Source organism: Roseateles sp. DAIF2, assembly GCF_015624425.1.
GTDB lineage: Bacteria > Pseudomonadota > Gammaproteobacteria > Burkholderiales > Burkholderiaceae_C > Kinneretia.
The window spans coordinates 3,193,277-3,413,255 of record NZ_CP049919.1 but is presented as its reverse complement, the minus strand read 5'-3'; the positions used below and the strand labels follow the sequence as shown (position 1 = coordinate 3,413,255).

227 protein-coding genes, 1 pseudogene and 1 riboswitch (2 of these 229 cut by a window edge) are annotated in these 219,979 nt (G+C 68.9%); of the genes and pseudogenes, 121 read left to right on the top strand and 107 right to left on the bottom strand.

What is annotated here, in order from left to right; genetic code table 11:
• Positions 1-1,013: the 5' portion of a phosphatase PAP2 family protein gene (locus G8A07_RS15770; RefSeq protein WP_195792986.1), read on the bottom strand. It extends 154 nt beyond the left edge of the window; 1,013 of the gene's 1,167 nt are visible here — the first part of the coding sequence; the start codon lies at positions 1,011-1,013; the stop codon falls past the left edge of the window.
• A 66-nt stretch (positions 1,014-1,079) separates the two neighbouring features.
• Complete coding sequence (locus tag G8A07_RS15765) at positions 1,080-2,858, bottom strand: tetratricopeptide repeat protein (RefSeq protein ID WP_195792985.1); 1,779 nt, start codon at positions 2,856-2,858, stop codon at positions 1,080-1,082.
• 226 nt (positions 2,859-3,084) lie between these two features.
• Between G8A07_RS15765 and G8A07_RS15760 the strand changes: the two genes are divergently transcribed.
• On the top strand, positions 3,085-4,605 hold the full coding sequence (locus tag G8A07_RS15760) for a DegQ family serine endoprotease (RefSeq protein ID WP_249937014.1): 1,521 nt from the start codon (positions 3,085-3,087) through the stop codon (positions 4,603-4,605).
• Between the two features lie 170 nt (positions 4,606-4,775).
• Entirely contained in the window at positions 4,776-5,615 is an 840-nt protein-coding gene (locus tag G8A07_RS15755; RefSeq protein WP_195792983.1) for a flagellin, read from the top strand.
• Positions 5,616-5,848: 233 nt separating this feature from the next.
• Here the strand turns inward: G8A07_RS15755 and G8A07_RS15750 are convergent, their stop codons facing one another.
• From G8A07_RS15750 to G8A07_RS15685, 14 genes are all read right to left on the bottom strand, one after another.
• Positions 5,849-6,295, bottom strand: coding sequence for a phage virion morphogenesis protein (locus G8A07_RS15750; protein WP_195792982.1), 447 nt, complete (start codon positions 6,293-6,295; stop codon positions 5,849-5,851).
• Positions 6,296-6,393: 98 nt separating this feature from the next.
• On the bottom strand, positions 6,394-7,668 hold the full coding sequence (locus tag G8A07_RS15745) for a phage minor head protein (RefSeq protein ID WP_195792981.1): 1,275 nt from the start codon (positions 7,666-7,668) through the stop codon (positions 6,394-6,396).
• Positions 7,668-9,158, bottom strand: a complete 1,491-nt coding sequence (locus tag G8A07_RS15740; protein WP_213086169.1) for a DUF935 domain-containing protein — start codon at positions 9,156-9,158, stop codon at positions 7,668-7,670. The genes G8A07_RS15745 and G8A07_RS15740 overlap by 1 nt, the downstream gene beginning before the upstream one ends.
• A complete protein-coding gene (locus tag G8A07_RS15735) occupies positions 9,151-10,566 on the bottom strand; it encodes a terminase large subunit domain-containing protein (RefSeq protein ID WP_195792980.1) in 1,416 nt (471 codons plus the stop codon). Before G8A07_RS15735 ends, G8A07_RS15740 begins: the two co-directional genes overlap by 8 nt.
• Complete coding sequence (locus G8A07_RS15730) at positions 10,566-11,138, bottom strand: phage protein Gp27 family protein (RefSeq protein WP_195792979.1); 573 nt, start codon at positions 11,136-11,138, stop codon at positions 10,566-10,568. The genes G8A07_RS15735 and G8A07_RS15730 overlap by 1 nt, the downstream gene beginning before the upstream one ends.
• Before the next feature lie 4 nt (positions 11,139-11,142).
• A complete protein-coding gene (locus G8A07_RS15725; protein ID WP_195792978.1) occupies positions 11,143-11,457 on the bottom strand; it encodes a hypothetical protein in 315 nt (104 codons plus the stop codon).
• The gene (locus G8A07_RS15720; protein WP_195792977.1) at positions 11,447-11,791 is read right to left on the bottom strand and encodes a hypothetical protein; all 345 of its coding nucleotides are present in this window, start codon (positions 11,789-11,791) and stop codon (positions 11,447-11,449) included. The genes G8A07_RS15725 and G8A07_RS15720 overlap by 11 nt, the downstream gene beginning before the upstream one ends.
• Positions 11,788-12,294 (bottom strand): hypothetical protein, encoded by a 507-nt coding sequence (locus G8A07_RS15715; RefSeq protein WP_195792976.1) that lies wholly within the window; start codon positions 12,292-12,294, stop codon positions 11,788-11,790. Before G8A07_RS15715 ends, G8A07_RS15720 begins: the two co-directional genes overlap by 4 nt.
• Positions 12,291-12,926, bottom strand: coding sequence for a transglycosylase SLT domain-containing protein (locus G8A07_RS15710; protein ID WP_195792975.1), 636 nt, complete (start codon positions 12,924-12,926; stop codon positions 12,291-12,293). The genes G8A07_RS15715 and G8A07_RS15710 overlap by 4 nt, the downstream gene beginning before the upstream one ends.
• 14 nt (positions 12,927-12,940) lie before the next feature.
• A complete protein-coding gene (locus G8A07_RS15705) occupies positions 12,941-13,345 on the bottom strand; it encodes a putative holin (RefSeq protein WP_195792974.1) in 405 nt (134 codons plus the stop codon).
• A gap of 69 nt (positions 13,346-13,414) precedes the next feature.
• Positions 13,415-13,942 carry a hypothetical protein gene (locus G8A07_RS15700; protein ID WP_195792973.1) on the bottom strand — a complete coding sequence of 176 codons (528 nt, stop codon included), beginning with the start codon at positions 13,940-13,942 and terminating at the stop codon, positions 13,415-13,417.
• A gap of 720 nt (positions 13,943-14,662) precedes the next feature.
• Entirely contained in the window at positions 14,663-15,292 is a 630-nt protein-coding gene (locus G8A07_RS15695; RefSeq protein ID WP_195792972.1) for a hypothetical protein, read from the bottom strand.
• Positions 15,279-15,806, bottom strand: a complete 528-nt coding sequence (locus tag G8A07_RS15690; protein WP_195792971.1) for a hypothetical protein — start codon at positions 15,804-15,806, stop codon at positions 15,279-15,281. The genes G8A07_RS15695 and G8A07_RS15690 overlap by 14 nt, the downstream gene beginning before the upstream one ends.
• 14 nt (positions 15,807-15,820) lie before the next feature.
• Entirely contained in the window at positions 15,821-16,240 is a 420-nt protein-coding gene (locus tag G8A07_RS15685; RefSeq protein WP_195792970.1) for a helix-turn-helix transcriptional regulator, read from the bottom strand.
• 95 nt (positions 16,241-16,335) lie between these two features.
• On the opposite strand from G8A07_RS15685, the gene G8A07_RS15680 reads away from it, so the two are divergent.
• Positions 16,336-16,527 (top strand): DNA-binding protein, encoded by a 192-nt coding sequence (locus G8A07_RS15680; RefSeq protein ID WP_195792969.1) that lies wholly within the window; start codon positions 16,336-16,338, stop codon positions 16,525-16,527.
• A 100-nt stretch (positions 16,528-16,627) separates the two neighbouring features.
• Here the strand turns inward: G8A07_RS15680 and G8A07_RS15675 are convergent, their stop codons facing one another.
• A complete protein-coding gene (locus G8A07_RS15675; protein WP_195792968.1) occupies positions 16,628-17,002 on the bottom strand; it encodes a hypothetical protein in 375 nt (124 codons plus the stop codon).
• A 115-nt stretch (positions 17,003-17,117) separates the two neighbouring features.
• On the opposite strand from G8A07_RS15675, the gene G8A07_RS15670 reads away from it, so the two are divergent.
• The 37 genes and pseudogenes from G8A07_RS15670 (at position 17,118) to G8A07_RS15490 (ending at position 47,971) form a co-directional block, all read left to right on the top strand.
• Positions 17,118-17,591, top strand: coding sequence for a hypothetical protein (locus G8A07_RS15670; protein ID WP_195792967.1), 474 nt, complete (start codon positions 17,118-17,120; stop codon positions 17,589-17,591).
• A 3-nt stretch (positions 17,592-17,594) separates the two neighbouring features.
• Entirely contained in the window at positions 17,595-17,789 is a 195-nt protein-coding gene (locus G8A07_RS15665) for a hypothetical protein (RefSeq protein WP_195792966.1), read from the top strand.
• A gap of 3 nt (positions 17,790-17,792) precedes the next feature.
• Complete coding sequence (locus G8A07_RS15660; protein WP_195792965.1) at positions 17,793-18,035, top strand: hypothetical protein; 243 nt, start codon at positions 17,793-17,795, stop codon at positions 18,033-18,035.
• Complete coding sequence (locus tag G8A07_RS15655) at positions 18,032-18,340, top strand: transcriptional regulator (RefSeq protein WP_195792964.1); 309 nt, start codon at positions 18,032-18,034, stop codon at positions 18,338-18,340. The genes G8A07_RS15660 and G8A07_RS15655 overlap by 4 nt, the downstream gene beginning before the upstream one ends.
• Before the next feature lie 19 nt (positions 18,341-18,359).
• The gene (locus G8A07_RS15650; RefSeq protein WP_195792963.1) at positions 18,360-19,274 is read left to right on the top strand and encodes a DUF3102 domain-containing protein; all 915 of its coding nucleotides are present in this window, start codon (positions 18,360-18,362) and stop codon (positions 19,272-19,274) included.
• 7 nt (positions 19,275-19,281) lie between these two features.
• Positions 19,282-21,051: an integrase gene (locus G8A07_RS15645; RefSeq protein ID WP_213086168.1), complete on the top strand. Its 1,770-nt coding sequence runs from the start codon at positions 19,282-19,284 to the stop codon at positions 21,049-21,051.
• Complete coding sequence (locus G8A07_RS15640; protein ID WP_195792962.1) at positions 21,048-22,187, top strand: ExeA family protein; 1,140 nt, start codon at positions 21,048-21,050, stop codon at positions 22,185-22,187. The genes G8A07_RS15645 and G8A07_RS15640 overlap by 4 nt, the downstream gene beginning before the upstream one ends.
• A gap of 8 nt (positions 22,188-22,195) precedes the next feature.
• Positions 22,196-22,339, top strand: coding sequence for a hypothetical protein (locus G8A07_RS15635; RefSeq protein ID WP_195792961.1), 144 nt, complete (start codon positions 22,196-22,198; stop codon positions 22,337-22,339).
• A complete protein-coding gene (locus G8A07_RS15630) occupies positions 22,336-22,497 on the top strand; it encodes a hypothetical protein (RefSeq protein ID WP_195792960.1) in 162 nt (53 codons plus the stop codon). Before G8A07_RS15635 ends, G8A07_RS15630 begins: the two co-directional genes overlap by 4 nt.
• Positions 22,494-22,730: a hypothetical protein gene (locus G8A07_RS15625; protein WP_195792959.1), complete on the top strand. Its 237-nt coding sequence runs from the start codon at positions 22,494-22,496 to the stop codon at positions 22,728-22,730. The genes G8A07_RS15630 and G8A07_RS15625 overlap by 4 nt, the downstream gene beginning before the upstream one ends.
• 25 nt (positions 22,731-22,755) lie before the next feature.
• Positions 22,756-23,283, top strand: a complete 528-nt coding sequence (locus G8A07_RS15620) for a host-nuclease inhibitor Gam family protein (protein ID WP_195792958.1) — start codon at positions 22,756-22,758, stop codon at positions 23,281-23,283.
• Entirely contained in the window at positions 23,283-23,507 is a 225-nt protein-coding gene (locus G8A07_RS15615) for a hypothetical protein (protein WP_195792957.1), read from the top strand. Before G8A07_RS15620 ends, G8A07_RS15615 begins: the two co-directional genes overlap by 1 nt.
• Positions 23,504-23,671, top strand: a complete 168-nt coding sequence (locus tag G8A07_RS15610) for a hypothetical protein (RefSeq protein ID WP_195792956.1) — start codon at positions 23,504-23,506, stop codon at positions 23,669-23,671. The genes G8A07_RS15615 and G8A07_RS15610 overlap by 4 nt, the downstream gene beginning before the upstream one ends.
• A gap of 98 nt (positions 23,672-23,769) precedes the next feature.
• Complete coding sequence (locus tag G8A07_RS15605) at positions 23,770-23,982, top strand: hypothetical protein (protein WP_195792955.1); 213 nt, start codon at positions 23,770-23,772, stop codon at positions 23,980-23,982.
• Positions 23,983-24,104: 122 nt separating this feature from the next.
• The gene (locus tag G8A07_RS15600) at positions 24,105-24,467 is read left to right on the top strand and encodes a hypothetical protein (RefSeq protein WP_195792954.1); all 363 of its coding nucleotides are present in this window, start codon (positions 24,105-24,107) and stop codon (positions 24,465-24,467) included.
• Positions 24,464-25,111 (top strand): gp16 family protein, encoded by a 648-nt coding sequence (locus G8A07_RS15595; protein ID WP_195792953.1) that lies wholly within the window; start codon positions 24,464-24,466, stop codon positions 25,109-25,111. The genes G8A07_RS15600 and G8A07_RS15595 overlap by 4 nt, the downstream gene beginning before the upstream one ends.
• Positions 25,108-25,554 (top strand): Mor transcription activator family protein, encoded by a 447-nt coding sequence (locus G8A07_RS15590; protein WP_195792952.1) that lies wholly within the window; start codon positions 25,108-25,110, stop codon positions 25,552-25,554. Before G8A07_RS15595 ends, G8A07_RS15590 begins: the two co-directional genes overlap by 4 nt.
• Before the next feature lie 54 nt (positions 25,555-25,608).
• Positions 25,609-26,592, top strand: coding sequence for a hypothetical protein (locus tag G8A07_RS15585; RefSeq protein ID WP_195792951.1), 984 nt, complete (start codon positions 25,609-25,611; stop codon positions 26,590-26,592).
• Between the two features lie 36 nt (positions 26,593-26,628).
• Complete coding sequence (locus G8A07_RS15580) at positions 26,629-27,591, top strand: major capsid protein (protein WP_195792950.1); 963 nt, start codon at positions 26,629-26,631, stop codon at positions 27,589-27,591.
• A 109-nt stretch (positions 27,592-27,700) separates the two neighbouring features.
• The gene (locus G8A07_RS15575; RefSeq protein WP_195792949.1) at positions 27,701-28,060 is read left to right on the top strand and encodes a hypothetical protein; all 360 of its coding nucleotides are present in this window, start codon (positions 27,701-27,703) and stop codon (positions 28,058-28,060) included.
• 28 nt (positions 28,061-28,088) lie between these two features.
• The gene (locus G8A07_RS15570; RefSeq protein WP_195792948.1) at positions 28,089-28,466 is read left to right on the top strand and encodes a DUF2190 domain-containing protein; all 378 of its coding nucleotides are present in this window, start codon (positions 28,089-28,091) and stop codon (positions 28,464-28,466) included.
• An 8-nt stretch (positions 28,467-28,474) separates the two neighbouring features.
• Positions 28,475-28,972 carry a gp436 family protein gene (locus G8A07_RS15565; protein WP_195792947.1) on the top strand — a complete coding sequence of 166 codons (498 nt, stop codon included), beginning with the start codon at positions 28,475-28,477 and terminating at the stop codon, positions 28,970-28,972.
• On the top strand, positions 28,973-29,437 hold the full coding sequence (locus tag G8A07_RS15560; protein WP_195792946.1) for a hypothetical protein: 465 nt from the start codon (positions 28,973-28,975) through the stop codon (positions 29,435-29,437).
• A 30-nt stretch (positions 29,438-29,467) separates the two neighbouring features.
• Entirely contained in the window at positions 29,468-30,235 is a 768-nt protein-coding gene (locus G8A07_RS15555) for a hypothetical protein (protein WP_195792945.1), read from the top strand.
• An 81-nt stretch (positions 30,236-30,316) separates the two neighbouring features.
• The gene (locus tag G8A07_RS15550; RefSeq protein WP_195792944.1) at positions 30,317-33,037 is read left to right on the top strand and encodes a phage tail tape measure protein; all 2,721 of its coding nucleotides are present in this window, start codon (positions 30,317-30,319) and stop codon (positions 33,035-33,037) included.
• The gene (locus tag G8A07_RS15545; RefSeq protein ID WP_195792943.1) at positions 33,034-33,435 is read left to right on the top strand and encodes a hypothetical protein; all 402 of its coding nucleotides are present in this window, start codon (positions 33,034-33,036) and stop codon (positions 33,433-33,435) included. The genes G8A07_RS15550 and G8A07_RS15545 overlap by 4 nt, the downstream gene beginning before the upstream one ends.
• Before the next feature lies 1 nt (position 33,436).
• Complete coding sequence (locus tag G8A07_RS15540) at positions 33,437-37,129, top strand: hypothetical protein (RefSeq protein WP_195792942.1); 3,693 nt, start codon at positions 33,437-33,439, stop codon at positions 37,127-37,129.
• A gap of 16 nt (positions 37,130-37,145) precedes the next feature.
• Positions 37,146-38,309, top strand: a complete 1,164-nt coding sequence (locus G8A07_RS15535; RefSeq protein WP_195792941.1) for a hypothetical protein — start codon at positions 37,146-37,148, stop codon at positions 38,307-38,309.
• A gap of 6 nt (positions 38,310-38,315) precedes the next feature.
• On the top strand, positions 38,316-39,350 hold the full coding sequence (locus G8A07_RS15530; protein ID WP_195792940.1) for a LamG domain-containing protein: 1,035 nt from the start codon (positions 38,316-38,318) through the stop codon (positions 39,348-39,350).
• Positions 39,347-39,751 (top strand): hypothetical protein, encoded by a 405-nt coding sequence (locus tag G8A07_RS15525; RefSeq protein WP_195792939.1) that lies wholly within the window; start codon positions 39,347-39,349, stop codon positions 39,749-39,751. Before G8A07_RS15530 ends, G8A07_RS15525 begins: the two co-directional genes overlap by 4 nt.
• An 8-nt stretch (positions 39,752-39,759) precedes the next feature.
• Complete coding sequence (locus G8A07_RS15520) at positions 39,760-41,826, top strand: hypothetical protein (RefSeq protein WP_195792938.1); 2,067 nt, start codon at positions 39,760-39,762, stop codon at positions 41,824-41,826.
• On the top strand, positions 41,819-42,040 hold the full coding sequence (locus G8A07_RS15515; protein WP_195792937.1) for a hypothetical protein: 222 nt from the start codon (positions 41,819-41,821) through the stop codon (positions 42,038-42,040). The genes G8A07_RS15520 and G8A07_RS15515 overlap by 8 nt, the downstream gene beginning before the upstream one ends.
• Before the next feature lie 157 nt (positions 42,041-42,197).
• Positions 42,198-42,986 (top strand): annotated as a pseudogene (locus tag G8A07_RS15510) (DNA adenine methylase).
• Positions 42,987-43,538: 552 nt separating this feature from the next.
• Positions 43,539-44,378, top strand: a complete 840-nt coding sequence (locus tag G8A07_RS15505) for a flagellin (protein WP_195792936.1) — start codon at positions 43,539-43,541, stop codon at positions 44,376-44,378.
• Between the two features lie 193 nt (positions 44,379-44,571).
• Entirely contained in the window at positions 44,572-45,411 is an 840-nt protein-coding gene (locus G8A07_RS15500; protein ID WP_195792935.1) for a flagellin, read from the top strand.
• Between the two features lie 82 nt (positions 45,412-45,493).
• Positions 45,494-46,474 carry a hypothetical protein gene (locus G8A07_RS15495; protein WP_195792934.1) on the top strand — a complete coding sequence of 327 codons (981 nt, stop codon included), beginning with the start codon at positions 45,494-45,496 and terminating at the stop codon, positions 46,472-46,474.
• Between the two features lie 441 nt (positions 46,475-46,915).
• Positions 46,916-47,971: a hypothetical protein gene (locus tag G8A07_RS15490; protein WP_195792933.1), complete on the top strand. Its 1,056-nt coding sequence runs from the start codon at positions 46,916-46,918 to the stop codon at positions 47,969-47,971.
• 66 nt (positions 47,972-48,037) lie between these two features.
• On the opposite strand, the gene fliB is transcribed toward G8A07_RS15490, so the two are convergent.
• The 8 genes from fliB to G8A07_RS15450 are packed head-to-tail and all read right to left on the bottom strand — an operon-like array spanning position 48,038 to position 55,606.
• The gene (fliB, locus tag G8A07_RS15485; protein WP_195792932.1) at positions 48,038-49,282 is read right to left on the bottom strand and encodes a flagellin lysine-N-methylase; all 1,245 of its coding nucleotides are present in this window, start codon (positions 49,280-49,282) and stop codon (positions 48,038-48,040) included.
• A 37-nt stretch (positions 49,283-49,319) separates the two neighbouring features.
• On the bottom strand, positions 49,320-51,419 hold the full coding sequence (gene flhA / locus G8A07_RS15480) for a flagellar biosynthesis protein FlhA (protein ID WP_195792931.1): 2,100 nt from the start codon (positions 51,417-51,419) through the stop codon (positions 49,320-49,322).
• Positions 51,416-52,552: a flagellar type III secretion system protein FlhB gene (gene flhB / locus G8A07_RS15475; RefSeq protein ID WP_195792930.1), complete on the bottom strand. Its 1,137-nt coding sequence runs from the start codon at positions 52,550-52,552 to the stop codon at positions 51,416-51,418. Before flhB ends, flhA begins: the two co-directional genes overlap by 4 nt.
• Positions 52,545-53,333, bottom strand: a complete 789-nt coding sequence (fliR, locus tag G8A07_RS15470) for a flagellar biosynthetic protein FliR (RefSeq protein WP_195792929.1) — start codon at positions 53,331-53,333, stop codon at positions 52,545-52,547. The genes flhB and fliR overlap by 8 nt, the downstream gene beginning before the upstream one ends.
• Positions 53,334-53,343: 10 nt before the next feature.
• The gene (fliQ, locus tag G8A07_RS15465) at positions 53,344-53,613 is read right to left on the bottom strand and encodes a flagellar biosynthesis protein FliQ (protein WP_195792928.1); all 270 of its coding nucleotides are present in this window, start codon (positions 53,611-53,613) and stop codon (positions 53,344-53,346) included.
• A gap of 4 nt (positions 53,614-53,617) precedes the next feature.
• A complete protein-coding gene (fliP, locus tag G8A07_RS15460) occupies positions 53,618-54,376 on the bottom strand; it encodes a flagellar type III secretion system pore protein FliP (protein WP_195792927.1) in 759 nt (252 codons plus the stop codon).
• Positions 54,373-54,732: a FliM/FliN family flagellar motor switch protein gene (locus G8A07_RS15455; RefSeq protein ID WP_195792926.1), complete on the bottom strand. Its 360-nt coding sequence runs from the start codon at positions 54,730-54,732 to the stop codon at positions 54,373-54,375. Before G8A07_RS15455 ends, fliP begins: the two co-directional genes overlap by 4 nt.
• A 13-nt stretch (positions 54,733-54,745) precedes the next feature.
• Positions 54,746-55,606, bottom strand: a complete 861-nt coding sequence (locus G8A07_RS15450; RefSeq protein ID WP_195792925.1) for a FliM/FliN family flagellar motor C-terminal domain-containing protein — start codon at positions 55,604-55,606, stop codon at positions 54,746-54,748.
• A gap of 416 nt (positions 55,607-56,022) precedes the next feature.
• Positions 56,023-56,118: riboswitch (cyclic di-GMP riboswitch) on the top strand.
• A 659-nt stretch (positions 56,119-56,777) separates the two neighbouring features.
• Here G8A07_RS15450 and G8A07_RS15445 point away from each other — a divergent pair.
• The 17 genes from G8A07_RS15445 (at position 56,778) to flgJ (ending at position 70,243) form a co-directional block, all read left to right on the top strand.
• Entirely contained in the window at positions 56,778-57,125 is a 348-nt protein-coding gene (locus G8A07_RS15445) for a flagellar hook-basal body complex protein FliE (RefSeq protein ID WP_195792924.1), read from the top strand.
• Positions 57,126-57,135: 10 nt separating this feature from the next.
• Complete coding sequence (gene fliF, locus G8A07_RS15440; protein WP_195792923.1) at positions 57,136-58,848, top strand: flagellar basal-body MS-ring/collar protein FliF; 1,713 nt, start codon at positions 57,136-57,138, stop codon at positions 58,846-58,848.
• Entirely contained in the window at positions 58,841-59,869 is a 1,029-nt protein-coding gene (locus tag G8A07_RS15435; protein WP_195792922.1) for a flagellar motor switch protein FliG, read from the top strand. Before fliF ends, G8A07_RS15435 begins: the two co-directional genes overlap by 8 nt.
• Entirely contained in the window at positions 59,866-60,537 is a 672-nt protein-coding gene (gene fliH / locus G8A07_RS15430) for a flagellar assembly protein FliH (protein WP_195792921.1), read from the top strand. Before G8A07_RS15435 ends, fliH begins: the two co-directional genes overlap by 4 nt.
• Entirely contained in the window at positions 60,537-61,847 is a 1,311-nt protein-coding gene (fliI, locus tag G8A07_RS15425; RefSeq protein WP_195792920.1) for a flagellar protein export ATPase FliI, read from the top strand. Before fliH ends, fliI begins: the two co-directional genes overlap by 1 nt.
• A complete protein-coding gene (locus tag G8A07_RS15420; protein WP_195792919.1) occupies positions 61,844-62,299 on the top strand; it encodes a flagellar FliJ family protein in 456 nt (151 codons plus the stop codon). The genes fliI and G8A07_RS15420 overlap by 4 nt, the downstream gene beginning before the upstream one ends.
• A gap of 65 nt (positions 62,300-62,364) precedes the next feature.
• Positions 62,365-63,732 (top strand): flagellar filament capping protein FliD, encoded by a 1,368-nt coding sequence (gene fliD, locus G8A07_RS15415; protein ID WP_195792918.1) that lies wholly within the window; start codon positions 62,365-62,367, stop codon positions 63,730-63,732.
• Between the two features lie 11 nt (positions 63,733-63,743).
• Positions 63,744-64,142 carry a flagellar export chaperone FliS gene (fliS, locus tag G8A07_RS15410; RefSeq protein WP_195792917.1) on the top strand — a complete coding sequence of 133 codons (399 nt, stop codon included), beginning with the start codon at positions 63,744-63,746 and terminating at the stop codon, positions 64,140-64,142.
• Positions 64,135-64,485 carry a hypothetical protein gene (locus tag G8A07_RS15405; RefSeq protein ID WP_195792916.1) on the top strand — a complete coding sequence of 117 codons (351 nt, stop codon included), beginning with the start codon at positions 64,135-64,137 and terminating at the stop codon, positions 64,483-64,485. The genes fliS and G8A07_RS15405 overlap by 8 nt, the downstream gene beginning before the upstream one ends.
• On the top strand, positions 64,482-65,588 hold the full coding sequence (locus G8A07_RS15400; protein ID WP_195792915.1) for a flagellar hook-length control protein FliK: 1,107 nt from the start codon (positions 64,482-64,484) through the stop codon (positions 65,586-65,588). Before G8A07_RS15405 ends, G8A07_RS15400 begins: the two co-directional genes overlap by 4 nt.
• A 14-nt stretch (positions 65,589-65,602) precedes the next feature.
• Positions 65,603-66,073, top strand: coding sequence for a flagellar basal body protein (locus tag G8A07_RS15395; RefSeq protein WP_195792914.1), 471 nt, complete (start codon positions 65,603-65,605; stop codon positions 66,071-66,073).
• Positions 66,074-66,087: 14 nt separating this feature from the next.
• Complete coding sequence (locus G8A07_RS15390; RefSeq protein WP_195792913.1) at positions 66,088-66,816, top strand: FliA/WhiG family RNA polymerase sigma factor; 729 nt, start codon at positions 66,088-66,090, stop codon at positions 66,814-66,816.
• Between the two features lie 25 nt (positions 66,817-66,841).
• Entirely contained in the window at positions 66,842-67,771 is a 930-nt protein-coding gene (gene motA, locus G8A07_RS15385) for a flagellar motor stator protein MotA (protein WP_195792912.1), read from the top strand.
• Positions 67,761-68,774: a flagellar motor protein MotB gene (locus tag G8A07_RS15380; RefSeq protein ID WP_249937012.1), complete on the top strand. Its 1,014-nt coding sequence runs from the start codon at positions 67,761-67,763 to the stop codon at positions 68,772-68,774. Before motA ends, G8A07_RS15380 begins: the two co-directional genes overlap by 11 nt.
• 38 nt (positions 68,775-68,812) lie before the next feature.
• Positions 68,813-69,121, top strand: coding sequence for a flagellar biosynthesis anti-sigma factor FlgM (gene flgM, locus G8A07_RS15375; protein ID WP_195792910.1), 309 nt, complete (start codon positions 68,813-68,815; stop codon positions 69,119-69,121).
• Positions 69,118-69,549: a flagellar export chaperone FlgN gene (flgN, locus tag G8A07_RS15370; RefSeq protein ID WP_195792909.1), complete on the top strand. Its 432-nt coding sequence runs from the start codon at positions 69,118-69,120 to the stop codon at positions 69,547-69,549. Before flgM ends, flgN begins: the two co-directional genes overlap by 4 nt.
• Positions 69,536-70,243 carry a flagellar assembly peptidoglycan hydrolase FlgJ gene (gene flgJ / locus G8A07_RS15365; protein ID WP_195792908.1) on the top strand — a complete coding sequence of 236 codons (708 nt, stop codon included), beginning with the start codon at positions 69,536-69,538 and terminating at the stop codon, positions 70,241-70,243. Before flgN ends, flgJ begins: the two co-directional genes overlap by 14 nt.
• A gap of 8 nt (positions 70,244-70,251) precedes the next feature.
• Here flgJ and flgA read toward each other — a convergent pair whose 3' ends face one another.
• On the bottom strand, positions 70,252-70,920 hold the full coding sequence (gene flgA / locus G8A07_RS15360; protein WP_195792907.1) for a flagellar basal body P-ring formation chaperone FlgA: 669 nt from the start codon (positions 70,918-70,920) through the stop codon (positions 70,252-70,254).
• 22 nt (positions 70,921-70,942) lie between these two features.
• Between flgA and flgB the strand changes: the two genes are divergently transcribed.
• The 12 genes from flgB (at position 70,943) to G8A07_RS15300 (ending at position 80,882) form a co-directional block, all read left to right on the top strand.
• Positions 70,943-71,308, top strand: a complete 366-nt coding sequence (flgB, locus tag G8A07_RS15355; RefSeq protein WP_195792906.1) for a flagellar basal body rod protein FlgB — start codon at positions 70,943-70,945, stop codon at positions 71,306-71,308.
• Positions 71,309-71,320: 12 nt separating this feature from the next.
• Complete coding sequence (gene flgC, locus G8A07_RS15350) at positions 71,321-71,743, top strand: flagellar basal body rod protein FlgC (protein ID WP_195792905.1); 423 nt, start codon at positions 71,321-71,323, stop codon at positions 71,741-71,743.
• Between the two features lie 19 nt (positions 71,744-71,762).
• Positions 71,763-72,434 (top strand): flagellar hook capping FlgD N-terminal domain-containing protein, encoded by a 672-nt coding sequence (locus tag G8A07_RS15345; RefSeq protein ID WP_195792904.1) that lies wholly within the window; start codon positions 71,763-71,765, stop codon positions 72,432-72,434.
• Positions 72,435-72,455: 21 nt separating this feature from the next.
• On the top strand, positions 72,456-73,676 hold the full coding sequence (locus G8A07_RS15340) for a flagellar hook protein FlgE (protein ID WP_195792903.1): 1,221 nt from the start codon (positions 72,456-72,458) through the stop codon (positions 73,674-73,676).
• Positions 73,677-73,796: 120 nt separating this feature from the next.
• Complete coding sequence (locus G8A07_RS15335; RefSeq protein WP_195792902.1) at positions 73,797-74,525, top strand: flagellar basal body rod protein FlgF; 729 nt, start codon at positions 73,797-73,799, stop codon at positions 74,523-74,525.
• A gap of 46 nt (positions 74,526-74,571) precedes the next feature.
• Positions 74,572-75,351 carry a flagellar basal-body rod protein FlgG gene (gene flgG, locus G8A07_RS15330; protein ID WP_195792901.1) on the top strand — a complete coding sequence of 260 codons (780 nt, stop codon included), beginning with the start codon at positions 74,572-74,574 and terminating at the stop codon, positions 75,349-75,351.
• A gap of 2 nt (positions 75,352-75,353) precedes the next feature.
• A complete protein-coding gene (flgH, locus tag G8A07_RS15325; protein WP_195797797.1) occupies positions 75,354-76,016 on the top strand; it encodes a flagellar basal body L-ring protein FlgH in 663 nt (220 codons plus the stop codon).
• Between the two features lie 11 nt (positions 76,017-76,027).
• Positions 76,028-77,128, top strand: coding sequence for a flagellar basal body P-ring protein FlgI (locus G8A07_RS15320; protein ID WP_195792900.1), 1,101 nt, complete (start codon positions 76,028-76,030; stop codon positions 77,126-77,128).
• A 15-nt stretch (positions 77,129-77,143) separates the two neighbouring features.
• The gene (locus G8A07_RS15315; RefSeq protein ID WP_195792899.1) at positions 77,144-77,527 is read left to right on the top strand and encodes a rod-binding protein; all 384 of its coding nucleotides are present in this window, start codon (positions 77,144-77,146) and stop codon (positions 77,525-77,527) included.
• On the top strand, positions 77,524-78,873 hold the full coding sequence (gene flgK / locus G8A07_RS15310) for a flagellar hook-associated protein FlgK (protein ID WP_195792898.1): 1,350 nt from the start codon (positions 77,524-77,526) through the stop codon (positions 78,871-78,873). The genes G8A07_RS15315 and flgK overlap by 4 nt, the downstream gene beginning before the upstream one ends.
• A 10-nt stretch (positions 78,874-78,883) precedes the next feature.
• On the top strand, positions 78,884-79,774 hold the full coding sequence (gene flgL, locus G8A07_RS15305; RefSeq protein ID WP_195792897.1) for a flagellar hook-associated protein FlgL: 891 nt from the start codon (positions 78,884-78,886) through the stop codon (positions 79,772-79,774).
• A gap of 16 nt (positions 79,775-79,790) precedes the next feature.
• Positions 79,791-80,882, top strand: coding sequence for a hypothetical protein (locus G8A07_RS15300; RefSeq protein WP_195792896.1), 1,092 nt, complete (start codon positions 79,791-79,793; stop codon positions 80,880-80,882).
• A 3-nt stretch (positions 80,883-80,885) separates the two neighbouring features.
• Here G8A07_RS15300 and G8A07_RS15295 read toward each other — a convergent pair whose 3' ends face one another.
• The 3 genes from G8A07_RS15295 to rpoN all read right to left on the bottom strand — a co-directional run bounded on the left by G8A07_RS15295 (position 80,886) and on the right by rpoN (position 83,005).
• Positions 80,886-81,308: a CBS domain-containing protein gene (locus G8A07_RS15295; RefSeq protein ID WP_195792895.1), complete on the bottom strand. Its 423-nt coding sequence runs from the start codon at positions 81,306-81,308 to the stop codon at positions 80,886-80,888.
• Positions 81,309-81,378: 70 nt separating this feature from the next.
• The gene (locus tag G8A07_RS15290; RefSeq protein WP_195792894.1) at positions 81,379-81,540 is read right to left on the bottom strand and encodes a hypothetical protein; all 162 of its coding nucleotides are present in this window, start codon (positions 81,538-81,540) and stop codon (positions 81,379-81,381) included.
• Between the two features lie 67 nt (positions 81,541-81,607).
• Complete coding sequence (rpoN, locus tag G8A07_RS15285; RefSeq protein WP_249937011.1) at positions 81,608-83,005, bottom strand: RNA polymerase factor sigma-54; 1,398 nt, start codon at positions 83,003-83,005, stop codon at positions 81,608-81,610.
• 212 nt (positions 83,006-83,217) lie between these two features.
• Here rpoN and G8A07_RS15280 point away from each other — a divergent pair, with 212 nt between their 5' ends.
• The 3 genes from G8A07_RS15280 to G8A07_RS15270 are packed head-to-tail and all read left to right on the top strand — an operon-like array spanning position 83,218 to position 86,717.
• The gene (locus G8A07_RS15280) at positions 83,218-85,461 is read left to right on the top strand and encodes an ATP-binding protein (protein ID WP_195792893.1); all 2,244 of its coding nucleotides are present in this window, start codon (positions 83,218-83,220) and stop codon (positions 85,459-85,461) included.
• Positions 85,462-85,515: 54 nt separating this feature from the next.
• Positions 85,516-85,974, top strand: a complete 459-nt coding sequence (locus G8A07_RS15275; protein WP_195792892.1) for a PA2169 family four-helix-bundle protein — start codon at positions 85,516-85,518, stop codon at positions 85,972-85,974.
• Between the two features lie 8 nt (positions 85,975-85,982).
• A complete protein-coding gene (locus G8A07_RS15270) occupies positions 85,983-86,717 on the top strand; it encodes an SDR family oxidoreductase (RefSeq protein WP_195792891.1) in 735 nt (244 codons plus the stop codon).
• Between the two features lie 11 nt (positions 86,718-86,728).
• On the opposite strand, the gene G8A07_RS15265 is transcribed toward G8A07_RS15270, so the two are convergent.
• The 13 genes from G8A07_RS15265 to G8A07_RS15205 form a co-directional block, all read right to left on the bottom strand.
• On the bottom strand, positions 86,729-88,090 hold the full coding sequence (locus tag G8A07_RS15265) for a sigma-54 dependent transcriptional regulator (RefSeq protein WP_195792890.1): 1,362 nt from the start codon (positions 88,088-88,090) through the stop codon (positions 86,729-86,731).
• 114 nt (positions 88,091-88,204) lie between these two features.
• On the bottom strand, positions 88,205-88,708 hold the full coding sequence (locus G8A07_RS15260) for a DUF411 domain-containing protein (RefSeq protein WP_195792889.1): 504 nt from the start codon (positions 88,706-88,708) through the stop codon (positions 88,205-88,207).
• Between the two features lie 30 nt (positions 88,709-88,738).
• Complete coding sequence (locus tag G8A07_RS15255) at positions 88,739-91,018, bottom strand: copper-translocating P-type ATPase (protein WP_213086167.1); 2,280 nt, start codon at positions 91,016-91,018, stop codon at positions 88,739-88,741.
• 111 nt (positions 91,019-91,129) lie between these two features.
• Positions 91,130-91,435: a copper-binding protein gene (locus G8A07_RS15250; RefSeq protein WP_195792888.1), complete on the bottom strand. Its 306-nt coding sequence runs from the start codon at positions 91,433-91,435 to the stop codon at positions 91,130-91,132.
• Positions 91,436-91,451: 16 nt separating this feature from the next.
• Positions 91,452-92,003, bottom strand: coding sequence for a cupredoxin domain-containing protein (locus tag G8A07_RS15245; protein WP_249937010.1), 552 nt, complete (start codon positions 92,001-92,003; stop codon positions 91,452-91,454).
• Between the two features lie 37 nt (positions 92,004-92,040).
• Positions 92,041-93,465 (bottom strand): multicopper oxidase family protein, encoded by a 1,425-nt coding sequence (locus G8A07_RS15240; protein ID WP_195792887.1) that lies wholly within the window; start codon positions 93,463-93,465, stop codon positions 92,041-92,043.
• A gap of 23 nt (positions 93,466-93,488) precedes the next feature.
• Positions 93,489-94,910: a TolC family protein gene (locus G8A07_RS15235; protein WP_195792886.1), complete on the bottom strand. Its 1,422-nt coding sequence runs from the start codon at positions 94,908-94,910 to the stop codon at positions 93,489-93,491.
• Positions 94,911-94,923: 13 nt separating this feature from the next.
• Positions 94,924-95,256, bottom strand: coding sequence for a hypothetical protein (locus G8A07_RS15230; protein ID WP_195792885.1), 333 nt, complete (start codon positions 95,254-95,256; stop codon positions 94,924-94,926).
• Between the two features lie 102 nt (positions 95,257-95,358).
• Positions 95,359-95,781 (bottom strand): hypothetical protein, encoded by a 423-nt coding sequence (locus tag G8A07_RS15225; RefSeq protein ID WP_195792884.1) that lies wholly within the window; start codon positions 95,779-95,781, stop codon positions 95,359-95,361.
• Positions 95,782-95,822: 41 nt separating this feature from the next.
• A complete protein-coding gene (locus G8A07_RS15220; protein WP_195792883.1) occupies positions 95,823-96,227 on the bottom strand; it encodes a DUF4148 domain-containing protein in 405 nt (134 codons plus the stop codon).
• A gap of 110 nt (positions 96,228-96,337) precedes the next feature.
• Positions 96,338-97,660 carry a heavy metal sensor histidine kinase gene (locus G8A07_RS15215; RefSeq protein ID WP_195792882.1) on the bottom strand — a complete coding sequence of 441 codons (1,323 nt, stop codon included), beginning with the start codon at positions 97,658-97,660 and terminating at the stop codon, positions 96,338-96,340.
• The gene (locus G8A07_RS15210) at positions 97,657-98,343 is read right to left on the bottom strand and encodes a heavy metal response regulator transcription factor (RefSeq protein ID WP_195792881.1); all 687 of its coding nucleotides are present in this window, start codon (positions 98,341-98,343) and stop codon (positions 97,657-97,659) included. The genes G8A07_RS15215 and G8A07_RS15210 overlap by 4 nt, the downstream gene beginning before the upstream one ends.
• A gap of 68 nt (positions 98,344-98,411) precedes the next feature.
• A complete protein-coding gene (locus G8A07_RS15205; RefSeq protein WP_195792880.1) occupies positions 98,412-98,909 on the bottom strand; it encodes a hypothetical protein in 498 nt (165 codons plus the stop codon).
• 155 nt (positions 98,910-99,064) lie between these two features.
• Here G8A07_RS15205 and G8A07_RS15200 point away from each other — a divergent pair, with 155 nt between their 5' ends.
• Positions 99,065-99,901, top strand: coding sequence for a Crp/Fnr family transcriptional regulator (locus G8A07_RS15200; protein ID WP_249937009.1), 837 nt, complete (start codon positions 99,065-99,067; stop codon positions 99,899-99,901).
• Between the two features lie 296 nt (positions 99,902-100,197).
• On the opposite strand, the gene G8A07_RS15195 is transcribed toward G8A07_RS15200, so the two are convergent.
• Positions 100,198-102,267 carry a PAS domain S-box protein gene (locus G8A07_RS15195; protein ID WP_195792879.1) on the bottom strand — a complete coding sequence of 690 codons (2,070 nt, stop codon included), beginning with the start codon at positions 102,265-102,267 and terminating at the stop codon, positions 100,198-100,200.
• Positions 102,264-103,052, bottom strand: coding sequence for a response regulator transcription factor (locus G8A07_RS15190; RefSeq protein ID WP_249937008.1), 789 nt, complete (start codon positions 103,050-103,052; stop codon positions 102,264-102,266). Before G8A07_RS15190 ends, G8A07_RS15195 begins: the two co-directional genes overlap by 4 nt.
• Before the next feature lie 67 nt (positions 103,053-103,119).
• Between G8A07_RS15190 and G8A07_RS15185 the strand changes: the two genes are divergently transcribed.
• From G8A07_RS15185 to G8A07_RS15145, 9 genes are all read left to right on the top strand, one after another.
• Positions 103,120-103,443, top strand: a complete 324-nt coding sequence (locus G8A07_RS15185) for a hypothetical protein (RefSeq protein WP_195792878.1) — start codon at positions 103,120-103,122, stop codon at positions 103,441-103,443.
• 87 nt (positions 103,444-103,530) lie between these two features.
• On the top strand, positions 103,531-103,992 hold the full coding sequence (locus G8A07_RS15180) for a hypothetical protein (RefSeq protein ID WP_195792877.1): 462 nt from the start codon (positions 103,531-103,533) through the stop codon (positions 103,990-103,992).
• An 81-nt stretch (positions 103,993-104,073) separates the two neighbouring features.
• Positions 104,074-104,748: a hypothetical protein gene (locus G8A07_RS15175; RefSeq protein WP_195792876.1), complete on the top strand. Its 675-nt coding sequence runs from the start codon at positions 104,074-104,076 to the stop codon at positions 104,746-104,748.
• Complete coding sequence (locus G8A07_RS15170; RefSeq protein WP_195792875.1) at positions 104,733-105,512, top strand: serine protease; 780 nt, start codon at positions 104,733-104,735, stop codon at positions 105,510-105,512. Before G8A07_RS15175 ends, G8A07_RS15170 begins: the two co-directional genes overlap by 16 nt.
• An 86-nt stretch (positions 105,513-105,598) precedes the next feature.
• Positions 105,599-106,195 carry a hypothetical protein gene (locus G8A07_RS15165; protein ID WP_195792874.1) on the top strand — a complete coding sequence of 199 codons (597 nt, stop codon included), beginning with the start codon at positions 105,599-105,601 and terminating at the stop codon, positions 106,193-106,195.
• Positions 106,196-106,307: 112 nt separating this feature from the next.
• Positions 106,308-107,417 carry a DUF2169 domain-containing protein gene (locus tag G8A07_RS15160; protein ID WP_195792873.1) on the top strand — a complete coding sequence of 370 codons (1,110 nt, stop codon included), beginning with the start codon at positions 106,308-106,310 and terminating at the stop codon, positions 107,415-107,417.
• Between the two features lie 8 nt (positions 107,418-107,425).
• Positions 107,426-108,439, top strand: coding sequence for a hypothetical protein (locus tag G8A07_RS15155; RefSeq protein WP_249937007.1), 1,014 nt, complete (start codon positions 107,426-107,428; stop codon positions 108,437-108,439).
• The gene (locus tag G8A07_RS15150) at positions 108,439-109,596 is read left to right on the top strand and encodes a PAAR-like domain-containing protein (protein WP_195792871.1); all 1,158 of its coding nucleotides are present in this window, start codon (positions 108,439-108,441) and stop codon (positions 109,594-109,596) included. The genes G8A07_RS15155 and G8A07_RS15150 overlap by 1 nt, the downstream gene beginning before the upstream one ends.
• A gap of 26 nt (positions 109,597-109,622) precedes the next feature.
• Complete coding sequence (locus G8A07_RS15145; protein WP_195792870.1) at positions 109,623-110,567, top strand: hypothetical protein; 945 nt, start codon at positions 109,623-109,625, stop codon at positions 110,565-110,567.
• 65 nt (positions 110,568-110,632) lie between these two features.
• On the opposite strand, the gene G8A07_RS15140 is transcribed toward G8A07_RS15145, so the two are convergent.
• From G8A07_RS15140 to G8A07_RS15080, 13 genes are all read right to left on the bottom strand, one after another.
• Positions 110,633-111,079 carry a hypothetical protein gene (locus G8A07_RS15140; protein ID WP_195792869.1) on the bottom strand — a complete coding sequence of 149 codons (447 nt, stop codon included), beginning with the start codon at positions 111,077-111,079 and terminating at the stop codon, positions 110,633-110,635.
• On the bottom strand, positions 111,076-112,071 hold the full coding sequence (locus G8A07_RS15135; RefSeq protein WP_195792868.1) for an ABC transporter ATP-binding protein: 996 nt from the start codon (positions 112,069-112,071) through the stop codon (positions 111,076-111,078). Before G8A07_RS15135 ends, G8A07_RS15140 begins: the two co-directional genes overlap by 4 nt.
• Positions 112,037-113,077: an ABC transporter ATP-binding protein gene (locus G8A07_RS15130; protein ID WP_195792867.1), complete on the bottom strand. Its 1,041-nt coding sequence runs from the start codon at positions 113,075-113,077 to the stop codon at positions 112,037-112,039. The genes G8A07_RS15135 and G8A07_RS15130 overlap by 35 nt, the downstream gene beginning before the upstream one ends.
• Positions 113,074-113,934: an ABC transporter permease gene (locus G8A07_RS15125; RefSeq protein ID WP_195792866.1), complete on the bottom strand. Its 861-nt coding sequence runs from the start codon at positions 113,932-113,934 to the stop codon at positions 113,074-113,076. The genes G8A07_RS15130 and G8A07_RS15125 overlap by 4 nt, the downstream gene beginning before the upstream one ends.
• A gap of 15 nt (positions 113,935-113,949) precedes the next feature.
• Positions 113,950-114,945 (bottom strand): ABC transporter permease, encoded by a 996-nt coding sequence (locus tag G8A07_RS15120; RefSeq protein WP_195792865.1) that lies wholly within the window; start codon positions 114,943-114,945, stop codon positions 113,950-113,952.
• Positions 114,946-114,954: 9 nt separating this feature from the next.
• Positions 114,955-115,914: a LysR family transcriptional regulator gene (locus G8A07_RS15115; protein ID WP_195792864.1), complete on the bottom strand. Its 960-nt coding sequence runs from the start codon at positions 115,912-115,914 to the stop codon at positions 114,955-114,957.
• A gap of 106 nt (positions 115,915-116,020) precedes the next feature.
• Positions 116,021-117,589 (bottom strand): ABC transporter substrate-binding protein, encoded by a 1,569-nt coding sequence (locus G8A07_RS15110; protein ID WP_195792863.1) that lies wholly within the window; start codon positions 117,587-117,589, stop codon positions 116,021-116,023.
• Positions 117,589-119,157: an ABC transporter substrate-binding protein gene (locus G8A07_RS15105; RefSeq protein WP_195792862.1), complete on the bottom strand. Its 1,569-nt coding sequence runs from the start codon at positions 119,155-119,157 to the stop codon at positions 117,589-117,591. The genes G8A07_RS15110 and G8A07_RS15105 overlap by 1 nt, the downstream gene beginning before the upstream one ends.
• Positions 119,154-120,833: a hydantoinase B/oxoprolinase family protein gene (locus G8A07_RS15100; protein WP_195792861.1), complete on the bottom strand. Its 1,680-nt coding sequence runs from the start codon at positions 120,831-120,833 to the stop codon at positions 119,154-119,156. The genes G8A07_RS15105 and G8A07_RS15100 overlap by 4 nt, the downstream gene beginning before the upstream one ends.
• Positions 120,826-122,919 (bottom strand): hydantoinase/oxoprolinase family protein, encoded by a 2,094-nt coding sequence (locus G8A07_RS15095; RefSeq protein ID WP_195792860.1) that lies wholly within the window; start codon positions 122,917-122,919, stop codon positions 120,826-120,828. The genes G8A07_RS15100 and G8A07_RS15095 overlap by 8 nt, the downstream gene beginning before the upstream one ends.
• Positions 122,916-123,908: a threonine/serine dehydratase gene (locus G8A07_RS15090; RefSeq protein ID WP_195792859.1), complete on the bottom strand. Its 993-nt coding sequence runs from the start codon at positions 123,906-123,908 to the stop codon at positions 122,916-122,918. Before G8A07_RS15090 ends, G8A07_RS15095 begins: the two co-directional genes overlap by 4 nt.
• The gene (locus tag G8A07_RS15085; protein ID WP_195792858.1) at positions 123,908-124,372 is read right to left on the bottom strand and encodes a RidA family protein; all 465 of its coding nucleotides are present in this window, start codon (positions 124,370-124,372) and stop codon (positions 123,908-123,910) included. The genes G8A07_RS15090 and G8A07_RS15085 overlap by 1 nt, the downstream gene beginning before the upstream one ends.
• A gap of 130 nt (positions 124,373-124,502) precedes the next feature.
• A complete protein-coding gene (locus G8A07_RS15080) occupies positions 124,503-125,372 on the bottom strand; it encodes a LysR substrate-binding domain-containing protein (protein WP_195792857.1) in 870 nt (289 codons plus the stop codon).
• Positions 125,373-125,515: 143 nt separating this feature from the next.
• On the opposite strand from G8A07_RS15080, the gene G8A07_RS15075 reads away from it, so the two are divergent.
• Genes G8A07_RS15075 through G8A07_RS15055 form a run of 5 tightly spaced genes read left to right on the top strand, consistent with a single transcriptional unit; the run spans position 125,516 to position 132,168 of the window.
• Positions 125,516-126,622, top strand: a complete 1,107-nt coding sequence (locus G8A07_RS15075; RefSeq protein ID WP_195792856.1) for a TauD/TfdA family dioxygenase — start codon at positions 125,516-125,518, stop codon at positions 126,620-126,622.
• Positions 126,619-128,013 (top strand): MFS transporter, encoded by a 1,395-nt coding sequence (locus tag G8A07_RS15070; protein WP_195792855.1) that lies wholly within the window; start codon positions 126,619-126,621, stop codon positions 128,011-128,013. Before G8A07_RS15075 ends, G8A07_RS15070 begins: the two co-directional genes overlap by 4 nt.
• A complete protein-coding gene (locus G8A07_RS15065; RefSeq protein ID WP_195792854.1) occupies positions 128,010-129,158 on the top strand; it encodes an ATP-grasp domain-containing protein in 1,149 nt (382 codons plus the stop codon). The genes G8A07_RS15070 and G8A07_RS15065 overlap by 4 nt, the downstream gene beginning before the upstream one ends.
• The gene (locus G8A07_RS15060; protein ID WP_195792853.1) at positions 129,155-130,426 is read left to right on the top strand and encodes an ATP-grasp domain-containing protein; all 1,272 of its coding nucleotides are present in this window, start codon (positions 129,155-129,157) and stop codon (positions 130,424-130,426) included. Before G8A07_RS15065 ends, G8A07_RS15060 begins: the two co-directional genes overlap by 4 nt.
• Positions 130,423-132,168, top strand: a complete 1,746-nt coding sequence (locus tag G8A07_RS15055; protein ID WP_195792852.1) for a succinylglutamate desuccinylase/aspartoacylase family protein — start codon at positions 130,423-130,425, stop codon at positions 132,166-132,168. The genes G8A07_RS15060 and G8A07_RS15055 overlap by 4 nt, the downstream gene beginning before the upstream one ends.
• Here G8A07_RS15055 and G8A07_RS15050 read toward each other — a convergent pair.
• The 6 genes from G8A07_RS15050 to G8A07_RS15025 all read right to left on the bottom strand — a co-directional run bounded on the left by G8A07_RS15050 (position 132,157) and on the right by G8A07_RS15025 (position 137,066).
• Positions 132,157-132,402 (bottom strand): hypothetical protein, encoded by a 246-nt coding sequence (locus G8A07_RS15050; RefSeq protein ID WP_195792851.1) that lies wholly within the window; start codon positions 132,400-132,402, stop codon positions 132,157-132,159. The two genes, G8A07_RS15055 and G8A07_RS15050, sit on opposite strands and share 12 nt — an antisense overlap.
• A gap of 36 nt (positions 132,403-132,438) precedes the next feature.
• Positions 132,439-133,401: a serine protease gene (locus tag G8A07_RS15045; RefSeq protein ID WP_195792850.1), complete on the bottom strand. Its 963-nt coding sequence runs from the start codon at positions 133,399-133,401 to the stop codon at positions 132,439-132,441.
• A 569-nt stretch (positions 133,402-133,970) separates the two neighbouring features.
• The gene (locus G8A07_RS15040; protein ID WP_195792849.1) at positions 133,971-134,528 is read right to left on the bottom strand and encodes a hypothetical protein; all 558 of its coding nucleotides are present in this window, start codon (positions 134,526-134,528) and stop codon (positions 133,971-133,973) included.
• Between the two features lie 279 nt (positions 134,529-134,807).
• The gene (locus tag G8A07_RS15035) at positions 134,808-135,791 is read right to left on the bottom strand and encodes a CsgG/HfaB family protein (protein WP_249937006.1); all 984 of its coding nucleotides are present in this window, start codon (positions 135,789-135,791) and stop codon (positions 134,808-134,810) included.
• Between the two features lie 126 nt (positions 135,792-135,917).
• On the bottom strand, positions 135,918-136,301 hold the full coding sequence (locus G8A07_RS15030) for a hypothetical protein (RefSeq protein ID WP_195792848.1): 384 nt from the start codon (positions 136,299-136,301) through the stop codon (positions 135,918-135,920).
• Between the two features lie 303 nt (positions 136,302-136,604).
• Positions 136,605-137,066 (bottom strand): VOC family protein, encoded by a 462-nt coding sequence (locus tag G8A07_RS15025; RefSeq protein WP_195792847.1) that lies wholly within the window; start codon positions 137,064-137,066, stop codon positions 136,605-136,607.
• An 87-nt stretch (positions 137,067-137,153) separates the two neighbouring features.
• Here G8A07_RS15025 and G8A07_RS15020 point away from each other — a divergent pair, with 87 nt between their 5' ends.
• Positions 137,154-137,444 carry a hypothetical protein gene (locus tag G8A07_RS15020; RefSeq protein WP_195792846.1) on the top strand — a complete coding sequence of 97 codons (291 nt, stop codon included), beginning with the start codon at positions 137,154-137,156 and terminating at the stop codon, positions 137,442-137,444.
• On the opposite strand, the gene G8A07_RS15015 is transcribed toward G8A07_RS15020, so the two are convergent.
• The 8 genes from G8A07_RS15015 to G8A07_RS14980 form a co-directional block, all read right to left on the bottom strand.
• Positions 137,441-137,683, bottom strand: coding sequence for a glutaredoxin domain-containing protein (locus G8A07_RS15015; RefSeq protein WP_195792845.1), 243 nt, complete (start codon positions 137,681-137,683; stop codon positions 137,441-137,443). The two genes, G8A07_RS15020 and G8A07_RS15015, sit on opposite strands and share 4 nt — an antisense overlap.
• Before the next feature lie 44 nt (positions 137,684-137,727).
• Complete coding sequence (gene bla / locus G8A07_RS15010) at positions 137,728-138,666, bottom strand: class A beta-lactamase (protein ID WP_195792844.1); 939 nt, start codon at positions 138,664-138,666, stop codon at positions 137,728-137,730.
• A 107-nt stretch (positions 138,667-138,773) separates the two neighbouring features.
• Entirely contained in the window at positions 138,774-140,609 is a 1,836-nt protein-coding gene (locus G8A07_RS15005; RefSeq protein WP_195792843.1) for a M56 family metallopeptidase, read from the bottom strand.
• Complete coding sequence (locus G8A07_RS15000; RefSeq protein WP_195792842.1) at positions 140,606-141,016, bottom strand: BlaI/MecI/CopY family transcriptional regulator; 411 nt, start codon at positions 141,014-141,016, stop codon at positions 140,606-140,608. The genes G8A07_RS15005 and G8A07_RS15000 overlap by 4 nt, the downstream gene beginning before the upstream one ends.
• Positions 141,017-141,080: 64 nt before the next feature.
• Positions 141,081-141,674 (bottom strand): membrane integrity-associated transporter subunit PqiC, encoded by a 594-nt coding sequence (locus G8A07_RS14995; protein WP_195792841.1) that lies wholly within the window; start codon positions 141,672-141,674, stop codon positions 141,081-141,083.
• Positions 141,671-142,723 carry an MlaD family protein gene (locus G8A07_RS14990; RefSeq protein WP_195792840.1) on the bottom strand — a complete coding sequence of 351 codons (1,053 nt, stop codon included), beginning with the start codon at positions 142,721-142,723 and terminating at the stop codon, positions 141,671-141,673. The genes G8A07_RS14995 and G8A07_RS14990 overlap by 4 nt, the downstream gene beginning before the upstream one ends.
• Positions 142,720-143,469 (bottom strand): ABC transporter ATP-binding protein, encoded by a 750-nt coding sequence (locus tag G8A07_RS14985; RefSeq protein WP_195797790.1) that lies wholly within the window; start codon positions 143,467-143,469, stop codon positions 142,720-142,722. Before G8A07_RS14985 ends, G8A07_RS14990 begins: the two co-directional genes overlap by 4 nt.
• Positions 143,469-144,335, bottom strand: a complete 867-nt coding sequence (locus G8A07_RS14980; RefSeq protein WP_249937005.1) for an ABC transporter permease — start codon at positions 144,333-144,335, stop codon at positions 143,469-143,471. The genes G8A07_RS14985 and G8A07_RS14980 overlap by 1 nt, the downstream gene beginning before the upstream one ends.
• A 195-nt stretch (positions 144,336-144,530) precedes the next feature.
• Between G8A07_RS14980 and G8A07_RS14975 the strand changes: the two genes are divergently transcribed.
• Positions 144,531-145,583 carry a choice-of-anchor A family protein gene (locus G8A07_RS14975; protein ID WP_195792838.1) on the top strand — a complete coding sequence of 351 codons (1,053 nt, stop codon included), beginning with the start codon at positions 144,531-144,533 and terminating at the stop codon, positions 145,581-145,583.
• Between the two features lie 103 nt (positions 145,584-145,686).
• Here G8A07_RS14975 and G8A07_RS14970 read toward each other — a convergent pair whose 3' ends face one another.
• Positions 145,687-145,893 (bottom strand): DUF2892 domain-containing protein, encoded by a 207-nt coding sequence (locus G8A07_RS14970; protein ID WP_195792837.1) that lies wholly within the window; start codon positions 145,891-145,893, stop codon positions 145,687-145,689.
• Between the two features lie 255 nt (positions 145,894-146,148).
• On the opposite strand from G8A07_RS14970, the gene G8A07_RS14965 reads away from it, so the two are divergent.
• Both G8A07_RS14965 and G8A07_RS14960 read left to right on the top strand, forming a co-directional pair.
• The gene (locus tag G8A07_RS14965) at positions 146,149-147,183 is read left to right on the top strand and encodes a zinc-dependent alcohol dehydrogenase (protein ID WP_195792836.1); all 1,035 of its coding nucleotides are present in this window, start codon (positions 146,149-146,151) and stop codon (positions 147,181-147,183) included.
• Positions 147,184-147,242: 59 nt separating this feature from the next.
• Positions 147,243-147,680: a universal stress protein gene (locus G8A07_RS14960; RefSeq protein ID WP_195792835.1), complete on the top strand. Its 438-nt coding sequence runs from the start codon at positions 147,243-147,245 to the stop codon at positions 147,678-147,680.
• Between the two features lie 103 nt (positions 147,681-147,783).
• Here the strand turns inward: G8A07_RS14960 and G8A07_RS14955 are convergent, their stop codons facing one another.
• Entirely contained in the window at positions 147,784-148,572 is a 789-nt protein-coding gene (locus tag G8A07_RS14955; RefSeq protein ID WP_195792834.1) for a helix-turn-helix domain-containing protein, read from the bottom strand.
• A gap of 94 nt (positions 148,573-148,666) precedes the next feature.
• Between G8A07_RS14955 and G8A07_RS14950 the strand changes: the two genes are divergently transcribed.
• Positions 148,667-149,494, top strand: coding sequence for a phytanoyl-CoA dioxygenase family protein (locus tag G8A07_RS14950; protein ID WP_195792833.1), 828 nt, complete (start codon positions 148,667-148,669; stop codon positions 149,492-149,494).
• A 9-nt stretch (positions 149,495-149,503) separates the two neighbouring features.
• Here G8A07_RS14950 and G8A07_RS14945 read toward each other — a convergent pair whose 3' ends face one another.
• Positions 149,504-150,337, bottom strand: a complete 834-nt coding sequence (locus tag G8A07_RS14945) for an alpha/beta fold hydrolase (protein WP_195792832.1) — start codon at positions 150,335-150,337, stop codon at positions 149,504-149,506.
• Positions 150,338-150,454: 117 nt separating this feature from the next.
• On the opposite strand from G8A07_RS14945, the gene G8A07_RS14940 reads away from it, so the two are divergent.
• A complete protein-coding gene (locus tag G8A07_RS14940; protein ID WP_195792831.1) occupies positions 150,455-151,246 on the top strand; it encodes a class I SAM-dependent methyltransferase in 792 nt (263 codons plus the stop codon).
• Between the two features lie 23 nt (positions 151,247-151,269).
• On the opposite strand, the gene G8A07_RS14935 is transcribed toward G8A07_RS14940, so the two are convergent.
• Complete coding sequence (locus tag G8A07_RS14935; RefSeq protein WP_195797994.1) at positions 151,270-151,476, bottom strand: isoprenylcysteine carboxylmethyltransferase family protein; 207 nt, start codon at positions 151,474-151,476, stop codon at positions 151,270-151,272.
• 127 nt (positions 151,477-151,603) lie between these two features.
• Here G8A07_RS14935 and G8A07_RS14930 point away from each other — a divergent pair, with 127 nt between their 5' ends.
• The 3 genes from G8A07_RS14930 to G8A07_RS14920 all read left to right on the top strand — a co-directional run bounded on the left by G8A07_RS14930 (position 151,604) and on the right by G8A07_RS14920 (position 156,207).
• Positions 151,604-153,688, top strand: a complete 2,085-nt coding sequence (locus G8A07_RS14930) for a c-type cytochrome (RefSeq protein WP_195792830.1) — start codon at positions 151,604-151,606, stop codon at positions 153,686-153,688.
• Positions 153,689-153,757: 69 nt separating this feature from the next.
• Positions 153,758-155,584, top strand: a complete 1,827-nt coding sequence (locus tag G8A07_RS14925; protein ID WP_249937004.1) for a PhnD/SsuA/transferrin family substrate-binding protein — start codon at positions 153,758-153,760, stop codon at positions 155,582-155,584.
• Positions 155,581-156,207: a response regulator transcription factor gene (locus tag G8A07_RS14920; protein WP_195792829.1), complete on the top strand. Its 627-nt coding sequence runs from the start codon at positions 155,581-155,583 to the stop codon at positions 156,205-156,207. Before G8A07_RS14925 ends, G8A07_RS14920 begins: the two co-directional genes overlap by 4 nt.
• Here G8A07_RS14920 and G8A07_RS14915 read toward each other — a convergent pair.
• On the bottom strand, positions 156,204-157,190 hold the full coding sequence (locus G8A07_RS14915; RefSeq protein ID WP_195792828.1) for a GlxA family transcriptional regulator: 987 nt from the start codon (positions 157,188-157,190) through the stop codon (positions 156,204-156,206). The genes G8A07_RS14920 and G8A07_RS14915 overlap by 4 nt on opposite strands.
• 131 nt (positions 157,191-157,321) lie before the next feature.
• Between G8A07_RS14915 and G8A07_RS14910 the strand changes: the two genes are divergently transcribed.
• The gene (locus G8A07_RS14910) at positions 157,322-158,509 is read left to right on the top strand and encodes an acetylornithine transaminase (protein WP_195792827.1); all 1,188 of its coding nucleotides are present in this window, start codon (positions 157,322-157,324) and stop codon (positions 158,507-158,509) included.
• Between the two features lie 6 nt (positions 158,510-158,515).
• On the opposite strand, the gene G8A07_RS14905 is transcribed toward G8A07_RS14910, so the two are convergent.
• Positions 158,516-158,899: a tetratricopeptide repeat protein gene (locus G8A07_RS14905; RefSeq protein ID WP_195792826.1), complete on the bottom strand. Its 384-nt coding sequence runs from the start codon at positions 158,897-158,899 to the stop codon at positions 158,516-158,518.
• A 239-nt stretch (positions 158,900-159,138) separates the two neighbouring features.
• Here G8A07_RS14905 and G8A07_RS14900 point away from each other — a divergent pair, with 239 nt between their 5' ends.
• A complete protein-coding gene (locus G8A07_RS14900; RefSeq protein ID WP_195792825.1) occupies positions 159,139-161,922 on the top strand; it encodes a TonB-dependent siderophore receptor in 2,784 nt (927 codons plus the stop codon).
• Entirely contained in the window at positions 161,922-164,042 is a 2,121-nt protein-coding gene (locus G8A07_RS14895; RefSeq protein ID WP_249937003.1) for a prolyl oligopeptidase family protein, read from the top strand. Before G8A07_RS14900 ends, G8A07_RS14895 begins: the two co-directional genes overlap by 1 nt.
• A gap of 32 nt (positions 164,043-164,074) precedes the next feature.
• Here G8A07_RS14895 and G8A07_RS14890 read toward each other — a convergent pair whose 3' ends face one another.
• Positions 164,075-165,019, bottom strand: a complete 945-nt coding sequence (locus tag G8A07_RS14890) for a 4-hydroxyproline epimerase (protein ID WP_195792824.1) — start codon at positions 165,017-165,019, stop codon at positions 164,075-164,077.
• A 106-nt stretch (positions 165,020-165,125) separates the two neighbouring features.
• Between G8A07_RS14890 and G8A07_RS14885 the strand changes: the two genes are divergently transcribed.
• From G8A07_RS14885 to G8A07_RS14875, 3 genes are all read left to right on the top strand, one after another.
• The gene (locus G8A07_RS14885) at positions 165,126-165,857 is read left to right on the top strand and encodes an AraC family transcriptional regulator (RefSeq protein WP_195792823.1); all 732 of its coding nucleotides are present in this window, start codon (positions 165,126-165,128) and stop codon (positions 165,855-165,857) included.
• A gap of 100 nt (positions 165,858-165,957) precedes the next feature.
• Positions 165,958-167,199: an FAD-binding oxidoreductase gene (locus G8A07_RS14880; protein WP_213086166.1), complete on the top strand. Its 1,242-nt coding sequence runs from the start codon at positions 165,958-165,960 to the stop codon at positions 167,197-167,199.
• Between the two features lie 16 nt (positions 167,200-167,215).
• Positions 167,216-168,436, top strand: a complete 1,221-nt coding sequence (locus G8A07_RS14875) for a Xaa-Pro peptidase family protein (RefSeq protein ID WP_195792822.1) — start codon at positions 167,216-167,218, stop codon at positions 168,434-168,436.
• 39 nt (positions 168,437-168,475) lie between these two features.
• Here the strand turns inward: G8A07_RS14875 and G8A07_RS14870 are convergent, their stop codons facing one another.
• The 9 genes from G8A07_RS14870 to G8A07_RS14830 all read right to left on the bottom strand — a co-directional run bounded on the left by G8A07_RS14870 (position 168,476) and on the right by G8A07_RS14830 (position 180,375).
• Positions 168,476-168,811 carry a hypothetical protein gene (locus G8A07_RS14870; RefSeq protein WP_195792821.1) on the bottom strand — a complete coding sequence of 112 codons (336 nt, stop codon included), beginning with the start codon at positions 168,809-168,811 and terminating at the stop codon, positions 168,476-168,478.
• 51 nt (positions 168,812-168,862) lie between these two features.
• Entirely contained in the window at positions 168,863-173,446 is a 4,584-nt protein-coding gene (locus tag G8A07_RS14865; RefSeq protein ID WP_195792820.1) for a PAS domain-containing protein, read from the bottom strand.
• A 66-nt stretch (positions 173,447-173,512) separates the two neighbouring features.
• Positions 173,513-174,631 (bottom strand): HD-GYP domain-containing protein, encoded by a 1,119-nt coding sequence (locus G8A07_RS14860; RefSeq protein WP_195792819.1) that lies wholly within the window; start codon positions 174,629-174,631, stop codon positions 173,513-173,515.
• 244 nt (positions 174,632-174,875) lie between these two features.
• Positions 174,876-176,810: a diguanylate cyclase domain-containing protein gene (locus tag G8A07_RS14855; RefSeq protein ID WP_249937002.1), complete on the bottom strand. Its 1,935-nt coding sequence runs from the start codon at positions 176,808-176,810 to the stop codon at positions 174,876-174,878.
• A gap of 233 nt (positions 176,811-177,043) precedes the next feature.
• Positions 177,044-177,523, bottom strand: a complete 480-nt coding sequence (locus G8A07_RS14850; RefSeq protein ID WP_195792818.1) for a chemotaxis protein CheW — start codon at positions 177,521-177,523, stop codon at positions 177,044-177,046.
• 53 nt (positions 177,524-177,576) lie between these two features.
• Entirely contained in the window at positions 177,577-178,374 is a 798-nt protein-coding gene (locus G8A07_RS14845; protein ID WP_195792817.1) for an MCP four helix bundle domain-containing protein, read from the bottom strand.
• Positions 178,375-178,408: 34 nt separating this feature from the next.
• Entirely contained in the window at positions 178,409-178,858 is a 450-nt protein-coding gene (locus G8A07_RS14840) for a chemotaxis protein CheW (protein WP_195792816.1), read from the bottom strand.
• A gap of 138 nt (positions 178,859-178,996) precedes the next feature.
• Positions 178,997-179,734 carry a two-component system response regulator gene (locus G8A07_RS14835; protein WP_195792815.1) on the bottom strand — a complete coding sequence of 246 codons (738 nt, stop codon included), beginning with the start codon at positions 179,732-179,734 and terminating at the stop codon, positions 178,997-178,999.
• Positions 179,731-180,375 (bottom strand): helix-turn-helix domain-containing protein, encoded by a 645-nt coding sequence (locus G8A07_RS14830; RefSeq protein WP_195792814.1) that lies wholly within the window; start codon positions 180,373-180,375, stop codon positions 179,731-179,733. The genes G8A07_RS14835 and G8A07_RS14830 overlap by 4 nt, the downstream gene beginning before the upstream one ends.
• Positions 180,376-180,487: 112 nt before the next feature.
• Between G8A07_RS14830 and G8A07_RS14825 the strand changes: the two genes are divergently transcribed.
• The 4 genes from G8A07_RS14825 to G8A07_RS14810 are packed head-to-tail and all read left to right on the top strand — an operon-like array spanning position 180,488 to position 184,983.
• Positions 180,488-180,865 (top strand): response regulator transcription factor, encoded by a 378-nt coding sequence (locus G8A07_RS14825; RefSeq protein ID WP_195792813.1) that lies wholly within the window; start codon positions 180,488-180,490, stop codon positions 180,863-180,865.
• A gap of 13 nt (positions 180,866-180,878) precedes the next feature.
• A complete protein-coding gene (locus tag G8A07_RS14820; protein WP_249937365.1) occupies positions 180,879-181,634 on the top strand; it encodes an HD-GYP domain-containing protein in 756 nt (251 codons plus the stop codon).
• A gap of 24 nt (positions 181,635-181,658) precedes the next feature.
• Positions 181,659-182,474: an ABC transporter substrate-binding protein gene (locus G8A07_RS14815; protein ID WP_371816373.1), complete on the top strand. Its 816-nt coding sequence runs from the start codon at positions 181,659-181,661 to the stop codon at positions 182,472-182,474.
• A 13-nt stretch (positions 182,475-182,487) separates the two neighbouring features.
• Complete coding sequence (locus tag G8A07_RS14810) at positions 182,488-184,983, top strand: ATP-binding protein (RefSeq protein WP_195792811.1); 2,496 nt, start codon at positions 182,488-182,490, stop codon at positions 184,981-184,983.
• A 95-nt stretch (positions 184,984-185,078) separates the two neighbouring features.
• Here the strand turns inward: G8A07_RS14810 and G8A07_RS14805 are convergent, their stop codons facing one another.
• Positions 185,079-185,315 (bottom strand): hypothetical protein, encoded by a 237-nt coding sequence (locus G8A07_RS14805; RefSeq protein ID WP_195792810.1) that lies wholly within the window; start codon positions 185,313-185,315, stop codon positions 185,079-185,081.
• A 174-nt stretch (positions 185,316-185,489) separates the two neighbouring features.
• Here G8A07_RS14805 and G8A07_RS14800 point away from each other — a divergent pair, with 174 nt between their 5' ends.
• Complete coding sequence (locus tag G8A07_RS14800) at positions 185,490-185,855, top strand: response regulator (protein ID WP_195792809.1); 366 nt, start codon at positions 185,490-185,492, stop codon at positions 185,853-185,855.
• Positions 185,856-186,219: 364 nt separating this feature from the next.
• Here G8A07_RS14800 and nhaA read toward each other — a convergent pair whose 3' ends face one another.
• The 6 genes from nhaA to G8A07_RS14770 all read right to left on the bottom strand — a co-directional run bounded on the left by nhaA (position 186,220) and on the right by G8A07_RS14770 (position 189,669).
• A complete protein-coding gene (gene nhaA / locus G8A07_RS14795) occupies positions 186,220-187,560 on the bottom strand; it encodes a Na+/H+ antiporter NhaA (protein WP_195792808.1) in 1,341 nt (446 codons plus the stop codon).
• The gene (locus G8A07_RS14790; protein WP_195792807.1) at positions 187,557-187,808 is read right to left on the bottom strand and encodes a hypothetical protein; all 252 of its coding nucleotides are present in this window, start codon (positions 187,806-187,808) and stop codon (positions 187,557-187,559) included. Before G8A07_RS14790 ends, nhaA begins: the two co-directional genes overlap by 4 nt.
• A gap of 142 nt (positions 187,809-187,950) precedes the next feature.
• The gene (locus G8A07_RS14785) at positions 187,951-188,196 is read right to left on the bottom strand and encodes a hypothetical protein (RefSeq protein WP_195792806.1); all 246 of its coding nucleotides are present in this window, start codon (positions 188,194-188,196) and stop codon (positions 187,951-187,953) included.
• Positions 188,197-188,555: 359 nt separating this feature from the next.
• Positions 188,556-189,026: a hypothetical protein gene (locus G8A07_RS14780; protein WP_195792805.1), complete on the bottom strand. Its 471-nt coding sequence runs from the start codon at positions 189,024-189,026 to the stop codon at positions 188,556-188,558.
• Positions 189,027-189,086: 60 nt separating this feature from the next.
• A complete protein-coding gene (locus tag G8A07_RS14775; protein WP_195792804.1) occupies positions 189,087-189,329 on the bottom strand; it encodes a DUF1488 family protein in 243 nt (80 codons plus the stop codon).
• Between the two features lie 91 nt (positions 189,330-189,420).
• Positions 189,421-189,669, bottom strand: coding sequence for a hypothetical protein (locus G8A07_RS14770; protein WP_195792803.1), 249 nt, complete (start codon positions 189,667-189,669; stop codon positions 189,421-189,423).
• A gap of 441 nt (positions 189,670-190,110) precedes the next feature.
• Here G8A07_RS14770 and G8A07_RS14765 point away from each other — a divergent pair, with 441 nt between their 5' ends.
• Entirely contained in the window at positions 190,111-191,022 is a 912-nt protein-coding gene (locus tag G8A07_RS14765; RefSeq protein WP_195792802.1) for a GGDEF domain-containing protein, read from the top strand.
• 6 nt (positions 191,023-191,028) lie between these two features.
• Here the strand turns inward: G8A07_RS14765 and G8A07_RS14760 are convergent, their stop codons facing one another.
• Together G8A07_RS14760 and G8A07_RS14755 are read right to left on the bottom strand one after the other, a co-directional pair.
• Positions 191,029-191,745, bottom strand: coding sequence for a Crp/Fnr family transcriptional regulator (locus G8A07_RS14760; protein WP_249937001.1), 717 nt, complete (start codon positions 191,743-191,745; stop codon positions 191,029-191,031).
• A gap of 103 nt (positions 191,746-191,848) precedes the next feature.
• Positions 191,849-192,565 (bottom strand): Crp/Fnr family transcriptional regulator, encoded by a 717-nt coding sequence (locus tag G8A07_RS14755; RefSeq protein WP_195792800.1) that lies wholly within the window; start codon positions 192,563-192,565, stop codon positions 191,849-191,851.
• Positions 192,566-192,671: 106 nt separating this feature from the next.
• Here G8A07_RS14755 and G8A07_RS14750 point away from each other — a divergent pair, with 106 nt between their 5' ends.
• The 3 genes from G8A07_RS14750 (at position 192,672) to G8A07_RS28170 (ending at position 201,712) form a co-directional block, all read left to right on the top strand.
• The gene (locus tag G8A07_RS14750) at positions 192,672-193,232 is read left to right on the top strand and encodes a sterol desaturase family protein (protein ID WP_195792799.1); all 561 of its coding nucleotides are present in this window, start codon (positions 192,672-192,674) and stop codon (positions 193,230-193,232) included.
• A 95-nt stretch (positions 193,233-193,327) separates the two neighbouring features.
• A complete protein-coding gene (locus G8A07_RS14745; protein ID WP_195792798.1) occupies positions 193,328-193,552 on the top strand; it encodes a hypothetical protein in 225 nt (74 codons plus the stop codon).
• 27 nt (positions 193,553-193,579) lie between these two features.
• Entirely contained in the window at positions 193,580-201,712 is an 8,133-nt protein-coding gene (locus G8A07_RS28170) for a GH36-type glycosyl hydrolase domain-containing protein (protein ID WP_195792797.1), read from the top strand.
• A gap of 16 nt (positions 201,713-201,728) precedes the next feature.
• Here the strand turns inward: G8A07_RS28170 and G8A07_RS14735 are convergent, their stop codons facing one another.
• On the bottom strand, positions 201,729-202,619 hold the full coding sequence (locus G8A07_RS14735; protein WP_195792796.1) for an OmpA family protein: 891 nt from the start codon (positions 202,617-202,619) through the stop codon (positions 201,729-201,731).
• A 140-nt stretch (positions 202,620-202,759) separates the two neighbouring features.
• On the opposite strand from G8A07_RS14735, the gene G8A07_RS14730 reads away from it, so the two are divergent.
• The 3 genes from G8A07_RS14730 (at position 202,760) to G8A07_RS14720 (ending at position 204,037) form a co-directional block, all read left to right on the top strand.
• On the top strand, positions 202,760-203,323 hold the full coding sequence (locus G8A07_RS14730; RefSeq protein ID WP_195797784.1) for a bacterioferritin: 564 nt from the start codon (positions 202,760-202,762) through the stop codon (positions 203,321-203,323).
• Between the two features lie 42 nt (positions 203,324-203,365).
• Positions 203,366-203,683 carry a BON domain-containing protein gene (locus tag G8A07_RS14725; protein WP_195792795.1) on the top strand — a complete coding sequence of 106 codons (318 nt, stop codon included), beginning with the start codon at positions 203,366-203,368 and terminating at the stop codon, positions 203,681-203,683.
• A gap of 81 nt (positions 203,684-203,764) precedes the next feature.
• The gene (locus G8A07_RS14720) at positions 203,765-204,037 is read left to right on the top strand and encodes a hypothetical protein (RefSeq protein ID WP_195792794.1); all 273 of its coding nucleotides are present in this window, start codon (positions 203,765-203,767) and stop codon (positions 204,035-204,037) included.
• Between the two features lie 12 nt (positions 204,038-204,049).
• Here the strand turns inward: G8A07_RS14720 and G8A07_RS28105 are convergent, their stop codons facing one another.
• Both G8A07_RS28105 and G8A07_RS14715 read right to left on the bottom strand, forming a co-directional pair.
• The gene (locus G8A07_RS28105) at positions 204,050-204,175 is read right to left on the bottom strand and encodes a hypothetical protein (RefSeq protein ID WP_256441031.1); all 126 of its coding nucleotides are present in this window, start codon (positions 204,173-204,175) and stop codon (positions 204,050-204,052) included.
• The gene (locus G8A07_RS14715) at positions 204,175-204,552 is read right to left on the bottom strand and encodes a hypothetical protein (RefSeq protein ID WP_195792793.1); all 378 of its coding nucleotides are present in this window, start codon (positions 204,550-204,552) and stop codon (positions 204,175-204,177) included. Before G8A07_RS14715 ends, G8A07_RS28105 begins: the two co-directional genes overlap by 1 nt.
• Before the next feature lie 385 nt (positions 204,553-204,937).
• Here G8A07_RS14715 and G8A07_RS14710 point away from each other — a divergent pair, with 385 nt between their 5' ends.
• Positions 204,938-205,216, top strand: coding sequence for a hypothetical protein (locus G8A07_RS14710; RefSeq protein WP_195792792.1), 279 nt, complete (start codon positions 204,938-204,940; stop codon positions 205,214-205,216).
• Between the two features lie 191 nt (positions 205,217-205,407).
• On the top strand, positions 205,408-206,154 hold the full coding sequence (locus G8A07_RS14705; RefSeq protein WP_195792791.1) for a serine protease: 747 nt from the start codon (positions 205,408-205,410) through the stop codon (positions 206,152-206,154).
• 271 nt (positions 206,155-206,425) lie between these two features.
• Here G8A07_RS14705 and G8A07_RS14700 read toward each other — a convergent pair whose 3' ends face one another.
• Positions 206,426-207,079, bottom strand: a complete 654-nt coding sequence (locus G8A07_RS14700) for a response regulator transcription factor (protein WP_249936999.1) — start codon at positions 207,077-207,079, stop codon at positions 206,426-206,428.
• On the bottom strand, positions 207,076-210,135 hold the full coding sequence (locus G8A07_RS14695; RefSeq protein ID WP_195792790.1) for a sensor histidine kinase: 3,060 nt from the start codon (positions 210,133-210,135) through the stop codon (positions 207,076-207,078). Before G8A07_RS14695 ends, G8A07_RS14700 begins: the two co-directional genes overlap by 4 nt.
• A 223-nt stretch (positions 210,136-210,358) precedes the next feature.
• Between G8A07_RS14695 and G8A07_RS14690 the strand changes: the two genes are divergently transcribed.
• On the top strand, positions 210,359-210,964 hold the full coding sequence (locus G8A07_RS14690; protein WP_195792789.1) for a response regulator transcription factor: 606 nt from the start codon (positions 210,359-210,361) through the stop codon (positions 210,962-210,964).
• 109 nt (positions 210,965-211,073) lie between these two features.
• Here G8A07_RS14690 and G8A07_RS14685 read toward each other — a convergent pair whose 3' ends face one another.
• From G8A07_RS14685 to G8A07_RS14665, 5 genes are read right to left on the bottom strand one after another with little or no spacing between them, the layout of a single operon-like run.
• Positions 211,074-212,672, bottom strand: coding sequence for an MFS transporter (locus G8A07_RS14685; protein ID WP_195792788.1), 1,599 nt, complete (start codon positions 212,670-212,672; stop codon positions 211,074-211,076).
• Entirely contained in the window at positions 212,669-213,061 is a 393-nt protein-coding gene (locus G8A07_RS14680) for a DoxX family protein (protein ID WP_195792787.1), read from the bottom strand. The genes G8A07_RS14685 and G8A07_RS14680 overlap by 4 nt, the downstream gene beginning before the upstream one ends.
• On the bottom strand, positions 213,061-214,938 hold the full coding sequence (locus tag G8A07_RS14675) for an amidohydrolase (protein ID WP_195792786.1): 1,878 nt from the start codon (positions 214,936-214,938) through the stop codon (positions 213,061-213,063). The genes G8A07_RS14680 and G8A07_RS14675 overlap by 1 nt, the downstream gene beginning before the upstream one ends.
• Positions 214,931-215,203, bottom strand: coding sequence for a XapX domain-containing protein (locus tag G8A07_RS14670; RefSeq protein ID WP_195792785.1), 273 nt, complete (start codon positions 215,201-215,203; stop codon positions 214,931-214,933). The genes G8A07_RS14675 and G8A07_RS14670 overlap by 8 nt, the downstream gene beginning before the upstream one ends.
• An 18-nt stretch (positions 215,204-215,221) precedes the next feature.
• Positions 215,222-215,875, bottom strand: a complete 654-nt coding sequence (locus G8A07_RS14665) for a hydrolase (protein ID WP_195792784.1) — start codon at positions 215,873-215,875, stop codon at positions 215,222-215,224.
• A gap of 272 nt (positions 215,876-216,147) precedes the next feature.
• Between G8A07_RS14665 and G8A07_RS14660 the strand changes: the two genes are divergently transcribed.
• Positions 216,148-217,110 (top strand): alpha/beta fold hydrolase, encoded by a 963-nt coding sequence (locus G8A07_RS14660; protein WP_213086165.1) that lies wholly within the window; start codon positions 216,148-216,150, stop codon positions 217,108-217,110.
• Positions 217,111-217,211: 101 nt separating this feature from the next.
• The gene (locus G8A07_RS14655; protein ID WP_195792782.1) at positions 217,212-217,721 is read left to right on the top strand and encodes a hypothetical protein; all 510 of its coding nucleotides are present in this window, start codon (positions 217,212-217,214) and stop codon (positions 217,719-217,721) included.
• Positions 217,722-217,787: 66 nt separating this feature from the next.
• On the opposite strand, the gene G8A07_RS14650 is transcribed toward G8A07_RS14655, so the two are convergent.
• Positions 217,788-218,318 carry a ParB/RepB/Spo0J family partition protein gene (locus G8A07_RS14650; RefSeq protein ID WP_195792781.1) on the bottom strand — a complete coding sequence of 177 codons (531 nt, stop codon included), beginning with the start codon at positions 218,316-218,318 and terminating at the stop codon, positions 217,788-217,790.
• 635 nt (positions 218,319-218,953) lie between these two features.
• Here G8A07_RS14650 and G8A07_RS14645 point away from each other — a divergent pair.
• Together G8A07_RS14645 and G8A07_RS14640 are read left to right on the top strand one after the other, a co-directional pair.
• Positions 218,954-219,613: a hypothetical protein gene (locus G8A07_RS14645; RefSeq protein ID WP_195792780.1), complete on the top strand. Its 660-nt coding sequence runs from the start codon at positions 218,954-218,956 to the stop codon at positions 219,611-219,613.
• Positions 219,570-219,979, top strand: partial view of a hypothetical protein gene (locus tag G8A07_RS14640; RefSeq protein WP_195792779.1) — the 5' portion only. The gene runs 37 nt beyond the window's last position; 410 of the gene's 447 nt are visible here — the first part of the coding sequence; the start codon lies at positions 219,570-219,572; its stop codon lies beyond the right edge, outside the window. Before G8A07_RS14645 ends, G8A07_RS14640 begins: the two co-directional genes overlap by 44 nt.

Here is a 219,979-nt window from a genome sequence, read left to right as displayed (position 1 = left end):
GGCGTCGGGCTGAAGGTCAGATGGGTCAAGGCCGTCGACGGGCCGGTGCAGCGCGCCGCCACATAGCCGGCCAGGCCCATGCCCAGCACCCGGCCACAGCGGCTGTCGATCGGGAAATGCACGCCGGCAACGGTGCGGTTGATCGCGATGCGCTGGGCCAGGCGCAGCAGGGTGCGGCCGCGCAGACTGGTCTGCGAGTCGCCCAGTAGGTGCAGCAGGGTATAGGCCACCGCATGGGCCTCGGTCGAATGGCCGCTGGGGTAGGAGCTGTGCTGCGGCGTCAGGATCATCGGCTGGATCTGGGCCGAGTACTGCATCGGCCGCGGGAAGGCGAAGGCATGCTTGAAGCGCATCTCAACCGAGATCGCCAGCCGCACCACCGCGCCCAGCAGCTCCAGGGTGCGCGGCGTGCGGTTCGGATGCAGGCCGACCACCGAGGCCCAGTAGGTCGCCAGCTGCGGCACCTGAGACAGGATCTCGGCGGCGCGGTCCTCGCGCAGCGCCGCGTACTCGGCCACCAGTTCCACCTGGCGCGCCATCGAGGCCGGGGCGTCCGGGCGGAACAGGGTGACCAGCGGCCCGCCGCCGCAGGCCAGCTGCAGCCGCAGGCCATGCTCGCCGACCACTTCGTACTCAAGGCCGCGCGTCAGTTCCGTGTCGAACAGATTGGCGCGGATCCAGGGCTCCCAGCGCTTGATCGGGAGCACCGCATCGAGGGGGCCGAGCGTGGGCGACTGCAGCGCGCTGGGATCGAAGGCATCGACGATGCCGTCGCGGCTGGTGATCGCGCCGCCGATATCCAGGCCGCTGTCGCTCGCCGCACCCCCGGCGCCACCTGCTCCTCCCGCACCGCCTGCTCCACCGGCACCTCCAGCCCCGCCGGCGCCACCAGCGCCTCCAGCACCCCCGAGTCCGATCGCGCCCCCGGCGCCGCCTGCCCCGCCCGCGCCACCCAGGCCGCGGGCGCCGCCGAAGGAGGCCTGCAACACCTGTCCCCGTTGCCGGTTCAGCATCGTGATGTCCTTTCCGTGGTCCCCGAGCGGGCCTGGGCGCCGCTCCCCGTTGTTTCGTCTTCTCTCTCAGCCCTGCGGCACGCCGGCCGCGGCCAGGCTGCTGGCCCAGACCTCGCCGGTGGGATGCCCCATGCTGGGCGAGCGCCGGCGGTAGCCCGCGATCGTCAGCTCCGGCTCCTGCTGGAGCAGGCGCAGCGCCCATTGGCGGGCGTCCTGCATTCTTCCCAGTTGCACATGGGCGATCGTCAGCACTCTTAGGGTTGACGTGTGGTGGCGGTTCAGGCGCAGCGAATGCTGGGCGCGCTCGATCGCCAGCTGCCATTGGCCGGCGGCCAGCGCGGCGGTGGCGGACAGGGATTCGAAGAAATAGCGCATCGGGTCCAGCGGCGAGAGGTCCAGCGCGCGCTGGGTGAAGGTCAGGGCCTGCTGGCCCTCGCCCTTGAAGGCCAGCAGGGTGCCGTGGAACAGCCAGGCCAGCGGCTCGTTGGGATTGCTCTCCAGCGCGCGCTCGTAGCGCTGGGCGGCGCCGTCCAGGTCGCGCAGCAGATTGCAATGCACAAAGCCGTCGATCGCCAGGGTCAGCGCCGAGTCGGGGTCCAGCTCCAGCGCGCGGCGGGTGTGTTCCAGCGCCAGCTGCGAGTCGCGTTCCATCTGGCCCCAGCCCTGCTGGACCCGCATCACATGCCATTTGGCCAGCCAGGCATGGGGGGCGGGATGGTGTCGGTCGCGTTCGATCAGGTATTCGAGCATCTGCCGCGCGCGCTCGAACTCGGTCCGGTTGGCGCCATGCAGCAGGCCCACCGCGGCCATCAGCAGGCAGTAGCTGGCCAGGGTCGGCATCGGCTCGCAGCGGGCCCGCTCGACGCAGCGCACCGCCAGCGCGCGGCTGATCTCGCGCGCCACCGTATTGGCCAGCGCATCGGTGCCGGCAAACACGCCGGCGGCGCTGCCGGTGTGCTCGCCGGACCAGATCACGGTGGCGTTGCCGGCCTCGACCAGCTGCAGCGCGATGCGCATGCGGTCGCCCAGCAGATGCACCCGGCCGGACAGCACATGGTCGGCCTGCAGATGGTGACGGATGCCGTCCAGCGCCGCCGCGCGGCCGCGGAAGGCGCTGGTGGACAGGCGCGAGATCACGCGCAGCGAGGGGTTGCGCGAGAGCGCGTCGATGATCTCGTCGGCCACGCAGTCGCCCAGGAAGGCATGGGCGCCGTTGCCGGCGGTGGTCGCGAAGGGCACGACCGCCAGCGTCGGGCACAGCGGCTTGAGCCGCGTCGGGGTCGGGCCGGCGCTGGGTTCCTCGCCGGCGCGGGACAGCACGAAGGTGCGCACCGGGTCCGGCATGTCGCGCAGCCAGCAGTCGCCCAGGTCCTCCACCGCGGCGTCCAGCCCATGCACCAGACGGTCGCGCACCATGGCCGGCACGGCGGTCTGGCCCGGGCGCGCCAGACGCGCCAGCAGCACGGCCTGGTTGACCTCGACGCCGAATACGTCGAGCTCGGAGATCTCGATCTCGCCGACCGCCACGCCGGCGCGCAGCAGGATGTGCAGGGCCTCGGGCATGTCGCGGTTGCTGTGCTCGATGCGCCGGTGCATCTCCAGCGCGGCATTGACCGCGTCCAGGCTGTCCTCGAACAGCACCAGCATGCCGTCGCCCAGATGCTTGACCATCTGGCCGCCGTAGCGCGGCAGGCAGTCGTCGCGCATCTCGCGCACGAAGCGGGTCCAGCGCTCGGCAAAGCGGCTGCCGGGGCGCTGCACCAGGCGCACCGACTCCACGACATCGATCACCAGAATCGCGCGGACCTGATGGTCCAGCACGAAGTCGTTGCTGCCCTCGGACATCCGCCCTGCCTTGTTGTTGGACCCGGCGCCCATTCTGGGCAGGCCCGCGCGCCGGCACAAGAAGAACCGCTGCCGACCTGTCACAACAGACAGGGTGCCGCCCCGGGGCGGCGCCGCGCCTGTCCCCGGTTTAAGTGCCATCTAAGTCTTGTTTGCCACAGTGGCGCCATCCGATTCGATGTCTTTTCTCTCTCTCTCAACGGAGGTTCTCAAGATGGCAGCAGAAATGATGGTTCCCGCCAAGCGTCTGGTCTGGGCCCTGACCGTGGCCGGTCTGGTGGGCCTGGGTGGCGGCGCGATGGGCGCGCTGGCGCTGACCAAGGGCGGCGCGGAGGCCGCGGTGCCGGCTGCGGCCGTCGTGGCCGCCACGGCGGCGCCGGTGGTGCAGGGTGCGGCGGTGGCGGCACCTGTTGCGCCCATTGCGCCGGCGGCCTTGCCGGACTTTGCCCAGATCACCGCGCGCAATGGCCAGGCGGTGGTCAACATCAGCGTCACCGGCCAGGTCAAGACCTCGCGCCGCGCGCAGGCGCAGCAGCCGCAGCTGGATCCGTACGACCCGTTCTACCAGTTCTTCCGGCGCTTCCAGATCCCGGGCCAGCCCGGCGGCGAGCGCTCGATGCCGGTGCGCGGCCAGGGCTCGGGCTTCATCGTCAGCGAGGACGGCATCGTCCTGACCAATGCCCATGTGGTGCGCGACGCCCAGGAGGTGACGGTCAAGCTGACCGACAGGCGCGAGTTCCCGGCCAAGGTGCTGGGCAGCGATCCCAAGACCGATGTGGCGGTGCTGAAGATCGAGGCCAAGAACCTGCCGGTGCTCAAGCTCGGCAGCACGCAGGACCTGCGCGTCGGCGAATGGGTGCTGGCGATCGGCTCGCCCTTCGGCTTCGAGAACAGCGTCAGCGCCGGCGTGGTCAGCGCCAAGGGCCGCGCGCTGCCGGACGAGAGCTATGTGCCCTTCATCCAGACCGATGTGGCGGTGAACCCCGGCAACTCGGGCGGCCCGCTGTTCAATGCGCGCGGCGAGGTGGTCGGCATCAACTCGCAGATCTACAGCCAGTCGGGCGGCTACCAGGGCATCTCCTTCGCGATCCCGATCGAGGTGGCCAAGCGCGTGCAGCAGCAGATCCAGAACGGCGGCAAGGCCCAGCATGCGCGCCTGGGCGTGGTGATCCAGGACGTCAACCAGGCCTTCGCCGATTCCTTCAAGCTGGAGCGGCCGGCCGGCGCGCTGGTCTCCAGCGTCGAGGAGGGCGGCCCGGCGGCCAAGGCCGGCCTGAAGGCGGGCGACGTGATTCTGAAGTTCAACGAGCAGGCCATCGTCGCTTCCAACGACCTGCCGGCGCTGCTGGGTCAGTCGCTGCCCGGCGAATCGGCCCGGTTGGAGGTCTGGCGCCATGGCAAGCGCGAGACCCTGAACGCCAAGCTGGGCGATGCCGGCGAGAAGAAGGGCCTGGCCAAGGCCGAGCGCGACGAGGGCACGCCCGCCGGCAAGCTGGGCCTGGCGCTGCGGCCGCTGCAGCCCAATGAGCGCGGCGCCGGCCAGGCCGAGGGCCTGCTGGTCGAGGACGTGGCCGGCGCGGCGGCGCGCGCCGGGGTGCAGCCGGGCGACCTGCTGCTGGCCGTCAACGGCACGCCGGTGAAGACGGTGGAGCAGGTGCGCTCGGTCGTGGCCGGCGCCGAGAAATCGGTGGCCCTGCTGGTCCAGCGCGACGGCCAGCAGATCTTCCTGCCGGTGCGCCTGGGCTGAGAACCTGATCCAGGCGTGACTTAGTACCGCCCTGGCGCCGTCCACCGCGGGCGGCGCCTTATTTTTGCCCGGGTATTTAAGTTCTCCGGCCGGGGGCCGCCCTGTGTCGGTGAGGGCAGGTAGGAATGACTGCCCGCCACGCAGACAAACCCACCAGGAGTGACCCCATCATGTTGAGCCTGCACACCAATGCCGCCGCTCTGTCCACCCAAGGTTCGCTGGGCAAGACGCAAAGCGCCCTGTCGACCTCGATGACCCGTCTGGGCACCGGTTTCCGCGTCAACTCCGCGATGGACGACGCCGCCGGCCTGCAGATCGCCACGCGACTGAACGCTCAGACCCGCGGCATGGGCGTGGCCCAGCGCAACACGCAAAACGGCATCTCGATGCTGCAGACCGCCGAAGGCGCGCTGGACGAAGTCAGCAACATCGTGCTGCGCATGAAGGATCTGGCTACCGAAGGCGCCAGCGGCACGGCCACCACCGACGACCTGACCGCGATGAAGGCCGAGTTCGACGATCTGGCCCTGGAACTGGAAAACATCACGACGAACACCAAGTTCGGCGGCCAGGCCCTGCTGGGCGCGACCGGCAAGCTGGGCGCCGGTGCGGTGACCTTCCAGATCGGTTCGGACAAGGCCGAAAAGTACGACTTCAAGGCCGACACCGAGGTCAAGCAGGTCTCCACCGACATCACCGCGCTGAAGGGCAATGCCTTCGGCAACAGCACCGATGCCAACAACGCCATCGACCTGGCCAACACCGTGCTGAAGTCGGTCGGTGCCGCCCGCTCCAAGCTGGGCGCCGGCGCGAACCGTCTGGACCATGTCTACAACAACTTGCAGAACATGAGCACCAACGTCTCGCAGGCCAAGGGCCGCATCATGGACGTGGACTACGCGACCGAAACCTCCAACATGACCACCAAGCAGATGCTGATGCAGGCTTCGTCCTCGATGCTCAAGCAGAGCAACAGCATGTCCGGCCTGGTCATGTCGCTGCTGCAGTAAACACCATCGCGGCCCGTGGGGCCTTCGATCTAGAAGCCAGGCCTCGTGCCTGGCTTTTTTCTTTGTGCGTTGGCGTTCGTGAAGGCCTGGGCGCAGGAGGGTTGACCGGAGGTGAGATATCCACAGGTGGGCCGGCGCGATAAATCCGGGACTCTGCGGAATGGGTCCGGAAAAAACGGGACGGCCTAGAAAAATGTGTTTCCTGTGGCGAAAACTGGTCGACGCCGCAGCAGCTACGCCGCTGGGTCGAGGAAAGTGCTGAGGATATCGAGCACCGCCGTCTCGTCGTCCGGGGCCAATGTACCGTCGTCCGGGTCGCCCATCAACAAACCGCGGCGCGGCATGTACTCGGTGCCCCATTCGTGGAAGGCCGCGTAGGGCTGACCGAAGCCGACACGGACACTGGCCGCGGTGGCACGGTAGTTCAGGCTGGACAGCATGTCGCCATACCGGTCCAGGATTCGATAGTTGCCGTCCGCCGGGTAGCTCTCTATCGTGGACTGCGCCCAGGGTTCCCACGGCTGGCCGAATGGGTCGGTCTCAGTCTCAAAGCGACCGCTGACCCGGCTTTCCAATTCCTGGCCGATGCTGGCCATAGCCGGCGTGAGGTCGTCCAAACGCCGCCGCAGTTTGGAGAGCACCGCGGCTACCGAACCGCTGTCTACGGTGATGGTCAACATTGCTCGGTCTGCCTATAATTTTGGCAACCCACCGTCGTTTCGGACGATTGAGCTTCGGGACTGTGCGAACAGGTGCATGAAGCAGGTGGGCCCAACACCTATTTCGCCGGAAGCTTGTACATGGTCTGCAGCACCAGGTCGTTCCGGCGAACTTTCACCGCCATGCGGTACTCGATCCCCTCAGATTTCACGATGGCCAGCAGCATCTTGCTGCCGTCCTTGCTGAGCGGTGGATCGCCCGGCTCCAGATTGGCGCGATTGAACAGCGCGCCGAACTGGGCCAGATCATCGGCCGTCACCGGAATTTGCCCTCGGAGTCGCTCCCGCTCGTCGCCGTGCTGCGCCAGCGCGTGTCGGACGCCATCGTGATCCAGGGCCAGCACCTTGTCGCCGATGTCCAGCCCCAGCTCCTGCGCCGCCTTGGCGGCAGAAGCCTCTAGTGTGCCCAGCACCATCGGCGGCTGCTTCGCCGATGGCTGTGTCTGCACCTGGCTCACGAAATCCAACGCTGCCTCGCGATCCAGATCAGGCAGGCCGAGCCCGGCGCGCCTCACCGCCCGCGCCATGTCCGGCGACAGCTGCGCCAGCTTGCCCTGCGCCAGCTGGCGCAGCTGCTTCGCTCGAATGGAAGCCTTGCCCGCGTTGTAGCCGAAGCCCGGATCGACGCCCGCCGGCACCTGATGCACCTCATCCGTCCGGCGGTTCAGCCACGGCCGCCGGACCACCTCGGGAGCGACCTTGTTCATCGGTTGCCCGCCAGGAGCGGTGCCCTTGTCATAGTCCGCCTGGCTAACCGCGACCACCCTGCAGCGGCAATGCCAGCCATTGGGTGGGTAGTGAGCGTTCCAGAAGCTGTCATCGACCGGAAGGGTCACGTTGTCCCAGGCCCGATGCGTGGCGCGCACGCGTTCATCGCGCTTGGTGATGTAGCGCAGATAGGGATGCGTGCGCTTCGTCTGCTGCAGCCGCTCCCACTGGCCGGCCGCATAGGCCTGGCGCGTGTTGGTGTCGAAGATCAGCTTCAACCGCCGGGCATCGAACCGGGTCTTGAGGATCTCGCCCGTCGCCGGGTCGACCACCTCGGTGGTTCCCCACCAGCCAGCCTTCTGCAGGAGTGCTTTCGCATCACGGTTGAAGTCGCGCCGGGACAGGTCACCATCCACGCTTTTCGCGAGCATGTCCTGCAGGCTGGCCAGCAGATCGGCGCGCGTCAGCCGGCTGATGGTGAACTGGTGCGCATGCTCTTCGTGCCATCGATCCTGCCAGCCGTAGGTGATGGCCAGCCGGCCACGCCCCTGCAGATAGGCAGCGGCTTCTTCCGGTCGCACTGCCTGCAGCCTGGCGAACTCCTGCGGCGTCAGGTCGTCGCCCATCAGTCGACCTCCACACCTGCTGTGGCAGCCAGGCGCGCGGTGAACGCTGCGCGGGTCAGTGCCTTGACCAGGGCAACGTCATCCATTTGCGCCAGCACATCCGGCAGGCGAGTCAGCAGCTCGGCCGCCGTATCGCCGCGGGCCACGGCCTCATCAATCGCCGCCTGCAAGGGATCGACCATGGGCGTGAGCATCGGCTCCCATTGAGACAGCTCCTCGTCAACAAGCGCGTCGATCGCATCGGGATCGGCTGGCTTGTCACCGGCCTCCGCGAAGTTCGGCGAGCCGGGCTGCGACGACGGGGCCGGCTTGACTGCGGCCTTCTTCTCCCAGCCATCGCCATAGCGTGTGCGCACAGCATCGATGGACAGCTCGAAGCCCATGTCGGAGACCGTCTTGTCGGTCTCGGCCATGGTCCTACGGTCCTCGTCGCGCTTGACCTGGCGCCAGACATGGCAAGGCTCTAGGCCGTTCAGCTCACAGATCCAGGCCATCATCGACGCGTTCAGCGTCTCGCTGAGCAGATCGCTATCCGCTTGTGTCAGATCCTCGCGCACGTCGGCGCGCTCCTTGCTCGCTGCGGCCAGCGCGCCGCCACCGCCGGAGCGTGGCTCCTGACCTGTCAGCACTGCGCCGATCGAGTCGTCCATGTACTCACATAACGCCTGCTGCAGGGTCACGTTGCCCGACAGCTTGCTTTCGAGTATGGTGATCTTCATGCCCTCGGGCGTCGTCACGAAGCCGTCGCTGCTGAAAGCCCGCAGCGCATCGGCCAGCGTGTCCTTCTCCTTCCTTGTGGCGTTGCGCGGGTACTCCCCGTGCAAGGTTGGGCCGCCCACACGGTCATTGAGTTTGTTCCAGCTCACCACCGCCTTGCGCTTGAAAAACACTGGCCAGTAAAGCTGCAAGCCCAGGCCGGTGCCGTAGGGGTTGTCGTCCTCCGGGTTGACGCGGTGCACGATGAACTTGCGCTCCGGTACCGGGATGCCCTTCAGCATGTTCTCCCGCGTCAGCATGTGCAGTTGCGGTGCGCTGTTCTCATCGACTTGGACGAACTTGAAACGGCGCTGCGCCCGCTTCACCACGCGCTCAGGCACGACCAATCCATCGCGCACCGTCCAGACGATCTCGCTGGCCACAAAGCCGGCGATCAGCGCCTCCAGCAACTCAGAGCACAGGCGATCGAAGTTGCAGCCCTTCAGGATTGCCGTCACCGTCTCGGCATCCTTGGTGCCCTTGGCCGACTTCACGCGAGGCTCCACCTGCCAGGGCTTGCCGATCAGCGCCAACTGGCGCTTCTGCAGGCCATCGAACACCTTGCCGTCGCGCTTCAGGTCGCGATAGATCTCCGGTCCGGCGCCGCGCTCGATCAACAGCGGATCGTTGGGTTGGATCACGCCCATGAAGAGCGTCTCGAAGGGGTCTCGCAGCCGGTTGGCGAACTCGGAGTTCAGCTCCGGTTGATCGATCTTGGTGCTGGTCTCAGCCATGGATGAACTCCGACATGGCACCGGCCGAGTCACGCCGGCCGCCGCTCTGATACTCAATGGGGGCCGTGGGGTTGCTGCCGGCGTGCAAGGCCAACGCCAGCGCCCAGAAGCGGTCGGCGTGGCCATCGGGCGTGCTTTCGGCGACGAAGCGGATGTTCCCTGCGGAGGTGGTCACCTTCTGCACCTTGCGCAGGTCGGCGCGGATCTTGGGATCGTCCGGGATGCGGACCTTGCGGTCCTCCATCGCGCCCTTTAGCGGATATGCCAGCGCCTCCTTCACGGGAGCCGAGAAGTTGACCGCCTCGACGCGGTGCTCGCCAAACTTGTCCTGCGCGTCGTCGGCCCAGCCAATGCCCAGGCCTGTGGCGTCGATGCAAATGCGGTCACAGATCTCAAACCAGGGCCACAGGATCTTTTCCTGGGCGCTCTTGCGCATCTTCTCCATCGCCTCGACGTGGCGCGTGTAGAACACGTCGCCGAGCTGCTCGACCACCCAAAGCACCGTCAAGTCCTTCTTGCGGCCGATGTCGACGCCCGCGAACAGCCGGCCTTGGAACGGCCCGACCAGGTCGCGCCGCCACCGCTCACCGCCGCTGTACTCGCATGCCGTGATCAGCCCATACTCGATGAACTTGGAGTCGTCGTCGGCTGGGATGCACTGGTACTCCTGATCGAACGACTCCTCGTCCGCCGCGCCGTGCTTGATGAAGTCGAAGTAGGCCGCTTCATCCATGTCCTGCTGCTCGGCATCGGCCGGCAACGACTGCTGCAGCTTGAACAAGAAGCCCTGTTCCAGCGCGTCCTGCAGCGTCACGCGATGAAGGCTGATGCGCTTGGGATTACCGCCGTGCCTCGCTTCCCGCACCAGGCTGTTGAAGAATGAGTGCGAGCCGCGGTGCGTGCTCACCAGCTCCATGCTGCCGCCCCAGGTGATGCCGGGATAGGCGATGGCCCACAGCTTGCGCTGATCACGGTGCAGCGCGAACTCGTCTAGGATGCGGCTGCCACGCTTGCCAGCCTGCGCATCGGGATTGCTGGACATCGAGTGGATGCGCCGGCCGCTCGCGAACTGCAGCACGTAGGCGCTGATGCGCTTCTCCGCATCCAGCACCTGCTCGCCCAGATCTTTGGCCGCCATGCCCATGACGCCGGCCCACAGCTTGCAGTCCTCGATGAACAGGCGTGCCTGGATGTCATCACGACTGCTCACCCATTCATCGAAGCGCGCGCCCTGCGCTGCGGCGCGCTCGTCGGCGCCATAGGCCGTCGACCAACTGATGCCGATCTGCCGGCTCTTCTCCATCGCCTTGATGCGCGAGGTGTCCTTGATCCACTTCGACTGGAACGGCAGGAAGATCGCATCGCGATCTGCCGGAATGCACTTTGCACGGCCCTTGAGCTTCGCCATCAAACGATCCCCAGCGCCTCGCGGATGGCCCGCTTCGTGTCCTCGGTTACACCGCCCTTGCTGCCCATGGCCTCCAGCTTGGCGCGCTGCTCTTCCAGCAGCTGGGCGCGCGCATCGGCCTCCACCTTGGCCTGGAACTGCTTCAGGTTGATGGAGCTGCGTGTCAGCGTGGCGATGTTCTTCGCCGCCGCCGACAGCATCGCAACACGCTCACCGGCATCGGCCTCGGGGTTGTCGGCCTCCTGCAGGGCCAGGATGGCCTCAAACAGCTCGGTCTGCACCAGCGCTGTCAACGCCTCGCTGCGCGCGTCCTTGTCGTCGCCGGCCTGCGCCTGGATGAGCTTGGCCGCCTCGGTGCTGGCGCGGATCGCGGCCAAGCGGCGCTCCAGCTTCTGGCCGTAGCGGTGCACCGCGGTGCGGCTGGGCAGCTCGCCCGCCTTGCCGGCGGCCGGCCAACGTTCGCGCAGCTCGGCGATCAGCTCATCGAGCGTGCAGCGGCCTTCGGCCAGGCGGCCTTCGATGAAGGCGCGCTGTTCGGCCGGCAGGCGGGAGATGGTGCTCTTTCGGCCCATGGGCTCAGCCCGCCCAATACTTCGCCGGCCGCGCGATGCCCGGTTCGCAGTCGACCGTGTACTCGGCCAGGTCGACACCGTAGCGCGACAGCTCGGCGAACCAGCGGCCGTCCGGTTTCTTGGTCAGTTCCACCAGCTTTCGGTCGCCCAGGTAGTCCAGCTCGCGCCGCAACTCATGCAGCGTCGCGTCGGGATACTCGCTCTGGGCCACGGCCAGGATCGGCCCCTCGAATGCACCGATCGGCCGCGCGTTGTTCAGCGTCAGCACGATCAGCCAGCGCAAGGCCTCGCGCCGCGCGCGCAACACATCAATCTGCATGGTTTCTTCCTCCTCCAGAAAGCACGCCCCGCAGCTGGGCGTTTTCGATCTTGGTGGCCAGGCCATCCAACTTGGCCTCGATCACTGACTGGCCGCGGATGTAGTCCTCGCGGCGCACGTAGTTCAGGGGCAGCTCGGCCTTCAGCAGCAGCAGCTCGCGCTCCACGGCCTGCCATTGGCCGGCCTCTTTCTCGGCAGAGGCCTCGATCGAATCGAAGCGCCGGTCTTGATGCCGCTGGTGCTGCACCAGCAGCAGCTTGAAAACGGCCCCGAACGCCCCGATCAGCGTGATGGCCAGCGAGAGCAGCTGCCACACCTCGAACTGCACCGTCATCGCTGCGCCCCCTTCGGCCGATGCCACTGGATCAAGGCGCCGAGCCGCTTGCGGCACTGTTCGTACTGACCGCCTGCTTGGATGGACCACTGGCCGATGTCGGAATCGGTGGCAATGGGTCCATCGGCTGCAGCAACGCTGCTGGTGGCTGGGGGCAGATCGGCAACTCGGAGGCCGGGCGAACCGTCGAGCACGCGCAGAGCAGCAGTGCCGAGGCAAGCCCGGCCAGAAGTGACTTTCTTGAGCGCATCGCGCTTCTCCTGGGTCAAGGTAGAAATCTGCCGATCGCGCTCGGCCACCTGCAGGGTGAGTTCGTTGCCGCGCGTCTGCGCGTCCTGAAGGCGATGCACCGCGGCGCGTGCAGCCAGGCGCTGGACCTCGGCAGTGCTGCTGCGCAGTTCGGCCATTTCGGCGCGGTGCTGGCTTCGCTCCAGATGCAGGCCGGCCAGCATCCCCAGGCCGACCAGAAGGAAGGCAACGGTGGCAGTTCTCCGCGCATTCATGGCAGCGCTCCCCAGCTCGCATAGCGCGGCTGCAGCTCGACCAGGATGCGGTGCGGGTAGCCGAGGTTCTCCGTGCAATGGCTGACATGGCGCCTTGCCCGGCCACAAGCCGCATCCACGGCCTGGCGCGAGGCCTGCTGTAGTCCACCCGGTGCAGTGCGGGCTTCAGCCTGCCAGTGGCCCAGGCCGCCGTTGTAGGCGCGCAGCGTCACCCACATCCGATCGCGGCCGGCGTAGCGCTGCGGCGTGCGCTCATACAGCCAGCGGTCATAGCCCACCAGCGCGCGCAGCGCCCATGTCGGGTTCTCGGGCTGGCAGTCGTCGGGAGACAGGCCGTTCAACTCGCACCACCAGCTGGCCGTCGACGGCATGAACTGGCCCAGGCCGCGTGCGCCGACGCGGCTTACCGCAGTTGGACGCCAGCCGCTTTCCTGATGAACCTGGGCGGCGAGCGTTGCGATCGGTGCGTCGAGGCCCCATTGGCTGTGAGCAGCTCGCACCAGCATCGCGCGGTACGGCGCGGCGGCTGCCGGAGCCGCGACAGGGTCGGCTGCGTGCGCAGCATCAATGGTCAACAGCACCACCAGCATCGTGACCATCACGGCCACAACCCAGCCCGCCAGGCGTTGCATTGCGGCGCGCATGGTCAAGCGCCCAGACCCATCGCCAGCATCGTGGCGGCAACGATCAGCGCGCGGCGCAGCATCGCCGCGCCGGCCAGGCGCAGCTGCTCAGCATCGGGAGCGACCAGCAGTGTGCAGCTGGCATCCTTGTCGGCGAGGTCCAGCGCCTGCCGCGACTCGGGCAGGAAGTCGTCCGGCCGCGCATAGGGAAACATGCTGCGGTCCAGCCAGTAGCCCACGACGCCGGCCAGCGTGACCAGGCTGAGCTTGTAGAGGCTGACCGGCAGCTGGTGCGGCGCGAAGGACCAGACCAGCGCGGCGAGCGCGATCGCGATCAAGAACCAGCCGCTGAGTCGCGGTGGGCGACGAAGCCTAGCGACGCAGCGTTGCGCGAAGGGCTTCCTGGTAGGGGCGTGGGATTTGGTCATGCGCCCCACTGTGCCGAGTGGGGCTCACGCGCGCTAAGTAAAGCGCTTTACATACGAAGCTAGCGACCGCTAGACGAAGTCAGCAAACAGCCGGAACACCCAGCATGGACGGCGTATGTGTTTAGGGTTCCCAGTGGCGCACGCTTGCTCCCACTCGCAAATGATGACCAAGGTCTTCAGGGCTGGAGGTTCCTTGGCGTTGAGGCGGGAGTGCTCTGCCTCCCACTTCGCAACTGCTTCGTCTGAAATGTCGGCTGTCGCGGTCTCCTCGATCTTTGCCACTAGCAACGCCGCCGCTTCCGCTAGTTCCTTGTGCGCCTGCTTGCGGTCGCCGTACCCAAAGACCAATGCCAGCAACCCAAGACCGGAAATTGCAGACGCGACAAGCGGCAGATTGGCTTTCACTGCTTCCCCTAGCAGCGAAGCGCCGAGAAGCACAGTGGCCGCCTTCGTGAGCTTATCCAGGAGGTCAAAGAACCTTTGACGCTTTCGGTGATAGCGAAGCGAGACCATGACCCTGTTGTGTGCGTCAGATCGCCGCTTCCAGAGATCGGCCCACTCCGCGTCTTCATCTGAGACAGTGATTTGTTCAGTCATTGCTCAAAGCAATCTAGGCCGTGCCGCTCTTTTTGCGCTTCCTTTTTTCCGGCTTACGCGGCGCAGGTGCTGCCGGTGGTGGCGCGTTGAATGAGGTGACTTCAAGGGGCAGGGGCTCTGCAGCTTCATCTGGTGAGCCGCTTCCCCCGCAATCGCCTCCCGATTCATCGAACGGCGATTGGCATCTGTCATCCTCGAAGTTTTCCCAAGGACGCCTAGGGATCGCGTTCATCTCAAGCCCCCCGTGTTCACAGTTGACGCTTACTGAGGATTCCGCGTGCTACTTCTTGCGAGGAGGTGCAGGCGGTGGCGGCGGTGGTTTGTGGTACGTCGCAACGGGACGCGGAAGGCTCCAGCCATCTTGGCCGGTCCCTTCTCGAACCTTCGGCGGCGCCGGTGGTTGTGCTGGCGAGTTGGAGTTCTTGCTACTCATGCTAAGCCCTCTGGGTTTCATTGTCTCTGTTTGGGTCGGTGCTGCAATGGGTTAGCTCATCGACCAACCCCTCAGTCGAATGCCTACTTCTTTCGCGGAGGCGTCTTCGGCGCTGGAGGTGGCGTATGGTAAGTCGCGACTTCCGTTCGACGAGTTCGACCGATGTCCGCCGTTCTATGTGGCGCCGTGACCCCACTGTCTCGTGGTGGCTGCTTGGAAGGTACGGGTTTTGGTGGCTTGCTCGTGGTCACAGTCGTCCTTTCCTATGGCAGAAATCGAGATGGCTATTAAGACTTCGCGCATGCGCGCATCCTGCTTGCCGCCTGCTTGAAGCCTCGCAGCGACACCGGCTCGGTGTCATGCAGCTTGTCGTAAGGCCAGAACCTCAATCGAAGACGCAAGTCCTGTCCGACTGACATCTGCTGTACGACCTCAGTCTCTGTCGCTTCGCTGGTGAAGCTCAGCGCATGAGCGGCTACGCGCTGAGTGAATGGCTGGAACTCATGGCGATCGACCTTGATGCCAGTTCCCGATAGGTCGTGATGGAACAGATCGGAGCTGGAAGAGCTGGTGCGAACCGTGAAAGCCGGCTGCTCCGACTTCGGCGTCATGTGCAGCTGGACCCACACATAGGCCAGCTTGGCGTGGACACTTCGATAGTTCGTATAGACCGCGGGCGATGTCGCGAAGCAGCTACTGGTTCCCGTCATGTCGTCCTTCTGACGAGAGAACTCCCAGGAGTCGCCGGGCCGGCCAGAAGCTGAGACCACATCAACCTGCTGCGACGACGCGGCGCCGGTGCTGCAGGGGGCGTCCTGGTAGACCACGCGGCCGTCCGGCAATGTGCATTTCTGCACCGCCCATGCGTTGGCGCTGATGGCGACGGCTGCGCATGCCAGCCACCTAGAGGAACTCATGAACGACACCCTCCTTCCGTCGATTCGCGTGGATCTGCAGGACATAGAGCCTCACGCGATGCACCTCGTGTGGCTTCAGTTCCTTGACCATGCCCGTTCCAAACTCACGCCGCATGAAGTCAAGGACGCAGATACGGACCTTCTTGGGCAGCGGTTCCATCAGGGACAGAACCTCCTTGTGAACTTCGGTCAGCGGCTGCGGTTCGCGCGCTGACGGACCGGCCTGAGCTGGTGCGGCAGCCGCCGGGCGCGGGGGGATGTCCGGCATCGGCGCTGGAGCGGGTGCCGCATAGAAATGCTGCGTCACCTGCACATGATGATGGTTCACGGTGCCATGCACCTGACCGACCTGCATCGGGCCACGCTCGGGCTGGTCTGGTGCCCCACCGTTCATGTTGACCACATGAACCGGCTTGCTTGCCTTACCAATCTGAACCGAGCCCGCGCCGCTGTTTTCTTGTTTCGGCAACAGCCGCGTGATCCATTCACGCAGCCATTTCGGTACTACCTGCACTCCCTGTCTCCCTACTACTTCCTCCGCCTACTTGGCGTGCTTTCCATCGTGCCTATCTGGACTGAACCGGCACCTGAGTTGTGTTGGCTGTGTGATCCGCCTACCTGCTTCATCACCGCAGGCGCGCCAAGCAGCGCGCCCAGCGCTGCCCGACGGACCTCCTTCGAGGCGTCTCGGAAGTAGTCGAGCATGGTCTGTTCCTCCGCACTCAGCGTTGGAGCAGGGCTCACCCCACCTGCGTGGTCGCCGGTGATGACGTAGAGCACATCCATGCCCGCCTTGGCCAGCTCGGCGAGTTGCACAGCGGTTGGCGACGACAGCCCCTTCTCCCAGTTGATGACGGTCGTCTTTCCAACGCCCGTGAGATCAGCAGCCTGTGGCTGCGTCAGTCGCAGTCGTTCACGTTCAGCTTTAAAGCGCTCTTGAACGCTCATGAAAAAATGGACGCAAGACTATTGCGAAGTCCAATTATTTGAACCACAATTCACCCCAACAAACACCAACGAACTTTGGCACAGGAGCCACGGCAATGACCCCCGACCAAGTGAAACAGCGCTTCCGTCAACGTGGCGAAACCTTTAGCCACTGGGCGCGCATGAACGGCTACCGGGTCAACCAGGTGCTGCGCGTGCTCAACGGCTTCGACAAAGGCCACTACGGCAAAGCCCACGAGATCGCCGTAAAGCTGGGCCTGAAGCCCAACGTCGATAGCGCGGCCTAACCGACAGACGGTTACAGCTTGATCCTATCAATGAAAACCCACGCCGCCCCGGCCCGGTCCCAAGTGCGACCGAACTGGACTTGCCGAAGTGCGATAGCCGTCACGAAACTGGCTTGCGCCGAGCGCGCCGGGTTCTCGCCGGCCCGTGCCCCAGCTGTGCCAGCACCCAGTACAGCATCTTGCGCGCTTCCAGCAGCTCCGGCGTCGTCTGCAGCTCGGCACGCCGCTCCGGGCTGCGCTCCAGCTCGGCGTACTGCTCAGCGGCTCGCCCCCATAGCGCTTCCAGCGTGCGACCCAGCTCCGGGTGTGTCTTCAGCAGCGGCAGCAGCAGGTCCAGCAGCGCGGCAAACACGCCGTTGGCCCAGTCGTCCATCCCATCCAGCTCGCGCCGCAGCGGCGCCATCCGGTGTTCGACTTCCTGGCGCACCTGCTCGCGCAGCCAGGCTACGTTCTTCGGCGACAGATCGGTTTGCATTGGTGGCTCCGCAGTTGGTGTGGAGCGGACTCTCTCAAGCGCCAGCTGCGCTGAACAGATGCAGCCAGGCTTTTTGTTTGGAAGCCCTGCAGGGCTACGCCCGGAGAGCCTTCCAATGAGCCGCCGCAACTGGAAGACCTACCAGCCGACCAGCCTGCGCGACGCGCTGCAGGCCTGCAAGGACTACGCGCTGCAGCGCCACAACCTGAGCGTGGAACTGATCGCTCAGCGCATGGGCCAAGAGGATCACTGGTCGCTCTACAAATGGCTGGCCAGTGGACGGATGCCCCTGGTCCTGGTCCACGCCTACGAGCACGCCTGCGGCTGCTGCTTCGTCACGCGCTGGATGGCGGCCGCGAGCGGGAAGCTGCTGGTGGACATGCCCCGCGGCAAGGCGCCGAAGCCTGGCGATGTGGTCGCCATCAACAGCGGCTGCGCTCGCGCGCTGCAGCTACTCACCGACTTCTATGCCTCTAACGGCCAGGCCGACCCGGCCGCCACGCTGGAGGCGCTCCGCACCCACCTCGAAGAGGTGGCCTATCACCACAAGAACGTGGCGACCTTCGTCACGCCTGAACTGGAGTTCTGAGCCATGACCGACATCGAGATCTTCAACCGCGCAGTGTCCTTGGCCCGCTTGCGCCAGAACTGGCGCGCCGTCGCCGACCTGGGTGGCACGGCCGCGCTCACCCGTCGCCAGTGCCTGCACCGCGCCCGCCAGGCCGAGACCCACATCGTTGACCTGTCCATTACCGCCGAGAAGCGCGCCGCGCGCGCTGGAGCCTGAGCCATGGTGAGCTCTTCTCAGAAGCCACTGCCGCCGGCCTTCGTGCCTGTGGCCATCGACACCGCCGAAATGTTCAGCGCTGGACGCACGATGAGCGTGATCCATCACCCGCGCAGCCGCGACCTGACCCTGTGCGCTTTCGGCGCCGGTTGCTACAGCTCGATGAAGTTCACCCGCGCCGAGGCCCTGGCCCTGGCCGCCGAACTGCAGCGCGTGCTGGCCCTGCCGCTGGAGGTCGCAGCGTGAGCGACAAGCCCCTGTCCGCCCCCATGCGCAAGACCTGCGACCTGTGCCGCCTGCTCGCCGGCCATGTGGTGCTCGGCCTGGCGCCTGGCGAGATCGCTAAGGGCATCGGTGTGTCGCCCTCCTGGGTTTCCGTGAACCTACCCGCCCTGGCCGCAGAGACCGGCTTCGTCGAGCAGGTGCCGGGCACCAACCGCTGGCGCCTGGGGCCGGTCCTGGCACGCATCGGCATCACCGTCGCCACCGAGCTGAACGCCGCCCGCCAGAACCTCGACGACCTCAGCCGCCGCTACGCCACCCCACTCTGACGACAACACGAACAAGACCATGGCCCGCAAACCCACCCCCGCCCCCGAAGTCAAGGAAGCCGCCCTGCAGCCCGGCACCCTGGAGGCCGACACGGCCGCCGCCAATCAGCTGGCCGTGGCCAAGCTGGCGCAGAACGAGCGCGTCACGGCGCTGGCGAAGCAGCTCAACTATCAGGGCAGCACCGACCCGGCGGTTCTGGAGAACTCCGCTCAAGATGCCCTGCGCCGCATCGGTATGGCCGTCTTCGAGCTGGGAGGCTACTTGCTCTTGCTGAAGGAGTCTTGCCCGCATGGCCAGTTTCTCCCAGCGCTGGAGCGGCTCAACTTCGCCCCGCAGGCCGCACAGCGTTACATGCAGGTGACCCGCCGGTTCGCAAACACCGCATCAATGCGGCATTTGGAGTCCGCCGGTGTTGCCAAGCTGATCGAGCTGGTGGCGCTCGACGACGAGCAGCTCGAAGACCTGACCGAGCTGGGACAGACCGGTGAGCTGGCCCTTGACGACGTGGCCACCATGTCAGTCAAGCAACTGCGCGCCGCTGTCCGCGAAGAACGCCAGGAGCGCAAGGCAGACGCCGAAGTCGCGGCGAAGAAGCAAGCGCGCATCGACAAGCTGGAGCGCGACGTCCTCCGCATCAAGAAGCTCACCCCGGACGAGGATCTGGCAAAGCTCAAGAAGGAAGCCACCGGCATCGCCAACGACGCCGAGGGCGCCATCGTCGGCAACCTGCGCCAGGCGTTGATCGCCCTCGACAGCCACGGCGGTGGCGGCGGTGAACACAAGGTCTTCATGGCCGGCCTGGTCGGCCAGGTGCAAGCCCAGCTCACCGCGCTGCGCGAGGAGTTCAACCTGCCCGATGCCTCCAGCCTGGCCGACCAGGAGCTGGCCGCCGAGGTGACCGAGTGGGCCTTCTCCAAGGGCAAGAAGGACTGACGCCACCGTGGCTCTGAACGCCATCACCACGCAGCGCCTGGTCGCAGTGGCCCAGGCCGCGGCAGCAGCAGGCCCCGGCGGCAAGGGAGCCATCTACGCCGCGGCCTGCATCGAGCTGGGAATCAGTCTGGCCACGCTGCACCGCTATCTCGCCAAGGTCACCATGAAACCAGAACGCAAGCAACGATCCGACGCCGGTTCCGTCTCGCTCACGCGGGATGAGGCCACGGCCATCAGCGCGCTGCTGATCACCAGCCAGCGCAAGAACAACAAGCGGCTGCTCTCCATCGGCCAGGCCGTCGAGATCCTGCGAGCCAACAACGAGATCCGCGCCGAGTTCCTGGACGAACCCACGGGTGAGCTGCGCCCGCTGTCCGACAGCGCCATCGCCCGTGCCCTGCGAGTGCATGGCATGCACCCCGACCAGCTCAACCGCCCGACGCCGGCCGTCGAGCTGAAGAGCCTGCACCCGAACCATGTCTGGCAGATCGACGCCAGCCTGTGCGTGCTGTACTACCTGAACGCCGAGACCGAGCGCGAGACCGGCCTTCAGGTGATGGAGCGCGAGCGCTTCTACAAGAACAAGCCGCGCAACCTGAAGGCGATCGAGCAGGACCGCGTCTGGTCTTACGAGGGAACCGACCACAACAGCGGCGGCCTGATGCTGAACTACGTGCTGGGCGCCGAGTCCGGCACCAACCTGGCCGAGAGCTTCATCGAGTTCATCCAGCAGCGCCAGGTGATCCACGGCGTGCCCTTCATCCTGATGATGGACATGGGCTCGGCCAACACCAGCGGCCTGTTCAAGAACCTGGCGCGCCGCCTGCAGGTCAAGATCATCCCGCACATGCCGGGCAACGCCCGCGCCACCGGCCAGGTCGAGAACGCCCGCAACATCATCGAGCGCAGCTTCGAGCCAGCACTGCGCCTGATGCCGGTCGCCAACCTGGCCGAGCTGAACGCCCAGGCACACCGCTGGGCCGATTGGTACAACGCTCAGAAGGTGCACAGCCGCCACGGCCGCACGCGCGCCGAGCAGTGGATGACGATCGCGGCCGAGCAGCTGCGCCTGGCCCCACCGCCTGAGTTCTGCCGCGAGCTGCTGACGCATGAGCCCGAGTCGCGCAAGGTCAGCGACACCCTGACCGTGCAGTTCAAGGGTCGCGAGTTCAATGTGCGCGGCGTGCCCGGAGCGATGGTGGGCGAGAAGGTGATGGTTACCTTCAGCCCCTACGCCACCGACACCGCCACCATCATCGACACGGACGCAGATGGCAATGAGCTGCTGCACAGCATCCCGGTGGTGCACCGCGACGATGCGGGCTTTCGCGTCGACGCCAATGTCATCGGGGAGGACTACCGCCGGCCGGCCGACACCCAGCTGGACACCAACCGCAAGGAAGTCGAGCGCTTCGCCTGGGATGCGGCGACGGATGCGGAGGTCGAGGCCAAGAAGAAGGCCAAGGCCGTGCCCTTCGGCGGCCGCATTGACCCCTATGCCCCCATCGAGCAGGCGCCCGAGCGTACCTTCCTGCCGCGCCGCGGCACCGAGCTGCGCCCGGCCGTGGTCACCCAGGCCGCGCCCGCTCGCGTGCTGTCCCTGTTCGAAGCTGCGCGCCACTTGACCGACAAGGGGCTGGCTCTGAACGCCGAGCGCCATGCCCAGATCCGTGCCTGGTATCCGGACGGTGTGCCCGAGGACCAGCTCGACGCGCTGGCCGATCGCCTGCAGGTCCGCGCCCAGCTGCGCGTGGTGGCCGGTGGAGGTGGCGCATGAGTCTCATCCACCTGCTGGACGAGGTCGGCCTGTCGCAGCGCCAGGCCGCCCGCGAACTCGGCTTTCGCAAGTCCTTCTTCAACCGCGTCATGCACGGCCGCTGGCCGGCCCGCACCGGCGCCCGGCTGCGCATGCAGCTGGAGGGTGTGCTGACCCAGCGCGGCGCCACCCCTGAGCAAATCCAAACCGCTTTTGAAACCGCACCCAACGCACCTACCACTTCGGAGATCGACACCATGCTGATGCGCAATGAAGCCCTGACCCTCGAAGCTCGCCAGCACTTCAAGCTGCCGCGCAGCCCCTTCGTGGATGACGTGGCCACTCCGGCCGATGTGTTCCAGACCCCCAGCGTCCGCTACGTCCGCGCCGCGCTGATGGACTGTGCCCAGCACCACGGCTTCATCGCTGTGGTCGGCGAGTCCGGCGCCGGCAAGTCCACCCTGGCCGAGGACCTGGAGGAGCGCATCAAGGCAGGCAGCGCCGACGTGGCGGTGATCCGGCCCTATGTCCAGGGCATGGAGCTGAACGACGCCAAGGGCAAGACCATGAAGAGCGGCCACCTCGCCGAAGCGCTTACCCACGCCCTCGATCCGATCGCCGAGCTGAAGAGCAGCCCGCAAGCCCGCTTCCAGCAGCTGCACGACAAGCTCAAGACCAGCGCCCGTGCCGGCCGCCGCCACCTGCTTCTGATCGAGGAGGCGCACTGCCTGCCCACCGCGACCCTCAAGCACCTGAAACGCTTCCTGGAGCTGAAGGACGGCATGCGCCGCCTGCTGGGTGTGGCCCTGATCGCTCAGCCCGAGCTGCTGGAGCGCCTGAACAGCCAGAGCGCCGAGGTGCGCGAGGTGATGCAGCGCCTGGAGATCGTCCGGCTCGACCCGCTGGATGGCGAGCTGGAGGGCTACCTCAGTCACAAGTTCGCCCGCTTCAACCTGAAGATCGAGGACGTGCTGGCGCCCGAGGCGATCGACGCCATCCGCGCTCGGCTGATTCACCTGCCGCGCGGTGGCCGCCAGCAGGACGCCCGCAGCATCTGCTATCCGCTGGTGGTCAACAACCTGATCTGCCGCGCCATGAACGCTGCCGCCCGCGCGGCCTGGCCGAAGGTCGACGCCCAGGTGATCGCTGGGTGCTGATCATGCGGATGTTCCTGATCACCATCACGATGGGCGACGGCTCCCGCGGTGAGCACCGCGGCGAGTACCTCGACGCCTTCGCCGCGGTCGAGTTCGCCCGCCAACAGTTCCCCCAAGCACGGTCCATCGACGTGGAGCCCATCAAATCATGAGCCGCCGCATTCATCCCTTCGCACCTGGCGTTGTCATCCGCTGCCGCCCGGTGCGCCGCGTCAGCCCGGCCCAGCGCGGCCTGCTGGTAATCCTGCTGGCCGCCTCGCTGATCGCCATAGCCGCAGCCTGGCCGTCGCTGAAAGGACTGCTGGCATGACCGCCGAAGACTTCGACAAGACCCACCAGCAGATCGTGGACTTCGCGCTGCTGCTGGAAAAGGCGACGCCCGGCAGCACGCGGCCCGACATCGCCGTGATGGGTGCGCTGTCCTACGTCGCTGCGATCGCCCGCAGCGACCCCGGCCTGACGGCCCGCACGGCAGTCGTGATGGAGCGCCTGGCTGCCGAGCTGGCCGACATGCCGAGCAGCGCGCCGCCCGCCACCCACTAACTCGATCACCCACAGGAGCCCATCCATGTCCAACCTCGACGCGATCGCAAAGCGATCTGACCTCTATGCCTCCTCCCGGCAGCTGCTGAGCGAGCGCGTAGCGGCGCTGAACGAGGGCATCGCAGCGCTGCGCCGCGACCACATCCCCGGCATCAAGCGTGCTCTGGCCAAGGCGGCCCAAGCCGAAGCTGAGCTGCGCGAGCTGGTCGAGGCCAACCCCGATTGCTTCACCAAGCCGAAGACGCGCGTCCTGAACGGCGTCAAGGTCGGCTTCCAGAAGGGCAAGGGCGTCATCAGCTTCGCGGATCCCGCCGCGGTGGTGGCTCGCATCAAGAGGCACTTGCCCGACCAGGTGGAGATCCTGGTGAACGTGAAGGAGTCGCCGGTCAAGGACGCGCTGGCCCAGCTCGACGGCGCCGACCTCAAGAAGCTCGGCGTCACTATCTCGGCGGCAGGCGACCAGGTCGTCGTCAAGCCGGTGGACAGCGAGGTCGACAAGATGGTCGACGCGCTGCTGAAGGACGCCACCGAAACCGAGCGGGAGGACGCCTGATGTCCAGCATCGAAGTCGCCAAGTCGGCCGCGGGCTTCCTGACCGCCACCGAGCGCCCGCGGTGCGGCAACTGCAAGCACCACAGCATGCAGTACGTGGACCGCATGCCGCCCTACGACCGCGCCGGCATGCGGTGCAAGAGGGGTGGGTTCGCGGTGTCGGCCTACGCCATCTGCAACGGCCACGAGCCCGAGCGCCTCGGTGGCCAGGGAGCGCCGGCATGAGCGGCCATTTCGATGAAGAGGCACTCGAAGCCCGCGTGGTGCGGACCGGTGCCTACGGCCCGCTGCGCTGCGAGCACGGCACCTTGCTGGTCTTCTCCTGCGAGCTGTGCAAGCCGCTGCCGAAGCCCGAGCCCAAGATCCAGATCGGGCCCCTGGACGTTTGATTTCTCCCTGGTCAGGTGATCCCTGACTTTTCCCGGCGCGGTACGGCCGGGGTTTTTTCAAGCCGCTATGAGGCGGCTTGAACAAGCACCAAGCACCCATGACCATCACCGTCCGCTCCATCCGCAACGGCGTCGCCGTTCGCCTAACCGGCGCCCACGCGCGCCGCCTGACCGGCCTGCTGGCCGACCTGGTCGACAGCGCCGAACCGGTCGCCGCCGCCTCTTCCAATCCTGCGGATCGGCCGCCCTCCGAAACAGCCCCCGCGACGGCCGAAGTCACGCATGAGGTCACCGGGGAAGGCAAGCAATGACTGCCAATGCCTCAATGAACGATTTGGACGGGGGTACAAGCCGCGCAACCGGCGGAGCTGGTGCCCACGGCAGGGGACGGGCGGCGAAAAGCTCCTACGGCCCGCCGTCTGCACCACCCGGTTTGCTGTCTTTCGTGCGCGGCTTGTCGGCTCGCGCAGCAGCCGCTGGCCTGGGTCTGAGCGTCGGCACGATCTATCGTTTGCAGCAAGGCTACTGGCCGAACGACCCGCGCTGGATCATGCAGGCCTGGGAGCAGCACCAGGCGCGCCGCGGTGTGATCTCGTCCTCGTGGTTCCTGCGCCGGGTTCGGCCTGGCGGCACGGTGCGTCATGCCGGCCGCGACTACACGGCCGTTCAGCTGTCGGCCCGCACGGGCCAGCTGCTGGCCATCGCGCGCGAAGCCGGCGGCGGCCTGGTTGCCCAGACGCTGGAGCTGCCCGCCGAGCGTCTCTCTCTGACCGTTGCCGAGGAATCCCCCCAATGAAGACCGACATCCGCATCCAGCGCACCCGCCTGGTCAAGCTCATTCATGTGGCCCGCCGTGACCTGGAGCTCGACGAGGACACCTACCGTCTGATGCTGCGCAACGTCGGCGGCACCGACTCCACCACACGCATGGAGCTGCGCCAGCTGCAGGCCGTGGTCGACCACCTCAAGACCAAGGGCTTCAAGGTTCGCGCCCGCAGCAGCAAGACCGGCCAGGCCAGGCCGGACCGCCGCCAGGACAACAGCGACGGTGCCCGCAAGGTGCGCGCACTGTGGCTCTTTCTGGCCGAGCTGGGCGCGCTGCGCGACCCGTCCGAGCGCGCGCTGGCCGCTTACTGCAAGCGCATCGCCAAGGTCGACGATCTGCATTGGGCCGGCCACGATCAGATGCAGACCCTGATCGAGACATTGAAGAAATGGGCGATGCGCTTCCTGCCTGCCGCGATCGGCAAGCTCAAGGAAGAAGTGGGCCAGATGCATCGTTGCCTGCCCTTCAGCCAGGTGCAGGCCATGACTCTGCAAAGCGCCGTGAACCGTGCCGCCGACGGTGGCTTTGATGCGAACTGGTCGGCCTGGGAAGTGCTGACCGAGGCCTTGAACGGCGCGCGCGAGGCTCAGCAGGCTTGCGAGGTCCAGGGTTGAACGCCCCGCGCCGCTTCATCTCGGCCGCGGAAATGGCCATCCTGGAGCAGCGCCTGCCGATCGGCCTGGCCGAGGGCATGCGCGACCTGGCGCTGTGCCTCTACGAAGCCCTGGTGCTGGCCGACGTGCGCGCTGGAACGCCCGCGCCGGCTGATGCCTGGATGGTGCAGCTGCAGCTCTGGTCCACCCAGGTGCTGGCCCAGCTGCAGCACCTGGCGCAGGAGATGGGCGGCCGCGGTGGCATCTACATCGCCAAGGGCCTGATCGCGCAGCTTTCCGCGCGCGATCGCGAAATGTGCGCCAAGTTCCGCGGCAACAACTACCGCGAGCTGGCCCACGAGTACGGGCTGACCGAGATGCGCGTGCGCCAGATCGTGGACACCTGGCAGCGTGAGCAGTTCGAGAAGCGCCAGGGCCGTCTGCCCGGCCTGGACCAAGCCTGATTTTCTAAAGCGTTTTACTCGGCCCCGGAGCCTCCCGGGCCCGACAGTGGCGGCATGACGACCGCCACGCAACTTCCCACCGGCATCGAGATCTTCCGCTCCGGCACCCGCACCGCCGAGAACGGACAGACCTACACCATCACCGATGCCGACGTGGCCGCCGCTGCCGCGGCCTACGACCCCTCCCTGCACGAAGCACCGCTGACCGTCGGCCACCCCGAAGGGGATCAGCCTGCCTACGGCTGGGTGCGCCGCCTGTCCGCTGAGAACGGTGTTCTCACGATCGCCGAGCATGGCCAGGTCGAACCGCAGTTCGCCGAGATGGTCCAGGCCGGCCGCTTCAAGAAGCGCAGCGCCTCCTTCTATCAGCCCACCGATCCGAGCAACCCGAAGCCGGGCATCTGGTATCCGCGCCATGTGGCTTGGCTCGGCGCCAAGCCGCCCGCGGTCAAGGGCCTGAAGGACGTCCAGTTTTCCGAGGCGGCGGATGCCGTCTCTTTCTCCGAGCCCATCGCTCAACCCACCCAGGAGCAAGACGACATGACGATTGAACTTCAGGCGCAGCTCGACGCGGCAAACGCCAAGCTCGCCCAGGCCCAGGCTGACGCCGACGCCGCCAAGAAGAAGGCCGCCGACGCCGAGGCGCAGGCCGTCCAGTTCGCCGAGAAGGCCAAGGCCGACCGCAAAGCCGGCTTCGTGAGCTTCGCCGAGGCGCAGATCAAGGCGGGCCAGCTGCTGCCCAAGGACAAGGACATGGCTGTTGCCACCCTGGTCGCGCTGGACTCGGTCACGCCTGTCGAGTTCAGCGAGGGCGACTCGACGCGCAAGGTCAGCCATGCCCAGTGGCTGCAAGACCTGATCGCCAGCGGCAAGCCCAAGGTGCAGTTCGGCGAGTTCGCGCCCGGCGCTGCGCCCGCGGCCGGCGGCTCCAAGGGCAAGAGCGATGCGGAGATCGACCAGGACGCGCGCGCCTATGCCGCACAGCACAAGGTCAGCTACGCGGAAGCCCTGGGCGCCGTGACCTCGTTCGACGCCTGACCCACCACCATCCCACCACGAGAGGACATCCACACCATGATGACCCTTGCCGAGATCCGGCTGAAACAAAACCCCATCCTGACCAACCTGCTGCTGGGCATGGGTCAAGGAACCTTCATCGCAGAAGCGCTGTTCCCTCGCTTGCCGCAAACCTTGTCCGGCGTCACGCTGGCGCAGACCGGCGACGAACGTATGCGCCGGTACAACCTGCGCCGCGCACCAGGTGCACCGACCAAGCGCGTCGATATCCGTTATGACGGCAAGACGTACACGGTCAACCAGTACAGCGTCGAAGTGCCTATCCCGCGCGAGTTGATCCGCGAAGCCGACGAAAGCCGCAAGCTGAACGTCGGCAATTACCTGGAACCGTCCAAGATCGCGATGTCTACGGCCAACGACATCCTGCTGCTGGACTACGAGCTCGAAGTCGCCGGGGTGGCCACCGCGGTCGGCAGCTACGCGGCCGGCCATGTGCTGGCGCTGGCCGGTGGCACCAAGTGGAGCGCCTCCACTGGTACGCCGGTGACCGACATCCGGGCCGCCGCCGAAGTCATCCGCAAGAAGATCGGCAAACGGCCGAACACGCTGACACTGTCGGCTGATGCCGCTCAAGCGCTGAGCACCAACGCCGAGGTGAAGACCTATCTGCCTAACACGCAGACAGGCCCGGCCACGCTGGAGCAGCTCAAGACCATCCTGAACGTCGAGAGCATCAAGATCGGCGACGCGGTTGTGGTGGGAGCCGATGGCATCGGTTCCGATGTCTGGGGCAACAACGCGGTCCTGGCCTATGTGCCCAAGATCGGCGCGGGTAACAGCGGCAACATCAGCTTGGCCGAACCCGCCTTCGGGTTCACCAGTGTGCTGGAGGGGCATCCCTTCGCTGAGGCGCCGTACTACGACAACGGTGTGAAGTCTTGGATCTATGGCGCCACCTACGAGCGCCAGGCGAACGTCTCCTACAACACCGCCGCCTTCCTGTTCACCAACCCGAAGTAACAACCCACCGCCGCCGCAGGGCCGCTCGCCGGCCCGTTGGCACCCCTGCGGGCCGTGTTGCCCGCAGGGGTGGACCAGCGAAGCGAACCCAACTCCAAGGACATTTGCAATGACACAGATGATCGCCGTGGTCGCCACGGCTGTTTTCCTCGACGGCAAGCGCACCGTCATCCAGCCTGGCCACCCGATCCCTGAGCTGAGCGAGCACGATGCCGAGGCCCTCGGTAAGAGCGGCGCTGCCTTCGACCCGGTCCTGAGCCAAGAGGCCAAGGAGAAGGTGGAAGCCGCGGCGCTGGCGGCTGCGGGCGAGTTTCAGGCGGCGCGCGAGCGCGTCCAGGCCGAAGCGGCCTCTACCCAAGTTGCGCCGCAGGAGCGCAGCTCACTCGTGGACCCGGCCGCCGGCACCGCAACCGAGCAGAAGCCGGCGGCCAAGGGCCAGCAGGCCGGCGGCCGGAAGGCTGGCCGCTAATCACCACCCACTCTAGGAGCACAACCTCATGCCTTCTCAGAACAACAGCGGCCGGCAGTACGACAAGCGCCACGGCGTCACCATCGTGGCCACTGCGGCGGTTGCCGCAAACCGCTTCGCTGCCTACGACGGCGGCCATGCCACCTCGGCCGGCGGCGTCAAGGACAGCCAGGGCATCAGCGAGACCCCCGCGGCGATCGGCGAAGCCTTCACCGCAGTGACCGACTACAGCTACCCGGTCGAGGCCTCGGAGCCGATCGCCTTGTTCGACTACCTCAAGCCGGCGGCCGATGGCTCGGGCCGCGCCGCAGTCGGCACGGCCACGGCCCATTGCGCCCGTGCCCTCGGTGCTGCGGCCGCCGGCCAGCTGGTCGAGGCGCAGATCGTGACGCACCGCAACGCCTGACCACTGGCATGAAATACGCCACCGTCCAGGACATGGTTGACCGCTTCGGCGAGCGCGAGCTGATCCAGCTCACTGCGGGCGCCGGTGCGGTCGCTGTCGACGCCGCCAAGCTGGAGCGCATGCTGGCCGATGCCCAGGCTCACATCGACGGCTATGTCGGCAAGGTCTTCGCGCTGCCGCTGGTGGGCTGCGTGAAGCCCGCACCGACACCCCAGGCGCCGACCGCGACCGTGCTGGTACCGCCGCCGCAGTTGGTCCGCTTCGCTTGCGATGTGGCGCGCTACTACCTCTATGACCAGGCTTCCCCTGAGCACGAGGTGTTTGTGCGCTTCAAGGCGGCCCAGCGTGATCTGGAAGCCATCGCGGACGGCAAGGCCGTGCTGGCTTGCCCGTGGGGCGGCGAGCCTGGCCTGCAGATCTCGGCCGCCGCCCCTGGCGAAGGCGAAGTGATGCACTCGTTCGCCCGGCGCGAGATCACCAACGACAGCATCGCGGGCTACCGCTGAATGAGCGCATCCACCGCCCACCCGAACAACTTCCTGGCGCCGGAGCCTCACATCGTGGCCCGGCTTCAGGAAGCGCTGGCCGGCCAGCAGCCCGCTGTCCATGTGCTCACCGAGGCCGACCTGGCCGACGTGAAAGAGCAGGCCCAGTTCGTGCCGGCTGTGCATGTGGTCTGGAACGGCTTTCGGGTGCTGGAGGCGGGTGCCCTCGGCCGCAAGGCCCGGCTGGAACACACCTGGCTGTGCGTGGTGGCGGTGCGAAACGTCGCCGGTGCGCGCAACGGTGCCGCGGCCCGCCAGGAAGCCGGCGAGCTGATCGCGCGGGTCGGTGCAGCGTTGGCCGGCTTCAAGCCGCCCAACGTCTACACGCCGATGCAGCTGGCGCCTGGTCCGCGCGGCGGCTCCAGCAAGGGCTTCATGTATGTGCCGCTGGCCTTCACGGTCGAGACGATTTTCAGCAGCCAGTAAACCGCTTTACTCCCAACCAAGGAACGCCCCATGGCAACCGCTCCCCAAGTGATCACCCGCAAGGTCTACAAACCGTCCCTCAACGTGGGTCAGGTCTATGCCCGCGTCTACAACAGCGCCGGCCTCATGCTGCCGGTTGGCAACACCCTGGCTTTGGCATTGCAGCATGCCGAGGACGTGCAGAAGCAGCCCGACATGACCCGCCTCGGCGGTGGCACCTATGCCGAGGTTCGCCGGGTCACCGATGTGACGATCGAGTTCGCCCTGGCCGACCTCAACGTCGTGAATCTGGCGCGCGCCACGCTGTCCACCGTCACCGAATCCGATGCCGGCACCGTGACGGACCAGCCCATCGTGCTGAATCGCGGCGGCCTGATCCCGCTGCCTCATGTCTTGCTGTCGTCGGTGGTCATCACCAAGACCGCGGCTCCTGGTACGCCCGTGCCCATGGCTGGCAACTACGAGGTGCGACCCGAGGGCATCTGGATCTACGACGACGCCCCTGGCGTAACGGATGGCGATGTCGCCAAGCTGAGCTACAGCTATGCCGGCCAGGCCGTGCTGGAAGCCCTGACTACCAAGTCGGCCGAGCTGCAGCTGCGCTTCGCAGGACTGAACGAAGCCGACGACGGCAAGCCGGTCGTGGTCGACATCTGGCGCGCGAGCCAAGGTGTGGCCAAGAGCCTGGGCCTGCTGACCGGCAAGTTTGGGCAGCTCGATGTGGCCGGCACCCTGATCGCCGATCAGACCAAGACCGGTGCGGGCATCAGCCGCTTCTATCGGACCACGATGGTCTGAACCTCACGACAGGTGCGCACAGGCGGCGCGGCTTGTCCGCCCCGCCTTTTTTTCTTCCTGCAAGAGCTTTGACCTATCGCGATGAAGCCGATTGAAATCCTGATCAAGGCCCGAGACGAAGCGTCCGGCATCTTCGGCACCCTGCAGGGCAAGGTGGCCGCTGTCGGTGCGGCCATCGCTGGTTACTTCGGGATCTCGGCATTCGTCGGCGCAGTCAAGGGCGCTGCAGAGCTGGAGGCGAAGCTCTCCGAGGTGAAGGCCGTCAGCGGCGCCACGGCCGAGGAGATGGTCGAGCTGCGCAAGGCAGCCGAGGATGCCGGTGCGGCGACCAAGTTCACCGCCACCGAAGGCGCCGATGCTCTTGGCAATCTGACGCGCGCCGGCTTGTCGGCCAAGGATGCGATCGCGGCGCTGCCGCCGGTGCTCCAGCTGGCGCAGGCTGGCGGTATCGGCCTGGCCGAGGCGTCCGAGTATGTGACCAAGGCCGTGCAGGGCATGGGCCTGAAGTTCAGCGATGCGGGACGGGTGGCCGACGTGCTGGCCATGGGAGCGAACGCCAGCAATGCGAGCGTCACGGGCCTGGCCCAGGCATTGAGCTATGCCGCGCCGGTTGCGCAGAGCCTGGGCCTGAGCCTGGAGACCACGGTCGCCATCATCGGCAAGTTCAGCGATGCCGGCATTGACGCCAGCCGCGCCGGCACCGCGCTGAATGCGGTGCTCAGCCAGTTCAGCGACCCCTCCAGCAAGTTCCGCCAGGAGCTGGCCGCGTCCGGCATCATCACCAACAAGTTTGAAGACGCGCTGCGCCAGCTGGCCGCCGCGGGCCCGGCCGGCGAGAAGGCCGTGCTGGCTGTCGGCACCGAGGCCGGGCCTGCGCTGCGCGCGCTGCTGAACCAGGGCATCGGCGCGCTGGACGATCTGAAGGCCAAGCTGCAGGACGCCACTGGCAGCGCCGCCGCCGCGGCCGCGGTGATGGAAGACAACTTGGTCGGTTCCATCAACGGCCTGAGCAGTGCCTGGGACACCGTCAAGAACGCTCTGGCCACGCCGGTCCTGCCGGTGCTGCGCGACGGTGTCACCCAGCTGGCCGATGCACTGCGCGGCGCAGTTTCGAACGGCACCATCGGCAAGTTCGGTGATGCGCTGGCGACAGCCTTCCAGTCGGGGATCACCTGGGCTCGCCAGTTCCTGGCCACGGTGGACTTCGCCGAGCTGACCCAGAAGATGCAGGACTGGGCCGATCGGGCGGGCGAGACCTTCACCAAGATCGGTGAGTACGCCACGAACGCCGGCAACATCGTGCAGACCGCCTACGGCGTGATGTCGGCCGGCGTCAACACGGTTACGGGCGTCATCTACATCCTGGCCGAGGCCTTCGCTGGCGTGGCCAGCAACATCCAGGCGGGCCTCGCGCTGCTGCTGGAGGGGCTGTCGAAGATCACCTTCGGTGGGATCTCCGCGTCGTTCAAAGCAGCGGCCGAGGAGGTACGCGTTTCTGCTGGTGCCACATGGGCGGTCAGCGAGGCTTTCGCGGCCAAGGCCGCGGAGTCGTTCAACGCGGCCGCGGAGGCCGCGGCGATGGCTCGCCGGGGTTTCGATGGGCTCACGAACTCGGCAGCCGCGGCAGACAGCCAGGCCACGGCCAGCACTCGCGTGATGCAAGACCTGGCCAACACGCTCAAGGATGTTGGCGACAAGGCACGGGAGGCTGGACAGAAGGCCCAAGCTGGGGCTGCTGCGCAGCGGCAGGCTGCAGAGGATGCGCGTGCAGCGGTTGCGCAGCTGCGCGTCGAGTACGAGGCCGCAATGGCGGCCGGCAATCCACAGTTGGCAGTCGAGAAGCTGCAGGCCCTGACTGCCGCCATCAAGGGGGTCTCTGCAGCGAGCCAGACAGCTGCGGAAAAGGCTCAGGATGTGCAGGAGGCATACACCAGGCTGGGCGTGACCAGCAGCGCCGAGCTGAAGAAGCTGCGCGATGCAGCTGAGCGGGACTTCAAGATCATCCGCGAGTCCGGAACGGCGTCCGCATCGGATTTGCAGAATGCATGGCAGGTCTATGCCGAGAGGGCGATCGCTGCAAATGGCGGCGTGGCGACCGAGACGCTGAAGTCGGAAGCCGCGATGCGCGGGCTGCGGATCGTCACCGACGATGCCGGTAAGTCGGTGGTCGAAGTGATGAACGCAGCGGCCCAGGCAACCCGCGGCGCTGGTCGGGCAGCATCCGACGCCGCAGGCCAGTACGCGAGCATGGCGACGGCGGCGCGAAATGCAGCAACAGCAGCCAGCGGCATCGACGGCTCCGGCATGGGCTCCTTCGCCGCCAGCGTCAAGAAGCCAAGTGGTGGTCTGACCGGAGGGCCTGTGGACTTCTCCCTGCCGTTCAATCTCTATGCCAAGCAGCAGCAGGGCCGGCTTTCCGCAGACGACCTTGCCAGCGCCAGGATCGCGCTGCAGACAGCCCAAAGCAATGCTCGCCTCGGGCGACCGGGCTCGGTGTCGTTGGAGGGCCGCCAAGAAGATCAGGTTTGGATCGGTCGCCTGCAGCGGATCGTTGATCAGCTCGAAGCCATGCAGCCCAACGAAGCCGCGATCGGCGGCAAGCCAACCGCCCCGGCACCTCCTGCTGTGCCGACTCCGGCACCGGTGCCCGTGCCTGTGCCCGCACCAATGCCGGTCCCCGCGCCGCCGCCGCCCAGCATTCGCCCGATCGTGTCAATCAACGTGGTGTCGATGGACGACGCGAAGACGCTTGAGGAGCTGCTCGCCGGGCTCGGCATTGCTGCAACAAGGATCGGACGATGAACGCCATCACCCTGACTGTCGGCGCCATATCGGTGGCGCTGCCCGCTGACCTCTACTGGTCCGATGAAACCGCCTGGCATCCGGTGGCCCAGTCGGTCGAGCCGACGCTGACCGGTGCAGCCATCGTCAGCGTCCAGAGGCGCAGCGGTGGTCGCCCGATCACGCTGGAGCCACCCATTGCCAAAGCGAGCTGGATGCCGCGCTCGACCATCGATCAGCTCAAGGCCTGGGCCGACCTGCCTGGCCAGCAGATGACTCTGGTCCTGCGCGGCACGCCGAGGCCGGTGATCTGGCGCCACCAAGACGGCGAGGTGATGAGGTCGACGCCGGTGCAGCACTTCGACGACGTGCAGCCTGACGACGCCTACACCGCCACCCTCAAATTCATGGAGATCTGAGATGCCTATTCAAGCCGGCGACATCAAGTTGCTGCGTTCCCAGGTGATGGACGACGTGCCCGAAGGGGGCGGTGCGCCCACGGCCTCGGTGGTCGAGGACGCGGCCAGCAACAGCCTGTTCCCCGACATTTCCGAACTGGACCGCGCTGGCGGCCGGGTGGGGCTGCGCAAGGTCTTCGCTGCGGTCCGCACCGCAGACACCGACGGCTTCTTCGGGGTGAACCTGATCGTGGCCGAGCCGCCGAAGGACCCGCGGGTTTCGGTAACGCTGTTCACCACGGGCGACGCCTTCGATCGGCGCGCCGCAGCGGCCTCGCGCATGGAGGCCTATCTCGCGCGTGGGCCTGTCTACGCCGGCTATCTGTTCGGCGACCACCTGGCCGGACAGATGAACGTGTCGCTGCTCCAGCGGCCGGAGGTGCCGCTGCCGGTGAACGGAGACACGCTGGTCCTGGTCAAGAACGAGGGGCAGCCGCATCAGTTCGAGCAGTACATCCGCATTACGGACGTGTCGGCGATGGAGCGCACGTTCACCGACAGCCAAGGGGACTTCAAACGCACCCGGGTCGTGCTCGGCATCAGCGATGTGCTGGGTGCGGACTTCCCAGGCTTCGACGCGCTACGTCTGGACAGCAGCATCAACTACGCCGGACGGACGAAGGTCGCCAGCACGATTGTGGCCGACGCAGCGCGCTACTTCGGGGTGGCTCCGCTTCGCACGGCCGCGGCCCTGGGCGACTTCACGCTCAACGCCGAGAGCGTCTACACGCAGCTGGTGCCCAGCACTCGGGTGGAGACGCCTATCGCTGATGCCCGCATGAACCAGCAGTTGGCCGCGGCCGTGCCCGCGAGCGGACCGGTCACCCGCCAGGTCACGCTGACCTTCACGACGACGCAAGGTCTGCACATCGGCGGCGGCGTCCAGCCAGGCTCGCTCAGCGTTGCGCGCGGCGGCGTCACCGTCGTCGACAAGGGCGGCCGCCTGCTGAGCGCGGGCAGCGACGTCGGCATCGTCGACTATGACAACGGCCTGCTGTCTCTCAGCACAAACGTCTTCGGCACGGCCAGCGGCACGCATGAACTGGTCTACACCCCGTCGGCCCGCCCGGTCGTGGTGAACGAGTCGATCGGCCTGGCCGTGACGGCGCAGAACCAGCGTATGTCCTGGGTCTTCACGCTCGATCCGCCGCCGCTGCGTGGCACGCTGCAGATCAGCTTCCGCGCGCTGGGCCGCTGGTACGTCCTGACCGAAGACGGCAGCGGCGCCATTCGCGGGGGCGATTCGAGTTTCGGGGCGGGCACGCTCAACTACGCCACCGGCACGGTAACGCTGACGCTTGGCGCTATGCCGGACGTGGGGAGCCGGATCATCGCCGCCTACGGTGGGGCCGCGGCCTTCCGCCCGGCAGCATCTGTGCCGGTTGAGGGGCCGGGTTTGCCAGTGGCGGCTGAGCGGCTGGTTAACTTCCCGCACACCATCAAGCCGGGCAGCCTCACGCTGACCTGGAATGATGGCATCGCGCGCACGGCAACCGACAGCGCGGGCGCCCTGACTGGCGATGCCCGCGGCCTGGTTCACTATGCCGCCGGCCAGCTGCGCTTTCGCCCGAACGTCCTGCCAGCGCCCGGCACCGTCGTGACCGTGGCCGTAGACACCGCTGCTGGCCAAGTCCTGAGCATCGCCAACTTCACCGACGGCGCGGCCTGGTCCTTCAGCCTGGGCGGGCCGGTCAAAGCCAACTCGGTCGAGCTGGCCATCGTTGCGCAGTACCCGATCCGGATCTTCCCCGGCCTGGACAAGCCCACGAAGCTATCGCTGCGGGTGTTCGACGACGGCGCCGGCAATCTGCTGGCGGCCAATGTCGACGCGAACCTGACGATCGGCTCCATCAACTACGCCAACGGTCAATGCACGATCGTGAAGACCTTGGCCGGCTTCAAGAGCGAACAGCCGGTGTTCCAGAAGGTCGTGCCGCTCGGCCAGGGCGACAGCTACATCAAGCAGGCGGGCTACGAGGTCCGCACGGTGTCGCTGAACGTGCTGAATGGCGCCGGGGGCGCTGGCGAGGTGGGTCTGTTCGTGCCGGCGTGGGCCTGGTGGGAGGGCTCGCAAACGGCCGCGGTCATGGCGCGCGCCGCTGGCGCGGACGTCGCGGCTGGTCAGAGCTTCACCTTCACCGTCGATCGCCTGACGCTGCGCCCGGCCGGCCGCACCGTGGACGCCGGCCCAGCCGGCTACAGCTATCTGGTCTATCCGCAGGAGTTCACGCTGGGCGCCGCGCGCTACGTCGTGCGCGCAACGGCTCTTGTGCGCGACCCCCTGCCGACCAGCGGCGAAGGGACGCCGGCCGGCACTGTGTCCTTCGGCGGCCAGGTCATCGAGGTCACCAGCTGGCCGGCCGGCGTCAGCCCGGTGCCCACGAGCATGAGCGCCGCACAGGCCAGCGCCGGCAGCGGCTCGGGCTCGCTGCAGCTGGTCGACGCAGCGACCTTCCGCACGGCCGTCGCTCCGCTCATGAGCGGGGCTTTCTCGGTCGCCGGAACCTGGAGCGACGGCACAGTCTGGACGGCCACGGCCAACGCGGCCGGCGTCATCGCCACCGGCAGCGCGCCGGTGGGAACGACAGCGGGCAGCTTTGGCGTTTTCGGCATCGTCGACTTCGAATCCGGCGTGGCCGAGCTCCGCTTCGGGCGGCGCGTGCATGCCGACGATGCCGCGAAGCCCGGCGTGATCGATGCCAGCTCGCTGGGGCTGCCGGGCGTGGCCCACCTGGAAAGCCGCGGCGTCCAGTCGGACACCTTGCGCTACAACGCTTCGGGCTATTCCTACCTGCCGCTGGACCCGGCCATCCTGGGCCTGAACCCCGTGCGCCTGCCTGCGGACGGCCGCGTGCCGATCTTCCGCGTCGGCTCGTTCGTGGTGGTGGGGCATACCGGCAAGGTGCCGGCCGCGAACTACAGCGCGGGTCAGACCATCGACTGCGCGCGCAACCGGCTGTCGAGGGTGCGGCTGATCGGAGCCAACGGCCAGGTGATCAACGGCGGCTATACCGCCGACCTGGATCTCGGCCTGGTGACGATCGCCGACGTCACCGGCTGGTCCCAGCCCGTGGAGATCGAGCACCGCATCGAAGACATGATGATGGTGCGCGATGTCCAGATCAACGGCCAGCTGACCTTCACCCGGGCGCTGACGCATGCCTATCCGGTGGGCTCCTACGTTTCCAGCGCCATGGTGGCCGGCGACGTGCGGGCGCGCACCTCGGCGGTGTTCGATCAGGTGTCGTGGACGAACGCCTGGGCCGATGCGCCGATCGGCGATATCGCCACCGGCACCTTCAACCACGCGCAGAACCCGATCACCGTGACGAACCGCGGCGCGCTGACCGAGCGCTGGGCGGTGCGCTTCACCAACTCCAACGCCTTCGAGGTCTTCGGCGAGCACGTTGGCGTCATCGCGACTGGCAATACCGGCAGCGACTGCGCTCCGCTCAACCAAGCAGCAGGCCAGCCGTACTTCACGATCCCCGCGGCCGGCTGGGGCATGGGCTGGTCGACCGGCAATGTGCTGCGCTTCAACACGGTCGGCGCCATGGTGCCGGCCTGGCTGGCCCGAACCATCCTCCAGGGGCCCGAGACCGTGCCGAACGATCGCTTCACGGTCTTGATCCGCGGCGACGTCGACCGCCCATAACTTCAGGAAGCAAGCAATGCCCGCAGATACGTCCGTCATCTTCATTCACTCCGGCATGGCCGGGGCGCCCGTCCTCAGCGGCACGCCGGGGGCGCTTATCGCCTTGCTCGACGCGGGCCTGATCAACGGCTTCGGCACTGGCAACGTCGACAGCGTCGTCATCGCCGAGGGCGTTGGCACCGTGACCCGCAGCGCAGGGCACCCGGCCCAGATCGGCGCGGTGATGCAGCTCGCCGGCGCAACGGTCACCGGCGGCACTGTGAACGGCAAGCAGCGCGTGCTGTCGGTCACGACCACGGCCTGGACCTTCGACGCCACAGGACTCCCGAACCAGTCGGCGACCGGCGCCATCACCCAGAAGGTCGCGCCGGCCGGCTGGGCCAAGGTCTTCAGCGCGACGAACCTGGCCGTCTACAAGTCGCTTGACCCCGCGGCGACCGGGTGCCTACTGCGCGTGGACGACACCGGGACCACGCAGGCCCGCGTCTCCGGCTACGAGTCGATGACCGATGTGAACACCGGCCAAGGTCGTTTCCCGCTCGACGCCAATGCCAACGGCCCCGCGAACACCAAAGCCCAGAGTGCCGACGGCACGCCGGTGCCCTGGGCCCTCGCGTGCGATGGCCGCTACTTCCATCTGATCCTGACCGCGGGCGCGGCGTCCGCGGTCACGCTGTCGTTCGGCGACATCCTGTCGGTGCGGTCGGCCAGCCCTTGGGACTGCGCGCTGCACGTCTACTCGCAGGCGTTGAGCGTCCTCGGCGTCACGAGCGGCGAGTTCGACATGGTGGAGGCTTCGGCGCCCGCATGGGTGCCTCGACCCTGGACCAGCCTCGGCGCGAGCACCCAGCTGGGTCGCGGGTATGCCGCCTACGGGAGCGTCAATTCGGGCCGGTCAGGGGCCAACGCCGGGGGCGGCACCGGCGGCCACATCCCATTTCCCAACGGCCCCGACGGCGGGCTCTACCTGTCCGCGCATCACCTGACTGAGCCGGCCGCCGGAGGCATGGTGCGCGGCTTTTCCCCGGGCTTCTGGTGCGCGCCGCAGTTGATCGGCCCCGCGGTGTTCCCGCGCCTGGGCTTCGTCGATGCTGGCGCGGCGCTGCCCGGCCGCAAGCTGCGAGCGTTCCCGTCGGCTTACGGCGTGTTCTTCATCGACACGACCGGTCCCTGGAGGTAGTCCCGCATGTCTCTGCTGCAAGACATTTCCCCGGCCGGCGGCATTTGGAACGCCCCCTATCAGACGCTGGACACGGTCAACACGCTCTTCGGGGCACCGTCGCTGTCTTTCAACGGCGTCGACCGCTTCTGGAGCCAAGGAAGCAACCGTGTCGAGCACCAGCTGCACTCGGGCGACTTCGTGATCGACGGGTTCGCTCGCTTCGAAGGTCTCGGGCCCGGCTATGGACTGGCCGCGATCCTCGGCAAGGCAGCGAGCGGCAACCAGAGCTACTACCTGGCCGTGAGCGGCGACGGGTCGCTGATCTTCTACTTCTCGACCAACGGAAGCGGCGGCGGCTTGATCGGCGTCGCCGGCGCCGCGCCAGTCGGTAGCTTCTATCACTTCGAGGTCGGCCGCGCCGGGAACACCTTCTATCTCTTCATCAATGGCGTGCTCAAAGGCACGACGAACTACTCGGGCAGCTTCTTCAACTCCGGCGAGCCGCTGAACATCGGCCGCATCAATGTCGGCAGCTACGAGTTCTACTTCAAGGGCCAGCTGCGCGAGCTGCGCATCAAGAAGGGCGTGGCACCGCACACGGCGGGCTTTGCGCCGCCGACTGCGCCGCCTGCAGCGGGAGCCGCAGACCCGACGTTCGCGAACACGGTGCTCTTCACGCGCGGGGACGCGCTGCTGATCAACTCCAGCACCAAGGCCTTGGGAGCCTTCAAGGGCGCCGGCACCCCGATGCCGACCGCTGCGCCGAAGGCCACGCGTGGACCCAGGCACGCTCGCGACACGTACCACGGCGGCCGCGGAATCATCATCGGCACCGTCTACACCAAGGGCACGCCCAACACCCCGGTGCAGCGACGCGTCCGCCTGATGCGCGATCGAGACAGCGTCGTGATCCGTGAAACCTGGAGCAACCCAGCCACCGGCGCCTACGCCTTCCCGCTGATCGACGAGAACCAGAAGTACACGGTGATCGCGCTCGATCACACGAACGACAAGCGCGCCGCGATCGCCGACAACCTCACTCCGGACCTGATGCCATGATCTTGATCTCCGTTGGCCACAACGAAGCACGCCTGCAAGGCTCCTTGAACTACCTGATGCAGGGGGCGAGCCCGGCCAGGATTCGCATCTACGACGGCTCGGGCTCGCCGGCCCGCCCCGCGGCCATCACCGACGCGCCGACCGGCATGCTGCTGGCGACGATCGTGCTGAAGGGCCCCCCTGGCGAGGTTGTCGGCAACAAGCTGGTGCTGGCCCTGCCGGACGACGCGCTGGTGATGGCCAACGGCACGGCTCGCTGGGCGCGCGTCATCAACGGCAACGGCGCCACTGTGATGGACCTGGATGTGTCCGACGCTGCGGGCGCGGGCGAACTCAAGATGACCACCACATCCTTGCTGGCCGGCGGCGCGACGCGGCTGCTCTCCGGGGAGCTGGGCTGAGCTGAGCCATGGCCACCGTAAACCTGCTGTTTGATCGGGGGCCCCTTGCGGGCCCTCCGTTCAATTTGCTGTTCGGCGATGACGGCGAGATCGTCATCTACGAGGCCGCGCTGGCTGGCGCGCTGCCCGGCCCGACCCTGTTGGCTCGCGCGGTGCCCGCGCACGACAGCGCGCTCGCCGCGGCCTTGCCGGCGCCCAGCTTCTCCGCGCAGCTGGTGCCGGCGCACGACACCCGGCTGGATGGGCGGCTGCCCGCGCCGGTGTTCGCGGGCGAGGTGGCCGTCCTTACCAACGTCGTCTATGAGGCCGCGCTGGCTGGCGCGCTGCCCGGCCCGACGTTCTCCGGCGCAGCCGTGCCCGCATACCGCGCGGCCCTGGACTCAACATTGCCGGGTCCGAGCTTTGCCGCGATCGGCCGCTACGACATCAACGTGAACCGGCCGACGGTCGGCCAGACTGCCCAGCCGTGGCAGACGGCGCGCCGAGGTGTCGCTGGCGTGACCCAACCGAGCGCGGCCGCGCTGGGAGCTCGTGCCGGCGCCGCGTCGACCTGGACGGCCGCTCGTCGCGTCCAGGCAGGCGTGCAGACGCTCTCGCGCGGCGACATGGCCAAGGTGCGCGCCGATGCCCGCGCCCAGCACCAGGCGGGGCGGCCGCTTCGCGCCCAGGCGCTCGATCGCTTTGCCGAGCTGCAGCGCTTTCGCGAGCAGGTCGCGGCCGAGTTCCTGACGGCGCTGCAGCGGCGCGCCAGCGCGACCAGCGACCACCAGGACCGATACCGCGATCGTCGACCGTCTCTCGTCTCGGCGTTCGGCCAAGCGCAGCGGCTGCACCAGGCGCTGCGCGCCTCCCACCAATCCGGCCGGCCATCCATTCAGGCGCATCGAGCGGGCTACCAGACCGCAATGCGGCCGCCGGCGGGCTATGGCTACCGGCCGCCGATCCCGCCTCGGCCGGACCCTTGCTACACGCCCAGCACGCGCCTGGTCTTCGCTGACCGGTCCGGCGGGCCTCATCTGGTTTTCATCTGCGACAAGCACGACATCCGGCCCGACCCGGTGATCGTGCCCATCCGCGAGGTCTATATGGTCACGAACAATGTCAGCCTCACGCGCCTGGTCGACGGCGCGCCCGTGCCGGTCCTATCGGCATCGCTCAGCCTGGAGGCCGACTCTTGGACCTGGGGCTTCTCAGCGTCGCTGCCTGGCCAGGTCTTGAGCCTGGTCGAGCCCCAGTCGAGCGGCCCCGTCGAGCTGCTGGCCAACATCAACGGCACGGTGTTCCATGTGGTCGTAGAGCAGATCGCGCGTGAGCGGGCCTTCGGCCAATCGAACGTGCGCGTCTCCGGCCGCGGCCGCAACGCGGTCTTGGATGCTCCCTATGCGCCGGTCCAGACCTTCACCAACCCGGGGCAGCGCACCAGTCAGCAGCTGATGGATGACGTCCTGACTCTCAACGGGGTGTCGCTGGGCTGGCAGATCGATTGGGGACTGGAGGCTTGGCCAGTGCCGGCCGGTGTGTTCAGCCACCAGGGCAGCTACATCACGGCCCTGGTGGCCATTGCCAAGGCGGGGGGCGGCTATCTCCAGCCGCATGCGGAAGCGAAGCGCTTCGCCGTGCGGCCGCGTTACCCGGTTGCTCCCTGGGACTGGGGTAGCGTGACGCCGGACTTCGTGTTGCCCTCGGACGTGGTAACTCGCGAGTCCATGACCTGGCGCGAGAAGCCCGCCTACAACCGGGTGTTCGTGACCTCTGGCCACGGCCAAGGTGTGACAGGCCAGGTCACGCGTGCTGGCTCCGCAGGCACCGTCCTGGCGCCGATGGTGGTGGACCAGCTGATCACCACCGGCGCAGCGGCCCGCCAGCGCGGCCTGGCTGTCCTGGCCGACACCGGCCGCCAGGTCGACGTGGCGCTGCGCATGCCGGTTCTACCGGAGACCGGCGTCATCCGACCAGGCGCGTTCGTGCAGTACCGAGACGGGCCTGCCGTTCGCATGGGCCTAGTGCGCTCGGTGGGTATTGCGGCCGGGTTCCCAGATGTATGGCAGACCCTAGGAGTCGAGACCCATGCGTAATCCGTTCCGCCAGTTCCTGGATCTGATCCCGACCGAGCCGCTGCAAGTGGGCACGGTGCGCGCTGTTGCCAATGGCCTGGCCACGATAGAGCTGCCGGGCGGCGGCACGATCAGCGCGCGCGGCGAGGCCGTCATTGGTCAGAACGTGTTTGTCCGCGGTGGTGCGATTGAGGGCGCGGCGCCAGCGCTCCCGATCGAGGTCATCGAAATCTAAAAGGAGCTTGCTCAGAAAGAAAAAGACAGGGCGACCGCGCCTGGTGCGCTAACACCGGAAGCGGCCGCCATTCCCACAGATTGCCCTGTGAGCCTGACCAAAGGCCCTGCCACCTCCCGGGAGGCGGGGCGCAGTGTAGCAACAACAAACCCAAACAATGGCTCTCCCCATCATTCCCTGGATCGGCGGCAAAAGGCGCCTCGCCGATCTTCTGATCCCGCGCTTTCCGGCGCACAAATGCTACGTCGAGGTTTTCGCTGGCGGCGCGGCCTTGTACTTCCTGCGACCGCCGGCCGATGTCGAGGTCATCAACGACAACAAGGGCGACCTGGTCAACCTCTATCGGGTGGTCAAGCACCACCTGGAGGAGTTCGTCCGGCAGTTCAAATGGGCGCTCAGCAGCCGCGAGGTCTTCAAGTGGGTGCAGGACACCCCACCGGAGACGCTGACCGACGTCCAGCGCGCCGCCCGGTTCTATTACCTACAGCACCAGTGCTTCGGGGCAAAGCTGGAGGGGCAGACCTGGGGCACGGCAACGACCGCGCCGCCGGTCAATCTCCTGCGCATCGAGGAGTAGCTGAGCGCGGCGCACCTGCGTCTGGCCAGCACCTACATCGAGCACCTGGACTGGAAGGAATGCGTGAGGCGCTACGACCGGCCGCACACCTTCTTCTACATGGACCCGCCGTACTGGGAGACGGAGGGCTATGGCTCTGAGTTCCCCTTTAGCGAGTACGTGGCCATGGCTGAGCTGATGCGCTCCCTGAAGGGCAAGGCGATGGTCAGCATCAACGACCATCCGGCGATCCGGGAGGTTTTCGCCGGCTTCCACATGGAAAGCTTGGACATCACCTACACAGTGGGCGGTGGGGCCAAGGCGGCTCCGCGCCAGGAGCTGGTGATCTGGTCTTGGGACCAGGCTGCCGAGCCGGCCGGCCTGTTCTAGGCCATCAGGTGGGGCCACTTCTCGGCCCTGCCTTACATTCCCAGCAATTCCCTTTCGTGCCGCGAAAGTGAGCAGGGGGAGCGCTTATCGCGCTTCAGCCCCTGCCGATATCGCGGCGCGCTTCAGAGGGTGGGCAGGCCTGCTGCTACGTGTCCCCCGGCCGCTGCGCGGCCTCCTCCTTGACCTCCGCATCAGGCCTTCCCACCCTCCTGCTTGGCGCGGCGTTTGACTTTTTCCGCGAACCACTTGCGGTGGAGAAGCCGGGATGCGGGTATGAGCAATTGCGCAGGTTAAGGAGGAGGGCCGCAAAGCGGCCCGGGGGACACGGAGCAATTGCGCATACCCGCGTCCCGGCGCCACTCAGTTCTGCGCAGGGGTCATCAAGACCACACCGGGGAAAACGAGGAACTTTTTTCTCATCCGGCGCAGATTCGCGGTGGGTTTGCGCGGTCGGCATTTAAGCTCCCGCGGCGATTGGCCGCCTTGTGTGGGTGAGGGCGGACGGGAACGGCCGCCCGCCACGCAGACAAACCCACCAGGAGTGACCCCATCATGTTGAGCCTGCACACCAATGCCGCCGCTCTGTCCACCCAAGGTTCGCTGGGCAAGACGCAAAGCGCCCTGTCGACCTCGATGACCCGTCTGGGCACCGGTTTCCGCGTCAACTCCGCGATGGACGACGCCGCCGGCCTGCAGATCGCCACGCGACTGAACGCTCAGACCCGCGGCATGGGCGTGGCCCAGCGCAATACGCAGAACGGCATCTCGATGCTGCAGACCGCCGAAGGCGCGCTGGACGAAGTCAGCAACATCGTGCTGCGCATGAAGGATCTGGCCACCGAAGGCGCCAGCGGCACCGCCACCGCCGATGACCTGACCGCGATGAAGGCCGAGTTCGATGACCTGGCTCTCGAGCTGGACAACATCATGACGAACACCAAGTTCGGCGGCCAGGCCCTGCTCGCCACCGGCGGCAAGCTGGAAGCCGGCGCGGTGACCTTCCAGATCGGTTCGGACAAGGCCGAGAAGTACGCGTTCGATGCTAGCACCGAGGTCAAGAAGGTCGCGACCGACATCGGCACCCTGAAGGGCAATGCCTTCGGTACCAGCGCCAATGCCAACACGGCCATCGATCAGGCCAACGACGTGCTGAAGGCCGTCGGTGCCGCCCGCTCCAAGCTGGGCGCCGGCGCGAACCGTCTGGACCATGTCTACAACAACTTGCAGAACATGAGCACCAACGTCTCGCAGGCCAAGGGCCGCATCATGGACGTGGACTACGCGACCGAAACGTCCAACATGACCACCAAGCAGATGCTGATGCAGGCCTCGTCCTCGATGCTCAAGCAGAGCAACAGCATGTCCGGCCTGGTCATGTCGTTGCTGCAGTAAATCCCATCGCGGCCCCTGGGGCCTGCGATCGAGAAGCCAGGCCTCGTGCCTGGCTTTTTCATTCTCGGCTCGGTGAGCGTTTTCTTTTTGCGGCCGGCATTTAAGTTCCCGTCGCGGACGGCCGCCCTATGTTGTTGACGGCAGCTGAAGAGTCTGCCTGCCACGCAGACAAACCCACCAGGAGTAAGCCACCATGTTGAGCCTGCACACCAATGCCGCCGCTCTGTCCACCCAAGGTTCGTTGGGCAAGACGCAAAGCGCCCTGTCGACCTCGATGACCCGTCTGGGCACCGGTTTCCGCGTCAACTCCGCGATGGACGACGCCGCCGGCCTGCAGATCGCCACGCGACTGAACGCCCAGACCCGCGGCATGGGCGTGGCCCAGCGCAACACGCAAAACGGCATCTCGATGCTGCAGACCGCCGAAGGCGCGCTGGACGAAGTCAGCAACATCGTGCTGCGCATGAAGGATCTGGCTACCGAAGGCGCCAGCGGCACGGCCACCACCGACGACCTGACCGCGATGAAGGCCGAGTTCGACGATCTGGCCCTGGAACTGGAAAACATCACGACGAACACCAAGTTCGGCGGCCAGGCCCTGCTGGGCGCGGCCGGCAAGCTGGGCGCCGGTGCGGTGACCTTCCAGATCGGTTCGGACAAGGCCGAAACCTACGCGTTCAACGCCTCGACCGAAGTCGCCAAGGTGTCCACCGACATCACCGCGCTGAAGGCCGGCACCTTCACCACCAGCGCCCTGGCCAACACGGCCATCGACCTGGCCAACGACGTGCTGAAGTCGGTCGGTGCCGCCCGCTCCAAGCTGGGTGCCGGTGCGAACCGTCTGGACCATGTCTACAACAACTTGCAGAACATGAGCACCAACGTCTCGCAGGCTAAGGGCCGCATCATGGACGTGGACTACGCGACGGAAACGTCCAACATGACCACCAAGCAGATGCTGATGCAGGCATCGTCTTCGATGCTGAAGCAGAGCAACAGCATGTCCGGCCTGGTCATGTCGCTGCTGCAGTAAACACGCCCGTTGAGGCCTCCGTGGCCCACGACCGAGAAAAAAGCCAGGCCTTGCGCCTGGCTTTTTTATTAGCTTCACCACCATGAGCTCACCGATCCAAGCCATCGTGCCGCTGCGGCCCGTCATGCATGCCGGGCAGGGGCAGTCCGGTGCGTCCTCCGGTCCGGCGGTCCAGGTTGGCGACACCCTGCGCCTGACGGTCGCGGCCGGGGCGCAGGGGCAGTTGCAGGCGCTCAACGAGCAGGGTGTCTTGCTCGCCAACATCGCGCCGGGCAGCGCCCAGGTCGGCGATGTGCTGCTGCTGCGCGTGCTGGCCACCCAGCCCCGGCTGGAGTTGCAGATGCTGGAGCGGCAGCCGACCCAGGCCGGTACGGCGGGCCAGCCCGCGTCGGCCGCGCTGGAGGAGAGCGGCGCGCTGCGCACCGACCAGGCCTGGCTGCTGGCGCAGCGTTTGCATAGCGCGCGTGCCACCGTGGCGCCCGAGATGACGGCGCCGGCCAGCCTGGCGCTGCAATGGCGCGGCCGCCTGCTGGCCGAGGCGGCGCAGGGCCCGTCAGCCGCGCCGGAACAGGCGACGGCGAGCCTCCATCTGCCGGGCTGGAATGGCCACAACCTGCAGCTGCGCCTGCTGACGCCGCCGACCGCGGCCTGGCTGCCGCATCCGGACGAGCCCGCGGCACGGGACGAGGAATCCTCCGGCGGGCGGCAGCCGCCGCATCCGGAGCCGGAGGATCAGCAGCAGGGCGAGGGCCTGCGCCTGGGGCTGATCCTGAGCCTGGGCGGCGAATGGGTGCAGGTGGTGCTGCAATGGCAGCAGGGGCTACTTTTGCATTTCTCGGCCGAGAAGGCCGAGACCCTGCAGGCGCTGCGCGGCCTGATGCCGCGCATCTCGGCGGCCCTGGCCGCGGTGCCACTACCGCTGCGCCATTGCCAGCTCAGCTCGCGGCCGCCGGCCGTGCCGCCGCTGCCCCGGGAGCGGCTGAGCCAGGGCCTGGCCCATGGCAGCAGTGGCGCCTTGTTCCGCGCGGCGGCCGAGGTGGCCGGCGTGCTGCAGCGGGCCTAGCAAGTCGTTGAGAGCCTTCAGCAGCTTCAGCCTACGTTGCCGTGCTGCGCTCGGCGCTCATACGTAACCCAAGTAGGGCCCGGTTGCCGTGCTCCGGGTGCTTAGTGCGTGACTCGCTCAAATGACTAGAGATACCGTTTCGTCAGAGTGCGTTGATGTTGATGAGGTTCAGTACCGAGTCCTCGAAACGCCGCCAGTAAGGGGCCGATTCCCGCAAGACCGGCGATCCCTCATATCAGCATTCTGCTGATAGACAGCGGGTGCCTGCTTCCCTAGGCTGATGTTCCCTTCCCCTGATTGGACGAGCAGGACATGCACAAAGGCAAGACCCAGTCGACCAGATCCCCCATGCAGCCGGTTGCCGGGGGGGATTCGGTTCTAGAGGCTAGGAGCGGTCAATCATTGAATAGCAGTTCCGCGCGCATTTCCACCAGCCCTCGCATGGCGATGCAACGCAAAGCCATGGAACCCTTGATGCAACTTCACATGGCTAACAACTCCGCGGCTCCAATCCAGCGATTCGGAGAAACCTTAGAGGAGCAGCAAGCAATTCTTCGAGCCCAGGCCTTGATACGCGGTCGAAACGTGCGTAAGCAGGTAGCAGTGAGCACAGAGACGGAGGGAATTGTCCATACAAAAATCAAGCGTCCTGGGGCGGGGCGCCCGCCAGTGGCTGAGGTCGGAACCCCGTTACGGACCATCCAGGACAACATGTGGGATGGTGCCCAGTACGACCGGCTGACGGTCGTGGGCGGTGCTAACGCTGGCGGGGTTTTCGGCACAGGCAATGGACAACTGCCTTCGTCGCCAGAAACTCTTGCCTTGCAAGCTCCATCTACCAGCGCGGTTATCAATGGTGGGTACTTTGTTCACAAGGTCGGATTGCAAACAGACGAAGGTACTTCTCCATCGATTGGAACACCAGTTGGCGCCACGGCTACACGCGAGGACTACACGCCGATTGCACGGCCATGGGTACAAGACTATGGGCATGTGACCGTGGGTGGTGGAGTCGGTCTCAGTAGTGGGCCGTTGCTGGAACACCATGGGGTGGAAACAGTTTTGCCGAACCATGAACGATTCCAGTATCGGGTGCCGAGCCCGGATGGTCCCGCCGAGAACCCGCTAAACAGTCGCGCTGGAGCACTGACGCACGCAAGTGACGCCAACGAACGCGCGGCAATTTCCATCAATAAGAACAGGTATGGAAAAAACGAGAACGTGGTGATGCATACATTGACAACTGGTGGAAAAAGGGATCTTGGCGCCACGATGGAAGAGTGGCAGCGCATCACCCATGCGGGTGCATCCTCAGCCCAACGAGAACTCGGCGTTGATCCAGCGAGCTCGACGCTCAATTTGGATGGCGGCGGCTCGGTTTACATGGGCATTCGCCGTCCAAGCGGGATGAGCACGGTGTCTCGTGGCGGGCCAACCAATCAAGTTATCAGACCTGTGGCTAACGTCATTGCATCACAGCCGACGAATTCGGACTAAAAACCTCTGCAGCATTTGCCGTGGACTGAGGGTGGATGCCATCCTTGCGACGTTTCTAACAACCTGCTAGAGCACCAGCGTCGTCAGCACATCCAGGCGCAACGCGTTGCGCGCCTCGAGATCGTCCATCACCGTCTTCATGAAGGCGGTGTTGTGCTCGATATTGCGCACCACGACATAGACCACCCGCACCACATCGTCGACGCCGAAGTCCGGGCCGCGCTTCGCGGCCAGGCCCAGCAGCAGGAACTTGATCAGCGCGAAGCGCACGGCCAGGTCCATGAACTCGCGTTCCATCTCGGCGATGCCGCGGCGCGGGAACATCGACTTGGCCAGGTCGTTCAGCAGGTAGTTCTTCAGCAGCTGCGGGTGCGCGGCCTCCAGCGGCAACCAACGCTCCTGCAGCGCCGCCTCCAGGCGCGCCACCGCGACCTGACCGTCCTGGGCCAGCTGCAGGCCGTCCTGTACATCCTGGATCAGCGCATGGAAGGAGGGGCGGCCGCGATGCGCGCTCAGGTAGCGCCGCGTGGTGTCGAACAGCATCGAGAGCTGCGCCTCGCGCGCCGTCGGCAACTGCGCCAGCAGGGCCGGAACCTCGGCCAGCTGCCGGGGCGCCAGGTAATGCTCCATCACCTGGGCCAACGCCTGCTCGCCGGCCGCGCCGCGGGTCTCGATGCGCGCGATGCGGCGCAGCATCAGCCCGGCCTGCACCAGCGACTGCGCGGCGTTGAGCGTGGGCAGGCGCACCAGGCCCTGCACCGCCTGGGCGATCAGGCGCGCATGCTTGCGCACCGGGTCGGCCTCGTCCGCCGCGGGCGCGTTTCGGCGGGCGCTCAGCGGCACCAGCTGCGGGTTGGCGAAGGGCAGTTGCAGCGAAATCGGGTCGAGCGCGCCCAGATCGGTGAGCGCGAGCCGGGCCGCCTCCGGACAGCTCAGGGTCGCGTGCATCTGGTGGTCGTCGCCGTCCAGGCCATAGGCCCGCGGGTACTGGCTGCAGGTATTGGACAGTGCCCGCTCGCCCAGCTCGCCGTGGATGCGGCACAGCCGGCTTTCGTCCAGGAAGGGACAGCTGCTGTCCTCGCGCAGGCGGATGCGCGCATAGGACTGGGTGCTGCCCTCGGGAAGGCGCTCGATGCCCTCGCGGATCAGGCCTGCCAGCGGCTCGCGCTTGACCTCGCGGTACTGCTGATAGCTGGGCTTGTCGATCGCGACGGTCCAGCCGGTGCAGCAGTTCTCCGGGCAGGTCGAGCCGGCGCAGCGGAACTGCTCCATGTAGCGGGGGGCGTAAGCGACGGGGCTGTGTTTTCCCATGACAGATTCTCCGGGGGATGGCGTGAGCGCCGAGGCCTCAGCCCAGCGCGCCGATCACCGCGATCTCGCGCTGCTCGGGCACCTCGTTATAAGACAGGACCGCCAGGCCCGGCGCAAACAGGCGCGCGTAGCGCGCCAGCAGCGGGCGGATCTGCGGCATCACCAGCAGCACCGGCGCGGCGCCCTGGCCCTTCATCTGGTCGCGTGCCTGCGGCATATGCTGCTGCAGCTGGGCCAGCAGCTGCGGGTCGACCGGATAGCTGTCCAGTTGCACCTTGGCATTGCCCTGGCGTGCCTGGTTCAAGGCGCCCAGCAGCAGGTTCTCCAGCTCGCCGCCCAGGTTGAACACGCGCAGGGTGCCGACCGGGCCGCAGAGCTGGCTGACGATCTGGCGACGCAGCGCGCAACGCACCTCGGCGGCCAGCAGGATCGGGTCCTTGGTGCTCTCGGCGTTCTCGACCAGGGTGCTGGCGATCGGCACGATGTCCTTGATCGAGACGCCCTCGGTCAGCAGCAGGCGCAGGATCTTCAGCAGCTGGGCATGGCCATAGGCCTTGTCCAGCGCCGCGGCCAGCTTGGGCGCCAGCGCGGTGAGCCGTTCCAGCAGGGCCGAGACATCGTCGAAGCGCAGCAGCTCGGGCAGTTGCTCGCGCACCAGCTTGGAGAGATGGGTGGCGATCACGCTGGGCACGTCGACCACCTGATAGCCCAGGCCCAGCGCGTGGGCCTTCTGGGTGCTGTCGATCCAGATCACCGGCAGGCCGTAGGCCGGGTCGGCGCCGGGCTGGCCGTCCAGCTCGCCATAGACCTGGGCCGAGGCGATCGCCATCAGCTTGTCCGGCTGCACCTCGGCCTGGGCGATCACGCTGCCGCCCAGCATCACGGTGTATTGGTTGGGCTTGAGCGACAGGTCGTCGCGCACCTGGATGCTGGGCAGCAAGAGGCCCAGGTTCTCGCTCAGGCTCTGGCGCATGCCCTTGACGCGCTGCTGCAGCGGCGCGCCCTGGTCGGGGTTGATCAGGCCGACCAGCTTGTAGCCCAGCGCCACCGACAGCTGCTCGACGACCGGCAGCGCGCGCCAGTCGAGGTCCGGCGGGGTGGCGGTCAGCAGCGCGGCCTCGATCGGCTCGGCCGGCTTGACCGCGCCGGCGGCCTTGCGGCCCATGCGCCAGGCGGCATAGGCCAGCGCGGCGGCGAAGCTCATGAAGGCCAGGGTCGGCATGCCCGGGATCAGGGCCAGGGCCAGCATCACGGCCGCGGCGCTGTACAGCACCTGCGGCGAGGCCAGCAATTGTTGGCCGATCTGGGCCTCGAAGGCACCGTCGCCATCGCCGGAGTCGCTGACGCGGGTGACGATGATGGCGGCCGCGGCCGACAGCAGCAGCGCCGGGATCTGAGCCACCAGGCCGTCGCCGATGGTCAGCAGGGCGTAGGTGCGGAAGGCATCGCCCAGGCTCAGGTCGTGCATGAAGGCGCCGATCGCGACGCCGCCGACCATGTTGATGATCAGGATCAGGATCGAGGCGATCGCGTCGCCGCGCACGAACTTGCTGGCGCCGTCCATCGCGCCATAGAAGTCGGCCTCGGCGCCGACCTCCTTGCGCCGCTTCTGCGCCTGCTCCTGGTTCACCAGGCCGGCGTTCAGGTCGGCATCGATCGCCATCTGCTTGCCCGGCAGGGCGTCCAGCGTGAAGCGGGCCGAGACCTCGGAGATCCGTTCCGCGCCCTTGGTGACGACGATGAAGTTCACCACCATCAGGATCACGAACACGACCAGGCCGACGACGAAGTTGCCGCCGATCACGACATTGCCGAAGCTCTCGATCACCTGGCCGGCGGCATGCGTGCCCTCGTGGCCGTGCAGCAGCACGACGCGGGTCGAGGCCACGTTGAGCGACAGGCGCAGCAGTGTGGTGGCCAGGATGATGCTCGGGAAGACCGAGAAGTCCAGCGGCCGCTTGCTGTTCACGCTGACCAGGATCACCACCAGGGCCAGCACGATGTTGAAGGTGAACAGCACGTCCAGCAGCACCGGCGGCAGCGGCAGGATGACCATCGCCAGGATGGCCATCAGGAACAGCGGCGCGGCGACGCGGTAAGGACCCAGCTGGGCTTGGAGTCGGGCGAGGAAGTTCATGGCGTCGGGTCGGAAAGATGGTGCGGCACGGCCAGATCGCCGGGCAGCTGGGGTGCGCTCTTGCGCTTGCCGTTCTTGAAGGCCTTGAGCTGCATCACATAGCTCAGCACCTGGGCCACCGCCTGGTACAGCGAGGCGGGAATCTGCTGCTGCACCTGGCTGCTGTTGTAGAGGGCGCGCGCCAGCGGCGGCAGGGTCAGCACCTGCACGCCATGCTGGCGGGCGATCTCGCGGATGTAGAAGGCCATCTCGTCGATGCCCTTGGCGACAACGAAGGGGGCCTCGGCGCGCTTGTCGTCATAGCGCAGCGCGACCGCGTAATGCTCGGGGTTCACGACCACCACGTCGGCCTCCGGCACGGCCTTGCGCGCGCCGCGCTGCGCCAGCGCGCGCTGCAGCTGGCGAATGCGCTGGCGCACCTCGGGGCGGCCCTCCTGCTGCTTGTACTCGTCCTTCAGCTCCTGCTTGCTCATGCGCTGGCCGCGCATGAACAGGAAATGCTGCAGCGGCGCGTCGATCAGCGCGAACACGCCCAGCAGGGCCGCCATCACCATCAGGCTGTCCAGCACCATGCCGGCGCCGTGGGCCAGCGCCTGGTCCAGGCTCTGGCCCTGCAGCGCCACCCAGGCGCCGGCCAGGCTGCGGCTCAGGTATACCAGCGCGGCGATCAGGCACAGGATCTTCAGGATCGACAGGCCCAGGTCGTTCCAATGCTTGGCGCTGGCGAGCCGGCCCAGGTTGGTGAGGGGGCTCAGGCGGTTCAGCTTCGGCGCCCAGTTGCCGGGCGTGAACAGCAGGCCGCCGGGCATCAGCGAGGCGATGATGATCACCAGCGGCAGCACCAGCAGCGGCGCCGCCATCTTGGCCAGCAGGGCCAGGGTGTTGATGAAGGCGTTGGACCAGACATTGTCCTGCGCGCCCTCCAGGTCCAGCGGCGCAAAGGCCAGGTGGAAGAGGGCGCGGAAGTCGTCCAGGTACAGCGGCATCAGGAGCAGCTGCAGCTTGAAGGCCAGCAGGATGCCGACGGCCATCGGCAGGTCGCGCGAGCGTGCCACCTGGCCCTGCTCGCGCGCCTTGCGGAGTTTCTGCTCCGAGGGCTTTTCGGTCTTGTCGCCGCTGCTGGCCTCAGACATGGCCGGCTCCGGTCTTCAGGCCGCGGTCGATCAGGTCCAGCACCTGCTGCGTCATGCGCAGGTAATGGTCCGGGATGAAGGACAGCATGCGGGTCAGCATGAACAGGCCGAACAGGGTCACCAGCGAGAAACCCAGCGAGAACAGGTTCAGGCTCGGCGAGACCCGGTTCAGCAGGCCCATGCCCATCTGCACCACCAGCGTCGAGAAGATCACCGGCAGGGCCAGCAGCAGCGCGGCCGAGAACACCCAGGCCAGGTTGTAGGCCACGGTCTCCATGTTCAGGGTGGCCAGGCCCGCGCCGACCGGCCAGGCCTTGAAGCTGCCGCCCAGCACCTGGATGAAGAGCAGGTGGCCGTCGACGCTGAAGAACACCAGCATGCAGAACATGCTCAAGAGGGCCGAGATCACGTCGGAGGAGGACCCGTTCATCGGGTCGTTCATCACCGCCATCGCCAGGCCCAGCTGCGAGGAGAGCAGGAAGCCGAGCACCGTGATCACCGCCATCGCCAGATGGAAGGCCAGGCCCAGCACCAGGCCCAGCAGGGCCTGCTCGGCGGTGGCCACGGCGCCGGCCAGCGACCAGGGGTCGATCGCCAGCGCGGTGCTCTGCGAGATCGGCATCAGGATCACCGCCAGGGTCAGCGACAGCAGCACCCGCACGCTGATCGGCACCATCGCCTCGCCGATCATCGGCGCGGCGCTGAGGAAGGCCAGGCCGCGGCAGAACGGCCACCAGATGGCGTTCAGCAGGGGCAGCAGCTGTTTGACCTCCCACTCCATGGCGGCTGTCTCAGGCCACCAGGGTGGCGGCGCGCTCGAAGATCGAGACGCAGAAGTCCATCAGATAGCCGACCATCCAGCGCCCGGCCAGGCCGACCACCAGCAGGGTCACCAGCAGCTTGGGCAGGAAGGACAGGGTCTGCTCGTTGATCTGCGTGGCGGCCTGGAACAGGCTCACCAGCAGGCCGACGATCAGGCTGGGCAGCACCAGCAGGGTGACCAGCAGCAGGGTGATGTTCAGGCCTTCGCCGATCAGGTCGGTGGCAATTTCCGGTGTCATCGGGCTAGCCTCCCACCATGCGCACGCTGGACACCAGGGTGTTGACCGTCAGGGTCCAGCCGTCCACCAGCACGAACAGCAGCAGCTTCAGCGGCAGCGAGATCACCAGGGGCGACAGCATCATCATGCCCATCGCCATCAGCACCGAGGCGACCACCAGGTCGATCACCAGGAAGGGGATGAAGAGCATGCAGCCGATCTGGAACGCGGTCTTCAGCTCCGACAGCACGAAGGCCGCGAGCTTGACGGTGAAGGCATGGTCCTCGGGCTTGGCGACCTGCTCGTCACCGGCCAGGCGGGCGATCTGGGCCAGCGAGGTCTTGCTGGTCTGGGCCAGCATGAAGCCGGACAGCGGCGCCTCGGCGACCTTCAGCGCCTGGGTCAGGGTGATCTTCTCGGCGTCGTAGGGCACGAAGGCCTTTTCCCAGATCTGCTCGCCGACCGGGCGCATCACCAGGATGGTCAGGATCAGCGCGACGCCGGTGATCAGCCGGTTCGGCAGGCCCTGCTGCAGGCCCAGGGCCTGGCGCAGCAGCGACAGCACGATCACGAAGCGGGTGAAGCTCGTCATCATCAGGACCAGCGCGGGCAGCAGCCCGAGCAGGGTCATGATGATCAGGACCTGGGTCTTGACCGTGAACTCGTTGGCGGCGCCGCCGCTCTGGGCGCCGGTGATCTTGATGGTCTGGGCCAGCAGCGGATGGTGCAGCAGGGTCAGACCCAGGCCCAGGGCGCCAAGGCCCAGGGCGCGCAAGCGCTTCATGGCTTCAGCTGGTCCAGATCCAGGCCGGCGATCTCGACGATCTTCAGGCCGTAGTTCTCGCCCGACACGACCACCTCGGCGCGGCCGATCGCGGTGCCATTGACCTTGATCGTCAGCGGCTCGCCGGCCAGCGTGTCGAGCTCGACCACGCTGTCGGACTGCAGATTGGCCAGCTCGTACAGCGAGAGCTTGGCCTCGCCGACCTCCAGGGTCAGGGTGACCGGGATCTTGCGCATCAGCTTGGGCAGGTCGCGCGGCGCGGGCGCCGGGGCGCCGCCCTCGGCCGGACCGGGCAGGGCCAGGTCTTGCTCGGGATAGTCGTTCAGCAGGGAGTCGATGGAGTCGTTCATGTTCATGGCGTTGCTCATGTCATTCGGCATCAGCGAAGGAGGTCAGGCACAGCTTGCCCTGGTGTTCGGCGACCGAGGCGGTGAACAGGCGCGAGCCGTCGACCAGCACCTCGGTGGCCTTCAGGCGTACCGGCACCAGGTCGCCGGGCCGCAGGGCCAGCAGCTCGCCCAGCGGCAGGGTCTGCTCCAGCAGGCGCGCCTCCAGCTTCAGGGTCAGCTGGCGCGGCAGCTGCTCGGCATCGGGCAGCGGGCTCGCGCCGCGCGGCACCTGGCCCTCGGCCAGTTGCTTGAGCAGCAGGTCGATGTACTGCGGGTCCAGCGCCAGCAGCAGCTCGGCCTCGAGGTCCTGCGTGCTCTCGCGCACCGGCACCTGGATATACCAGCTGCCGGCATGCAGCTGCGGCTGCTGGCTGGTCTGCAGGTTCAGCGCCACGGGCTCGGTGATCAGGGCCAGCGCGCGCTCCAGCAACTGCTGGCTCAGCAACTGCTGCAGGCGCTCCTCGGTGGCAGTCTCGGGCGCGCTGGCGGCGGTCAGCACCTGCAGCTCGCCGGTGGCGGCGCCGTAGCGATGCGCCATCAGGCTCAGCACCAGCGGGCGTTCGATCAGGCAGGCGACCCGGCCCAGCGCGGTCTCGCTCACCTGCCAGCGGCCCATGGCGGCGCGCTTGCTGCCGGGGGAGGGCGGCTTCACGCTGATCGGGCCGAGCTGGTACTGGGCGCGGTAGCGGCGGTTGTACTGGCGGAACAGCTCGCCCAGCGACTCGCTCAGGCGCTGCGTGAAACGCGGCAGCAGATGCACCGGGCGACCCAGGGTGCGCGGATCCAGCACGGTTTGGCCGGCGGTATCCGTGGGCGGGGAACGCTTGTCAGAGGCGGGCATGGCGGGCTAGTTCGGGACGGCGCGAGCGCCGGAATCGCCGGGCTGGAAAAGCCGACGGCAAGCTTATTTGAAGGCGGATTCTAGTAAACCGGCCGATTGATTTCTAATTCCCCGCAATATATTCGAAGGCGAGCCACGGTAAAAAATCACAGCCCCCGAATTTAAGTCGGGGCCCGTTCCGGTCGCCCTGGTATCGGTGACACCAATTCGGCCCGCCTCGGGGCGGCCTCCGGGCTTTTCTTCATATTGGTGTTGCAGCGCAGCATGTGTTGCATCCGCGCCATCCTCGGCGCGTCAAATCTCGATGGCCGGGCCTTTCTTGGGTCGGCGTGCGCACAATGTCACGCCGTCCCGACTTCATCCATGGCGGCGCCCGCAAATGCCTTGTGTGCCCGTGCGCTGGCAGGCTACAGTTTGTTCCATCAGGGCACACCCGAACGAAAGTCGGGGTCGCAAAGCCTCCGGTCTACCATCCACGCCTCGGCGCGGATCACGATAGCGGGGTTGCCAGACCTGAGTCTGTTGGTCCCGCGTGCCGCGTGGGATCGGCGGGTACTCTCGCCTGCCGGAGCGCTCCCGTGCTCCGTTGTGACCCGATCGGCTTTCGCCGGGCTTGCCGCCTCACTCCTCACAGGACGATGCGACCATGAGCAAGCCGATACGTCTTCTCTCCCTCAGCACCGATGCCGCGCGGCCTCCGCGCTCGGCCGTGGGCAGGCTCGTCGCATCCGGTCCGTGCCCGGGTCGGGATTCTCGTGTTCTGGCATTTTGGGCGTCTGACGCACAAATGGTCGATCTATAACCGCCGCGTCACGGGAAAGCCAGTATTCGCCGATTAAGAGGCTTGATCCCGGCTTTGTTCTGACGATATCCGAGAGAGTTCAGGTCCGCCGCGCCCATAAAATGAATGTGTTTCCATGGATTTGCGGTCATATTTGATTCACAAATCCAGAAGAGACTCATGCGAAATAAACAGAGGGCTTTGCAGTAATAGGGGGTTGTTGTGTTGAGATACGTCTCGCCCTAGTTTTCTGATCGCCTTCGGTCGTTTCGCCACGCGGCGACCTGCGATATAGCCAAGAATTAATTATCGATTGCCTCGTCATGAGGCAAGGGGATGGCTTTGCCTGCATTTTGGCGGCCATCGAGGAAACTGCGAAGGATTGCAAATATGGCCGCCATCGGCAATGTCTCGCCCCAGCTCGGCGCAGGTCCCCTGCAAGCCGAACTGGCGCGCCTGGAACAGGACGCGCTGCGCCTGGCCTCCGGCCTGCCGGAGCCGGGCAGCGAACCGGCGACCCCGGGCTTTGCGCACAGCATGGCCGAGGCCCTGCGCGGCATCGATGCCCGCGACCAGGCCGCCGGCGCGCGCATGACCGCGGTCGAGAACGGCGAGAGCGACGACCTGGTCGGCGCGATGCTGGCCAGCCAGCAGGCCAGCCTGTCCTTCTCGATGCTGATGCAGGTCCGCAACAAGGTGGTCGGCGCGGTGGACGAACTGATCAAGCTGCAGCTCTGAGGACCCCGGCATGCTGAAATCCCTCACCGCCCGCCTCGGGCCCGCCTGGCAGAGCCGCCCGGCCCTGCCCGCGGGCTTCGCCAAGAGCCTGCTGCCGCTGCTGCTGCTGGCCGCCGTCGGCACCGCGCTGGTGCTGATGCTGCTGTGGCGCGATCAGTCGACCTACAAGCCGGTGTTCGGCGCTCGCGAGCGCGTCGCCTCGGGCGAGATGCTGGCCGTGCTGGATGCCGAGCGCATCGCCTACCGCCTGCATCCCGAGACCGGCCAGGTGCTGGTGCCCGAGGGCCAGCTGGGCCATGTGCGTATGCTGCTGGCCGCCAAGGGCGTGGTCGCCAAGCTGCCGGCCGGCCTGGAGCTGATGGACAAGAACGACCCGCTGGGCGTCAGCCAGTTCGTGCAGGACGTGCGCTTTCGCCGCGGCCTGGAGGGCGAGCTGGCGCAGAGCATGATGAGCCTGGACGCGGTCGAGAGCGCCCGCGTGCATCTGTCGATCGCCAAGTCCAGCTCCTTCGTGCTGTCCGACGGCCAGAAGAGCTCGGCCTCGGTGGTGCTGACCCTGCGCCCGGGCCGCAGCCTGTCCAACGAGCAGATCGCCGCCGCGATCAACCTGGTGGCCGGCAGCGTCGCCAGCCTCGAGCCCTCGCGCATCAGCCTGGTGGACCAGGCCGGCAACCTGCTGTCGGCGCGCGTCGACCTGAGCGAGGGCTTCGAGGCCAACCAGGGCAACGAGGCCGCCAAGCGCTACCAGGACGAGGTGCGCCGCAATGTGCGCGACCTGCTGGCGCCGGTGCTGGGCGATGAGAACTACAAGCTCAGCGTCACCGCCGAGGTCGACAACGACCGCGTGCAGGAGACCCGCGAACAGTACGGCGACTCGCCCAAGCTGACCAACGAGGCGATGCGCGAGGAGCAGGACCGCGAGCGCATCGCGCTGGGCATCCCCGGCTCGCTGTCGAACCGCCCGGTCAATGCGCCGGACCCGTCCGCCTCGGCGCCGGCCGATGCCAACGCCAATGCCAGCACCGCGCGCAAGAATGCCGCGACGCGCCAGTACGCCTACGATCGCAGCATCACCCAGGTCAAGAAGAGCCGCGGCCGCCTGGCCCGCCTGTCGGTGGCCGTGGTGCTGAACAACGCCGCCGCGCCCGGTGGCGCCAAGGCTTGGACCCCCGAGGACCTGGGCAAGGTCGAGCGCCTGCTGAACAACGGCCTGGGCATCAATGCGGAGCGTGGTGACAAGCTGGCGGTCTCGACCCTGAGCTTCCCGCGCCCGGTGGCCGCCGCGCCCTGGTACGAGCAGCGCGACAACCTGGTCGACATCGGCGGCTGGACCGCCTATGCCCTGGCCGCCTTGCTGGGCTATCTGCTGCTGGCCCGCCCGCTGCTGCGCCTGGCGCAGCAGGCCCTGGGCCCGCGCGTCGCCACGCCGGGGCAAGGCCTGACCCCGCTGGAGCCGGCCGCGCTGCCGGGTGCTACCGCCATCAATGGCGCCGCGCCCGAGCTGCCAGCGCCGCTGGGCGAGGCGGCCGCGCCGGGCCTGCCCGCGCCGACCGCCGCCGCCGAGCGGCCGATGTCCGTGGTGCCGCTGCTGGAGAACTATGAATTGCCGCCCCCCGGCTCGCCGGTGGATGTGTTGGTGGACCACCTGAAGGTGCTGGCGGCCAAGGAGCCGGAGCGCGTTGCCGAGGTGGTGAAGCAATGGGTGCAGAAGAAAAATGCTTGACACCGACGACTTCATTCCCGCGGCCAGCGCCGCAGGCCTGAGCCCGGTCGAGCGCGCCGCCATCGTGCTGCTGAGCATGGGCGAGGAGCCCGCCGCGGCGGTGCTGCGCTGCCTGTCGCGCGAGGAGCTGCTGGGCGTGACCCAGGTGATGTCGCGCCTGAGCGGCATCAAGGTCGACTGGGTCAAGACCGCGCTGCAGAACTTCTTCGACGACTACCGTGAGCAGAGCGGGGTGCATGGCGCCTCGCGCAGCTACCTGAAGCGCTCGCTGGACCTGGCGCTGGGCGGCGACATCGCGACCAGCGTGCTGAACAACATCTACGGCGACGCGATCCGTCCCAAGATGCAGCGCCTGCAATGGGCCTCGCCGAAATGGCTGGCCGACCATATCGCCGACGAGCATGTGCGCATGCAGGCGGTGTTCCTGGCCTTCCTGCCGGCCACCTTGGCCAGCGACGTGATCGCGGCCCTGCCCGAGGCCGGCCGTGACCTGGTGCTGCTGAACGTGGCGCGCCTGACCGAGGTCGACGCCGAGCTGCTGGGCGAGCTGGAGCTGCTGGTCGAGCGCTGCCTGGCCGGCCTGGGCCAGCAGGGCGCCAGCGTCGAGGGCGTGCGCCAGGTGGCCGAGATCCTGAACCGCCTGCCGGCCGAGCGCCAGCAGATGGTCGAGCTGCTGCGCGCGCATGACCCCGAGGTGGTCAGCGAGATCGAGGTCAGCATGTACGACTTCTTCATCCTGTCGCGCCAGAGCGAGAGCGTGCTGACCCGCGTGATCGAGGAAGTGCCGATCGAGCTGTGGGCCGTGGCGCTGAAGGGCGCCGAGGCCAAGGTGCGCGACGCCATCCTGGCCGCGATGCCGCGCCGCCAGGCGCAGAGCTTCGAGGACCTGATCCGCCGCAGCGGCCCGGTGCCGCTGTCGCGCGCCGAGGCGGCGCGCAACGAGGTGATGGCCCAGGTCAAGGCCCTGGTCGATGCCGGGGAGATCCAGGTGCAGCTGTTCGCCGAGGCCACCGTCGAATGAAGCCCACCCCGCGCCCGCACCGCTTCCCGCCGCTGGCCCAGCTGAACGCCAGCCGCGAGCTGGCCAACAGCTCACCGGCCCAGCTGCAGGAGAGCCTGGCTCAGGGCTTCCAGGAAGGCCTGTCCAAGGGCTACGAGGAAGGCTATGCCAGCGGCCTGCAGTCCGGTGCCGAGGCCGCGCAGGCCGAGGGCCGCGAGCAGGGGCGCGAACAGGGGCGGCGCGAGATGCATGAGCGCTTCGGCGGTCTGGCCAAGCCGGTCGACGCGCTGTTCGCCGAGCTCAAGCAGCTGCAGTCCGACTTCCAGGGCGCGCTGCGCAAGGAGGTGGTCGAGCTGGTCGAGAAGGTGTCGCGCCAGGTGATCCGCGCCGAGCTGACCCTGCAGCCGACCCAGCTGCTGGCCCTGGTCGACGAGACCCTGAGCAGCATGCCGGTGCGCCGCGAGGGCGTCGAGGTCTATCTGAATCCCGAGGACCTGCGCCGCCTGCAGGACCTGGCACCGGAGCGCGTCCAGGACTGGACCCTGCTGCCCGATCCCAAGCTGGAAAGCGGTGAATGCCGCCTGCTGGCCGGCGGCCGCGAGGCCGATGCCGGCTGCCGCCAGCGCCTGGAGGCCTGCATGAGCCAGGTCAAGGCCCAGGTGCTGGATCACGCGGGGGAGAACGCCTGATGATCGCCGCCGCGCTGCGTCGTGTCGAGCTGGGCGAGGTGCCGGTGGCCACGCCCACCGGCCGCCTGGTCGGCGCGTCCGGCCTGCTGCTGGAAAGCGTCGGCTGCGCGCTGCGCACCGGCCAGCGCTGCATGATCGAGGCCGACGGCGGCGAATGGATCGCGGCCCAGGTGGTGGGTTTCCGCGACCAGGTGTCCTATCTGATGCCGTTCAAGAAGCCCGAGGGCCTGGCCACCGGCGCGCGCGTGCTGCCGGCGCCCGAGGGGCGCGCGCCGCTGATCGGTCCGGCCTGGCTGGGGCGCATCGTCAACGGCCTGGGCGAACCGATCGACGGCCTGGGGCGCCTCTCCGGCGAGCATCCGCTGCCGAGCCAGCCGCCCAAGGTCAACCCGCTGAAGAAGACCCCGGTGCATGAGCCGCTGGATGTCGGCGTGCGCGCGATCAACGGCCTGCTGAGCCTGGGCCGCGGCCAGCGCGTCGGCCTGATGGCCGGCTCCGGCGTGGGCAAGAGCGTGCTGCTGGGCCTGATCACGCGCCAGACCGTCGCCGATGTGGTGGTGGTGGGCCTGATCGGCGAGCGCGGCCGCGAGGTGCGCGAGTTCATCGACCTGAGCCTGGGCGAGGCCGGCCTGGCCCGCGCGGTGGTGGTGGTGGCGCCGGCCGACGAGTCGCCGCTGATGCGCATGCGCGCCACCGAGCTGTGCCACACGATCGCCGCCCATTACCGCGATCAGGGCCAGCACGTGCTGCTGCTGGTCGATTCGCTGACCCGCTACGCGATGGCCAAGCGCGAGGTCGCGCTGGCCCTGGGCGAGCCACCCGCCACGCGCGGCTACCCGCCCTCCGTCTTCTCCGTGCTGCCCGAGCTGGTGGAAAGCGCCGGCAACGGCGAGCATCCCGAGGGCAGCATGAGCGCGATCTACACCGTGCTCGCCGAGGGTGACGACCAGCAGGATCCGGTGGTCGACACCGCCCGCGCGATCCTGGACGGCCATATCGTGCTGTCGCGCGCGCTGGCCGAGCGCGGCCATTACCCGGCGATCGACGTCGCCCAGTCGATCAGCCGCTGCATGGCCCTGGTCGCCAGCAAGGGCCAGCAGCAGGCCGCGCGCCAGCTGAAGTCCCTGATGGCGCGCTACGAGCAGGTGCGCGAGCTGATGCCGCTGGGCGCCTATGTGCCCGGCGCCGACCCGCTGACCGACCGCGCGGTGGCGCTGTTCCCGCGCATCGAGGCCTTCCTGCACCAGGGCGTCAACGAGGCCGCGCCGCTGGACGCGACCCTGCAGCAGCTGGAGGCCCTGCTGGCATGAACACGCAGCACATGAAACAGAGCCTGGCCCAGCTGATCGAGCTGCGCGAGCGCGAGCTGGAGCGCTACCAGGCCAAGCTGGCGACCCAGGAGCAGCTGCGCGCGCGCTATGCCTCGACGGTGCAGCGCCTTGAGCAGCTGAACGCCCAGATCGGCCCGACCGGCGCCGCGGTGCCGACCCTGGCCGCCAACAACGCCGTCTACAAGCAGGCGGTGATGCAATGGGCCGAGCAGCAGCGCCAGGACCTGGCCCTGCACGAGGCCGACATGGCGGTGCAGCGCCAGGCGATGCTGGAGGTGGCCCGCAAGCAGGAGGCCTATGGCCAGCTGCTGGCGCGCATGAGCGCCCAGGCCCTGCGCGAAAGCCAGCGCCGCGAGCAGAAGCAGCAGGACGATCTGGCCGGCCAGGTCTGGCAGCGCTCCACCCCGGGAGGCTTCGATGCGCCGATTTAAGCCCGCCCGCCCGGCCGTCGCCTTCTGGCAAGGAAGTCCCACCGACCACCTTGCAGGAGCTTGCCATGGCTAGCATCGACCCGTCCACCCTGGCCACCAACCTGGCCACCGCCTATACCCAGTCCGCCCGCGCCCTGCTGACCGCGCAGACCAAGAGCGCCCAGGCCACCTCGACCGCCCTGAGCAAGCTGCAGAGCGCGCTGAAGGCCTTCGACTCGGCCATGGACGGCCTCTCGAACAAGAAGGGCCTGCAGCAGCGCAGCGCCGCCTTCTCCGATACCGCGCTGGGCACGGCCGAGGCCAATGCCGCCGCGATCCCCGGCAGCTATCCGATCTTCGTCGAGCGCGTGGCGACCAGCCACCAAGTGGCGTTCGAGAACCTGCCGCCGGAGGACATCTCCGCCTGGCCGGCCGGTCCGCTGAACATGACGGTCAAGCTGGCCAATGGCGGCAACTTCGTCGTCAACCTGGCCAATGCCGATTCCGACGGCAACAAGACCCTGTCCCAGGTCGAGCTGGCGCGCGCGATCAACCAGGCCTCCGGCAACGGCGGCAAGGTCAGCGCCCAGATCGTCACCGTCGGCGGCCAGTCCCAGCTGATGCTGGGCTCGGGCGTCAGCGGCGAGGGCGGCAAGGTCAGCCTGGACGTCACCGGCCTGCCGGCCGGCGCGCTGCGCGACAAGCTGGGCGCCGCGCCCAAGGAGCTGGTCGCGGCGCAGGACGCCGTGGTCTGGCTGGGCGAGCAGAACACCGGCACCCGCATCCAGCAGGGCAGCAACCAGCTGACCGCGATCCCGGGCGTCACCGTCACGCTCAAGAAGGCCCAGGCGAACGGCTCCGCCGCCGCGGTGCTGAGCGTTGCCAAGGACGACGGCGCCACCTCGGCCAATATCAAGACCTTCATCGACGCCTACAACACGCTGGAAAAGACGCTGGACGAGCTGACCGCGGTCGGCAAGGACGGCACGGCTCCGGCCGCCTTCGCCTCGGACGCTGGCGTGCGCTCGCTGCGCAACCGGCTGGGCGGCATCCTGCGCCAGGAATTCGGCGGCCTGACCCTGCGCGACCTCGGCATCAATGCCGACCGCAGCGGCCAGCTGAGCCTGGACAGCAAGAAGCTGGAGAAGACCCTGGCCGCCAAGCCGGACGCGCTGGACACCGTGTTCGGCAGCACCGCGACCGCGGCGCCAAGCGGCCTGATGGGCGCCTTCGCGGCGCAGCTGGACAAATGGACCAGCAGCACCAAGGGTCAGATCCAGCAGCGCCAGACCTCGGTGCAGACCCAGCAGAAGGCGCTGAACGCGCGCCAGACCCGGCTCGACACGCAGTACGACACCATGTACCAGCGTTATCTCAAGCAGTTCACCGCATTGCAGCAGGTGCAGTCCCGCATGAGCGAGACCGGCAATCTGTTCAATGCGCTGGGCACCTAGACCCACGCAAGATGACCTACGACGCCTACCAAAGCTACCAAGCCGTCAATCTCAAGGCCCAGACCACCCAAGCCTCGCCGGTGCAGCTCGTGCTGGTGCTGATGGATGGTCTGCTCGATGAGCTGGCCCGTGCCCGGGCCCATATCGAGGGCCGTCGTTACGAGCTCAAGGCGGCCAGCCTGGAGAAGTGCGTCAGCATCATCAACGGCATGTCCAGCGCGCTGGACATGGAGGCCGGCGGCGAGGTCGTGCAGAACCTCGCCCGCCTCTACGACTACTGCGCCGAGCGCCTCTACCGCGCCGGCGCCGAGCTCAAGGTCGAGATCATCGACGAGGTGGTCCAGCTGCTGGCCGAGATCCGCACCGGCTGGCAGGGCATCCACGACCGCCATGGAGCCGTGCGTGGATAAGCAGAACCAGCTGCGCCTGTGGGCCCAGGGCCTGCGCGAGGCGAGCCGCAACCGCGACTGGCAGGCCGTGGCCCGCCTGGACGCGGAGCTGGCCGCCGCGCTGCGCCAATGGCCCTCCCTGGCCGGCTGGAACCCCGCCGAACGCCAGGCCCTGGACCTGCTGAAGCAGGTACACACCCAGGTGCGCGAGTTCTGCGCCGCCGAGATGCGCAATCTGGGCGAGACCCTGGAGCTGATGCGCCAGGGCCGCGACCGCTGGCAGGCCTATGCCGAGAGCACCGGCTGGGACGGCAGCGCGGGCGACGACGAAGAACAACAACATCTCCCGGGAGCCCGCGCATGAGCCATCTGCTGCTGAACACCGCGCCGGCATTGCCCACCGGCCTGCTGCCCGGCGCCAACGCCGCGCTGCTGGCCGGCGCGCCGGTCGCCTTGCCCACCGCCGCCGGCAACGGTTTTGCCGGCGCGCTGGCCGCCCAGCAGGCCGGCGTCCTGCTCGATCTGGCCGGCCAGGCCGCTGCGCCCGCGCAGCCCGCGACCGAGGCGCAGCAGCCGGTCTTGCCGGGCCAGGCCGCGCCGCTGGTGCTGGGTGAGCCGGCCCTGCCGGTCGATCCGCTGCCGCGCGCCGAGGCAGGCGAGGAGGGCGCCGAAGAAAGCCCCACGCTGGATCCGCAGAGCGCCTATGCGCTGGCCGCGCTGGGCCTGCTGGCGAATCCGGTCTCGGCTCCGGCCGCAGTGCTGCCGACGTCGCGCCCGGTAGCCGCCCAGGCCCCCCAGACCGCAGCGCCCCTGCCCGGCGCCGCGCTGCCGGCCCTGGCCGAGCAGATCGGCCGCGGTGGCAGCAGCGGTGACCTCGCCGAGCTGGCACCGGCGGCCCCGGCCGAGGCCGGCGATGCCCTCTTCGCGCTGCCGCCCGAGCTGAGCCCGGTGCTCGCCAAGCCCGACACCGCGCCGCGCGGCGCGGCCGGCGAACCGCGGCTGGAGCTGAAGGGCGAGCCGCGCCAATGGCAGCAGCCGCTGATGCAGGTGCTGGGCGACCGCCTGCAGCTGCAGATCGCGGCGCGCAGCGACCAGGCGGTGATCCGCCTGGATCCGCCGATGCTGGGCCAGGTCGAGATCGCGATCCGCCAGCAGGCCGGCGAGCTGCAGGTGCGCATCGCCGCCAGCCATGGCGAGGTCGTGCGCCAGATCCAGCAGGTCAGCGAGCATCTGCGCCAGGACCTGGTGCAGCGCCACAGCGGCGAGGTCAGCGTGCAGGTCGCGCAGGCCGGCGCCGCGCGCGGCGAGGCCGACGCGCGCCATGCGCAGCGCGAGGGCCAGCCGCAGCAGCAACAGCAAGACTCCAGCGCCCAGCGCGGCCCCGGCCGCGCGCTGGGCGATGAATCGGCCGACGGCGCTTCCTCTTCCGCCTTCTTCGCCGCCAGCCTGACGGCCGCCAAAGCCTGAACCGAGATCCGCACATGACGAAGAACTTCAAACTGATCCTGGTCGGCGGCCTCGTGGCGCTGCTGGCCGCGGGCGCCGCCGGCGGCGCCGTCTGGTGGAAGCTGGGCAGCGGCCAGGCCGCCACGGCCGGCGGCGACGCGCCCAAGCCGGCCGCCAAGCCGGCGCCCGACTACAAATATGTCACCCTGGACAAGGTGCTGGTGATGCTGCGCGGCCGCAGCGGCGAGTCGGTCTCGCATTACATGGCGGTGGACGTGGTGTTCAAGGCCCTGCCGGAGCAGGAGAAGCGCGCCAAGGAACATCTGCCGCTGCTGCGCACGGTCGCGGTCAAGGCCCTGTCGGCCTACACGGTGGAGGCGGCCCAGGCGATGACCGTGGTGCAGTTCGCCGAGGTGCTGAACAAGGCCTACAAGGCCAACTACGCCGCCGAGCAGCGCGAGCCGCCGTTCGCCGAGGCCCTGATCGGCAAGCTGATCATCGAGTGACGGGACGCCAGCCCATGTTCGCCCCCACCGCCGCGAGCGCCTACGCCGAGTTCGCCCAGACCGCCCCCGTCGGTCTGGGGCCCGACTTCGAGCAGGCCCAGCTGCGCCAGTACGCGCCGCTGGTCAAGCGCATCGTGCGCCAGCTCTCGGCCCAGGCGAGCGCGGTGATGGACCGCGAGGACATGGAGCAGATCGGCCTGATGGGCCTGCTGGAGGCGCTGCGCCGCTACGGCCAGCCCGACGAGGCCTTCGGCGCCTTTGCGGCGCTGCGCGTGCGCGGCGCCATCCTCGACGAGCTGCGCCGCCAGGACTGGCGCCCGCGTTCGGTGCGCCAGGACAGCCACAAGCTGCGCGACGCGCTGCGCGCGCTGACCCGCAAGCTGGGCCATGAGCCCAGCGAAGCCGAGATCCTGCACCACCTGAAGCTCAGCCCCAAGGATTGGGCGGCCTACCAGCAGGCCGAGGTGGCGGAGGAGCTGGCCAGCTTCGACGAGCTGGTGGCCGAGCTGAGCGAGCTGCCCAGCGACTGCCGCACACCCGAGGCCCAGCTGATGGTGACCCGCTCGATCGCTCAGGCTCTGACCAGCCTGGACGAGCGCGAGCAGAAGGTGATCCAGCTGTACTACGAATTCGACGCCAGCCTGAAGGAGATCGCCGCCGTGCTGGATCTCACCGAGGCGCGCGTGTCCCAGATCAACAAGGCGGCGCTCAGGAAGATGAAAGCCTTCCTGCAGCAGGCCTGAGCCCCATTAGGAAAGAAGTAAAGCCATGCAGCCACTTATTGGAATCGTCATCGTGCTGGGTTGCGTCTTCGGCGGCTTCATGCTGCACGGCGGCAGCTTCAAGGTGATCTGGCAGCCGGTTGAGCTGCTGATCATCCTGGGCGCCGGCCTGGGCGCCATCGTGCTGGGCAACCCCAAGCATGTGCTGTCCGAGATGGTGCTGCAGCTCAAGAAGGTGGTCGGCCGCAAGAAGCCCGGCGAGGAGTTCCAGCGCCAGCTGCTGCTGCTGATGTACGAGCTGCTGCAGACCGCGGCCGGCGGCCTGAAGGCGCTGGACGCCCATGTCGAGGCGCCGCATGACAGCGTGCTGTTCAAGCGCTACCCGCTGATCCTAGAAGAGCCCAAGCTGCTGCACTTCATCGTCGACAACTTCCGCCTGATGGCGATGGGCAAGATCAACGCCCATGAGCTGGAGGGCGTGCTGGAGCAGGAGCTGGAGGCGATCTACGAGGAGCTGTCGCAGCCCGCCAAGTCGCTGGGCAAGATCGCCGAGGCGATGCCCGGCTTTGGCATCCTGGCCGCGGTGCTGGGCATCGTGATGGCGATGAGCTCGGTGGCCGACGGCGCCGGCACCGCCGAGATCGCGGTGATGGTCGCGGCCGCGATGGTCGGCACCTTCATCGGCATCTTCTTCTGCTATGCCCTCTTTGACCCGCTGGCGAACATGATGAAGCAGATCGTGCACGAGGAACTGGCCGCGCTGGAATCGGTCAAGGTGGTGCTGGTGACCCATGTCTCGGGCAAGCCGCCGCTGCTGGCGATCGACGCCGGCCGTCGCCTGGTGCAGCTGAACATCAAGCCCAGCTTCGCGCTGCTGGAGAGCTGGATCGACAAGATGCAGAACCCGGGCGATGCCGAGGCCACGCCGCGCCGCCGCGCCACCGACCGCATGCCGGGAGAGCGCCGTGCTGCCTGATGGCAACAAGGCGGGCAAGGCCCGCGGCGGCGACGCGCACCACCCCACGGTGGTCAAGCGCGTCTCGCGCAAGGCGCATGACGAGGCCCATGGCGGCGCCTGGAAGGTGGCCTTTGCCGATTTCTGCCTGGCCCTGCTGTGCCTGTTCCTGGTGTTGTGGCTGCTGGCCTCGCGCAACTCGGAGCGCATGCAGGTGGTGCTGAAGAGCGCCGGCGCGAACCTGCTGGAGGACGGCAACGGCCTGACCAACTCGCTGGCCTCGGGCTCGCGCGGCAGCATGATCGAGCGCCATCCAGTGCCGGCCTATGGCGAGACCCGCGCCGAAGGGCAGTCGCGCTACAGCAGCAATGCGACCGAGACCGACGGCCCGGCCTCGCCGTCCAAGGCCCGCTACGAGAGCCCGGCCGAGCTGCGCGAGCTGGCCCGCGTGATCGAGCGCGTCAGCGCCGACGAGGGCCTGGGCGGCAACCTGAAGAGCGCGGTGACGCCGCAGGGCCTGCGCCTGATGCTGCACGACACCGATGCGCGCGGCATGTTCGAGCGCGGCAGCGCCGTGCCCTCGACCCGCTTCCGCGGCCTGCTCAGAAAGCTGGGCCCGGTGTTCGCGCAGATGCAGAATCAGCTCCTGATCGTCGGCCATACCGACGCGGCGCAGTACAGCGACCGCGGCCCGGCGGCCTTCTCGAACTGGGCGCTGTCCACGCATCGGGCGATGGCGGCGCGCTTCCATCTGCTGGAGGGCGGCATGCCGGAGAGCAGCGTGATGCAGGTGTCCGGCATGGCCGACAGCGCGCCGCTGAACCTGGACGAACCGCTGGCGGCCGAGAACCGCCGGATCGAACTGATGGTGCTGACCGGCAAGCAGGCCGCGCTGATGTCGACGATGTTCGGCGCACCGCGCCAGCCGGTGCCGCTGGGCGAGGGCCTGAACGCCCTGGCCGCCGAATCTCCCGAGGCCTCGCGCGAGCTGCGCCGGGCCCTGCAACCCGCCGCGAAAGAGTGAAAGGGGCGGGCATGCGAACCAAAGCAAGAGGTGAGCGTATGAAGATCACGGGCCACAACGGACAGCCGATTGAGAAGTCCTCCGGCGAGACGCGCGTCGCCGACACCGCCAAGACCGCGGCCGCCGCGCCGGCGGTGCTGGGCGCGAGCGCCGGCGCCACCGCGGCGCTGGCCTCCGACGTGCTGCAGCCGGCCAAGGCCGCGCTGCAGGGCCTGCCCGAGATCGACCAGGCCAAGGTGGACGCGCTGCGCGAGGCCCTGGCCCGCGGCGAGATCAGCTTCGACGCGGACCGCCTGGCCCAGCTGATCCAGCGCTTCCATGGCGGTGGCGGAGGGCGTGGCGCATGAAGGTCACCGAGGCCCTGTCCCACCTGCTGCGCGACATGCATGCCGACCGCTCCGGCTATGCGCGCCTGCGCGAGCTGCTGGAGCAGCAGTTCGAGGCCGCGCTGCGGCACCAGGCCGAGCGCCTGAGCGCGCTGGCCGAGGACATCGTGCAGCTGGTCGACGAACTGAACGCGCGCGGCCTGCAGCGCGGCGCGCTGCTGCGCCAGCTGCTGGGCCAGCGCCCGCAGGCCGAGCCGAGCATGGCCGCGCTGCTGCAGCGCCTGCCCAGCGCGGTGGCGCAGACCCTGTCCATCGCCTGGCAGTCGCTGGAGCAGCAGGTGCGCGAATGCAAGGACCTGAACCAGCGCAACTGCCATCTGATCACCGAACAGCATGCGCTGATGCAGCGCGTGATGGGCGTCGAGGAGGCTCTGTATGCTGAACGCTGAGTTCAAGATCGGCGCTGGCTTCCCGGCGCTGCCGGCCCAGGGTGCGACGCGCGTGACCGGCGGCGGCGAGTTCTCCAGCCTGTATCGCCAGCTCAACAACGAGGTCAGCCGCTACATCGAGCAGGGCGGCGACAGCGCCGCGGGCCTGAGCCCCGAGGGCATGGCGCGCCGCTTGCAGACCGCGCCCGCTGCGGCGGCAGCAGCGGTGCCAGCCATCTCGTCGGAGCTGGGCGAGGACCAGCAGGCCTGGCTGCGCGAGATCGCGCCGCTGGCCGAGGCCGCCGGCCGCCAGCTGGGCGTCGCGCCCGATGTGCTGGCCGCGCATGCCGCGCTGGAATCCGGCTGGGGCCAGCGCCCGATCCGCCGCCCGGACGGCGCCGACAGCCACAACCTGTTCGCGCTGAAGGCCGGTGCCGGCTGGCGCGGCGAGGTGGCCGAGGTGATGACCACCGAATACGAGCAGGGCGAGGCGACGAAGCGCCGCGAGGGCTTCCGCAGCTACGGCAACCCCGGCGAGGCCTTCCAGGACTTCGCGCGCCTGCTGCTGAACAACCCGCGCTACCAGGGCGCGCTGCAGACCGGCGGCGATGTCGCGGCCTATGGCGCGGCGCTGCAAAAGGGCGGCTACGCGACCGACCCGGCCTACGCCAGCAAGCTGAGCCAGGTCGCCGCGCGCATCAGGGGCGGGCAGTGATGGTGTGCTCAGCGCTCTGCGGGTTCGACCAGGCCCGGCTCCAGCACGCGCGCCGTGATCACGCGGCCGCTGTTGCTGTTGCGCACCTTGATGCGGGCGTCGCGCGCGCCGGCCTCCAGCGCCTCGCCGGGCGCCTGCACCTCGATGCCCTCGTGGCGCGCGAGGATGCGCACGCGGTCGCCGCGGCGCACCAGCTGGGCGGCCAGCAGCTGGCGCTTTTGCAGGATCTGCCCGGGGCGCAGGCTGCTGCGCGGGGCCTGGCCCAGCACGTCTTCCGTGCGGCCCAGCGCGTCGCTGGCCTGGCCCAGGTCGCGGCGCTGCAGCTCGACATCGGCCTCGCCCAGCGCGCGGCCGGCGGGGATGTTCTGCGTCGCCACCAGCACTTCGGCGCTGAGGCCGGCGCGCAGCACGAAGTCCTGGTTCGGCTGGCCGGCGCAGCGCGCGGAGAAGCGCAGCCGCGACAGGCTGCGCAGGTCCTGCGCCACGATGTCCCAGCCGGGCGCGCAGGCCGGTCGCGGCTTGGCGGCGGGCGCGGCGATCTGCACGTCGGGCGCCACCCAGCCCTCGCGATCGGCCAGTTCCAGCACCGCGCGGCGCGCGGCCTCGGTCACCTGGGCTTCCAGGCCAGCCGCATGGGCCGCGCCCTGGGCGCCGCACAGCGCCAGCCACAGACACAACAGATTTCTCGGAGAGCAAGACATGAGCATTGATTTCAGCAAGGCCATGGGTCAACACGCGGACGCCCTGCGCCTGCGCGCGGAACGCACCAAGGTGCTGGCCTCGAATATCGCGAATGAAAGCACGCCCGGTTATCAGGCGCGCGACATCGATTTTGCCGCGACCTTGCGCCAGTCCAACGCAGATGCCGAAGATGGCCTGCTGCTGGACACCGACGCGAGCGAATTGCAGTACCGCGTACCTTTTCACGCTGCCCAGGACGGCAACACGGTGGAACTGGGTGTGGAACAGGCCGCCTTCTCGCAGAATGCGAGCGACTTTCAAACCAGCTTGACCTTCGTGAACATGAAGCTCAAGGGCCTGGCCAAGGCCATCAACGGGCAGTAAGGGAGAGAGGCCATGTCCTTCAAGCAGATCAGCCAGATCGCCGGCTCGGCGATGTCGGCCCAGACCGTGCGTCTGAACACCATCGCCAGCAACCTCGCCAACGCGCAATCCGCCGCCGGCAGCGAGGCCGAGGCCTACCGCGCCCGCAAGCCGGTCTTCGCCGCGCTGGCCGCCAAGGAAGGCCTGGGCGAGGACCAACTGGCCGGCGCCCGCGTGCAGGTGCTGGACGTGGTGCAGAGCGAGGAGCCGCTGCGCAAGGTCTACGAGCCCGAGAACCCGCTGGCCAACGAGAACGGCGAAGTGTTTTACCCCAACGTCAACCCGGTCGCCGAGATGACCGACATGCTGTCCGCCTCGCGCGCCTTCGAGACCAATGTCGAGGTGCTGGGCCGGGTCAAGTCGATGCAGGCCGCCTTGCTGCGTCTGGGCGAATAAGGGAAAAAGGGCACAAATCATGACTACCGTCAGCGACGTCAACAAGAACAGCCAGGCCGGTGGTGCGGCCAGCCAGGCCATTGGGGCCAACGGCAGCATCTCGAACATGTTCACCACCTTGCTGGTGGCCCAGATCAAGAACCAGGATCCGCTCTCGCCGACCGATCCCAGCCAGTTCGTCGGCCAGCTGACCCAGCTGAGCCAGATGGAGGCGTTGCAGGCCCTGTCCTCGCAGGGTGCGGCCAACGCCAGCATGCTGTCCAGCCTGCAGATGATCTCGCTGGGTGCGCAGGTCGGCTCGACGGTGCAGGCCAAGGTCGAGCAGCTGGAGCTGGGCAAGGACAAGGTCGCCACCCATTTCACCCTGGCCTCGGGCGCGACCCCGGCCACCCTGGTGCTGAGCGGCGCCGACGGCATCGAGAAGCGCGTCGACCTCGGCACTCGCGCGATCGGCAACCATGCCTACACCCTGGACCCGGCCGCGCTGGGCCTGCCGGCCGGCCGCTACCAGCTGCGGGTCGAGAACGAGAGCAAGCAGGCGACGGCCCTCGAGGTCGTGGCCACGATGAGCAATGTGCGTCTGACCGGCGACGGCGGCGCGATGGTGAGCCTGGGCAGTTTCGGCGAGGTCAGTCCCGCCGCGATCACCCAGTTCAAGGGCCGCCCCGGCCAGCAGCAAGCCGCCAACTAAACACGCAAAGGATCCCCCACCATGTCTTTCGAAATCGCACGTTCCGGCATCAACGCGGTCAGCGGCTCGCTGGAAGCCATCAGCAACAACATCGCCAACTCCGGCACCTACGGCTTCAAGTCCAGCCGCGCCAACTTCTCGGCCATGTATGCCGGCAGCCAAGCCAACGGCGCCGAGGTCTCCTCAGTCTCGCAGTCGCTGGAGAAGAGCGGCGGCCTGCTGAACACCGGCCGCGGTATGGACGCGATGATCCAGGGCCGCGGCTTCTTCGCGGTCAAGGACAACTCGGGCCAGCAGGTCTTCACCCGCGTCGGCATCTTCAATGTCGACAAGGACGGCTATGTGATCGACCCGACCGGCCGCAAGGCCCAGGGCTATGCCGCGGTGCTGGACGCCAATGGCCGCCCGGTGCCGGGCGCCGGCCTGGGTGCCCTGGGCGACCTGAAGGTGCCGACCGGCCAGATCGGCGCCTCGGCCAGCGACAAGGTGCGCTTCAGCGGCAATCTGTCGTCCGACTGGAAGGTGCCGGGCGCTCCGGGTCCGATGCCCGCCTTCAACCCGACCGACTCGACCACCTTCAACAGCAACATCACGACCGTGCTGTACGACTCGCTGGGCAACAAGCATGACGCGACCCAGTATTTCGTGAAGACCGGCCCCAACGCGGTGCAGGTGCGCTACACGGTGGGCGGCACCTTGCTGGCCGCGCCGGTGACGAACTTGAACTTCGATGCCCAGGGCAAGCTGACCGCGGTGCCGGCCACCACGGTGAACGTGCCGCTGACCAACGGCGCCGCGGCGCTGAACTTCGCGATCGACTACACCGGCACGACCCAGTACGCCGGCGACAACACCACCCTGGTCAACAACGCCAACGGCAATGCCGCCGGCATGATGACCGGCACCAGCATCGCCGCCGACGGCAGCATCGTCGCGACCTATAGCAATGGCCAGAAGCAGACCGTCGGCACCCTGGCCGTGGCCACCTTCGCCAACGAGAACGCGCTGGCCGCGCTCAGCGACACCAGCTGGGAGGCCAACACCGAGACCGGTGCCGCGCTGTTCTCGCGCCCCGGCTCCGCGACCGCCTCGCAGCTGAGCACCGGCGCGATCGAGCAGTCCAACGTCGACATGACCGGCGAGCTGGTCAACCTGATGACCGCACAACGCAACTACCAGGCCAACACCAAGGTCATCTCGGCCGAGAACGAGATGATGCAGAACCTGATGCAGGCGGTGTAACGGACCACCCCCTACGCGCTGCGCGCGCCCCCTCAAGGGGGCACGTCCGGCGGCCCGGCAAAGCCGGATCCGCGGACGTCGCTGGGTAAGACCGCCGGGCCGCGAAATGGAGAGTATTGAATGGACGCATTGATCTACACCGTGATGAGCGGCGCCGAGCGCGTGTTGCGCGCTCAGCAGGTGCATGCCAACAATCTGGCCAACGTCGAGACGGCCGGTTTTCGCGCCAATATCGAGCAGTCGACGGCCCAGCAGGTCGAGGGCCATGGCTATGCCGCGCGCCATCTGAACCAGCTCAGCAGCGACACCGTCAGCGGCAAGGAAGGCACGCAGCGCGAGACCGGCCGCGAGCTGGACGTCGCGGTCCAGGGCCAGGGCCTGTTCGCGATCCAGTTCGGCCAGAACGGCGAGGCCTACACCCGCGGCGGCAACTTCACGCTGGACGCCGAGGGCAACCTGCTGCTGGGCAAGCATCCGGTGCTGGGCGAGGGCGGCCCGATCAACCTGCCGCCGCACAGCAAGGTCGAGATCACCGCCGACGGCGTGATCTCCGTGCAGACGCCCGGCGCGCAGGAGCTGCAGGCGGTGGACCGGCTGAAGCTGGTCAAGCCCGAGTTCGCGCAGCTGCGCAAGAACGAGCTGGGCCTGCTGGTCGCGCGCGACGGCCAGGCGCTGGCGGCGGATGCGACCGTCAAGGTCGGCAGCGGCCGCCTTGAATCGAGCAATGTGTCCGCGGTGGAGGAGATGGTCGCGACCATGAGCCTGGCGCGCGACTTCGAGATCCAGATGAAGCTCTTCAAGTCCGCCGACGGCATGGCCGACGCGGGCAACCGTCTCATCCGCGAATGAACCGCGGGTCGCTAGGCGACCCGGCAACAGAACCAAGGAGCCCTCCATGAATCCAGCAATGTGGATCAGCAAGACCGGTGTGCAGGCGCAGGACGCCAAGCTGCAGGCCATCGCCAACAACCTGGCCAACGTCAACACGGTCGGCTTCAAGCGCGACCGCGTGATGTTCGAGGACCTGTTCTACCAGGTCGAGCGCCAGCCCGGCGCGCAGGGCGAGGATGGCGCCGCGGCGCCCGCCGGCGTGCAGCTGGGCAACGGCACGCGCCTGGTCGGCACCCAGAAGGTGTTCACCAACGGCGGCATGCAGACCACCGGCCAGAACATGGACGTGGCGATCGTCGGCCAGGGCTTTCTGCAGGTCGAGGGCCCGAACGGCCGTCCGGCCTACACCCGTGCCGGCCAGCTGCAGGTCAACGCCGAAGGCCGCCTGACCAATGCCCAGGGCCTGCGCATCCAGCCCGAGATCACGGTGCCGGCCGGCGCCACCCTGACGATCTCCGAGAACGGCACCGTCACCGCCACCGTCAACGGCACGCCCAACGAGCTGGGCCAGCTGCGCCTGACCAATTTCACCAACCCCACCGGCCTGCTGGCCCTGGGCGACAACCTGTACCAGGAAACCACCGCCAGCGGCGCCCCGACCGAGGGCCTGCCGGGCGCCGAGGGCCTGGGCAAGATCAAGCAGGGCGCGCTGGAAGGCTCGAACGTGCAGGTGGTCGAGGAGATGGTCGACATGATCGCGGCCCAGCGCACCTACGAGATGAACACCAAGGTGCTGTCGGCCGCCGACTCGATGCTGCAGTACCTCTCGCAAGCGGTGAGGTAATGATGAGCAAGGCCGCAGCACTGCTTGCCGCGCTGGCCCTGCTGGGCGGCTGCGCCGCGATCCAGCCGCCCCAGCCGCCGACGCATGAGCCGGCGCCGCTGGCACCGGCCGGCGAGCTGCAGTCGCGCGGCCAGGCCAAGCCGCGCGGCGGCGGCGTCTACCAGGCCGGCCGCGCCACCAGCCTGACGGCCGATACCCGCGCCTTCCGCCCCGGCGATGTGCTGACCGTGATGCTGGCCGAGACCACGCAGGCGAGCAAGAGCGCCGACACCCAGCTCGGCAAGCAGAGCAGCGCCGACTTCAGCGCTTCGCTGCGCAACAGCGCCACCAAGGGCGCGCTGCAGGGCCAGCGCGACTTCAACGGCAGCGCCTCCAGCAGCCAGCAGAACCAGCTGCAGGGCGCGATCACCGTGGTCGTGCACGAGGTGCTGCCCAACGGCCTCTTGCGCGTGCAGGGCGAGAAGAGCCTGTGGATCAACCAGGGCGAGGAGCTGATCCGCCTGGGCGGCTATGTGCGCGCGGCCGATGTCGACAGCGACAACCGCGTCTCCTCGCAGCGCATCGCCAATGCGCGCATCAGCTACAGCGGCCAGGGCGACCTGGCCAGCGCCAACACGCCGGGCTGGCTGACCCGCATGTTCAACAGTCCCTTAGCACCGTTCTGAGCCTCCCCATCATGAAGAAACTGCTCTGCGGTCTGCTGCTGTCGCTCGCCGCCACCCTAGCCCAGGCCGCACCGCGGCCGCTCGGCCAGCTGGTCAATATCGAGGGCGTGCGCGAGAACCAGCTGCTGGGCTATGGCCTGGTGGTCGGCCTGAACGGCAGCGGCGACAGCACCCAGGTGCGCTTCGCCGGCCAGTCGGTCAACAACCTGCTGAAGCAGTTCGGCGTCAAGCTGCCCGAGCGGGTCGATGCCAAGAGCAAGAACGTCGCGACCGTGATGGTCAGCGCGACCTTCCCGAGCGGCTACCGCCGCGGCCAGACCATCGACGTCACCGTCTCCTCGCTGGGCGATGCCAAGAGCCTGCGCGGCGGCGTGCTGCTGCTGACCCAGCTGCATGCGGCCGATGGCGAGGTCTATGCGCTGGCCCAGGGCAATATGGTGGTCGGCGGCCTGTCGGCCCAAGGCCAGAGCGGCTCCAGCGTCACCGTCAACACGCCGACGACCGGCCGCATCCCGAACGGCGCCACCGTCGAGCGCGAGATCGAGACCGATTTCGACAGTCGCCCGACCGTGCAACTGAGCCTGAAGCGCCCCAGCTTCAAGACCGCGACCCATATCGTCGACGCGATCAACAAGCGCTTCGGCCCCGAGACCGCCAGCACCCGCGACGCCACCGGCGTCGAGGTCGCGGCCCCGGCGAATCCGACCCAGCGTGTCGCCTTCATGGCCCAGCTGGAGGGCCTCAATGTCGAGGTCGGCGACGGCGTGCCCAAGGTGATCTTCAACTCGCGCACCGGCACCGTCGTGATCGCCGACGGCGTGCGCGTGCGCCCGGCGGCCGTCTCGCATGGCGCGCTGAAGGTCGTGATCAGCGAGAAGCCCCAGGTCAGCCAGCCCCAGCCCTTCAGCCAGGGGCAGACCCAGACCACGCCGCAGTCGCGCGTCGCGGTCGACCAGGGCAACGGCCGCATGCTGCGCTGGCCGGCCGGCGCCAGCCTGCAGGCCATCGTCGACACGATCAACAGCATCGGCGCCAATCCGGACGACATCATGGCGATCCTGCAGGCGCTGGACCAGGCCGGCGCGATCGACGGCGAACTGCAAGTGATCTGACGAGGGCCCGCGACGATGAGCATCGAGAATTCCCTGCAGGGCCCGGCGCTGGGCGTACAGACCGACGAGGCGGCCCGGTTGCGCCAGCGCGCCACCGACGCCGCGGTCAAGTTCGAGGCCTTCTTCATCAAGCAGATGATGGGCCAGATGCGCTCGGCGACCCGGGTGCTGGCCGACGAGGACAGCCCGCTGAAGAACAAGGTCAACGAGGACATGCTGGACCTGGCCGACGGCCTGGTGGCCGATGCGATGGCCGGGCAGCGCGCCTTCGGCATCGCCGACCTGATGCTCAAGCAGATCCTGCCGGCCGCCGGTTTAAGTGCCGCGCCCGCCGGGTCGCCTTCCCCCGGTGAAGCGGTGGCGTCCCAGCCGCCCGCGCCGAGCCGGAACCAGCCATGAGCATGATCAACAACGCCCTGTCGGGCGCCATCGCCGCCCAGGCGGCCCTGAGTACCAACAGCCAGAACATCGCCAACGCGATGACGCCGGGCTACACCCGCCAGGGCGTGCTCCTGAACTCGGTGATGTCCGGCGCCCAGGGCCAGGCCGCGGCCGGCAACGGCGTGACCGTCTCGGCCCTGCTGCGCTTCGCCGATGGCTACAAGTCCCAGCAGCTGTGGCAGGCAGCCTCCAATCTGGGGCATTTCAGCGCCGCCCAGCCCTATCTGAACCAGCTGGAAAAGGTGATGTCGGACGACACCTCCAACATCAACCAGGGGCTGGACGCCTTCTTCGCCGCGCTCAACGCCGCCAGCGTCGAGCCCGATTCGCTGCCGCTGCGCGCCCAGGTGCTGACCTCGGCCGAGGGCCTGGCGCGCCGCTTCAACAGCATGCAGCAGCTGCTGGGCACCCAGTCCAACGCGATCAACGAGCAGCAGCAGGCCGCGGCCAAGCAGATCAACGGCTACTCCGCCGACATCGCGCTGCTGAACAAGCAGATCGCGGCCGGCCGCGCCGCCGGCATCAATGTCTCGGGCCTGCTGGACGCGCGCGACCAGCGCATCGACAAGCTGTCCGGCCTGGTCGGCCTGCAGGTGGTCGATCAGCCCGACGGCAGCACCAGCGTCTCCCTGAAGAACGGCCAGCCGCTGGTGATCGGCACCGAGGCCGCGGTGGCCAATATCGATCTCGGCACCGGCAAGATGAGCCTGCAGTTCGCCAACAGCAGCTTCGAAGTGCGCGACGCCGACCTGGGCGGCCAGCTGGGCGGCCTGCGCGAGTTCCAGCGCAACATCCTGGCGCCGATGCAGACCCAGCTGAAGGACCTGGCCGACGGCCTGGTCACCGCGGTCAACGGCCAGCTGGCCGCCGGCCAGGACATGGCGGGCAACCCCGGCGGCGCGCTGTTCGGCACCGTCGGCACGGACGGCCGCCTGAGCATCAACCCGGCGCTGAAGCCCGATCAACTGGCCTTCGCCAAGGCCGGCAGCGCCGCCGGCAACAGCGAGAACCTGGCCAAGCTGATCGGCCTGCGCGACTCGGTGATCGTCGGTGGCGTCAACCTGGGCGATGTGTTCACCCAGATGGTCGGCAAGCTGGGCGTGCAGAGCCAACAGAACATCGCCGGCCAGAAGACCGCCAAGACGGTGCGCGACCAGTCGGAAGAGAACTGGAAGAGCACCAGCGGCGTCAACAGCGACGAAGAGGCCATCGACCTGATGCAGTACAAGCAGATGTACGAGGCCAATATGAAGGTGGTGGCGGTGGCCAACCAGCTCTTCGACAGCCTGCTGGCGATGGCCTGAGGAGGAAAGCATGCGTATCGCCAGCAACCAGTACCACGCGACGATGAACACCGCGCTGCAGGCCGCCAACAGCGGCCTGGCGCAGGTGATGCAGCAGATGGCCTCGGGCAACCGCATCCAGGTGCCCTCCGACGACACCATCGCCACGGTGCGCCTGGCGCGCCTGTCGCGCGAGGAGTCGGCGCTGGGCCAGTTCCGCGACAACATCGGCGCCCTGCAAAGCAGGCTGCGCACCAGCGAGGTGACCCTGGGCAGCATGGAGCAGGACATGATGATGGCGCGCGACCTGCTGGTCTGGGCCGCCGACGGCGGCAACACGCCGGAGGATCTGAAGGCCATGTCGGCCTCGCTGGCCACCCTGCGCGACAGCCTGTTCCATGTCGCCAACAGCAAGAACGCCGAGGGCCGCTACCTGTTCTCCGGCACCGCCACCCTGACCGACACAGTGCTCTTCAACGGCGGCGCCGCCGCCGGCAGCCGCTACAGCGCCGGTGCCGGCATCAATGCCGATCTGCAGCAGGTCTCGGTCGGCACCGACATCACGGTGGCCGGCAATGTGCCGCTGAACGGCTACTACGATTTCCTGAACAAGCTGGACCTGGTCGTCACCGACCTGGCCGCCGGCAACCCGATCAGCAGCGCGCCGCTGACCGATCTGGACAACGCGATGAACGACGTGTCCGGCAAGATCTCCGAACTCGGCCGGCGCCAGAACATCCTGCAGACCCTGGACGACAACCACGCCTCGGTCAGCCTGTCCAACAAGCAGTCGGCGCTGGACCTCGGCGCGCTGGACTATGCCGAGGCCTCGGTGCGCCTGAACAGCTACACCCTGGCGGTGCAGGCCACGCAGAAGGCCTATGCCAAGGTCAGCAACCTGAGCCTGTTCAACGTCCTCTGATCCTCCCCCGATCCCCTTGCTGCAAGTGCCCGCCATCCCGAACCCGCCGCGCGCCACCGGCGCGCTGCTCAGCGGCAGCGACGCCGCCACCCGCACCCAGGCCATCGCGCCGCTGCCTGCCACGGGCCGCAGCAGCAGCCAGACCGGCAGCGCCGCATCGTTGCCGGCGCGCGCCGGCAATCTGCCGCGGGCGGGACAGGCGGTCGGCGGCAGCGCGCTGCGCGAGCCGGGGCTGCAGCAGCGCCTGGGCGCGCTGCAGCAGGGCCAGGCCTATCTGGACCAGCTGGGCGAGGCGCTGCAGGGCCTGAAGAGCGGCCTGAGCCAGGCCCTGGCGCGGCCGCAGTCCGCCGGCCAGGCGGGGCTGCAAGCGCAACTGGAAGCGGTCCAGCAGCTCTGGCGCGCCCGCGCCGATGCGGCCGGCGGCGCGCTGGATGCACGCCTGCAGACCCCGGCGGAGGGCGAGGCCACGCGTCAGCGCTTTCGCCTGCGCGGGCTGGACCTCAACACCCTGGCCTCCGACGGCAGCGAGACCCTGCGCCTGAGCCTGCCCGGCCAGCCGCGCCCGGTGATCGTGGCGCTGGACGGCCGCGGCCTGCAGCCGGGCCTGCAGAGCCTGCAGCGCGCGCTGGCGCCGACCGGCCTGCGGGTCGAGACCGGCGGTGGCGAGCTGCAGTTCAGCGTCGAGGAGTCGGCCTGGCCGGCGCTGCGCGACGGCCTGGGCATCAAGGGCGACGGCAAGCGTTTCCCCAGCGGCCAGACCGTGCGCGCGACGCTCGATCCGGCCGCCGACGCGCTGGCTCCGGCGGCCTGGAAGCTCGACGGCGCGGAGGCGCAACGGCGCAGCCTGGTGCAGGTGCTGGATGCGCAGGCACGCCTGAGCCGCGCCCGCCAGGCGCTGGACCAGCGCCTCGGCGCGGCCGAGACCCTGGGCCGCGATGATGGCGGCGACGCGGCCGCGCTGCACCGTTTCGCGGCCGAGTTCGCGCGCGCGCCGACGGCCGTACCGCTGGACTATGCCCGCCTGTCCGCGCTGGCGCCGGCGGTGCAGGGCCTGCATCGCGGCCAGGTGCAGCAGCTCTTGCTGCCGCGCGGCAGCGAGTTCCTCTGAGCCTCAGCCGCCCGGCGGCTCCGAGATCTCGCGCACCGTACGGTCCACCGGGCCGGGCTGGCGCAGCGCCAGGTCGCCCAGCGAGACGATGCCCACCAGCTCCTTGTCCAGATTGATCACCGGCAGGCGCCGCACCTGGGCCTGACCCATCAGGCGTTGCACCTCCTCGGTGTCCTGATCCTCGGTGCACCACAGGGTGCCGGCGCTCATCACGTCCGAGACGCAGGCCTCGTCCGGCACCAGGCCGCTGGCGACACCGCGCACCGCGATGTCGCGGTCGGTCACCATGCCCAGCAGGGCCCGGCCGCTGCAGACCGGCAGCGCGCCGACATTCAGCTCGCTCATCAGCGCCGCGGCATGGCGCAGGCTGTCCTGGGGTTCGACCACCCGCACATCGGTGGACATGATTTCGGCAACGGTGGGCATGTCGGGATCTCCTGTGACGAGGCTGACGGGTTCCAGACTCCGGCAAACGCCGCGCCCGAAGCCGCGCCGATCAGCCGGGCGGCGGCCGCGGGGTGAGCAGGTCGACGCCCGCACCCGGGTCCTCCTCGCCGGCCACCGATTCCTCGTAGGAGGGCGCTGGTCCGGGCGAGGGGGCAGGTCTTGCCGGCGGAGCCGGGGCGGGCGAGGGCGGTGGCGGCGGGGCTGGTTTCATGGCGGCTTCCTCGGGCGGGTGGCGGGGTGCTGCAGCCGCAGCTTGACACGGATCGGGGCCGGCCGCCTCAGGCATGGCTGCGGCGCCGCTCCACCGCCTCGATGCGCAGCATCTGGCGGTACTTGGTGACGGTGCGGCGCGCCACCATCAGGCCCTGCTGGCCCAGCTGGCGCGCGATCTCGGCATCGGACAGCGGTGCCTGCGGCACCTCGGCCTCGATCAGGTCCTTGATCAGGCCGCGGATCGCGGTGCCCGAGCAGGCGCTGCCGTTGCGGCTCAGCAGCGGGCGCGAGAAGAAGTACTTCAGCTCGTAGACGCCGGCCGGCGTCGCCATGTACTTGTTGTTGGTGACGCGCGAGACGGTGGACTCATGCACGCCGACCTCGTCGGCGATCTCGCGCAGCGCCAGCGGCTTCATCGCCATCGCGCCGAACTCCAGGAAATGACGCTGGCGCCGCACGATCGCGGCCGCCACGTCGAGGATGGTGGCGAAACGCTGCTCGACATTGCGCACCGTCCAGCGCGCCTCCTGCAGATGGCTGGCCATCTCGCCGTCGCCCCGCGCGCGGTGGCGCTGGAACAGCTCGGCATAGACCTGGTTGAAGCGCACGCGCGGCACCACCGCCGGGTTCAGCAGCACCCGCCACTGCCCGCGCACCCGGCGCGTCAGCACATCGGGCAGCACATAGGGCGGCTGCGCGGTCTCATAGCGCCAGCCGGGATGCGGGTCGAGCCGGCGCAGACGCCGGCACACCGCCTCGATGCGCGCGGGCGTGGCGCGCAGCGCATGGGCCAGGCCCATCACGTCGCGCGCCGCCAGCATCGGCAGGTGCTGAGTCACGATCAGGCCGGCCAGCTCGCGGGTCAGCGGGCAGTCGATCGCCGGCAGCTGCAGCTCCAGGCATTCGGCCACGCTGCGCGCGCCGACGCCGGCGGGGTCCAGCGCCTGCACCCGCTTCAGCGCGATCTGCATCTCGGCCGGATCGGCCGGCGGCAGCAGCTCGGCCACCTCGGCCAGCTCCGGCAGCGGGCTGCGCAGATAGCCGTCGGCATCCAGCGACTCGACAATGATGCTGGCCAGCAGCAGGTCGCGCGCCGGCAGGCTCAGAACGTTCAGCTGGCCCTGCAGATGCATCTTCAGCGAGGTCGGCTCGGGCATCCGCTCGAGCGCGGCGAGCTCCTCATCCTCGGCGCGGCGCGGCGCTGCCGAGCCCTCGCCGCGCCAGGGTTCGCGTTCATCGAAGGGGATGTCGAAGCCGCTGTCGGCGGCCTCGGCATCGGCCTGACCGGCGGGGCCGCCATCGCCGTCCTCGACCTCCAGGAAGGGATTGCGCCCCAGCTGCTCCTGGACCAGGGCCGCGAAGTCCAGCGAGGACATCTGCAGCAGGCGCACCGCATGCTGCAGGCGCGGCGAGATCGCCTGCTGCTGTTTCTGGGCGCTGTGCAGATCCATCATCGGGGCCATGGTCGTCTCCCTGGGCTGTCGCTCGTCGGGGTCGCAATAGGCGTGCCGCATGCGCCGGCCCGAAACCTTTGCACACACAAGCGCCACCGCGCCGGGCGCCGCCGGGCCTAGATTGGGAACGCGGCCGCCGCGGCCCAGCGTGGGGCCGGTAGCTTTTGCCGCCCGGCTGCGGGCTTTGCCGCAATTTGAGGAGCCCGCACCGGTCGCCGCTGATGATGTCCGTCTCGATCCGAACCCGATTGCTGCTGCTGATGGCCGCGGTGCTGCTGCCGGCCGTCAGCGCCGCGCTGTGGGTGATCGGGCGCACCTGGCTGGACGAGCGGCATGCGCTGGAGGGCCATCTGCGCGACAGCGCCCGCGCGCTGTCGACCGTGGTGGACCAGGAGCTGACGCATCGCGCGGTGATCGCGCGCGTGCTGGCGCTGTCGCGCATGCTGGATGCGGCGCCCCAGGTGCCGCCGGAGCAGATGCTGCTGTTCGCGCAGCAGGCGCGGCGCGCGATGCAGGGCCTGGGCGGCTGGATCGAGGTGCACAGCCCGACGCTGCTGCTGCTGGACACGCGCCGCGACGAGGAGGGGGCGGCGCTGCCGTCCTACCAGGCCCATCCGCAGGGCCTGCGGCCGCTGCTGCCGCGCCCGGAGGTCGGTGCGCTGCGGGCGGGGTCGGACGGCGTGCTGCGCGCCGCGATCGTGCAGCCGGTGGAGCGCGGCGGCAAGCCACTGCTGAACCTGGTCGTGACGATCCTGCCGCAGGAGTTGCAGGCGCTGATCGACCGCCAGCGCCTGCCACCGGACTGGGTGGCGGCGGTGGTGGACAAGGAAGGCACCTTGGTCGCGCGCCATCCCGGCGGCGTGCGGCATGCCGGGCGCGACCTGCCGGCCAGCGTGCGCCGGCAGCTGGCGCTGGGCAGCGAGGGCCTGTTCCGGACGCTGGACCTGGACGGGCGGCCGGTGCTGGCCTATTTCAGCACCTCGCCGCAGGGCTGGACCTATGTGACCGCGGTGCCGCGCGACGCGCTGGCCGGCTGGAACACCGGGGCGGTGCTGCCGGTGGTGCTGGGCGCGCTGGCGCTGCTGGCCCTGGGCGCCGGCGGCGCGCTGTGGGTGGCGCGCCGCATCGCCGGGCCGGTGGAGGCGCTGGGCGCCGCGGCCGCCGCGCTGCAGGCGGGCGAGCCGGTCGACGCCCGCTCGACCGGCATCGCCGAATGCGACGCGGTGGTGGCGGCCCTAGTGCGGGCCGACGAGTCGCTGCGGCGTTCGCGCGCCGAGCTGCAGCGCCGCGTCGAGGAGGCGGTGGCGCGCACCCGCGAGGGCGAGCAGCGCGTCGCCCAGAGCCAGCGCGCCGAGGCGCTGGGGCGCCTGACCGGCGGCGTCGCGCATGACTTCAACAACCTGCTGGGCGTGATCAGCAACAGCGCGCATCTGATCCGGCGTCGGTCCGAGGCGGCCTTCGACCGCGCGGCGCTGGCGCTGCCGGTCGCCGCCATCCTGCGCTCGGTCGAGATCGGCAGCCGCCTGACCCAGCATCTGATGCGCTTCGCCGGGCGCCAGCCGGTGCGGCCGCAGCGCGTCTGGCCGGCGGCCTATCTGCCGGAGGCGGCCGAGCTGCTGCGTACCGTGCTGGGCAAGCAGGTGGTGATCGAGGTGGCGGTCGCGCCGGACACGCCGGCGCTGCGCGTCGACGCGGCCGAGCTGGAGCTGGCCCTGATCAATATGGCGCTGAACGCGCGCGACGCGATGGACGGCCGCGGCCATGTCTGGCTGCGCGCGCGCCGGGCCGAGCCGCAGGAGCAGATCGAGCTGGGGCTGGGCGACTTCGTGCTGCTGAGCTTTGCCGACGATGGCTGCGGCGTGGCCGAGGGGCTGACCGAGAAGGTGTTCGAGCCCTTCTTCACGACCAAGGCACAGGGCCGAGGCACCGGCCTGGGCCTGAGCCAGGTGCATGGCTTCTGCACCCAGGCCGGCGGCACCGCGCGGCTGGCCAGCACGCCGGGCCTGGGCACCACGGTCTCCTTGCTGCTGCCGGCCGACGCCGGCACGGAGCCACCGATCGAAGCCCAGCCACCGGCCGCACCGATGGGCGGCCTGGAGGGCGCGCGGGTGCTGCTGGTCGAGGACAACGAGGAGCTGGGCCGGGTCACCGCCTCGCTGCTGGCCAGTTTCGGCTGCCGGGTGCGGCATGCGCGCGGCGCCGACGAGGCGCTGGCCCTGGTCGGGCCGGGGCAGGAGCCGGTGGATGTGGTGCTGTCCGATGTCGCGATGCCCGGCGCGATGGACGGGCTGGCGCTGGCCCGGGCGCTGCGCCGCCGCGACCCGGCGCTGCCGGTGGTGTTGATCAGCGGCTACCACGGCAGCGCGCTGCGCGCCGCGCCACAGTTCCCGGTGCTGCCCAAGCCCTGCGCGCCGGCCGAGCTGCTGGCCGCGCTGCGCCGCGCGATGGCGCGCGAAGCCGGATAGGCGGGCACGCCGCCTGCCAGGGAAAACTATCCCCACGCACCGCAGGAGGCCGGCATGGATAGCCAGGACGTCATCGCGACCCTCAGGCAGCTGAGCGAGAACTGCCGCGACGGCGAGCAGGGCCTCGGCGGCTGCGCCGCGCGCGCGAGCCATCCGCAGCTGCGGCAGCTGTTCGAGCGCCATGCCGGCGAGCGCCACCAGGCCGCGGCCGAGCTGCAGGCGGCGATCCGGGCATTGGGCGGCCAGCCGGAGCCGGGCGGCAGCGTTGCAGGCGCGGCGCTGTGCGGCTTGCCGGCGCTGCAGGGCATGCCGGGCGGCGACAGCGATCTGGCCCTGCTGGAGGCCTGCGAGCGCGGCGGGGATCTCGCGCTGGCGCGTTACCGCCGAGCCCTGTCGCAGGACCTGCCGCCGGCGGTGCGGGTGCTGCTGCAGCGCCAATGCGATGGCGCGCAGCGCAGCCACGACCAGGTGCGCACGCTGCGCGACCAGGCGCGCGCGGCGCAGGCGATCTGAGGCCGGCGATGCACGACGGCGATTCCCTGCGCGGCAAGGTCGTGCTGATCACCGGCGGCGGCCGGCGCCTGGGCTGCGCCACCGCGCAGCGCCTGGGCGAGGCCGGTGCGCGCCTGGTGCTGGCCGATCCGGAGCCGCGGCGGGCACGCGAGCGCGCGCTGGCGCTGGGCTTGCATGACATCGAGGCGCTCGGGGTCGGGCTGGATGTCGGTGATGCGCGCCAATGCGCGGCCGCGGTCGCCAGCGTGCAGGCGCGCTACGGCCGTCTCGACGCGCTGATCAACAATGCCGCGCTCGACGCCACCGCGCCGCTGCCCGGCAGCGCCGGCGAGGACTGGCGGCGCGTGCTGACCACCCATCTGCTGGGCCCGCTGACCCTGGCCAAGCAGGCCGCGACCCTGATGCCGGTCGGGCAGGGCGGGCATATCGTCAATATCGCCGCCACCGCGGGCCGGCGCAGCTGGCCGAGCGCCAGCGCCTATCACGCGACCAAATGGGGGCTGCTGGGCCTGTCGCATGCGCTGCACCAGGAGCTGCGGGGGCGCAACATCCAGGTCTGCGCGTTGCTGGCCGGCGCGCTGAACCGGCCCTTCGAGGCCGCGCAACAGGGCCCGGCGCCGCGCCCGCATCCGCTGCAGGTGGCCGACCTGGTGCGGCGCCTGCTGCTGCAGGAGCCGCGCGCGGCCCGGGACGCCGCGCCGGCCCTGCTGGTGCTGCCGGACAGCGAGCCGGCCTGGGCCTGAGCCGGCGGTCGCTATCGGCCGCCATCGGCCGCATATTCCTTCAGCCGGTTGTAGAGGGTCTTCAGGCTGATGCCCAGCACCGCGGCGGCGCGTTCCTTGTGGTGGTTGTAATGGCGCAGGGTCGCGAGGATCAGCGCGCGCTCCATCTCGGCCATCGAGCTGCCGATCGGCAGCGAGACCAGCTCGGCCGCGCCGGCATCAGCGCCGCCGCTCGGTGCGGCCTCGCCGGGCAGCCATTGCGCGTCGATGTCCGCGTCGCTGGCCATCACATAGGCGCGCTGCACCGCGTTGCGCAGCTCGCGCACATTGCCGGGCCAGCGGTAGGCGGCCAGCCGTGCCAGGGCCTGGGGCGTGAAGCGCTTGGGCGCACCCTCCTGGGCGCCGATGCCGGCCAGGAAATGCTCGGCCAGCAGCGGCACGTCGCTGGCCCGGTCGCGCAGCGGCGGCAGCTCGATCGGGAACACGTTGAGCCGGTACAGCAGGTCCTCGCGCAGCTTGCCGCTCTCGACCGCCTGCTGCAGCGGCCGGTTCGAGGCGGCGATCACGCGCACATCGGCGTCCAGGGTCTGGGTGCTGCCGACGCGCATGAAGCGCCCGCTCTCCAGCACCCGCAGCAGCTTGACCTGCAGCTCGGGCGGCATCTCGGTGATCTCGTCCAGGAACAGGGTGCCGCCGCTGGCGCGCTCGAAGAAGCCCTGGTGCTGGCGCTCGGCGCCGGTGAAGCTGCCCTTCTCGTGGCCGAAGATCTCGCTCTCGATCAGGTTGGGCGAGATCGCGCCGCAGTTGACCGCCAGGAAGGGCTGCTTGCGGCGCCGGCTCAGGTCGTGCACCGTCTGCGCGACCAGCTCCTTGCCGGTGCCGCTCTCGCCGCTGATGAAGACCGACACGCCGGTGCCGGCGACGCGCGAGATCTGCTCGTAGACGCGCAGCATCACCGGGGCGCGGCCCCACAGCAGGCCGAAATTGCCGCTGGCGGCCAGGCCGGCCTGCAGGTCGTCGACCTCGGCGCGCAGCGCGGCCGGCTTCATGAAGCGCGACAGCACGCCCTGCAGCGCGCCGAGCTGGATCGGCTTGAGCAGGTAATCGGCCGCGCCCAGGCGCAAGGCCTGGATCGAGGTCTCCAGGCTGGCATGGCCGGTGACCAGCACCACCTCGGAGTTGGCCACCAGCTGCGGGTCGGCGAACAGCTCCATGCCGCTGCCGTCGGGCAGCTGCAGGTCCAGCAGCACCAGATCGGGCTGCTGCAGCGCGATCTGGCGGCGGGCGTCGCGCAAGCTGCGGGCGATCGCGACGCTGAGGTCCGCGCCGGCAATCAGCGCGCGCAGCGAATCCACCGCATCGGCGTCGTCGTCGACGATCAGGACATGGATCACGGCGGCGCATCCTCCGGGTTGATCGACCGGATGAATTTACCCGCTCGATGCCGGTGCCGCCGCCGGCGCCGCGGCGCCGATGTATCGAATGGTGACGCCCGCGGGACCGCCCGCTCAGGCTTTCTTGACGATCGATCGGTGGTAGCTCTGGTAGACCTTGGCGCCGCCGTCCTTGCTCAGCAGCAGCACGTCATAGGGATCCTTGCGATCGCCATAGGCCGGCCCGTCCATGCCGGGCGAGCCGACCGGCATGCCCGGCACCGCCAGGCCCAGGGCCTTGGGCCGCTCCTTCAGCAGGCGCAGGATCTCGCGCGCCGGTACATGGCCCTCGATCGCGTAGCCGCCGACCAGGGCGGTATGGCAGGAGCCATACTTGAGGTCGATGCCCAGGCGCTTGCGCATCGCGGCATTGCCGACATCGTCCACCCGGGTGCGCAGGCCCGCGGCCTGCAGGTGCAGCACCCAGTCCTGGCAGCAGCCGCAGTTCGGATCCTTCCAGATCTCGACCAGCGGGCCGCCCGGTTCGGCCGCCAGGGCGGGCAGGGCGGCGAGCGCCGCGGCGGCGCCGAGCAGGCGGCGGCGCGTCGGGGAAGAGGTTTTCGTCTTCGAAGTGATCATGAGGTTGTTGGGGTCGGGTTCGAGGGGAGTTCAGCCGCGGCGCAGCCGCAGCGCGTTGGCAACCACCGAGGCGGAGCTGAGGCTCATGGCCAGCGCCGCGACCATCGGCGACAGCAGCCAGCCGGTGAAGGGATAGAGCAGGCCCGCGGCCAGGGGCACGCCCAGGGCGTTGTAGAGGAAGGCGAACAGCAGGTTCTGCTTCATGTTGGCGACGGTGGCCTCGGACAGGCCGCGCGCCAGCGAGATGCCGCGCAGGTCGCCCTTGACCAGGGTCAGCTGGGCGCTGTTCATCGCGACATCGGTGCCGGTGCCCATCGCGATGCCGACGTCGGCCTGGGCCAGCGCCGGGGCATCGTTGATGCCGTCGCCGGCCATCGCGACCACCCGGCCCTCGGCCTTCAGCCGGGCCACCAGGGCCAGCTTGTCGGCCGGCTTGACCTCGCCATGGACCTCGTCGATGCCCAGCTGGCGGCCCACCGCCCGCGCGGTGGTCATGCCGTCGCCGGTGGCCATCACGATGCGCAGGCCGGCCGCCTGCAGCGCGGCCAGGGCCTCGGGCGTGCTGGCCTTGATCGGATCGGCCACCGCCAGCAGGCCCAGCAGCTGCCCATCGGCCGCCAGGTACATCACGCTGGCGCCCAGCGAGCGCAGCGCCTCGGCCTGGTCCTGCAGCGGCCGCACCGAAACACCGAGCTGGTCCATCAGCGCGGTGTTGCCCAGCGCCAGCTGGTGTGCGCCGACCCGGCCGCGCACGCCGATGCCGGAGCCGGACTCGAAGTCCTCCGGCTTGTCCAGCGCCAGGCCGCGCTCGCGCGCCGCGCGCACGATGGCGTCGGCCAGCGGATGCTCGCTGCCCTGGTCCAGGCTGGCGGCCAGGCGCAGCACCTCGTCCGCGGACTGGCCCGGCACCGGGATTACGCGCTCGAAGGCCGGGCGGCCCTCGGTGAGGGTGCCGGTCTTGTCGATGATCAGGGTGTCGACCTGGCGCAGTTTCTCGATCGCCGCGGCGTCGCGGAACAGCACGCCGCCACTGGCGCCGCGGCCGGTGGCGACCATGATGGACATCGGCGTGGCCAGCCCCAGCGCGCAGGGGCAGGCAATGATCAGCACCGCGACCGCATTGATCAGCCCATGCACCCAGCGCGGCTCGGGGCCGAACAGACCCCAGGCCAGCAGGGTCAGGATGGCGATGGCGATGACGGCGAGCACGAAGTAGCCGGCCACCTGGTCCGCCATGCGCTGCATCGGCGCGCGCGAGCGCTGCGCCTGCGCCACCATTTGCACGATCTGCGCCAGCATGGTCGCCGAGCCGACCCGCTCCGAGCGCATCACCAGGGCGCCGTTGGTGTTCAGGGTGGCGCCGATCAGCTTGTCGCCGGTCTGCTTGAGCACCGGCACCGGCTCGCCGGTCAGCATCGCTTCATCGACGGCGCTGCGCCCCTCGACCACGACGCCGTCGACCGGCACCTTCTCGCCGGGGCGCACGCGCAGCAGGTCGCCCACATGCACATGGGCCAGCGGCACGTCGCTTTCCTGGCCCTGGGCGTCGATGCGGCGCGCGGTCTTGGGCGCCAAGCCCAGCAGCGACTTGATCGCCGCCGAGGTCTGCGAGCGGGCCCGCAGCTCCAGCAGCTGGCCCAGGAGGGTCAGCGAGATGATGACCACCGCCGCCTCGAAATAGACCGAGACGCGGCCCATCGCGCGGAAGGAGTCGGGGAAGACCTGCGGCGCGAGCGTCGCGACCAGGCTGTAGAGGAAGGCCGCGCCGGTGCCCAGCGCGATCAGGGTCCACATATTCGGGCTGCGGTTGCGGACCGACTGCCAGCCGCGCTGGAAGAAGGGCCAGCCGGCCCACAGCACCACGGGCAGGCTCAGCGCCAGCTCGATCCAGCTCTGCGTCGCCATCTCGAACCATTGCAGGCGATGCCCGAACATCGCCAGCCCGGTGACCACGGCGGTGGCCGGCAGGGTCCACCAGAAACGGCGCCTGAAATCCAGCAGCTCCGGGTTCTCCTCGGCCTCCAGCTCGGGCAGCAGCGGCTCCAGCGCCATGCCGCATTTGGGGCAGTTGCCGGGACGAGGCTGGCGGATCTCCGGATGCATCGGGCAGGTGTAGACGGCCGCGCCTGCCTCCGTGTTCTCGGGCGCGGGCTGCGCTGCCGGCGCCGGATGATGGTGATGATGGCCATGCACGGCCTGCGACGGCTGCCCCTCGGGCACCAGAGGCATGCCGCATTCGGGGCAGGATCCCGGCGACGATTGGCGAACCCGTGGGTGCATCGGGCAGGTGTAGCTGGCGCTGGATGTCATGTGGACCGGTCCTGTGGGCAGGCCCGTGCTCGCCCCGCGCGAGCACGGAAAGCCCCGAGTCTGGACCTTGTCATCGTGGCAAGGTCAAGCCCGGGGGGCGAGGCGGGCGGCTTACTTGGCGGCCGGCTGCAGCTCGGTGACCATGAAGCCGCTGGCGGCCTTCTCGGCGCGGAAGCGGATCTTGTCGCCGACCTTGACCTGCTCGACCATCGCCGGCTCCTTGACCTGGAACACCATGGTCATGCCCGGCATGTCGAGGTTCTTGATGTCGCCATGCTTGATGGTGAGCTTCTTGTTGTCCTTGTCGATCTTGCGGATCTCGCCGTCGCTCAGCTCGGTCTGGGCGATCGCGGCCAGGGGCAGACTCAGGCCGAGCATGGTGGCCAGGCCGATCTGCTGCAGGAGGGTCTTCTTCATCGGAGGTCCTTTCGTGTCAATGCTTGTGGGCGCCATGGCCATCGGCCTTGGCTGGTTGGGTGGCGGCTTGGGTGGTGGTCTTGGCCGGCTTGCCGCTGGCGACCACCTTGAGCTTGCCGACCATGCCGGCCTGGTAATGGCCGGCGATCAGGCAGGCGAAGTCGAACTCGCCGGCGCGGTTGAAGGTCCAGGTGATCTCGCCGGTCTTGCCGGGCGCGACATGGGCCATATAGGGCTCGTCATGCTCCATGCCCGGATGCTTCATCATCATCTCGGCATGGGCATCGAGCTCCTTCTTGGTGCCGAGCACGAACTCGTGCATCACCTTGCCGTCGTTGCGGATCACGAAGCGCACGGTCTCGCCCTGGCGCACCTCGAGGCGGTCCGGCACGAAGCGCATCGCGTCGTTCATGCCGACCGTGATCGTGCGCCTGGCCTCCTTGGCCTCGGCGGCGATGCCCCAGTCCTTCTGCTCGCGCTTGAGCGGGCCGGCGTGGCCGCCCTCGCCATGGGCCGCGGCGCCGAGGCTGGCGCCCAGCAGGGCGATCGCGACCAGGGCCGCGTGCATGGATTTCCTTTTCATCATCATCATCGTCTCCATCGGGTCAATGCTGGTGCTTGCCGCTGCCGGGCTTGCGCGCGCGCAGCTCGGTGGTGGCGGACGGGGCGGTGGCGGGCTGCTGGCGCGGCATCGAGCGCCCGCCCTCGGCCGCGAAGCGCGCCGGCTCGGGCAGGGCGCCGGTCCATTCGAACGCGACCTCGCCCTTGGGATGCTGGTACCAGCCCGGATCGCGGTAGTCGCCGGGCTTCTGGTCCTTGCGCACCTTCAGCACGCTGAACATGCCGCCCATCTCGACGCCGCCGAACGGGCCCTGGCCGGTCATCATCGGAATGGTGTTGTCGGGCAGCGGCATCTCCATCTCGGCCATGTCGGCCATGCCGCGCTCGCCCATCACCATGTAGTCGGGCACCAGCTTGCTGATCTTCTTGACCACGTCGCGATGGTCGACGCCGATCAGGGTCGGCACGTCGTGGCCCATCGCGTTCATCGTGTGGTGGCTCTTGTGGCAATGGAAGGCCCAGTCGCCCGGCTCGTCGGCGATGAACTCGACCTGGCGCATCTGGCCCACCGCCACATCGGTCGTGACTTCGGGCCAGCGCGCGCTTCTGGGCACCGGGCCGCCGTCGGTGCCGGTGACCTCGAACTCATGGCCGTGCACATGGATCGGGTGGTTGGTCATCGTCAGGTTGCCGACGCGGATGCGCACCCGGTCGCCCTGGCGCACATTCAAGGTGTCGATGCCGGGGAAGACGCGGCTGTTCCAGCACCAGAGGTTGAAGTCCAGCATCGTCATGATCTTGGGCGTCGCGCTGCCGGGCTCGATGTCGAAGGCATTGAGCAGGAAGCAGAAGTCGCGGTCCACCGCGCTGATCAGCGGGTTCTTGGTCTTCGGATGCGTGACCCAGAAACCCATCATGCCCATCGCCATCTGCGTCATCTCGTCCGCATGCGGGTGGTACATGAAGGTGCCGGGCCGGCGTGCGACGAACTCGTAGACATAGGTCTTGCCGGAAGGGATGGCCTTCTGGTTCAGCCCCGCCACGCCATCCATGCCATTGGGCAGGCGCTGGCCATGCCAGTGGATGCTGGTGTGCTCGGGCAGCTTGTTGGTGACGAAGACGCGCACGCGGTCGCCCTCGACCACCTCGATCGTCGGGCCGGGGGACTGGCCGTTGTAGCCCCACAGATGGGCCTTCATGCCGGGAGCCAGCTCGCGCAGCACCGGCTCGGCCACCAGATGGAACTCCTTGACGCCCTGGTTCATGCGCCAGGGCAGGGTCCAGCCGTTCAGGGTCACGACCGGGTTGTAGGGCCGGCCGTTGGACGGCAGCAGCGGCGGCATCGTGTCGGGGCTGGGCTGCAGCACCGGCTCGGGCAGGGCGGCCATCGCCACCTTGCTGACCGCGGCGGCGGCCACGCCGGCGGTCACCGCGCCACCGGCGCGGAAGAAATCACGTCGGGAAACCATGGTTCTATCGCTCCTTGTTGCGATCAATGGGCGGCGGCCGCGGCACCCGCGACGCTGGGCGCGGCGGCGCCGGCCAGGCTGGGCTTGCCGATCAGGGCCATGTCGAGATCGGCCTGGGCGACCCAGAAGTCGCGCAGCGCCTCGATCGAGGCGTTGACGGTGCCGATCTGCGCGCGCGTGTCGGCCAAGAGCTCGAACACGCCGATGAACATGCCGTTGTAGCGCAGCAGGTTCTCCTCCGAGATGCGCTTGGCGGTGGGCACCGCCTCGTCGCGGTAGTGGCGCGCGATGTCGTAGGAGGAGCGGTAGGCCTGGTAGGCCTCGCGCACCTCGGAGCGCGCCTCGACCGCGGTCTGCGCCGCGCGCTGCAGGCTCTGCATATAGACGCTCTCGGCGCGCGCGACGCGCGCACCGCCCCAGTCGAACAGCGGCAGCTCGACGCTGATCTCGTAGCCGGTCTGGCGCGGGCCCTCGTTGCTGCTGTTGCGCGACAGCTCCAGCTCCAGCACGTTGATGAAGCGCGTGACCCGGCTCAGGCCCAGGTTGCGCGCGGTCGCCTCGCTCTGCGCCTTGGCGGCCTGCACGTCCAGGCGCTGCGACATCGCGAACTGCTCGATGTCCGGCCGGTCCTTGGGCTCGCCGGGCAGGTCGGCCAGGCGCTCGGGCAGGGTGAAGGCGGTCTGCGTGCCCCACAGGCTCAGCAGCCGGGTCAGGCGCTCGCGCGCGGCGACGCGGGCGCGCTCGGCGCGCGCCGTGTTCAGCGCCGCATCGGCGAAGAAGGCATGCTCGCGCGCCTGCTGCAGCCGGCTCCAGTTGCCGGCCTGGGCCATGCGCTTGGCCAGCTCGGCGCCGGCATCGGCCGCACCCTGCACGTCGCGCATATAGCTTAAGGTCTGCTCGGCCGCGACCGCGGTGTAGAAGGCCTTGCGGGTGTCGGCGGCCAGCGCCAGCATCTCCAGCGCCGTGCCGCGCTGGGCCGCGGCGAAGCGCCGGCTCTCGGCCTGGCGCGCCAGCGGCAGCGCGATCAGGTGGCCGAGGTCGAAGCCGAAGGTGCGCTCGATCTCGCGCTCCTCGCCCTTCTTGCTGCGGCCGAAGCTGAAGCCCGGGTTCGGCATGCGGCTGGCCTGCACCACCTCCGCCTCGACCACGCCCAGCGCATGCAGGCTGGCCTGCAAGCCGCGATTGTTCAGCAGCGCGATCTGCACCGCGCTGTCGGCGCTCAGCGGCTTGGCCAGCAGTTCGTCGACGCGCTTGGCGGCGCTGTCCTGCTCGGCCGCGCTGCGCGCCACGCCGACGCTCTGGCCCAGATGCTGCTCGGCGATCTTCTGCACCGGTTCGATCCCGCCGGTGCCGCTGAGGCTGGCGCAGCCGGCCAGCAGCCAGGGCGCGGCGATCAGCAGGGCCAGGCGGGTCGGCCGGGGGATTCGTTGAAAGTTCTTTTTCATCGCTGCCCCCGGCTCAATGCTTGTGGCCGCCATGGGCGGCGGAGGCGGGCTTGTCGGCAGCTGGGCCATCGGGTTGCTGCGCTTCCTTGGCATAGACGCGCCAACCGCCGATGCGGCCGACCCGCTCATTGCTCTCGACCCAGGGCGAGGGCGTGGTGTCGGCGTAGGGGCGGTAGCTGCCCAGCGCGGAGCGGTAGACCAGGGGCGGGACGGGGGCCTGCGCATCCAGCACCTTGGGGGCGGATGCGGCCGAGCCAGCCGAGTGGGAGGCGGGATGGGCCGCGGCGGGCGGCAGCAGGGTCGCGCTGGCGACCCCGGCCAGGCCCAGGGCCAGGAGGGATTTCATCGATGTGATCTCGCGTGAAGACGGGCGGGGCAGCGCACACCACGCCGGGGGGCGGGCGTCGCCGATCGCGCAACCCGACGGGGACGTCGGGGCTACGGCAGCTCAGACGAGATCGGTGCGGGGAGGTCGTTCCAGCCCGCCGGTCAGCACGCGGGCATGGGCCACCGGCACGGTCGCGACGGCGACCGGGGCGGGTGGCAGGAAATCGGCGACGGGCAGGCTGGTGACCAGCGCCGCCGCATTGCAGCAGGAGGCACAGACGCTGCAGGCGCCGGCATGGCCGCCGGGCTGCGCCTGCTCTTCGTCGCCGCTGTCCGGCGTGGCATGGTGCTGCGCGCCATGCTCGGCGCTGTCATGGCCTTCATGACCCTGATGGTCCATGGTGGCATGGGCCTGGGTCGTGACGAGCGGGCTCTGGTGATGCGCCGGGCCGCAGAGCATCAGCGCATGCGCGGCGTAACCCTGCAGGGGCAGGGCCATGGCCAACAGCCATGCCAGCATCAGGCGCCAGAGCTTGCTCGTCATGGGCGGGAGTGTAAGGGAAGAGTGAAAGTCCCGAACTGTTCTCAGCAGCTGCTGCGGTTGCCGGTCTGGCAACGCATGCTGCCATCTTCCTGGGCTTGCTTCAGCTCGGCCAGCACCTCGGCGCGGCTGCGGCCCGGGCCCTTGGGCTCGAACTCGGGCGCGTAGCTGGCCTCACGGTTCATCTTGGCCAGCGTGCCGTCCTTGCGCGCGGCTTCCAGCGCGGCCAGCACGTCGGCGCGGTTGGCGGTCGAGGGGCGCTCGAACTCGGGCGCGTAGCTGGACTCGCGGCTCATCTTGGCCAGGCTGCCGTCCTTGCGGGCGGCTTCCAGTTCGGCCAGCACCTCGGCGCGGCTCTTGCCGGCCGGGGCCTCGCTGGCCAGCGCGGGCAGGCTGGCGGACAGCATCAGGGTCAGGGCGATGACGGGGGTGAGGGGGCGCAGCGACATATCAGTACTCCTTGTTCCGTTGCGGCGGTGGGTCTCACCGTCGTGGCGCGGGTATCGCGCCATGGAGATCACTGTAGGCAGCGCCCCTCGACGCCAGCCGGTCGCGCGGATTACGGTTTCGTCATCGGCAGGCGCAGCCCGATACGGGTGCGGCCTGCGCCCGATTCGGCGAAGGCGCTTCCGCCATGCATGCGCGCGATCGCCGCGACGATGGACAGGCCCAGGCCATGGTTGCGGTCCGCTTGCGCGCGCGAGGGGTCGGCGCGGTAGAAGCGGTCGAACAGGCGCGGCAGGTGCTCGGCCGCGATCGCCGGCCCCTCGTTGGCCACCGACAGCTCCAGCATGCCGTCCGGCGCCGTCGCGATGTCGATCCTCACCCGGGTGCCTGGTCTTGCGTAGCGGGTGGCATTGCCCAGCAGATTGGACAGGGCACGGCGCAGCAGCCGTCCGTCCAGCGCCGCGGCCGCGTCGCCGCGCACCTCGGCGCTCAGCTCGGCCTCCTGCAGCGCCGCCTCGTGGAACTCCAGCACCTCGGCCGCCAGCGCGGCCAGGCTGGGCAGCTGCTGGCGGCGCGCGTCGCTGCCGCGGTCCGCATGGGCCAGGAACAGCATGTCGGCGACGATGCCGGCCATGCGGCGCAGCTCCTCGAGGTTGGAGCCCATGATCTCGCGCATCTCCAGCGCGTCACGGCTGCGCCGCAGCGCCAGCTCGCAGCTGCTGATCAGGGTGGCCAGCGGCGTGTTCAGCTCATGCGCCACGTCGGCGTTGAAGGCCTCCATCTGCCGATGGCTGGCCGCCAACCGGTCCAGCAGCGCGTTGAACTGGGCCACCAGCGGCTGCAGCTCGGTGGGCTGCCCCGAGCCGTCGAGCCGGCGCTCCGGGTCATGGCCGCCCAGGCGCTGGGTCTGCGCGGTCAGCTGGCGCAGCGGCGCCAGGCCGCGCCGCACCAGCCAGTAGCCGCCGGCCGAGACCCCCGCGGCGCCGGCCACCGCGGCCAGGGCCAGGGTCCAGGCGACGCGGCGCAGCAGGATCTGGTCGGCGCTGATGTCCAGCCAGGCCTGGGCGCGCACCGGCGCCTGGCCGGGCCGTGCGAGCTCGAAGCTCAGGTGCTTGAGCCGGCGCTCGGGCTGCGGTGCGGCGCGCTTGTCGAACAGCAGCTGCCCCTCGGTGTCGACCAGGAGCAGGCTCAGCTCGTTGTGGCCGGCCAGCAGGTCGCGCAGCTGCTCGTGCAGCTGGGCCGCGGGCCGGCCCTCGCCGACCAGCAGGCGGATCGCCTGTTGCTTCTGCGCCAGGGTGTCGTCCTGGCGCTGCGCCAGGGTCAGCGCCATCGCGAAATAGACCGCGGTGCAGACGGCCCCAAGCCCGACGATGGTCTGCAGCGCCAGCCAGCGCGACAGCTTGACGCCCAGCCCGTCGGTGCGCGCCAGGCTCACGGCGCGCGGTCCTCCAGCACATAGCCCATGCCGCGCACCGTGTGCAGCAGCGGTCGCTCGAAGGGTTGGTCCAGCTTGCCGCGCAGGCGCCGGATCGCCACCTCGACCACATTGGTCTCGCTGTCGAAGTTCATGTCCCAGACCTGCTCGGCCAGCTCGGTGCGCGACAGCACCTCGCCCTGGCGGCGCAGCAGCAGGCTCAGCAGATTGAACTCCTTGGCGGTCAGCTCCAGGCGCTGGCCGGCGCGCACCGCGCGGCGGCGGATCAGGTCCACCTCCAGGTCGGCCAGGCGCAGCTGGGTCAGCTCGGCGGTGCTGCGCGCGCCGCTGGCGCGGCGCAGCAGCACCTGGATGCGCGCGACCAGCTCGGAGAAGGCGAAGGGCTTGACCAGGTAGTCGTCGGCACCGCTCTGCAGGCCCTGGACCCGGTCCTCGACCTGGCCGCGCGCGGTCAGCATCAGCACCGGCGTGCTCTTGCTCTGGCGCAGCGCGGCCAGCACCGCGAGGCCGTCGATGCCGGGCAGCATGCCGTCCAGGATCACCAGCTGATGGTCGCCCTCGATTGCCAGGTGCAGGCCGTCGATGCCGTTGTGCGCGACCTCGACCGTGAAGCCTTCCTCGCCCAGGCCCTTGCGCAGGTAGTCGGCGAGCTTGAGCTCGTCCTCGATCAGCAGCAGTTTCATGCCGGCATTGTGCGGCCGCGGCCGGAAGGCCCGGATGACGAATTTGTCATCCGGCGGTCAGGGCCGGGTCAGCGTTCCAGCGCGTTGAGCAGCAGGGCTTGCACCAGATGCAGCTCGTCGTCGGCCCCGGCCGGGCGGAGTTCGCGCAGCTGCGGCAGCAGGCGCCGCACCGCATGGTCGGGCCGCGCCAGGCCGATGAAGACCGGCAGGCCGGTGCGGCGCTGCAGCGCGCGGGCGCGCTCCTCCGGCAGGCCCTCGCAGTCCACCGCGTCATAGAGCCGCTCCAGCAGGCGCAGCGCCGCCTCGGTCTGCTGCGGGGTGTCGGCCGCGTCGTCCAGCCAGGCGGCCGCATCGATGCGCGCCACCCGTCCGCCCAGCCGGGCGGCGGCCAGCTCCAGCGCGGCCAGGCCCGGCTCATCGGGCGTGCCGGCGCAGAGCAGCGCGATATTGCGGCCGCGCAGCGGCGCCGGTGCCGGCGCCTGGCCGAGTGCCAGCGCGCGGCGCAGCAGGGCCTGCTGGCCGGCCGGGGCGAGGGTGTCGATCGCGGTGGGAGGGGGGGCAGTCATGGTCGATCGCAAGGCTAGGGGCAAAGCGGCCGGCCGCCTTGAGCCAGGTCAACAAAGCCGCGCCCGATACGTGCCGGACACCATCCGTTTACCGAATGTCACCCAGGCTTACCCGCCGACATCGACGGTTCGTCGGCCGGTTCCACGCGGGACCGATGCTGAGCACATCGAACAACAAGCCCGCCTCCGGCGCCAGCACCATGCACCAAGCCATCGCCACGAACCGCCCCGCCACGCACCCCTTGCCCCGCATCGCGCCGCCCGCCGCCGGCCTGCCCGCCGAGGTGCCCAACGAGGTGCCCAACGAGGCCCAGCGCATCGCCGCGATGCTGGAACTGGTGGCCGCCAGCGTGCCGATCCAGCGCCGCGTCGTGCATGCCGGCGACCCGATCTACCAGGCCGGCGAGCGCTTCGGCCGCCTGCACATCGTCAATGCCGGCTTCTTCAAGATCGTCAACTGCGCGGCGGACGGCCGCGAGCAGGTGGTCGGCCTGCATTTCCGCGGCGACTGGCTGGGCTTCGACGGCATCGCCACCGGCCGCTACGGCTGCGATGCGATCGCGATGGACACCGGCGAGGTCTGGAGCCTGAGCTACGAGGCCCTGCTGCAGGCCTGCGCGCTGCAGCCGCGCCTGCTGAACCTGCTGCACCAGGCGATGAGCCGCGAGATCAGCCGCGACCGCGACTCGCTGCTGTCGCTGTGCACCCTGTCGGCCGACGCGCGGGTGGCGGACTTCCTGCGCTACTGGGCCGAGTCTCTGGCCCGCCGCGGCCTGCGCGCCGACCAGATCAGCCTGCGCATGAGCCGTGCCGAGATCGGCAACTACCTGGGCATGACGATCGAATCGGTCAGCCGCGCGCTCTCGCGCCTGTCGGCCAAGCAGCTGATCCGCTTCGCCGAGAAGGGCCGCCGCGACATCGAGATCCCCGAGCTGGCGGCGCTGGCGGCCTTTGCCCAGGGCGGCACGGCGGGGAGCCGTACCTTGCAGTGAGGTTGGCGGCTCTACTGCCGCTGCAGTCGACGGGCCATGCCTACGCTCGCCTCGCCATCCCCGCCGGCCGATTTCAGCCCCAAGGTCTTGATGCTGCTGTACGGCGTCAGCCCGCCGGCCTGGGCCCGTGGCGAGGGGGCGGTGCTGACGGCCTGGCTCGGCGCGGCGCTGATGGCCGGCGCGCTGGGCCGGTTCGCTGCAGATGCTGCTGATCGCGGCCAGCTACGGCGCCGCGCTGGCCGCGCTGCCCTTTGCCGCCGCCTTTTTCGCGGTCCGCCTGCTGGCGCGGCGCCTGTTCAGACGCCCAGCGCCGCCGCGATCGCCGCGGCCAGGGCCTCGCGGCTGAAGGGCTTGCGCAGCAGCGGGATGTCCTGCAGCGCAGGCTGCTCGGCGGCCAGCAGGTCGGCCGCATAGCCGGACATCAGCAGCAGCGCGCTGCCCGGGTGGCGCTCGCGCAGGCGGGCGGCCAGCTCGGTGCCGCGCATGCCGGTGCCCAGCATCACGTCGCTGAGCACCAGGTCGAAATCGGCGCCGGGTTCGGCCAGCAGCACCAACGCCTCCTCGCCGCTGGCGCAGGCCCGGACCTCGGCATCCCAGCCGCGCAGGAAGTGCAGCAGCACCTGCTGCACCTCGGGCTCATCCTCCACCAGCAGCACGCGCAGGCCCGGCGGCGGGGCCTGGTCGGCGCCGCCGCCGCGGGCCGCGGCCTCGTTCTCGTCGGCCGTGCCGCCGGGGAAGTAGAGGGTCACCGTGGTGCCGGCGCCGGGCGCGCTGTCGATCGTGATCGCGCCGCGCGATTGCTTGACGAAGCCGTAGGCGGTCGACAGGCCCAGGCCGGTGCCGCGCCCGGCCTCCTTGGTGGTGAAGAAGGGCTCGAAGGCGCGCTCGCGCACGGCCTCGGGCATGCCCTGACCCTCGTCGCTGACCGCGATCGCCACCAGCGGCAGCCGACCCGAGACCAGGTCCGGCTCCAGCTCGGCCGCCAGCGCCGCCGGCACCTGGGCGCAGCGCCAGGCGCGAAAGCGCAGGCGGCCGCCCTCGGGCATCGCGTCGCGCGCATTGATCGCGATGTTCAGCAGCGCCGATTCCAGCTGGCCGGCGTCGGCCAGCAGCGGCGGGCAATCGGCATCGGCGCTTTCCTCGATGCGGATGCGCTGGTCCAGGGTACGGCGCAGCATGCCGGCCAGCGAGGCCAGCAGCGCGCCGGCATCGACCCGACTGGGCTGCAGCATCTGGCGGCGCGAGAAGGCCAGCAGCTTGGCGGTCAGCTCCGCGCCGCGCCGCGTGGCGCGCATCGCCGCGGCCAGCATCGGCGGCGCCAGCTCGTCGCCCTCGACCGCGGGCAGGGTCTCCAGCACCTGCAGATTGCCCTGGATCACGGTCAGCAGGTTGTTGAAGTCATGCGCGATGCCGCCGGTCAGTTGGCCGACGCTTTCCAGCCGCTGGGCATGGCGCAGCGCCTCCTCGCCCTGGGCGCGCTGCAGGATGGTGGCCAGCAGATTGGCCAGCGATTCGAGGAAGCGCTGCTCGTCCTCGCCAAAGCGTTGCGGTTGGCGCGAGCGCACGACCAGGGCGCCGACGCAGCGGCCCTTGTCCAAGAGCGGCATGCCCAGGGCGCTGACCAGGCCGGCGCGGCGGTAGGCCTCGGGCACGACGAAGCGCTGCTCGCTGGCGTAGTCGGCCACGACCACCGGTCGGGCCTGCGTGATCAGGTAGTCCAGCGGCGTGCCGGCGCCTCGGGGCAAGAGCTGACCCTCGGCTTCCTCGTCCGTCAGCCCCTGGGCGCCGGCCACGCGCAGGCTGCGGCCATCCGGCTCCAACAGGTACAGCCGCGCCTGCTCGACCTCCAGCGCCTCGGCCGCGGCGCGCGGCGCCTCGCGAAACAGCAGGGCGGTGTCGCGCGAGTCGACCGCCAGCCGGCCCAGCTGCGCCACCTGCTCGGCATAGCGCGCGCGCTGCAGGGCCTGGCGCATGCGCGGGTAGGCGCTGATGTCGCGGATCGCCGCGACCACATAGGGCAGGCCCTGATCCTGCAGCGGGCTCAGCGCGATCTCGACCAGCACCTCGCTGCCGTCGCGGCGCTTCGCGACCAGCTCCATCTGCGTGCCCATCGGGCGCGGACGCGGGTTGCGCGCATAGGCGTCGCGGTAGGCCGCATGGCGCGGGCGGATGCTGTCGGGCACCAGCTCATCCACCGGCAGCCCGACCAGGCCCTCGCTGGCATAGCCCAGCAGCTGTTCGGCGGCCGGATTGGCGCGCACGATCAGGCCCTGGAAGTCGACCAGCAGCAGTGCGTCCGGGTAGGCGCTGAACAGCGAGCGGAACAGTGCTGGCTCGCCGCCCGGCGCGGCCGCGGTCCCGCTCATGGCCGCTCCACCGCCGGCACCAGCATGTAGCCGGCGCCACGCACGGACTTAATGATCAGCTCGCCGCCCTGCTGCGGCGCGCTGGCCTCCAGCTTGCGGCGAAGCCGGCCGACCTGCACATCGATCGTGCGGTCGAAGGGCCCGGCCTCGCGGCCGCGCGTCTGCTCGAGCAGGAAGTCGCGCGACAGCACCCGGCCCGGATGGCGAACGAACACCGCCAGCAGCTCGAACTCGCCGCCGGTCAGCGCGATCTCGCCCTGCCGCGCATGGTCGAGCCGGCGCGCCGCGGCGTCCAGGGTCCAGTCGAGAAAGCGAAAGCGCTCTCGCGCCTCGGCCGCCGGCGCTGCCACCGGCGCGGCCATGGCGAGCGGCGCGGCGGCCGCGGGCGGCGGCCCCAGCCGGCGCAGCACCGCCTTGATGCGGGCCAGCAGCTCGCGCAGGTCGAAGGGCTTGGTCACATAGTCGTCGGCGCCGACCTCCAGGCCGACCACCTTGTCGATCGGGTCGCCGCGGCCGGTGACGATCACCAGGCCGCAATGCCAATGCTCGCGCAGCTGGCGCGCGATCGCGAAGCCGTCCTCGCCGGGCAGGCCCAGGTCCAGCAGCACCAGCTGCGGCGCATCGCCGCCGGCCATCAGCGCCATCAGCGCGGCACCGCTGTGCAGCGGCGTGACGCGAAAACCCTGGGCGCGCAGATAGGTGGCGAGCAGGGTGGTGATGTCGGGTTCGTCGTCCAGCACCGCGATATGGGTGGGCGTGGCGGCGGCGGCAGGGGGCATCGTCATGGCCCGCATTGTGACCAGTTCCGGCATGTTTCTCGAGGTGGCAGGGCGATCCGTAGAATCCCGCCCCATGCCCCGCTGGCTGCGCCATTTCATCTGCTGTCTGCTGCTGCCCGCCTATGCGCTGGCGGCCGGCATGGTCGCGCAGGGCGCGGCCGCACCCGCGGCCCTGCAGGTGGAGGGCCATGCCTTCGCGCTGCCGGCGGACGAGCCCGGGCAGCAACTCCTGCTGCTGGAGCTGGGCGACACCTCGGACGACAACATGGCCGAGCATTGCGTGTCCAGCTCGGCGCTGCCGCAGCCGATGGCGCTGCTGCGGCGCCAGGTCTTGCCCGTCACGTCGCTGCCGGCGGGCCGCTGCGCGGTGCCGCTGCTGCGGCCGCCGCAGCGCTGAGCGGCTCCAGCCTCTTTCCTCCATTTCCTGCTGGCGGCGGCCCGGATGCCGGGCTGCGCCATGCCTGGCTGTCTCTTACTTGAATCCATGAACGACGAATCCCTTCCCCGGACCGGCGGTCGGCGCTCCGCGCTGGCCCTGCTGGCCGCGCTGCTGTTCGGCTGCGCCGACGGCTATCCCGACCAGGATGCCGCGCTGATCAGCCCCTTCGACATGAGCCAAAGCCAGCGCCTGGCCGCGCTGAACGGCCTGGGCCGCGAGGCCCGCGGCGAGCGGCGCGGCTGGCACTATGCGCTGGAGAGCGGCTGCCGGCTGCGCACCGAGCTGCGCCAGCGCGGCGAGGACAAGCAGACCGGACGGCATGCGCTGGTGTCCGCGATGGAGGTGCTGCTGCAGTTCGACAAGGCCGCGCGCCGCTACGAGCTGTTCCTGACCGCCGACGCCAGCGAGGCCGCGCCGCGCCTCGCCCGGCTCTACGACAGCGCGCGCTGGACCGATGCGGTGCAGGCCCGGCTGCTGCTGCGCCTGCTGATCCGCGACTGCCGCTGAGCCAGGGGACAGCGCGGCGGCGGACGGCGCCGCGCCGCTGCGGTCCAATGCGCCCATCGCGGCTGCAGGCTGGGGTGGACGATGAGCATGACGATGGCGCTGCAGGTCTTCTCCGGGCTGGGCATCGGCCTGTGGCTGGGGCTGCTGGTCGGGCTGTCGGCCTCGCCGGTGGTGGCGGTGCTGGTCGGCGCACTGGCCAGCCTGCTGTCGGCCCTGGTGCTGCCGGGCTTCGGCAGCGGCAAGGAGGGCGGCGGCAAAGCGCCCGATGGCCCGGCCGCGCTGGCGCGCGAACGCGGTGCGGCGCTGCGCTCCGGCACCCTGGGGCTGGCCGGCGTGCTGGGCCTGGGCGTCGGCCTGTGGCTGCGTACCCATGACAGCCTGTCGCAGCCGCCGCGCACGCCCGCCGAGCGGGTGGCCGAATGGACCGCCGCCGGCATGGCGCGCGGCCAGGCGGTGCAGCTGGTGGCGCTGCAAACCCTGGGCCCGGCCAGCGCGGCCGCGTCCGGCGCGCTGCGCGGCGATCCGGCGCTGAGCGGCCGCACCCTGCTGTTCGGCGATGCCAACAGCACCGGCCCCTGCGAGGCGCTGGCGCCAGCGCGCTATGCCAGCGTGGCCGCCGCGGCGCAGGCTTATACCGCCGCCCAGCAGCCGCAATGGGCGGCGCTGGCCGAGGCCTTGCAGCGCCGCCTGCCGGACGAGGCCACACGCCGCGCCGCGCTGGGCGCCGCCGTGGAGGCCGCGTGCGGCGCGCGCTGATCCTCGGTGGCCTGGGCGGGCTGGCCGGCTGGCGCCTGGCCGGCGCGCAGCCCGATGCGGGGCTGCACCGCGCCAGCCCCTCGGTGCTGAAGGTCGAGGCCGGCGGCCAGGCCAGCACCGGCTTCGTCTGGCCGGATGCCGATCATCTGGTGACCGCGCTGCATGGCGTCGACAACGCCGGCCCGCTGGTGGTGCACGAGGTCGATGCGCAGGGCCGGATCCGCGCCTCGCGCCAGGCCATGGTGGCGCGGGTGCTGCGCGATGCCGACCTGGCGCTGCTGCGCCTGGCCCAGCCGCTGGGCGGCGGGCCGCTGGCGCTGAGCCCGGCGCCGCCGGCGGTCAAGAGCGAGCTGGATGCGCTGGGCTTTCCGCTCGGCATGCCCAGCGCCACCAATGTCGGGCTGCGCGTGCGCTTCGGCGGCAGCACCCTGCGCAGCATCCTGCCGCCCAAGCTGCAGGCGCGGGTGGCCGACTACCCGAGCCTGGCGCTGCCCATCCTGAGCCTGGAGGGCAATCTGGTGCCGGGCATGTCCGGCGCGCCGCTGCTGGACGGCGCGGGCCGGGTCGCCGGCGTGGCCGACGGGGGGCTGGAGGAGGGCGCGGTGGGCATCTGCTGGGGCATCCCGGCGGCCCAGCTGGAGGCGCTGCGACAGAGCCCGGACCGCCAACTGCCGCGCTCGGGCCGGGTGCGCGAGCTGTTCTCCGCCGACCTGGCGGCCGATGTGCGGCCGCTGCCGGCGCTCGGCGAGGGGGCCTGCGCCTGACCCGTCTGCGCCGGCGCAGCTTCAAGCAGCTGGCCGCCAGCGCCGACGACCAGCTGGGCCTGGCGCAGCTGGCCGGCTTCTTCACGATGTTCCAGCCCGAGGCCTTCCAGTACGACATCTACCAGGAGCTGCGCTCCGGCGCCACCGTCGCGGTGCCCGAGGGGGCGAAGCTGAGCCCGCGCGCCGACGGCTTCATCGAGGCCGCGCTGGGCGACCCGCGCTATGCGCTGCTGATCCAGCTGCTGGGCAGCCAGAACGCGGCCCAGGCACATCGCCAGGCCGAGGCCTTCGAGCTGGCGCTGGCAAGACCTGGCCCCGGCAAGCTGCTGCAGGCCGATCCGCAATGGAGCTATCTGCGCCCGCTGCAGCGCGGGCCGGTGCTCGTCAACCGCAAGGCCTATGCCCGCTTCGCCCAGCAGGGCGCGATGCTGGTCGGCGAGCAGTATTTCTTCGAGACCGTCGCGACCAACGGCCGCAGCTTCCTGGGTGTGGCCGCGATCAACAACGACGTGACGCCGGCCACCCTGATGCTGGAACAGGCCTGCGGCATGGGCCAGCCCGACCCGCGCTGCCAGCAGGCCTTCCGCTCGCGCCGGCTTTGGGCGCAGCTGGTGCTGGGGACGCAGTTCTCGAGCTTCCCGCTGAATGGGGCGGGGTTGGGAGGCGAGCAGGTGCAGGGTTGACCCGGGATCCCGTGATGACCTTGTGCACTTTGCCGCGCTGCAGCGCTCACCTACCGTGGGGTAACGGACGTCGGACGGACCGGCGTGGAGCGCATCAATTGGGCGGCAGGGCATGGAGCTGATCAACGCGACCCGCATGGTCGCGGGCTACACCATGGGGCTCGACCCCAGCGGCCGCGAGTCGCTGGTCGTCGTCATCAAGGGCAGCTTCGTGCTGCCCAGGGCCGGCGAGCAGGTGCGGCTGCATGAGGAGCAGCAGCCGCTGGTGATGGCCGATACCTTCACCGGCGAGCCGGGCCTCAGCGCGCCGGTGTACGAAGTGGACTTCGCGCCGCGCAAGCGGGCCTGCGATGTGCTGTTGCTGGGCAGCGCTCATGCACCGGGTGGTCGCCCGGCGACCCGCGTCGAGGTCGGGCTGCGCCTGGGGCCGATGCTCAAGCGCTTCGACGTGGTCGGCGATCGCGTCTGGCATGGCGGCCTGGGCGGCATCAGCGCGAGCGCGCCCGAGCCCTTTGTGCAGATGCCGATTTCCTATGACCGGGCCTTTGGCGGGGTGGACCAGGAGTCCGACGACCCGGCGGAGCATGACGCCTACATGGCCAACCCCGTCGGCCGCGGTTTTCGCAAACAGCTGAAGAACGCCTGGGTGGACGGAAAACCCTTGCCCAACACGGAACGGAGCGGCGAGGTGGTGAGCTGGCCGAGCGGCGAGTACCAGCCGATGGCCTTCGGGCCGCTCGGCCGCGGCTGGACCGGGCGCCGCGCGCATGCCGGCACCTACGACCAGGCCTGGCTGGACGAGGTGTTTCCCTTCCTGCCGCGGGACTTCGACGAGCGCTACTTTCAGGCGGCACCGGTCGACCAGCAGGTGCCGATCGCCAAGGCACCGATGGAGGTTGCGCTGGCCAACCTGACCCCCGACGGACTGCGTCGGTTCGTGCTGCCTCATTTCGAGGCGCCCGTGCATGTGTTTCCCAGGCGCGGCGAGCGCGAGAACCTGACGGCCATGCTCGACACCATCGTCTTCGAGCCCGATCAGGAGCGCTTCACGATGAGCTGGCGGGTGGCGCGTCCGCTGAAAAAGAATATGTTCGAGATTGCGCAGGTGCTGGTGGGGAAGAAGGGGCGGGAATGGTGGCAGCAGCGCGAGGAGGTGAAGTTCCCGATCCCCGTGGTGATGGTGCCGATGCGGCGGGGGCCGCGGGAGGCGCTGGAGTCGTGAACCCGCCCTTGGCCATCCTGAGCACCGGGCTCGTGACCTCGGTCGGGCTGAGTGCGCCGGCCTCATGTGCGGCAATGCGAGCCAAGGTGACGAACCCGAGTCAGACGCGCTTCATGGACTCGGAAGGGGAATGGATCATGGCGCACCAGGTGATGCTGGAGCAGCCATGGCGCGGCCTGGAAAAGCTGGTACGCATGGCGACCATGGCCGCCGAGGAGGCCTTGATCGGGGTGCCGAAGGACGAGTGGTCGGGCATCCCCATGCTGCTTTGCGTCGCTGAACGCGAGCGTCCCGGCCGCATGGATGGGCTCGATGGAAGGATCTTCGAGGACATCTGCCAGGCGCTGGGCAGCACATTTGCGGCGGAGTCGGCGATCGTGCCGCATGGGCGTGTGGCGGTGGCGATGGCATTATCGAAAGCCCGAGAGCTTGTCTGGCAACAAGGGTTCGCTCATGTGCTGGTCGTCGCGGTCGATAGCTTGCTGAACGGTCCGACCTTGGACCGCTTCGAACGGCAGGACCGATTGCTGACGGGCGTCAACTCCGACGGATTCATGCCGGGCGAAGGCGCCGGGGCCTTGCTGGTGGGGCGGCCAGTGAAATCGTCGCCCTGCCTGACATGCATCGGTATCGGCTTGGCCATGGAAGAGGCGACGCAGGGATCGGACAAGCCTTTGCGCGCGGATGGCTTGAAACAGGCCATCGAACTCGCACTTGCCGAAGCGGGGCGCGAAATGCATCAGATGGATTTCCGGGTGACCGATCTGTCGGGTGAGCAGTACGGCTTCAAGGACGCCACCTTGGCTTTGTCGCGCACCCTGCGGCAGCGCAAGGACGAGTTCGATACCTGGCACCCCGCGGAATGCACGGGTGAAGTAGGCGCGGCGGTCGGCGTTGCGGCCTTGGCCCTGGCCGATGAGGGGAGTCGCAAGGGCTATGCGCAAGGCGCGACCATCCTGGCCCATATGGCAGATGACTTCGGCTCGCGAGCGGCGCTGGTCCTTCACTTCGGAGCGAGTTGATGGCGAACCAGGTCTATGCCAATGGCAGGGAGATTTCCTGCAAGGCGGCGGACGGCAAGTCCATCGCCGCATTTCCGGACGTCTGCTTCACGCCGCCGCAAACACCGGCGACACCACCCGGGGTGCCGATCCCCTATCCAAACACGGGCCTGGCATCCGACACGGCGAACGGTTCTTCGAGCGTCAAGATCTCCGGGAAGGAGGTCATGCTCAAGAACAAATCGCATTTCAAGAAGAGCACCGGCGACGAAGCGGGTTCAGCTCCGAAGAAGGGCGTGCTGACCTCGCGGAACAAGGGCAAGGTGTACTTCGCCGCGTGGTCGATGGATGTGAAGGTCGAGGGTGAAAACGTCGTCCGCCATCTGGACCTGACGACGCACAACCATGGATCCCAGCCCGGCAACACGGCCCCGTGGACCTATGCCGACCGGATGGCACTAGGCCAGAGCACCGGCGCCTGCTCAAGCGAAACCGATGCGGTGAAACAGGCCTGCGGTGAAGACCTGGATCAGAAGGCCACTTGCCCGCCCGAGGCCCAGGCGCTTGCCGATGCCAGATCGGATTTCGCCCTGGCCAATGCGGCCGGCATGTCGGCCGATGACAAGAAGGAGAAGCGAGCCAACATCCGTCGGCTCGAGAAAAAACTGGGAGGTGCGACGCAGCGCCCCTGCCAGCGCGCATTGAGGTGTTTTCTGACGCCCTATGACAGCGGCCATTGCTGTCCAGGGCAAACTCCCGATCACCTGATCGAGGTCAAGTGCATCGTCAAATCGGGAGGAGATCGAGACAGTGGCGAGAAGCTGCCGGGCTGGGACAACTACGACGCCAGCAAAGCCCCCTGCATTTGCGCGGAAGGCGAAGCGGCAACGATCAGTACGCATGGCGTGCTGTCTGCAAGACGCAAGGTCGCCATGCAGGCCCGTGGTTCGGGCCCGATGAGTCTTGATGAAGCGGCAACGATAGGGGCGAAGTCCGCATCCAAAACCTTCAAGGGGTGCTCGGAGTCCTGCATCAAGGCGCAGCTGCTTGCCTATCACCAGCAAGCCCAGAGTGATCCGAATGCGACGATGCGCCCCTCCTCATACGGGATGGGGAACTCGACCAAGGCCAAGCAGGGCGTACTGAAGCGGTCCGCCACGCTGATGAACGATCCTTGAACTTGAAGCAAACCAGGCCCAAACAGATGCAATCCAGCGATCAAGCACCCAAACCCCGTCAGATTCCCGGCATGACGCTCGTGTCGACGGCTCTCGTCGGACCGGCGTGCGGCGCGCTGATCACGTCGGTGGACGAGCTGTTTCAGGAGCGCGAACCCAATGGCGTTCTCACCTGGTTCCAGGCGGGGAAGATGAAATCGATCGCCGTCGAGTGGAACGCGTGTTCGGTGACGGTGCGGCAAGAAGGCTCAGCTCCGAAGGCGCTTTATCTGGGAGAGGGCGGGCAGCTGGTGCAGTTTGACGGGCAGGCTTTCCTGGACCTGCCCTCGGTCAGCGCCAGGGGCCTGGCCGGACCCTTGCGCTCGATTCGAACGGTTGGCGCCCGCTGCACTCTTGCCGTGGGCACCGCGTTGCAGGTCTACCGAAGCGACGACTGGGTTGATTGGCGCTCGGAAGCCATTCCCCTTCTACCGGGTGTGCAGGCTGTCGATCTTGGCTTGGAGTCGCTGGCGCATTTCTCGGAAGACGAGGTTTACGCGGTGGGGTGGGAAGGGTTGCTGTGTCAGAGAAGCAAAGGCGAATGGCAGCGCATCGACTCGCCCACCAACTGCGACCTCTTTGACATTGCCTGCGCCTCGGACGGCGTTGCCTACGCTGTTGGGGACCAAGGCACGGTGATTCGGGGGCGAGGCTCCGTCTGGACGGCCATTGAGCATGGGGACACCGAGGAAAAGCTCTGGGGTGTCGCCTGCCTCGATGGCCGAGTGTTCATCGCAAGCATGAACCTCCTGTATGAGCTGGTCGGCGAGAACCTCGTTCCCGTTGAACCACCGGACGACGAGGTGTTTCCGTCTTCCGTCTACAGGCTGACCGCAGCCGGCAGCACGCTGTGGTCCGCCGGCATGAAGGAGCTGTTTGAGTTTGACGGCTCGAGGTGGACGCCGCTGCTGAGCTTCTTCGGCGCCGAGTGATCTCGCCTGCGATCGCCGCCGGTGGATGACGAGGTCTGAAATGTCCCGATAGCTGTCGTTTCCGCTCAGCAGCCGTCATCCACCAGCAGCCCCGGATCGAACCACCGGATGCGCTCATCCTGGTAATAGCCGCCGTACTCGGTGTAGCGCAGGAACAGCCGGCCGCAGCAGCGGCTCTGCCAGAGCTGGCTGCGGTTGTAGGGGGCATGGCGGGGCGCGATCGGGGCGCGTTCGGACCAGAGATGGGTGCCTTGCGGGTGGTATTCGCGCGTCGTCGGCTCGGTCGCGTTTTCCTCGTCGCCATCGCGCGCGGGCGTCGCCAGATTGCCGATGCACAGCAGGCTGCGGTGGTCGAAACCGGCCGGCAGCGATTCCCAGCCCGGCTGGCGCAGCGGCACGCAGGCCTCGCAATCCTGTGCGGGGGCGGCCGCGCCCAGGGCGCGCAGCGTGGCCAGGTCCAGATGCGGCGGCGGAGCGGTCTCGCTGCTGCTGATACTGCTGTTCTTGCTCATGCGGCCAGGGCCTCCCTCGTCTTGTCCGCGGATCGTAGCGGCTCGGCGGGATGATGGCAGGCCACCAGATGCTCGGCCCCGTCGCCCTGCAGCGGCGGCGCGACCTGGCGGCACAGCGCGGTAGCCGAGGGGCAGCGCGGATGGAAGGCGCAACCGCCGGGCAAGGCGCCGGCGCCGGGCAGCTCGCCGGCCAGCGGTGCGGCCTGGCGGCGTCGCGCCGGATCGGGCACGGCGGCGATCAGGGCCTGGGTGTAGGGATGGCGCGGCGCGGCCCAGAGCCGCTCGCGCGGCGCCGACTCGACCACCCGGCCGAGGTACATCACCAGCACTCGGTCTGCGAAGTAGCGCACCACCGACAGGTCGTGCGAGACGAACAGGTAGGACAGGCCGCGCTCGCGCTTCAGCGCCGCCAGCAGGTTCAGGATCTGGGCCTGCACCGACAGGTCCAGTGCCGAGACCGGCTCGTCGCAGACCAGCAGCTCGGGCTCCAGCACCAGCGCGCGCGCGATGCCCAGGCGCTGGCGCTGGCCGCCGGAGAACTCGTGCGGGTAGCGCTGCAGCGCGCTCCGCGGCAGCCCGACCTGGTCCAGCAACTGCGCGATGCGCGGCCCGCGCTCGGCCGGGCGGGCGATGCCATGGGCGGCCAGCGGCGCGCCCAGGATCTCGGCGACGCGCTGGCGCGGGTTCAGCGAACCGAAGGGATCCTGGAACACCAGCTGCGCACGCCGGCGCCAGCGCCGCAGCGCGCCGCCACTCAGCGCGGCCAGGTCCTGGCCGTCGAATTCGATGCGCCCCTGCTGCAGCGGTTCCAGCCGCAGCAGGGCGCGGCCCAGGGTCGACTTGCCGCAGCCGGACTCGCCGACCAAGCCCAGGGTCTCGCCGCGCGCCAGGCTCAGCGAGACGCCATCGACCGCGCGCAGCGGGGCGCTTCGCGGGCGCGGGTAATGGACATGCAGGTCATGCGCCTGCAGCAGCAAGGGCGTGGCGTTCATTGGGCGTGATCCGGGTGAGCGGGAAATGGAGCGCCGGCGGGCAGGCCAGCAGGCGGCCGTCGGCGCCAGCCTGTTGCTGCAGCCGCGGCGCCGGCGCCTGGCGGCAGGACGGGCGCGCCTGGTCGCAGCGCGGCGCGAAGGCGCAGCCCGGCTGATCGGGCGCGGAGGCGATGCTGCCGGGGATTTCGGCCAGCGGCCCCTGGCGGTAATGCAGGTCGGCGCCGGCCAGGCGCGGCGAGGCGGCCAGCAGCGCGCGGGTGTAGGGATGGGCCGGCGCGGCGAACAGGGCCTCGGCCTCGGCCTGCTCGCAGGCGCGGCCGGCATACATCACGACCACCCGGTCGGCCCATTGCGCCACCAGGCCCAGGTCATGGGTGATCAGCAGCAGGCCCATGTTCAGCTCGCGGCGCAGCCGGTCCAGCAGGTCCAGCACCTGCGCTTGGATCGTCACGTCCAGCGCGGTGGTCGGCTCGTCGGCGATCAGGAGGCGCGGGCCGCAGGCGATCGCCATCGCGATCATCACGCGCTGGCGCATGCCGCCGGAGAGCTGGTGCGGGAAATCGTCGACGCGGCGCGCCGGGTCGGGGATGCGCACCAGGGCCAGCAGCTCGATCACCCGCGCCCGTGCGGCGCGCGCCGACAGGCCCTCGTGGCGGCGCAGCACCTCGGCGATCTGGCGTCCGATGCTCAGCACCGGGTTCAGGCAGCTCATCGGCTCCTGGAACACCATCGCCAGCTCGCGGCCGCGCAGCGCCCGCATCTCGCGTTCCGGCAAGGACAGCAGCTCGCGGCCCTGCAGCCAGACCCGGCCGCCGGCCAGGCGCACCGCCGGCGGCAGCAGGCGCATCAGCGCCAGCGCGGTCAGCGACTTGCCGGAGCCCGATTCGCCCACCAGGGCCAGGGTCTGGCCGGCCTCCAGGCTGAAGTCCAGCCCCTGTACCGGCGCAAAGCCGGGCAGGGCGAGGGTCAGGTCTTGCACCTGCAGCAGCGGGGCGGCGGCGCTCATCGCGGCACCCCGCCGGCCAGGCGTGGATTGAGCGCGTCGTTGAGCCCGTCGCCCAGCAGATTGCAGCCCAGCACGGTCAAGACGATCGCCAGGCCCGGCGCCGCGCTCAGGTACCAGGCGCTGCGCAGCAGCTCGCGGCCGGCGCCGATCATGCTGCCCCAGCTGACCACGTTCGGGTCGCCCATGCCCATGAAGGACAGGGCCGATTCCATCAGCACGGCCGAGGCCACCATCACCGAGGCGGTGACGATCAGCGGCGGCAGCGCATTGGGCAGGATCTCGCGCCAGATGATGCGGCCATGGCCGTAGCCCAGGCAGCGCGCGGCTAGCACGAAGTCCTTCTGGCGTAGCGCGCGGAACTCCGAGCGCACCAGCCGCGCCACCGCCGGCCAGCTGACCAGGCCGATCGCGACCACGATGGTCTCGACCCGTGGCCCGGCGATCGCCACCAGCACCACCAGCAGGATGAAGCTCGGCACGGTCTGCACCAGCTCGATCAGGCGCAGCAGCACATCCTCGATCCAGCCGCCGAAGTAGCCGGCGCTGGCACCGACCACGAGGCCGATGCCCAGGCCGATCGCGGTGGCCGACAGGCCCACCAGCAGCGAGACCCGCGCGCCATGCGCGATGCCGGCCGCCACGTCGCGGCCCAGCGAATCGCTGCCCAGCGGATGGTCCGCATCCTGGCCGGGCCAGAGGAAGGGTCGGGTCACCATGTCCAGCGGGTCGCCGGGAAAGGCCCAGCCCGCGCCCAGCGCCAGCAGCAGCATCGTCAGCAAGAGGGCCGCGCCGGCCAGCGCGTTCGGATTGGCGGCGAAGGCGCGCCAGGCGCGCGGGGGGTGAAGAGATTGACTCATCGTCGGGCTCCCGTTTCAGCGCAGCTCGATGCGCGGGTCCAGCCAGGCCTGCAGCAGGTCCACCGCGGCATTCATCGCGATCACCAGCAGCGAGGACAGGCACAGCACACCCAAGAGCACCGAAAAGTCGCGGCTCTGCACCGACTCGAAGGCCAGGCGCCCGAGGCCCGGCCAGCTGTAGACCGTCTCGACCACCACCGCGCCGCCCAGCAGCCCGGCCATGTGCATGCCGGCCATCGTCGTGACCGGCAGCAGCGCGTTGCGCAGGATGTGCTGCAAGGTGATGCGCCAGGGCGCCAGGCCCTTGGCGGCCGCGGTGCGCACATAGTCCAGCGAGGCCACCTCCAGCATCGCGGCGCGGGTCAACCGCGCATAGATCGCGACGAAGAACAGCGCCAGCGACAGGGTGGGCAGCAGCATGTGGCGCAGCCGGTCGCTCCACCAGGCCCAGCCCTGCAGCTCGACGCCCAGGGTGCCGATGCCGCCGCTGGGCAGCCAGCCCAGCTGCACCGAGAACAGCACGATCAGCATCAGCCCGACCCAGAAGCCCGGCACCGAATAGAACAGCAGCACCAGCAGCGACAGCAGCCGGTCCGGCCAGCGGCCGGCATGGCGCGCCATCACGGTGCCCAGCGCGATGCCGGCGGCCAGCGCCAGGCCCAGCGCCGCCAGCATCAGGCTCAGACTGCCCAAGAGGCGCTGGCCGATCAGGGTCGACACCGGCAGGTTGAAGCGCGGCGAGAAGCCCAGGTCCAGGGTGACGATGCGGCCCAGGTAGGCGATCAGCTGCTCGCCCAGCGGCAGGTCCAGTCCGAAGCGCTGGCGCAGCGCGGCCATGGTCTCGGCGGTGGCCGAGCCGGCCTCGGCCGCCAGCACCGAGGCGGCGTCGCCCGGCGTGTAGTGCAGCAGCAGGAAGTTCAGGGTCAGCACGCCCGCCACGGTGGGCAGGGCCTGCCAGCCGGTGCGGCGCAGCGAGCGCGCCACCCGGCCCCAGGAAGATGAGAAAGCCATGGGTTCGGTTCAGGCGGCCGCCAGCTCGACGGCCTGGTTGGTTGGGGGCGGGACCGCCGTGCCGGGCGTCGCCTCGGCCAGCAGCTGCCACAGCCTCTCGGCCCAGGGCGACAGCGGCCGCGGCGGACGCACCGCGACGATCTCCAGCTCGACATTGAAGCGGGCCGGGCCGGCCGGCACCAGGAGGCCCTGGGCCCGCTCGGCCAGGGTGGTGGACTCCGGCAGCCAGGCCAGGCCCAGGCCGCCCAGGGCCATCAGGCGCAGCCCGTCGGAGAACTGGTTGCGACCGCGGCAGTCCAGGCGCTGCAGCGGCCAGCCGGCGCGCGCCAGCGCCAGGGTCCATTGCAGCGAGCAATCCTCGGTGTAGTCCAGCATCGCGGCGCTGGCGCCGCCCAGGCGGTGCTGCGGCACGCCGCTGGCGGCCGGGGCCGAGAGCGGCAGCAGCCGGTCGCGGCCCAGCACGCGTTGCAGGCTCGGTGTCGGGCGCAGCTCGGCCGGCAGGCGCCGCAGGGTGTCGCGCGCCGGGTCCAGCAGGCAGATCGCCAGGTCCGCCTCGCCGGCGGCCAGCGCGGCCAGGCCGGTCTGCAGGTTCAGCGACTGCACCGCCAGCTCCACGCCCTCCACGCGCTGGCGCATCTGCGGCAGCCAGCGCGGGAAGAAGCTGATCGACAGCAGATGCGGCGCGGCGATGCGCACCTGCGGCCGGCTCGGCTGCGGGCGCAGGCGCTGGCGCAGCGCGCCCAGGCGCGACAGCACCTCGGTCGCCACCTCCAGCAGCATCTCGCCGGCCGGGGTCAGGCGCAGCGGCTGGGCCTCGCGGTCCACCAGCGGCGCCTGGGCCCAGGCCTCCAGCGACTGGATGCGCCGGCTCAGGCCCGGCTGCGTGACATGGCGCAGCTCGGCGGCGCGGGCGAAGTTGCGGGTCTGGGCCAGGGCCAGCAGATCCTCGAGCCAGACGGTTTTCAGCATGATGCGGTGTCCTCCCGCAGCCATGCTAGGCGCGGCGCGGCGGCCGGCTTAGAAGGCTTTCGAGCTAGCTTTTGCGAGCGCCGCATCGTGAGGATCCCGCCTGGCCTCAGCGCGCCTCGACCCAGGCGTCGGAGAAATCCCCGGCGCTCAGGTCCACGCTGTTGACGATGCCGTGCACCCGCTTGTTGGCCACGGTCACGGTCGGCGCATTGACCAGCGGGAACACCGGCAGTTCGCGGCCGACGATGCGCTGGATCTTCTTCAGCTGCTCGGCGCGGCGCGCATCGTCGGCCTCCACCGCGACGCGGCGGAACAGCTCGTCGACCTCGGCATTGTTGTAATGCGCGGCGTTCACGTACGGCACCGGGTTGCGGATCGCGTCCGACCAGTACAGGCGCTGCACGCCCACCGTCGGGTCGAACAGCATGCCCAGGCCGTTCAGGTTCAGCTCGAAGCCGCGGTCCTGGTAGACCCGCTTGGTCGTCGTGGCCAGGTCGCCGTCCAGCACCTCGATCTTGATGCCGACCCGGCCCAGAGCACCGCGCAGGTACTCGGCGCTGCGCTTGAAATTGGCGCCCGGCAGGAAGCTCAGGCGCAGCTGCAGGCGCTGGCCGTCGGCGCCGCGCGGCAGGCCGGCCTTGTCCAGCAGCGCATTCGCCTCGGCGAGGTTGAACGGGTGCTGGAAGGCGCCGTCGTCGACATAGCTGGACAGCACCGCCGGAATCGGCGAGTCGACGATGCGGGTGCGGCCGAAGAACACATGGTCGCGGATGAAGCCGCGGTCGATCGCGCGGGCGATCGCATGCCGCACCTCCTGGCGCGCCAGCTGCGGATGCTCGAGGTTGAACTCCAGCACCTGGATATTGTTCAGATAGCCGTCCGGCCCAGCCTCGACGCGCAGCTGCGGCAGCTTGCTCAGCCTGTCCAGGTCGGGCAGCGAGACGCTGTAGCTGACGTCGGCCTCGCCGGTCTCCAGCGCGGTGGAGGCGGCGGCCACATCGCCGACGAAGCGCGCGACGATGCGCTCCAGGTGCGGATGGCCGCTGCGCCAGTAGTTCGGATTGCGGCGCAGCACCACATGGCTGCCGCGCTTCCATTCCTCGAAGATGAAGGGGCCGGTGCCGATCGGCGCATTGTTGTTGGCGCTGTCGTGCGGGTTCGCGTCCGGACCTCCATAGGCGTGCTCGGGCACGATCGGCGATTCGGCCGAGGCCAGGGACTTCAGCAGATAGGGCGCGGGCTTGGACAGATGCAGCACCACCTGCTGCGGGGTGGGCGTCTCGATGCGCTCCAGATTCGCGAAGGTGATGCGGCCGCGCGGCGAATGCTGCTTCAGCGCCAGCAGCGAAAAGCGCACATCGTTGGCGCCGAAGGGCTTGCCGTCATGCCATTTGACGCCGCGGCGCAGATCGAAGCGGTAGCGCAGCCCGTCCGCGCTGACCTGCCAGGCGGTGGCCAACAGCGGCTGCGGCTGGAACTTCTCGTCGAAGCGCAGCAGGCCCTCGGTCACCTTGGCGCCGAGGTTGCGGGTGTTGAAGTTGGGGTCCAGCAGCGGCACCAGGGTGCGCGGCTCGCCGTTGATCACCAGGGTCAGGGTGCCACCCTTGGTGGGGGTGTTGGCGGCGGCCGTGCTGGCGGCCAGGGCCAAGAGGAGGGTGGAAAGCAATGTTCTCATCACTGGATATAGACCTCGGCGAAATTGGCCTCGACGCCCTCGGCGGTCTGCGAATGCGCGTGCAGGCGGCGGTTGTGGATCGTGTAATAGGTGGGCGAGAGCAGGTTCAGGTCCGGCACCTCGACGCCGACGATGCGCTGGAACTCCTTGAACAGCGCCGCGCGCTTGCCGCGGTCCAGCTCGACCGCGGCGTCCTCCAGCAGCTTGTCGACCACCGGGTTGGCGTAGAAGGTGCCGTTCGAGAAGGGCACGCCCTTCTTGATGTTCTTGGACCAGTACAGGCGCTGCGAGCCGACCGTCGGGTCGAAGAGATTGCTGGTGCCGTTGATCGCCAGGTCGTAGTCCTGGTCGGTGTAGATGCGCTTGACGTATTGCGAGAAATCGCCGGCGCGGATCTCCACCTTGATGCCGACCCGGCCCAGCGCCAGCTTGACGTAGTCGGCCAGGCGTTTGTGCATGTCGCTGGGGTTGTAGTCCAGCGCCAGGTTGAAGCGCTGGCCGTCGGCGCCGCGCTTGAGGCCCGCCTCGTCGAGCAGGCGCTCGGCGGCGCGGATGTCGAAGGGGTAGGGCGTCGGCCGCTCGTCGTGGAACTCGCGCAGCCCCGGCGCGATCGGCGAGAAGCTGATCTGGCCATAGCCGTAGAACACCGTGTCGCGCACCACCTCGCGGTTGATCGCATGGGCGATCGCCTGGCGCACCTTCAGCTCCTTGAGCTGGGGCTGGCGCAGATTGAACTCGAGCCGGGTCACGTTGTAGGAATAGCTGTTGCCCTTGGTCTCGAAGGCCAGCTTGGGATGGGCCTGCAGGCGCGGGATGTCGCCCGGCGAGACCGGCGTGCGGTAGCCGATGTCGACCTCGCCGGTCTCGAAGGCGATCGCGCGCGCGGCCGGGTCCGGGATGATGCGCACCACCAGGCGCTCCAGATAGGGCTTGGGCTTGTCCCAGTAGTCGGGGTTGCGTTCGTAGACGATGTGGCTGCCGCGCACCCATTCCTTGAAGCGGAAGGGCCCGGTGCCGATCGGCGCATTGCCGTTGGCATTGGCCAGCACCTCGCCGCTCTCGTACAGATGCTTGGGCACGATCGGGGCCTCGGCCGCGACGAAGGCCTTCAGCAGATAGGGCGCCGGCTGCGACAGCTCCAGCACCGCGGTATGGGCGTCCGGCGTGCGCACCCGCAGCACCGGCGCGAAGGTGCTGCGTCCGCGCGGATGGTTCTCCTTCAGCAGCTTGATCGAATGGGCCACATCGGCCGATGTGAACTCGCGCCCGTCATGCCAGCGCACGCCGCGGCGCAGGCTGAAGGTGTAGGTCTTGCCGTCCGGGCTGACCTGCCAGGCGGTGGCCAGCTGCGGCTGCGGGTTCAGCTCATGGTCGTACTTCAGCAGGCCCTCGCTGACCTTGGCGCTGACCGCCAGGGTGGCCGAATGCGAATGGGCCAGCGCCACCAGGGTCGGCGGCTCGTTCTGCAGCACCAGGGTCGCGGTGCCGCCGGGGCTGGGCGCGGCGCCGGCCGCGCCGGCCAGCGCCGCCGCCAGCAGCGCGAGGCCGCGTCGGAATGAATCGTTCATAGGTCCTCCTTGTTGTGTTGGGGGATGGCGCCATAGGCGGCGCGCGCCGCGGCCGGGCTGACCAGGCCGGCGCGCAGGTCGGCGGCCAGCGCGGCGGGGTCGCGCTCGGCGGCCGGGCCCAGGCCGGCGCCGCCGGGGGTCAGGACTTGCAGGCGCTGGCCCGCCGGGATGGTCTGGCGGCCCTTGCCACGCAGCGCCTCGCCCGAGGGCAGCAGGCGCGCGCTGCCGGTCGCACCGTCGGCGCCGCCCTCGGCGCCGCGCGGCGCATGCACCCAGCGCTCCCAGCTGGCGGCCAGCAGCAGCGGCTCGTCCTCCTGCGCATGCTGGACCTCGATCACCTGGCCCAGGCCGCCGCGCTGGCGACCGGCGCCGCCGGAATCGGGCCGGTACTCCTTGCGCCAGAACAGCAGCGGCGCGCTGGCCTCCAGGATCTCGATCGAGACATTGCGCACCCCGCTCGGGAAGGCGGTGGTCGACAACCCGTCCTGGCGCGGCCGCCCGCCGGTGCCGCCGGTCGAGAAGCTGGTGATCGCGAAGCGCCGCCGGCCGCCGTCCTCGAGCCGGCGCTGGCCGGCCAGGTTGATGTTCCACAGGCTGGCCGCGCCCTCGGCCGGCACCGCCTCCGGCCGGGCCTGGCGCAGGCAGCCGAACATCAGGTCGGGCAGCAGCTGGCCGGTCACATGGCGGGCATTGACCGCATGCGGCGGCGGCGCGTTGAGGATGCTGCCGCTGGGCGCCTCGACCCGGATCGCGGCCAGCGAGCCGGCGTTGTTGGGCACGCCGGCGCCGATCAGGCAGCGCAGGCCGAAGCTGGTGTAGGCCTCGGTATAGGGCAGGGGCACGTTGATGCCGCGCGGCAGCGCGGCGGCGCTGCCGGCATAGTCGACCTCGATGCGCTCGCCCAGCAGGCGCAGCTCGGCCTGCAGGCTCAGGGTCTGGCCGTCGAAGCCGTCCATCTGCAACCGGTGCCGGTAGACCCCGCGCGGCCAGGCGGCGATCGCCTGTTCCATCGCGCGGCGCGAGCGCTCGATGATGAAGCCGCCCAGCGGCTCCAGCGCGGCCTCGCCGAACTCGGCCAGCATCGCCGCGAGGCGCCGCGCACCGACCTCGTTGCAGGCGCGCAGCGCGGCCAGGTCGCCCTCGACCTCGTCGGGGTAGCGCACATTGGCGCGGATCAGCGCGCGCACGCCGCGGTCCACCCCGGCCGCGCTGGCATAGCGCAGGATCGGGATGAACAAGCCCTCGTGGAAGATCTCGCTGGCGTCCGGGCCGGGGCCGATGCCGCCGATGTCCACCACATGCAGGGTCGAGGCGAACAGCGCCAGCAGGCGGCCGCCGGCATCGAACACCGGGCTGACCAGGGTCATGTCGAACAGGTGCCCGGTGCACAGCCAGGGGTCGTTGCTAAGGTAGGCATCGCCCGCCCGCATGGTCTCGGCCGGGAACTCGCGCAGGAAATGCGCGACCGAGCCCGCCATCGCATTGACATGGCCCGGCGTGCCGGTGACGGCCTGGGCCAGCATGCGGCCGTCCGGCAGGAACACGCCGGCCGACAGATCGCCGGCCTCGCGCGTCGCGGTGCCGAAGGCGGTGCGCACCAGGGTCTGGGCCTGCTCCTCGACCACGGCCAGCAGCCGGGTCCACATCAGCTGCCAGCGCAGCGTCTGTTCACTCATGGTCGTTGCCTCCCTTTTTTTCTGCTTCCAGCAGCAGCTCGCCGCCGGCCTGCAGCCGGGCAGACCAGCCGGCCGGCAGCAGGGTGCTGGTCTGGTCCTCGCGCAGCAGCAGCGGGCCCGAAAGCGCCGCGCCGATGCTCAGGCCCTCGCGCTCGAACACTGGCCAGTCGACCCAGGTCTGGCCGTCCCAGACCGGGCGCCGCTGCGGCGCGTCCGCGGGGCCAGGTCTTGCCGGCGCGGCCTGCGCCAGCGCCGGCCGTTCGGCCTCGACCGCCAGGCTCCAGCCGACCGCCTCGATCTCGACATGCGACAGCGCATGGCCGAACAGCGCGGCATAGCGGGCGCGGAAGGCCTGGCGCAGGGCCTCGGCGCTGTGCTCGCCCAGCTCACCCTCGGGCAGCTCGACCTCGATCTCATGGCCCTGGCCGGCATAGCGCAGCTGAGCGCTGCGGCGCCAGCGCAGCGGCGCGTCCGGCGGCGCGGCCTGGCGCACGACGGCCAGGGCCGCATCGCGCAGCTCATCCAGCAGCCGCTGCACCGCCGCGGGCCGCCAGCCGGCGTCCAGACGCTGGAACAGGCTGCGGCTGGCCTGGTAGGCCACCGGCGCGAGCAGGAAGCCGAGCGCGGAGCCGACGCCGGCCAAGGCCGGCACCAGCACGCGCCTCAGGCCCAGCTTGTGCGCCAGCTGCACCGCATGCAGCGGCGCGGCGCCGCCGAAGGCGATCAAGCTGCGGCCCTCCAGGCCCTTGCCGAGCTCGCTGGCATGGATGCGCGCGGCGTTCGCCATGTTCTCGCCGACCACCTCCAGCACCGCGCGCGCCGCGCCGGGCGCGGCTTCGTCCGGCAGGGCCTCGGCGAAGGCGGCCGCGGCCAGGCTCTCGTCCAGCGGCACGCGGCCGCCGGCGAAGCGCCGCGGATCCAGCAGGCCCAGTAGCAGATGGGCATCGGTCACGGTCGGTGCGCGGCCGCCGCGGCCATAGGCGGCCGGGCCGGGCGCGGCGCCGGCGCTGTCGGGGCCGACCTGGATCACGCCCAGCTGGTTGCGCCGCGCGATCGAGCCGCCGCCGGCGCCGATCTCGACCAGCTCCACCACCGGCACGCGCAGCGGCAGGCCCGAGCCCTTCAGGTGCCGATGCACCCGGCCGAACTCGAAACGCCGGCTCTGCTGCGGTTCGAAATCGTCGATATAGGCGATCTTCGCGGTGGTGCCGCCCATGTCGAAGGCCAGCACCCGGCGCAGGTCCAGGCGCCGCGCCAGCGCCGCGGCCAGCACCGCGCCGCCGGCCGGGCCGGACTCGACCAGGCGCACCGGCTCGGCGATGCCGCTCTCCAGGCTGCACAGGCCGCCGGCCGAGGTGATCAGGAGCGGCGGGCGGCGCAGGCCCAGCGCCGCACTGCGCTCGCCCAGGCGGCGCAGCGCGCCGGCGATCAGCGGCTGCACATAGGCATTGGCGCTGGTGGTCGAGAGGCGCTCGTACTCGCGGATCTCCGGGCAGACCTCGCTGGACAGGCTGATCGCCAGGCCCGGCAGGTGCGCGGCCAGCAGCTCGCGCGCGCGCCGCTCATGGCGCGGGTTGGCATAGCCATGCAGGAAGCAGATCGCCAGGCTCTGCGCGTCCAGCGCATGCAGCCGGTCGGCCAACGCGTCCAGCGCCGGCTCGTCCAGCGGCAGCAGCACGCGGCCGGCGGCGTCGATGCGCTCGGCCACGGTCAGGCGCAGCTCGCGCGGCACCAGCGGCGCGGGCTTCTCGAGCTGGATGTCGTACTGGTCGAAGCGGTCCTCCCAGCCGATCTCCAGCAGGTCGCGAAAGCCCTCGGTGGTCAGTAGGGCGGTGCGGGCGCCCTTGCGCTCGATCAGCGCATTGGTGGCCAGGGTGGTGCCGAGAATCAGCGCGTCCAGCTCGGCCCAGCCGCGGCCGGCCGCCGCCAGCAGCTCCTGCACGCCCTGCAGCACCACTTCCTCCGGCGCCTCGGCGCGGGTCAGCAGCTTGGTGCTGGTCAGGCGCTCGCCGTCCTGCAGCACCAGGTCGGTGAAGGTGCCGCCGATGTCGATCGCGACGCGCAGATTGCTTTCGCTGGCACTCATGGCGCCGCCTCCGCCGCCAGCACCGCCTGCAGGGTGGCCGGATCGATATTGCCGCCGCTGAGCAGCAGCAGCACGCGCCGGCCCTGCAGCGGCAACTTGCCGGCCAGCGCCGCGGCCAGCGCGACCGCGCCGCCGGGCTCCAGCACCAACTTCAACTCGCGCAGCGCGAAGCGCAGCGCCTCGGCCACCTCGACATCGTCGACCGTGACGGCCTGCAGCTCATGGCGCAGGTTGATCGGGAAAGACAGCTCGCCCGGCGCGCCGGCCAGCAGCGCGTCGCAGAAGGAGCGCTGGCCGCGCTCGTTGCGCAGGCGTTCGCCGGCGCGCAGCGAGCGGCCGTAATCGTCATGGCCGGCCGGCTCGACGCCGACCAGCCGGGTCCTGGGCGACAGCGCCGCCAGCACCAGCGAGGCACCGGCGGCCAGGCCGCCGCCGCCCAGCGGCAGCAGCAGCAGGTCGGGCCCCTCGGGCCAGACCGGCTGCAGCTGCTCCAGGGCCTCCAGGGTGGCGGTACCCTGGCCGGCGATCACCGCCGGGTCGTCGACCGGCGGCACGAACAGCGCGCCGCGTTCGGCCGCCAGTGCGCGGGCGCGCGCGGCACGGTCCTCGTCGGGCGGCGCGAGCAGCAGCTCGGCGCCGGCGCGGCGCACGCCCTCCAGCTTGGGACGCGGCGCATTGGCCGGCATCAGCACCGTGGCCTTGATGCCCAGTTCGCGCGCGGCCTCGGCGACCGCCAGCGCATGGCTGCCCGAGGAGGCGGTGACCACGCCGGCGCGGCGCTGTTCGGCGCTGAGCAGGCGCAGCCGGCTGAAGGCGCCGCGCACCTTGAAGGAGCCGGTGCGCTGCAGCGACTCCGGCTTGATCCAGACCTCGGCGCCGAGCGCGGCGTCGAGCTGGGCATTGCGCAGCAGCGGCGTCAGGACCAGATCGGCGCGGATGCGCTCGCGGGCCTGGCGCACCGCCTCGAAATCGGGCAGATCGCTGCTCATCAGGCCTCTTCTCGCACCGCGACGGTCAGCTCGATCTCGGTCAGGCCGTTGCCCGGGATGCTGGTGGCGCCGATCGCCGAGCGGGCATGGCGGCCGCGCGGGCCCAGATGCGCCTGCAGCAGCTCGGAGGCCGCGTCCAGCACCTCGGCATGGCGGGTGAAGCCCGGCGCGGCATTGACGAAGCCGCGCAGCGACAGTACCTGCTCGATGCGGTCGAGGCTGCCCAGCTTGTCGCGCAGCGCGGCCAGCACGCGGCGGATCGAGACGCGGGCGGCCTCGCGGGCCTCGCTCAGGTCATCGGCATCGCTGAGCAGATGGCCGGCGACGACCCGGTCCGGGGCGCGCGAGACCTGGCCCGCCACATGGGCGATGCCGCGGTGCACCACCACGACGTCGTAATGCTTGGGTTGCGGCGGCGCCGGCGGCAGCGCGAGGTCGAGATCGGCGGTGGCGGTCTGGCTCATGGGAACGGGGCCTTTCTTGGCGTGGTGTCGATGGACGCCACTGTCCGCGCCGCCGCGGCCCCTGTCTAATGAGCAAGTGCTTGGTCATGATGCGGTTTCCGCATCAAGCCTTTTCTTCGATCCGCCGTCGTCAGCGCGCCGCGCGCCGCAGCAGCTTCATCAACGCGCTGGCGGCTACGTCCGGCTGCCAGTCGCGTCGGCTGACGAAATAGCTGGTGGCCGGCGCCAGGTCGCGCGGCCGGTAGCTCTGCAGCCCATGGGCGGCCGCCTCGGGCAGCTCCAGCAGGCGCCGCGGCAGCACCGCCAGGCCCATGCCGGCCGCGGCGCAGCCCAGCACGCCGGCATAGGTGCCGAAGGACAGCACCCGGGCGCAGGCGATGCGGCGCGACTCCAGCCAGCGCTGCGCGATCGCGCGGTAGGGGCAGCCCTCGCGGAAGGCGAGCAGGGTGGGGGCGTACAGCGGCGCCTGGGCCAGCAGCTCGGCCGGGTCCTCGCGCGCAACCACCACCAGCGGCTCCTCGAACGCGGCCTCGTAGCGCAGGCCGGCGCGCTCGGCCAGGCTGGCGGTCAGGGCCAGGTCCAGGCGCTGCTCCAGCAGCAGCTCGGTCAGCGCCGGTTCGGCCCCGACCTCCAGCTGCAGCTGCAGCGCCGGATGGGTCTCGCGCAGCGCTGCCATCGCGCGCGGCAGGTGCATCGCGGCGCTGCTCTCCATGCTGCCGAAGCGCAGCGCCGGCGCGGCCGCGGCGAGCGTGCGGGCGCTGGCCGCGGCCTCGTCGACCAGGGCCAGGATGCGCTCGGCAAAGGGCAGGTAGCGCCGCCCGGCCTCGTTCAGGCGCAGGCGCTTGCCCTCGCGGTCGAACAGCGCGGTGCCGACGCGCAGCTCCAGGGTCTTCAGCCGCGCGGTGACGTTGGACTGGGCGCAGCCCAGGCTCTGGGAGGCCTTGAGCGCGCCGCCGGCCTCGACCACGGTGCGGAAGGTGTGCAGCAAAGCAAGATCCATGACAGCCCGCGGCCGAGACCGCTCTATATCAGTTCAACAGATAACATTTTCTCTTTAGTTTTGTTTTTGAGATATTGGAACAAACCTAGGCTGGCGCCCATCGCTTGTCATCACATGGCGTGTCATCACGCACAGGAGGTCCCTTGTCTCAAAACTCTCAGAACTCACAGAACCATCTTCGCTTCGAGCTCAGTCCGGCCGAGGCGGACGAGATCCGCCTCGCGCTGCGCGGCATCGAGTACGACCCGGCCGGCGGCGCGGCCTATATCGGGGCGCTGCGCCGCGCGGTCTACGCGCGCTTCCCGGAGCGGCTGGTGCGCCTGCTGGAGGTGATCAAATCCTCCAACGGCGCCGCCCATCCCTATCTGGTGCTGGACGGCCTGCCGATCGACACCGGCATCCATGGCAGCCCGCAGTTCAGCGAGACCGGCCGCCAGTTCAAGGACGGGGTGCTGAGCGAGAACCTGCTGGTCGCGCTGGGCGCGACCATCGCCGAGCCCTATTCGATCTCGCACGAGGGTCGCGAGCTGGTCAACAACCTGGTGCCGCACAAGGAGAACGCGCAGGAGTACACCGGCCTGGGTTCCGAGGTGGAGCTGGACTTCCATATCGAGAACGCCGCCCAGGCCTTCATGCAGGAGGGCGACACCTCGCCGCTGGCGCTGCTGCTGCTGGGCCTGCGCGGCGCGCCGGACGGGGCCGGCCCGCTGACCCGGGTGTCCGACGCGCGGCTGGCGCTGGCGCGGCTGAGCGATGAGGACCTGGAGCAGCTCTACGGCCGCCACTACATCATCCGCGTGCCCTACCGCTGGCGCGGCGCGACGCCGACGCCGCGCGACAACACCGAGCTGTGCCCGATCGTCTCCGGCCCGCTGGAGCTGCCGCGGGTCACGGTGGCCTTCTACCCGGACATGGTGCTGCCGGTGAACGCCCGCGCGCGCCAGGCGCTGGACAATCTGTACCGCGAGGTGCGCGCGGTGTCGGAGGGCATCGCGATCCAGCCCGGCCGCCTGGTCTTCATCAACAACCGCTTCGCGCTGCATTCGCGCGACCGCTTTGCGCCCAGCTTCGACGCGCAGGGGCGCGCGCACCGCTGGCTGCAGCGCATCTTCGTCAGCACCAGCCTGTGGAACTTCCGCGCCTTCGGCCGGCGCAGCGAGCGGGTGTTCGACCCGCGCCTGCTGCCCGAGGCGCTGGCGCCGCGGCCGGCCGCGAACCGCGCCAGCCTGATCGAGGAGCGCGCCGCATGAGCGTGTCCTCCGGAACCTGGACGGCCGAGCGCGAAGGCCTGCCGGCCGGGCTGTGGCTGACCCTGCTGGCCTCCAGCTGCGGCTTCGTGGTCGTGCTGCTGGACGTCACCATCGTCAATGTCGCGCTGCCCAGCATCGGCGCCGCGCTGGGCGGCGGGGCGGGGCAGGTACATCTGCAGCAATGGGTGGTCGACGCCTACACCCTGGCGCTGGCCAGCCTGATGCTCAGCGGCGGCGCCCTGGGCGACCGCTATGGCAGCCGGCGCGTCTTCGAGGCCGGGCTGGCGCTGTTCGCACTGGCCTCGGCGGCCTGCGCGCTGGCGCCGGGCATCGGCGCGCTGGTGGCCGGGCGGGCGCTGCAGGGCCTGGCCGCCGCCTTGCTGCTACCGGGCTCGCTGGCCCTGATCAGCCATGCCAGCGCCGGCGACGCGGCGCTGCGCGCGCGCGCGATCGGGCTGTGGAGCTCCGTCGGCGGCCTGGTCAGCGCGGCCGGCCCGGCCCTGGGCGGCGCGCTGCTGCTGCGCTGGGACTGGCCCTCGATCTTCTGGATCAATCTGCCGATCTGCGCGCTGGGCCTGTTCCTGAGCCGCCGCCATGTGGCCGAGACGCCGCGCCAGAGCGAGCGTCCGCTGGACCTGGCCGGCAACGCCTGGGCGCTGCTGCTGTTCGCGGCCCTGACCGCTTCGCTGCTGGAGGCCGGCGCGCGCGGCCTGGGCGATCCGCTGGTGCTGGTCGGCCTGGCGCTGGCCCTGATCGCCGGCATCGGCTTCTGGCGCTCGCAGCGCCGCGCGGCGGCCCCGGTGCTGCCGCTGCCGCTGCTGGCGCGGCCGGCGATCTCGCTCAGCCTGGCGCTGGGCCTGCTGACCAATCTGGCCTTCTACGGCCTGATCTTCGTGCTGAGCCATTACTTCCAGCGCGAGCGCGGCTACAGCGCGCTACAGGCCGGGCTGGCGCTCTTGCCCTTCGTGGTCGTGATGCTGGGCAATGTGGCCAGCGGCCGGCTGGCGGCGCGGCGCGGCGCGCTGTGGCCGGTGCGCCTGGGCCTGGCGCTGACGGCGGCCGGCTATCTCTATGCCGCGGCGCTGCTGCTGTGGCTGCCGCAGCCGCCCTATCTGTGGCTGCTGCCGGCCCTGCTGCTGATGCCCTTCGGCGGCGGGCTGACGATCCCGGCCCTGACCTCGCATCTGCTGGGCCAGGCCGATGCCGGGCGCTATGGCGCGGTGTCGGCGGTGTTCAACACCGCGCGCCAGCTCGGCGCGGCGCTGGGCGTCGCGACCCTGGGCGCCTTGATGGCCGGGGCGGGGCGGGGCGCGGGGACGGCCTTCGCTTATGCCACTCTGCTGCTGCTGGCCTGCCTGGTGCTGAGCCGCGGGCTGGGAGGCGCCAGATGAGCGCGGGCCCCCATTGCCTGGCGCTGATCGGCGCGATCCCGACCGGCACCAGCCAGACCCTGGCGCGCAGCGCGCTGGCGCGCGGCTGGCGGGTGCTGCTGCTGGGCCGGCCGCAGGACGGGCTGCGCGGCGCCTTCGATCCCGCGGTCGAGGTGCTGGACATCGCGCCGACGCATGAGGCGCTGCTGGCGCAACTGCGCCATCACGCCGCCGGCGCGCCGCTGCTGCTGGCGAACGCGAACGACAAGTACGCGCGCCAGTCCGCCGCCGCGGCCGCGACCCTGGGCCTGCCCGGCCCGGACCCGGCGGCGATCGAGGCGGTGGCCGACAAGGCGGCGCAGAAGCGCCGGCTGCGCGAGGCCGGCCTGCCGGTCGGCGCGGCCGTCGAGATCCCGGCCGGGGCCGATGCGGCCGCGCGCCGCGCGGCGCTGGCGGGGCTGCGCTATCCGGTGGTGGTGAAGCCGGCCGAGGGCATCTCCAGCCTGGGCGTGCGGCGCTGCGCCGATGCCGAGGAGGCGCTGGCGCAGCTGGCGCTGTTGGCGGCGGACTTCGTCGGCGAGCGGCGCTGGTCGCTGTCCGGCACTGCCCTGGTCGAGGAGTTCCTGACCGGGCCGGAATACTGCGTCGAGCTGTTCGACGGCCGCTATGTCGGCGCGCTGCGCAAGCTCAAGCGCCATGGCGAGGACTTCGTCGAGCGCGGCTACAGCGCCGAGCTGGACCTGGCGCCGGCCCTGCTGGACGCGCTGGCCGAAGCGGCGGAGCGAGCCGCGGCGGCCGCCGGCCTGGGCTGGGGGCCGCTGCACCTGGACGTGATCCTGGTGGGCGAGCGGCCCCACATCATCGACATCAATCCGCGCATCGCCGGCAGCTTCATCTGCGAGCTGGTGCGCGATGCCTATGGCTTCGACCTGGTCGAGGCGCTGCTGGCCAAGCTGCAGGGCCAGGTCTTGCCCGCAGCGCCGGCGCGCCGCGCGCCGCGCGCCTATGCGCGGGTGGACTTCCTGCTGGAAGGCGACCCCGAGGGCTGGGACTGCGCCGCGCCGCAGCAGCTGCAGCTGCCCGGGCTGCGCCTGCGCCTGGGGCCGCAGCGCATCGCCTCGCGCGAACGCCGCGCTTATCTCTATCTCACGCTGGAACCCGCATGACCGCTGTTGGATACAAACCCCTGGAGACCGTCCTGATCGTCGACGGCTTCTCGACCGCCGCCTACCTGGCGCCGGCCCTGCGCAGCTACGGCCTGCGCTGCGTCCATCTGCTGAGCAGCCCGAATCTGCCGCGCCAGCATGTCGAGCAGCTGCAGCGCGCCGACTACCAGCAATGCCTGGTGCATGAGGGCGACTTCGATGCCACCCTGGCGGCGCTGCGGCCGTTGGGCATTGGCCTGATCCTGCATGGCTTCGACAGCGCGCTGGAGCTGGTGGATCGCCTGGGCGAGGCGCTGGACCTGCCCTGGCGCAACCCGCTGGCCAGCTCGGCCGCGCGGCGCGACAAGGAGTTGATGACCGAGGCGGTGCGCCGCGCCGGGCTGCGCGCGCCGGAGCAGCTGCTGGCCCGCACGGTGGAGGAGGCGCTGGACTGGGCGCGGCCGCGCCTGCCGGTGGTGCTGAAGCCGACGCGCAGCGCCGGCGTGCGCGGCGTGCGCATCTGCCGCAGCGAGGAGGAGGTGCGCGAGGCCGCCGCGGCGGTGCTGGATGGCCTGTCTTTCTACGAGGACCGCAACGAGGGCGTGCTGGTGCAGCGCTGCAGCCAGGGCCAGGAATACATCGTCGACTCGGTCAGCTTCGAGGGCCGGCACCGGCTGGTCAGCCTGTGGCAGGTCGAGCGCGACCGCCGCGCCGCGCCGCGGCTCGAGCATATGCTGGTGGTGGACCACCGCGAGTCGCGCTACCGCGCGCTGATCGACTACGCCTTCGCGGTACTGGACGCGCTGGAGCTGCGCTATGGCGCCAGCCATCTGGAGATCATGGACACGCCGGAGGGCCCGAGCCTGATCGAGCTGAACGCGCGCATGCATGGCAGCCTGGATCCGCGCCTGACCACCGCGGTCAGCGGCGAGAACCATGTCAGCGCGACGGTCGAGACCTTCCTGAACCCGGCCGGCTTCGAGCGCCGGCTGCAGGAGGCGCCGGAGTTCCGCGGCCATTGCGGCCATTTGCTGCTGGTGGCGCCACGCGGCGGCCGGCTGGCACGCGACTTCATCTGGTCCGAGATCGCCGCGCTGCCGTCCTTCGTCAGCACCAAGCAATGGGTCAAGCCGGGCGACCTGCTGCAGCCGACCACCGACCTGAAGACCGCGCTGGGCATGGTGGGCCTGTTCCATCCGCGGCTGGAGACCTTGGAGCAGGACACGCAGCGCATCCGCGCGTTGGAGCAGCAGTTCTTCGCCGACACCCGGGCGCTGGAGCCGGCATGAGCTTCGCGCCCGCCACCCTGCTCGAACTGGAGCTGCCGCGCACCCTGGAGCAGCTGCTGGAGCGCGCCGCGCGCGAGAAGCCGCGCCGGCTGGAGGCCTGGCTGTTCGAGGACCAGGGGGCGCGGCGCGCGGCCGAGCAGCGGCTGGCGCGGCTGGGCATCAATGCCGAGCTGCGCAGCGCCTACAAGCCGCTGCTGCATCATTTCCTGGAGGAGCTGGGGCTGGCGGCGCGGCGGGTGGAGATCGCCACGCCGCCGGCTCAGCTGCAGCGTCTGCGCGCCGAGGCCTATCCGCTGGCCGGGCTGCTGTCGCGCGCGGAGCGCCTGGACTTCGTGACGGATGCGGCACTGGCGCCGGGGCGGGTGCGGATCACGCGGGACGAGGGCGCGCCGCTCGAGCTGTTCCTGCCGATCGACGCGCAGGGCGCGCCGACCGCCTGGTTGCGCTGGTGGCCGGCGGGCGGCGGCCGGCTGGAGGAGGGCGCGCTGCACAGCGACTACCGCGCGCTGTTTGACGCGGTGCTGGCCGCGGTGGCCGCACGCGACTGGCCGGCCGAGGAACCCTACTTCGAACGCCTGCTGATCGAGATCGAGACCGGCGGCATCGAACGGCCGCTGGACTGGGGTCAGGAGTTGATCAGCACCCGCGAGGCCCTGCATGAGGACCTGTACTTCTCGCTGCTGGAGTTCTTCCAGCGCCGCGCCGGCCGGTCCCCGGGCGACCGCCGCCTGCGGCCGGGCCAGATCGTGCCGCTGCTGCGCCCCAGCAGCGGTGCCAGCCGGCTGCGCCTGCGCCTGGCCGGCGCCGACGATCCGCCCGCGCCGCTGCCGCCGACCCCGCTGCCGCGCAGCCTGGCCGAGCTGGAGGCGCCGCTGCATCCGGAGCAGGTGCAGACCCTGCTGGCCGCGCTGCCGGGCGAGCGCCACGAGTTCCGCTCGCACCAGGGCCGGCCGGTGACGCTGCTGCACCGGCGCGGCGCGAAGCCCGGCGTGGTGATCAGCGCCGGCCAGCATGGCAACGAGAGCTCGGGCGTGATCGGCGCGCTGCGCGCGGCCGAGGCTCTGCAGCGCGGCGAGCCGGAGGCCCATTACGCGCTGGTGGCGCTGGAGAACCCGGACGGCGCGGCGCTGCACCACCGGCTCAGCCGCGACCATCCGCGCCATATGGCCCATGCGGCGCGCTTCACCGCGCTGGGCGACGATCTGGAGGCGCGCGACAACCTGGACGATGCGACGCGGCTGGGCGAGAAGGCGGCGCGGCTGCGCGCGATCGCGCTGACCGGCGCCGGCCTGCATTTCAGCCTGCATGGCTATCCGGCGCATGAATGGACGCGGCCCTTCTCGGGCTACCTGCCGCCGCGCGCCGAGGACTGGGCTCTGCCCAAGGGCTTCTTCCTGATCCTGCGCCAGCACCCGGGCCGCGACGGCCTGCCCTTTCTGCGCGCGCTGACGGCACAACTGGCCGAGGATGCCGAGCTGCGCGAGTTCAACGAGCGCCAGCAGCGCCTGTGGCGCGCCCATGGCGGTGAATGGACCTACCCACTGCTGAACGGCATTCCCTGCCTGGTCAACGAGGACAGCCGCTCGACGGTGCCCTTCACCCTGATCAGCGAGATCCCCGACGAGACCATCTACGGGCCGGCGATGCGCTTCGCGCAGCGCATCCAGACGGAGCTGGTGCTGCGCGGCTGCGCGCTGTACTGGGACGGCCTGCTCGGCACGGGCTTGTCGTCAGCCCGGTAGGCGCAGCACCAGGCGGTCGACGGGCGTGGCCAGATGGCAGGGCAGCTCATGGCTGCGGCCATCCAGCCAGACGTTGAAGACGAAGCGGCCCGGCAGCGGCGGCAGCTCCAGCGAGACCCGGCCGGCGGCATCGGCGACCGCGGCCAGGTCCGGCATCGGCACCGGGGCATCGCTCAGGCTCACCAGCGCGTCGGCGGCGGGTGAGCCGTCGGCGCGCAGCAGCTGCAGCTCCATCGCCCCGGTCCTTGCTCGTTTGTTAGCTAGAGAGTCTCACTGCCCCTCGTTCTTCCACGCGACCATGCGGTTGTACACATTGGTCTCGATGCGGGTGGCGGAGTTGCCCGAGCCATGGCCGTTGGTGTGCACGCCGACGCCGTAGCGCTGGCCGTTCTGCAGCACCCAGACCGGCGAGCCGCTCTGGCCACCCATCGTGTCGATGTCGTAGGTGATGACGCGCGCCGACAGGCTCTTGGTGCGCTGGGCCATGAACCATTGCTGGCTGCCGCCCTTGTCGCCGGGGTAGCCGGAGAGGTTCAGGTTGGCGGCGCGCAGGAAGGCGTCGTCGCGCACCGCCAGGCCGAACCAGCCGGTGCGTTCGCCCAGTCGCGCATTGGCGGGCAGGATGATGGCGCCATAGTCGAACTCGCGGTTGCGCGACTGGGTCCAGCCGGTGACGCTGCGCAGATTGCCGCTGGAGGCGCTGCCGAAGGGGCGGCTCGCGTCGTTCAGGCCGGGGATGACCTCGATCGAGCGCGCCCAGCCGCCCTCGTTGTGCATGAAGACGCAATGGCCGGCGGTGATCACGGTGCGCGGGCTGATGAACCAGCCGGTGCCGATGTACTGCCGGCCGTTCGCGGCGGTGATGCGCAGCGCGCAGATCGCGCGCCAGGGGTAGCTGCCGGTGGCACCGACGCGCACCCGGTCGTCGGTGCCGATGATGACCTCGGGCTGCAGCTGGCCCGATTCGCGCAGCTCATAGCTGCCGCCCAGCGGGTCCAGCAGCGCGCGGCTGCCGAGCGCAGCGGACTCGCTGCCGCCGACGGCGCCTTCGTGTTCGGTGCCGGCGGCCTCGCCGCGCCCGTCGCCGCTGCGGGCCTCGGCATGCGGATCGGCGACATTGAAGTTCAGCCCCGGCAGGCTCTCGTACTCGGTCTGCGCGCCCTCCTGGGACGAGGGCCCGAGATCGCCCTCATGGTCGGGGGCCAGGAGGCGGGCTTCAAGCGGTTTGTTCATGCGAAATCTCCCTGATGGCGCGTGAGGTACGGCGAAGAAGAAGGGGCCGACGGGTCACGCGCGGCCCGCCGGTCGGACGCCATTGGCGCATGTGTCCGCGGCGGTCCCATCCTCCGGGTTGCGGAGGACGAGGGTGTTGTCGTATCGCTTGGGGAGATGGCTTAGGGGGTGAAGATTTGCTGTGGCTGTCGCCCATCTGTACGTTTCGCAGTTGGGCGCCCTCGCGACGTTCTTCAACAGACTGCTTGGCAGCGTCAGGAGCCGGTCGTGGCCGGCAGGCCTGCTCACGCTTGCCATCGGCAAGCCGACATTCGATCAAGCGACCGGCGCAGGGATGACTGGCCGCACTGCGAGGCAAAGCTGAGCTTGGCTTAAACCATCGAGCCTCCGCGATTGCCGGGGCGGTTCACCTCGTTTCTGAACGGCGAACTCGGCGACTCTTGGACAGCAACGGCTCGAAGCTTGTAGGCGGCTGTCGGCCGTTCGAATGTCAGATTTTCGGCGCCCAATTGCGCGAGGCGAATGTCGCCGATGGGTCGCGGGCTGCCGCTCGCTTCAGCGTGAAGCGGTCATCGGCCGGTGAACGCCTGCAGCGCCCGATGAGCAACGAAGGCGGCCAACGTGGCCTGGTCGGGGGCACCGTCGATGACCTTCAGCGGCGTCTTAGACAACCAGAGCGATTGCTCCAGCAACGTTCGATCCGGGAAGTGGAGCAGCCCGACTTGGAGCTGAAATGCCAAGTCGTTGAGCGATCCCAGGACGCGGCGGTTTGCTGTTTTTCCCACGGCCCAATGTTGCATAGCATTGCGCTCGGCTGTCGCATCGTTACCGGGGATACCGATGGCGGTCAGCATGGGTTCGACGGTCTCGCTGAGCCGCTGAACGAGGGCTCGGCCATCCCGCGCCGGCACCACTAAAGGAAGCAAGCTTCGCTCGCTGACCGCGAGCACAACCTGAATTCGGCCAACGCGAATCAGATTGGCGTACCAGTCGCCAAGGACTGTGTCCGGGGACGACGGTTCCGGATCAGGCTTGGCGTTGAGCCTGTCGAGGAGCTTCTGGGTGCATCGAAGGACAAACACAATGCCGAAACGGGGAGCAAAGCGCCAAGTATCGAGGCTGGCCAATGTTCCCTGTCGGTTGTCGTGCGGTCGTACCTTTCCTGGAACATCGAATGACCGGTGATGAAGGCCGCCGCCGCTCAGGGTGTGAGCATCGAGTGACTCAGTTCAGCCTAGAGCAGAAGCCCGTGCCGAGCTGAGCCGCGGTCGCCGACTCATCGCAGTGAAAACATGCCTAGGGACAAAAAAACAAACCGGCCTAAGCCGGTTTGTTGGTCGAGCCCGGTCTCCCGGGCGCAGTAGCCATGCGACCGGCCAACGCCGGCCACGGCCCTTACTTACCTATTACTTGGCGCCCGAGGTCGCACCAGCCGGAGCCGCCGCCGCAGGCTTGGCAGCCGGCTTCGCCGCAGGCTTGGCGGCCGGACGCGGTGCCGGGGCCGGCTTGGCGGCTGCGGGCTTCGGTGCGGCCTGCTGGTCGACTTCCTTCGAGGCTGCGGTGGAGCCGCCCTGCACGCCGAGGCGGCCGCCGGTGCCCAGGCCGCCCTTGACGGTCTGCGCCTTGTAGTTGCGCAGCGCCTTGACCATCTGGTTGTAGGAGTCGGCAAAGGCCGCGACGATGACCTTGCCCTGCGGGGTCTTGGCATAGGCACCGCCGCCGATCGCGCCGCTGCCGCCGAAGCTGGCACCCAGGATGCCGAAGTCGAAGTTCTTGGCCGTGCCCTCGGCGGCGGAGATCTGCACGCCCGAGCGGTTGTCGACCAGGATCAGGGTGGTGGCCGCCTCGTTCTGGTTCACGCTGGCGGCGACGGCCGTCAGGATGCCGATCGCGCCGGTGCCAAAGCCGCCACCGCCGCCGCCGGTCTTGGCGGAGAACTGGATCTCGGGGCTCATCGTGTAGTCGGCCGCAACCATCTGGCCCTGGCCGAAGTTGCTGCCACCGCGCACCTCGCCCGACTGCATCAGCGCGCGCTCGCGCTCCATATTGGCGAAGGCCTTGCCGCGCTCGACGATGACGAAGCAGTTGCTCTGCTGGATCATCAGGCGCAGCACCGGGATGGTGGAACCGAGCTGGCGCTCGCGCAGCTGCGCCCACCAGGGCGCCGCCTGGTCCTCATGCAGGGCCAGCGTGCCCAGGCTTTCCTCGCATTGCTCCAGCTTGCTGTTCTGGTTCTCGGCCTGGGCGCCGCCCGCGGCACCGGACACGGTGCCCTTGTTTTCGCCCATCGTCGGCGCGGTGGCCAGGCAGCCGGCCAGCAGCAGCGGCGAGAGCAGCAGGACCGACTTCATTGCCATGCGGGCAGGGGATGATGCAGAAGCAGCGGGCATGGTTTCATTCCTCCAGGGGTTGTCGTCGAGAGAGAGAAAAAAGGGGATGAGTACAGCTAACGGGAACACGGCCCGGGCATGCGACGCCGGACCGGATCGGGAACATGTGAGGACTCTTGGTTTGAATTACTGAGGTGTGGCCGGTGCGACGCCGTAATAGCCGCCGACGACCTGTCCGTGCGGGTTGCCGATCCAGATGCTGGTGCCGAACACGTCGGCGCAGCCGCCCCAGCTGATCTCGGAGGTCTGGGCCTCTTCGTTGCGCGTCTGGGCGTAGAGGGTCACCGAGCTGTCGGAGGGGCCGATGGTGTAGCAGATGCGGGCCCAGACCGGCCGCGGCGCGGTGGTGATGACGGGCGCGGCGGTCTCGTTCTGGCCGTCGGAGGCCTTGGCCATCCATTTGGTGCCGCGCGAGGGACCGGGGTTGTAGCTGAACAGCACTTGGGCCAGCACCCCCGTGGATGCAGCCAGCAAAGCCGCAGCGATCAGCCATTTGGACTTCATCTTCATCTCCCCGATGTCCGTTGTCTCTTGTCCGAAGCAGGCGCGAATCTTAAGGGAGCATGAATTCCGCATGAACCCCCAAAGGTGTGCACAAATGCCGCATGCCGGGGCTGATACATGGGAAGGTTGATGCCGGGCAGAACGCTGGGCATTCGCAAAACCTGACCCTGTCATGGGAGCACATGGGGTTCTGGCGGTGGCCGAGATGCCGTCAAGCAAGCGGTGCGTTGGGCGCACCATCTACCCTAGGGTTTGCCCCAAAGCAACGCCACGCGCCACAGAGGGATTGCCGACCAGTCCCTGGCTGAGCTAGGCGTTGTCGAAGATCTGTTCGAGGAAGGCCGCCAGCTCGCGTTCCTCGAGCAGCTCGATCGAGAAATGCCCGAAGCGCTTGGGCAGCCAGAGGATGCGTGCCCCGCTGGGCGACTGCAGCTGCTCGCGCGCCAGCGGCCGGCCGTTTTCGTCCTCGGGCTGCACGCCGGCGGCCAGCAGCTCGTCGTAGGCGGCCTCGATATCGGGCGTCGTGTAGCAGTGGCGGTAGATCATGCCCTCGCCATGCGCGTCGAGCAGCGCGCGCAGATTGCCGGCGATCGGCTGTACCAGCATGAAACGCTCGGCGCCGAACATCACGACCGCATAGAGCACATGCAGACCGTTGCGCTCCCAGACCTGGGTGCGCGAGATCCGGGCCCGGAAGATCCGGGCGTAGTAGTCGCAGGCCTGCGCCAGGTCTTCGACCAGCACATCGACATGGCTGAACTTCAAATCCATCCGGAGCTATCTCCCATGCGGCTCGTTCATGCGGACTTCTGGCGCGCGCGGCACCCTGGTGGCCTTTGTGAAAGGCAGGACCCGGGCATGACGGCCGTGATCACGACGCTGGAGTTCCCCGCGCTCAGCGAGCGCCAGTACGAGGCGCTGGGCATCGCGCTGGCGCGCTTCGAGCCGGCCGCGGGCCTGCGCTTTCATGCCTGCGGCCCGAGCCCGGGCGGTTGGCGCGTCGTCGAGGTCTGGGACAGCCAGGAGGACTGGTCGCGCTTCCTGAACCACACCCCGCTGCCGGTGGCCCGCACGCTCGGCTTTCCGGAACCCAGCCTGCGCGAGGTGATCGCGGCCCACCATGCGGGCCCGGTCGACCGTGCTTACTAAAGACCCAGCTGCGCGAAGGCCGCCTGCAGCCCGGCCACGCCGCCGACGCGCTGGTCGTTGATGAAGATCTGCGGCATCTGGCGCACCGCCGGGCCGCATTTCTCGTAGAAGGCCTTGCGCTCGGCTTCGTCGTCGATCTTGATCTCCTCGTAGGCCAGCGAGCGGGCCTTGAGCAGCATCTTGGCCGTGTCGCATTGCGGGCAGGCGGACTTGGAATAGATAAGGATCTTGGGTTGCATGGGCGCAAGTTTAGGCGGCTTCGATGAGCTCGGCCCGCCGGCGGTCATTGGCGCGCCTGCCACCAGGCGACGGCCAGCCGCGCGGCCTGGGCCAGCACCGCCTCGTCCTGCTCGCGCCATTGCGGCCGCGGGCCCTCGTAGTAGGCGGCGATCAGCAGCGGCGGGCGGCCGGGCGGCCAGGCGATCGCGACATCGTTGTACTTGGCGGCCAGGCCGTCACCCGTGAAGGTGCCGGTCTTGTCGCCCGCCTTCCAGGCCGCGGGCAGGCCGGCGCGCAGGCGCTTCAGACCGGTGGTGGTGGCCACCGTCCAGCCGATCAGGCGTTCGCGCGCGGCCGGGCTCAGCCCATCGCCGTGCAGCAGGCGGCCGGTGCTGCGGGCCATTGCCAGCGGCGTGCTGGTGTCGCGCTGCTCGCCGGCGCCGACCACGTCGACGACATTCATGTCCGGCTCGTAGCGGTCCAGGCGGGTCTCCTGATCGCCCAGCTCACGCAGCCAGGCCGTCACCGCGGCCGGGCCGCCGACGCGGCGCAGCAGCAGATTCGCCGCCACGTTGTCGCTGGTGGTCTGCGTGGCCTCGGCCAGGTCGACGATACGCATCGATCCCTCTGCCAGGTGTTGGCCAGTAATTGGGGCATGGGGGACCATGTCCGCCGGCCCATAGGGCAGGCGCTCGTCGAGCTTCAGGCGGCCGCGCTCGGCCTCCTGCAGCATCATTGCGGCCAGCGGCAGCTTGAAGGTGGAGCACAGCGCGAAGCGCTCGCCGCTGCGATGGCCGATCGTCGCGCCGTCGGCGCTGTCGATCACGGCCAGGCCCAGCCGGCCACCGGCGCGGCGCTCCAGGTCGGCGAAGGGGGCATGCTCGGTCGCCCCGGATGTCGCGGCCAGGCCCGGACGCGGCAGGCCGCCCAGCAGCAGGGCCGCGGCGCCGGCCTGTTGCAGCAGCCGGCGGCGGGACGGGGAGGGGAAGGAGTGGATCGTCATGATGGTCCGTTGAGTGTGGTGGTGGAGAACACGCCGCGACGCACCAGGCCTCCAAGGAGGCTGATGATGGATGAACAGCGTGTGGGGGAATGCCGTGAGTGGGGTGATCAGCCCTGCAGGGCGTCGCGGATGCGGCTGAGGTCGGCCTCGCGCTGGGCCGCGTCCGGCGCGCCCAGCAGCACGATGCTCAGGCGGCGCCCGCCCTCGCGCAGTTGCAGCGCGACGCAGCGGCCGGCGCTGTCCGACGCGCCGGTCTTGGACAGCAGGATGGGCCAGCCCGGCGCGCCGACCAGCGGGTTGCTGTGGCGGGTCTCGCGCGGCTGGCCATCGATCAGGACCTGGGCGCGCGCGCTGCCGGCCGCCTGCCGGATCAGCGGCTCGGCCTGGGCCGCCTCCAGCAGCCGCGCCACATCGACGGCGCTGGCGCGGTTGCTGTCCGGCGCGCCGCTGGGGTGGCGCAGGGACGCGCTGCGCAGGCCCAGGCGCTGCGCCTTCTCCTGCGCGGCCCGCTCGAAGGCCTGCGGCCCGCCGGGGTACAGGCGCGCCAGCAGCAGGGCGGCCCGGTTGTCGGAGGCCTGCAGCATCAGGGTCAGCGCGCTCGCGCGGCTCAGGCGCTGGCCGGCCCGCAGCGCCGCGCTGCTGTAGGAACTGCCGCGCACCTCCTCGCGCGTGACCAGCAGGTCCTCGTCGAGATCCTGCGCGGCCTCCAGCACCACCAGGGCGGTCAGCAGCTTGCTGATCGAGGCCACCGGCACCGGCTGCTGCGCATCGCGCGCCAGCAGCACCACGCCGCTGTCGGCATCCATCACCAGCACCTGGCGTGAGGCCAGCGCCAGATCGGCGGGCAGCCGGGGGCCGGGTCTTGCCGGCTCGGCGGCGGCATGGGCCTGGCGCAGGCCCGTCGGCGGCAGCAGCCAGAGCAGCAGGGCGGCGCTCGACAGCAGCAGGACGCAGGCCAGCGAGACCCAGGTCTGCGGCCGGCCCGGGGCGGGGCGCATCAGGGCGCGCACGCGCTGCACCAGCTCGCCGCCCTGGGCCGCGGCGGCCAGGCTCGGCGGGCGCGCCGGCTGGGGGAGCTCGGCCAGCGCCTGCAGGGCCCGGGCCAGGCGCTCGGCCGAGCCGAGCTGACGCGCCGCGATCGCGTCGGCGACCAGTTCGCGCTCGATCCGCATCCGGTGCGACAGCCACCAGACCACCGGGTGGAAGAACAGCAGCACCTCGACCAGACGCTGCAGCAGATTGGCCAGATAGTCCCAGCGCCGCACATGGGCCAGCTCATGCACCAGCAGGGCCTCCAGCAGCGGCGCGGGCAGGCCGCTCAGCAGGGCGGCCGGCACCAGCACCACCGGCCGCCACCAGCCGACGGTGAAGGGGCCGCGGCCGGCATCCAGCCCGGCGGGCAGCAGGCGCAGGCCGACGCGCAGGCGCAGGCCCATCTCGAGCGCCCAGCGGTCCAGCTCGCGCTGCCAGGCCGCGGGAGCAGGCTGGCTCGCGCGGCGCCAATTGGCGATGGCGCCCAGGCCGCCCAGCAGGCGCAAGGCCATCAGCGCGATGCCGCCCAGCCAGGCCAGCGCCAGGCCCTGGCGCCAGGGCGTCAGCGCGGGCCAGATGTCGTGTTCATGGACCGGCGCGAGGCCGCCGCCCCGGGGCTGAACGGGGATCAGCCGATGCCCCGGGTCGGGCAGCGCCGCCGCTGCGGCCGGCAGCGCGCGCGCCTCGGCGGCGGACCAGCGCGAACCCAGCTGCAGGCCGGCCAGCAGCAGGCTCAGCAACAGCGCCGCGGCGCACAGCGCATAGCGGCCCTGTGCGCCGATGCGCTGCGGCAGCGTCCACAGCAGCAGGGCCACCAGGGCGCCGAGCAGGCCCAGCTGCCACAGCAGCTGCAGCAGGGTCTCGCTGAGCAGCTGGGCCCAGAAGGGCCAGGAGGCCTGGGTACCGCTCACGAACGGCGCCCCTTGCCTGGCTTGTCGCCATGTTCGCCTTGTTGCAGCAGCTGCGCGATCTCGTCGCGCTCCTGGGCGCTGACCTGGGTGCGCAGCGCGGCCATGATCAGGGCCTTGCCGGAACCGCCGAACAGCTTGAAGGCCATGTCCTTCAGCAGCTGGCTCTGCAGCTTGTCCTGCGCCTGCGCGGCCGCGTAGACATGGGGTCGTTGGCCCTCGTCGCGCGTCAGCAGGCCCTTGCCATGCATCAGCTGCAGCTGGCGCAGTACATTGGCCTCGCTGATCTCGGGGCGGTCCAGCCTCAGTGCCTCATGCGCCTGGCGTGCGGAGCAGGGGCCATGGCGCCAGAGGATGCGCAGCAGGTCGAGTTCGGCGGCGGTCGGCTTGGGTGATGCGGCAGTGCTCATGCATTCAGAATAACTTTTCTAGAAAATATTGTCTAGAAAAGAATTTCTGAACTGCTGATGAGGCTCAGGGCGTCGCGCCGCTGCTCGCCAAGCGCTGCGCCAGCCGCCACAGGGCCAGGCGATGCGCGGCGGCCAGCTGGTCCGGCGCTGGGCCCTCGGCCGGCACCTCGATCTGCGCCAGGCCCGGCCGCAGCGGCGCCTGGCCCTGCGGATCGCTGAGGGTCCAGCGCGCGTTCAATCGCACGCTGCGGCGGTCGGCCGTGGCCTCCAGGCTCAACACCTCCAGGCGCAGCTGGCGCGCCGCCTGCATGCCCGGCGGCAGCGCGCCGCTCCAGACGCGGCCGGGGCCGCGCAGCAGGCCCAGGTCGTTGCCGAGCAGGCGCGGCACCGATTCGCTCAGCGGCTCGGCCCAGCGGTGACCCTCGATCTGCTGCAGGCCGCTGCTGCCGGTGGGCAGCCAGATGACGCTGCGCTCCAGGTACTCCGGCATGCGCACCGGCAGCACCAGCTGCCACAGGCCGTCGGTGGCCGGCGCCACCATGACCACCGGCTCGGGCGGTTCGACGCGCAGCTGGTAGTAGCGCGGCGGGATGTCGGGGCCGCTGGCGCAGCCCGCCAACAGCGACAGGGCTGCCAGCGTTGCGGCGGCAAGTTTCATGGCGCCTTCTCCTTGGCGGGATTGGTCGGTGGCGCGACAGTCGCGTCGGCGGGCGGCGCCTGGCGGCCGCGCAGCAGCGCATCGGGCCGGCGGTCCAGCAGCTCGGCCAGCTCGCGCAGGGCGCGAGCGGCGCGCGAGACATCGCGCAAGGTGTTGTCCAGCTGCAGCACCAGCGGCGATTCGGCATCGGTCTGCTGGCGCAGCGACAGGGCCAGCTGCGACAGCTGCTCCGAGGTCTGCTGCAGGCCGCGCACCAGCGGCGAGTCCGGCGCCAGCAGGGCGTTGGCGCGCTGCGCGGTGCCGGAGAAGCGCTGGGCCGTGTCGTTGATGCTGTCGGCCGCCTGCCCCAGCTTGTCCGAGGTGCGGGTCGCCGAATCGGCCAGCGGGCCAAAGCGGCGGTCCAACTGCTCGCTGAAGCGGCGCAGATTGCTGACGCTGGCGGCCACGTCGCTGAGCGACTGGCGCACCTGCTGGTCGGTGACGATGCCGCGCGCGGTGGCCGCGATCGTCGAGACATCGTCGACCAGGCGGCGGATGTCCAGCCCGTCGATCTGGTTCTTGATCTCCTGGATCGGCGTGTCCACGGTCGGGATCTCCAGCGGCCCCTCGGCGGCATTGCGCAGCCGCGGCTGCTTGTCGGGGCGCAGGTCCAGGTCCACATAGAGCTGGCCGGTCAGCAGGCTCTGCATCGACAGCTGGGCGCGCAGCCCGCGCTCCACCAGGCCCGGCAGGATCGGCACGCCGGTCTTGCCATTGGCCAGGCCGCGGATCGCCTCGGTCTCGATGTCGGCCAGCACCGGGATCGAGAACTCGTCGCGCTGCTTGTCGTAGGCCACCGAGATCGAGCTGACATTGCCCAGGCGCACGCCGCGGAACACCACCGGCGCGCCGACCTGCAGCCCGTAGATCGAGCCGCTGAAATGCATCACGACGCGCTCGCGGCGCGCGAAGATCTCCCCGCCGCCGATCACGATCACCGCCGCGGTGGCCAGGATCAGGCCCAGCACGACGAAGGCGCCGATCAGGGTGGCGTTGCCGCGCCGGCTCATGCCTTTTCTCCGCGGCGCAGGAACTCGCGCACCGGCTCCGGCCCCTGTTCCAGCAGACGCTGCGGGGAGTCCAGCGCGATCATGGTCTTGCTCTGCGCGTCAAGGAAGAGGGCGCGGTCGGCCACCGCGAAGATGCTGGCCAGCTCATGCGAGACCATCACCACGGTGCGGCCCAGGTCGTCGCGCAGATGCTTGATCAGGTCATCCAGCCGCGCCGAGGTCAGCGGGTCCAGGCCGGCCGAGGGCTCGTCCAGGTAGATCAGCTCCGGGTCCAGCGCCAGTGCGCGCGCGATCGCCGCGCGCTTCTTCATGCCGCCGCTGAGCGCCGCGGGCTCGGCATCGAAATGCTCGCCCAGCCCCACCAGCTCCAGCTTGCCGCGGGCCAGCCGCGCGCGCTCCGCGGCATCGCGGTGGTCCCCGAACAACTCCATCGGCAGCATCACGTTCTCTCCCACGCTCATCGAACTCCACAAGGCGCCGGCCTGGAACATCACGCCGAAGCGCCGGCGCAGCCGCGCCTGCACGGCCGCGTCCTCGCTGTGGATGTCCTCGCCGCCATAGCGTACCGAACCCGCCGCCGGCACCTGCAGGCCGATCAGATGCCGCAACAGGGTGCTCTTGCCGCAACCGCTGCCGCCCATGATGGCCAGCACCTCGCCGCGGCGGATCTCGAAGCTGAGGTCGCGCTGGATCAGCTTGCGACCATAGGCCATCGTCAGGCCTTCTACCTGCACCGGGGCCTCCATCACCACCCCAGCCTCTGGAAGGCCACCGTCATCGCCGAGGCGGTGACGACGATCCAGACGATGGCCTGCACCACCGCGGTCGTGACCGCCTGGCCGACCGCCTGGGCGCTGCGTCCGGCATGCAGGCCCTGGCGGCAGCCGGCCAGCGCGACCAGCAGACAGTAGACCGTGCCCTTGGCCAGGCCGATCAGCGCATGGTTCAGGCTCAGCGCCTCGTAGCTGCGGTGCATGAACTCGGCCGGCGTGACGCCGAAGATGCTGACCGCCACCAGCGCGCCGGCCAGCAGCGCGACCAGGGCCGCATACAGGGTCAGGAAGGGCGCGGCCAGCAGCAGGGCCAGCAGGCGCGGCAGCACCAGGTGCTCGACCGGATCCACGCCCATCGCGCGCAGCGCATCGATCTCCTCGTTGGCTTGCATGCTGCCCAGCTGGGCCGCATAGGCTGCGCCGATGCGTCCGGCCAGGATGATGCCGGCCATCAGCGCCGCGACCTCGCGCACCACGCTGATCGCGACCAGGTCGGCGATGAAGGTCTGCGCGCCGAAGCGCTCCAGCTGCACCGCGCCCATATAGGCCAGGATCACGCCGACCAGACCGCTGACCACCGAGACGATCAGCACGCTGCGCGGCCCGGCCTGGTCGAACTGCCAGACCAGGTCCGAACGCCGCATCAGGGCCCGGCCGGACAGCAGGCGACCCAAGGCCTGCAGCACCTCGCCGACGAACTGCCAGGTCAGCCGCGCATCCTCCCACCAGGCCGAGACGCGGTTGCCGATGCGCAGCAGGCGCTGGGAGCGGCGCAGGCGGGCGATCCATGAGGGTGTTGTCGCGCTGGCGTCCCCGGGGGGCGTCGATGACAGGCTCATCGGGCCATTATGGGCCGGCAGCCGCAGCGGCATCTGAAAAGTACATGAACGGTCCTTCGGCCTGCGGGCCTTGCCGGGCGCGCCCCGGGCGTGACTTTGCGCACGAACCCGCCGCCCAGCACCCCGCCTCGGGGTTTACGCGCAGAGGCCGCCCGCCAAGAATGCGAGCTTCCGACAAGACTTGACCCCCATTCGATGAGCTCCAGGCCCCTGAAGACGGTTTCTCCCCTGTTCGCCGCGCTGCTGCTGGGCTTTGCCACCCAGGCCTGGGCGGTAAAGACCGAGACGCAGAACGCGCTGGGCCTGTCCAGCGGCATGAACCTGGTGGTGTTCAAGAATTTCTATGCGCCGTCCAGCGATGTCGAGGGCCGGGTGGCGGTCGGCGGCAATATGGACGTCGGCAGCTACTCGATCAACACCAAGAACGGCGGCTCGGCGCTGTACGGCGGCCAGGGCCTGACCGTGGGCGGCCATCTGAAGGCCGGCAGCGGCAGCTACTGGGGCAACACGGCGGTCGGCGGCAATCTGAACAGCAGCGGCGGCGCCAGCTTCAAGGGCGACGTCAAGGTCGGCGGCAATCTGAATGCCAACAAGCAGTGGCTCAGCGTCGACAGCCTGACCTACTGGGGCCAGGCCACCAATGTGGCCCAATGGCAGAACCCGGCGCCGCAGAAGGCCGCCAAGGGCAGCCAGCTGGATCTGGGCTTCGATTTCGCGGCCGAGCAGACGCGGCTCTCGGGCCTGTCGCTGCAGCTCGACGCGCTGGGCAACAGCGGCACCGCGGGCAAGCAGTGGAGCACCTTCGAGCTGAACGCCCGGGGCTCCAAGCTGGCCGTGTTCGACATCAGCGCCGCCGATGTCAACAACAACCTGTCGCTGCTGAACCTGGGGCAGGACACGACGGTCATCATCAATGTGCATGGCAGCAGCGTCACCTTTGGCGGCCATGGCAGCAGCAACTTCAACGCCGGCCGCGTGCTGTTCAACCTGGTGGACGCCACCACGGTGAACTACAGCGGCGGCATGGTCGCCTCCTTCCTGGCGCCGAACGCCGACTTCAAGACCGGCTCGGGCCATATCGACGGCCAGGTGATCGCCAAGAGCTGGAGCGGCGCGGTACAGGTCAACGACGCGGCCTTCATCGGCAGCATCTCCGCGGTGCCGGAGCCCGGCAGCTACGCGATGTTGCTGGCCGGCCTGGGCGTCGTGAGCTTCGTCGCGGTACGCCGTCGTCGGCGCCTGCGTTGACTCCGGGAGCCGGCCGGCCGCTCATGAGCGACATGGGGCCGGCGCGTTCCACCCTCGGCCGCAAGGCGGGGCATTCCGCCTACCTATCGAACGGGATACCTTCTCAGCGCTCCCGCCGATGCGGCTTTGCTGCGCAGGAGCTCAGTCCGAAGGGCAGATAGGCCGGGCAGACACCGACGAAGCCGGTGAGCAGTGGCAGCAGGCCCAGCCAGCCCCAGCCGCCGATAACGCCGAAGGCAGCACCGCCGACCAGGGCCAGGCCAACGAGTACCCGCACCAGGCGGTCGACCGATCCGACGTTTTGCAGCATGGCATGCTCCTCAGTGTTGGGTGCATGATCGGATCGGCCGCCGCTGCCGCCGTTGATCCCCGTCAAGGTGTTGCAGGGCCAACGTTATCGGCGGCGCCCCCCATCGCAGGCGCAACCACCCGCGCCGGCCGCAAGGCCCCGCGCTCAGTGGCGCGCGCGATTGACGTGGATCAACCCTCACCCGGAGGGCTCTGCCGACACTGGTTACCGCCCGGCACTCGCCGGCCTGACCAACGTCTCGCGGGAGAAATGAGTATGGCCACCATGAAAGCCGCCGTCGTTCACGCATTCGGGCAGCCGCTGCGGCTCGAGGAGGTGCCGATACCCGAGGTGTCGCCGGGGCAAATCCTGGTCAAGGTGCTCGCCTCGGGCGTTTGCCACACCGATCTGCATGCGGCCGATGGTGACTGGCCGGTAAAGCCGGCGCTGCCGTTTATCCCAGGGCACGAGGGGGTCGGCTATGTCGCTGCGGTCGGCGCCGGCGTGAAGACGGTGAAGGAGGGCGACCGCGTCGGCGTGCCCTGGCTCCATAGCGCCTGCGGCTGCTGCGAGCATTGTCTGACCGGGTGGGAAACGCTATGCGACGGCCAGCAGATGACCGGCTACACGGTCAACGGCGGCTACGCCGAGTATGTGCTGGCGGATCCGGGCTATGTCGGTCACCTGCCCGGCAATGTCGATTTCATGGAGATCGCGCCGGTTCTATGTGCCGGCGTGACGGTCTACAAGGGTTTGAAGGTGCTTGACTGCAAGCCTGGCGACTGGGTCGCGATCTCCGGTATCGGAGGACTTGGACACCTGGCCGTGCAGTACGCGCGGGCGATGGGATTCCACGTTGTCGCGGTCGATGTCGACGAGGCCAAGCTCGCGCTGGCGCGCGCGCTCGGTGCAGAGCTGACCGTCAATGCGCGTCGCGCGGATCCGGCCGTGGAACTGCAGAGATCTCTGCGAGGTGCCCACGGCGTGCTCGTAACGGCGGCCTCCCGCGAGGCCTTCGCCCAGGGCATCGGCATGCTGCACAAACGCGGCACCATGTCGATGGTCGGGCTGCCGCCGGGCGACTTCGAGCTGCCGATCTTCGATGTCGTGCTGAATGCCAAGACCGTACGCGGCTCCATCGTCGGCACTCGCAAGGACCTGCAGGAGGCGCTCGCCTTCGCCGGCGAGGGCAAGGTCCGCACCACCGTCCACGAAGCGAAGCTCGACGATGTCAACGGCATCTTCGAGCGTCTGCGCCGCGGCGATGTCGAGGGGCGCATGGTGATGCGAATCGCGGACGACGCGCCATGAACGAGCGATAGGCCAATGTCTCGGCCCAGGGGCCTTGCGCTGGACTCAAAGGAGTAGCGATGTTCAAGCATATCCTCGTCGCCACGGACTGCACGGCGCTTGGGGACCGCGCCATCACGATGGCGCTTCGGCTCGCCGCCGACGCCCGTGTGACCGCTCTTCATGTCGCCCGTGACTACGGGATGGCCGATTTCGCGGCCGCAAGCTTCCAGGCTGGTCGCGACCTCCATGACCTGCGGGAGCGTCTGAGCCAGGCCGCTCAGCGGCGTATCCAGCAGGTCATCGAGCGCTTCGGCGAGTCGGCGCGGCGAATCGAAGCGCGGGTCGCGATCGGTGACCGGCCCTACGAGGAGATCATCGCCACGGCGGACCGGCTCGCGTGCGACCTGATCGTGATGGCGACTCATGGCCGCGGCGCGGTCGAATCGGCCTTGCTCGGCAGTCAGACCTTGAAGGTCTTGTCCTTGGCACGTCAGCCCGTGCTCGTGGTCCGTTGAGAAGCAGCACCGGCATCACGCGCACCTCCTGCTAGCCGCTGGTCGCTCGACGGCAAGGGGCCTCGGGATCGAGGCACGGAACTTGCCGCGGCTGATCACCGGCCTACTGGCACTTCTTCCGCAGATAGGCCTGCGGCGTCATCCCGATCTGGCGCTGGAACATCGCGATGAAGGCCGAGGGGGCGCTGTAGCCCAGCTCCAGCGCGACCTCCTTGACCGCGCGGCCGCGCTCCAGCAGCGCGATGCCGCGCACCACCTTCAGGCGCTGCCGCCATTCATTGAAGGACATGTCGAGGTCGCGCTGGCAGCGGCGCGCCAGGGTGCGCTCGGTCGTGTGCACCAGCGCGGCCCAGTCGGCCAGCGAGCGGGCATCCCAGGGGCGGGCCTGCAGCGCGTTCAGCACCTGGCTCAGCAACGGATCCTGCGACATCGGCAGATAGCTGTCGTGGCTGGGCGTGGCAGACAGCTGGTCCAGCAGCACCTGGAACAGACGCTGCTCCTGCGGGTTGCGCGGCAACTCGATGGCCTGCCGGCGCAGGGTGTCGAGCAGGGCCAGGATCAGCGGGTTGACCGCCATCGTGCAGGCGCGCCGCGGCAGGGCCTCGCACAGGGATCTGGCCACATACAGCGTGACATAGCTGGCCTCGTGGCGGTTGCTGGACACATGCTCCATGCCGGGCGGGATCCACACGCCGTACTGCGGCGGGGCCAGGAAGAAGCGCTGGTCCATGCCGACCTCGAGCACGCCGGCGATCGCGTGCACGAACTGACCCTCCTCATGCCGGTCCGGCGGATCGGCGCTGCCGGCCCGCAGGTGCACGAGCTTGAAGCGCAGCGGAGGCGGCTCATCCAGCTCGCGCTGCGACCGTGCGGAGGAGGGGGCTGGCTTCATCTTGTCCGGCTGGGCCGATGGGTTGTCCGATTCGGCGTATTTGACTACAGGCAGCCACTCTAGACTGGTCTCGTCACTCCAGGAGCTCCGAGCCATGCACCCGATTGCCACCGATCCCTCTTCATCCGCCGCCGAGCTGCGGGAGGCCTACCAGCGCGACGGCGTGGTCTGCCTGCGCGGCGTGCTGCGGCCGGCCGAGGTCGAGCGGCTGCGCGAGGGCATCGACGCGAACCTGGCGGCACCGAGCCCGCGCGCCAAGGTCGCCAGCCGCCCCGACGATCCCGGCTTCTTCATCGAGGACTTCTGCAACTGGCAGGAGAACGCGGCCTACCGGGAGATCATCACCGGCTCGGCCCTGGCGGCCTGGGCCGCGGCGCTGACCGGCAGCACCGCGATCCGGCTGTACCACGACCATATGCTGACCAAGGAGGGCGGCACGCGGCAGCGCACGCCCTGGCACCAGGACCAGCCCTATTACAACGTCGAGGGCAGCCAGAACGTCAGCTTCTGGATCCCGGTGGACCCGGTGTCGCGCGCGGCCACCCTGGAGTTCGTGGCGGGCTCGCACCGGGGGCCTTGGCTGATGCCGCGGACCTTCATGAGCCACGAGGCGAAATGGTTCCCCGAGGGCAGCCTGGCCGACCTGCCGGATATCGAGGCCGATCGCGCGGCGCATGACATCCGCGGCTGGGCCATGGAGCCGGGCGATGCGCTGGCCTTCAATATGCTGACCCTGCACGCCTCGGCGGGGCTGGAACCCGGGCGGCGGCGGCGCGCCTTCTCGGTGCGCATGCTGGGCGACGACATGCGGCATGCGCCCCGGCCCTGGACGACCTCGCCGGAATTCCCCGGCCTGGTCGACGAGCTGCCGAAGGGCGCGCCGATGGAACACCCGCTGTTCCCCCTGCTGTGGCCCCGCTAGGGGCGACGTTCAAGCGCGCGCGGCCGGCTCGCCCAGGAACTCGGCGATCAGCGCCAGCACCCGCTCGGGCTGCTCGCGGTGCGGCATGTGCGCCGCGCCCGCCAGCACCTCCACCCGGGCCGGGCCGGTGCTCAGCGCGCCGATCAGCCGCGCATGCCGGGGCGAGCCATATTCGTCCTGCTCGCCATGGATGGCCAGCACCGGGCAGCCGACGCCGGCCAGGTCCGGCTGCAGGGACCAGTTTGCAAAACCCGGGGCCAGCCAGGTCTCGGTCCAGGCCTGCAGCACCCAGCGCGCCTTCTCGCCGTGATAGCGCGCCAGCCGGGCGAACTGCGCGGCATCCTTGAACTGCTCCTTCGCGACCCGGATGCCCTGCAGGGTCAGCTGCTCGGCGAAGACCTGGGCGGCGATCGTGACCAGGGCCTCGCAGCGTGCCCGCAGATGCGCGGCGCAGAGAATGGCCATGCCGCCGCCGACGCTGTGCCCCATCGCGACGAAGCGCTCGATGCCGAGCCGCTCCAGCAGGGCGGGGACCTGGATCTCGGCCTCCTCGGCGACGAAGCGCAGCGAGGGCGCATCGTGACGGGCGTCGGACTGCCCGAAGCCCAGGCGGTCATAGGCGATGACGCTGCGGCCGGTGGCCGCGCTCAGCGCAGCGGGAAAGTCCCGCCACAGCGCCACGCTGCCCAGCGAGTCATGCAGCAGCAGGATAGGCGCCGCGGCGGCATCGGCCGACTCGGGCGTCCAGCGGCGGGTGTAGATCCGGCCCTGCTGCGGGAGCTCGACCCATTGCTCGCGCTCTGCGGGACGGGGAGATGTGGCTGTGTCTGACGGGGTTGGCATGGACTTCTGATCTGGTGGGGCGGCAGGGCTGCCTATTTCATCATCGTCGCGAGCGGCCGTGGCAGGAGGACTCGCACGCGTCCTGGACGAACGCTCGTGGAGGCTATGCTGCGCGATATGAACACCACCGTCTTCGAACACAACCGCGCAGCCTGGGATCGAGAGTCGAAGCTGGATTCCGAATGGTCTCGGCCCGTGGACTCCGTCGCGGTCGACAAGGCGCGCGGCGGCCAATGGGAGATTCTTTTGACGCCGCAAACCCCTGTGCCTCGCGCCTGGTTCGGCGATATAGCGGGCAAACAGGTCTTGTGCCTGGCTTCCGGCGGCGGCCAACAGGCGCCGATCCTGGCGGCGGCCGGCGCCAGGGTGGTCAGCCTGGACGCCTCCGACGCACAGCTGGCCAAGGATCTGGAGGTGGCCACGCGCCACGGCCTGGACCTGCGTTGCGAGCAAGGGGACATGGCCGATCTATCGAGATTCGGTGATGAGGCCTTCGATCTGATCTTCCATCCCTGCTCGAACTGCTTCGTGCCCGACGTTCGTCCCGTCTGGTCGGAGTGCTTCAGGGTACTGAAGCCAGGTGGGACGCTGCTGGCGGGCTTTCTCAATCCAAGCTTCTATCTTTTCGATCATGACCTGAGTGATGGCGCGCAGGGTCTGCAGGTTCGATACAGGCTGCCATTCTCCGATCTTGACTACCCGGACGATCCGGCAGTCCAGGCCAGGCTTCAGCGGGGCGAAGCGCTCGAGTTCGGCCATACCCTGGACAGCCTCCTCGGCGGGCAGATGCGTGCGGGACTGATGCTCGTCGACATGTTCGAGGATTGGTGGTCCGATGAGGCGACCCCGCTGAACCGGCATAGCCCGACATCGATCGCGACCCGCGCGATCAAACCGCCGGTGGGGTAAAGCGGTACAGAGATCCCCATTGCTCACAGCCAGCGCCCGACACGGGCCGCGTAGGCCTCGAAGGCCGCGCCAAAGCGCTGCCGCAGGGCGGCCTCCTCGGGGCGGATCTGGAAGCGCGTCAGGTACAGGTGTGCTCGTAAGGATGCAGCATGAATCCTGGCGCCGCTACAGACGCAAACACCTTGCGGGGCCAGGTCTTGCCCGTTGCGCCAGATCAAGCCGCCGGCCATTTCGTGCGCCAGGTGGTCTGCGCCAGGGAGAACCCGGTACGGCATGCCGCAAGCTCCCGGCTGTCGGCGCCGCAGTTGGGGTCCTACCCTCCAGTGAAACCCTGATTACTGGACGGTCGCGGACTCCATGCCAAACAACACCTCATCATCAACAAGCCGCCGCGGGAGGCGGTACCTGCTTCTTCTGGCTCTGCTGGCGCTGGCCGGCGTCCTGGCGTTCTGGCTGGCCCTGCCGCCGCCGGTGGCGGTGGCCGAGCTGAACGAGGGCCGGGCCGATGCAGCGCTGCTGGAGCAGGGGCGCTATGTGGCCCAGCTGGGCGACTGCATCGCCTGCCATACCGCGCCCGGCGGCGCGGAGTTCGCCGGCGGGCGGCCGCTGGAGACGCCCTTCGGCACCCTGTGGTCGACCAATATCACGCCGGACGCCAAGACCGGCCTGGGCGGCTGGTCCTATGGCGAGTTCGACCGCGCGATGCGCCGGGGCGTGGCCGCGGACGGGCATCGGCTCTATCCCGCGATGCCCTATCCCTCCTACGCCAAGATGACGGACGCCGACATGCGCGCCCTGTGGGCCTATCTGCAGCAGGGCGTGGCGCCGGTGGCGCAGCCCAACAAGCCCGCGGCGATGCAGTTCCCCTTCAACCTGCGCCTCGGCCTGGCCTACTGGGATGCGCTGTTCGCGGAGAAGCGCGCCTTCAAGCCGGACCCGCGGCGCGATGCCGCCTGGAACCGCGGCGCCTATCTGGTGCAGGGCCTGGGGCATTGCGGCGCCTGCCACACGCCGCGCGGCATGGGCTTCCAGGAACTGGCGATGAGCGAGGCGGGCCCGGCCGGCAAGCGCTTCCTGGCCGGCGCGCGGGTCGAGCAGTGGAACGCGATCGAGCTGCGCGACCTGTGGACCGAACCGGACATCGTGGAGCTGCTGAGGACCGGGCAGAACCGCCATTCGACCGCCTCCGGCAGCATGACCGAGGTGATCCTGCATTCGACGCAGCATTTCACCGACGCCGACCTGGGCGCTATCGCCAGCTACCTGAAGTCCCTGCCGTCCGACCGGCCGAAGGTCGCGCCGCCGATAGCTGATGCCGGCGCGCCGCCGGCCGGGCTCTACACCACGGCTGGCGGCCTGGGCTACGCGCAGTTCTGCACCGACTGCCATCGCGCCAACGGCGCCGGCGTCAAGAGCATCTTTCCGGCGCTGGCCGGCAACTCGACGGTCACGGCCAAGGATCCCGCCACCCTGATCCACATCACGCTGACCGGCTGGAAGACCGCCGCGACCGGCGCCCATCCGCGCACCTACACCATGCCCGCCTTCGCCCGGCTGAACGACGCGGAGCTGGCGCAGATCCTCAGCTTCGTGCGCGAGTCCTGGGGCGAGGGCGCGGGGCCGGTGCTCGAGTCCGAGGTGGCCGCCGCGCGCAGGAGCCTGGACCCGCGGGTCGACCGCAGCCCCTTCGAGACGCCGCGCCTGGCGCGCATGCTGGCCGAACCCCATGCCGAGCAGCTGGTGCGGGGCATGCAGCTGAACGCGGACACGCGCGAGCTGCTGCCGCGCCATGTCGGCAACCAGCTCAACTGCGCCTCCTGCCACCTGAATGCCGGGACGGTCGCCGATGGCTCGCCCTATGTCGGCATCGCCGCCTTCTTCCCGTCCTACGCGCCGCGCGCCGGCCGGCAGATCACGCTGGAGGACCGCATCAACGGCTGCTTCCGTCGCTCGATGAATGGCAAGCCGCTGCCGGTCGACTCGGAAGACATGAAGGCCATGGTCGCCTACTTCGACTGGATGAAGGGCGAGACGAAACCCGCCGACAAGGTGCCGGGCCGCGGCGTCGGCAAGCTGAACCCGGCCCTGGTCCCGAATGCCGACAACGGCCGCAAGGTCTATGCCGCCCAATGCGCCGCCTGTCATGGCCAGGACGGGGAGGGCCTGCGCGACGCCGCCGGGCGCATGGTCTACCCGCCGCTGTGGGGCGAGGATTCCTTCAACATCGGCGCAGGCATGGCGCGCACCTTCACCGCGGCGGCCTTCGTCAAGCGCAATATGCCGATCGGCATGCACGAGAAGTTCCCGCTGGGCCAGGGCGGCCTGTCGGACCAGGACGCACTCGACGTGGCCGAGTACTTCAGCCATATGCCGCGCCCGGACTTCCCCGACAAGGTCAAGGATTGGCCCAAGGACCCCAAGCCCAAGGACGCCCGCTATTGATCCAGCGCAAGCCAGGGCCGCGGTTCGCCCGCACGGGCGGTGCGGCGGCCCTATGCTTGCGGCCTGGTGATGGAACAGAAGAAGAACAAGCGGCGAGCAGGATGGTGGATGTGGGCGCTGGGCATGGCCCTGGCGCTCGGCGCGAGCAGCGCCCGGTCCGATGCTGCTGCAGAGCGGCCCGAGGTGCGCATCGGCGTGCTGGCCTACCGCGGCGCGGAGCGCGCCCTCGACGAGTTCTCGCCCACGCTCGCGCATCTGAACCGCGCGCTGCCGCAGCGGCGCTTCGTGCCGGTCCCGCTGGACCCGGCGGCGCTGGCCGCGGCGGTGGCCGGGCGCAGGCTGGACTTCGTGATCACCAACCCCGGCGACCATCTCCAGCTGGCCGCGGAGTTCGGCCTCACCCGCCTGGCCACCCTGGAGGGCCGGGGCTGCGCGGCCACGGTGGCCTCCACCGTGATCGCGCCGGCGCGCCCGGGCCATCCGGTCCGGCTGGATCAGCTGCAGGGGCGCCGGCTGGCCGTCGTGTCGGCCGAGGCCTTCGGCGGCTGGCGCGTGATCTGGCGCGAGCTGCAACAGGCCGGCCTCGGCCCGAAGCAACTGCCGGCACTGCTCGAGACCGGCTATCCGATGACGCGCATCGTGGACGCGCTGCGCGACGGCAAAGCCGATGCGGGCGTGCTGCGCAGCTGCCTGCTGGAGGAACTGGTCGCCCAGGGCCAGGTCTTGCCCGGAGAGTTCATCGTCGTCGGTGAGCGGAAAGCGACCTCGTCCGACCCGTCCTGCCGCCGGTCGTCGCGCGCCTATCCCGACTGGCCCTTCGCCCGGCTGCCGCATACCGCGCCCGAGCTGGCCAAACGCGTGACCGCGCAGCTGCTCGCGATGGGGCCGGCCCAGGGGCAGGGCTGGACCGCGGCGCAGGACGATGCCGAAGTCCAGGCGCTGTTCCGCGAGCTGCGCATCGGTCCCTACGAGTATCTGAACCGCACCACCCTGCGCGATCTCGCGCGCGACTACTGGGGCCTGCTGGCGATCCTGGCGCTGGGGCTCTTGTGGTGGCTGGTGCATGCGGCGCGGGTCGAGCGCCTGGTGCGGCGGCGCACGCAAGAACTGACCCTGGCGCTGCGGGCCCGCGAGGCGGCCGAACGGGAGGCGCGGCGGCATCGCGAGGAGCGCGACCAGTTCGCGCGCCTGGGCATGCTGGGCGAGATGGCGTCCAACATCGCGCATGAGTTCAACCAGCCGCTCGCCGCGATCGCCAACTATGCCGGCGGCATCCAGCGCGCGCTGGACCAGGGGCGGGCCGGGCCCGACTTCATCCGTAGCGGTGCACAGGGCATTGCCGAGCAGGCCGAGCGCGCCGCGGCCATCATCCGCCGCATCCGCGGCTATGTGCGGCGGCGCGGCATGCAGCCGGCACCGCAGGACCTCAATGCGCTGGTCGCGGCGGCCGCGCGGCAGTTCGAGCCGCTGGCCCGGCTGTGCGGAGTGCGGCTAGATCTTGCCCTGCAGACCGGGCTGCCGCCGGTGCTGGCCGATGCGATGGACATCGAGCAGCTGCTGATCCAGCTGCTGCAGAACGCCACCGACGCGATGACGCAGGGCGCCACGCCGGCGGCGCGGCGCCGCATCGAGATCACGACCCGCCGGCTGGAGGGCGCGGCCGAGGTGGCGGTGCACGACCAGGGCCCAGGGCTGTCGGCCGAGGTCGAGGGCCGGCTGTTCGATGCCTTCTTCACCACCAAGCCACAGGGCCTGGGTCTGGGCCTGTCGATCTGCCGGACCATCGTCGAGCGCCATGGCGGGCGCTTGTGGGCCGACGGAGCTGAGCCACCGGGCGCCACCTTCCGCTTCACCCTTCCCCTGGCCGAGGAGACCCGGCCGGGCACGAGCTCATGAACGACGACATACCCCTGGTCCTCATCGTCGACGACGATGCCGCGCTGCGCGGCTCGATCGCCTTCCTGCTGGCCTCGATCGGCCTGGAATCGCAATCCTTCCCCGATGCCGCCGCCTTCCTGGACGCCTTCCCGCCGCCGGCACCGCTGCGCCCCGGGGCCTTGCTGCTGGATGTGCGCATGCCCGGGCTGAGCGGGCTGGAGCTGCAGCGCCTGCTGCGGGAGCGCCGCTTTCCGCTGCCGATCCTGATCATCACCGGGCATGGCGAGGTGCCGATGGCCGTGCAGGCGCTGAAGAGCGGCGCCCATGACTTCATCGAGAAGCCGTTCCAGGAGCAGGCCCTGCTCGATGCGGTGAGCGCCGCGATCCGGCGCTCGATCGAGACGCTGGCCCGGCGTGAGTGCGAACGGCGCCACCTGGAGCGCTGCGCCCGGCTGGGCCGCCGCGAGCGCGAGGTGCTCGACAGCGTGCTGGCCGGCGCCTCCAACAAGCTGATCGCCGAGAGGATGGCGCTGTCGGTCAAGACCGTCGAGGCCTACCGCGCCGCGGTGATGAGCAAGATGGAAGCCGGCTCGGTGGCGGAGCTGGCGATGCGGATGGCGACGGCCGGGGCGGGGCGCTAGCTTCCGCCAGAGGCCTCGGCCCGCCGGAACGCGCTGGGCGGGCGGCCGAGCAGGCGCTGGAAGGCCCTTCGCATGCGCTCCGGGCTGCCGAAGCCGCAGTCCTCGGCGATGCGCTGCACCGAGGGCTGGCCGCCCTCCAGGGCGGCACGCGCGGCCTCGACGCGCAGGCGCTCGACGACATGGGCCGGCGTGGCCCCGGTCTCGGCGAGAAAGCAGCGCGCGAAATGGCGCGGGCTCATGCAGGCGCGCGCCGCCAGCTCGTCCACCCGATGGTCGAGCCGCAGGTTGAGCCGCACATGCTCCAGCAGCTCGCCAAAGCGCCCCTCGGGCCGCTGCAGCTCCAGCAGCGGCGAGAACTGCGATTGCCCGCCCGGGCGCCGCCGCTCGACCACCAGCTGGCGCGCCGCCTCGCGCGCCACCTCCTCGCCGCAGTCATGCGCGACCAGGGCCAGGCAGAGATCGATGCCGGCCGTCATGCCGGCGCTGGTCCAGAGCTCGGGCAGGCGCCGCGACCGGCCGCGCACGGCGGGCTCCTTGACGAAGATGCGCTCGGGCTGCAGCCGCACCGCCGGGAACTCGTTGGCGAACTGCCGGCTGCGTGACCAATGCGTGGTCGCCGTCCGATGGTCCAGCAGGCCCGCGGCGGCCAGCAGCAGGCTGCCGCTGCAGATGCTGGCGATGCGCGCGCCGCCCTGGCTGGCACGCCGCAGCCAGCGGATCAGCCGCACATCGCGGCAGGCCGCATCGATGCCATCGCCGCCGATCGCCATCACCAGGTCGGCATCGCCGCCCGTCCGCGGCAGCGCCTGCACGGGCCAGTCGACACCGGCCGAGCTGCGCACCGTGCCGGCGGTGCTGGCCGCCAGGCGCCAGCTATAGCTGTCCGGCCGCTGCAGCCGCGCGAGCTCGAACACCGCCATCGGCCCGGCCAGGTCCAGTTGCTGGAAGCCGGGGAAGAGGATGAAGACGATGCGATGGGCCATGGCGGATTCTGACGGATGGGTGGCGCATCATGGCAGAAAAGGTGGGAACAGCGTCATGGCTGCCGGCGCCCGGCTTGCGCACACTGCGAGGCATCCGCAACCCCAATGCGACCCGCAGGTCGCCCGCAACCATGAGCGAACAAGGCAAGGCCCTCATCACCATCACCAGCCGGCCCGAGCTCGTGTTCGCGCAGGGGCAGGGATCCTGGCTGGTCGACGAAGGCGGCAAGCGCTACCTCGACCTGGTGCAGGGCTGGGCCGTCAACAGCCTGGGGCACAGCCCCGCGGTGATCGCGCAGGCGCTGGCGACGCAGGCCGGCCGCCTGCTGAACCCGAGCCCGGCCTTCTACAACCGGCCGATGCTGGACCTGGCCGAGCGCCTGGTCGAGCTGAGCTGCTTCGACCGCGTCTTCCTCGCCAGCTCGGGCGCCGAGGCCAACGAGGGGGCGGTGAAGCTGGCGCGCCGCTGGGGCCGCAAGATGCGCGGCGGAGCACACCAGATCATCGGCTTCGAGAACGGCTTCCATGGCCGCACCCTGGCCATGATGAGCGCCTCCGGCAAGCCGGGATGGGACAGCCTCTATGCGCCGATGCCGGCGGGCTTCGCCAAGGCCCGGATGAACGACATCGCGTCGGTGGAACGCGCGGTCACGCCCGACAGCGTGGCCGTGATGATCGAGCTCGTGCAGGGCGAGGCCGGCGTGAACCTGGCCGATCCCGGCTTCGTGCGGGAACTGCGCGCCCTGTGCACCGAGCGCCAACTGCTCTTGATCGCGGACGAGGTGCAGACGGGCATCGGCCGCTGCGGCCGGGCCTTCGCCTACCAGCTGTTCGATGTGGAGCCGGACCTGATGACCCTGGCCAAGGGCATCGGCGGCGGCGTGCCGCTGTCCGCGCTGCTGTGCAAGGAGCGCTTCAACTGCTTCGAGCCCGGCGACCAGGGCGGCACCTACTGCGGCAACCCGCTGATGGCCGCGGTGGGGCTGGCGGTGGTGAACGAGGTCTGCCGCGAGGACTTCCTGGAGGGCGTCCGCCGGCGCGGGCAGTATCTGGCGAGCGGACTGCAGCGCCTCGCGCGCGAGCACCATCTCCCGGGCGAGCGCGGCGCCGGACTGCTGCGCGCGCTGGTGCTGGCCACCGACCAGGCCGAGCAGGTCGTCACCGCGGCGCGCGCGCTTGAGCCGGTCGGGTTGCTGCTGAACGCACCGCGCCCGAACCTGCTGCGCTTCATGCCGGCCCTGACGATCAGCGAGGCGGAGATCGACGAGGCGCTGGCGATGCTGGGCCGCGTGCTGCGCGACATCCTGCACCGAGCTTGACCGGGGTCAGGCTTTCGAGGCCGGGTCGGCGGCCAGCTTGGCGCGCGCGCGGCGCTTCAGGAACACGTTGATCTCCTTGGTCGACTGCAGGTCGCCGCGCTGTTCGGCCGCGGCGAGCCCTTGCCGCCAGGCCGCCTCGGCCTCGTCGCCGCGATCCAGGCGCTCGAGCGCCTTGCCGAGCAGCTTCCAGGCCGCCGAATAGGCCGGATCCTGGCGCGTGGCCTCGCGCAGATGCTCCGCGGCGGCCGCCGGCTGCTCCTCGTGCAGCAGGGCCTGGCCCAGGCCGAAGCGCAGCAGGGCGCCGTCGCGGCCGCTGGCCAGCAGGCGTTCGAGATTGGCGCGCAAGGGGTTCGGCGCCGCCGGGGGTTTTTCTTTCTCTTCGGATGTCATGGCCGGAGCATGCCCGACTGCGGCATTCCGCGCCGCCGGCCTCGGCCAAGGCCCTTGGATCCCTGGGCGCTTCGCGATCTGCGGGACAACCCTGAAGCCGGCCCGCGCCTGTGGCGGCAGCGCGCCAATTGTGCAGAGATCGGCGTGCCGCGCGGCGCCCCGCATCAATACGGCCCGGCCGGCGATTTCTAAGCTCGCGCCTCACATTTCTACAAGCTTTCACAAGCACGAGGAGACCCGTGAGCAAGCCCTTTCGCACCCCGACCGCCATCGCTGCCGCGCTGCTGCTGGCCAGTCTGAACACCCAGGCCCAGGAGGCCTCCAAGGACGCCGACAAGACGCTGGAGCGCGTCGTCGTCACCGGCTCCAACATCAAGCGCACCCTGAGCGAGACCTCGCAGCCGCTGCAGCTGATCTCGCGCGACGAGATCAAGGCCTCGGGCGCGCTGACCGTCGGCGAGGTGCTGGGCAATCTCACCGGCAACGACCGCGGCGCGCTCAGCGACCTGGGCGGCGCAAACTCCTGGGCCAGCGGCGCCTCGGGCATCTCGCTGCGCAATCTGGGCCTGGGCGGCACCTTGACCCTGCTCAACGGCCGCCGGCTCTCCAGCTACGGCTTCGCCGACGGCCTGCAGCTGAACTTCACCAATATCGACGCGATCCCGGCCAACCTGATCGAGCGGGTCGAGATCCTGAAGGACGGCGCCTCGGCCATCTACGGCTCCGACGCCATCGGCGGCGTCATCAACATCATCACGAGCAAGGACTTCACTGGCGTCGCGCTGAACGTCAGCGCCCAGCAGTCGCTGCGCCGCAGCTTCCTGGCCAAGGACAAGTCCGGCTCCGTGACCGTCGGCCATGGCAATCTGGACAGCGAGGGCTACAACGTCTACGGCCATCTCGAGCTCTACAAGCGCGGCAGCTACAAGGACAGCGAGGTGCGCCCCCTGCTGCCCGGTTGGTACACCGACGAGAACCCCGGCCGCCTGCAGAAATCTTCCGGCTCCTTCCCCGGCAACTACAGCGGTATCGACCCGGCCACCGGCAAGACCTTCACGACGGCGGCCCCGGGCTGCGCGGCGGAGAACCTGGTCGGCGGCGTCTGCCTCTACGACTACTGGAAAGACAGCGACGCCCGCCCCGCCACCGAGCGCGTCACCGGCATGCTGGGCGGCCGCCTCAAGCTGGGCAGCGATCTGACGGCCTTCACCGAGCTGCAGTTCGCCGACATCAAGGCCAAGTACCACACCGCGGCACCGCGCAGCCAGGCTGCGGGTTTCACCCAGACCTGGTACGACTCGCTGAAGGGCGAGCTGCAGTCCTGGAGCTACCCGGCGCTGCCGGTGGGTCATCCGAACAACCCGTACAGCTTCCCGGTCACCCTGGCCTACCGCTTCATCGACAACCCGGAGATGTTCAAGAACGTCGGCGCATCGACCGATCACCGCTTCGTGCTGGGCATCGAAGGCATGCTTGGCGGCTGGGACATCAACACGGCGATCGGCACCATGGGCTCGCGCGCCACGCAGCGCCAGCGCCTCTACCTGGACCGCTTCGGCTATACCGAGGCCGTGCTCAGCGGCGAGTACAAGTTCGGCCAGAGCAACCCGCAGTCGGTGCTGGACAAGATGTTCCCGGAGATGGGATCGACCGGCCGCTACCGCCAGCAGTTCGCCGACTTCAAGGGCTCGCGCGAGATCGCCACGCTGCCCGGCGGCCCGCTGATGCTGGCCGTGGGCGCCGAGCTGCGCCACGAGGAGTTCTCCCATCGCAGCATGGACAACATCCTGCAGGCGCGCATCGTCGGCTTCTCGGGCGTCGCCATCGAGGGCAAGCGCGATATGGCCGCGGTGTTCACCGAGCTGGCCGCGCCCATCACCAAGCAGCTGGAGGCCACGCTGGCGCTGCGGGGCGACAAGGTGTTCGACGGCTTCGGCGCCGTCACGCCCAAGGCCTCGCTGGTGTTCCGCCCCTTCCAGGCGCTGATGCTGCGCGGCACGGTGACGCAGGGCTTCCGCGCGCCCAGCCTGCCCGAGACGGGCAACGGCGGCGCGTCCTGGTTCAACAGCAGCATCGTCGATCCCAAGCGCTGCGCCACAGCCCGCGCGCTGCGCGACGCGCTGAAGACCGGCAACGCGGCCGACCAGATCGAGGCCTCGCTGGCCTTCAACGCGGGCTGCGCGGCCGGCTTCCCCTCGGCCGTTACGCCCAACCACGAGCTCAAGCCCGAGCGCTCCAGCAACGCCACCATGGGCGTGGTGCTGCAGCTGGCGTCCAATGTCAGCGCCTCGATCGACTACTACTCGATCAAGCGCCGCAACGAGATCGGTGTGCCCGACATCGCGCAGATCCTGGAGGCCGAGGACCAGAGCCCGGACCTGGTGCCGCGCGACCCCGTCTCGGCGCAGGACAAGCTCTGGTCGCAGCGCGCCAAGGAGCTGACGGGCAAGGACATCGGCTTCGCCGCCGGCCCGATCCGCACGATGCGCCTGCAGTACCGCAACCTTTACAAGACCAAGGTCAGCGGCTTCGACATCGATCTGCGCAGCAAGTGGAACCTGGGCGACTGGGGCAAGCTGGACGCGGGGCTGGAGGCCAATATCCAGTCCAAGCTGCTGTACTGGGACCTGAATGCAAACGCCTACCGCATCAACCGCGTCGGCTACAACGGCGTGCCGCGCGAGCGCCTGGTGCTGAAGGCCAACTGGGCCCGTGGCGACTGGAAGCTGGGGACCCGCACCTATTTCAGCGGCTCCACCAAGCTGGCCTGGGACGAGAACGATGACGACTGGTACCAGGCCTCGGGCTGCGCCGAGCGCAAGGAGCCGGACAGCCATTGCCGCATCGCGTCCTGGACCAGCACCGATCTGTGGCTGCAGTACACCGGCATCAAGCGCTGGACGCTGTCGGCCAATCTGTCCAATGCCTTCAACGAGCAGCCGGCCGTCTACCGCCGCGCCACCAGCACGCTGCCCGGCCTGAACGACCGCGTGCTGAAGCTCAGCGCCGAGGTGAAGTTCTGATGATGATCAAGCAAGCACGATTCCTTCTTGCGCTGCTGGCGACCTTCGCCGCCGCGCCCCCGGTCTGCGCCGCACCGCCTGCCGACCTGCCCGATCCCTACCGCTGGCTGGAGGAGGTGGACGGCGAGCGCGCCCTCGGCTGGGTGCGCGGCCAGCAGCCAGGCCTGGCGCCGCTGCTGCAGGCGCCGGGCTTCTCCCGGCTAGAGGCCGAGCTGGCCGAGGTGATGGCCTCGCCGGCCAGGCTGGCGCCGGCCGAGCAACTGGGGGCGCAGGTCTACAACTTCTGGCGCGATGCCGAGCATCCGCGCGGCCTCTGGCGCCGCAGCGCGCCCGAGGCCTATCTGCAGGGCCGGCCGCAATGGGAGACCGTGCTGGACCTCGACCAGCTCGCCAAGACCGAGGGCGAGCGCTGGGTCTGGGCCGGCGCCAACTGCCTCGCGCCCGCAGCCAGGCGCTGCCTGGTCAGCCTCAGCCGCGGCGGCGGTGATGCCCATGTGCTGCGCGAGTACGACACGGTCGAGCGCCGCTTCGTGCCGGCCGCCGAGGGCGGCTTCGCGCTGCCCGAGGCCAAGGGCGGCGCGGGCTGGATCGACGCCGACACGCTGGGCGTCTACACCGATTTCGGCGCTGGCAGCCTGACCGCTTCCGGCTACCCGCGCCAGCTGAAGCTGTGGCGGCGCGGCAGCCCGCTGAGCGAGGCCAAGCTGCTGCTGGAAGGCGCCCGGGACGAGGTGGGCCTGTGGGCCTGGGGCGAGCGCCTGCAGGGCCGGCAGCAGTTCATGCTGGAGCGCCGCAGCAGCTTCTTCGCCGGCAAGCAGTACCTGCTGCGGGACGCTCAGTTGGTCGAGCTGCCCAAGCCCGACGATGCCCAGGCCCGGCTGTTCGGCTCGATGGCGCTGATCGAGCTGCGCTCCGACTGGGAGCAGGGCGGCCGCCGCTATCCGGCCGGGGCCCTGATCGCGACGCCGCTGCAAGCCTGGCTGGACGGCAGCCCGCGCTTCAGCTTGCTGCACGACCCGGCCCGCGACGGGGCGCTGCAGAGCCTGACAGTTCTGCGGGACGCGCTGCTCGTCGTCGGCATGCGGGACGTGCGCCAGAGCCTGAGCGAATGGCGCCCCGCAGGCCGGCAATGGCAGCGCCGCGCCGTGCCCACCGGCCCGCTGGAAAGCCTCTGGATCGCCGCGCTGGCCGGCCAGAGTTCCAATCGCTACCTGCTGACGCGCAGCGGCTTCCTGGAGCCCGCGCGCCTGCAGGCCGCCGAGGTCGGCCGCACGACGCGGCAGACGCTGCAGCAGCTGCCCGCCTTCTTCGACGCCGGCGGCCTGGAGGTGCGCCAGTTGCAGGCGCGCGCCACCGACGGCACGCCCATTCCCTACTTCATCGTCGCGCCGCGCGGCCCCGCGCCCAAGCAGGGGCGGCCCACGCTGCTCTATGGCTACGGCGGCTTCGAGATCTCGATGAAGCCCGGCTACAGCGGCATCCTGGGACGCGCCTGGCTGGCGCGCGGCGGCGTCTATGTGCTGGCCAATCTGCGCGGCGGCGGCGAGTTCGGCCCGCGCTGGCACCAGGCGGCGCAGCGCGAGCACCGTCAGCGCAGCTTCAGCGACTTCATCGCGGTGGCCGAGGATCTGCAGCGCCGCGGCATCACGCGGCCCGAGAAGCTGGGCATCATGGGCGGCAGCCTGGGCGGGCTGCTGACCTCGGTAGCGATGGTGCAGCGGCCCGAGCTGTTCGGCGCCGTCGTCAGCCAGGTGCCGCTGACCGATATGCGGCGCTATCACGAGATGCTGGCCGGCGCGTCCTGGATCGAGGAATACGGCAACCCCGACATCCCCGAGCAATGGGACTACATCGGCAAGTACTCGCCGTACCACAACGCCACGCCCGGCAGGCGCTACCCGCCGGTGCTCTACACCAGCTCGACGCGTGACGACCGGGTGCATCCCGGCCATGCCCGCAAGATGGTGGCGCGGCTGCAGGAGCAGGGCCACGAGGTGCTGTACTGGGAGAACATCGAGGGCGGCCATGCCGGCGCTGCGACACCGGCGCAGCAGGCGCGGCTGTGGTCGCTCAGCTATGGCTTCCTGCAGCAGCGGCTGATGGGCGGGCTGGCGAACTGATGCGGCCGAGGTCGCGCGCCGAGCGGCAAGGCTCAGCGCGCGACGACACCCCAGGCGAAGGGATCGTCGGCCTCGATCAGCAGGCGGCCTTCTCCCGAGAGATGGGCGCGCCCGGTGATGCGCGGCACGATGCGGCCCTGCTCAGTCGGCGTGTAGCGGCCCTCGAACAGGCTGCCGATGATGCTCTCCATGCGGAAGACCGCGCCGGGCGCCAGCTTGCCGTCGGCCGCCAGGCAGGCTAGCTTGGCGGAAAAACCGGTGCCGCAAGGCGAGCGGTCATAGGCCAGGCCGGGGCAGAGCACGAAGTTGCGCGCGTCGTGGGCCGGATCGATGGGGGCGGCGTTCAGCTCGATATGGTCGATCTCGGCGCCGTCCGCGCCGCTGATGCCGGCGGCCGTCAGCGCCTCGCGCAACGCGGCGGTGTAGCGGGTCAGCTCGCGCCAATGGGCATGTTCCAGCGGCAGCGGGCAGTCCTTGCTGATGAAGAACCAGTTGCCGCCCCAGGCCACGTCGCCGCGCACGGTGCCGTGGCCGGGTACCTCGACCTCGATGCCTGCCGCATGCCGATAGCTCTCGACATTGGCGATGCTGATGCGGCCGTCGGCGTGCAGCTCGGCGGCGACGGTGCCGACCGGCGTGCCGATGGCATGCCGCCCCGGCTGGATACGGCCCAGATGGGCGAGCGTGCGCACCAGTCCGATGGTGCCGTGGCCGCACATGCCGAGCACGCCGACATTGTTGAAGTAGATGACCGAGGCCACGGAACCTGGGTTCTCGGGCGGCAGCAGCAGCGCGCCGACCATGGTGTCCGAGCCGCGCGGCTCGCAGGCGATGGCGCTGCGCCAGCGGTCATGCTCGCGCACCAGCGCGGCGCGGCGCTCGGCCAGGCTGCCGCGATCCAGGCCGGGCAGGGGGGACAGGACCACGCGCGTCGGTTCACCGCCGGTATGGGAGTCGATGTAGTCGATGTGTTGCATGCCGGCAGCATGGCGCGAAAGCCCGGCGCCATCTAGCCACGATCCGGCCATGCACATGCGGAAATCGGCACAATAAAACCGGTCGGGAGTTCCTATAGTTGAGCCCATGAGCCAGCCCCTGCCCACCCAGGTCGATGCCGAGCAGCTGCAGTGTCTGATGGATACGCTGCCGGCCACCGTGTTCTTCATCAAGGACCTGAACGGCCGCTACACCCATGCCAACATGACCCTGGTGCGGCGGCTGGGGCTGTCGCGGCGCGAGGACGTGCTGGGGCGCACGCCGCTGGAGCTCTTCCCGCAGCGCCTGGGCGAGGCCTATGCCTCGCAGGACCGGCGCGTGCTGGGCGGCCAGTCCATCGCCAATCAGCTGGAGGTCCATCTGTTTCCGAACCGCGCGTCCGGCTGGTGCCTGACCCACAAGAAGCCGCTGCAGGACCGGCCGGGCGGCGCGATCCTCGGCCTGATGGGCGTCTCCCACGATCTGCAGCAGCCGGACGGCCGCCATCCCGGCTTCGCGCGGCTGCGCCGTGTGCTCGACCATATGGAGACCCATTTCGGCGAGAGCGTGCGCATGCAGGCGCTGGCCGGCCTGGCGGGGCTGTCGCTGTCGCAGCTGGAACGGCAGTTCCACCGCGTCTTCCATCTGACGCCGCAGCAATGGCTGACGCGCTTGCGCATCGAAGCCGCGATGGGCCTGCTGCGCGGCGGCGACAGCATCGCCTCGATCGGCCTGGCCTGCGGCTTCAGCGACCAGAGCGCCTTCAGCCGCCAGTTCAAGGCCTCGGTCGGTGCGACCCCGCGGGACTACCGGCGCATCGTGCTGGAGGTGCGGGCCTGAGCGTCAATCCGACGCGCATTCCAGATGCGGAAAGTAGCATAGCCATGAGGCGGCCCAGCATCTAGCATTCGCGCAGTTCCGCTATCCCCTTGTCTCCCTCGTGTCCTCATCTACAGCAACGGCCCTGGTCATCGGCGGCGGTGTCATCGGCCGCGCCTGCTCGCTGGCCCTGCGGCGCAGCGGCTGGCGCACGACCCTGCTCGACGCCGGCGGGCATGACCTGGCCCCGTCCTGGGGCAATGCCGGCCATATCGCGACCGAACAGGTCGAGCCGCTGGCCTCGATGGCCATGCTGCGCGCCGCGCCGCGCCGCTGGCATGGCCTGGGCGGCGCGCTCGATCTGCGCCAGCCGCTGCGCCAGCTGCCCTGGGTGCTGCGCTACCTGCGCGCCTGTGCACCGTCGCGTTTCGAGGCCGGTCGCGTGGCCTTGCGCGGCCTGCTGGCCGAGGCGCTGCCCGCCTGGCGGCGCCTGGCGGACAGCCTCGATGCGCCCGAGCTGCTGCGGGAGCAGGGCCATTGGGTCTGCTGGGAAGGCGAGGGCAACGCGCGGCGTGGACGCGCGACCTGGCGGCGCGCGGACATCGGCAGCGCCCGCCTGATCGAATGGAGCGACGGGCAGCGCGCTGCGCTGCAGGCCCGGCTCGCGGTGCCCCTGGCGGGCGGCATCGCCTTCGACGGCACGGCGCAGATCGCCGACCTGCCCCGGCTCGCGCAGCGGCTGGGCGATGCCTACGCGCGGGCCGGCGGCGACTTCCGCATCGCCCGCGTGCGGGCCTTGCGGCGCGAGGGCCGCCGGGTCCACGCCTGCCTGGAGGCTGGCGAGCGCCTGAGTGCCGACCTGATCCTCGTCTGCGCCGGCGTGCGTTCGCGCGGCCTGATGGCCGACCTCGGCCTGCAGGCGCCGCTGATCGCCGAGCGCGGCTACCACCTGCAATGGGCCACACATGGCTGGCCGGCGCTGCCGCCGGTGGTGTTCGAGGACCGCTCAATGATCGTCACCCGCTTCGACGGGGGCCTGCGCGCGGCGAGCTTCGTCGAGTACGCCGCCCTCGACGCGCCGCCCGATGCGCGCAAATGGGCGCGGCTGCGCGCGCATGTGGCACAGCTGGGCCTGCCGGTGCAGGGGGAACCCGAGCGCTGGTTCGGCGCGCGGCCGACGCTGCCCGACTACCTGCCCGCGCTGGGCCGCAGCGCGCGCTTCGACAACCTGGCCTATGCCTTCGGCCACCAGCATCTGGGCCTGACCCTGGCCGCCATCAGCGGCGAGCTGATCGCCGATGCCTGCGCCGGCCGGGCAGGGGCGGTGCCGCTCACCCCCTTCAACCTCGACCGTTTCGCCTGACAAGGAATCCTTAACCATGAACGAGCAGATCGGCCACCTCACGCTGACGCAAGCCCAGGCGCAGTTCGCCACCCTCGGACCAAGTCTTCAGGCCAGGCGCCCACCCGCCATCGGCGCCGCCGACTATGCCGCGCGCCTCGCCAAGGCGCGGGCGCTGATGCAAGCGGCCGGCGTCGACGCCCTGCTGGTCACCGCGGGGCAGTCGCTGCGCTATTTCACGGGCATCGGCTGGGGCGCGAGCGAGCGCCTGGTCGCGCTGCTGTTGACCGCCCAGGGTGAGCCGCTGCTGATCGCGCCGGCCTTCGAGGAGGGCTCGCTGGACGCGGTGCTGCGCATCCCGGCGGGCAAGCGCCTGTGGGAGGAGCATGAAGACCCGCATTCGCTGGTGGCAGGTGCGATGGCCGAGCGCGGCGCGCGCCGGCTGGCGCTGGATCCGGAGGCCGCCTTCCGCATCGGCACCGGGCTGAGCCGCTATCTGGATGCGGGCTTCCTCGTCGACGCCCAGCCCATCATCGACGGCTGCCGCATGTGCAAGACCGCGGCCGAGCTGGCGCTGATCCAGCATGCCTGCGACATCACGCTGCAGGTGCAGCGCCTGGCTGCCGGCATCGCGCGCGAAGGCCTGGGCAGCGATGAGCTGCTGCGCTTCATCGACCAGGCGCACCGCGCGCTGGGCGCGGACGGCGGCTCCACCTTCTGCATCGTGCAGTTCGGTCACGCCACGGCCTATCCGCATGGCATCCCGGGCGTGCAGCATCTGCGCCGCGGCGAGCTGGTGCTGATCGACACCGGCTGCAGCATCGAAGGCTACAACTCCGACGTGACGCGCACCTGGATCTTCGGCGAGGCGGACGAGGACCAGCGCCGCATCTGGGCGCTGGAGCGCGCCGCGCAGCAAGCCGCCTTCGAAGCGGTGCGCCCCGGCGAGCCCTGCGAGGCGGTGGACGCCGCCGCGCGCCGGGTGCTGGAAGCCGCCGGCCTCGGCCCCGACTACCGCCTGCCGGGCCTGCCGCACCGCACCGGCCATGGCTGCGGCCTGTCCATCCACGAGGCGCCCTATCTGGTGCGCGGCAACCGGCAGCCCCTGGCGCCGGGCCATTGCTGCAGCAACGAGCCGATGATCGTCGTGCCGGGACGGTTCGGCGTGCGGCTGGAGGATCACTTTTACGTGACGGAGTCCGGCGCGCGGTGGTTCACGCCGCCATCGATCGCGATCGACCGGCCGTTCGCCGACTGAGAGGAGGGGGCTGCTGCCGTCTGTTGTCGGATGGGGCTGTCAGCTGCCCTCTTTCAGCATCGACGCATTGACCGCGCAGTACTCCGAGTCCTCGTCTTCGAAGATCACCAGGAACCAGAAGGACTGGTCGGGGGCGCCGAGCGTTTCGCTGAGCGCCGAAGCGGGTCTCGAGAACTTCAGCCGCATGTCCAGCGGCAGCTCGTTGGCATCCGCCAGGCTCTGGCGCGGAACCGCTTCCAGCGAGGGCGTTTCGTCTCTCAGGTCGAGAACGACGATCAGATCGTTGGATCCGAAATGCCGCTGAGCCGCCTGGGCGAAGCCGAAGACTCGTTCGTCGAGGATTTCAAGGAGACGATCTGGGAGCGTTTCACTCATCGCGGGTATGCCTTGCTGCGCATGGCGAGCATGATAAGGCCCGGGTTGGCATCAGCTACGCAGTTCACGCAATAGTGCCAATGCCGCTTCGAAGTCGAAACCCTCGATACGGGCGGCCAGTTCTGTCGCCAGTTTGCCGTACTGCTCGCGCAGCGCGGTCTGCACTTCGCGGTGCAGCGCGACGGCGCTCATCTCGCCCCCCTCCAGCGCGATGTCAAGGCGGTCAAGGTGCTCTGCGAGCAGTGCCGCGGTAGGCTCGGGGTAGGCGACGCGCAGGGCACCGACCAAGGCCGCCAGCTCCGACGCCATTTGCTGCCGCATCGGATCCAGCGCTGCGGTCGGGTCACCCGCGGCATGCTCCAGATCCTGCGCGTGCCGATGCAGCGAGTTCGCGCCTATCGTGGCCGCCATGCCTGCGATGGCATGGGCCTGAAACCGTAGCCGCATCGGCTCGCCAGAGAGTGCGAATCCTTCGTACTGGCGGGCGCACTGGCGCAGCGCCTTTTCCAGCAAGCGCGGCCGACCACCAACATTCGCCAGCCCCGCGGCCATGTCCAGCCCTGGAACCTGCGGCAAAGCCGGCGATTCTGCGGCTGTTGTGGCTTGCGGTGACGCGCCGCCCGTTGGCACAGCCCCACCCGGCGACAGCCACTTCAGCAGCATGGCATAGAGCCGATCGGGCGCGACCGGCTTGCCTATGTGATCGTTCATGCCGGCGGCCAGGCAATGGGCGCGGTCTTCGGCGAAGGCGTTGGCCGTCATCGCGATGATCGGAAGGTCAGTGCCGCCGGGCATCGCGCGGATCTCGCGGGTGGCTTGCAGCCCATCCATCACCGGCATCTGCATATCCATCAGGACCAGGTCATAGCGCTGCCGTTCGCGCAGCATGTCCAGCGCCTGACGCCCGTCCCCGGCCATGTCCACCTGCATGGCCACATCATGAAGCAGTTCGCATGCGACCTCTCGGTTGATCGAGTTGTCCTCGACAAGCAGGATGCGCGAACCGGCGTGTGCAGTGACCAGTTGCCGGAGCAAGCCTGCCGTCGATCCATCGTCGTCGGACATGAGGTTGTCCAATGTCGCCGGAGTTCCCGCCGGGTCGGTCAGTCCTTCCGATGCCGGCAGTTCGACGTTGAACCAGAAGCGACTCCCCTTGCCGGGCACGCTGTCAACACCGACGTGGCCGCCCATCATCTCGGCCAGATGGCGCGTGATCGCCAGCCCCAGGCCGGTACCGCCGTAGCGTCGGGTGGTCGAACTGTCGCCCTGCTCGAAGGTTTGGAATAGACGAGATAGGTATTCCGGCTCGATGCCGATACCGGTGTCGCTGACTTCGAAGCGCAGCCGGATCCGGCCATCGGCATCGCCCAGCGAATCGCCGCGCAGGCTGACGCTGCCTCGCTCGGTGAACTTGACGGCGTTGCTCAGCAGGTTGAGCAGGGCCTGGGACAAGCGGGTCGGATCGCCACGCACCATGGCGGGCAGGCCGTCCGTGTTCAGCTGCACGTCGAGTCCTTTCTCGCGAGCGCGCTGGCCGACCAGGTCGCAACAGCGTGTCATCAACGGCGTCAGCTCGAACGACTCTTCCTCGAGCACCAGCTTGCCGGACTCGATCTTGGAGAGATCGAGGATGTCGTTGATCACCTGCAGCAGATGCTGAGCCGCCCCGCCGAGCTTGCCAAGACGTTCCAGCGCTGTTGGGTCGACGCTGTCGCGGCGCAGCAGATGTGTCAGCCCGATGATGGCGTTCATCGGCGTGCGGATCTCGTGGCTCATGTTGGCGAGGAACACGCTCTTGGCCTGGCTGGCCGCCTGAGCCTTGTCACGGGCGTCCATCAACTCGTTGTTGAGCGCTTGCAGCCGCCTCTGTGTCTGCTTGAGCTCGCCGATGTCGGTCACCAGGACGAAGAAACCTTGCACCTCGCCGTGGCGCAAGTCGGGGATGTAATGTGCCCAAAGATGGCACTCTTCACCCTTGGGGCCCTGCAGCTGACGCTCAAAGTGCTGGGCCTCGCCGCGCAGTGCCGCCTGCGCCTGCGGTCCGGCGCCGAGCTCCCGACCCAGCAGTTCGTTGCGCGATACACCGACCAGCGCTTCCGGCCGGCGACCGAACCATGCCGCGTACGCCTGGTTGGCGAAGCGGCAGCGCAGCGCGCTGTCCCAGTAGGCCACCATGCCGGGAATGCTGTCGGCGATCAGGCGGGTGAACGCATCCGCCTGGGCCAATGCCAGCGTGCGCTGACCGATCAGATCTTCCAGGTGATGACGGTATCGGTTCAGCTCCATCCCCTGTTGCTTGCGCTCGGTGATGTCGGCATGGACCATGACGGCACCCCCCTGCGCGCTGCGCAAGGGGGTGACGCTCATCTGAAACCAGCGCGGCTCGTCCGGCGTATCGCAGGCGTACTCAAGCTGGTAGCAGTCGCGCTCCCCGGCCAACACGGCACGTATGCCACAGGCAGCGTTGTGCGCATCGCCGGATCCCGGCCCCTGGCTCCGATCGCAGGTCCCCAGATAGTCGGTGCCGACAGCCAGGCGCAGGGCTGGCATCCTGTCTGCGCCGTTGGCGGCGGCAAAGCGCCGCCACGCGGCGTTGACGGCGACTACCCGGCCGTGGCGGTCGAGCACTGCCATGTGGTCCAGCACGGAGTCCTCCACCGCCTGAACCAACTCGGCCGAGTCTTGCAGCGCCCGGTCGATGCGTTGTCGCTCGCTGATGTCGCTGACAACACCCAGCACGGCGGGCCGGCCCTCGTACAGCAGCCGGCTGACGCGCAGCTCGACCCAGAGCTCGCTGCCGTCCTTCTTCAGCCAGCATAGCTGGCACTGCGGCGGCGCTTCAGGATCGTCACCGACGCACCGGTCGACCTGCTCCGTCCACAGGGAAATCCATGCCGGCGCCACGATGCCGGCAACGGGCTGGCCGGTGAACGCTTCAGGCGTATAGCCCAGCATCGCGGGCAAGGCCGGGTTGGCGAACACGAAGCACTCGTCCTGAGCGACGAAAACACCGTTGGCCAGAGCATGAAGCAGCGTTCGATGTCGCTGTTCGCTTTCGGCGATGGCGGCCTGGGCGCGGCGTTGCTCGGTGACGTCGCGCGAGATGCCGAACAGGCCGACCAGTTCTCCCTGGCCGTCCAGCAGCGGTCCTTTCGTCGCCTCGAAAACACGCGGCCCGAGCGTGGTGACGACCGCCTCCTCGAAGGTGATCAGAGTTCCCTGGGCCATCATGTCCGCATCGTTCTCCATCACGCGGCGCGCATCCTCGTGCGAGAACAACACCCGGTCGTCCTGCCCAAGGACCTCGGTGGCCGACTTGCCGGTGAAGTGCTCGGCCGCGCGATTGAACAGCAGGTAGCGACCGGCTCGGTCCTTGGCGAAGATCGCATCGGTCGATGAGTCGGCCACCGCCTGCAACAGGTGCAGGGCCTGCAGCTGCATCGCCTGCGCTGCCTGAGCGGCCTGCGAGTCGCGCAACACCGCGCGTTGCTCCCGCAGAAAGTAGCCGGCGGCAATCATGAACAGACCCAGCAGCGTGACGGCGCCGATCCACAACGCCTCGCGCCACGCGGGAGCATCGACCTCCGCCAACGCCTGTTCGGTGACCAGCATCCAGTCGCTGCCCTCGACCGGGTGGGCCACGCCCAACACCATCCGGTCCTGGCCATCGAGCGCCTCGACGGCTCGCCCCATGGGAAGCTCGCCGCGCAGCACACGGGCAATCAGTTGCGAAGGATCGTCGGCCGGCAGGCTAGAAGGTGCTTCGGATTCGGGGCGTCCCTGCAAGTCGCCGAGCGCCAGCAGCCGGTCCTTGTTTCTGCGCCACAGCGTTGTTCTGACCTCGCCATCATTGCGAGGTTCCGACGCTTGCCTCCCATGGGCCATTACCCGAGGAGCAAAGCGCAGCACCACCGCGCCCAGCGCTTGCCGCTGCACGTTGGAGCGTAGCGGGACCACAAGGTCCAGCCACTCCCGCTTGACCGCACCATCAACGCGGTATATCTCGGTGCGTGTCACCTCACCGGACCGCAAGGCCTGGTTCACGGCGGTGAGCAGTTCGGGCGGCGGGCCGACAATCGGGCCGCTCCCGAGTGCCACGATGTGCAGATGTTCGTCGGTCAGCAGAACCTGCTGCGCGCCCTGGGTTGCGGCGGCACGCTGCAGCTCGGCCAACAGCGGCCCTTGCGGCGGGACGCCGTCTTGGCGACGCCAACGCTCGAAGTCCTCGACCAGATGCCGATGCCCCGCTAGATACTGCCCCATCTGGCGCTGTGTCGCCAGCCAGTCCCGCAACTGCGCGGCGCGCGTCTCGGCGATGGATTCCAGCCGCGTGGCCGCGAGCCGGCGCTGCTGGTCCAGACCATGGCGCATGCTGGTCGCGCCAAGCGCCAGAACCGCGAATGCGGTGACTGCTGCGAACCCAAAGGCCAGCGGATCGCCGGGGCGCATGGCCTGCCACCCCGGGCGTCTGTGCGTGGCGGTGGTGGAGCGCCTGAGTGCCAGGTACAGCAGCAAGGCGCTGACCGTGACAAAGGCGAAACCCTTGAATAGTCCGACGCGGGCAAGCAGCCATCGGTCCCACACCAGCAGCTCTAGCAGCCAGTCTGATCCGAGAATCCACAAGGAGGACAGCATCGCGTAGCCGAGAACCACGGCTAGCAGGCGGTGACGCCCCGGCAGGGCTCGAAGGGCGCCAGGCATTCAGCAAGGATGCAGGACCGGCTCGGCTTCGTCGGCCAGGCGATGCGCAATGCCGCAGAATTCGTCGAAGGCGGCGTCGAAAACCCCCACCACGGCGGGGTCGAAGTGCTTGCCGCTCTGCTCCAAGATGTAGGAGCGCGCGGCCTCGAGGCTCCAGGGCCGTTTGTAGACACGTGGGCTGACCAGGGCGTCAAACACGTCGGCCAAGGCCATCAGCCGTGCGGGTAGGGGAATGGCCTCGCCGCTGAGTCCATCGGGGTAGCCTGCGCCATCCCAGCGTTCATGGTGGCTGCGGGCGATCTGCTTGGCATAGTCCAGGTGCTTCATGGCCTGGCCACCGGCGTCTCGCTCGGCCTGTGCAATGGCGGCAGCTCCCAGCGCCGCATGCGTCTGCATGATGGCCCGCTCTTCGGGGTCTAGCTTGCCGGGCTTGAGCAGAATGCTGTCAGGTATGCCGACCTTGCCGATGTCGTGCAGCGGTGCCGAGCGCGCAATCATGTCGATGTCGTGCGCATCAAGCCCCAGACTTCGCTCACCGAAACGCGCCAGCAGGCGCTGGCCCAGCAGCCGCACATACTCCCGGGTGCGCAGAATATGGTTGCCTGTCTCGTTGTCGCGCGTCTCGGCAAGACGGGCCAAGGCATGAATCCCGATGTCCCGCATGCACTGAATCTCGGCCAGGCGGCGGCTGACCTCACGCTCCAGATCGGCGTTGCGATCATCAAGCTGCAATTGCGCGCAGCGCAAGGCCACATGGGCCGCGACGCGGGCTCTCAGCACCGCGGGCCGCAAGGGCTTGGTCACATAGTCGACCGCGCCGCTGACCAGTCCATGCTCCTCGTCCTCGGACGCCTCCATGGCGGTGACGAAGATGACCGGGATGCTGCGGCAGTCAGGCAGCTCGCGCATGCGGGCCAGCACCTCGTAGCCATCCATGCCGGGCATCATCACGTCCAGCAGCACCAGATGGGGCTGCGGTGCCCGTGACAGCAGCTGCAACGCACGCGGACCGGAGTTGGCGGCGCGAACCCGGTACTGCGGCTGCAGCAGCGCGCCGAGCACCGCCAGGTTCTGGGGGTTGTCGTCGACGATCAGGATCAGGGGGCGCGTGTCATCCATGTTCTACTCCCTATGCCTGCGGCCTGATAACCGGGCCCTCCAATGGAAACACCGGCAATCCCGGTTCCGCTTGATGAATATCAATTTCGCGATCGGCCGCCGCTGCGGCCTGCGGTGAAAAGTCTCCTTCCGGTCGGGCGTCGGCGCACGCCCCTGATCCTGCAGGATCGGGTCGGGCGATCCCTGATTCCGCCGTAGGCAAACTGCCGACAGCCTGTTCAAGCAGCAGCCCGGCGATGTGCCGTCATCCCTCGAACAGTGCCGCCAATGCCACCGTGGGCGCGCAGGCGACCCGACCTCGGCCGGCGCGCTTTGCCGCATACATGGCGTCGTCGGCCGCCTGCTGCAGCGCCTGTTCCGTGCCGCCATGCCGACTTCTCAGGGCCAGGCCGATGCTGCAGCCGACGGCGACGGGTTCGCCCGTCCCGCCCAGAGGAATCGGACGATGGACGGCCTCGAGGCAGCGCTGAAGAACGACCAGCGCGTCGCGCTCGCCCTCGATGTCGACCAGTACCAGCACGAACTCGTCCCCGCCGATGCGGGCGAGGGTGTCATTGGCCCGCACCTCGTTCGCCAGACGCGAGGCGACCGTGCGCAGCACGGCATCGCCGGCCTCGTGCCCGAACCGATCGTTGACCGGCTTGAAACCGTCCAGATCAAGATAGGCGACCGCCACATCCTGGCCACTGCGCTTGGCCTGCATCAAGGCTTGGTGCAGTTGCACCTGAAGCAGGCGACGGTTGGCCAGCCCGGTCAGCGGATCGTGCAAGGCCAAGTGCTGCGCGTCTTCCTCGCTGTGCTTGAGATTGTCGATGTCTACCAGCATCCAGATCGACTCGGATTCCGACAGCATGGCGCCGCTCAGATCTACCCAGGGGGTCCGGCCGTCCGACGTGCGGATCCGCACCTGGGTGCGGAAGCGGCCGACGGAGCGCAGCGCCGCGTATCCCTGTTCACCGACCATCTCGAAGCAGGAGTCCTCGGCATACAGCACACGCGTCGAGGCCCCGATCAGCTGCTGTGCCGGATACCCCAACATATGGCAGGCCGCTCGATTGGCCCACAGGATCCTGCGTTGCCGGACCCGCAGCATCCCGATCAGGTCGTTTTCCAGCAGCAGGCTTTGCTCCTTGGCCAGGCGTGCGATCTGCACCCTGGTCCGGTGCTCGCGGCGGTGCAAGGCGTACAGCAGGCAGGACCCGCAGGCGACCAACAAGAGGGTGGCGGCGGTGAAGGCCCAATGCCGTAGCGCGGCCGATCGCCAGGGCTCCAGGTAATGCTGGGTGCCAAAACCGGCCAGGACGGTAAGGGGATAGCCGGGTAGACGCCGATAGGCGGAGATGCGCTCGATGCCATCCAGCGCCGTTGGCGTGATGTACCAGCCGGATTCCCGATCCCGAGCGAGCTCGTTGCGCAACTGCGGTGAGGTCTGGTCGCTCCCCAGCCCCGCCGCGCTGTCGGGCTCGGCGCCGGAATGCCGAGCCACCAGCCTCAGCGAGTCGCTGCGCAGCGCGATCGCACCATCCTTACCGAGGCTCAACCGGCGAAACAGGCCCTGGAAATGCTGCGCCGACAGGACCGCATAGACGACACCGCGAAACTGCCCACTCTCGGTCTGCAGCCTTCGCGCGGCGACGATGCACCAGTCTCCCGTCACCCGGCTTCGCAAGGGCTCGGAGAGAACCAGCGCATCGCTCGCCCGGGCCGCGCGGAAGTAGTCGCGGTCGGCGACAGATAGGGAGGTCGCATCCTCGGTGGCGGTGGGTTCGACGCTGACCCGGCCGCTCGCATCGGCGGTGCGGATGGCGAGCACGAAGGGCAGCAGGCGGCGCTGTTCCAGCAAGGTCGGCTGCAGGGCCTGGGGCGCGCCGCCCTCGCTGAGCGCCTGTCGCAGAGCGATCGTTGCCAGTGCGTTGTCGACCAGCCGCAATTCGGCCGCCAGCTCGCTGCTGAGCGCCTGCACCAGGTTCTGCGCGGCCTCGCGTGCGCGGGCGAGTTCGCTGTCGCGACTGACTTGCAGGTTGATGAGGGTGGCCAGTATCAGCACGCATGCGACCAGCAGATTGCCGGCAACGATCCAGCCCGCGATCCGGGGAGACGACTGCATGAAAAAAACCTCTTCCGTCGCCGGACCGATGGGCCAGACCGCCGAGCCGTTGATGCGGAAGGATCGCATCATCGCGGGCCGCGGGCGGGTATGGACCACATCGCGATGGCCGGACCCTGCTGGCTCTTGATCCAAGGCTCAGCAGCACCCAGGCCATCGGCGTTTTTCTCCCCGCCAGCAGTGTCGGCGGGTTTTGTTGCGATCTGTTGATCTGAGTCAAGGAATGGGCGGGGCAACTCGGTCGGGCGCAACGGAGCGGATGGCCGGGACGCCGGGATCATGGTGGAGGAGATCATGGTGATGCCTCAATGCAGCGGGCAGGGCGGCAGCAGTGCGATCAGCTGGCGCAGATCCAGAAGCTGAACCCGACGCGGGCCGCGCAACCCCTGCATGCGGCACAGACGCATGCCCGCGGGGCCGTACTCCTGCGGCGCCGGTTCGAGCAGGTCGACAACCGCGTCCGCCAGCAACGCGACGCGCTGCAGCGCAAGCTCCGCCAGGATCAACACGGCCTGGCGCGGGTCGACGGGCGGGGGCAGGCTGTCCAGGTCCTGCAGCGCGCGCAGGTCCAGCACCGGCACATAGCGCTGCTGCTGCTGGTCGTACATGCCCTGTACCCAGGGTGGGGCCGCCGCCAATCGCTGGGTCTGTGCATGGGGGTGGATGGCGAGCACATGGCTCAGGAGCAGGGCATAGTCTCGGTCGGCCAGCCGGAAACCGAGGTACTGGAGCGGCTCGGCATCTGCCGGGACTTGCGCGGGGTTGGGGGCGCTGGAGTGTTTCATTTCGATGCTCATCGCTTGCTACCCGGGGGCCGGCGATCGGCCCCCGCCTCATGTCAGAAGTCGGTCCATGCACCGTCGGTGCCCGTTCGAGCTCGCACCCGAGCGGCGGGGCGGCCGAATGCGGGCCGGCTGACGTTGGTGGCACGTGCCGGGCCACGGCGTTCGGCGCCATCCCAGCCGCTCGTCTTGGCGGGTGTTGTGGGTGTGGCGGCCGCCGGCACGCCGGTGCGGAACACCGCGACCGCGCGGACCAGGGTGTCTGCCTGCTGGCGCAGGCTTTCGGCCGCGGCGGCACCGGAGAGGCTCCAGAGCGCCCGCTGGTAGGTCGTGTGGGCGGCCGCCTGCTCGGCGGCGGCTCCGCCATGATTGAGCCGGTTGATCTGCTGGATCAAGGTACGGGTCTTCAGCCCCTGTTCCAGCATCTGGGTCGTGGCGAGTTCCTGAGCCGCGCTGCTCTGGCCTGCGTTGACCTGCTGCTGCAGACGTTCGCCGAGCTGGAAGTACGCGGCCATCGCCTCCCTCAGGGCATCGGCCAACTGCTGCTCCTGCGGGCTGCTGGCCAGCGGCAGGTAGGCCATCAAGGCTTGTTCGAACTCCTCGCGGCTCTTGCCCAGTTCGGCATTGAACTTTGCACGTTGCTGGGTTTCTTGAGCCAAGGACAAGCGCAGATAGCCCAGTGCCGCGTTCATCGCGCGACGGTGCTCCACGCTGGGAAGCCAGTTGTCGCTGATCTCATCGGCGTTCAACCGCAGGGCGCGCAACTGCCACACCGACCAACCCGCGAGCAGAAGAGTCAACAGCAGCATGGCGCCGAACCCCGGCAGGAGGCGGGCACGCAAGTTCATCTTCATGGTGGGACTCATAGGGACTCCATGCATGGAAGAGTCAAAAACGAGGGCGGACATAGGCCTGTGTGTCGAACCAGGGGGCCGGGTCGAGCTGCAGCACATGGCGCTTTCCGATACGGACCAGTGCGCGCAGGTGTTGACGCTTGAGATCTCCGTGCAACGAAGGCAGTTGGCGCAGCTGATCTGGGGCGACCAACTGAACGTCCAGCACCTCGTCCACCACTAGGCCAAGACGCTGCCCGTCTTCGGCCAGTACGAGCACGGCACGCCGTTGAGCGTCAGTAGCTTTCGAGCCCTGGTGATGGCGAATCTCCTGGATGCTGGGCAGCGGCAGGCCATACTCCTGGCCTGCGGCCCGGAAACACAGCAATTCCAGGAAAGCGTCCCCCTTGGGCGCGTGCACGGGGGAGGGCTGCGCGGGTCCAAGCCGCAGCCATGCGGGACGCTGGCTGCAGGACTCGGCGAGAGGCTGAACGGCGGTGGACATCTCGTTGAACCCGGAGCGGCCGGGCGTCGGCTAGGGATGTCCAAATATTAAGTGATACAAATGATATTTGTATCAAATTTCATGTGAAAACTATCACATTTGCCGACGCAATATGCATGCGGGGCGGCCTTGGGTGGCTCAGCGCAACGTGGCGATGGCCCCCTTCAATTGCCGCCACAGGCGTTCGGCAAGGCCCCAGTCGGCCCGCTCGCTTGCTCCTTCCAGATCCTGGGCCAGGGCCGAGGCCTCGGCGTGGCCCAGGGTCAACAGCACCGACTTCAGACCATGTGCCAGTCGGCGGAGGGCCGCCGCGTCGGCGCTACTGCAAGCCCGCTCACCCTCGGCCATGTCGGCCCGGAACTGCCGCAGGCAGCTGGCCCGGAACGCGTGGTACAGGGGGGCATCGCCACCGAAATGCTGGGCGATGGCGGCCTCCTGATCGCCGTCCATGCCGCCGGCCGCCGGGGGATGGGCCAGGGAGCTTGCGGTTTCCCGCCCCGCCTCACTCAGGGCATCGCGCACGCAGGCCTCAAGCTCGGCCAGGCTGCAGGGCTTGGAAAGCAGGCGCCAGACCTTGGGGGGCGCCAGCCGCTGACGGGTCTCGGGATTGAGTCCGGCGCTGAACACCGCGAGGCGGGCGCCGGCACGTAGCGCGGGCTGGGCCGCCAAGCTGTCGACCAGCTCGAAACCGGAGCGGCCCGGCAGCATCAGATCGGTCATGATCAGGGCCACCGGTGCTCGCGCCAGCTCGGCCAGACCCTCGTCCACCGAGCCGGCGGTCAGCAGCTCCAGGTCGAGGTCCTCCAGGGCTAGCTGTACGAAGCGTTGCAGCGAGGCATCATCCTCGATCAGCAACACCCGGGGCCGCTCGCTCATAGGCCGGCCTTGCGAATCTGATCGAGCTGCTGGCGGAGGAGGGCCGGCAGTTCCATGACCAGACGGGGTTTGTGCACCACCGGCAGCCCCTGCAGCGCGAAGGCATAGGGCTGGCGCTGGCTCTCATCCAGAGAGGTCACCACGATCAGCCGGCTGCCGGCGAACTGCGGATGGGATCGCAGACTGGTGATCAGGGTCGCGCCGTCGATGCCCGGAAGCAGGATGTCGACCAGCAGCAGCTCGGGTTGCAATTGGCCGTACAAGGCCAGGCCCACGATGCCGTCCGACGCCATGTGCAACTCCAGCTCCGGGAACTGCTGGGCCAGCAGCATGGAGATCAGGTTCTGATAGTGGATCGAATCCTCAATCAGCAGCAGACGGGGGCGTTGCCGCACAGGGCTCGCGGCGGGCCGAGTGGCGGCGGCGCTTGCCGGTACGGCCGGGCCGCCACGGCGCGCGAGCAAGGCGTCGACCGAGGCACTGGCGATGCGGCGATGGCCTCCAGGCGTCTTCCAGGCTTCCAGCTCGCCACGATCGACCATCAACTGCACTGAGCGCACCGCCATGCCGAGCAGCCGGGCGACCTCCAGGGTGCTGTAGTCGGTCGGATTGGCGGGCGGGCGGGCGGGGGTCTTTGGCATTGCGCAATTTTGCCGATTTTTCTTGCTAACGGTCGGATGATGTCTTGATTGATAAAAGTGATGCAAATAATAATTCAACCAAGCAAGCAGGTCGCATTGCCGGAGCCACCCAATGACAAACAAGACAATCCTGATCGTGGACGACCATGCGGACATCCGTCGTCTGATCCGCATGACCCTCGAGTTCGAGGACTACAAGATCGACGAGGTCGCCGACGGCGACGCCGCCTTGCGCTTCACGGCTACCGTGCGGCCGGACGTGGTCCTGCTGGACGTGATGATGCCGGGTGGGATTGACGGGCTGGAGGCGTGCCGCCGAATGAAGGCGGATCCCTCGCTGGCGGGCGTGCAGGTGATCCTGCTGAGCGCGCGCGGCCAGGCGCGTGATCGCGAGGCTGGGCTGCAGGCCGGCGCCGATGCCTATCTGGTGAAGCCGTTCAGCCCCCTGCAGCTGATCGAGCACCTGGCCCAGCTGCCGCAAGTCGCCTGAGGAGATGACGATGATGCTCGCCCCCCAAGCTCCGAGCACGGATCGCATGTTCGACGCTGCCGCCACCGCTCAGATGGAGCGCATCGTGATGGACCTGGGTCGCATGTACCACGAGCGCAACGAAGCCTTGCGCGAGGTGTCGCGCGCCCACCATGAGGCCTTGCTGCGCCTGTCGCTGGCGGCCGATTTCAAGGATGACGACACCGGCGTGCACATCATCCGCATCGGCTACCTGGCCGAGGCGCTCGCGCTGATGCTCGGGCAGCCCGCCGCCTATGCCAGCATGCTGAGCCGCGCGGCGCCGATGCACGATATCGGCAAGATCGGCGTGCCCGACGCGGTGCTCAAGAAACCCGGATCCTTCAACCCGGACGAGCGCGCGGCCATGAACCAGCATCCGCGCATGGGGGCCGAGATCCTGGGCCGTTCGCGGATTCCGCTGTTCCAGATGGCGGCCGAGGTGGCGCTGGGCCACCACGAGCGCTGGGATGGCGGCGGTTATCCCAGCGGCCTGGTCGGCGAGGCGATCCCGCTATCGGCCCGGATCGTCGCGGTGGTGGACTACTTCGACGCCCTGACGATGGACCGCTGCTATCGCAAGGCTTTCGCCAACGACGTGGCCTTGGGCATGCTCGCAGAACAGCGCGGCAAGGCCTTCGATCCCGCCATCGTCGACGTCTTCCTGGCCAACGCGCCGGCGCTGCTGGAGTTGCGCGACCGCATCAATCGACAGCCGCCAAGCTTCGAAGCGCTGGTCCAGAACGACTGAAAGCCCGAGGATAAGGAGATGGATATGAGCAAGATACCCTATCGGACATGGGCCGGCCTGCTCGGCGCCTCGCTGCTTTGCCTGGGGGGCGTGCAGGCCGCGATGGCCGCCCGCGGCGGCGAGACGCTGAAGCGCCTGCGCGCCAGCGGCGAACTGAAAGTCTGCATCTGGCCGGACTACTATGGCATCACCTATCGCAACCCGCGCACACAGCAACTGAGCGGCATCGACATCGAGTTGTCGGCCGAGCTGGCACGCGAACTCAAACTCAAGCTCAGCTATGTCGAGTCCTCTTTCACCCAGCTGGTCGAGGATGTCACGTCGCAGCGCTGCGATGTCGCGATGTTCGCGGTTGGCGTCTTGCCGCAACGCCAAGCCCGGTTGGCTTTCACGAAGCCCTATCTCCAGAGCGATATCTATGGCGTGACCACGCGCTCGAACCGGATGGTGCGGGAATGGGCCGACATCGACAAGCCCGGTGTCATGGTGGCGGTACAGGCCGGCACTTTCATGGAGCCGGTGATGGGCCAGGCGCTCAAGCAGGCGCAGATGGTCGTGGTGAGGCCACCAGACACGCGCGAGCGTGAGCTGGAGGCCGGCCGTGTCGATGTCTTCATGACCGACTATCCCTACAGCCGGCGCCTGCTCGACAACGCCGATTGGGCTCGGCTGGTATCCCCCGCGCAGCCTTTCCATGTGCTTCCCTACGCCTATGCCACTCGGCTGAACGATCCAGATTGGCTGGCGCGCCTGGACGAGTTTGTCGCGGCGATCAAACGCGACGGACGGCTGAAGGCCGCGGCTGCTCGGTATGGCCTGTCCCCCATCGTTGTGAACTGAGGGCGGGGTCGGCATGCCCCTGAGCGTCCGGCAAAGCAGCCGCCTGGCGCGCAGCGTGCGCCTGGCTTCCGCGGCCTTGGTGCTGGCGTGCATCACCTCGCTGCTGACATTGGCGTGGTTCGAGCGGCGCGAGGCACTGCAGAACAGCCGCGAGCGGCTGGAGCTGCTGGCCAGGGTTCTTGAGGATCATGCAACACGGAGCGTAGACTCTGCCGGGCTGGTTCTGCGCACGCTGGCGGACGGTATCAGCCTGCCGCCGCACACCGACGCGGCGCTGTTGCAGCCGCAGCTGTCACAAGCGCTGCTGGCACAACCCATCCTGCGCGGGGTGGCGGTGCTGGACATGCAGGGACGGATACTGGCCAGTTCTGATCCGCGCGAACAGGGGCTGCGTATCGACCCGAAGCTGCTGGGCGCGCTGCCACCGGCCGGGAGCGAGCAACTGCTGCCGTGGCTGCCGGGACGCAGCCTGCGCACGCTCGGTGACCCGGCGCTGGGAACGGCCGTCGGCATGCTGCCACTGGTACGCCGAGTCATGGGGCCGGCGGGACAGGAGTTTCTGCTGCTGGCCTTGATCAACCCCGACGCCTTGGCCAACTACCAGCAGATGGCCATCGGCAACGATGAAGGCGAACGCGCAGCGCTGGCCAGCCACGCGGGACAGTTGCTCGCCGGCACGGAAGGCGTGCCGCTGGCGCCGGCCTCCGCCTTGAACGGACATCCAGTGTTTCGCGATCTGCTGCGCAGGCAGGATCATGCCAGCTACCTCGGGGATGGTTTGGCCCCAGGTGCCCAGGTCGCAGCCTACCGGGTTTCGCGCACACGGCCGCTGGTGGTGCTTGTCGAGCAGGATGAGCAGGCCGCACTGCAAGATTGGCGAGACGGCCTATGGCTGCTGGGAGCTGGCGGCGCGCTCATCCTGAGCTTGCTGGCCGGGGCCGCCCATGCCTTGCTGCGCAGCCTTCGTGTGCGTGAGCGGGCACGGCATGAGCTCGACCGCGCGCATGAGCAGGTGGCGCTGCGCGAGCGCGAGATGAGCGTGTTGCTCAAGAGCGTCCAGGAGCTGATCTTTCGGACCGACGCCCAGGGGCGGCTCACCTTCGTCAACGCACGCTGGGGCACGCTCAGCCGGGAGCGGGCCGAAGAAGCGATAGGCCAGGCATTGCAGGATCTGGTCGAACCTCAGGACCGTGAGCGTGTCGCACAGCTGTTCGCAGCGGACGACCGTGCGGGCGTGCGCAGCGCCGAGGTCTCGCTGCGAACTGGTGAGGGACTGGTGCGCCGCCTCCAGGTGGCAGTCGTTCCGCTGCAGGGGCTGGGGCATGCGCTGGGCTTTGCCGGCAGCGCCATGGATGTCACCGAACGGCACGAGGCCGAGCAGCGCCTGCAGCGCCAACTGGGCTTCACCGAGCTGCTGCTGGAGGTCAGTCCGCAGCCGATCTCGATGGTGGACCCGGGGGGGCGCTATGTGAGCGTCAACCGTGCCTGGGAGGAATTCACCGGGCGCTCACGCAACAAGGTGCTCGGGCAGCAGGTCGGCTTTTTTATGCCGACGGCCGAGCGCGCGATCCATGCGACGCAGGATGCGCAGCTGCGTCAGCGCGGCGGCCGCCTCAGCTACGAAGCGCGTCTGCTCGGGCGGGATGGGCGGCCGCGGGACATGCTGGTGACCAAGGTCGTGGTGCCGGATCCACAGGGCGGGGGCATGGGCATCTTGTCCACCTTGACCGATGTCAGCGAATTCCGTGCCGCCGAGCGCGCCACCCGGGAAGGCCGCGATGCGGCGGAAGAGGCCTCGCGCGCCAAGTCGGAGTTCATTGCCAACATCAGCCATGAGCTGCGCACGCCGCTGCAATCCATTCTGGGTTTCTCGGAACTGGGCGTGGCGCGCGGGCGCGACACCCCGAAGCTGGCCGCGATGTTCGGCGATATCCATGCCTCGGGGCAGCGCATGCTGGCGCTGGTCAACGACCTGCTTGATGTGTCCAAGATAGAGAGCGCGGTCGGGACCTTCGATCTGGAACGCTGCGACTTGCGCCAGCTGATCGAGTCTGTGGCGCGTGAACTCGACCCCTTGCTGGCGCGGCGCTCGCTGGCGGTGCGGTCTCACCTTCCCGTCAGCCCCCTGGTGGCCAAGGTGGACCCATTGCGCTTCCAGCAGGTGATCCGCAATGTGATGGCAAACGCCATCAAGTTCTCGCCCGAGGGGGGCGTGATCGAGCTGGCCGCGCGCCTGACGCCACAGAACGAGATCCACGTCAGCATTGCCGACCGCGGTCCCGGCATTCCTCCAGCGGAACTGGACAAGATCTTTGAGGCCTTTATTCAGAGCAGCAACACCAAGGATGGCTCGGGGGGCACCGGTTTGGGCCTGGCGATCTGCCGCAAGATCATCGAGATCCATGGAGGCCGCATCCATGCCGAGAACCGCGACGGTGGAGGCACCTGCTTCCACATCTACTTGCCGCCGCGCCCCTCCGGTGACACGCAGCTGAGCACCGTGATTTAGGTTGCCGTCGGGCTTCTTGTCGGCTGTGCAGGCCGAAATCCGTTCTGGCTTGTCGCGATGTTGTTGTCGCTGCCCCGCCGAGAGCCAGCCGCTTTCTACGATCGGCGCGGCCTTGCTTTGCTGGCGCAAGTAATGCTCGGCAGGGACAACTCACGGCCTATTGCTTCAAGCGCCTGCGCGTAGCTGTCGCGGGCGCGGGCACTCATTGCGGCGACCGCGACGCGCCCTTCGACATCGCAGGGGAATTCGTACCAGTGCCCGCGATTGAACAGATCGTCGAAGCGAAGCACGTAGCCGGCTTCGCAGGCCAGCAAGGTCGAGAGCTTGTCCATGAGTGCCTCCTCTTGATGCAAGTTTCGATGCGGTCCTCCGGGCTGCCTATAGCGCTGGGGGCCGTGTACGTCCTCACTGTGCGCCGCTGATGCCTGGCGTCTGTGCGTCACAGCACCCTGCCTTATGCGCGCTAGGGCACCGACGCCGCCATGCACTGCGCCGAGCATTTCCCCATGGACATCAACGCACTCGTGATCGAGGACGAACGGGCTGACAGGGTCGTCGTCCGTCAGACGCTGGCCAGCACCGCGGCCGGTTCGTCGCATGTGGAGTACGTGGAATCGCTGGCCGCGGGCCTCGAACGGCTGAGTCGCGGTGGCATTGATGTCGTGCTGTTCGACCTGTCCCTGCCTGACAGCGATGGCCGTGCAACGCTGCAGGCGCTGCGGGTCGGAGTGCCGCAGATTCCGCTGTTGATGATCGCAGGCGCGACGCACGAAACCGGCGAGCACCACGTGCAGCAGTTCATCCTGCGCGATCGCATCGACTGCCACCGGCTCGCACATGTGTTGCGGTCCCTGATCAGGCACGGCCCATGACGGGCACAGCAGGCATCGACAGTGCACCAGCAAAAGTCGGCGATGTCAGAACACCTGGGACAACTCCATGAACCTTCTTCAAACACAGTTTTCGCTGCGTAAGCTGCTCGGCCGCATGCCAGGACAATCGACCGATGCCTTGGTGGCGCCGGAACCCCGGCGTCACCATCGTCCGTCATGCCCGCGCTGCGGGGGACGGATCCGCCGCATACCGCGCCATGCGCTAGACCGACTGCTGAGCCTGTTCATGCCGCGCCACCGCTACGACTGTGTGAGCTACACCTGTCAATGGACGGGGCTGCTCAAGCCCCGCCGGACGTAAGCTGCACGCGTCCTGTGCTCTGATTGGTGGCGGACGCACCTCTCAGGAGCGTTCGGATGGGGTTGGCCTCGATGCCCGCATGAGGAGCGCCAAACCAACGCCGGCCGAGCATAGTGAAGCCATGAAGATCCCGATCTTCGCGCTGTCGATCAACGGGCCATCAAGAGCCAGATTGGCGATGAACAGGGCCATCGTGAAGCCAATGCCGGCCAGGAAACTGCCGCCTGCCATGACATTCCAGCCCAGGTCAGGAGGACGAGTCGCCAGGCCTGAACGGAGCGCCAGCCAGCTGAAAAGAAGAATGCCCGCCGGCTTGCCCACGAAGAATCCGAGGAAAATCGCGGTGGATACGGGTTGCATGGCGCCTGCCCATGACAGCTGGAGTCCGGCGTTGGCCAGGGCGAAGATGGGCATGATGCAGAAACTGACCCAGGGGTGCAAAGCCATCTCGAGACGCTCGACCGGAGACAGCGATTCGCGCGCGGCGATTTCGGCGATCAGCAGCGTCTTTCTGTCACGGGTATCGCCGCTGCCTTGACTCTGCGTCGGATGCGCAATGACCTGATCCAGGATGGCGTACAGCCTGCCGTCGCTTACCCAGCGCCTGGCCGGCGTCATCAGACCCAGGATCACCCCGGTGACCGTGGCGTGCAGCCCGGAGGCATCGATGGCCAACCAGGTCAGGGCTCCGACAAGGAAATAGATGGGGAGTCGTCTGATGCCGATTCGCGCCAGCACGCGCAGGATCACGACGCTCAACGCCGCCAGGGCGAGCATGCGCCAGTCCAGAAAGCTGCTGTATCCGATGGCGACCACAAGGATGGCACCAATGTCATCTACGATGGCAAGGAACAGCATGAAGACGCGAAGGCTATGCGGAATGCGCGAGCCCAGCAGCGCCAGGCAGGCGATGACGAACGCCGTATCGGTGGCCATCACGATGCCCCAGCCGTGGTGCCCCGGCAGCCCCCATTGCAGCGCGATGAAGACGGCGGCTGGCGTGATCATGCCGCCCACCGCAGCAGCCACCGACAGTGCGGCCATGCGCGGATTTCGCATCTCGCCAAGGACCAACTCTCGTTTGAGCTCCAGCGCGACCAGAAAGAAGAACAAGGTCATCAGCCCGTCATTGATCCATCCCTTTAGCGATCGACTGAATTCAAGGCTGCCGAGCCGGAGTTCGAGCTGGGTCTCCCAGAGGCCAAGGAACGAGCCGGACCAAGGCGAATTCGACAAGATGAGGGCCGCGATGGTGAACAGCAGCAGGACGGCCCCGCCGGCTGCTTCAATGCGCAGGAACTTGACGAATGGCGGCGTGATCCGATCAATCAAGCCGTGAGGAAGCTTGACGGAGGCGGATGCCCCGAGCGGACGATCGATCATGGATGCTTGCGGGGCGAAGGCCGGGCCTTGGAGATGGCCTCATGGGCCAACTGCTGCAGGATGTTCGTGCCGACAATGGTCAGGCGCAGGTGGCCGCCATGCCATTCGAGCCAGCTCAGCGACACATAGTCCTCGATATAACCCGTCGGAATCTCCGCGGCCTGGCGGCAACGCAGTGCCGCCACGCTGCCGGACAGAGCGTCCAGCTGACCAAGGCGGGATTGCGGAAGCAATGAAGTGATGAGCATGGCAGCTCCTTTGAAGCGGTGCGAGCTGAACGACACCGCAGGTAAGCCCGCGAGGAGCGGTATCTGGTCCGCTCGCTACAGCACCGACACGCAGTCAGGCATTTGACGAACGGCTCCAGCGTAGAGGTCTCGGATGCTCTCCTCAATGTCTGGCTAGCACGCGCTGGAGACTGGCGATCAGGTCGCCGGCATGCCAGGTCCCGGACCACGGCCATGCGCCGGGCGGCCGACGTTCGTTCAGGTCCTGACAGACCTCCGTCATGATGAAGAACGGGGAGACAACGGCGGCACCGATCCAGAGTGTCGGGGCCCAGCCGATGCAGTCCAAGGCGAACAGTGCCCCCAGGCTCGTGAGTACGGTTGCGACAATCAGAGAGATGGCATTCATGATGCGGGCCTTTGGAGGACGGACGGCGGAGCTTGGACGGTTGGCGCCCCTCAGTGCTTCGGCCGCATGCTTGGGCCGTGACTTGATGCGGAGCTTGCACCTCTTGATGGCCCGGGTCGGTTCGTTGTCGCACGATCGCCTTCTTGGGGCGATCACATCGCCTACCTGCCGGGGCGGAGGGAGACCGTCATCGCAGTGTGGGCCGATGGTCCTGGTGGTCCGCGCAGACACTGCCGCATGTGTTCAATCTTCCTTCTTGGCCGGGCCATGAGGATTCGAAAAGCGCCCAGGCTGCGTTGCGGCTCGGCGGCTCGGCGGCTCGGATGGCCTGATCCGTGAGTGCTTGTGCCGCGCGATGACTACTCGGCCTTCCTTCGATCCAACTCACGAGCGCCGGCCGGTTCAAGCCTGGGTTGTGTGCCATCGCCGGCCAGCGCTACTGGAAGACCGGTCGGGAACTGGTGTTGCCAGGCGTAAGCGATGGCGTCTTCGAGGCGTTCATAGCGGTAGGGCCCCCAACGGTAGTAACCCAGTCGATAGCTGATGCCAAGGTTTTCCATGACCCTGCGTTGGGCCGGCGTGGGCCTCTCGACCACTTCAAGGAAGGGTTCGGGATCGCGCACGGGCGGCAGCGCCGGCACAGCATGCTGCTCCAGCCGCGCGTAGGCGACGGCTTCGGACAGATGCTCGTACCGGTAGCTGCGGTACTGGAAATGCCTGCCGTTGAAACTGATCGCATAACGTTGCATCAGCTGGCTTCGCGCGCTGCCCCCGTGTGGCTGTGCGGTCAACCAATCATTGCTGCCGATAGGGTAGGAGAGGGAGGTCATGGCATATCCTGAGTGTTGCTTGCCCGCCGGGGAGGCGGGATCCCTGTTGCCTCTGCTGCATCACCGCATGTCGTGATCCCGCACGATCACCGGCTCGCGTGAACCGCCGGCGACGCGGCGGCGCACGATCTCGTCAATCTCCGCGGCATGGGCCAGATAGGTGCTCAAGGGGTCGTCGTCCAGGCTGTAGGGGTTGTAGCGGTAGTGCAGGGTTTCCTTCCTGATGCTGGCTCCCACGAGGGCCTGGTCGACGAGCACCCAGAAGCGCACCGATCCGGAAGTAAGGTGATAGAACGCTTGCATGTGATCTCCAGCGTCACGAGGGCTGCGCACAGCATGGACCCGGCTGGTTTCCCGGTCTGTGCGGCACAGCCCCCATTTCTCGGTAAAAGCTTCAATGCTTGGCCAGTACCCGCTGGATGCTGGCGACCAGATCGCCGGCATGCCAGGGCCCGGCCCATGGCCGTGCGCCGGTCGGCCGGCGCTCGCGCAGGTCGCGCCAGACCTCGGCCATGATGACCGATTGGGACACAACGGCGGCACCGACCCAGAGCGCCAGGCCCCAGCCGATGTAGTCCAGCGCAAACAACAGCGCCCCCAGCGCCGCGAGCGCCGCGGCGGCGATCAGCACGATAACGTTCATGTCAGGCTCCTTCTCGATGCGCAGGGCGGTCCGGCCGAAGCGCCACGGACTCTTCGGCCGCAGCGGGTCGCGGTGACATCGCTTCGGCCGTGACCTGATCGGGATCCTGCGCGCATCAACGCGGCGGGGTCGGTGCGCCAGCGCACCCAGCCGGCATGGGGCGGGCGTTTGTGCGGTGCCGTACGGACGGCGATGTACCGTGCCGCCAGACTTCGGCACCAGCCCCCGAGATGGGTTCGTTTGAAAGGTCCTCATGAAGCGTACCGAGTTGCCCGTGGTCCATCGGGCCAGACCGTCGCCGGACCAGCGCCGGCAGGAAGCCGACTTCACATCGGAAGGTTCACCGCCGCCGGGGAAGGTCGGCAGCGGCGTCCCCGTCATGCCGGGCCCCGGCGGGGCTGCCCGTGCGGCCGTGCGCAGGCGCAAGGCCGCCGCCCCCGTATGACTGCCTCCTTGCCCGGCGGTGCCGATGAGCGCTCGCCGCAGGTCTGGCAATCGCTGCTGTCGGGCATCCACACCCAGCTGCAGGCGAGCGCGAGCGCCTGTGGCTGCGCTCAGAGCGAAGAGAACACCCCGGCGCCAGCCCTGATGCACGAGCGGCTGCGGCAATGCCTAGACGCCTTGGCGCAGCTGCAGCCCTTGCTGGATCGCGAGTTCGAGCGCCTCCACCAGATGGAGCGGCTGGCCCGGGAGGCGCAGGCGGCGCTGACCTCGGCCCGCGCGGAACTGGCCTGCACCCAGGATGGCGAGCGCAGGGCACGGCACCTGGCCCTGCATGACGCCTTGACCGCCTTGCCGAACCGCCGCTTCTTCATCGAACGCCTGACCCATGCGACCGCGCTCCTGGAGGCGGGCGAGCCAGCGCGGCTGGCCGTCATCTATCTGGACCTGGACGACTTCAAGCCCGTCAATGACGCCTATGGCCACGACATCGGCGATGAAATGCTCAAGGTGGTGGCGCGCCGGCTGGACCGCCGGGTGCGCAGCGAAGACATGGTGAGCCGGCTCGGTGGCGACGAGTTCGCCTGCCTGCGCTGCGGGCCGGTGAGTCGGCCCGAGCTCAGCCGGCTGGCGCGCAAGCTCTACGAGACCATCGCCGCACCCATGCAGATCGGGAACCTGCGCCTGCGCGTGCGGCCCAGCATCGGGATTGCCGTCCACCCCGCCGACGGCAGCACCGCCGCCACCTTGATGCGCAGCGCCGACGCGGCGATGTACGCGGCCAAACGCTCGAGGGCCGGCCATGTGTTCTTTGCCAAGGCGGGCGAGATGCGGAGGGACGCCATGCATGCCGACGCACCGGCCCCGCAGCGCGATCCCGATGACCGTGCCGCCGGCGCGGTCCCGGCCTGAGCGGGCCTAGCCCGGGATCGCAGGCGGCAGCGGCGCGCTGGCTGGCGCCAGGCCGGGCAGCAGCCGCTCATACTCCAGCCGGCTGGCCGCATAACATCCGCAGCTCCGCGACTCCAGACCGCCGCGATCCAGCACCGTGATATGTCCTCGGGCGTAGCGGATCAGGCCGGCGGCCTGCAGCTTCAAGGCGATCTCCGTGACGCCCTCGCGGCGCACGCCCAGCATGCGGGCAATCCAGCTTTGCGTCACCAGCAGCTCGCGCCCCGAGGCCCGGTCCAGGCTCATCAGCAGCCAGCGCGCCAGGCGAGGGGCCAGCAGATGGGCATGCTGGCATCCGACCGAGGTCGCGAAGCCGGCCATGGAGATGGCGATATAGCGGTTCAGGCAGCGCCGCAGCGCCGCGCTGAGCAGCAGCTCGCGCTTGAGCGCCGGGGCGGCCAGGCGCCAGGCCTCGCCCGCGCCCTGCACCATGGCGCCAAGCGGCGCACGGCCCACGCCCAACACCAAGGACATGCCCAACATGCCCTCGCGGCCCACCATGCCGACTTCGATAGAGGGCTGCTCGTCATCGCGGGTCAGCAAGGAGATCAGGCCGCCGATGGGAAAGTAGGCATGGCGGATCACCTGGCCCGAGCGGCACAGGATCTGCGAGGGCCGCAGCGGGACCCGCTCGCAGGCGGCCAGCAGGCGCAGCCGGTCGGGGCGCGGCAGCCGATCGATCAAGTGATTCTGGGCAGCAGGCACGCAGGTCTCCGGGGGGGGCTGACCGCAGTCTGCACCGCGCCGGGGCAGCACTACCGTGCTCCGGCGCACCAAGCGACGCCGATCAGCCGGCGCTTGCGGGCAGCAGCCGTGCGTACTCCTGACGCACCACGGCATAGCATTCGCAGGCGCGCGCCTCCAGGCCGGCGCGGTCCAGCACGGTGATGTGGCCGCGGGCATAGCGGATCAGCCCGGCGGCCTGCAGCTTCAGCGCGCTCTCGGTCACGCCCTCGCGGCGCACGCCCAGCATATTGGCGATCAGCTCCTGGGTCATCACCAGCTCGCTGCCCTGCAGCCGGTCCAGGCTCAGCAGCAGCCAGCGGCACAGCTGCTGGTCCAGCGAATGGTGGCGGTTGCACACCGCGGTCTGCGCCATCTGGGTGATCAGGGCCTGGGTGTAGCGCAGCAGCAGATGCATCACCGGGCCCGCGCGATTGAACTCGTCCTTCATGGCCTGCGCGCGCAGCCGCAAGCCAAGGCCGGCGCTCTGCACGACGGCACGGCTGGGTGTGGTCTCACCGCCCATGAACAGCGCGATGCCGACCAAGCCTTCGTTGCCGACCACCGCGATCTCGGCCGAGGCACCGTTCTCCAGCACATACAGCAGGGAGACGATGGCGGTGGTCGGGAAGTACACATGGCTTTGCGGCCGGCCGGACTCGTACAGCACCCGGCCCAGCGGCATGTCGACCACTTCCAGCTGGGGCGACCAATGCGCCCGCTCTTCGGGCGATAGCAGGGCGAGCAGTTGATTGCTGCGCAGGTCCTCTGTCGATATCACGGCAGGTCCCCGGAGATGACGATGATCAGAATATAGGCGACGCTTGCGCTGTTGCTGTGTTCGCTAGCGAACAGATGAGCATGCTTCGAGGCCGTTAGCTTAGGGCATGAACTTCTTCTTCCTCGAACACAGCCGCTGGGCCTATCGTGCCGACATCGGGCTTTACGGTGTCGCGGTGCTGCTGCTCGGGCTGCGCTTGCTGTTCGAGAGCTCGGGCATCGACGTCCCGATCCTGCTCGCCCTGGTGCTGCTGGGCCTGCTCGGCTGGAGCCTGCTGGAATATGTGCTGCACCGTTTTGTGCTGCATGGGCTGCAACCCTTTGCTGCCTGGCATGCCGATCATCACCGGCGCCCGACGGCGCTGATCTGCGCCCCGACCCTGCTCAGCGGCGGCTTGATCGGCCTGCTGGTGTTCCTGCCAGCCCTGTTGCTGCTCGGCGCCTGGAACGCCCAGGCCCTGACCCTCGGTGTGCTGAGCGGCTACCTGGTCTATACCCTGATCCATCATGCCACTCATCACTGGCGGGCCGACAGCAACGCGTGGCTGCTGAGGCGCAAGCGCTGGCATGCCCGACACCACGGCCACGCCGCGCCGCGCTGCTATGGCGTCAGCAGCGGCTTCTGGGACCATGTGTTCGGCAGTGCGCCGCGGCGGGGGATGGACTGAGCGCGCGCCGACCGAACGCCACCCCCAGCCGCACCGCCGGTTCCTTCGACCCCTGTTATCCGCCAGCGCCGCGTGCGATGGCGGCGGAGACTGCCATGCCAAACCTGAATCCCTGGATCACCGCCTGCCATGCCTGCGACACCGGCGGCCTGACGCAGGAGCTCTCGCAGCTGGGTGAGCAGCTGGCGCGCTGCGGCTGCAGCCGACGCTGGTTCACCCTCTGCTGTGCGGCCGAACTGCTGCACGGCTTCGTGCGCGCGCACCTGGTCAGCACCGGACTTCTGCTGGTGCTGCTGGGTGTCGCCTGGTCGGCGCTGTGAAGCATGGGGGCATCGAGTGGCGTGTCAATGCTGCGGCGCCTGATACCCGACGCGCCGCAGACGCTCTACCTGATGCTCGATGCAGCGGCCGGCCCTTTGCAACCGCCAATCCGGGCCGAAATCTTCGGTGCGCAGCGCTTTGCCGAGCATGCCCGCAGCCTGGGTGAGACACACCGCGCCGGCGCCGCGAGCTGGCATCGCACCCGCTTCTTTCCACGCCTGCGCGCCAATGTGCGCATGCTGCATGCGGCCCAGCGCTACATGGTCGAACCCGCCGGCAGCGGCGATACGGACAGTCCGGCGGCCGATTGGCTGCTGGACAATTTCCACCTGATCGAGTCCCAGCTCCAGGACATCCGCGAAGCCCTGCCGCGTCCCTATTTCCGCACATTGCCGGTACTGCAGGACGAGCCGCTGGCCGGCCTGCCGCGGATCTACGGCGTGGCCTGGGCCTTCGTCGCCCATACCGACGGGGCCTTTGACGAGGACCTGCTGCAGCAGTTTCTGTGCGCCTATCAGCAAACCCGTGAACTGAGCCTGGGCGAGATGTGGGCCTTGCCCACCAATCTGCGTGTGGTGCTGGTCGAGAGCCTGAGCCGGCTCGCGGAACGGCTGGCCGCCCACAAGGCCGCGCGCGAAGCGGCTCGCCTGTGCTACCAGCGCGGCGATGCCTGGGACATGGCGGCGATGGACGAGCTGCTGGAGCTGCTGCGGCGGCGTGGTACCGATGCGGTTTTCCTGGCTCAACTCTGGTTGAGCCTGCAGGACGGGCAGGGCGCCGAGCGCACCGGCCTGCGCGCCTGGGCGCGGCGCGTGCTCCCCGATCCGGCACCGCTGCTTGCCCAGCAGGAGCGAGAGCAGACCGCGGATAACCTCAGCGTCAGCAATGCGGTGGGTTCGCTGCGTCGCATTGCCGGTGCGGACTGGCCCGAGTTGATTTCGCGCAGCAGCGCGCTGATCGGGCTTCTGCAGGGCGCGCCGCTGTTCGCCGCCGAACATGCCGACACGCGCGATCAGAGCCTGCATGCGATCGAACATTTGGCGCGACGCAGTGGGCGCGGCGAGATGGCCGTGGCCAGGCTGTTGCTTGACCTGATGCGGCGTGCTGCCGCGTCAGCCGACGAGCCGTCCGCGGCGCCCGGCTACTGGTTGCGGGATGCCGGTCGGCCGGAGCTGCTGCGTGCTCTTGGCCTGCCTAACCGGGCGTCCCGCTGGCAGCCCTGTGTGCTGCCTCTGTATTTGGGGGCCCTGACGCTGCTGAGCCTCGTGCTCACGGGATGGCTGCTACGGGGGCAGGTCTTGCCTGCGTGGGCCTGGCCTGGCGCCGCGCTGCTGGTGCTGCTGCCGGCCTCCGAGGCGGTGGTGGCCCTGCTGCACCGACTGATCAGCGAGTCGCTGCGTCCCGTGCCCTTGCCACGGCTGGCGCTGGCCGGCGGCATTCCGGCGGACCACCGGGTCCTGGTGGTGATCCCGGCCTTGCTCAGCGACAAACCCACGATCGACGCGCTGTGTCGGCGCCTGTTGCTGCACCAACTGGCCAATCCGGAGCACGAAGCCCAGTTCGCCCTGCTGGGCGATTGGACCGACGCCGACGCCGCTGCGCTCGATGCCGATGCGCCGCTGCTCGAACATGCACTGGCGGCGCTGGCTGAGCTGAATGCCGGTGCTGAGGCACAGCCAGGCACATCGCGGTTCGTCTTGCTGCAGCGCGAGCGGCGCTACTGCATCACCGAGCAGCGCTGGATCGGCTGGGAGCGCAAGCGCGGCAAGCTGGAGCAGCTGATCGCCCAACTGGCCGGCGGGCCGACGGGGGCCTTCCTGGATCTGGGGGCCGCCTCGACCCTTGCCCCCGACATCCGCTATCTCGTCACGCTGGACAGCGACACCTGGCTGCCGCCCGGCACGCTGCGCGATCTGGTCGGGGCGGCGGCGCATCCGGCCAACCGGCCGCGTCTCGCGGCCGACGGGCGAAGCGTTTGCGGCGGTTTTGCCATCCTGCAGCCTCGCCTGGTCATGCCGCTGCCGGCACCGGTCGAGGCCACCGGCTATCACCGACTGTTTGCCGGCCAGGCCGGCATCGATCCCTATAGCGCCGCCGGCTCGGAGATCTACCAGGATCTGTTCGGCGAAGGCAGCTACAGCGGCAAGGGCTTGCTGCAGGTGCAGGCCATGCACCAGTTGCTGGGAGACCGGTTGCCCGCCGATCAGGTGCTGAGCCACGACCTGCTGGAGGGCGCACTGGCGCGTTGCGCGAGGCTTGGCGACGTGGCGCTGATCGAGGCGCCGCCGGCCCATCCCGATGTGGCTGCCGCCCGCCTGCACCGCTGGATGCGCGGCGACTGGCAGCTGCTGCCCCTGCTGCTGCAAGCGGCCCGCTATCCGCTGGGGGCGCTCAACCGCTGGAAGCTGTTCGACAATCTGCGCCGCTCGCTGGTAGCGCCCGCCGGCCTGGGCCTGCTGCTGCTCAGCTTGGCCGGCCAGCTGATGGCGCCCTGGGTGGCGCTGATCCTGGTGATGGCGGCCTTCTGCGCGGGCCCGACGCTGGGCGCGCTGGCGGGATTGACCTCGGCGCGGGTCGACCTGGCTCGACGCCATTTCTACAAGCTGGCGTTGGCGGAGCTGGCGCGCGCCCTGGCCGGAGGGCTGTGGCAACTGGCCATGCTGCCGGGCCTCGCGGGCTTGGCCTTGGATGCGGTGGCTCGCACGCTCTACCGGCTGCTCTTCAGCCGCCGCCATCTGCTGCAATGGACCACGGCCGCCGCGGTGCAGTCCTCCTTGTCCACGCATCCGCTCGCCTTGCTGCGCCGCCATGGACGTGTGCCGCTGCTGGCCGTGCTTCTGCTGCTGGCGACCAGCGCAGCGGCCTACCTGCTGCCGGCGGCAGCGCTCGGGCTGCTGTGGGCGGGTGCGCCGCTGTGGGTGGCCTGGGCCGGCCGGGGGCGGCGCCCGCCCAGGCCGCTGCGGGCCGCGGATCGCGAGCAGTTGCAAGGCATCGCACTCGACACCTGGGGCTTCTTCGAGCATTGCATCGGCCCTGCGGACCGCCATTTGCCACCGGACAACCTGCAGCTGTTGCCGGTCGAGGTGCTGGCGCATCGCACCTCGCCCACCAACATCGGCCTGTACCTGCTCAGCGCAGCCTGTGCACAGGCCTTCGGCTGGATCGCCGCCGCCGAACTGGTGGAGCGGCTGGAGGCCACTTTGGCCAGCATGGCCGGGCTGCAGCGTCATCGCGGGCATTTCCTCAACTGGTACGACACCCAGACGGGCGCGGCCCTGCTGCCGCTGTATGTCTCCAGCGTGGACAGCGGCAATCTTTGCGGTCATCTGCTCGCCGTGGCCCAGGCCTGCCGTGCCCTGGCGCCGGAACATGCCGACCTGGGGACCCGCCTGCTGGCCATCGCGGCGCGCGCCGAGGCCTTGGCGCGCGAGGCCGATTTCGCATTCCTCTATCACCCCAGGCGCCATCTGCTGCACATTGGCTATCGGGTCATGGAGCAGCAACTCGATGCGGCCTGCTACGACCTGCTGGCGTCGGAGTCGCGCCTGGCCAGCCTGCTGGCGATCGCGCATGGCCAGTTGCCGGTGAGCCATTGGACCGCGTTGGGCCGGCCCTTGCATGCGGTGGGCACATGGGCCTGCCTGCGCTCCTGGTCGGGCTCGATGTTCGAGTACCTGATGCCGGGACTGGTGCTGGCGGAACCGTGGGGCAGCCTGCTGGAAGAGTCGGGGCGCGCCGCGTTGCGCGAACAGATCGACTTTGCCCGGGCGCATGGGCTGCCCTGGGGCATCTCCGAGTCCGCCTACGCCGGACGCGATCAGAGCCTGGCCTACCAGTACGCGCCGCAAGGCGTGCCGCGCCTGGCGTTGCGGCGCAGTCCACCGGAAGAGCTGGTGATCGCACCCTATGCGACCGCCTTGGCGGCGCAGATTGCGCCGGATCTCGCGTGCCGCAATTTCTCGACGCTGCAGGCGCTGGGCGCGCGCGGCCGCTTCGGCTTCATCGAGGCGCTGGATTTCACGCCCGAACGCCAGCAGACCGGCGAACCCTGCACCCCGGTGGCCACCTTCATGGCGCATCACCAAGGCATGAGCCTGGTGGCCCTGGCCAATGTGCTGCTGGACGGGGTCGCCCAGCGCTGGGCCATGGCGAATCCGCATCTCCAAGCGGTGCTATCGCTGCTGCATGAGCGCGTGCCGCGCGAGATTGCTCATCTGCGCCTGCCGGTGCTTGCGGGGACGCCGCTGGCGAAGCAGCGCCCCGGGCCGGGCCAGCGGCGCGAGCTGCGGCCGGGCATGAGCGCGGTCGAACCCAGCCATCTGCTCTCCAATGGTCGATACCGTGTCGCGCTACGCCCCAACGGTGCCGGCTGGAGTCGCTGGGGCATGCAGGACCTGACCCGCTGGCGCGACGATGCATTGCGGGACGCCTGGGGGCATTTCTTCTTCCTGCGCCCGCGACCCGGCGCGGCCCTGGTTTCCTTGAGCCAGCATCCGGCGCCGGACAACGCGGCGGACTACCGCTGCGTCTTCCATGCCGACCGGGTCTGCCTGACTGCCGGCTGGTCTGGATTGCAAACCCAGCTGACGGTCTGGGTCAGCCCCGAGGACGATCTGGAGTTCCGCCAGGTGGAGCTGCGCAACCTGGGCGACGAGGTGCTGGAACTGGAACTGATCTCGGTGCTGGAACCCACCCTGGCGATGGCGGGTGCGGACGAGGCGCATCCGGCCTTCAGCAACCTATTCATGCGAGCCGAATGGCTGGCCACCCAGCAGGCTTTGCTGTTCGAGCGCCGGCCGCGCCGCGCCGCCGAGGCCGGCTTGCTGGCCGCGCATTTCGTCGCCGCCGCCGAACCGGCACCGCTGGCGGTCCGCCTGCAGACCCAGCGCGAGCATTGGTTGGGCCGCAACCGCGCGCCGCACGAGCCGGTCGGTGATTTGATGCCACCGGTGGCCGGTGAGCTGATCACCGGGCTGGATCCGATCTGCGCATTGGCGCTGACGCTGCGCATTGCGCCGCAGGCCAAGGCCTTGCTCACCTTTGCCACCGCGGCGGCCGGATCGGCTGAGCTGCTGCAGGCGGTGATCGACAAGTACCGCCAGCCCAGCCATATCGAACGCGCCTCGTTGATGTCGGCCACGCTGGCCGGCATCCAGTTGCGCGGGCTGAAGATCGGGGCCGAGCATTTCGCCGCGGTGCAGAGCCTCAGCACGGCGCTGCTGCTGACCCTGGCGCGCCCGCAGCGCGAGGCGCCCGAGATGCGCAGCGACCGGCGCCTGCTGTGGCGGTTCGGGCTTTCGGGCGAGCGGCCCATCGTGCTGGTCAGTGCCGGCGCGATGCAGGGCTTGAGCTTGCTGCGAAGCCTGGCCCAGGCCTTGCGTTTGTGGGCCTGGGGTGGGGTGGCCTGCGATCTGGTGGTGCTGAATGCCGAGCCGGCCTCCTACCAGATGAGTCTGCAGCGCGAGCTGGCCGCGCTGCGGGAGCGGCATCAGGCCGATGCCCCCGAGGCCACCGCCTTTGTCGTGCTCGATGCCAGCAGCCTCGATGCGAGCGAGCTGGAAACCTTGCACCGGCTGGCGCGCCTGCACTTCCATGCCGATGGCCGCCCGTTCCTGCGACAGGTCCAGGCCTGGACCGATTGGCACGAACAGGCGCTGGAGCGGCGCGAGGAGGGCGCGACCACGCTGGTCGGGCGGGCCGTGTCGGCGCGGCAAGCCACTCTGGCGCCGGTGGGGCGCTTCGAGCGGGACAGCGGCGAGTTCCGCTTCAACGTCGGTCCCGGCATGCGGCCGCCACGGCCCTGGATCAATGTGCTGGCGAACCCCGGTTTCGGCGCCCATCTGTCCGAAAGCGGCGGGGGCGGCAGTTGGGCGCAGAACAGCCGGCTGCATGCGCTGACCGCCTGGTCCAACGACCCGGTCGCCGACCCGCCTTCCGAGCATTTTCTGGTGCAGGACCTGGAGACGCGCGAATGCTGGAGCGTCGCCCCTTCGGCCTGGGGCGATGGTGCCTTGCGTTATCGCGTTGCCCATGGCCAGGGCTACAGCCGGATCACCCATGACAGCGGGGGGCTGGTGTTGAGCGCCACCTGGTGCGTCGATCCGGTGACGGCGCTCAAGCAGGTGCAGCTGCTGCTGAGAAACCATGGCAAGCGCAGGCGACGGCTGCGCCTGATAGGGCTGGTCGAATGGCAGCTGGGTGCCGGGCGTGGCGAGCGTGCCGACCTGGCAACGGCCCTGTACTGTCAGCGCCTGCCTGTCGGCCGATTGCAGGCGCTGCTGGCAACGCGCTGCGAGCAGGCGGGCGGTTTCGGCGGCGCCACCGCCTTTCTCGCGCTGGCGCCCGGCGAGGCGGATGAGGACGCCGACTGGAGCTGCGACCGGCGCGAGTGTTTTGATGCGCGTGGCCGATTGCAACTGCCGGATCATTTCGGGCAGCAGCGGGCGGCAGGCCTGGACCCCTGCGCTGCGCTGGCGACCCGCCTGAACCTGGCGCCGGGCGACTCCGCCGAGCGTGTGTTCTTGCTGGGCCATGCGGACAGTCCGGCCGCGGCACGACAGCTGGCGGCCGAATCGGCACTGCGGCCGCCGGGCGAGCGACTGGTTCTGGCGCGGGCGCAATGGGATGAGCTGCTGAATGCGACGACGGTATCGACGCCCGATCCGCTGTTCGATGCGCTGGTCAACCGCTGGCTGCTCTACCAGACCGTGGCCTGCCGGCTCTGGGCCCGGGCAGGCTTCTACCAGGCCGGCGGTGCCACCGGGTTCCGCGATCAGCTGCAGGATTGCCTGGCCCTGAGCTGGGCCGCGCCGCGTCTGCTGCGCGAGCAGATCCTGCTGTGCGCCTCGCGCCAGTATCCCGAAGGCGATGTTCAGCATTGGTGGCATGCCCCCGGCGGGGCCGGCGTGCGCAGCCATTGCTCCGACGACCGGCTGTGGTTGCCCTGGGCCTGCATCCACTACTTGCGCGCCACGGGTGACGCCGGGCTGCTGGGTGAGCTGTGCCCCTTTGTCGAGGGCGCGCCGGTGCCCGAAGGGGCGGAGGATCTGTACGAGACCCCCCGGGCCAGCGAGGGGCGCGCCAGCGTCTACGAGCATGCAGCGCGCGCGGTCGATTGCAGCCTGGGCGTGGGGGTGCATGGCCTGCCGCTGATCGGCGGCGGCGACTGGAACGATGGCATGAACCGGGTCGGCCATGAGGGGCGGGGCGAATCGGTCTGGCTTGCCTGGCTGCTGGGGCGCTTGGTGGCCGACTTCACGCCGCTGGCGGTGGCGCGCGGCGAGGCGGCGCGGGCCCAGCGCTGGGCGAGGGCGGCCGCGGGCTGGCAGGCGGCGCTTGAGGGACCGGCCTGGGATGGTCGCTGGTACCGGCGTGCCTTCTTCGACGATGGCAGCCCGCTGGGCGCTGGCGCCAACACCGAGGCGCGCATCGATCTGATTGCCCAGGCCTGGTCCGCGCTGTCGGGCTTGGCGCCGCCGGAGCGCCAGCAGCAGGCCATGGCCGCGGTGGAGGCCGAACTGGTCGACCCCGCGGCCGGCTTGATACGGCTGCTGCATCCGCCCCTGGTCTCGGCGCGACCCGAAGCCGGCTACATCCAGGCCTATCCCGCCGGCGTGCGCGAGAACGGCGGGCAGTACAGCCACGCCGGGGTCTGGGCCCTGATGGCCCAGGCACGGCTGGCTCGGCACAGCCTGATCGGCAGCGGCGATTGCGATCTGGCCTATCGCTATTTCTGCCTGCTGAGCCCGGCGCATCGCAGCGCCGATCCGACCCAGGGCGCGGTCTACGGGCTGGAGCCCTATGTCATGGCGGGTGACATCTGCAGCGCCCAGCCCTATGTGGGCAGAGGCGGGTGGAGCTGGTACACGGGCGCGGCGGCATGGCTGCACCGAGCCGCCTTGGAGTCGATTTTTGGCCTGCGCCTGGAAGCCGAATCGTTGAGCTTCGCGCCCTGCCTGCCGACGCAATGGCCGCGCGCCGAGCTGAGCCTGCGCAGGGCGGGGCGGGAACTGCGTTTCGTCCTGCTGCGAGGCACGCCCGGCGAGACGCTGGCGCTGATGGAGAGCGAGAACGCGCAGCTGCTGCGCCCCGGCCAGGTGCTGGCCTGGCCGGCCTTGCGGGCACCGCTGAGCTGCTTCGTGATGCCGCTGGGTGACTGATGCCGATACTACCGCGCTAGCGGGGGAGGAGTTGCCCCCTGTCATCGGACAGCAGGATCTCGACGCGGCGGTTCTGTCGGCGGCCGTCCTGGCTGTCGTTGCCGGCCACGGGATGGTCCTCGCCATAGCCCCGGGTGTCCAGCCGGTCGCGACCGATGCCGCGGCCCACCAGGGCCATGCGCACCGCGTCGGCGCGCCGGTCCGACAGGGCATGGTTGGCGCCACTGCCGCCCTGGTCGTCGGTGAAGCCCTCGATCAGGGCGCGACGTTGCGGGTACTGGGTCATGAAGTCGACCAGCTTGTCAATGCTGCGCAGGCCCTCGGGGCGGAGCTCCGAACGGTTGCTGTCGAACAGCAGGTCGCCGATCGTGATCACCGGACCGCGCTCGGTCTGTTTGGCGTTCATGTCACGCAACCAGCTTTCCAGCAGCCGGTTGCGCGCCTGGGCGGCATCGTTCTGCTGCAGGGCCGCCTGGGCCTGGTTCTGGGCCAGGCCGGCCGTCACGCGGGCGGCATCGACTTCGCTGGTCCGGGCGGCCAGGCGCAGCCGGTCGCTCTCGGCTTGGGCGCGCAGGCTGGACAGCTCGGCGGCCCGGCGGCGGGCGGTCTCCTGCGCCAGCGCGGTCTGCTGCTTGGCCAGGTGGGCCAGCTGGGTCACGGTGGCGGGCGGATCGTCGCGCTGCCAGGCGGCGTCGGCCAATGCCAGCGCGGTGCCGGCCTGACGCAGCTCGGGCGCGGCGAGTTCGCGGGTCTGCGGATCGTTCATGGTCTGCCGGTAGTTGCCGCGGGCTTCGACCAGCAGGGCATTGTCGGCAGGCATGGAGCTGCAGGCGCCGAGGGCCGCGCAAACGGACAGCAGGGCTGCGGCGAGCGGGCTCGGGGTGAAGAGGCGATGGGATGATTTCATCAGGGGTCTCCTGGGGAGTTGCCCGAGCAGCCTGGGCGCAGGACGCATTGCGGTCGGTGCGTTGACGCACCGACTGTCCTCGTCAGCGGGCTCAAGATTCCAACCACGCCCCGCAAGGACATGCAATGAACGACCAGCTAATGAACGCCCCCCCTCGACAGCAGGACCTGCAGGACGATCCTTCGCACCTGCGCCTGGATAGCCATGCCATCGAAGAGGCCCGCCTTTGCCCGGATCCGCCGCGCGGCATGCCATTGCAAGCCGGAGCTTGGCGCGAGGATCTGATCCGCTTGCTCAATGATGCGCTGGCCACCGAGCTGGTCTGCGCATTGCGCTACAAGCGCCACCATTTCACTGCCCATGGGCTGGCCTCGCCCAAGATTGCCGAGGAGTTCCTGGCCCATGCGCAGGTCGAGATCGTGCACGCCGACCGCCTGGCGCGACGCATCGTGCAGCTCGGCGGCGTACCGGACTTCTCGCCGGACACATTGAGCCGGCGCAGCCATGCCCTGTACGACGCCTCGCTGGATCTGCGCGCGATGCTGGGCGCGAACCTGGTGGCCGAACGCGTGGCCATCGAAATCTATAGCCAGCTGATCACCCTGATCGGCGGCAAGGACGCCAGCACCCGGCGCCTGCTCGAAGACATCCTGGCTGAGGAGCAGCAGCATGCCGACGAGTTGAAGGGCTGGCTGGCCGATTGAGGCCGCCGGAACAGCACATCATTCATCCCTAGGAGTATTGCCATGAACGTCACCCGTCAGATCGTCATCGCAGCGCTGAGCGCCGCCGCCCTCTTGAGTACGGTCGGTTGCGCCGTCACGCGCGGCCAGGAAAGCGTGGGGTCCTATCTCGACGACAGCGCCATCACCACCGCGGTGAAGAGCCGCTTTGTCGATGACCGCGGCGTTGACGCCTCGGCCATCAGCGTCGAAACGCTCAATGGCACCGTGATGCTGTCGGGCTTCGCCAAGAGCCAGAATGAAAGAACCATGGCCGAAGGCCTGACCTGGAAGGTGGCCGGCGTGAAGCAGGTGAAGAACCAGATCATCGTGCGGCCGTGATGCGAGACCGCCGGCCCGCGCCCAGCGGGCCGGGCGGGCCATCAACATCTTCACTGCCCGATTGAACCGAGGAAGTGGTCCATGGCCACGGCGCTTCTGACCGGTGTGCTTGGTGCAATCGGCGCGCTCGGCCTGTTGACCGCCTTCGGGGCGGTCGTGCGGGAGGGCGTACGCCAGGGTGATGCGGAACGCCGCGCCAGCAGCCTGCTTGCCGAGGCCACCTGGCGCTGTCGGACCTTGGCGAATCACCCGCTGCGCGAAACCTGCCTGCAGCGTTACCTGCAGGAGAGGCCGACCAGCAGCGCCGGCGTGCAGGCCTTGGTGATCACCGTTGCGACCTCCATGCCCCGCTGAGCCGGCCGGTCATCAGCCAGCGCCGGGCGGGCGTTTGCCGACGATCGGAACATAGGGCCTGGGTGCAGCCTTCTTCTCGAGCTGCTTGGGTTGCTTGGGCTTCTTGGCTTCCTTGTTGCCCCGTTGGCCTTTGGACATCATGGGCTCCTGGTGAGGGGTTGAGCCGCCTTGACCAGCAGGGCTGCGCAGGCGTTGGCCACGGCGGTGAGGTAGGGCGGATTGCCGGCGGTCGAGCCGGCGGCCCAGCCGCCCTTTTCAACGAAATCGCCCTGCGACCAGACCTCGGTCTTCAGCAGCGCTACGCGCTGGACCTCGACGTCGCTGGCGCGCTCGAATCTCTCCGTGCAAACCGGCGCGAGTGCGGTCACGACCGCATCGTTGGCGCGCGCTTGAGCAAGGGCTTCGGAGCGGCTGCCGGTCGTCCAGCCTCCCCAAGTGAAGCCGATGACGGCCAGCGCCACAGCGCCAGCGGCCGCACCCCATAGTGCGGGCTTGGTTTCGATCGGGATGTTCATGGCATTCCTTGCGTGTGTGCGCAGGCACCGATTTCGCTCATCCTGCATGCGCGCTGCGACCGCTGTCACGGGCATCAAGAAACCGTCCCGCGCGTCAGTCCGAGGACAGAGTCCTTCTGATCGTCGGCCGTTGTCGGTGCGATACCGCACCGAGGCAATCCGACTGAGGCAGCCATGCTCCGGCAGGTCGGTCTGATGCGCCTCGGGCCGTTCTGCCAGCCGGTTCGCCCGCAATGTTGGGTAGCGCACCGACTACGCCTTCCGCTCGATGCAGGATGGTGCTGCCGCTGGTTCCACGAGCCCGGCTCAAGTGATCGAGCCGCGTTCGTCCCGCAGTCTGTATTTGCGGCCGGCGGCGCCAATTCGTTTTCAATGGGAAACCACTATGAACCGTTCAGACCTGCAAGACACTCCGACGCCAGTGACGCAGATCGTCGATGGCGAACTGAATCCGGCTGCCGCGCATGGCAGCGAAGCGGTTCGTAAGCTCATGACCAAGGCCGGGGATGCGGCGCAACGCAGCGTTGAGCACATGCGCGACCTGGCCGAAACCTGGCGAGACGGTGCGTCCGCGCATGTCCGTACTCATCCGGTGCGTTCGGTGCTGATCGCGACGGGCACCGGCCTGCTGCTGGCGCTGCTGGTGCGCGCTCTGAGACGTTGACGCGAACGAGCCGCCGGCCATGACCGGGCCTATCCCTGCCCCCCGGGGCGGTCACTGGCTTGGCCTGGATGGCTGGCCACGCCTGTCTTGGCGTCGTCGACTCGGGCATCGAGGCCCGGGTGACGAGGCACAGGAACATGGGCGGTTACGGCCGGCAACTTCAACAGCGGGGTTCATGCGGACGCCGACCCATGGATACGCCTCAGCCTCAGCCCCACCATGTGGAGTCCCTGCTGCTTGCCTGTACCCGCGTGAACACCTTCATCGGCCCCCAGGCCCTGACGGCGGCCAGCGGCTTCTTCTTCCGGCACGGCGTGCGTCTGTTCCTGATCACCAGCCGCCATGTGCTGCTGGACCTGGCCGCAGAGCACAAGCCTCAGCGCATCGAGTTTGCCTTGCACGCTGCCGGCGCGGACCTGACCCGGCAATATGGCGTGTCGCTGCCGCTCTATGACAAGGGCATTCCGCTATGGCGCCAGGCCACCGACAGCGGTGGCGACGTGGACGTGGCCGCAGTGGAGGTCCCATCGATGCTCATGCCGCGGCATCCGCGGCTCTTTGCTTTCACCCCCAGCCACATCCAGGTGCAGATGGATGCCGTGCGTCTGGGCCAGCCATTGCTGGTGGTGGGATTCCCGCTGGGCTTTCACGATACCCTGCACCACCTGCCGGTGGCGCGCGGTGCGGTGGTGGCTTCGGCCTTTGGCGTGCGTTTCCAAGGCCAGGGTTGCTTTGTCACCGATGCCCCCATGCATAGCGGCAGCAGTGGCGCGCCGGTGGTGCGGCACGATCCGTACGGCGAGTGCGACCTGCCCTGGCAGCTGCTGGGTGTGCACGCCTCCCGCATGGACATGGCATCGCGCGACACGCGGCGCGACGCCTCCCTGGGGCTCAACCTGGCCTGGTACTCGGACGTGCTGCTGATATTGACCCGGTAGGAAGATTCCGTACCCGGCGAGAATTTGCAATGCCGCATGCGGTCTTTCTGATCCTCCTGATGGCGCAACTTAATCCCTTTGAACATTGTTGTCGCGCCCCGGCGTCACGCTAGTCCTAGCGAACCAGCCGAGTTCACTGCGTTCAGGCAAGGGCCGGCCGGACACCTTGGTGGTGCACTTTCGATCGGTGGCATACCGCAGGCAACCTCCGGCCGTCAGTGGCGATCTTCCTCAGCGCGTCTTTGCCGATCCCTGAGTGTTTGCCCCCTCTTTAGGGCGAGCTCCACAGGTCCAGGATGCCGCGCCGCAGTGCGATCACCACGGCCTGGGTCCTGTCCGAAGCATCCAGCTTCAGCAGGATGTTCTTCATGTGGCTCTTGACCGTATCTTCGGACATCCCCAGTGCGTCACCGATCCGCTTGTTGGATCCCCCTTCGTGACAGAGCTGGCGCAGCACATCGGTTTCCCGCGCCGAGAGTTGATCGGCCATCGCGTACTCGCCCAACGCCGCCGCCACCTCGAGCGGCACATGGCGCCGGCCCGCGTGAATGCTTCGGATGGCGTCGACCAAGTCGCGCCGTATCGCGTTCTTCAGCAGGTAGCCGCAGGCACCGGCTTCGAAGGCCCGGCGGGCTTGCGCATCACCCTTGTAGGTCGTGAGCACCAAGATCCGCGCTTGTGGATGACGAGAGATCAAACGTTGGATGGCAGATGTTCCATCCAGCTCGGGCATCTGCAGGTCCATCAAGATGACATCGGGATGCAGGCTGTCAAAGCTGTTGATGGCTTCATGGCCATCGGCCGCCTCGCCGACGAGAAGCATGTCGTCCTGTGCTGCCAGCAAGGCTGCAATGCCCTGGCGCATCAGCGGATGGTCGTCCACCGCCAGTACGCGGATCTTGGTGTCGTTGACAGATGGGGTCACGGTCTTTTCTCCTCCCTGCGACGGCCCGATGTCCGGTGGCCTGGCAGTTCATTGCCTGATGGCTTTTCATAGCCATCAAGGTAGACAGCGGCTGCAGGCACCCGGCACTCGACTTCGGTACCGGCATGTGGGCGGCTGGTTACGCTGAGGCGAGCTCCGAGGAGGTGGGCCCTCTCGTGCATACCTGCCAATCCCCAGTGCCCGGGGCGGGCGCCAGGCACCAGCTGCTCCGGCGACATGCCGACGCCATCATCGCGGATGCGCAGCACCAGTTCCTTGCTATGGAAGGCGATCTCGATTTCAACCTGGCGGGGCTGCGCATGCCGAAATGCGTTGGTCAGCGCCTCGCGCGCAAGGCTGTACAGCTCGTCGCTGGCGATTCGCTGCAAGGGGCGGGGATCACCGAGGCTGACCTGCCGGAAAACCGTATCCCGCCCCTCCGCCATGTCGCGCCCCGCCTGGGCAAGGCGTTCGGCCAAGAGCACGCCGTCCAGGGCCGTGGCGCGCAGGTCCAGCACGCGCTCCCTGGCTTCCAGCACCACTTCGTCGGCGCGATCCAGAACCTCCTCGATCCTCTTTCGCACCGGCTCGTGCTCCGGCAGGCGCGAAATCAGGCCCTGCACATGCACGATGAGGCCCTGCGTGCCTTGCAGAAGCGTGTCATGCAGTTCGCGCGCGATCCGCTCCCGTTCACCATGAAGCGCCTCAAGCCGAAGGCGCACGCGAGCCGCTATGTTGCGAGCGCGCAGCCGGTAGGTTGCCCAGGCCATGGCCAGCAGCAGTGCGACGCAGGCTGCGATGAACGGACGGCTCTGAACCAGGGTCGGTGGAAGGGTGAAACTGATTTCGGCGGCGTCCTTGCTCCAGACGCCGTCGCTGTTCGCTGCGATCACGCGGAAGCGATAGTCGCCGGGGCCGAGGTTGGCATAGGTGGCTTCCCGCCTGAAGTCGGCGTCTTGCCAGTCGTCGTCAACGCCCTCAAGCCGATACCGGAACCTCATCCGGTCCGCGTCGGCCGGAGTCAACGCCGTATAGCGAATCGCGATGTTCTGAGTGCCCGGCTCCAGAGCCAGCCGGGGATCCGGGCGATACACCCGATCCCCGACCCGCAGGTGTTGCACTTCTACGGCAGGGGGACTTTCGTAGCGCGTTAAGGTGGCCGGATGCAGCCATGCAATGCCGCGATTGGTCGCAAACCACAGTCGACCCCGCCGATCACGCAGCGCCGTCGGACTCGGGTAGGCTTGCAAGGCGATCCCTGGCAGGCCATCCCGCCAGTTGAGCAAGCGGTAGTTCAGCTTGGCGTGCGCGCCCGCAAACAGCGCCGGAATGTCAGCGGCTTGCAGCTGCACGATGCCTCGCCCGCCGTTGAGCCAGAGATTGCCATCCGCGGATTCGACGATGCCGCTGATGTGTCCGAAGCTGTCATCCCTCTCTGCCGACAACGTGCTGAAGCGCGAGCCCTCCAAGCGAGCCAATCCGGCTTCCCCAGCCACAAAAACGCCGGCCGAGCCGCTGTGGATGGCCGTGGTTCTTCCGGTCAGCAGACCTTCGCCGCTGCCATAACGACGCAACTGCTTGCGATCCGGCGAGAGCTGAACGGCCTCGTCGTCATAACCGAACCAGACCGTCTCGTCCGGCCCGATCGTGATGACGGTCGGTGAGCTTGCGCCGCTACCTTCGACGCGTGCTTCGCGCAGCGATCCCGTCGGACCGACGTAGAACACGCCCCGACCGCTGATCGATAGCCAGGCGCCGCCTTGCCGGTCCGGTGCCAGGGCAAGGACATTGAGGAGGCCCTCCGCCAAGTCGCTTCCCATGCGCTGGCGGAGCCCCTGGTGCTCCCGCCAGATGCCTTTGGCATCGACCTGCCAAAGCGCGCCATCCGGGGCCCGCAGCGCGAACCGTAGTCGTTCGCGAGCCGGCTGCGGTGTCGGTGCATGCGGTGGGTCAAGCAGCAACGCCTGAGCGCTGTGCGACGCCAGCACACCGTCGGCCTGCAGCGCCAACACGAATCCATGGCGTTGCGCGCCGGAGAGCTCTCCGACGGTCTTCAGGCGTTGCCGCCGGAAGCTGGACAGACCATTGTTGGTGCCGACCCAGACCTCGCCTTCTGCGGTCTGTAGCAAAGGCACAGCAACCGCAGAGGGCAAGCCTTGCCGGGGCGTGAATGTCTCCAGCCCGTCGGATGCGTTGAGACTGCGGCCTGCTGGAATCGCTGCCGGCGTGCCGAGCCGGCGCACACCTACTCCAGCCTCACTCAACCACAGGCTGCCATCCGCGGAGAACAGCAGCTGCTTGGCTCGGGCAAACGGCTGGTGGTCGTTCTCTGGGAGTGGCGAGGGCGGCATCGGCTTGTCGCTCAAGGGGCGGGTACCACTGCGTGAGTCTGATAGCCAGATGCGTCCGCCGGGTTCTTCGGCCAGAACAGCAAATCGAGAGATCTTCTCGTGCCGGACCTCGAAGCGCTGGCTATGGGGCGGCAACCAAGCCAGGTGCTCCCGCCCGGCCACCCATAGCCGGCCTTGGCTATCGGCAAAGACATAATCGGCGCCGGCGTCCGGATAGTTCCAGCCGGTGCCGATGCGCTGCCATCGCCGGCCGTCAAAACGCGCGAGCCCTTGCTCGGCGGCGGCCCACAGGGCGCCGTCCGGGGTCTGCGCCAGGCGCAGCACACGGCCACCCGGCAAGCCCTCCTGCTGGCCGAAGGCGGCAACCATGCCATCCCTGAGGCGAACCACGCCTCCGGAGAAGAGCCCGACCCAGATGTCGCCACTGGGCAGGACTAGCAGCGCGTTGATATTGGTCGATCTCAGCCGCTGCCCTTCGCGCAGCGGATAGCGATCGAAGCGTACGCCGTCGAAGCGATACAGCCCCAGCCCCGTGCCGAGCCACAGATAGGCGGATGGTGCCTGGGCCAATGTCCACACATCGGCAGGCGCGCCTTCCTCCACGGTCCAAGCCTGGTGCGAGAACTCGGCCAGTGACGGTGGCGCCGCCTGGGCGCCGCCGGCAGCCAGCAGTAGAAGGAGGAGCCAATGCCGGACAACGCGCATCACGGCCTCGTGGCGAGGGTGGCGCCCAAGGCCGCGGCAGGTGGAGAGTATCCGGAAGAGGCGCGCTGCATGATGGAGGGAGTGGAGGAGGGGAGCTTGCCGGACTTTAGCGGTCTGAAGCTCACTCTTTCGGGTGATCTCGCACTCGCTGGGGCGGGTCTGTGGCGACGCTTCCCGTGACCCTAGCATCGCCGCCATAGCAGCAATCACAGGGAGCATCGCCATGCAACAAGTCGCAGCACCGGCGCGCATACGCGTGGCCATCGAGCATGCCGAGCCCTTGGTCGCGCTCGGGCTGAGTGCCGCGTTGAGCCAGCAGTCCGACTTCGACCTGGTCGACTCGCGGGGGGGCTCGCAGATCGTGGTGGCCGACTATGTGCGCGGGCTGCAGCTGGCGGTTGAAGCGAGGCACCGCCCGCGTGGTGTTTGGCAGGCCCGGGTGCTGATCGTCACCAGCCAGGAGCGAGAGCATGAGGTGCGCCGAGCTCTCGAGGCGGGCGTCGACGGGTATCTGGCCCAGGGCTGTGAGGTGCCGGAGTTCCTGTGTGGTCTGCGCCAGTTGGCCCGTGGCTCACGCTACCTGAGTGCCACCGCCGCTCGGCGCATCGCCGACAGCATGGCTCGCTCGGCGCTGACCCAGCGCGAACAGCAGGTGCTCGCGCTGGTGGTGCGCGGCAAGGGCAACAAGGCAATCGCCCTGGCGCTGGAGGTGTCGCTGGGCACGATCAAGGCGCATATGAAGGGTCTGATGGGTAAGCTCGGCGCCGCGACCCGAACCGAGGCAGCCAACATCGCGGTCGAACGTGGCTTGGTGCGCCTGGAAAGCTAGATCAGCTCCGGTGCTGATGCCAACTCGGCTGACCACCCGTGCCGTCGTAAGGCGGTCATCTAAAGGCGGGGCCGCTAGCTGCGCAGTCGATACCAGCCGGCACCGTGGTTCATGGCCCCTTGTGCCTGCACTCCGGAGACAGCGCCAGCAGATGGCGCACCGCCGGTGCCTGCTCGCCAGTGTGCCATTGACGCAGCGTCTGCTGCAGGTCCGCGTCGGCGTGCGACCCGCGGCGGTGCTGGCGCTGGTGCTCGGCCCAGGACTCGACGATGAACCATTCGACCAGCAGCTCGGGCCTCTCCAGGTCCTCGGCCACGCCCCAGGCCGAGGCACCGTCGCGCCGCCGGACCAGGGCCAGCTCCTGCAGCTTGTGCAGGAAGGCAGGGCGGTTGGCTGAGGCGACGCGATACTCGATCTGCACGATCACCGGCCCTCGCGCCATCTCGGCATCCGCCGCCGGCTGCGGAGGTTCCGGCCAATGCACGAAGGGCAGGGGATCGGCCTCGCTGCGCGGCAGGGCCCAGGCCCGCGCCACCATGGAGCTGATTGCCAGGCTGGCGGCCGCGATCAGCAGCGCGGCGGGGATGCCGCTCCATTGCGCCACCGCGCCCCAGGCCAGGCTGCCCAGGGTCAGTGCGCCGTTGAACACGGTCAGGTAGACCGCCAGCCCCCGACCGCGCACCCAGTTCGGCAGGATGGCCTGGGCTGCGCCGCCCAGCGTGGTCAGCGCCACGATCCAGGCCATGCCCAGCAGGGCCATCAGCGCCAGGGCCAGGGCTTTCGGCGGTGCCAAGGCCAGCAGGGCCAGCACCGCAGCGGCACTGAGGCCGGCCGCCAGGAGCAAACCATCGGAATCCAGGCGAGCGCGCAGCCGCGGCAGCATCAGCGCACCGGCGATCGCGCCCAGGCCCACAGCACCAAGCAGCAGGCCGTAGAAGCTGGCGTCTCCGCGCAGCAGCTCGCGAGCCACCAGGGGCAGCAAGGCCCAGACCGCGCTGGCGCTGGCGAAGAACAGCACGGCACGCAGCAGCACGCGATGCAGCTCGGGGCTGGCGCGGGTGTAGCGCAGGCCGGCGCGCAGCGCGCTGGCGAACTGCTCGGCCATCGGATCGGGACCCGGCGCCGGGCGTCGCCACCACAGCAGCGCGGTAATCACCATCAGATAGCTGAGGACGTCGGTGCCGTAGGTAACGGGGGCGCCGGCCAGCCCCAGCAGCAGCCCCCCGGCCGCAGGCCCCAGCGCGCGGGCGACGTTGACTCCCAGCGAGTTCAATGCCACCGCATCGCGCAGCTGCTCGCGCGGCACCAGCTCGGGCACGATCGACTGCCAGGTCGGCCCCATCAGGGCGGCGCCGACGCCGCCCAGCAGGGTCAGCAGCAGAAGCCAGGGCAGGGTCAGGGCCTGAAAATGCGCGAGCAGCATCAAGGTGCCGCTGACCGCGGCGAGCAGCAGCTGGATCGCGATCAGGAAGCGGCGCCGATCCAGGATGTCCGATAGCACGCCGGCGGGGATCGCCAGCAGGAACACCGGCAAGGTCGCTGCGGCCTGGATCAGGGCCACCGCGGCCGGACTGGGCGACAGATCGGTCACCACCCAGGCGCTGGCCACGTCACGCATGAAGCTGCCGATGTTGCCGGCGATCGTCGCGACCCACAGCACCGCGAAGGTGCGTTGGCGCAACGGGCTGCCGGTGGGTGCTGCGCTCATGCTCGTTCGCGCCAGTCCATCCAGGCAACCAGCAGGAAGCCGCCGACCAGACCCCAATGCTCGAAGAAGGCGTTCATCAGCATGAAGCGTTCATGGCCTGTGGCCTCCCAGTAGCGGTTGGCCATGAAGGTGGCTGCCGCGGTGAAGAACGCCAGAGCCAGGGCGCCCAGCCAGCGCAGCCGTCCCGTAAGGATCAGCGCCGCCGCGCCCAGCTCCAGCGCGATCACCAGCGCCGCCATCAGCGGCGCCGGCCGCAGGCCGAAGTGGTTCATCTCGGCGATGGCCCCGGGGAAGTCGAATAGCTTGACCAGGCCGCCCTGCAGATAGGCTGCGCACAGCAGCAACAGGGCGACCCAGCGCAGCAGCGGGAGGTGTTGCTTGCCCAGCATCACACCGCCCAGCAGGCGCAGCCCAGCGCGCCCCAGAAGCTCTTGAAATCGGACACCGGCGCGTTGCTGGCCCAGGACTTGGCATGCGCGTGGCCATGCACATTGCAGGCGGTCGCGCAGGCGCAGGCCTGTTGCATCGCCGCCTGCGGCGGTCGGCCTTCTTCCTGCTCGCCCCAGGCGCCGTAGCCCCTGAAACGGCGCACGGGCGACCAGTCGGGCATGGCCGGAGGCGGCGCCGAGTCGTCATGCGCGGCGAACTCGCCGGCGCCCCACACCACCTTGCCTCCGACAACGGTCAGGAGCGCCGTCGTGTCGATGATCTCGCTTTCGGCGCAGGCGAAGAAGTCGCGGTCCGGCACCACCAGATCGGCCAGCATGCCGGTCTCGATGCGGCCCTTCTTGCCGACCTCGTTACTGAACCAGGTGACGTTCTCGGTCCATAGGCGCAGCGCGGCCTCGCGATCCAGGCAGTTCCTCTGCGGATAGAGCTGCAGGCCGCCGACCGTCTTGCCGGTGACCAGCCAGGCGAGCGAGACCCAAGGGTTGTAGCTGGCGACGCGGGTGGCGTCGGTGCCGGCCGAGACCTTCATGCCCTTGGCCAGCATCTTGGCCACGGGGGGTGTGGCTTCGGCCGCGTTGGGGCCGTAGCGCTCGACAAAATACTCGCCCTGGTAGGCCATGCGGTGCTGCACCGCGACGCCGCCGCCGAGTTTGGCGATGCGGTCCATCGAGCGCTCGGAGATCGTCTCCGCATGGTCGAAGAACCAGTTCAGCCCCTCCAGCGGCACGTCCTGGTTGACCTTCTCGAACACGTCCAGCGCGCGGCTGATGGTCTCGTCGTAGGTCGCATGCATGCGCCAGGGCCAGCGGTTCTGCGCCAGAATGCGCACCACCTCCTCAAGGTCGCCCTCCATCGCCTCGCTCATGTCGGGGCGCGGCTCGCGGAAGTCCTCGAAGTCGGCGGCGGAGAACACCAGCATCTCGCCGGCGCCGTTGTGACGGAAGTAGTCGTCGCCCTGCTTGTAGGCCGAGCCGGCGGTCCAGCGCAGGAAGTCTTCCTTCTCCTGCTTGGGTTTCTGCGTGAACAGGTTGTAGGCGAGCCGGATGGTCAGCTGCTGCTCCTTGGCCAGCCGCTCGATCACCTCGTAGTCCTCGGGGTAGTTCTGGAAGCCGCCGCCGGCGTCGATCGCGCCGGTCACGCCCAGGCGGTTCAGCTCGCGCATGAAGTGGCGCGTGGAGTTCAGCTGGTACTCAAGCGGCAGCTTCGGGCCCTTGGCCAGGGTGGCGTAAAGGATCGAGGCATTGGGCTTGGCGAGCAGCAGGCCGGTGGGGTTGCCGACGGCGTCGCGCAGGATCTGGCCACCCGGGGGCTCGGGTGTGTCCCTGGTGTAGCCGACGGCGCGCAGAGCGGCGCCGTTGAGCAGGGCGCGGTCGTACAGGTGCAGGATGAACACCGGCGTGTCAGGCGCCACGGCGTTCAGCTCCTCCAGCGTGGGCAGGCGCTTCTCGGCGAACTGATGCTCGGTGAAGCCACCGACGACGCGCACCCATTGCGGTGCCGGCGTGATGTCAACCTGCCGCTTGAGCATCGCCATGGCGTCGGCCAACGAGCGCATGCCGTCCCAGCGCAGCTCGAGATTGAAGTTGAGGCCGCCGCGGATGATGTGCAGGTGGTTGTCGATCAACCCGGGCAGCACGCGCCGGCCGTGCAGATCGATGATCTTGGTCTGCGGTCCGGCCAGGGCCATTACCTCGACGTCATCGCCGACGCGCAGAAAGCGGCCGTTCCTGATCGCAACGGCCTGGGCCGTGGGCTGGGAACGGTTCAGTGTCGTGATGCGGCCGCGATGCAGGATCAGGTCGGCGATATCAGCCATGCCGCTGCTCCTTCAACGACGCCTGCTCGGCACACTTGGGCAGCTCGCCGAACATGTGCGGCTTGACCTGGTGGTGCAACCAGGACACCTGGGCAGGGGCGCTGCCGAACAGCTTTTTCGCCAGCGGCGGCAGCTGCTCGCCGACCAGGATGCCCAGAAGCCCCACCAGCGCGATCACCGGCGGCGCCGGCGAGCGCACATTGAACAGGGCGTAGATCACGCCCACCAGCAGGCCGACGGCCAGCGATACGAGATAGGGCTTCATGGGCATCAGCTCCTGCGATCAGCCTTCGTGGGCGCCGAACATGGTCTTGGCGTAGATGATGCCCAGACCATAGGCACCGCCAAACTTCTTGGCGATGCCGGTGGTCAGCTCGTAGGTCTCCCCGCGCGCCCAGTCGCGCTGCAGCTCCAGCAGGTACTGCAGCGAGGTGATCGGCCGGGCACCGGCTTGCACCATGCGCGTCACCGCGCGCTCATGGGCTTCGGTGCTGACATCGCCGCAGGCATCGGTGATCACATAGACCTCGTAGCCTTGCTCCAGTGCCGACAAGGTCGGGCCGACGATGCAGACCGAGGTCCACAGGCCGGCGAACACCAGGCGCTTCTTGCCGATGGCGTTGACCACCTTGATGACGTTGGTGTCCTCCCAGGTGTTCATCGAGGTGCGGTCGATCAGCTCCTGGCCAGGGAAGGCGGAGGTGATCTCCTCGAACATCGGGCCGGAGAAGCTCTTCTCGGCCACCGTGGTCAGGATGGTCGGCACCTTGAAGCCGGCGGCGGCGTGCGAGATCAGCGCGGCGTTGTTGCGCAGCTCGACCGCGTCGATCGACTTGGTCGCGAAGGACATCTGCGACTGGAAGTCGATCAGCACCAGCGCATGGTCAGTGGGGGTCAGCAACTGGATGCCGGGGGTTGGGGTGGCGGTGATGGGCATGGATGATCCTCTCGAGGTTGGCGTTCGGTCTGCTTGCCGAGACCTTGTGGAAACAGAGACTGCCGCGGGCAGAGCGCTGGATGGGAGCGGTGCAGGCGAGGGCAGGGGTGCCAGTCTGATCTGCGATGGTTGATCCGGCATCCCTCCTACGGACAGGTTCGCCACCTTCTCTTCAGGGAGGAGGGCGCTCGACTGCCTATAAATGGGCTTGTGCCTCACCCATTCGGCCGATATCGAATCTGCCTCTTGGTGGTAGCAGATTCCCTTCTGAAATGGGGTGGCGCCAGGAGGTAGCGGCATCAAGACTGCTGGAGTTCCATGCCCCGTGGAGGCGCACCGCCTTGATCGGCGCGATCACCTCCCGTTCATCGCGGCGCGACACCCGCAACCCTGAAAGGAAGACCATGAGCCATATCACGACAAAGGACGGCACCCAGATCTACTACAAGGACTGGGGGCCGAAGGACGGCAAGGTCGTCACGTTCAGCCATGGCTGGCCGCTGAGCGCCGACGCCTGGGAAGCCCAGATGTTCCACCTGGCCTCGAACGGCTTCCGCTGCATCGCTCACGACCGGCGCGGCCATGGTCGCTCCAGCCAGCCGTGGAACGGCAACGAGATGGACACCTATGCCGACGACCTGCATGAACTGCTGAGCAAGCTCGAGATCAAGGGCGCGATGATGGTGGGCCATTCCACCGGCGGTGGCGAGGTGGCCCGCTACATCGGCCGCCACGGCAGCAAGCGCGTCGCCAAGGCGGTTCTGATGGGGGCCGTGCCGCCGATCATGGTCAAGTCGGCGAACAATCCGGTGGGCCTGCCGATGGAGGTCTTCGACGGCTTTCGCAAGGCATATCTGGCCGACCGCGCGCAGTTCTTCCTGGACGTTGCCAGCGGCCCGTTCTTCAACTTCAACCGCCCCGGCGTCAAGGTCTCGCAGGGTCTGATCCAGTCCTGGTACATGCAGGGAATGATGTCCGGGCACAAGAACGCCTACGACTGCATCAAGGCCTTCAGCGAGACGGACTTCACCGAGGACCTGAAGAAGTTCGACGTCCCCACGCTGATCATCCATGGCGACGACGACCAGATCGTGCCCATCCAGGGCTCGGCGCTGCTCTCGGCCAAGCTGGTCAAGGGGGCGGAGTTGAAGATCTATAAGGGCGGCAGCCACAGTCTCGGCGACACCGCCAAGGAGCAGCTGAACGCCGACCTGCTGGCCTTCGCCAAGGCCTGAACTGCCTGTGATCCGGCGCGGGTTGTGCCCGTCCGCCTGCGCCGGATGCGTTTCGAGGTCTGCAGCGACGCGGCGCAGAGGCTGAAAGGAACATCCTCATCATGCTTGGACTGTCCGCTCTCGGAACGGTGCACACCGCATTCGCTCTCGTGGCCGTTGTCTGTGGCTACGCCATGATCTTCAGGTCCGGCCGTATTGGCGCAGATCTGAGCTTCGGCAAGGCCTACATCGTCTGCACCGCCATCACCTGCCTGACCGGCTTTGGCCTCTTCAGGCATGGCGGCTTCAACATCGCGCATGGCCTTGGCGCCCTCACGCTGGTGGTTCTGGGCGTGGCCGTCGCCGCGGGGCGGTCCCGTGAAGTCAGCCGCCTCGCCATCTATGTCGAGACCCTCGGCTACTCGCTCACCTTGTTCTTTCACATGATCCCGGGCATGACCGAAACCTTCACCCGGTTGCCCGTCGGCTCGCCCTGGTTCAGCGGCCCGGAAGACCCGAAGCTGCAACAAGTCATTGGCCTCATCCTGCTGGCCTTCCTGGTCCTGATGGCTTGGCAGGTGCGCCGCATCTGGAAAACCCCGGCATCGGGGCATAGGACATTCGCAGCCTGAAGCGAATTGGCCAACTGGGGGACGTAACGGCCAGCCTCAGTTGCCATTGATCTAAGGTGCGCAGATTCACGCGCGAGGTCTACTTAGGTGCCTTGGATCATCAAACGCTGTGCTGTCCAGGATCTCACGCACCTCGGCCGGGAAGGTCGGCGCGGTCAGGCTGAGGTGCTTGGATACCCTGGCCGCCGACTTGTCCAGCTTCTCCGCGACCGTCTTGGGCTTGCCATGGATCGCCAGCAGCGTGCGGACGGCCTCGGCCGTCTCGCTCAGGCTGAGTTGCTCGCGCTGCAGGTTCTCGACCAGTTGCAGCGTCGCGGCCTCCCCGTCATCGGTCGTCACGATCACGGCCGGCACCTCGGTGATGCCGGCCATGATGCAAGCATGCGTTCGGCGCTGGCCGGCGACCAGCTCATAGCCGTTGCCGTCCAGGTCGGGGAGCTTGCGCACGACGATGGGTTGCAGCAAGCCATGGGCTTTGATCGACGCGGCAAGCTTGGCAATGCTCTCCTTCGTCAGGCCGGTGGACGTGCGCACATTGGCGCCCATGGCGATATCGGCGATGCGGACTTGCTGCGTGATTTGGGTATGCACAGACATAGCACTCTCCTGATGGCGCAGCGCGCCGTTTCGGCTCCCGGTATTGGGATACCTTCAGCAGAGACTTCCTCGCTCCCGCCCCTCGGGGCGGGCGGGGGGTGGGGGTCGGCGCCGGTGGTGCAAAAAGGGGTCGCTGCCGCAACCCCTGGAATAAAGACACCCCCATTGATCCCCCTCGCACAAGCACGGGGGTCAATGGGGGTGGCTCCAGGGGTGAAGGCAGCGGCCCCTTTTTGAGGCTGACTAGGCCGGGCGGCCGCGCGGGGCGTGACACCAAGCGTAGCGACTGGCGCGACCTGTGCAGCCCGGCCGGGTTAGCGAAACAGGCGAGGGCAGGGCAGTGCGCTAGGGATCGTTACCCGAATGGGCCAAGACCGCAGGGCTTGGTGGCGAAGCCATAGAGCCCGGTCCCGAAGGGAAGCGCTTAGGTAGTCTGATATTGGCGCAGACGTTTGTTACTGGGCCGCCACCGTCCAAAGCCACTGTCAATGTCACTTGCCTCAGCCTTCACGCCCTCTTAAGGGGGGCTATCACATTGCAATGGGAAGGAACAGAGTCGTTCGCGAGGTCCGACAATGAATGGGGTATTTATGAATTGCCAATTACTCGTTTCGACTGCGATTGCGACCATTTTCATGGCGCTGACCTTCCAAACGGCTCAAGCCAAACCGTTCAGTGCATCATCTGCTCCAGATATCGCGTCTAGAGCTGCTTTGGAAAAACCATTGAGAAGCCTTAGCGACGGAGCACCCGCTCGGGTTGATCCATCTTGGATAATTCACAAGAATTTCCCAAAGGCAATTGATCAGAATTTTGCCCGATTGGATTCGCGTGAGACTGCTGCGCTCTTGTCTCGTTTGAGTGAGGCCGAGCTCAGCGATTTGGCTCAGCTGTATGTAAACGCATCAACGGATACAGGTCATCAAGGGCGTTTGCTTGACATTCTTTCACATCGATTGAGCGCCCCTGATCTCGGAAGAGTTTCTAGGCACTTTGGCTTTGCGCCTGTGTACGACGCAGTTCTGCGTTCTGCACCAGGGAAGTCTTTGGACTTTCAGAAGAATTCAAATACCATGTTCTCTTCCCCCGTGCCGGGAAGTCGGCAATTTGGCCCGTTAGGAAAATTTGCGCCGGCACGCGCAAAAAATATATCTTACAGCTGGGATTATTACAGAGGGCCTTTCTCGCCTGAGATTGCAAGAAGTGAGACCTTTGATGGGGGGCAACACAAGTTTTGGACGTGCGGGCTTCGTGAAAACACAGATCGGACATTTTTTAAACTACACTCCTACTGAGATTTATCTCAGCTTCCGAACAGCGCCCATCGGCTCTTTGGGCGTAACTGGTGCGCTTTATGAGACAAGTATGTTGCTCGGTAAGCAGGTCGCACTTTCCTACGCAGCCGGCTACGCCGTAGGCACCGTCATCGCCGATCTCATGAGAACATACTCCCCAAACTTGTATGAAACTATGGGTGGCACCATTGCTGGCATGGTCGATGCCTTCAGCACAGCCACATCCCTTGCCGCACAAGGTCAACTGCAGCAGTCTGCAGCTGCCCTGTTTGGACTGGATTCGCAGACCAACTACTTGATGCAAAGTACCGGCGGAGATTGGGATGTCGTCAGTGAATGGCGAGATTGGAGCGGCGGCGGCGGATG

Excerpts from the sequence above, each read along its gene's own strand:
- G8A07_RS15275 (WP_195792892.1), top strand. The coding sequence starts at position 85,516 with ATGGATAGCCAGGACGTCATCGCGACCCTCAGGCAGCTGAGCGAGAAC.
- nhaA (WP_195792808.1), bottom strand. The coding sequence starts at position 187,560 with ATGATCGATCGTCCGCTCGGGGCATCCGCCTCCGTCAAGCTTCCTCAC.
- G8A07_RS14930 (WP_195792830.1), top strand. The coding sequence starts at position 151,604 with ATGCCAAACAACACCTCATCATCAACAAGCCGCCGCGGGAGGCGGTAC.
- G8A07_RS15675 (WP_195792968.1), bottom strand. The coding sequence starts at position 17,002 with ATGCAAACCGATCTGTCGCCGAAGAACGTAGCCTGGCTGCGCGAGCAG.
- G8A07_RS15145 (WP_195792870.1), top strand. The coding sequence starts at position 109,623 with ATGCAATCCAGCGATCAAGCACCCAAACCCCGTCAGATTCCCGGCATG.
- G8A07_RS15090 (WP_195792859.1), bottom strand. The coding sequence starts at position 123,908 with ATGAGCAGCGATCTGCCCGATTTCGAGGCGGTGCGCCAGGCCCGCGAG.
- flgN (WP_195792909.1), top strand. The coding sequence starts at position 69,118 with ATGAAGGTCACCGAGGCCCTGTCCCACCTGCTGCGCGACATGCATGCC.
- G8A07_RS14910 (WP_195792827.1), top strand. The coding sequence starts at position 157,322 with ATGAGCGAACAAGGCAAGGCCCTCATCACCATCACCAGCCGGCCCGAG.
- G8A07_RS15605 (WP_195792955.1), top strand. The coding sequence starts at position 23,770 with ATGACCATCACCGTCCGCTCCATCCGCAACGGCGTCGCCGTTCGCCTA.
- flgG (WP_195792901.1), top strand. The coding sequence starts at position 74,572 with ATGAATCCAGCAATGTGGATCAGCAAGACCGGTGTGCAGGCGCAGGAC.
- G8A07_RS15545 (WP_195792943.1), top strand. The coding sequence starts at position 33,034 with ATGAACGCCATCACCCTGACTGTCGGCGCCATATCGGTGGCGCTGCCC.
- G8A07_RS15160 (WP_195792873.1), top strand. The coding sequence starts at position 106,308 with ATGGAGCTGATCAACGCGACCCGCATGGTCGCGGGCTACACCATGGGG.
- G8A07_RS15240 (WP_195792887.1), bottom strand. The coding sequence starts at position 93,465 with ATGGTTTCCCGACGTGATTTCTTCCGCGCCGGTGGCGCGGTGACCGCC.
- G8A07_RS15730 (WP_195792979.1), bottom strand. The coding sequence starts at position 11,138 with ATGGGCCGAAAGAGCACCATCTCCCGCCTGCCGGCCGAACAGCGCGCC.
- G8A07_RS14850 (WP_195792818.1), bottom strand. The coding sequence starts at position 177,523 with ATGAAACACTCCAGCGCCCCCAACCCCGCGCAAGTCCCGGCAGATGCC.
- G8A07_RS14885 (WP_195792823.1), top strand. The coding sequence starts at position 165,126 with ATGAGCCAGCCCCTGCCCACCCAGGTCGATGCCGAGCAGCTGCAGTGT.
- G8A07_RS14685 (WP_195792788.1), bottom strand. The coding sequence starts at position 212,672 with ATGAGCGCAGCACCCACCGGCAGCCCGTTGCGCCAACGCACCTTCGCG.
- G8A07_RS14815 (WP_371816373.1), top strand. The coding sequence starts at position 181,659 with ATGAGCAAGATACCCTATCGGACATGGGCCGGCCTGCTCGGCGCCTCG.
- G8A07_RS15345 (WP_195792904.1), top strand. The coding sequence starts at position 71,763 with ATGACTACCGTCAGCGACGTCAACAAGAACAGCCAGGCCGGTGGTGCG.
- G8A07_RS28170 (WP_195792797.1), top strand. The coding sequence starts at position 193,580 with ATGCTGCGGCGCCTGATACCCGACGCGCCGCAGACGCTCTACCTGATG.
- G8A07_RS15505 (WP_195792936.1), top strand. The coding sequence starts at position 43,539 with ATGTTGAGCCTGCACACCAATGCCGCCGCTCTGTCCACCCAAGGTTCG.
- G8A07_RS14820 (WP_249937365.1), top strand. The coding sequence starts at position 180,879 with ATGCTCGCCCCCCAAGCTCCGAGCACGGATCGCATGTTCGACGCTGCC.
- G8A07_RS14645 (WP_195792780.1), top strand. The coding sequence starts at position 218,954 with ATGGCGCTGACCTTCCAAACGGCTCAAGCCAAACCGTTCAGTGCATCA.
- G8A07_RS15615 (WP_195792957.1), top strand. The coding sequence starts at position 23,283 with ATGTCCAGCATCGAAGTCGCCAAGTCGGCCGCGGGCTTCCTGACCGCC.
- G8A07_RS15315 (WP_195792899.1), top strand. The coding sequence starts at position 77,144 with ATGAGCATCGAGAATTCCCTGCAGGGCCCGGCGCTGGGCGTACAGACC.
- G8A07_RS15500 (WP_195792935.1), top strand. The coding sequence starts at position 44,572 with ATGTTGAGCCTGCACACCAATGCCGCCGCTCTGTCCACCCAAGGTTCG.
- G8A07_RS15765 (WP_195792985.1), bottom strand. The coding sequence starts at position 2,858 with ATGTCCGAGGGCAGCAACGACTTCGTGCTGGACCATCAGGTCCGCGCG.
- rpoN (WP_249937011.1), bottom strand. The coding sequence starts at position 83,005 with ATGGCCCCGATGATGGATCTGCACAGCGCCCAGAAACAGCAGCAGGCG.
- fliB (WP_195792932.1), bottom strand. The coding sequence starts at position 49,282 with ATGGGAAAACACAGCCCCGTCGCTTACGCCCCCCGCTACATGGAGCAG.
- G8A07_RS15445 (WP_195792924.1), top strand. The coding sequence starts at position 56,778 with ATGGCCGCCATCGGCAATGTCTCGCCCCAGCTCGGCGCAGGTCCCCTG.
- G8A07_RS14780 (WP_195792805.1), bottom strand. The coding sequence starts at position 189,026 with ATGACCTCCCTCTCCTACCCTATCGGCAGCAATGATTGGTTGACCGCA.
- G8A07_RS15100 (WP_195792861.1), bottom strand. The coding sequence starts at position 120,833 with ATGAGTGAACAGACGCTGCGCTGGCAGCTGATGTGGACCCGGCTGCTG.
- G8A07_RS14805 (WP_195792810.1), bottom strand. The coding sequence starts at position 185,315 with ATGGACAAGCTCTCGACCTTGCTGGCCTGCGAAGCCGGCTACGTGCTT.
- G8A07_RS15390 (WP_195792913.1), top strand. The coding sequence starts at position 66,088 with ATGTTCGCCCCCACCGCCGCGAGCGCCTACGCCGAGTTCGCCCAGACC.
- G8A07_RS15680 (WP_195792969.1), top strand. The coding sequence starts at position 16,336 with ATGACCCCCGACCAAGTGAAACAGCGCTTCCGTCAACGTGGCGAAACC.
- G8A07_RS15595 (WP_195792953.1), top strand. The coding sequence starts at position 24,464 with ATGAAGACCGACATCCGCATCCAGCGCACCCGCCTGGTCAAGCTCATT.
- G8A07_RS14785 (WP_195792806.1), bottom strand. The coding sequence starts at position 188,196 with ATGAATGCCATCTCTCTGATTGTCGCAACCGTACTCACGAGCCTGGGG.
- G8A07_RS14975 (WP_195792838.1), top strand. The coding sequence starts at position 144,531 with ATGAGCTCCAGGCCCCTGAAGACGGTTTCTCCCCTGTTCGCCGCGCTG.
- G8A07_RS15235 (WP_195792886.1), bottom strand. The coding sequence starts at position 94,910 with ATGAAAAAGAACTTTCAACGAATCCCCCGGCCGACCCGCCTGGCCCTG.
- G8A07_RS15035 (WP_249937006.1), bottom strand. The coding sequence starts at position 135,791 with ATGCCCGCTGCTTCTGCATCATCCCCTGCCCGCATGGCAATGAAGTCG.
- G8A07_RS14835 (WP_195792815.1), bottom strand. The coding sequence starts at position 179,734 with ATGAGCGAGCGGCCCCGGGTGTTGCTGATCGAGGATGATGCCTCGCTG.
- G8A07_RS15060 (WP_195792853.1), top strand. The coding sequence starts at position 129,155 with ATGACCGCTGTTGGATACAAACCCCTGGAGACCGTCCTGATCGTCGAC.
- flgL (WP_195792897.1), top strand. The coding sequence starts at position 78,884 with ATGCGTATCGCCAGCAACCAGTACCACGCGACGATGAACACCGCGCTG.
- G8A07_RS14955 (WP_195792834.1), bottom strand. The coding sequence starts at position 148,572 with ATGAAGCCAGCCCCCTCCTCCGCACGGTCGCAGCGCGAGCTGGATGAG.
- fliP (WP_195792927.1), bottom strand. The coding sequence starts at position 54,376 with ATGAAGCGCTTGCGCGCCCTGGGCCTTGGCGCCCTGGGCCTGGGTCTG.
- flgM (WP_195792910.1), top strand. The coding sequence starts at position 68,813 with ATGAAGATCACGGGCCACAACGGACAGCCGATTGAGAAGTCCTCCGGC.
- G8A07_RS15685 (WP_195792970.1), bottom strand. The coding sequence starts at position 16,240 with ATGAGCGTTCAAGAGCGCTTTAAAGCTGAACGTGAACGACTGCGACTG.
- G8A07_RS14710 (WP_195792792.1), top strand. The coding sequence starts at position 204,938 with ATGAACCGTTCAGACCTGCAAGACACTCCGACGCCAGTGACGCAGATC.
- G8A07_RS14840 (WP_195792816.1), bottom strand. The coding sequence starts at position 178,858 with ATGTCCACCGCCGTTCAGCCTCTCGCCGAGTCCTGCAGCCAGCGTCCC.
- G8A07_RS15400 (WP_195792915.1), top strand. The coding sequence starts at position 64,482 with ATGAGCCATCTGCTGCTGAACACCGCGCCGGCATTGCCCACCGGCCTG.
- G8A07_RS14970 (WP_195792837.1), bottom strand. The coding sequence starts at position 145,893 with ATGCTGCAAAACGTCGGATCGGTCGACCGCCTGGTGCGGGTACTCGTT.
- fliQ (WP_195792928.1), bottom strand. The coding sequence starts at position 53,613 with ATGACACCGGAAATTGCCACCGACCTGATCGGCGAAGGCCTGAACATC.
- G8A07_RS14855 (WP_249937002.1), bottom strand. The coding sequence starts at position 176,810 with ATGATGCGATCCTTCCGCATCAACGGCTCGGCGGTCTGGCCCATCGGT.
- G8A07_RS15700 (WP_195792973.1), bottom strand. The coding sequence starts at position 13,942 with ATGACTGAACAAATCACTGTCTCAGATGAAGACGCGGAGTGGGCCGAT.
- G8A07_RS28105 (WP_256441031.1), bottom strand. The coding sequence starts at position 204,175 with ATGTCCAAAGGCCAACGGGGCAACAAGGAAGCCAAGAAGCCCAAGCAA.
- G8A07_RS15705 (WP_195792974.1), bottom strand. The coding sequence starts at position 13,345 with ATGACCAAATCCCACGCCCCTACCAGGAAGCCCTTCGCGCAACGCTGC.
- G8A07_RS15450 (WP_195792925.1), bottom strand. The coding sequence starts at position 55,606 with ATGCCCGCCTCTGACAAGCGTTCCCCGCCCACGGATACCGCCGGCCAA.
- G8A07_RS15530 (WP_195792940.1), top strand. The coding sequence starts at position 38,316 with ATGTCTCTGCTGCAAGACATTTCCCCGGCCGGCGGCATTTGGAACGCC.
- G8A07_RS14725 (WP_195792795.1), top strand. The coding sequence starts at position 203,366 with ATGAACGTCACCCGTCAGATCGTCATCGCAGCGCTGAGCGCCGCCGCC.
- G8A07_RS15225 (WP_195792884.1), bottom strand. The coding sequence starts at position 95,781 with ATGACGAGCAAGCTCTGGCGCCTGATGCTGGCATGGCTGTTGGCCATG.
- G8A07_RS14720 (WP_195792794.1), top strand. The coding sequence starts at position 203,765 with ATGGCCACGGCGCTTCTGACCGGTGTGCTTGGTGCAATCGGCGCGCTC.
- G8A07_RS14960 (WP_195792835.1), top strand. The coding sequence starts at position 147,243 with ATGTTCAAGCATATCCTCGTCGCCACGGACTGCACGGCGCTTGGGGAC.
- G8A07_RS14990 (WP_195792840.1), bottom strand. The coding sequence starts at position 142,723 with ATGAGCCGGCGCGGCAACGCCACCCTGATCGGCGCCTTCGTCGTGCTG.
- G8A07_RS15575 (WP_195792949.1), top strand. The coding sequence starts at position 27,701 with ATGACACAGATGATCGCCGTGGTCGCCACGGCTGTTTTCCTCGACGGC.
- G8A07_RS15455 (WP_195792926.1), bottom strand. The coding sequence starts at position 54,732 with ATGAACATGAACGACTCCATCGACTCCCTGCTGAACGACTATCCCGAG.
- G8A07_RS15630 (WP_195792960.1), top strand. The coding sequence starts at position 22,336 with ATGAGCCGCCGCATTCATCCCTTCGCACCTGGCGTTGTCATCCGCTGC.
- G8A07_RS14715 (WP_195792793.1), bottom strand. The coding sequence starts at position 204,552 with ATGAACATCCCGATCGAAACCAAGCCCGCACTATGGGGTGCGGCCGCT.
- G8A07_RS15230 (WP_195792885.1), bottom strand. The coding sequence starts at position 95,256 with ATGAAATCCCTCCTGGCCCTGGGCCTGGCCGGGGTCGCCAGCGCGACC.
- flgC (WP_195792905.1), top strand. The coding sequence starts at position 71,321 with ATGTCCTTCAAGCAGATCAGCCAGATCGCCGGCTCGGCGATGTCGGCC.
- G8A07_RS15335 (WP_195792902.1), top strand. The coding sequence starts at position 73,797 with ATGGACGCATTGATCTACACCGTGATGAGCGGCGCCGAGCGCGTGTTG.
- G8A07_RS15290 (WP_195792894.1), bottom strand. The coding sequence starts at position 81,540 with ATGAAACCAGCCCCGCCGCCACCGCCCTCGCCCGCCCCGGCTCCGCCG.
- G8A07_RS14915 (WP_195792828.1), bottom strand. The coding sequence starts at position 157,190 with ATGGCCCATCGCATCGTCTTCATCCTCTTCCCCGGCTTCCAGCAACTG.
- G8A07_RS15125 (WP_195792866.1), bottom strand. The coding sequence starts at position 113,934 with ATGAGTCAATCTCTTCACCCCCCGCGCGCCTGGCGCGCCTTCGCCGCC.
- G8A07_RS15195 (WP_195792879.1), bottom strand. The coding sequence starts at position 102,267 with ATGAGCGGGACCGCGGCCGCGCCGGGCGGCGAGCCAGCACTGTTCCGC.
- G8A07_RS14980 (WP_249937005.1), bottom strand. The coding sequence starts at position 144,335 with ATGAGCCTGTCATCGACGCCCCCCGGGGACGCCAGCGCGACAACACCC.
- G8A07_RS14790 (WP_195792807.1), bottom strand. The coding sequence starts at position 187,808 with ATGCTCATCACTTCATTGCTTCCGCAATCCCGCCTTGGTCAGCTGGAC.
- G8A07_RS15585 (WP_195792951.1), top strand. The coding sequence starts at position 25,609 with ATGACGACCGCCACGCAACTTCCCACCGGCATCGAGATCTTCCGCTCC.
- G8A07_RS15560 (WP_195792946.1), top strand. The coding sequence starts at position 28,973 with ATGAGCGCATCCACCGCCCACCCGAACAACTTCCTGGCGCCGGAGCCT.
- G8A07_RS14765 (WP_195792802.1), top strand. The coding sequence starts at position 190,111 with ATGACTGCCTCCTTGCCCGGCGGTGCCGATGAGCGCTCGCCGCAGGTC.
- flhB (WP_195792930.1), bottom strand. The coding sequence starts at position 52,552 with ATGTCTGAGGCCAGCAGCGGCGACAAGACCGAAAAGCCCTCGGAGCAG.
- G8A07_RS14750 (WP_195792799.1), top strand. The coding sequence starts at position 192,672 with ATGAACTTCTTCTTCCTCGAACACAGCCGCTGGGCCTATCGTGCCGAC.
- G8A07_RS14745 (WP_195792798.1), top strand. The coding sequence starts at position 193,328 with ATGCCAAACCTGAATCCCTGGATCACCGCCTGCCATGCCTGCGACACC.
- G8A07_RS14770 (WP_195792803.1), bottom strand. The coding sequence starts at position 189,669 with ATGAACGTTATCGTGCTGATCGCCGCCGCGGCGCTCGCGGCGCTGGGG.
- G8A07_RS15015 (WP_195792845.1), bottom strand. The coding sequence starts at position 137,683 with ATGCAACCCAAGATCCTTATCTATTCCAAGTCCGCCTGCCCGCAATGC.
- fliD (WP_195792918.1), top strand. The coding sequence starts at position 62,365 with ATGGCTAGCATCGACCCGTCCACCCTGGCCACCAACCTGGCCACCGCC.
- fliH (WP_195792921.1), top strand. The coding sequence starts at position 59,866 with ATGAAGCCCACCCCGCGCCCGCACCGCTTCCCGCCGCTGGCCCAGCTG.
- G8A07_RS15625 (WP_195792959.1), top strand. The coding sequence starts at position 22,494 with ATGACCGCCGAAGACTTCGACAAGACCCACCAGCAGATCGTGGACTTC.
- G8A07_RS14965 (WP_195792836.1), top strand. The coding sequence starts at position 146,149 with ATGGCCACCATGAAAGCCGCCGTCGTTCACGCATTCGGGCAGCCGCTG.
- G8A07_RS14705 (WP_195792791.1), top strand. The coding sequence starts at position 205,408 with ATGGATACGCCTCAGCCTCAGCCCCACCATGTGGAGTCCCTGCTGCTT.
- G8A07_RS14845 (WP_195792817.1), bottom strand. The coding sequence starts at position 178,374 with ATGAAGATGAACTTGCGTGCCCGCCTCCTGCCGGGGTTCGGCGCCATG.
- G8A07_RS15665 (WP_195792966.1), top strand. The coding sequence starts at position 17,595 with ATGACCGACATCGAGATCTTCAACCGCGCAGTGTCCTTGGCCCGCTTG.
- G8A07_RS15180 (WP_195792877.1), top strand. The coding sequence starts at position 103,531 with ATGAACGACGAATCCCTTCCCCGGACCGGCGGTCGGCGCTCCGCGCTG.
- G8A07_RS15185 (WP_195792878.1), top strand. The coding sequence starts at position 103,120 with ATGCCCCGCTGGCTGCGCCATTTCATCTGCTGTCTGCTGCTGCCCGCC.
- G8A07_RS15395 (WP_195792914.1), top strand. The coding sequence starts at position 65,603 with ATGACGAAGAACTTCAAACTGATCCTGGTCGGCGGCCTCGTGGCGCTG.
- G8A07_RS15135 (WP_195792868.1), bottom strand. The coding sequence starts at position 112,071 with ATGAACGCCACGCCCTTGCTGCTGCAGGCGCATGACCTGCATGTCCAT.
- G8A07_RS15725 (WP_195792978.1), bottom strand. The coding sequence starts at position 11,457 with ATGCAGATTGATGTGTTGCGCGCGCGGCGCGAGGCCTTGCGCTGGCTG.
- G8A07_RS15120 (WP_195792865.1), bottom strand. The coding sequence starts at position 114,945 with ATGGCTTTCTCATCTTCCTGGGGCCGGGTGGCGCGCTCGCTGCGCCGC.
- G8A07_RS14995 (WP_195792841.1), bottom strand. The coding sequence starts at position 141,674 with ATGAAACTTGCCGCCGCAACGCTGGCAGCCCTGTCGCTGTTGGCGGGC.
- G8A07_RS14775 (WP_195792804.1), bottom strand. The coding sequence starts at position 189,329 with ATGCAAGCGTTCTATCACCTTACTTCCGGATCGGTGCGCTTCTGGGTG.
- G8A07_RS15720 (WP_195792977.1), bottom strand. The coding sequence starts at position 11,791 with ATGACGGTGCAGTTCGAGGTGTGGCAGCTGCTCTCGCTGGCCATCACG.
- G8A07_RS15735 (WP_195792980.1), bottom strand. The coding sequence starts at position 10,566 with ATGGCGAAGCTCAAGGGCCGTGCAAAGTGCATTCCGGCAGATCGCGAT.
- G8A07_RS14800 (WP_195792809.1), top strand. The coding sequence starts at position 185,490 with ATGGACATCAACGCACTCGTGATCGAGGACGAACGGGCTGACAGGGTC.
- G8A07_RS15080 (WP_195792857.1), bottom strand. The coding sequence starts at position 125,372 with ATGGATCTTGCTTTGCTGCACACCTTCCGCACCGTGGTCGAGGCCGGC.
- G8A07_RS14690 (WP_195792789.1), top strand. The coding sequence starts at position 210,359 with ATGCAACAAGTCGCAGCACCGGCGCGCATACGCGTGGCCATCGAGCAT.
- G8A07_RS15610 (WP_195792956.1), top strand. The coding sequence starts at position 23,504 with ATGAGCGGCCATTTCGATGAAGAGGCACTCGAAGCCCGCGTGGTGCGG.
- flgK (WP_195792898.1), top strand. The coding sequence starts at position 77,524 with ATGAGCATGATCAACAACGCCCTGTCGGGCGCCATCGCCGCCCAGGCG.
- G8A07_RS15025 (WP_195792847.1), bottom strand. The coding sequence starts at position 137,066 with ATGGATTTGAAGTTCAGCCATGTCGATGTGCTGGTCGAAGACCTGGCG.
- G8A07_RS14985 (WP_195797790.1), bottom strand. The coding sequence starts at position 143,469 with ATGGAGGCCCCGGTGCAGGTAGAAGGCCTGACGATGGCCTATGGTCGC.
- G8A07_RS15210 (WP_195792881.1), bottom strand. The coding sequence starts at position 98,343 with ATGAAACTGCTGCTGATCGAGGACGAGCTCAAGCTCGCCGACTACCTG.
- G8A07_RS15110 (WP_195792863.1), bottom strand. The coding sequence starts at position 117,589 with ATGAGAACATTGCTTTCCACCCTCCTCTTGGCCCTGGCCGCCAGCACG.
- G8A07_RS15670 (WP_195792967.1), top strand. The coding sequence starts at position 17,118 with ATGAGCCGCCGCAACTGGAAGACCTACCAGCCGACCAGCCTGCGCGAC.
- fliI (WP_195792920.1), top strand. The coding sequence starts at position 60,537 with ATGATCGCCGCCGCGCTGCGTCGTGTCGAGCTGGGCGAGGTGCCGGTG.
- G8A07_RS15540 (WP_195792942.1), top strand. The coding sequence starts at position 33,437 with ATGCCTATTCAAGCCGGCGACATCAAGTTGCTGCGTTCCCAGGTGATG.
- flgH (WP_195797797.1), top strand. The coding sequence starts at position 75,354 with ATGAGCAAGGCCGCAGCACTGCTTGCCGCGCTGGCCCTGCTGGGCGGC.
- G8A07_RS14945 (WP_195792832.1), bottom strand. The coding sequence starts at position 150,337 with ATGCCAACCCCGTCAGACACAGCCACATCTCCCCGTCCCGCAGAGCGC.
- motA (WP_195792912.1), top strand. The coding sequence starts at position 66,842 with ATGCAGCCACTTATTGGAATCGTCATCGTGCTGGGTTGCGTCTTCGGC.
- flgJ (WP_195792908.1), top strand. The coding sequence starts at position 69,536 with ATGCTGAACGCTGAGTTCAAGATCGGCGCTGGCTTCCCGGCGCTGCCG.
- G8A07_RS15535 (WP_195792941.1), top strand. The coding sequence starts at position 37,146 with ATGCCCGCAGATACGTCCGTCATCTTCATTCACTCCGGCATGGCCGGG.
- G8A07_RS15570 (WP_195792948.1), top strand. The coding sequence starts at position 28,089 with ATGCCTTCTCAGAACAACAGCGGCCGGCAGTACGACAAGCGCCACGGC.
- flhA (WP_195792931.1), bottom strand. The coding sequence starts at position 51,419 with ATGAACTTCCTCGCCCGACTCCAAGCCCAGCTGGGTCCTTACCGCGTC.
- G8A07_RS14865 (WP_195792820.1), bottom strand. The coding sequence starts at position 173,446 with ATGCTGTCCTCCTTGTGGATTCTCGGATCAGACTGGCTGCTAGAGCTG.
- G8A07_RS15320 (WP_195792900.1), top strand. The coding sequence starts at position 76,028 with ATGAAGAAACTGCTCTGCGGTCTGCTGCTGTCGCTCGCCGCCACCCTA.
- fliF (WP_195792923.1), top strand. The coding sequence starts at position 57,136 with ATGCTGAAATCCCTCACCGCCCGCCTCGGGCCCGCCTGGCAGAGCCGC.
- G8A07_RS14825 (WP_195792813.1), top strand. The coding sequence starts at position 180,488 with ATGACAAACAAGACAATCCTGATCGTGGACGACCATGCGGACATCCGT.
- G8A07_RS15255 (WP_213086167.1), bottom strand. The coding sequence starts at position 91,018 with ATGACATCCAGCGCCAGCTACACCTGCCCGATGCACCCACGGGTTCGC.
- G8A07_RS14890 (WP_195792824.1), bottom strand. The coding sequence starts at position 165,019 with ATGCAACACATCGACTACATCGACTCCCATACCGGCGGTGAACCGACG.
- G8A07_RS15295 (WP_195792895.1), bottom strand. The coding sequence starts at position 81,308 with ATGCCCACCGTTGCCGAAATCATGTCCACCGATGTGCGGGTGGTCGAA.
- G8A07_RS15220 (WP_195792883.1), bottom strand. The coding sequence starts at position 96,227 with ATGTCGCTGCGCCCCCTCACCCCCGTCATCGCCCTGACCCTGATGCTG.
- G8A07_RS15000 (WP_195792842.1), bottom strand. The coding sequence starts at position 141,016 with ATGAGCACTGCCGCATCACCCAAGCCGACCGCCGCCGAACTCGACCTG.
- G8A07_RS14680 (WP_195792787.1), bottom strand. The coding sequence starts at position 213,061 with ATGCTGGGCAAGCAACACCTCCCGCTGCTGCGCTGGGTCGCCCTGTTG.
- G8A07_RS15515 (WP_195792937.1), top strand. The coding sequence starts at position 41,819 with ATGCGTAATCCGTTCCGCCAGTTCCTGGATCTGATCCCGACCGAGCCG.
- G8A07_RS15115 (WP_195792864.1), bottom strand. The coding sequence starts at position 115,914 with ATGCTGAAAACCGTCTGGCTCGAGGATCTGCTGGCCCTGGCCCAGACC.
- G8A07_RS15710 (WP_195792975.1), bottom strand. The coding sequence starts at position 12,926 with ATGCAACGCCTGGCGGGCTGGGTTGTGGCCGTGATGGTCACGATGCTG.
- G8A07_RS15280 (WP_195792893.1), top strand. The coding sequence starts at position 83,218 with ATGATGTCCGTCTCGATCCGAACCCGATTGCTGCTGCTGATGGCCGCG.
- G8A07_RS15580 (WP_195792950.1), top strand. The coding sequence starts at position 26,629 with ATGATGACCCTTGCCGAGATCCGGCTGAAACAAAACCCCATCCTGACC.
- G8A07_RS15420 (WP_195792919.1), top strand. The coding sequence starts at position 61,844 with ATGAACACGCAGCACATGAAACAGAGCCTGGCCCAGCTGATCGAGCTG.
- G8A07_RS15030 (WP_195792848.1), bottom strand. The coding sequence starts at position 136,301 with ATGAAGATGAAGTCCAAATGGCTGATCGCTGCGGCTTTGCTGGCTGCA.
- G8A07_RS14875 (WP_195792822.1), top strand. The coding sequence starts at position 167,216 with ATGAACGAGCAGATCGGCCACCTCACGCTGACGCAAGCCCAGGCGCAG.
- G8A07_RS15635 (WP_195792961.1), top strand. The coding sequence starts at position 22,196 with ATGTTCCTGATCACCATCACGATGGGCGACGGCTCCCGCGGTGAGCAC.
- G8A07_RS14895 (WP_249937003.1), top strand. The coding sequence starts at position 161,922 with ATGATGATCAAGCAAGCACGATTCCTTCTTGCGCTGCTGGCGACCTTC.
- fliR (WP_195792929.1), bottom strand. The coding sequence starts at position 53,333 with ATGGAGTGGGAGGTCAAACAGCTGCTGCCCCTGCTGAACGCCATCTGG.
- G8A07_RS14925 (WP_249937004.1), top strand. The coding sequence starts at position 153,758 with ATGGAACAGAAGAAGAACAAGCGGCGAGCAGGATGGTGGATGTGGGCG.
- fliS (WP_195792917.1), top strand. The coding sequence starts at position 63,744 with ATGACCTACGACGCCTACCAAAGCTACCAAGCCGTCAATCTCAAGGCC.
- G8A07_RS14920 (WP_195792829.1), top strand. The coding sequence starts at position 155,581 with ATGAACGACGACATACCCCTGGTCCTCATCGTCGACGACGATGCCGCG.
- G8A07_RS15525 (WP_195792939.1), top strand. The coding sequence starts at position 39,347 with ATGATCTTGATCTCCGTTGGCCACAACGAAGCACGCCTGCAAGGCTCC.
- G8A07_RS14730 (WP_195797784.1), top strand. The coding sequence starts at position 202,760 with ATGAACGCCCCCCCTCGACAGCAGGACCTGCAGGACGATCCTTCGCAC.
- G8A07_RS15740 (WP_213086169.1), bottom strand. The coding sequence starts at position 9,158 with ATGGCTGAGACCAGCACCAAGATCGATCAACCGGAGCTGAACTCCGAG.
- G8A07_RS14935 (WP_195797994.1), bottom strand. The coding sequence starts at position 151,476 with ATGGCCGGCGGCTTGATCTGGCGCAACGGGCAAGACCTGGCCCCGCAA.
- G8A07_RS14830 (WP_195792814.1), bottom strand. The coding sequence starts at position 180,375 with ATGCCAAAGACCCCCGCCCGCCCGCCCGCCAATCCGACCGACTACAGC.
- G8A07_RS15055 (WP_195792852.1), top strand. The coding sequence starts at position 130,423 with ATGAGCTTCGCGCCCGCCACCCTGCTCGAACTGGAGCTGCCGCGCACC.
- G8A07_RS15520 (WP_195792938.1), top strand. The coding sequence starts at position 39,760 with ATGGCCACCGTAAACCTGCTGTTTGATCGGGGGCCCCTTGCGGGCCCT.
- G8A07_RS15270 (WP_195792891.1), top strand. The coding sequence starts at position 85,983 with ATGCACGACGGCGATTCCCTGCGCGGCAAGGTCGTGCTGATCACCGGC.
- G8A07_RS14810 (WP_195792811.1), top strand. The coding sequence starts at position 182,488 with ATGCCCCTGAGCGTCCGGCAAAGCAGCCGCCTGGCGCGCAGCGTGCGC.
- G8A07_RS14735 (WP_195792796.1), bottom strand. The coding sequence starts at position 202,619 with ATGAAATCATCCCATCGCCTCTTCACCCCGAGCCCGCTCGCCGCAGCC.
- G8A07_RS14950 (WP_195792833.1), top strand. The coding sequence starts at position 148,667 with ATGCACCCGATTGCCACCGATCCCTCTTCATCCGCCGCCGAGCTGCGG.
- G8A07_RS15165 (WP_195792874.1), top strand. The coding sequence starts at position 105,599 with ATGTTCCAGCCCGAGGCCTTCCAGTACGACATCTACCAGGAGCTGCGC.
- G8A07_RS15050 (WP_195792851.1), bottom strand. The coding sequence starts at position 132,402 with ATGGAGCTGCAGCTGCTGCGCGCCGACGGCTCACCCGCCGCCGACGCG.
- G8A07_RS15070 (WP_195792855.1), top strand. The coding sequence starts at position 126,619 with ATGAGCGTGTCCTCCGGAACCTGGACGGCCGAGCGCGAAGGCCTGCCG.
- G8A07_RS15340 (WP_195792903.1), top strand. The coding sequence starts at position 72,456 with ATGTCTTTCGAAATCGCACGTTCCGGCATCAACGCGGTCAGCGGCTCG.
- G8A07_RS14655 (WP_195792782.1), top strand. The coding sequence starts at position 217,212 with ATGCTTGGACTGTCCGCTCTCGGAACGGTGCACACCGCATTCGCTCTC.
- G8A07_RS15565 (WP_195792947.1), top strand. The coding sequence starts at position 28,475 with ATGAAATACGCCACCGTCCAGGACATGGTTGACCGCTTCGGCGAGCGC.
- G8A07_RS15095 (WP_195792860.1), bottom strand. The coding sequence starts at position 122,919 with ATGAGTGCCAGCGAAAGCAATCTGCGCGTCGCGATCGACATCGGCGGC.
- G8A07_RS15755 (WP_195792983.1), top strand. The coding sequence starts at position 4,776 with ATGTTGAGCCTGCACACCAATGCCGCCGCTCTGTCCACCCAAGGTTCG.
- G8A07_RS15130 (WP_195792867.1), bottom strand. The coding sequence starts at position 113,077 with ATGAGCGCCGCCGCCCCGCTGCTGCAGGTGCAAGACCTGACCCTCGCC.
- G8A07_RS14665 (WP_195792784.1), bottom strand. The coding sequence starts at position 215,875 with ATGCCCATCACCGCCACCCCAACCCCCGGCATCCAGTTGCTGACCCCC.
- G8A07_RS15745 (WP_195792981.1), bottom strand. The coding sequence starts at position 7,668 with ATGGGCGACGACCTGACGCCGCAGGAGTTCGCCAGGCTGCAGGCAGTG.
- G8A07_RS15555 (WP_195792945.1), top strand. The coding sequence starts at position 29,468 with ATGGCAACCGCTCCCCAAGTGATCACCCGCAAGGTCTACAAACCGTCC.
- G8A07_RS15020 (WP_195792846.1), top strand. The coding sequence starts at position 137,154 with ATGACGGCCGTGATCACGACGCTGGAGTTCCCCGCGCTCAGCGAGCGC.
- flgB (WP_195792906.1), top strand. The coding sequence starts at position 70,943 with ATGAGCATTGATTTCAGCAAGGCCATGGGTCAACACGCGGACGCCCTG.
- G8A07_RS14940 (WP_195792831.1), top strand. The coding sequence starts at position 150,455 with ATGAACACCACCGTCTTCGAACACAACCGCGCAGCCTGGGATCGAGAG.
- G8A07_RS15750 (WP_195792982.1), bottom strand. The coding sequence starts at position 6,295 with ATGTTGACCATCACCGTAGACAGCGGTTCGGTAGCCGCGGTGCTCTCC.
- G8A07_RS15140 (WP_195792869.1), bottom strand. The coding sequence starts at position 111,079 with ATGAGCAAGAACAGCAGTATCAGCAGCAGCGAGACCGCTCCGCCGCCG.
- G8A07_RS15550 (WP_195792944.1), top strand. The coding sequence starts at position 30,317 with ATGAAGCCGATTGAAATCCTGATCAAGGCCCGAGACGAAGCGTCCGGC.
- G8A07_RS15695 (WP_195792972.1), bottom strand. The coding sequence starts at position 15,292 with ATGAGTTCCTCTAGGTGGCTGGCATGCGCAGCCGTCGCCATCAGCGCC.
- G8A07_RS15715 (WP_195792976.1), bottom strand. The coding sequence starts at position 12,294 with ATGAATGCGCGGAGAACTGCCACCGTTGCCTTCCTTCTGGTCGGCCTG.
- G8A07_RS14670 (WP_195792785.1), bottom strand. The coding sequence starts at position 215,203 with ATGAAGCCCTATCTCGTATCGCTGGCCGTCGGCCTGCTGGTGGGCGTG.
- G8A07_RS15175 (WP_195792876.1), top strand. The coding sequence starts at position 104,074 with ATGAGCATGACGATGGCGCTGCAGGTCTTCTCCGGGCTGGGCATCGGC.
- G8A07_RS15045 (WP_195792850.1), bottom strand. The coding sequence starts at position 133,401 with ATGAACAAACCGCTTGAAGCCCGCCTCCTGGCCCCCGACCATGAGGGC.
- G8A07_RS15640 (WP_195792962.1), top strand. The coding sequence starts at position 21,048 with ATGAGTCTCATCCACCTGCTGGACGAGGTCGGCCTGTCGCAGCGCCAG.
- G8A07_RS15065 (WP_195792854.1), top strand. The coding sequence starts at position 128,010 with ATGAGCGCGGGCCCCCATTGCCTGGCGCTGATCGGCGCGATCCCGACC.
- G8A07_RS15200 (WP_249937009.1), top strand. The coding sequence starts at position 99,065 with ATGCTGAGCACATCGAACAACAAGCCCGCCTCCGGCGCCAGCACCATG.
- G8A07_RS14870 (WP_195792821.1), bottom strand. The coding sequence starts at position 168,811 with ATGAGTGAAACGCTCCCAGATCGTCTCCTTGAAATCCTCGACGAACGA.
- bla (WP_195792844.1), bottom strand. The coding sequence starts at position 138,666 with ATGACGATCCACTCCTTCCCCTCCCCGTCCCGCCGCCGGCTGCTGCAA.
- G8A07_RS15620 (WP_195792958.1), top strand. The coding sequence starts at position 22,756 with ATGTCCAACCTCGACGCGATCGCAAAGCGATCTGACCTCTATGCCTCC.
- G8A07_RS15205 (WP_195792880.1), bottom strand. The coding sequence starts at position 98,909 with ATGACTGCCCCCCCTCCCACCGCGATCGACACCCTCGCCCCGGCCGGC.
- G8A07_RS14905 (WP_195792826.1), bottom strand. The coding sequence starts at position 158,899 with ATGACATCCGAAGAGAAAGAAAAACCCCCGGCGGCGCCGAACCCCTTG.
- G8A07_RS15490 (WP_195792933.1), top strand. The coding sequence starts at position 46,916 with ATGGCGATGCAACGCAAAGCCATGGAACCCTTGATGCAACTTCACATG.
- G8A07_RS15105 (WP_195792862.1), bottom strand. The coding sequence starts at position 119,157 with ATGAACGATTCATTCCGACGCGGCCTCGCGCTGCTGGCGGCGGCGCTG.
- G8A07_RS15260 (WP_195792889.1), bottom strand. The coding sequence starts at position 88,708 with ATGATCACTTCGAAGACGAAAACCTCTTCCCCGACGCGCCGCCGCCTG.
- G8A07_RS15150 (WP_195792871.1), top strand. The coding sequence starts at position 108,439 with ATGGCGAACCAGGTCTATGCCAATGGCAGGGAGATTTCCTGCAAGGCG.
- G8A07_RS14675 (WP_195792786.1), bottom strand. The coding sequence starts at position 214,938 with ATGGCTGATATCGCCGACCTGATCCTGCATCGCGGCCGCATCACGACA.
- G8A07_RS14860 (WP_195792819.1), bottom strand. The coding sequence starts at position 174,631 with ATGGATGACACGCGCCCCCTGATCCTGATCGTCGACGACAACCCCCAG.
- G8A07_RS15085 (WP_195792858.1), bottom strand. The coding sequence starts at position 124,372 with ATGAGCCAGACCGCCACCGCCGATCTCGACCTCGCGCTGCCGCCGGCG.
- G8A07_RS14695 (WP_195792790.1), bottom strand. The coding sequence starts at position 210,135 with ATGCGCGTTGTCCGGCATTGGCTCCTCCTTCTACTGCTGGCTGCCGGC.
- G8A07_RS15760 (WP_249937014.1), top strand. The coding sequence starts at position 3,085 with ATGATGGTTCCCGCCAAGCGTCTGGTCTGGGCCCTGACCGTGGCCGGT.
- G8A07_RS15190 (WP_249937008.1), bottom strand. The coding sequence starts at position 103,052 with ATGACGATGCCCCCTGCCGCCGCCGCCACGCCCACCCATATCGCGGTG.
- G8A07_RS15660 (WP_195792965.1), top strand. The coding sequence starts at position 17,793 with ATGGTGAGCTCTTCTCAGAAGCCACTGCCGCCGGCCTTCGTGCCTGTG.
- G8A07_RS15650 (WP_195792963.1), top strand. The coding sequence starts at position 18,360 with ATGGCCCGCAAACCCACCCCCGCCCCCGAAGTCAAGGAAGCCGCCCTG.
- G8A07_RS15250 (WP_195792888.1), bottom strand. The coding sequence starts at position 91,435 with ATGAAGAAGACCCTCCTGCAGCAGATCGGCCTGGCCACCATGCTCGGC.
- G8A07_RS14650 (WP_195792781.1), bottom strand. The coding sequence starts at position 218,318 with ATGTCTGTGCATACCCAAATCACGCAGCAAGTCCGCATCGCCGATATC.
- G8A07_RS14660 (WP_213086165.1), top strand. The coding sequence starts at position 216,148 with ATGGGGTGGCGCCAGGAGGTAGCGGCATCAAGACTGCTGGAGTTCCAT.
- G8A07_RS15245 (WP_249937010.1), bottom strand. The coding sequence starts at position 92,003 with ATGCACGCGGCCCTGGTCGCGATCGCCCTGCTGGGCGCCAGCCTCGGC.
- G8A07_RS15495 (WP_195792934.1), top strand. The coding sequence starts at position 45,494 with ATGAGCTCACCGATCCAAGCCATCGTGCCGCTGCGGCCCGTCATGCAT.
- G8A07_RS15435 (WP_195792922.1), top strand. The coding sequence starts at position 58,841 with ATGCTTGACACCGACGACTTCATTCCCGCGGCCAGCGCCGCAGGCCTG.